General features: G+C 67.1%; 217 protein-coding genes, 1 other RNA gene and 5 pseudogenes (1 of these 223 only partly in view). 102 read left to right on the forward strand and 121 right to left on the reverse strand.

All coding sequences use genetic code 11. The features are described from left to right. A pseudogene (locus tag A7D27_RS28230) lies at positions 1–546 on the reverse strand (signal recognition particle-docking protein FtsY); the annotation flags it as partial. 141 nt (positions 547–687) lie between these two features. Here A7D27_RS28230 and A7D27_RS00010 point away from each other — a divergent pair. From A7D27_RS00010 to A7D27_RS00025, 4 genes are read left to right on the forward strand one after another with little or no spacing between them, the layout of a single operon-like run. Further along, entirely contained in the window at positions 688–2,043 is a 1,356-nt protein-coding gene (locus tag A7D27_RS00010; protein WP_069563757.1) for a pitrilysin family protein, read from the forward strand. Further along, positions 2,036–3,517, forward strand: a complete 1,482-nt coding sequence (locus A7D27_RS00015; RefSeq protein WP_069563758.1) for a pitrilysin family protein — start codon at positions 2,036–2,038, stop codon at positions 3,515–3,517. Before A7D27_RS00010 ends, A7D27_RS00015 begins: the two co-directional genes overlap by 8 nt. Then, complete coding sequence (gene rsmD / locus A7D27_RS00020; protein ID WP_069563759.1) at positions 3,517–4,113, forward strand: 16S rRNA (guanine(966)-N(2))-methyltransferase RsmD; 597 nt, start codon at positions 3,517–3,519, stop codon at positions 4,111–4,113. The genes A7D27_RS00015 and rsmD overlap by 1 nt, the downstream gene beginning before the upstream one ends. After that, entirely contained in the window at positions 4,110–5,093 is a 984-nt protein-coding gene (locus tag A7D27_RS00025) for a hydrolase (RefSeq protein ID WP_069563760.1), read from the forward strand. Before rsmD ends, A7D27_RS00025 begins: the two co-directional genes overlap by 4 nt. 21 nt (positions 5,094–5,114) lie before the next feature. On the opposite strand, the gene A7D27_RS00030 is transcribed toward A7D27_RS00025, so the two are convergent. Next, positions 5,115–5,786 carry a TetR/AcrR family transcriptional regulator gene (locus tag A7D27_RS00030; protein ID WP_069559218.1) on the reverse strand — a complete coding sequence of 224 codons (672 nt, stop codon included), beginning with the start codon at positions 5,784–5,786 and terminating at the stop codon, positions 5,115–5,117. A 201-nt stretch (positions 5,787–5,987) separates the two neighbouring features. Between A7D27_RS00030 and A7D27_RS00035 the strand changes: the two genes are divergently transcribed. From A7D27_RS00035 to ggt, 6 genes are all read left to right on the forward strand, one after another. Next, entirely contained in the window at positions 5,988–7,418 is a 1,431-nt protein-coding gene (locus A7D27_RS00035) for a coniferyl aldehyde dehydrogenase (protein ID WP_069563761.1), read from the forward strand. A 33-nt stretch (positions 7,419–7,451) separates the two neighbouring features. Beyond that, a complete protein-coding gene (locus A7D27_RS00040) occupies positions 7,452–7,997 on the forward strand; it encodes a twin-arginine translocation pathway signal protein (RefSeq protein ID WP_069559219.1) in 546 nt (181 codons plus the stop codon). A 70-nt stretch (positions 7,998–8,067) separates the two neighbouring features. Next, positions 8,068–9,663 (forward strand): GMC family oxidoreductase, encoded by a 1,596-nt coding sequence (locus A7D27_RS00045; protein ID WP_069559220.1) that lies wholly within the window; start codon positions 8,068–8,070, stop codon positions 9,661–9,663. Positions 9,664–9,793: 130 nt separating this feature from the next. Further along, the gene (coaD, locus tag A7D27_RS00050) at positions 9,794–10,273 is read left to right on the forward strand and encodes a pantetheine-phosphate adenylyltransferase (RefSeq protein WP_044403635.1); all 480 of its coding nucleotides are present in this window, start codon (positions 9,794–9,796) and stop codon (positions 10,271–10,273) included. Positions 10,274–10,375: 102 nt separating this feature from the next. Next, positions 10,376–10,627, forward strand: coding sequence for a YfhL family 4Fe-4S dicluster ferredoxin (locus tag A7D27_RS00055; protein ID WP_044403636.1), 252 nt, complete (start codon positions 10,376–10,378; stop codon positions 10,625–10,627). 5 nt (positions 10,628–10,632) lie between these two features. Beyond that, on the forward strand, positions 10,633–12,360 hold the full coding sequence (gene ggt, locus A7D27_RS00060) for a gamma-glutamyltransferase (RefSeq protein WP_069563762.1): 1,728 nt from the start codon (positions 10,633–10,635) through the stop codon (positions 12,358–12,360). On the opposite strand, the gene A7D27_RS00065 is transcribed toward ggt, so the two are convergent. The 5 genes from A7D27_RS00065 to A7D27_RS00085 all read right to left on the reverse strand — a co-directional run bounded on the left by A7D27_RS00065 (position 12,344) and on the right by A7D27_RS00085 (position 16,999). Further along, positions 12,344–14,182 (reverse strand): Na/Pi cotransporter family protein, encoded by a 1,839-nt coding sequence (locus A7D27_RS00065; RefSeq protein WP_069563763.1) that lies wholly within the window; start codon positions 14,180–14,182, stop codon positions 12,344–12,346. The two genes, ggt and A7D27_RS00065, sit on opposite strands and share 17 nt — an antisense overlap. A 114-nt stretch (positions 14,183–14,296) precedes the next feature. Beyond that, positions 14,297–14,638 (reverse strand): multidrug transporter, encoded by a 342-nt coding sequence (locus tag A7D27_RS00070; protein WP_069559223.1) that lies wholly within the window; start codon positions 14,636–14,638, stop codon positions 14,297–14,299. Between the two features lie 81 nt (positions 14,639–14,719). Continuing rightward, the gene (locus A7D27_RS00075) at positions 14,720–15,298 is read right to left on the reverse strand and encodes a lysophospholipid acyltransferase family protein (protein WP_044403642.1); all 579 of its coding nucleotides are present in this window, start codon (positions 15,296–15,298) and stop codon (positions 14,720–14,722) included. A gap of 45 nt (positions 15,299–15,343) precedes the next feature. After that, on the reverse strand, positions 15,344–16,156 hold the full coding sequence (gene mutM, locus A7D27_RS00080) for a bifunctional DNA-formamidopyrimidine glycosylase/DNA-(apurinic or apyrimidinic site) lyase (RefSeq protein WP_069563764.1): 813 nt from the start codon (positions 16,154–16,156) through the stop codon (positions 15,344–15,346). 30 nt (positions 16,157–16,186) lie between these two features. Next, complete coding sequence (locus A7D27_RS00085) at positions 16,187–16,999, reverse strand: HDOD domain-containing protein (protein WP_165664898.1); 813 nt, start codon at positions 16,997–16,999, stop codon at positions 16,187–16,189. A 367-nt stretch (positions 17,000–17,366) separates the two neighbouring features. Here A7D27_RS00085 and A7D27_RS00090 point away from each other — a divergent pair, with 367 nt between their 5' ends. From A7D27_RS00090 to A7D27_RS00115, 6 genes and pseudogenes are all read left to right on the forward strand, one after another. Beyond that, positions 17,367–18,563: a class I SAM-dependent rRNA methyltransferase gene (locus tag A7D27_RS00090; protein ID WP_069563765.1), complete on the forward strand. Its 1,197-nt coding sequence runs from the start codon at positions 17,367–17,369 to the stop codon at positions 18,561–18,563. Between the two features lie 2 nt (positions 18,564–18,565). Next, positions 18,566–19,384 (forward strand): alpha/beta fold hydrolase, encoded by an 819-nt coding sequence (locus A7D27_RS00095; protein WP_069563766.1) that lies wholly within the window; start codon positions 18,566–18,568, stop codon positions 19,382–19,384. A gap of 217 nt (positions 19,385–19,601) precedes the next feature. Continuing rightward, entirely contained in the window at positions 19,602–21,443 is a 1,842-nt protein-coding gene (ilvD, locus tag A7D27_RS00100) for a dihydroxy-acid dehydratase (RefSeq protein ID WP_069563767.1), read from the forward strand. 310 nt (positions 21,444–21,753) lie between these two features. Then, complete coding sequence (locus A7D27_RS00105; RefSeq protein ID WP_069559230.1) at positions 21,754–23,133, forward strand: nucleobase:cation symporter-2 family protein; 1,380 nt, start codon at positions 21,754–21,756, stop codon at positions 23,131–23,133. A gap of 37 nt (positions 23,134–23,170) precedes the next feature. Further along, positions 23,171–23,634, forward strand: a pseudogene (locus A7D27_RS00110) (metallophosphoesterase family protein). Between the two features lie 54 nt (positions 23,635–23,688). Beyond that, positions 23,689–27,777, forward strand: coding sequence for a DEAD/DEAH box helicase (locus A7D27_RS00115; protein WP_069563768.1), 4,089 nt, complete (start codon positions 23,689–23,691; stop codon positions 27,775–27,777). Positions 27,778–27,783: 6 nt separating this feature from the next. Here A7D27_RS00115 and A7D27_RS00120 read toward each other — a convergent pair whose 3' ends face one another. Next, the gene (locus tag A7D27_RS00120; protein ID WP_139134033.1) at positions 27,784–28,296 is read right to left on the reverse strand and encodes a dihydrofolate reductase; all 513 of its coding nucleotides are present in this window, start codon (positions 28,294–28,296) and stop codon (positions 27,784–27,786) included. Positions 28,297–28,455: 159 nt separating this feature from the next. Here A7D27_RS00120 and A7D27_RS00125 point away from each other — a divergent pair, with 159 nt between their 5' ends. The 3 genes from A7D27_RS00125 to A7D27_RS00135 all read left to right on the forward strand — a co-directional run bounded on the left by A7D27_RS00125 (position 28,456) and on the right by A7D27_RS00135 (position 32,454). Beyond that, positions 28,456–29,607, forward strand: a complete 1,152-nt coding sequence (locus A7D27_RS00125; RefSeq protein WP_069563769.1) for a glycerophosphodiester phosphodiesterase — start codon at positions 28,456–28,458, stop codon at positions 29,605–29,607. Positions 29,608–29,702: 95 nt separating this feature from the next. Further along, positions 29,703–31,091, forward strand: a complete 1,389-nt coding sequence (locus tag A7D27_RS00130; RefSeq protein ID WP_069563770.1) for a DUF2868 domain-containing protein — start codon at positions 29,703–29,705, stop codon at positions 31,089–31,091. Further along, positions 31,084–32,454 (forward strand): GTPase/DUF3482 domain-containing protein, encoded by a 1,371-nt coding sequence (locus A7D27_RS00135; protein WP_069563771.1) that lies wholly within the window; start codon positions 31,084–31,086, stop codon positions 32,452–32,454. Before A7D27_RS00130 ends, A7D27_RS00135 begins: the two co-directional genes overlap by 8 nt. Positions 32,455–32,472: 18 nt before the next feature. On the opposite strand, the gene A7D27_RS00140 is transcribed toward A7D27_RS00135, so the two are convergent. The 4 genes from A7D27_RS00140 to A7D27_RS00155 are packed head-to-tail and all read right to left on the reverse strand — an operon-like array spanning position 32,473 to position 35,909. Further along, positions 32,473–33,471, reverse strand: a complete 999-nt coding sequence (locus tag A7D27_RS00140; protein ID WP_069559430.1) for a ribonuclease T(2) — start codon at positions 33,469–33,471, stop codon at positions 32,473–32,475. Positions 33,472–33,522: 51 nt separating this feature from the next. After that, entirely contained in the window at positions 33,523–34,317 is a 795-nt protein-coding gene (locus tag A7D27_RS00145) for a thymidylate synthase (RefSeq protein WP_069563772.1), read from the reverse strand. Continuing rightward, positions 34,314–35,117, reverse strand: a complete 804-nt coding sequence (gene lgt, locus A7D27_RS00150) for a prolipoprotein diacylglyceryl transferase (protein ID WP_069559432.1) — start codon at positions 35,115–35,117, stop codon at positions 34,314–34,316. Before lgt ends, A7D27_RS00145 begins: the two co-directional genes overlap by 4 nt. Before the next feature lie 9 nt (positions 35,118–35,126). Continuing rightward, positions 35,127–35,909 (reverse strand): sulfite exporter TauE/SafE family protein, encoded by a 783-nt coding sequence (locus tag A7D27_RS00155; protein WP_069563773.1) that lies wholly within the window; start codon positions 35,907–35,909, stop codon positions 35,127–35,129. 162 nt (positions 35,910–36,071) lie between these two features. Between A7D27_RS00155 and A7D27_RS00160 the strand changes: the two genes are divergently transcribed. Continuing rightward, on the forward strand, positions 36,072–36,827 hold the full coding sequence (locus A7D27_RS00160) for an NRDE family protein (protein ID WP_069559434.1): 756 nt from the start codon (positions 36,072–36,074) through the stop codon (positions 36,825–36,827). Between the two features lie 101 nt (positions 36,828–36,928). On the opposite strand, the gene ptsP is transcribed toward A7D27_RS00160, so the two are convergent. Further along, entirely contained in the window at positions 36,929–39,208 is a 2,280-nt protein-coding gene (gene ptsP, locus A7D27_RS00165) for a phosphoenolpyruvate--protein phosphotransferase (protein WP_069559435.1), read from the reverse strand. Between the two features lie 22 nt (positions 39,209–39,230). After that, positions 39,231–39,710 (reverse strand): RNA pyrophosphohydrolase, encoded by a 480-nt coding sequence (locus A7D27_RS00170; protein ID WP_044402295.1) that lies wholly within the window; start codon positions 39,708–39,710, stop codon positions 39,231–39,233. A gap of 144 nt (positions 39,711–39,854) precedes the next feature. On the opposite strand from A7D27_RS00170, the gene A7D27_RS00175 reads away from it, so the two are divergent. After that, on the forward strand, positions 39,855–40,508 hold the full coding sequence (locus tag A7D27_RS00175) for an HAD family phosphatase (RefSeq protein WP_069559436.1): 654 nt from the start codon (positions 39,855–39,857) through the stop codon (positions 40,506–40,508). 27 nt (positions 40,509–40,535) lie between these two features. Here A7D27_RS00175 and A7D27_RS00180 read toward each other — a convergent pair whose 3' ends face one another. The 4 genes from A7D27_RS00180 to ilvA are packed head-to-tail and all read right to left on the reverse strand — an operon-like array spanning position 40,536 to position 44,293. Then, on the reverse strand, positions 40,536–41,003 hold the full coding sequence (locus A7D27_RS00180) for a DUF2269 domain-containing protein (protein ID WP_069559437.1): 468 nt from the start codon (positions 41,001–41,003) through the stop codon (positions 40,536–40,538). Beyond that, on the reverse strand, positions 41,000–42,283 hold the full coding sequence (locus A7D27_RS00185) for a DoxX-like family protein (protein WP_069559438.1): 1,284 nt from the start codon (positions 42,281–42,283) through the stop codon (positions 41,000–41,002). The genes A7D27_RS00180 and A7D27_RS00185 overlap by 4 nt, the downstream gene beginning before the upstream one ends. Position 42,284: 1 nt before the next feature. Then, positions 42,285–42,725, reverse strand: a complete 441-nt coding sequence (locus A7D27_RS00190; RefSeq protein WP_069559439.1) for a DUF2269 family protein — start codon at positions 42,723–42,725, stop codon at positions 42,285–42,287. A 53-nt stretch (positions 42,726–42,778) separates the two neighbouring features. Further along, positions 42,779–44,293 carry a threonine ammonia-lyase, biosynthetic gene (gene ilvA, locus A7D27_RS00195; RefSeq protein WP_069563774.1) on the reverse strand — a complete coding sequence of 505 codons (1,515 nt, stop codon included), beginning with the start codon at positions 44,291–44,293 and terminating at the stop codon, positions 42,779–42,781. Positions 44,294–44,434: 141 nt separating this feature from the next. On the opposite strand from ilvA, the gene rpiA reads away from it, so the two are divergent. Beyond that, positions 44,435–45,106 carry a ribose-5-phosphate isomerase RpiA gene (gene rpiA, locus A7D27_RS00200; protein ID WP_044402277.1) on the forward strand — a complete coding sequence of 224 codons (672 nt, stop codon included), beginning with the start codon at positions 44,435–44,437 and terminating at the stop codon, positions 45,104–45,106. A gap of 146 nt (positions 45,107–45,252) precedes the next feature. After that, the gene (locus A7D27_RS00205) at positions 45,253–46,494 is read left to right on the forward strand and encodes a tetratricopeptide repeat protein (protein WP_069563775.1); all 1,242 of its coding nucleotides are present in this window, start codon (positions 45,253–45,255) and stop codon (positions 46,492–46,494) included. 37 nt (positions 46,495–46,531) lie between these two features. Here the strand turns inward: A7D27_RS00205 and A7D27_RS00210 are convergent, their stop codons facing one another. Then, positions 46,532–47,455, reverse strand: a complete 924-nt coding sequence (locus A7D27_RS00210) for an SdiA-regulated domain-containing protein (RefSeq protein ID WP_069559442.1) — start codon at positions 47,453–47,455, stop codon at positions 46,532–46,534. 130 nt (positions 47,456–47,585) lie between these two features. Between A7D27_RS00210 and A7D27_RS00215 the strand changes: the two genes are divergently transcribed. The 4 genes and pseudogenes from A7D27_RS00215 to A7D27_RS00225 all read left to right on the forward strand — a co-directional run bounded on the left by A7D27_RS00215 (position 47,586) and on the right by A7D27_RS00225 (position 51,696). Next, positions 47,586–48,596 (forward strand): AraC family transcriptional regulator, encoded by a 1,011-nt coding sequence (locus tag A7D27_RS00215; protein WP_069563776.1) that lies wholly within the window; start codon positions 47,586–47,588, stop codon positions 48,594–48,596. A gap of 286 nt (positions 48,597–48,882) precedes the next feature. Beyond that, positions 48,883–48,999, forward strand: a pseudogene (locus A7D27_RS27620) (spermidine/putrescine ABC transporter substrate-binding protein); the annotation flags it as partial. A gap of 264 nt (positions 49,000–49,263) precedes the next feature. Continuing rightward, positions 49,264–50,643 (forward strand): APC family permease, encoded by a 1,380-nt coding sequence (locus tag A7D27_RS00220; RefSeq protein WP_139131060.1) that lies wholly within the window; start codon positions 49,264–49,266, stop codon positions 50,641–50,643. A gap of 18 nt (positions 50,644–50,661) precedes the next feature. Beyond that, positions 50,662–51,696 (forward strand): histone deacetylase family protein, encoded by a 1,035-nt coding sequence (locus tag A7D27_RS00225; protein WP_069563777.1) that lies wholly within the window; start codon positions 50,662–50,664, stop codon positions 51,694–51,696. Positions 51,697–51,787: 91 nt separating this feature from the next. On the opposite strand, the gene A7D27_RS00230 is transcribed toward A7D27_RS00225, so the two are convergent. From A7D27_RS00230 to A7D27_RS00265, 8 genes are all read right to left on the reverse strand, one after another. After that, a complete protein-coding gene (locus A7D27_RS00230) occupies positions 51,788–52,147 on the reverse strand; it encodes a hypothetical protein (protein ID WP_044402260.1) in 360 nt (119 codons plus the stop codon). Between the two features lie 22 nt (positions 52,148–52,169). Continuing rightward, positions 52,170–52,571 carry a roadblock/LC7 domain-containing protein gene (locus A7D27_RS00235; protein WP_069559446.1) on the reverse strand — a complete coding sequence of 134 codons (402 nt, stop codon included), beginning with the start codon at positions 52,569–52,571 and terminating at the stop codon, positions 52,170–52,172. A gap of 5 nt (positions 52,572–52,576) precedes the next feature. Next, the gene (locus A7D27_RS00240) at positions 52,577–53,134 is read right to left on the reverse strand and encodes an ATP/GTP-binding protein (protein ID WP_069563778.1); all 558 of its coding nucleotides are present in this window, start codon (positions 53,132–53,134) and stop codon (positions 52,577–52,579) included. Further along, positions 53,131–54,015, reverse strand: a complete 885-nt coding sequence (locus tag A7D27_RS00245; protein ID WP_139134034.1) for a hypothetical protein — start codon at positions 54,013–54,015, stop codon at positions 53,131–53,133. The genes A7D27_RS00240 and A7D27_RS00245 overlap by 4 nt, the downstream gene beginning before the upstream one ends. A 213-nt stretch (positions 54,016–54,228) precedes the next feature. After that, positions 54,229–54,576: a NirD/YgiW/YdeI family stress tolerance protein gene (locus tag A7D27_RS00250; RefSeq protein WP_069559449.1), complete on the reverse strand. Its 348-nt coding sequence runs from the start codon at positions 54,574–54,576 to the stop codon at positions 54,229–54,231. Between the two features lie 105 nt (positions 54,577–54,681). Next, on the reverse strand, positions 54,682–55,596 hold the full coding sequence (locus A7D27_RS00255; RefSeq protein WP_069563780.1) for an SdiA-regulated domain-containing protein: 915 nt from the start codon (positions 55,594–55,596) through the stop codon (positions 54,682–54,684). Between the two features lie 70 nt (positions 55,597–55,666). Further along, positions 55,667–56,332 carry a fumarylacetoacetate hydrolase family protein gene (locus A7D27_RS00260; protein ID WP_069563781.1) on the reverse strand — a complete coding sequence of 222 codons (666 nt, stop codon included), beginning with the start codon at positions 56,330–56,332 and terminating at the stop codon, positions 55,667–55,669. A 60-nt stretch (positions 56,333–56,392) separates the two neighbouring features. Beyond that, positions 56,393–57,784: an FAD-binding oxidoreductase gene (locus tag A7D27_RS00265; RefSeq protein WP_069563782.1), complete on the reverse strand. Its 1,392-nt coding sequence runs from the start codon at positions 57,782–57,784 to the stop codon at positions 56,393–56,395. 179 nt (positions 57,785–57,963) lie between these two features. Here A7D27_RS00265 and serA point away from each other — a divergent pair, with 179 nt between their 5' ends. Next, the gene (serA, locus tag A7D27_RS00270) at positions 57,964–59,193 is read left to right on the forward strand and encodes a phosphoglycerate dehydrogenase (protein ID WP_069559453.1); all 1,230 of its coding nucleotides are present in this window, start codon (positions 57,964–57,966) and stop codon (positions 59,191–59,193) included. Between the two features lie 186 nt (positions 59,194–59,379). Here the strand turns inward: serA and A7D27_RS00275 are convergent, their stop codons facing one another. After that, the gene (locus A7D27_RS00275; RefSeq protein ID WP_069563783.1) at positions 59,380–59,814 is read right to left on the reverse strand and encodes a DUF4399 domain-containing protein; all 435 of its coding nucleotides are present in this window, start codon (positions 59,812–59,814) and stop codon (positions 59,380–59,382) included. 129 nt (positions 59,815–59,943) lie between these two features. Here A7D27_RS00275 and A7D27_RS00280 point away from each other — a divergent pair, with 129 nt between their 5' ends. Further along, positions 59,944–60,564 (forward strand): transporter substrate-binding domain-containing protein, encoded by a 621-nt coding sequence (locus A7D27_RS00280; RefSeq protein ID WP_069563784.1) that lies wholly within the window; start codon positions 59,944–59,946, stop codon positions 60,562–60,564. Here A7D27_RS00280 and A7D27_RS00285 read toward each other — a convergent pair. Next, on the reverse strand, positions 60,556–61,056 hold the full coding sequence (locus A7D27_RS00285; protein ID WP_069563785.1) for a DUF523 domain-containing protein: 501 nt from the start codon (positions 61,054–61,056) through the stop codon (positions 60,556–60,558). The genes A7D27_RS00280 and A7D27_RS00285 overlap by 9 nt on opposite strands. A 179-nt stretch (positions 61,057–61,235) precedes the next feature. Here A7D27_RS00285 and A7D27_RS00290 point away from each other — a divergent pair, with 179 nt between their 5' ends. Then, the gene (locus A7D27_RS00290) at positions 61,236–61,793 is read left to right on the forward strand and encodes a DUF6160 family protein (RefSeq protein WP_069563786.1); all 558 of its coding nucleotides are present in this window, start codon (positions 61,236–61,238) and stop codon (positions 61,791–61,793) included. A 12-nt stretch (positions 61,794–61,805) separates the two neighbouring features. On the opposite strand, the gene A7D27_RS00295 is transcribed toward A7D27_RS00290, so the two are convergent. Continuing rightward, positions 61,806–62,432, reverse strand: coding sequence for a 2OG-Fe(II) oxygenase (locus tag A7D27_RS00295; RefSeq protein WP_069559458.1), 627 nt, complete (start codon positions 62,430–62,432; stop codon positions 61,806–61,808). A 302-nt stretch (positions 62,433–62,734) separates the two neighbouring features. Here A7D27_RS00295 and A7D27_RS00300 point away from each other — a divergent pair, with 302 nt between their 5' ends. Then, positions 62,735–63,487 carry a DUF2059 domain-containing protein gene (locus A7D27_RS00300; RefSeq protein ID WP_069563787.1) on the forward strand — a complete coding sequence of 251 codons (753 nt, stop codon included), beginning with the start codon at positions 62,735–62,737 and terminating at the stop codon, positions 63,485–63,487. 16 nt (positions 63,488–63,503) lie between these two features. Here the strand turns inward: A7D27_RS00300 and A7D27_RS00305 are convergent, their stop codons facing one another. Further along, entirely contained in the window at positions 63,504–64,445 is a 942-nt protein-coding gene (locus tag A7D27_RS00305; RefSeq protein WP_069563788.1) for an alpha/beta hydrolase, read from the reverse strand. 119 nt (positions 64,446–64,564) lie between these two features. On the opposite strand from A7D27_RS00305, the gene A7D27_RS00310 reads away from it, so the two are divergent. Beyond that, on the forward strand, positions 64,565–65,143 hold the full coding sequence (locus A7D27_RS00310; RefSeq protein ID WP_069559461.1) for a DUF6436 domain-containing protein: 579 nt from the start codon (positions 64,565–64,567) through the stop codon (positions 65,141–65,143). Here the strand turns inward: A7D27_RS00310 and A7D27_RS00315 are convergent. Together A7D27_RS00315 and A7D27_RS00320 are read right to left on the reverse strand one after the other, a co-directional pair. Then, entirely contained in the window at positions 65,113–65,859 is a 747-nt protein-coding gene (locus A7D27_RS00315) for an ABC transporter substrate-binding protein (protein ID WP_218188482.1), read from the reverse strand. The two genes, A7D27_RS00310 and A7D27_RS00315, sit on opposite strands and share 31 nt — an antisense overlap. Before the next feature lie 155 nt (positions 65,860–66,014). Then, on the reverse strand, positions 66,015–67,058 hold the full coding sequence (locus A7D27_RS00320; protein ID WP_069563790.1) for an AraC family transcriptional regulator: 1,044 nt from the start codon (positions 67,056–67,058) through the stop codon (positions 66,015–66,017). A gap of 107 nt (positions 67,059–67,165) precedes the next feature. Between A7D27_RS00320 and A7D27_RS00325 the strand changes: the two genes are divergently transcribed. Beyond that, positions 67,166–69,550 (forward strand): penicillin acylase family protein, encoded by a 2,385-nt coding sequence (locus A7D27_RS00325; RefSeq protein ID WP_069563883.1) that lies wholly within the window; start codon positions 67,166–67,168, stop codon positions 69,548–69,550. A 182-nt stretch (positions 69,551–69,732) separates the two neighbouring features. Here A7D27_RS00325 and A7D27_RS00330 read toward each other — a convergent pair whose 3' ends face one another. The 9 genes from A7D27_RS00330 to A7D27_RS26915 form a co-directional block, all read right to left on the reverse strand. Further along, on the reverse strand, positions 69,733–70,617 hold the full coding sequence (locus A7D27_RS00330) for an ABC transporter permease subunit (RefSeq protein WP_069559464.1): 885 nt from the start codon (positions 70,615–70,617) through the stop codon (positions 69,733–69,735). Continuing rightward, entirely contained in the window at positions 70,614–71,495 is an 882-nt protein-coding gene (locus A7D27_RS00335; RefSeq protein WP_165666353.1) for an ABC transporter permease subunit, read from the reverse strand. The genes A7D27_RS00330 and A7D27_RS00335 overlap by 4 nt, the downstream gene beginning before the upstream one ends. 23 nt (positions 71,496–71,518) lie before the next feature. After that, positions 71,519–72,661: an ABC transporter ATP-binding protein gene (locus A7D27_RS00340; protein ID WP_069559466.1), complete on the reverse strand. Its 1,143-nt coding sequence runs from the start codon at positions 72,659–72,661 to the stop codon at positions 71,519–71,521. Between the two features lie 148 nt (positions 72,662–72,809). Next, positions 72,810–73,901: a polyamine ABC transporter substrate-binding protein gene (locus A7D27_RS00345; RefSeq protein ID WP_069563791.1), complete on the reverse strand. Its 1,092-nt coding sequence runs from the start codon at positions 73,899–73,901 to the stop codon at positions 72,810–72,812. Positions 73,902–73,969: 68 nt separating this feature from the next. Continuing rightward, the gene (locus A7D27_RS00350; protein WP_069563792.1) at positions 73,970–75,064 is read right to left on the reverse strand and encodes a polyamine ABC transporter substrate-binding protein; all 1,095 of its coding nucleotides are present in this window, start codon (positions 75,062–75,064) and stop codon (positions 73,970–73,972) included. A 59-nt stretch (positions 75,065–75,123) separates the two neighbouring features. Further along, positions 75,124–76,224 (reverse strand): polyamine ABC transporter substrate-binding protein, encoded by a 1,101-nt coding sequence (locus tag A7D27_RS00355; protein WP_069559469.1) that lies wholly within the window; start codon positions 76,222–76,224, stop codon positions 75,124–75,126. A gap of 157 nt (positions 76,225–76,381) precedes the next feature. After that, the gene (locus tag A7D27_RS00360; protein WP_139134035.1) at positions 76,382–77,752 is read right to left on the reverse strand and encodes an aspartate aminotransferase family protein; all 1,371 of its coding nucleotides are present in this window, start codon (positions 77,750–77,752) and stop codon (positions 76,382–76,384) included. 64 nt (positions 77,753–77,816) lie between these two features. Continuing rightward, positions 77,817–79,175, reverse strand: a complete 1,359-nt coding sequence (locus tag A7D27_RS00365; protein ID WP_069559470.1) for a glutamine synthetase family protein — start codon at positions 79,173–79,175, stop codon at positions 77,817–77,819. Between the two features lie 42 nt (positions 79,176–79,217). Next, positions 79,218–79,970: a gamma-glutamyl-gamma-aminobutyrate hydrolase family protein gene (locus A7D27_RS26915; protein ID WP_083265493.1), complete on the reverse strand. Its 753-nt coding sequence runs from the start codon at positions 79,968–79,970 to the stop codon at positions 79,218–79,220. Between the two features lie 276 nt (positions 79,971–80,246). Between A7D27_RS26915 and A7D27_RS00375 the strand changes: the two genes are divergently transcribed. Both A7D27_RS00375 and A7D27_RS00380 read left to right on the forward strand, forming a co-directional pair. After that, a complete protein-coding gene (locus A7D27_RS00375; RefSeq protein ID WP_069563794.1) occupies positions 80,247–81,626 on the forward strand; it encodes a glutamine synthetase family protein in 1,380 nt (459 codons plus the stop codon). A 185-nt stretch (positions 81,627–81,811) separates the two neighbouring features. Next, complete coding sequence (locus A7D27_RS00380) at positions 81,812–82,870, forward strand: polyamine ABC transporter substrate-binding protein (protein ID WP_069563795.1); 1,059 nt, start codon at positions 81,812–81,814, stop codon at positions 82,868–82,870. A 5-nt stretch (positions 82,871–82,875) separates the two neighbouring features. On the opposite strand, the gene A7D27_RS00385 is transcribed toward A7D27_RS00380, so the two are convergent. The 9 genes and pseudogenes from A7D27_RS00385 to A7D27_RS00425 all read right to left on the reverse strand — a co-directional run bounded on the left by A7D27_RS00385 (position 82,876) and on the right by A7D27_RS00425 (position 93,044). Then, positions 82,876–83,784, reverse strand: a complete 909-nt coding sequence (locus A7D27_RS00385; protein ID WP_069563796.1) for a GTP-binding protein — start codon at positions 83,782–83,784, stop codon at positions 82,876–82,878. Beyond that, complete coding sequence (locus A7D27_RS00390; RefSeq protein WP_069563797.1) at positions 83,777–85,534, reverse strand: amidohydrolase; 1,758 nt, start codon at positions 85,532–85,534, stop codon at positions 83,777–83,779. Before A7D27_RS00390 ends, A7D27_RS00385 begins: the two co-directional genes overlap by 8 nt. Before the next feature lie 84 nt (positions 85,535–85,618). Further along, the gene (locus A7D27_RS00395) at positions 85,619–86,800 is read right to left on the reverse strand and encodes a pyridoxal phosphate-dependent aminotransferase (protein WP_069563798.1); all 1,182 of its coding nucleotides are present in this window, start codon (positions 86,798–86,800) and stop codon (positions 85,619–85,621) included. A 31-nt stretch (positions 86,801–86,831) separates the two neighbouring features. After that, positions 86,832–87,521, reverse strand: a complete 690-nt coding sequence (locus A7D27_RS00400) for an ABC transporter permease subunit (RefSeq protein WP_044402190.1) — start codon at positions 87,519–87,521, stop codon at positions 86,832–86,834. Positions 87,522–87,529: 8 nt separating this feature from the next. Then, positions 87,530–88,240: an ABC transporter permease gene (locus A7D27_RS00405; protein ID WP_069559477.1), complete on the reverse strand. Its 711-nt coding sequence runs from the start codon at positions 88,238–88,240 to the stop codon at positions 87,530–87,532. Further along, positions 88,240–89,004, reverse strand: a complete 765-nt coding sequence (locus tag A7D27_RS00410) for a transporter substrate-binding domain-containing protein (RefSeq protein WP_069563799.1) — start codon at positions 89,002–89,004, stop codon at positions 88,240–88,242. Before A7D27_RS00410 ends, A7D27_RS00405 begins: the two co-directional genes overlap by 1 nt. A 38-nt stretch (positions 89,005–89,042) precedes the next feature. Further along, positions 89,043–89,765: pseudogene (locus A7D27_RS00415) on the reverse strand (ABC transporter ATP-binding protein); the annotation flags it as partial. An 83-nt stretch (positions 89,766–89,848) separates the two neighbouring features. Next, a complete protein-coding gene (locus A7D27_RS00420; RefSeq protein WP_069563800.1) occupies positions 89,849–91,426 on the reverse strand; it encodes a peptidase M20 in 1,578 nt (525 codons plus the stop codon). 13 nt (positions 91,427–91,439) lie between these two features. Further along, complete coding sequence (locus A7D27_RS00425; protein WP_069563801.1) at positions 91,440–93,044, reverse strand: 5-guanidino-2-oxopentanoate decarboxylase; 1,605 nt, start codon at positions 93,042–93,044, stop codon at positions 91,440–91,442. 154 nt (positions 93,045–93,198) lie between these two features. On the opposite strand from A7D27_RS00425, the gene A7D27_RS00430 reads away from it, so the two are divergent. From A7D27_RS00430 to A7D27_RS00445, 4 genes are all read left to right on the forward strand, one after another. Next, on the forward strand, positions 93,199–94,134 hold the full coding sequence (locus A7D27_RS00430; protein WP_069559482.1) for a LysR substrate-binding domain-containing protein: 936 nt from the start codon (positions 93,199–93,201) through the stop codon (positions 94,132–94,134). A gap of 63 nt (positions 94,135–94,197) precedes the next feature. After that, positions 94,198–96,507: a tetratricopeptide repeat protein gene (locus A7D27_RS00435; RefSeq protein WP_069563802.1), complete on the forward strand. Its 2,310-nt coding sequence runs from the start codon at positions 94,198–94,200 to the stop codon at positions 96,505–96,507. Between the two features lie 88 nt (positions 96,508–96,595). Continuing rightward, positions 96,596–96,898: a DUF2388 domain-containing protein gene (locus A7D27_RS00440; RefSeq protein WP_069559484.1), complete on the forward strand. Its 303-nt coding sequence runs from the start codon at positions 96,596–96,598 to the stop codon at positions 96,896–96,898. An 85-nt stretch (positions 96,899–96,983) separates the two neighbouring features. Next, complete coding sequence (locus tag A7D27_RS00445; RefSeq protein WP_069559485.1) at positions 96,984–97,211, forward strand: hypothetical protein; 228 nt, start codon at positions 96,984–96,986, stop codon at positions 97,209–97,211. Positions 97,212–97,336: 125 nt separating this feature from the next. On the opposite strand, the gene gcvH is transcribed toward A7D27_RS00445, so the two are convergent. The 9 genes from gcvH to A7D27_RS00490 form a co-directional block, all read right to left on the reverse strand. Next, the gene (gcvH, locus tag A7D27_RS00450) at positions 97,337–97,720 is read right to left on the reverse strand and encodes a glycine cleavage system protein GcvH (protein WP_069559486.1); all 384 of its coding nucleotides are present in this window, start codon (positions 97,718–97,720) and stop codon (positions 97,337–97,339) included. 45 nt (positions 97,721–97,765) lie between these two features. Then, positions 97,766–98,848: a glycine cleavage system aminomethyltransferase GcvT gene (gcvT, locus tag A7D27_RS00455; RefSeq protein WP_069563803.1), complete on the reverse strand. Its 1,083-nt coding sequence runs from the start codon at positions 98,846–98,848 to the stop codon at positions 97,766–97,768. A 184-nt stretch (positions 98,849–99,032) separates the two neighbouring features. Then, positions 99,033–100,601, reverse strand: coding sequence for an iron ABC transporter permease (locus A7D27_RS00460; RefSeq protein ID WP_069563885.1), 1,569 nt, complete (start codon positions 100,599–100,601; stop codon positions 99,033–99,035). Between the two features lie 101 nt (positions 100,602–100,702). Beyond that, positions 100,703–101,704, reverse strand: a complete 1,002-nt coding sequence (locus A7D27_RS00465) for an extracellular solute-binding protein (RefSeq protein ID WP_069563804.1) — start codon at positions 101,702–101,704, stop codon at positions 100,703–100,705. A 110-nt stretch (positions 101,705–101,814) separates the two neighbouring features. Further along, a complete protein-coding gene (locus A7D27_RS00470) occupies positions 101,815–103,032 on the reverse strand; it encodes a 2-octaprenyl-3-methyl-6-methoxy-1,4-benzoquinol hydroxylase (RefSeq protein ID WP_069563805.1) in 1,218 nt (405 codons plus the stop codon). Between the two features lie 9 nt (positions 103,033–103,041). Beyond that, entirely contained in the window at positions 103,042–103,524 is a 483-nt protein-coding gene (locus A7D27_RS00475; protein WP_069563806.1) for a DUF4442 domain-containing protein, read from the reverse strand. A gap of 7 nt (positions 103,525–103,531) precedes the next feature. Then, positions 103,532–104,716, reverse strand: a complete 1,185-nt coding sequence (gene ubiH / locus A7D27_RS00480; RefSeq protein ID WP_069563807.1) for a 2-octaprenyl-6-methoxyphenyl hydroxylase — start codon at positions 104,714–104,716, stop codon at positions 103,532–103,534. Position 104,717: 1 nt separating this feature from the next. After that, positions 104,718–106,052 carry a Xaa-Pro aminopeptidase gene (gene pepP, locus A7D27_RS00485; protein ID WP_069559492.1) on the reverse strand — a complete coding sequence of 445 codons (1,335 nt, stop codon included), beginning with the start codon at positions 106,050–106,052 and terminating at the stop codon, positions 104,718–104,720. A gap of 46 nt (positions 106,053–106,098) precedes the next feature. Beyond that, positions 106,099–106,653, reverse strand: a complete 555-nt coding sequence (locus A7D27_RS00490) for a YecA family protein (protein WP_044402140.1) — start codon at positions 106,651–106,653, stop codon at positions 106,099–106,101. 158 nt (positions 106,654–106,811) lie between these two features. Between A7D27_RS00490 and A7D27_RS00495 the strand changes: the two genes are divergently transcribed. From A7D27_RS00495 to A7D27_RS00510, 4 genes are all read left to right on the forward strand, one after another. Continuing rightward, a complete protein-coding gene (locus tag A7D27_RS00495) occupies positions 106,812–107,021 on the forward strand; it encodes a TIGR02449 family protein (protein ID WP_069563808.1) in 210 nt (69 codons plus the stop codon). After that, positions 107,018–107,332 carry a cell division protein ZapA gene (locus tag A7D27_RS00500; protein ID WP_069559493.1) on the forward strand — a complete coding sequence of 105 codons (315 nt, stop codon included), beginning with the start codon at positions 107,018–107,020 and terminating at the stop codon, positions 107,330–107,332. Before A7D27_RS00495 ends, A7D27_RS00500 begins: the two co-directional genes overlap by 4 nt. A gap of 34 nt (positions 107,333–107,366) precedes the next feature. Continuing rightward, positions 107,367–107,545: non-coding RNA, 6S RNA (gene ssrS, locus A7D27_RS00505), on the forward strand. Positions 107,546–107,552: 7 nt separating this feature from the next. Beyond that, entirely contained in the window at positions 107,553–108,152 is a 600-nt protein-coding gene (locus A7D27_RS00510; RefSeq protein ID WP_069563809.1) for a 5-formyltetrahydrofolate cyclo-ligase, read from the forward strand. A gap of 27 nt (positions 108,153–108,179) precedes the next feature. Here the strand turns inward: A7D27_RS00510 and A7D27_RS28235 are convergent, their stop codons facing one another. Then, positions 108,180–108,323, reverse strand: a complete 144-nt coding sequence (locus A7D27_RS28235) for a hypothetical protein (RefSeq protein WP_164707296.1) — start codon at positions 108,321–108,323, stop codon at positions 108,180–108,182. 208 nt (positions 108,324–108,531) lie between these two features. On the opposite strand from A7D27_RS28235, the gene A7D27_RS00515 reads away from it, so the two are divergent. From A7D27_RS00515 to A7D27_RS26920, 8 genes are all read left to right on the forward strand, one after another. Continuing rightward, complete coding sequence (locus tag A7D27_RS00515) at positions 108,532–108,981, forward strand: EVE domain-containing protein (protein ID WP_069563810.1); 450 nt, start codon at positions 108,532–108,534, stop codon at positions 108,979–108,981. Positions 108,982–109,169: 188 nt separating this feature from the next. Next, positions 109,170–110,561 (forward strand): site-specific integrase, encoded by a 1,392-nt coding sequence (locus A7D27_RS00520; RefSeq protein WP_069563811.1) that lies wholly within the window; start codon positions 109,170–109,172, stop codon positions 110,559–110,561. A 467-nt stretch (positions 110,562–111,028) separates the two neighbouring features. Continuing rightward, positions 111,029–111,265: an AlpA family transcriptional regulator gene (locus tag A7D27_RS00525; RefSeq protein ID WP_256557132.1), complete on the forward strand. Its 237-nt coding sequence runs from the start codon at positions 111,029–111,031 to the stop codon at positions 111,263–111,265. Between the two features lie 309 nt (positions 111,266–111,574). Beyond that, on the forward strand, positions 111,575–111,901 hold the full coding sequence (locus A7D27_RS00530) for a hypothetical protein (protein ID WP_069563813.1): 327 nt from the start codon (positions 111,575–111,577) through the stop codon (positions 111,899–111,901). 61 nt (positions 111,902–111,962) lie between these two features. After that, positions 111,963–112,919, forward strand: coding sequence for a hypothetical protein (locus A7D27_RS00535; protein ID WP_069563814.1), 957 nt, complete (start codon positions 111,963–111,965; stop codon positions 112,917–112,919). Then, positions 112,916–113,944, forward strand: a complete 1,029-nt coding sequence (locus A7D27_RS00540) for a toprim domain-containing protein (protein WP_069563815.1) — start codon at positions 112,916–112,918, stop codon at positions 113,942–113,944. The genes A7D27_RS00535 and A7D27_RS00540 overlap by 4 nt, the downstream gene beginning before the upstream one ends. Next, on the forward strand, positions 113,941–115,734 hold the full coding sequence (locus A7D27_RS00545; protein WP_069563816.1) for a DUF927 domain-containing protein: 1,794 nt from the start codon (positions 113,941–113,943) through the stop codon (positions 115,732–115,734). Before A7D27_RS00540 ends, A7D27_RS00545 begins: the two co-directional genes overlap by 4 nt. A 1,105-nt stretch (positions 115,735–116,839) precedes the next feature. Beyond that, positions 116,840–117,247, forward strand: a complete 408-nt coding sequence (locus tag A7D27_RS26920) for a type II toxin-antitoxin system HicB family antitoxin (RefSeq protein ID WP_083265494.1) — start codon at positions 116,840–116,842, stop codon at positions 117,245–117,247. A gap of 169 nt (positions 117,248–117,416) precedes the next feature. Here A7D27_RS26920 and A7D27_RS00550 read toward each other — a convergent pair whose 3' ends face one another. Genes A7D27_RS00550 through A7D27_RS26925 form a run of 3 tightly spaced genes read right to left on the reverse strand, consistent with a single transcriptional unit; the run spans position 117,417 to position 118,361 of the window. Continuing rightward, positions 117,417–117,881 (reverse strand): DUF2442 domain-containing protein, encoded by a 465-nt coding sequence (locus tag A7D27_RS00550; RefSeq protein WP_083265495.1) that lies wholly within the window; start codon positions 117,879–117,881, stop codon positions 117,417–117,419. Further along, positions 117,869–118,063 (reverse strand): DUF4160 domain-containing protein, encoded by a 195-nt coding sequence (locus tag A7D27_RS00555; RefSeq protein WP_069563818.1) that lies wholly within the window; start codon positions 118,061–118,063, stop codon positions 117,869–117,871. Before A7D27_RS00555 ends, A7D27_RS00550 begins: the two co-directional genes overlap by 13 nt. A 37-nt stretch (positions 118,064–118,100) precedes the next feature. Next, the gene (locus A7D27_RS26925; RefSeq protein WP_083265496.1) at positions 118,101–118,361 is read right to left on the reverse strand and encodes an ogr/Delta-like zinc finger family protein; all 261 of its coding nucleotides are present in this window, start codon (positions 118,359–118,361) and stop codon (positions 118,101–118,103) included. A 279-nt stretch (positions 118,362–118,640) separates the two neighbouring features. Here A7D27_RS26925 and A7D27_RS00560 point away from each other — a divergent pair, with 279 nt between their 5' ends. After that, positions 118,641–119,369, forward strand: coding sequence for a hypothetical protein (locus A7D27_RS00560; RefSeq protein ID WP_069563819.1), 729 nt, complete (start codon positions 118,641–118,643; stop codon positions 119,367–119,369). A gap of 156 nt (positions 119,370–119,525) precedes the next feature. On the opposite strand, the gene A7D27_RS00565 is transcribed toward A7D27_RS00560, so the two are convergent. Continuing rightward, on the reverse strand, positions 119,526–119,939 hold the full coding sequence (locus A7D27_RS00565; protein ID WP_069563820.1) for a flagellar basal body-associated protein FliL: 414 nt from the start codon (positions 119,937–119,939) through the stop codon (positions 119,526–119,528). Between the two features lie 182 nt (positions 119,940–120,121). On the opposite strand from A7D27_RS00565, the gene A7D27_RS00570 reads away from it, so the two are divergent. Continuing rightward, a complete protein-coding gene (locus A7D27_RS00570) occupies positions 120,122–121,099 on the forward strand; it encodes an NADPH:quinone oxidoreductase family protein (protein ID WP_069563821.1) in 978 nt (325 codons plus the stop codon). Between the two features lie 33 nt (positions 121,100–121,132). On the opposite strand, the gene A7D27_RS00575 is transcribed toward A7D27_RS00570, so the two are convergent. From A7D27_RS00575 to A7D27_RS00595, 5 genes are all read right to left on the reverse strand, one after another. Beyond that, positions 121,133–122,593 carry an amidase gene (locus A7D27_RS00575; protein ID WP_069559498.1) on the reverse strand — a complete coding sequence of 487 codons (1,461 nt, stop codon included), beginning with the start codon at positions 122,591–122,593 and terminating at the stop codon, positions 121,133–121,135. A gap of 132 nt (positions 122,594–122,725) precedes the next feature. Then, a complete protein-coding gene (locus tag A7D27_RS00580) occupies positions 122,726–123,760 on the reverse strand; it encodes an extracellular solute-binding protein (RefSeq protein ID WP_069559499.1) in 1,035 nt (344 codons plus the stop codon). A 20-nt stretch (positions 123,761–123,780) separates the two neighbouring features. Then, entirely contained in the window at positions 123,781–124,587 is an 807-nt protein-coding gene (locus A7D27_RS00585) for an ABC transporter permease (protein WP_371850549.1), read from the reverse strand. After that, positions 124,587–125,495: an ABC transporter permease gene (locus A7D27_RS00590; RefSeq protein ID WP_069563822.1), complete on the reverse strand. Its 909-nt coding sequence runs from the start codon at positions 125,493–125,495 to the stop codon at positions 124,587–124,589. The genes A7D27_RS00585 and A7D27_RS00590 overlap by 1 nt, the downstream gene beginning before the upstream one ends. Before the next feature lie 13 nt (positions 125,496–125,508). Beyond that, a complete protein-coding gene (locus A7D27_RS00595; RefSeq protein ID WP_069559502.1) occupies positions 125,509–126,630 on the reverse strand; it encodes an ABC transporter ATP-binding protein in 1,122 nt (373 codons plus the stop codon). Between the two features lie 212 nt (positions 126,631–126,842). On the opposite strand from A7D27_RS00595, the gene A7D27_RS00600 reads away from it, so the two are divergent. Continuing rightward, positions 126,843–127,739 (forward strand): LysR substrate-binding domain-containing protein, encoded by an 897-nt coding sequence (locus A7D27_RS00600; protein WP_069559503.1) that lies wholly within the window; start codon positions 126,843–126,845, stop codon positions 127,737–127,739. A gap of 27 nt (positions 127,740–127,766) precedes the next feature. On the opposite strand, the gene A7D27_RS00605 is transcribed toward A7D27_RS00600, so the two are convergent. The 4 genes from A7D27_RS00605 to trxA all read right to left on the reverse strand — a co-directional run bounded on the left by A7D27_RS00605 (position 127,767) and on the right by trxA (position 132,209). Beyond that, positions 127,767–128,732 (reverse strand): CDP-6-deoxy-delta-3,4-glucoseen reductase, encoded by a 966-nt coding sequence (locus A7D27_RS00605; protein WP_069563823.1) that lies wholly within the window; start codon positions 128,730–128,732, stop codon positions 127,767–127,769. Positions 128,733–128,784: 52 nt separating this feature from the next. Continuing rightward, positions 128,785–130,251 (reverse strand): 4-hydroxy-3-polyprenylbenzoate decarboxylase, encoded by a 1,467-nt coding sequence (gene ubiD, locus A7D27_RS00610; protein WP_069559505.1) that lies wholly within the window; start codon positions 130,249–130,251, stop codon positions 128,785–128,787. A gap of 128 nt (positions 130,252–130,379) precedes the next feature. Beyond that, on the reverse strand, positions 130,380–131,642 hold the full coding sequence (gene rho, locus A7D27_RS00615) for a transcription termination factor Rho (RefSeq protein WP_044400922.1): 1,263 nt from the start codon (positions 131,640–131,642) through the stop codon (positions 130,380–130,382). Between the two features lie 240 nt (positions 131,643–131,882). Next, the gene (trxA, locus tag A7D27_RS00620) at positions 131,883–132,209 is read right to left on the reverse strand and encodes a thioredoxin TrxA (protein WP_044400919.1); all 327 of its coding nucleotides are present in this window, start codon (positions 132,207–132,209) and stop codon (positions 131,883–131,885) included. A gap of 289 nt (positions 132,210–132,498) precedes the next feature. Here trxA and ppx point away from each other — a divergent pair, with 289 nt between their 5' ends. Further along, entirely contained in the window at positions 132,499–134,004 is a 1,506-nt protein-coding gene (ppx, locus tag A7D27_RS00625; protein WP_069563824.1) for an exopolyphosphatase, read from the forward strand. Positions 134,005–134,064: 60 nt separating this feature from the next. On the opposite strand, the gene ppk1 is transcribed toward ppx, so the two are convergent. Further along, positions 134,065–136,269, reverse strand: coding sequence for a polyphosphate kinase 1 (ppk1, locus tag A7D27_RS00630; RefSeq protein ID WP_069563825.1), 2,205 nt, complete (start codon positions 136,267–136,269; stop codon positions 134,065–134,067). Between the two features lie 19 nt (positions 136,270–136,288). Further along, on the reverse strand, positions 136,289–137,302 hold the full coding sequence (gene hemB / locus A7D27_RS00635) for a porphobilinogen synthase (RefSeq protein WP_069559508.1): 1,014 nt from the start codon (positions 137,300–137,302) through the stop codon (positions 136,289–136,291). Positions 137,303–137,539: 237 nt separating this feature from the next. Here hemB and A7D27_RS00640 point away from each other — a divergent pair, with 237 nt between their 5' ends. Then, complete coding sequence (locus tag A7D27_RS00640) at positions 137,540–138,136, forward strand: DedA family protein (protein WP_165668285.1); 597 nt, start codon at positions 137,540–137,542, stop codon at positions 138,134–138,136. A 1-nt stretch (position 138,137) separates the two neighbouring features. Here A7D27_RS00640 and A7D27_RS00645 read toward each other — a convergent pair whose 3' ends face one another. Then, the gene (locus A7D27_RS00645) at positions 138,138–139,370 is read right to left on the reverse strand and encodes a sterol desaturase family protein (protein ID WP_069563826.1); all 1,233 of its coding nucleotides are present in this window, start codon (positions 139,368–139,370) and stop codon (positions 138,138–138,140) included. Between the two features lie 116 nt (positions 139,371–139,486). Here A7D27_RS00645 and A7D27_RS00650 point away from each other — a divergent pair, with 116 nt between their 5' ends. From A7D27_RS00650 to A7D27_RS00660, 3 genes are all read left to right on the forward strand, one after another. Next, complete coding sequence (locus tag A7D27_RS00650) at positions 139,487–140,320, forward strand: dienelactone hydrolase family protein (RefSeq protein ID WP_069559510.1); 834 nt, start codon at positions 139,487–139,489, stop codon at positions 140,318–140,320. Positions 140,321–140,333: 13 nt separating this feature from the next. Continuing rightward, complete coding sequence (gene elbB / locus A7D27_RS00655) at positions 140,334–140,993, forward strand: isoprenoid biosynthesis glyoxalase ElbB (protein WP_069559511.1); 660 nt, start codon at positions 140,334–140,336, stop codon at positions 140,991–140,993. Positions 140,994–141,139: 146 nt separating this feature from the next. Continuing rightward, positions 141,140–141,610, forward strand: coding sequence for a thioesterase family protein (locus tag A7D27_RS00660; protein ID WP_069559512.1), 471 nt, complete (start codon positions 141,140–141,142; stop codon positions 141,608–141,610). Here the strand turns inward: A7D27_RS00660 and A7D27_RS00665 are convergent, their stop codons facing one another. Then, the gene (locus A7D27_RS00665) at positions 141,611–142,063 is read right to left on the reverse strand and encodes a YaiI/YqxD family protein (RefSeq protein WP_069559513.1); all 453 of its coding nucleotides are present in this window, start codon (positions 142,061–142,063) and stop codon (positions 141,611–141,613) included. A 259-nt stretch (positions 142,064–142,322) separates the two neighbouring features. On the opposite strand from A7D27_RS00665, the gene A7D27_RS00670 reads away from it, so the two are divergent. The 4 genes from A7D27_RS00670 to A7D27_RS00685 are packed head-to-tail and all read left to right on the forward strand — an operon-like array spanning position 142,323 to position 145,457. Beyond that, the gene (locus A7D27_RS00670; RefSeq protein WP_069563827.1) at positions 142,323–143,720 is read left to right on the forward strand and encodes a COG3014 family protein; all 1,398 of its coding nucleotides are present in this window, start codon (positions 142,323–142,325) and stop codon (positions 143,718–143,720) included. Positions 143,721–143,728: 8 nt separating this feature from the next. Continuing rightward, complete coding sequence (locus A7D27_RS00675; RefSeq protein WP_069559515.1) at positions 143,729–144,085, forward strand: YcfL family protein; 357 nt, start codon at positions 143,729–143,731, stop codon at positions 144,083–144,085. Positions 144,086–144,116: 31 nt separating this feature from the next. Beyond that, the gene (lpoB, locus tag A7D27_RS00680) at positions 144,117–144,710 is read left to right on the forward strand and encodes a penicillin-binding protein activator LpoB (RefSeq protein WP_069563828.1); all 594 of its coding nucleotides are present in this window, start codon (positions 144,117–144,119) and stop codon (positions 144,708–144,710) included. Positions 144,711–144,713: 3 nt separating this feature from the next. Further along, positions 144,714–145,457 carry a penicillin-binding protein activator LpoB gene (locus A7D27_RS00685; protein WP_069563829.1) on the forward strand — a complete coding sequence of 248 codons (744 nt, stop codon included), beginning with the start codon at positions 144,714–144,716 and terminating at the stop codon, positions 145,455–145,457. Between the two features lie 43 nt (positions 145,458–145,500). Here A7D27_RS00685 and A7D27_RS00690 read toward each other — a convergent pair whose 3' ends face one another. The 4 genes from A7D27_RS00690 to A7D27_RS00705 all read right to left on the reverse strand — a co-directional run bounded on the left by A7D27_RS00690 (position 145,501) and on the right by A7D27_RS00705 (position 149,096). After that, on the reverse strand, positions 145,501–145,839 hold the full coding sequence (locus A7D27_RS00690) for a hypothetical protein (RefSeq protein ID WP_069559518.1): 339 nt from the start codon (positions 145,837–145,839) through the stop codon (positions 145,501–145,503). A gap of 88 nt (positions 145,840–145,927) precedes the next feature. Next, positions 145,928–146,560, reverse strand: coding sequence for a LysE family transporter (locus A7D27_RS00695; RefSeq protein WP_069559519.1), 633 nt, complete (start codon positions 146,558–146,560; stop codon positions 145,928–145,930). Positions 146,561–146,640: 80 nt separating this feature from the next. Further along, complete coding sequence (locus tag A7D27_RS00700) at positions 146,641–147,180, reverse strand: mechanosensitive ion channel family protein (protein ID WP_069563830.1); 540 nt, start codon at positions 147,178–147,180, stop codon at positions 146,641–146,643. Beyond that, entirely contained in the window at positions 147,180–149,096 is a 1,917-nt protein-coding gene (locus A7D27_RS00705; protein ID WP_069559521.1) for an ATP-binding cassette domain-containing protein, read from the reverse strand. Before A7D27_RS00705 ends, A7D27_RS00700 begins: the two co-directional genes overlap by 1 nt. A gap of 50 nt (positions 149,097–149,146) precedes the next feature. Here A7D27_RS00705 and A7D27_RS00710 point away from each other — a divergent pair, with 50 nt between their 5' ends. Further along, positions 149,147–149,605: a TIGR02444 family protein gene (locus A7D27_RS00710; protein ID WP_069563831.1), complete on the forward strand. Its 459-nt coding sequence runs from the start codon at positions 149,147–149,149 to the stop codon at positions 149,603–149,605. On the opposite strand, the gene A7D27_RS27625 is transcribed toward A7D27_RS00710, so the two are convergent. After that, positions 149,602–150,471, reverse strand: a complete 870-nt coding sequence (locus A7D27_RS27625) for an AlgP family protein (protein WP_069563832.1) — start codon at positions 150,469–150,471, stop codon at positions 149,602–149,604. The two genes, A7D27_RS00710 and A7D27_RS27625, sit on opposite strands and share 4 nt — an antisense overlap. 128 nt (positions 150,472–150,599) lie before the next feature. Here A7D27_RS27625 and A7D27_RS00720 point away from each other — a divergent pair, with 128 nt between their 5' ends. After that, positions 150,600–151,241, forward strand: coding sequence for an FKBP-type peptidyl-prolyl cis-trans isomerase (locus tag A7D27_RS00720; protein WP_069563833.1), 642 nt, complete (start codon positions 150,600–150,602; stop codon positions 151,239–151,241). Here the strand turns inward: A7D27_RS00720 and A7D27_RS00725 are convergent, their stop codons facing one another. Together A7D27_RS00725 and A7D27_RS00730 are read right to left on the reverse strand one after the other, a co-directional pair. Beyond that, complete coding sequence (locus A7D27_RS00725) at positions 151,242–151,706, reverse strand: Rsd/AlgQ family anti-sigma factor (RefSeq protein WP_069563834.1); 465 nt, start codon at positions 151,704–151,706, stop codon at positions 151,242–151,244. A gap of 242 nt (positions 151,707–151,948) precedes the next feature. Next, positions 151,949–152,440: a disulfide bond formation protein B gene (locus A7D27_RS00730; protein ID WP_069559526.1), complete on the reverse strand. Its 492-nt coding sequence runs from the start codon at positions 152,438–152,440 to the stop codon at positions 151,949–151,951. Between the two features lie 104 nt (positions 152,441–152,544). Between A7D27_RS00730 and A7D27_RS00735 the strand changes: the two genes are divergently transcribed. Then, positions 152,545–153,630: a sorbosone dehydrogenase family protein gene (locus A7D27_RS00735; RefSeq protein ID WP_069559527.1), complete on the forward strand. Its 1,086-nt coding sequence runs from the start codon at positions 152,545–152,547 to the stop codon at positions 153,628–153,630. Here A7D27_RS00735 and A7D27_RS00740 read toward each other — a convergent pair. The 6 genes from A7D27_RS00740 to A7D27_RS00765 all read right to left on the reverse strand — a co-directional run bounded on the left by A7D27_RS00740 (position 153,618) and on the right by A7D27_RS00765 (position 159,643). Then, positions 153,618–154,850 (reverse strand): heme biosynthesis HemY N-terminal domain-containing protein, encoded by a 1,233-nt coding sequence (locus A7D27_RS00740; RefSeq protein WP_069559528.1) that lies wholly within the window; start codon positions 154,848–154,850, stop codon positions 153,618–153,620. The genes A7D27_RS00735 and A7D27_RS00740 overlap by 13 nt on opposite strands. Next, positions 154,847–156,007 (reverse strand): uroporphyrinogen-III C-methyltransferase, encoded by a 1,161-nt coding sequence (locus A7D27_RS00745; RefSeq protein ID WP_069563835.1) that lies wholly within the window; start codon positions 156,005–156,007, stop codon positions 154,847–154,849. Before A7D27_RS00745 ends, A7D27_RS00740 begins: the two co-directional genes overlap by 4 nt. A gap of 16 nt (positions 156,008–156,023) precedes the next feature. Then, positions 156,024–156,794 (reverse strand): uroporphyrinogen-III synthase, encoded by a 771-nt coding sequence (locus tag A7D27_RS00750; RefSeq protein WP_069563836.1) that lies wholly within the window; start codon positions 156,792–156,794, stop codon positions 156,024–156,026. Beyond that, positions 156,791–157,729 carry a hydroxymethylbilane synthase gene (hemC, locus tag A7D27_RS00755; protein ID WP_069559531.1) on the reverse strand — a complete coding sequence of 313 codons (939 nt, stop codon included), beginning with the start codon at positions 157,727–157,729 and terminating at the stop codon, positions 156,791–156,793. The genes A7D27_RS00750 and hemC overlap by 4 nt, the downstream gene beginning before the upstream one ends. A gap of 91 nt (positions 157,730–157,820) precedes the next feature. Next, positions 157,821–158,567, reverse strand: a complete 747-nt coding sequence (locus A7D27_RS00760) for a LytTR family DNA-binding domain-containing protein (protein ID WP_069559532.1) — start codon at positions 158,565–158,567, stop codon at positions 157,821–157,823. Then, positions 158,564–159,643 (reverse strand): sensor histidine kinase, encoded by a 1,080-nt coding sequence (locus tag A7D27_RS00765; protein ID WP_069559533.1) that lies wholly within the window; start codon positions 159,641–159,643, stop codon positions 158,564–158,566. The genes A7D27_RS00760 and A7D27_RS00765 overlap by 4 nt, the downstream gene beginning before the upstream one ends. 225 nt (positions 159,644–159,868) lie before the next feature. Between A7D27_RS00765 and argH the strand changes: the two genes are divergently transcribed. After that, positions 159,869–161,263, forward strand: coding sequence for an argininosuccinate lyase (gene argH, locus A7D27_RS00770; protein ID WP_069559534.1), 1,395 nt, complete (start codon positions 159,869–159,871; stop codon positions 161,261–161,263). Positions 161,264–161,291: 28 nt separating this feature from the next. Then, on the forward strand, positions 161,292–161,888 hold the full coding sequence (locus A7D27_RS00775; RefSeq protein ID WP_069563837.1) for an adenylate kinase: 597 nt from the start codon (positions 161,292–161,294) through the stop codon (positions 161,886–161,888). On the opposite strand, the gene A7D27_RS00780 is transcribed toward A7D27_RS00775, so the two are convergent. After that, positions 161,866–162,531, reverse strand: a complete 666-nt coding sequence (locus tag A7D27_RS00780) for a glutathione S-transferase family protein (protein WP_069559536.1) — start codon at positions 162,529–162,531, stop codon at positions 161,866–161,868. The genes A7D27_RS00775 and A7D27_RS00780 overlap by 23 nt on opposite strands. A 144-nt stretch (positions 162,532–162,675) precedes the next feature. Between A7D27_RS00780 and A7D27_RS00785 the strand changes: the two genes are divergently transcribed. From A7D27_RS00785 to A7D27_RS00800, 4 genes are all read left to right on the forward strand, one after another. Further along, a complete protein-coding gene (locus A7D27_RS00785; protein ID WP_069563838.1) occupies positions 162,676–162,951 on the forward strand; it encodes a hypothetical protein in 276 nt (91 codons plus the stop codon). 67 nt (positions 162,952–163,018) lie between these two features. Then, complete coding sequence (locus A7D27_RS00790) at positions 163,019–163,789, forward strand: ABC transporter substrate-binding protein (protein ID WP_083265497.1); 771 nt, start codon at positions 163,019–163,021, stop codon at positions 163,787–163,789. Positions 163,790–163,856: 67 nt separating this feature from the next. Further along, positions 163,857–164,111, forward strand: coding sequence for a TIGR02647 family protein (locus A7D27_RS00795; protein WP_069559538.1), 255 nt, complete (start codon positions 163,857–163,859; stop codon positions 164,109–164,111). A gap of 85 nt (positions 164,112–164,196) precedes the next feature. Beyond that, positions 164,197–167,043, forward strand: a complete 2,847-nt coding sequence (locus A7D27_RS00800; protein ID WP_069563839.1) for a class I adenylate cyclase — start codon at positions 164,197–164,199, stop codon at positions 167,041–167,043. An 18-nt stretch (positions 167,044–167,061) separates the two neighbouring features. Here the strand turns inward: A7D27_RS00800 and rnk are convergent, their stop codons facing one another. The 4 genes from rnk to A7D27_RS00815 all read right to left on the reverse strand — a co-directional run bounded on the left by rnk (position 167,062) and on the right by A7D27_RS00815 (position 169,210). Then, entirely contained in the window at positions 167,062–167,469 is a 408-nt protein-coding gene (gene rnk, locus A7D27_RS00805; RefSeq protein WP_069559540.1) for a nucleoside diphosphate kinase regulator, read from the reverse strand. Positions 167,470–167,616: 147 nt separating this feature from the next. Then, positions 167,617–167,820 carry a DUF1289 domain-containing protein gene (locus A7D27_RS26940; protein ID WP_083265498.1) on the reverse strand — a complete coding sequence of 68 codons (204 nt, stop codon included), beginning with the start codon at positions 167,818–167,820 and terminating at the stop codon, positions 167,617–167,619. Next, positions 167,801–168,133, reverse strand: coding sequence for an iron donor protein CyaY (gene cyaY / locus A7D27_RS00810; RefSeq protein ID WP_069559541.1), 333 nt, complete (start codon positions 168,131–168,133; stop codon positions 167,801–167,803). The genes A7D27_RS26940 and cyaY overlap by 20 nt, the downstream gene beginning before the upstream one ends. Before the next feature lie 39 nt (positions 168,134–168,172). Next, on the reverse strand, positions 168,173–169,210 hold the full coding sequence (locus A7D27_RS00815) for an AraC family transcriptional regulator (protein WP_069563840.1): 1,038 nt from the start codon (positions 169,208–169,210) through the stop codon (positions 168,173–168,175). A gap of 150 nt (positions 169,211–169,360) precedes the next feature. On the opposite strand from A7D27_RS00815, the gene A7D27_RS26945 reads away from it, so the two are divergent. From A7D27_RS26945 to A7D27_RS00840, 6 genes are read left to right on the forward strand one after another with little or no spacing between them, the layout of a single operon-like run. Then, positions 169,361–169,486, forward strand: coding sequence for a lipoprotein (locus A7D27_RS26945; protein WP_074966982.1), 126 nt, complete (start codon positions 169,361–169,363; stop codon positions 169,484–169,486). Positions 169,487–169,495: 9 nt separating this feature from the next. Beyond that, positions 169,496–170,743: a diaminopimelate decarboxylase gene (gene lysA, locus A7D27_RS00820; RefSeq protein ID WP_069559543.1), complete on the forward strand. Its 1,248-nt coding sequence runs from the start codon at positions 169,496–169,498 to the stop codon at positions 170,741–170,743. 4 nt (positions 170,744–170,747) lie between these two features. Next, positions 170,748–171,578, forward strand: coding sequence for a diaminopimelate epimerase (dapF, locus tag A7D27_RS00825; RefSeq protein ID WP_069559544.1), 831 nt, complete (start codon positions 170,748–170,750; stop codon positions 171,576–171,578). Between the two features lie 13 nt (positions 171,579–171,591). Then, positions 171,592–172,293: a DUF484 family protein gene (locus A7D27_RS00830; RefSeq protein WP_069559545.1), complete on the forward strand. Its 702-nt coding sequence runs from the start codon at positions 171,592–171,594 to the stop codon at positions 172,291–172,293. Positions 172,294–172,315: 22 nt separating this feature from the next. Further along, positions 172,316–173,218, forward strand: coding sequence for a tyrosine recombinase XerC (gene xerC / locus A7D27_RS00835; protein ID WP_069559546.1), 903 nt, complete (start codon positions 172,316–172,318; stop codon positions 173,216–173,218). Beyond that, on the forward strand, positions 173,215–173,919 hold the full coding sequence (locus A7D27_RS00840) for an HAD family hydrolase (protein WP_069563841.1): 705 nt from the start codon (positions 173,215–173,217) through the stop codon (positions 173,917–173,919). Before xerC ends, A7D27_RS00840 begins: the two co-directional genes overlap by 4 nt. Before the next feature lie 57 nt (positions 173,920–173,976). Here the strand turns inward: A7D27_RS00840 and sutA are convergent, their stop codons facing one another. From sutA to glnK, 4 genes are all read right to left on the reverse strand, one after another. After that, the gene (gene sutA / locus A7D27_RS00845; RefSeq protein ID WP_069563842.1) at positions 173,977–174,297 is read right to left on the reverse strand and encodes a transcriptional regulator SutA; all 321 of its coding nucleotides are present in this window, start codon (positions 174,295–174,297) and stop codon (positions 173,977–173,979) included. Between the two features lie 75 nt (positions 174,298–174,372). Continuing rightward, positions 174,373–174,798 carry a secondary thiamine-phosphate synthase enzyme YjbQ gene (locus A7D27_RS00850; RefSeq protein ID WP_044400781.1) on the reverse strand — a complete coding sequence of 142 codons (426 nt, stop codon included), beginning with the start codon at positions 174,796–174,798 and terminating at the stop codon, positions 174,373–174,375. 117 nt (positions 174,799–174,915) lie between these two features. Further along, positions 174,916–176,235, reverse strand: coding sequence for an ammonium transporter (locus A7D27_RS00855; RefSeq protein ID WP_069559548.1), 1,320 nt, complete (start codon positions 176,233–176,235; stop codon positions 174,916–174,918). Positions 176,236–176,269: 34 nt separating this feature from the next. Continuing rightward, positions 176,270–176,608 carry a P-II family nitrogen regulator gene (gene glnK / locus A7D27_RS00860; protein WP_003457590.1) on the reverse strand — a complete coding sequence of 113 codons (339 nt, stop codon included), beginning with the start codon at positions 176,606–176,608 and terminating at the stop codon, positions 176,270–176,272. 409 nt (positions 176,609–177,017) lie between these two features. On the opposite strand from glnK, the gene A7D27_RS00865 reads away from it, so the two are divergent. The 3 genes from A7D27_RS00865 to A7D27_RS00875 all read left to right on the forward strand — a co-directional run bounded on the left by A7D27_RS00865 (position 177,018) and on the right by A7D27_RS00875 (position 180,908). Further along, a complete protein-coding gene (locus tag A7D27_RS00865) occupies positions 177,018–177,281 on the forward strand; it encodes an accessory factor UbiK family protein (protein WP_044400771.1) in 264 nt (87 codons plus the stop codon). A gap of 37 nt (positions 177,282–177,318) precedes the next feature. After that, a complete protein-coding gene (locus tag A7D27_RS00870) occupies positions 177,319–178,815 on the forward strand; it encodes a YifB family Mg chelatase-like AAA ATPase (RefSeq protein ID WP_069563843.1) in 1,497 nt (498 codons plus the stop codon). A gap of 113 nt (positions 178,816–178,928) precedes the next feature. Then, positions 178,929–180,908 (forward strand): choline BCCT transporter BetT, encoded by a 1,980-nt coding sequence (locus tag A7D27_RS00875; protein ID WP_069559551.1) that lies wholly within the window; start codon positions 178,929–178,931, stop codon positions 180,906–180,908. 41 nt (positions 180,909–180,949) lie between these two features. Here A7D27_RS00875 and A7D27_RS28975 read toward each other — a convergent pair whose 3' ends face one another. From A7D27_RS28975 to A7D27_RS00885, 3 genes and pseudogenes are all read right to left on the reverse strand, one after another. Continuing rightward, positions 180,950–181,810 (reverse strand): methyl-accepting chemotaxis protein, encoded by an 861-nt coding sequence (locus A7D27_RS28975; protein ID WP_371850550.1) that lies wholly within the window; start codon positions 181,808–181,810, stop codon positions 180,950–180,952. Further along, a pseudogene (locus A7D27_RS28980) lies at positions 181,805–182,926 on the reverse strand (Cache 3/Cache 2 fusion domain-containing protein); the annotation flags it as partial. The gene A7D27_RS28975 and the pseudogene A7D27_RS28980, both read right to left, overlap by 6 nt. Before the next feature lie 144 nt (positions 182,927–183,070). Continuing rightward, positions 183,071–183,988: a LysR substrate-binding domain-containing protein gene (locus tag A7D27_RS00885; RefSeq protein WP_069559553.1), complete on the reverse strand. Its 918-nt coding sequence runs from the start codon at positions 183,986–183,988 to the stop codon at positions 183,071–183,073. A gap of 137 nt (positions 183,989–184,125) precedes the next feature. Here A7D27_RS00885 and A7D27_RS00890 point away from each other — a divergent pair, with 137 nt between their 5' ends. Continuing rightward, positions 184,126–185,517, forward strand: coding sequence for a NorM family multidrug efflux MATE transporter (locus A7D27_RS00890; RefSeq protein WP_069559554.1), 1,392 nt, complete (start codon positions 184,126–184,128; stop codon positions 185,515–185,517). Positions 185,518–185,520: 3 nt separating this feature from the next. Here A7D27_RS00890 and A7D27_RS00895 read toward each other — a convergent pair whose 3' ends face one another. Continuing rightward, positions 185,521–187,194 (reverse strand): bifunctional diguanylate cyclase/phosphodiesterase, encoded by a 1,674-nt coding sequence (locus tag A7D27_RS00895; RefSeq protein WP_069559555.1) that lies wholly within the window; start codon positions 187,192–187,194, stop codon positions 185,521–185,523. A gap of 280 nt (positions 187,195–187,474) precedes the next feature. Between A7D27_RS00895 and rep the strand changes: the two genes are divergently transcribed. Together rep and A7D27_RS00905 are read left to right on the forward strand one after the other, a co-directional pair. Then, positions 187,475–189,487, forward strand: a complete 2,013-nt coding sequence (rep, locus tag A7D27_RS00900) for a DNA helicase Rep (RefSeq protein WP_069563845.1) — start codon at positions 187,475–187,477, stop codon at positions 189,485–189,487. A 115-nt stretch (positions 189,488–189,602) separates the two neighbouring features. Then, positions 189,603–190,175 (forward strand): xanthine phosphoribosyltransferase, encoded by a 573-nt coding sequence (locus tag A7D27_RS00905; RefSeq protein WP_069563846.1) that lies wholly within the window; start codon positions 189,603–189,605, stop codon positions 190,173–190,175. Between the two features lie 110 nt (positions 190,176–190,285). Here the strand turns inward: A7D27_RS00905 and A7D27_RS00910 are convergent, their stop codons facing one another. The 5 genes from A7D27_RS00910 to dadA all read right to left on the reverse strand — a co-directional run bounded on the left by A7D27_RS00910 (position 190,286) and on the right by dadA (position 194,323). Next, positions 190,286–190,708: a cytochrome c5 family protein gene (locus A7D27_RS00910; RefSeq protein ID WP_069563847.1), complete on the reverse strand. Its 423-nt coding sequence runs from the start codon at positions 190,706–190,708 to the stop codon at positions 190,286–190,288. Between the two features lie 127 nt (positions 190,709–190,835). Next, on the reverse strand, positions 190,836–191,384 hold the full coding sequence (locus tag A7D27_RS00915) for a cupin domain-containing protein (RefSeq protein ID WP_069563848.1): 549 nt from the start codon (positions 191,382–191,384) through the stop codon (positions 190,836–190,838). A gap of 184 nt (positions 191,385–191,568) precedes the next feature. Next, positions 191,569–192,636 (reverse strand): alanine racemase, encoded by a 1,068-nt coding sequence (gene alr / locus A7D27_RS00920; RefSeq protein WP_069563849.1) that lies wholly within the window; start codon positions 192,634–192,636, stop codon positions 191,569–191,571. Positions 192,637–192,696: 60 nt separating this feature from the next. Continuing rightward, on the reverse strand, positions 192,697–193,050 hold the full coding sequence (locus tag A7D27_RS00925; RefSeq protein ID WP_044400736.1) for a RidA family protein: 354 nt from the start codon (positions 193,048–193,050) through the stop codon (positions 192,697–192,699). Beyond that, positions 193,025–194,323: a D-amino acid dehydrogenase gene (gene dadA, locus A7D27_RS00930; RefSeq protein ID WP_069563850.1), complete on the reverse strand. Its 1,299-nt coding sequence runs from the start codon at positions 194,321–194,323 to the stop codon at positions 193,025–193,027. Before dadA ends, A7D27_RS00925 begins: the two co-directional genes overlap by 26 nt. A 156-nt stretch (positions 194,324–194,479) precedes the next feature. Between dadA and dadR the strand changes: the two genes are divergently transcribed. Continuing rightward, positions 194,480–194,968, forward strand: a complete 489-nt coding sequence (dadR, locus tag A7D27_RS00935; protein WP_044400730.1) for a transcriptional regulator DadR — start codon at positions 194,480–194,482, stop codon at positions 194,966–194,968. Positions 194,969–195,082: 114 nt separating this feature from the next. Then, on the forward strand, positions 195,083–196,414 hold the full coding sequence (locus A7D27_RS00940) for an FAD-binding oxidoreductase (RefSeq protein WP_069563851.1): 1,332 nt from the start codon (positions 195,083–195,085) through the stop codon (positions 196,412–196,414). Between the two features lie 3 nt (positions 196,415–196,417). On the opposite strand, the gene A7D27_RS00945 is transcribed toward A7D27_RS00940, so the two are convergent. Next, positions 196,418–197,575, reverse strand: coding sequence for an MFS transporter (locus tag A7D27_RS00945; RefSeq protein ID WP_069563852.1), 1,158 nt, complete (start codon positions 197,573–197,575; stop codon positions 196,418–196,420). A 178-nt stretch (positions 197,576–197,753) separates the two neighbouring features. After that, complete coding sequence (locus tag A7D27_RS00950) at positions 197,754–199,247, reverse strand: aldehyde dehydrogenase (protein WP_069563853.1); 1,494 nt, start codon at positions 199,245–199,247, stop codon at positions 197,754–197,756. Between the two features lie 314 nt (positions 199,248–199,561). On the opposite strand from A7D27_RS00950, the gene A7D27_RS00955 reads away from it, so the two are divergent. Then, positions 199,562–199,924 carry a cupin domain-containing protein gene (locus tag A7D27_RS00955; RefSeq protein ID WP_069563854.1) on the forward strand — a complete coding sequence of 121 codons (363 nt, stop codon included), beginning with the start codon at positions 199,562–199,564 and terminating at the stop codon, positions 199,922–199,924. Positions 199,925–200,056: 132 nt separating this feature from the next. Here A7D27_RS00955 and rpmG read toward each other — a convergent pair whose 3' ends face one another. Both rpmG and rpmB read right to left on the reverse strand, forming a co-directional pair. Continuing rightward, on the reverse strand, positions 200,057–200,212 hold the full coding sequence (gene rpmG, locus A7D27_RS00960) for a 50S ribosomal protein L33 (RefSeq protein ID WP_012703270.1): 156 nt from the start codon (positions 200,210–200,212) through the stop codon (positions 200,057–200,059). A gap of 10 nt (positions 200,213–200,222) precedes the next feature. Then, a complete protein-coding gene (gene rpmB, locus A7D27_RS00965) occupies positions 200,223–200,459 on the reverse strand; it encodes a 50S ribosomal protein L28 (RefSeq protein ID WP_044400708.1) in 237 nt (78 codons plus the stop codon). A 340-nt stretch (positions 200,460–200,799) separates the two neighbouring features. Here rpmB and A7D27_RS00970 point away from each other — a divergent pair, with 340 nt between their 5' ends. Both A7D27_RS00970 and A7D27_RS00975 read left to right on the forward strand, forming a co-directional pair. Further along, positions 200,800–202,377 carry an ABC transporter substrate-binding protein gene (locus A7D27_RS00970; protein WP_069563855.1) on the forward strand — a complete coding sequence of 526 codons (1,578 nt, stop codon included), beginning with the start codon at positions 200,800–200,802 and terminating at the stop codon, positions 202,375–202,377. After that, positions 202,374–202,634, forward strand: a complete 261-nt coding sequence (locus A7D27_RS00975; RefSeq protein WP_069559566.1) for a hypothetical protein — start codon at positions 202,374–202,376, stop codon at positions 202,632–202,634. Before A7D27_RS00970 ends, A7D27_RS00975 begins: the two co-directional genes overlap by 4 nt. Positions 202,635–202,843: 209 nt before the next feature. Here the strand turns inward: A7D27_RS00975 and radC are convergent, their stop codons facing one another. Continuing rightward, a complete protein-coding gene (gene radC / locus A7D27_RS00985; protein ID WP_069559568.1) occupies positions 202,844–203,518 on the reverse strand; it encodes a DNA repair protein RadC in 675 nt (224 codons plus the stop codon). 140 nt (positions 203,519–203,658) lie between these two features. Between radC and coaBC the strand changes: the two genes are divergently transcribed. The 5 genes from coaBC (at position 203,659) to A7D27_RS01010 (ending at position 209,472) form a co-directional block, all read left to right on the forward strand. After that, complete coding sequence (coaBC, locus tag A7D27_RS00990) at positions 203,659–204,867, forward strand: bifunctional phosphopantothenoylcysteine decarboxylase/phosphopantothenate--cysteine ligase CoaBC (RefSeq protein ID WP_069563857.1); 1,209 nt, start codon at positions 203,659–203,661, stop codon at positions 204,865–204,867. Between the two features lie 6 nt (positions 204,868–204,873). Continuing rightward, positions 204,874–205,329, forward strand: coding sequence for a dUTP diphosphatase (gene dut, locus A7D27_RS00995; protein ID WP_069563858.1), 456 nt, complete (start codon positions 204,874–204,876; stop codon positions 205,327–205,329). 1,271 nt (positions 205,330–206,600) lie between these two features. Next, positions 206,601–207,995 carry a phosphomannomutase/phosphoglucomutase gene (algC, locus tag A7D27_RS28505; RefSeq protein WP_205894767.1) on the forward strand — a complete coding sequence of 465 codons (1,395 nt, stop codon included), beginning with the start codon at positions 206,601–206,603 and terminating at the stop codon, positions 207,993–207,995. Positions 207,996–208,010: 15 nt separating this feature from the next. Next, positions 208,011–208,916, forward strand: a complete 906-nt coding sequence (gene argB / locus A7D27_RS01005) for an acetylglutamate kinase (RefSeq protein ID WP_044400686.1) — start codon at positions 208,011–208,013, stop codon at positions 208,914–208,916. Between the two features lie 109 nt (positions 208,917–209,025). Beyond that, positions 209,026–209,472 carry a thioesterase family protein gene (locus A7D27_RS01010; protein ID WP_069563860.1) on the forward strand — a complete coding sequence of 149 codons (447 nt, stop codon included), beginning with the start codon at positions 209,026–209,028 and terminating at the stop codon, positions 209,470–209,472. Between the two features lies 1 nt (position 209,473). Here the strand turns inward: A7D27_RS01010 and A7D27_RS01015 are convergent, their stop codons facing one another. Then, positions 209,474–210,058 carry a DUF4124 domain-containing protein gene (locus tag A7D27_RS01015; RefSeq protein WP_069563861.1) on the reverse strand — a complete coding sequence of 195 codons (585 nt, stop codon included), beginning with the start codon at positions 210,056–210,058 and terminating at the stop codon, positions 209,474–209,476. A 26-nt stretch (positions 210,059–210,084) separates the two neighbouring features. Continuing rightward, on the reverse strand, positions 210,085–210,726 hold the full coding sequence (pyrE, locus tag A7D27_RS01020) for an orotate phosphoribosyltransferase (RefSeq protein ID WP_069563862.1): 642 nt from the start codon (positions 210,724–210,726) through the stop codon (positions 210,085–210,087). 84 nt (positions 210,727–210,810) lie between these two features. On the opposite strand from pyrE, the gene A7D27_RS01025 reads away from it, so the two are divergent. After that, positions 210,811–211,590: an exodeoxyribonuclease III gene (locus A7D27_RS01025; RefSeq protein ID WP_044400676.1), complete on the forward strand. Its 780-nt coding sequence runs from the start codon at positions 210,811–210,813 to the stop codon at positions 211,588–211,590. A gap of 52 nt (positions 211,591–211,642) precedes the next feature. Here the strand turns inward: A7D27_RS01025 and A7D27_RS01030 are convergent, their stop codons facing one another. Together A7D27_RS01030 and rph are read right to left on the reverse strand one after the other, a co-directional pair. Beyond that, positions 211,643–212,008: a DUF4870 domain-containing protein gene (locus tag A7D27_RS01030; RefSeq protein WP_069559575.1), complete on the reverse strand. Its 366-nt coding sequence runs from the start codon at positions 212,006–212,008 to the stop codon at positions 211,643–211,645. 28 nt (positions 212,009–212,036) lie between these two features. Next, entirely contained in the window at positions 212,037–212,756 is a 720-nt protein-coding gene (gene rph, locus A7D27_RS01035; RefSeq protein ID WP_069559576.1) for a ribonuclease PH, read from the reverse strand. Positions 212,757–212,887: 131 nt separating this feature from the next. Between rph and A7D27_RS01040 the strand changes: the two genes are divergently transcribed. The 6 genes from A7D27_RS01040 (at position 212,888) to A7D27_RS01065 (ending at position 218,248) form a co-directional block, all read left to right on the forward strand. Beyond that, positions 212,888–213,751 (forward strand): YicC/YloC family endoribonuclease, encoded by an 864-nt coding sequence (locus A7D27_RS01040; RefSeq protein ID WP_069563863.1) that lies wholly within the window; start codon positions 212,888–212,890, stop codon positions 213,749–213,751. Between the two features lie 11 nt (positions 213,752–213,762). Continuing rightward, positions 213,763–214,383 carry a guanylate kinase gene (gmk, locus tag A7D27_RS01045; RefSeq protein ID WP_069563864.1) on the forward strand — a complete coding sequence of 207 codons (621 nt, stop codon included), beginning with the start codon at positions 213,763–213,765 and terminating at the stop codon, positions 214,381–214,383. 132 nt (positions 214,384–214,515) lie between these two features. Then, positions 214,516–214,779 carry a DNA-directed RNA polymerase subunit omega gene (gene rpoZ, locus A7D27_RS01050; protein WP_069559579.1) on the forward strand — a complete coding sequence of 88 codons (264 nt, stop codon included), beginning with the start codon at positions 214,516–214,518 and terminating at the stop codon, positions 214,777–214,779. Positions 214,780–214,840: 61 nt separating this feature from the next. Beyond that, on the forward strand, positions 214,841–216,949 hold the full coding sequence (gene spoT / locus A7D27_RS01055; RefSeq protein WP_044400662.1) for a bifunctional GTP diphosphokinase/guanosine-3',5'-bis pyrophosphate 3'-pyrophosphohydrolase: 2,109 nt from the start codon (positions 214,841–214,843) through the stop codon (positions 216,947–216,949). Between the two features lie 119 nt (positions 216,950–217,068). Beyond that, positions 217,069–217,449: a RidA family protein gene (locus tag A7D27_RS01060; RefSeq protein WP_044400660.1), complete on the forward strand. Its 381-nt coding sequence runs from the start codon at positions 217,069–217,071 to the stop codon at positions 217,447–217,449. 61 nt (positions 217,450–217,510) lie between these two features. Beyond that, positions 217,511–218,248 carry a hypothetical protein gene (locus A7D27_RS01065; protein ID WP_069563865.1) on the forward strand — a complete coding sequence of 246 codons (738 nt, stop codon included), beginning with the start codon at positions 217,511–217,513 and terminating at the stop codon, positions 218,246–218,248. A 13-nt stretch (positions 218,249–218,261) separates the two neighbouring features. Here the strand turns inward: A7D27_RS01065 and A7D27_RS01070 are convergent, their stop codons facing one another. The 3 genes from A7D27_RS01070 to A7D27_RS01080 form a co-directional block, all read right to left on the reverse strand. Next, a complete protein-coding gene (locus A7D27_RS01070; RefSeq protein ID WP_069563866.1) occupies positions 218,262–218,882 on the reverse strand; it encodes a LysE family translocator in 621 nt (206 codons plus the stop codon). Positions 218,883–218,966: 84 nt separating this feature from the next. Then, complete coding sequence (locus tag A7D27_RS01075; RefSeq protein WP_069559582.1) at positions 218,967–219,767, reverse strand: AraC family transcriptional regulator; 801 nt, start codon at positions 219,765–219,767, stop codon at positions 218,967–218,969. 1 nt (position 219,768) lies between these two features. Beyond that, the gene (locus A7D27_RS01080) at positions 219,769–220,626 is read right to left on the reverse strand and encodes an NAD-dependent epimerase/dehydratase family protein (RefSeq protein ID WP_069563867.1); all 858 of its coding nucleotides are present in this window, start codon (positions 220,624–220,626) and stop codon (positions 219,769–219,771) included. Between the two features lie 195 nt (positions 220,627–220,821). Here A7D27_RS01080 and exbB point away from each other — a divergent pair, with 195 nt between their 5' ends. Continuing rightward, on the forward strand, positions 220,822–221,460 hold the 5' portion of the coding sequence (gene exbB, locus A7D27_RS01085) for a tonB-system energizer ExbB (protein ID WP_069563868.1). 522 nt of this gene lie beyond the right edge of the window; only the first 639 of its 1,161 coding nucleotides appear in the window; its start codon is at positions 220,822–220,824; its stop codon lies off the right edge, out of view.

Raw genomic sequence — 221,460 nt, forward strand, 5'->3', positions numbered from 1 at the left:
GAAGAAGCCGGCGCGGGCCGCCTCGGGGACCACCGGTGCAACCGCCTCGGGGACGGCCTCGGCCACGGGCTGAGCCTCGGCAGCCGGAACGACCGCCGCCACCTCGGGCAGCGGTTCCACCGGCACGGCAACCGGCGCCGGCGAGGGCGCCACGGCGGGGACCTCTGCAACGGGCTGCTCGGCCTGGGCCACGACGGGCTCGACCGGCGCAACCGGTTCGACGGGCACTGTCGGCTCGGCGGGGGCGACCACTTCCGGTGCAGGTGCAGGTGCAGGTGCAGGTGCAGGTGCAGGTGCAGGTGCAGGTGCAACAGGCTCGGGGATGATGGGCGCGGGCGCAACCGACTCGGGCTGAGCGGCGCTCACCGGCTCGGGCGCCAGAGCGGGTGTCGGAACCTCGGCGGTTTCGACAGCCGGTGCGGCTTCAGGGGTGGGCTCAGGCTGCGCCGATGCCGCGTCCTGGGACTTGCGGCGGAACCAGCCGAACAGGGATTTCTTCTCGGCCGACTCGGCCGGCGTCTTCTTGTCGTCGTTGGAACCAAACATGGGTAGCTTGCATCTCAAGGAGCGGCCGCTGCGGGCCTGGCCCGACAGCTTGGCCGCGCCGGAAAAGGATGGAGTATCCTAGCACCTCTTCGCCCGCAGGCGGTACGCCCAGCGGGCCCGTCGGACAGGTCCCCAGTATTGATGAAAGCAATCACCCGCCAGGCCACCGGCCTGCTGCTCGGCAGCCTGTTGCTGCCCATGGCGGCCTTCGCCGCCGAGACCCAACCCACCCATGAATACACCCTCGAAAACGGCCTGAAAGTCATCGTCAGAGAAGACCACAGGGCCCCCGTGGTGGTTTCACAACTTTGGTACAAGGTCGGTTCCAGCTACGAGACGCCCGGGCAGACCGGCCTCTCCCACGCCCTCGAACACATGATGTTCAAGGGCAGCAGCAAGCTTGGCCCCGGCGAGGCATCCCTCGTCCTGCGCGACCTCGGCGCGGAGGAGAACGCCTTCACCAGCGACGACTACACCGCCTACTACCAGGTACTGGCCAAGGACCGCCTCGGTGTGGCCTTCGAGCTGGAGGCCGACCGCATGGCCAGCCTCCGCCTGCCGCCCGAGGAGTTCCAGCGCGAGATCGAGGTGATCAAGGAAGAGCGCCGCCTGCGCACCGACGATCGCCCCGGCGCCAAGGCCTTCGAACGCTTCAAGGCCATGGCCTACCCGGCCAGCGGCTACCACACCCCCACCATCGGCTGGATGGCCGACCTCGAACGCATGAAGGTCGAGGAGCTGCGCCACTGGTACGAAGCCTGGTACGTGCCCAACAACGCCACCCTGGTAGTGGTGGGCGACGTCACCGGTGAGGAGGTCAAGGCCCTGGCCCAGCGCTGGTTCGGCGCCATCCCCGCGCGCCCGGTGCCGCCGGCGAAGCAGCCCCTGGAGCTGCCTGCCCCTGGCGAGCGGCGCCTCGTCCTTCATGTGAAAACCCAGTTACCCAGCCTGATGATGGCCTTCAACGTGCCCAGCCTGGCCACCGCCAAGGACGCCCGCCAGGTACACGCCCTGCGCCTGGCCTCGGCCCTGCTGGACGGTGGCTACAGCGCGCGCCTGCCCAGCCACCTGGAGCGCGGCGAAGAACTGGTGAGCGGTGCCTCCGCCAGCTACGACGGCTACAGCCGGGGCGACAGCCTGTTCACCCTCAGCGCCACCCCCAACACCCAGAAGGGTAAGACCCTGGAGCAGGCCGAAGCCGGCCTCTGGCGTGAGCTGGAGGCCCTCAAGCAGACGCCGCCCAGCGAAGACGAACTCCAGCGCGTGCGCGCACAGGTCATCGCCGGCCTGGTCTACGAGCGTGACTCCATCACCAGCCAGGCCACCACCATCGGCCAGTTGGAGACCGTCGGCCTGTCCTGGCGCCTGATGGACCAGGACCTCGCCGCCCTGGAAGCCGTCACCCCGGCGGATATCCAGGCCGCTGCCCGCACCTTCTTCACCCGCGACCGCCTCAGCGTCGCCCACGTACTGCCCGAGGAACCCCGCCATGAGTGAGCGCAACGGCCTGCGTTACGGCCTGCTCGGCCTGGCCCTGATCGCCCTGCTGGGCGTGCTCGTCCTGATCGTCAACCGCCCCCGGGAGGCCGTGGCCGCCACCGAGGCGAGCGACGCCCCCAAGCTGGCCTCCATCGCCGAACTCGACGGCAAGGCCCCGGCCAGCCGCAAGCTGGACATCCAGCAGTGGGAAACCGCCGAAGGCGCTCGCGTGCTGTTCGTCGCCGCCCCCGAGCTGCCGATGTTCGACCTGCGCCTGACCTTCGCCGCCGGCAGCAGCCAGGACGGTGACACCCCCGGCCTGGCCACCCTGACCAACGCCATGCTCAACGAAGGCGTGAAGGGCAAGGACGTCACCGCCATCGCCCAGGGCTTCGAAGGCCTGGGTGCGGACTTCAGCAACGGCGCCTACCGCGACATGGCCATCGCCGGCCTGCGCAGCCTCACCGACCCGACCCAGCGCGAGCCGGCCCTGGAGCTGTTCACCCAGGTGGTGGGCGCGCCGACCTTCCCCGAGGACTCCCTGGCCCGCATCAAGAACCAGATGCTCGCCGGCTTCGAGTACCAGAAGCAGAACCCCGGCAAGCTCGCCGGTCTCGCCCTGTTCGAGAAGCTTTACGGCCAGCACCCCTACGCCCACCCCAGCGAAGGCGACGCGAAGAGCGTGCCGGGCATCACCGTTGCCCAGCTCAAGGCCTTCCACCAGAAGGGCTACGCCGCCGGCAACGTGGTGATCGCCCTGGTCGGCGACCTGTCCCGCGAGGAAGCCGAGGCCATCGCCAACCGCGTTTCCCAGGCACTGCCCAAGGGCCCGCGCCTGGCCAGGACCGAGGCGCCCAAGGTGCCGGAGCCCGGCACCACCCACATCGAATTCCCCTCGGCGCAGACCCACCTGCTGCTGGCCCAGCTCGGCATCGACCGCGCCGAACCGGACTATGCCGCGCTCTACCTGGGCAACCAGATCCTCGGCGGTGGCGGCTTCGGCACCCGCCTGATGGAAGAAGTGCGGGAGAAGCGCGGCCTCACCTACGGCGTCAGCTCCGGCTTCACCGCCATGCAGGTGCAGGGCCCGTTCATGATCGGCCTGCAGACCCGCGCCGAACTCAGCGACGGCACCCTCAAGCTGGTCAAGGACATCGTCCGCGACTACCTGGCCCAGGGCCCGACCCAGAAGGAGCTGGACGACGCCAAGCGCGAGCTGGCCGGCAGCTTCCCGCTGTCCACCGCCAGCAACGCCGACATCGTCGGCCAACTGGGCGCCATCGGCTTCTACGGCCTGCCGCTGACCTACCTGGAAGACTTCATGAAGCAGGTCCAGGGCCTCAGCGTCGAGCAGGTGAAGGCGGCCATGGCCCGCCACCTCGACCCGGACCGTTTCATCATCGTCACCGCCGGCCCCACGGTTCCCCAGAAGGAACTGCCGGCACCGACCGAGAAGCGCTTCAAACCCAGCTTTGGCATTCCGGAGCACTGATGGCCATACGATCCCCGAAGAAGCCCCCGGCCCATGGCGGCCAGGGCCAGCTGCGCATCATCGGCGGCGAGTGGCGTTCGCGCCGCTTCGCCTTCCCCGACGGCCCCGGCCTGCGTCCGACGCCTGATCGGGTCCGCGAGACGCTGTTCAACTGGCTCGCCCCCCATATAGCGGGCGCGCGGGTGCTGGACCCCTTCACCGGGAGCGGCGCGCTCTACCTGGAAGCGCTCTCCCGTGGCGCCCGCGAAGCCCTGGCGCTGGACCTCAACCCCGACTCGGTGGCCGCCCTGCGCAGCACCCTGGACACCCTGCGCTGCGGCACCGGCCAACTGCTGCAGGCCGACGCCCTGCGCTACCTGGCCAACCAGGCCGCGACGCCCTACGACCTGGTGTTCCTCGACCCGCCGTTCAACCTCGGCCTGCTGCAACCGGTGTGTACGTTGCTGGAAGAGCGCGGCTGGCTGGCCAACGACGCCTGGGTGTACACCGAAAGCGAAGCCGCACCGTCCTCACTCGGCCTGCCCGGCAACTGGCGACTGCACCGGGAGAAGAAGACCGGCAACGTCCACTACGCCCTCTGGCACCGCACCGCGTGAACGACTTCCGCCCCGCCTGGTGGCTGCCCGGCCCGCACCTGCAGACGCTGTGGTCGCCCTTCTTCCGCAACCCGCCCCAATTGGAGCGCCAGCGCGAGCGCCTGTGGCTGGAGGATGGCGACTTCATCGACCTGGACTGGTACGGCCCCCATGACGCCCATGCCCCGCTGGTGCTGGTGCTGCACGGGTTGACCGGCTCGTCCAGCTCGCTCTACGTGCTCGGCCTGCAGCAGCGCCTGGCGCAGCAGGGCTGGGCCAGCGTGGCGATCAACTGGCGCGGCTGCTCCGGCGAGCCCAACCTGCTGCCCCGGGGCTACCACTCCGGCGCCAGCGAGGACCTGGCCGCCACCGTCGAACACCTGCGCCGCACCCGCCCCCTGGCGCCGCTCCATGCGGTGGGCTACTCCCTGGGCGGCAACGTGCTGCTGAAGTACCTGGGGGAATCCGGCGAGGCCTGCCCGCTGCAAGGTGCGGTGGCGGTGTCGGTGCCGTTCCGCCTGGACCAGTGCGCCGACCGCATCGGCCTGGGCTTCTCCAGGGTCTACCAGCGGCACTTCATGCGCGAGATGGTTGCCTACGTGCGCGACAAGCAGCGCCTGTTCGCCCACCAGGGCATGGCCGACCGCCTGTCGGTGCTGGAGCAGCTCGGCCCGCTGGACGGCCTGCGCACCTTCTGGGACTTCGACGGGCGCATCACCGCGCCGCTGCACGGCTACGCCGATGCCGACGACTACTACCGGCGCGCCTCCAGCCGCTTCTTCCTCGGTGCCATCCAGGTGCCGACGCTGCTGATCCAGTCGGCGGACGACCCCTTCGTGTTCCGCCACAGCGTGCCGGAGGCCCACGAGCTGTCCGCCAGCACCCGACTGGAGCTGCACGACAAAGGAGGTCATGTGGGCTTCATCGGCGGTTCGCCGCGCCAGCCCGACTACTACCTGGAACGGCGCATCCCCGCCTGGCTGGCCGCGCTGCCGCGCTGACAGGCCTGCGCCAGGCCAACGTCAGGCCAGCGGCGGCACCACCTGCTCCAGCGGCACGAACAAGCGGGTCTGGAGCGTCGCCACGGCCTCCCGGCAGCCTTCGGTGACGTAGCCCGCCTCCAGCGCCAGCACCTGGTAGATGCCGCGCATCAGCAGGCGCTGGTCCAGGTCGCCCGGGGCGCTGCGGGTGGTGCAGAGAAAGCGCACCCAGGAGGTCATGATGATCCAGCTGTTCAGCGCCAGCGCCTCGATCTGCGCCGCATCCATGCGCAGAATCCCCACCTCGACGAAGCCCCGGTAGATCGCCTGGGCATGCCCCAGGCAGCGCTGGGCGAACACCCGGTAGCGCGCCGCCAGATCGTCATCGGACTCCAGCAGGTGCTCCAGGTCGCGGTGCAGGAAGCGGTAGTGCCACATGGCCGCCAGCAGCGCCTCCAGGTAGAAGGTCTTGTCGTCCATGTTCAGCGGGCGGTCCTGGGGCAGGCGCAGGAAGGTATCTACCCGCGCCTCGTACTCGGCGAACAGCTCCGCGATGATCATCTGCTTGTTGCGGAAGTGGTAGTACAGGTTGCCCGGTGACATCCCCAGGTGGGCGGCGATGTGGTTGGTGGTGACCGTCCGCTCGCCCTGGGCGTTGAACAGCTCCAGGCTGCTCTGCACGATGCGTTCGCGGGTCTTGATGCGTGGGGCCATGGGCGGGTCGGTCTCACAGGCGCCAAAAAGGTGGCCGAGGGTAACAAAACTACCCAGAGGCCGTGAATCGGCGCCCCGGGGGCGGGCAGCCCAACTTTTCGTTTGGTAGGCAAGCGTCAGCCGGCCGCGTCATGCTATTTGACACTCTAGAGCAATTACTCTAGAAATCGGCATGTCCAACAATAACGAAGAGGTGCCGCCATGGTCGCCGATGTCGCCTACCTGCAGCAGACCCAGCAGCAGATCAGTCAGCTGGAAGAACTGTTCGCCCGCCAACGTGCCGCCTATGGCAACCACCCGATGCCCAGCGCCGAGCAGCGCATGCAGTGGCTGCAGTCACTGCGCGACCTGATCTTCAACGAGCAGGACGCCCTGATCCGCGCCGTCAGCCAGGATTTCAGCAACCGCTCGGCGGACGAGACCCTGCTGGCCGAGATCATGCCCAGCCTGCACGGCATCCACTACGCCCGCCGCCGCATCCGCCGCTGGATGAAGCCCTCCCGCCGCGCCGTCGGCCTGGCCTTCCAGCCCGCCTCCGCCAAGGTGGTCTACCAGCCCCTGGGCGTGGTCGGCGTGATCGTGCCGTGGAACTACCCGCTGTTCCTCGCCATCGGCCCGCTGGTGGGTGCGCTGGCCGCCGGCAACCGGGTGATGATCAAGATGAGCGAATCCACCCCGGCCACCTCCCAGCTGTTCAAGGAACTGATGGCGCGCATCTTCCCCGAGGACCAGGTCGCCGTGGTGCTGGGCGAGGCCGACGTGGGCGTCGCCTTCTCCAAGCTGCCCTTCGACCACCTGCTGTTCACCGGCGCCACCAGCATCGGCCGCCAGGTGATGCGCGCCGCCGCCGAGAACCTCACCCCAGTGACCCTGGAGCTGGGCGGCAAGTCGCCGGCCATCGTCTCCGCCGGCGTCCCCCTGGCGGACGCCGCCGAGCGCATCGCCTTCGGCAAGACCATGAACGCCGGCCAGACCTGCGTCGCCCCCGACTACGTGCTGGTCCCGCGGGACCGCGTGCAGGGCTTCATCGACGCCTACCGCGAGGCGGTCAACCGCTTCTACCCGAAGCTGGCGGACAACCCCGACTACACCGCCATCATCAACGAGCGCCAGCTGCAGCGCCTGAAGGGCTACCTGCAGGACGCCGAAGCCAAGGGCGCGCGGCTCATCCCGCTGTTCCCCGGCGACCAGGCCCGCCGCCTGGCCCACACCCTGGTGCTGGACGTGAACGACGACATGAAGCTGATGCAGGACGAGATCTTCGGCCCGCTGCTGCCGGTGGTGCCCTACGACCGCCTCGACGATGCCCTCGCCTACGTCAACCAGCGCCCGCGCCCGCTGGCCCTCTACTACTTCGGCTACGACAAGCGCGAGCAGCAGCACGTGCTGGAACAGACCCACTCCGGCGGCGTCTGCCTGAACGACACCCTGCTGCACGTCGCCCAGGACGACATGCCCTTCGGCGGCATCGGCCCGTCCGGCATGGGCCACTACCACGGTCATGAAGGCTTCCTCACCTTCAGCAAGGCCAAGGCGGTGTTCGCCAAGCAGCGCTTTAACGCCGCCCGGATGATCTACCCGCCTTACGGCAAAGCCATCCAGAAACTGGTCTACAAGCTGTTCGTTCGCTAAACCTGCAAGGGATTTGACGGGGTCATAACAACAATGACAGACACCACCCTCCAAGCGCCGGGGCTTACCCGGCGCGGCCTGCTGAAAGTCGGCCTCGTCGGCGGCGCATTCCTCGCCACCGCCGGGGTCACCGCCACCCTCACCGGCTGCTCCGCCTCAACACCGGCCAACGGCATGGTCGTGCTGCGGGACTCCGACCTGCCCTGCCTGAAGGCGCTGATCCCGGTGATGCTCGCCGGCGCCGTCGCCGCCGAGCAGATGCCCCAGGCCGTCGCCGGCACCCTCCAGAGCCTGGACAACGCCCTGGCCCACCTCTCCCCGGAGATGCTCAAGCTCACCGTGCAGCTGTTCGACGTGCTCGCCCTGCCCATCACACGGGGCCCGCTCACCGGCATCTGGGGCAGCTGGGAGAACGCCAGCGCCGACGACGTGCGCAACTTCCTCTCGCGCTGGCAGAACAGCTTCATCGGCCTGCTGAAGATGGGGCACGCCTCCCTGCTGCAGCTGGTGATGATGGCCTGGTACAGCCGGCAGGAAGCCTGGGCGCACTGCGGCTACCCCGGTCCGCCGACCGTCTGAGCGCCGCTACCACAACAAGAACCCCGCGCCCCGACCGCCAGGCCGGCCGGCGCGACCGAGGATTGAGCTGATGCCCGTACCTGATCTGTTCGCCGAGGGCCTGGCCCGCGGCTGGAAAACCCACAACGGCTCCCGCCTGGAGCAGGACCTGACCCTGGAAGCCGACGTCGCCATCGTCGGCAGCGGCGCCGGTGGCGGCACCACCGCCGAGATCCTCAGCGCCGCCGGCTACAAGGTGCTGATCATCGAAGAAGGCCCGCTGAAGACCAGCAGCGACTTCAAGATGCAGGAAGCCGAGGCCTACCCCTCCCTCTACCAGGAAGGCATCGGCCGCATGTCCAAGGACGGCGCCGTCACCATCATGCAAGGCCGTGCCGTCGGCGGCACCACCCTGGTGAACTGGACCTCCAGCTTCCGCACCCCCGAGCCGACCCTGGAACACTGGGCCAAGGAGCACGGCGTCAAAGGGCACAGCCCGGCCGAGATGGCCCCCTGGTTCGAGAAGATGGAACAGCGCCTGGGCGTCGCGCCCTGGGCCATCCCGCCGAACGCCAACAACGACGTGCTGCGCCAGGGCTGCGAGAAGCTCGGCCTGCACTGGAAGGTCATCCCGCGCAACGTGCGCGGCTGCTGGAACCTCGGCTACTGCGGCATGGGCTGCCCGACCAACGCCAAGCAGTCGATGCTGGTCACCACCATCCCCGCCACCCTCGACAAGGGCGGCGAGCTGCTCTACCTGGCCCGCGCCCAGCGCCTGCTGATCCAGGGCGACACGGTCACCGGCATCGAATGCCAGGCCATGGACGAGCGCTGCGTCGCCCCCACCGGCCGCACCATCACCGTCAAGGCCCGCCACTACGTGCTGGCCGGCGGCGGCATCAACACCCCCGGCCTGCTGCTGCGCTCCGACGCCCCCGACCCCCACGGCCGCACCGGCAAGCGCACCTTCCTGCACCTGGTGAACTTCTCCGCCGCGCAGTTCGACCAGGTCATCAACCCGTTCTACGGCGCGCCGCAGTCCATCTACTCCGACCACTACCAGTGGGACGACGGCACCACCGGGCGCATGTCCTACAAGCTCGAAGTGCCGCCGCTACAACCGGCGCTCACCGCCACCCTGCTCGGCCGCTTCGGCGAGGACAACGCCCTGCGCATGGAGCAGTTGCCCCACACCAACGTGATGCTGGCGTTGCTGCGCGACGGCTTCCACCCGGAGAGCGCCGAAGGCACCGTGGAGCTGCGCGGCGACGGCAGCCCGGTGCTCGACTACCGCCTCACCGACTACACCTGGGACGGCCTGCGCCGGGCCTTCCACACCATGGCCGAGATCCAGTTCGCCGCCGGCGCCAAGGCCGTGCTGCCGCTGCACGCCGACGCCGACTACGTGAAGACCCCGGCCGAAGCCCGCGAACTGATCGACCGCCTGCCCCTGGAGCTGTACCGCACCCGCCTGGGCAGCGCCCACGTCATGGGCGGCTGCGCCATGGGCGAAGACCCGAAGCAGGCCGTCACCGACAGCCTCGGACGCCACCACCAGTTGGAGAACCTGTCGATCCACGACGGCTCGCTGTTCCCCACCAGCATCGGCGCCAACCCTCAGCTGTCGGTCTACGGCCTCACCGCCCAGCTCTCCACCGAGCTGGCCAAGCGCCTGGGCAAGGCCTGACGCCCCCGGGCCCGCGCCCGGCGGGCCCGGCATCCGACGGACCACATGAACCACACCTGTGCGCCTTTGCCGCTGGGTGCGGCCTGCGCTACCATCCGACTCCCTTACGGACCCACCCCAGGACGTAGCGATGAACCGAGTGCTGTATCCGGGCACCTTCGACCCGATTACCAAGGGCCATGCCGATCTGATCGAGCGTGCTTCCCGCCTGTTCGACACCGTGATCATCGCGGTCGCCGCCAGCCCCAAGAAGAACCCCCTGTTCTCCCTGGAGCAGCGCGTCGGGCTGGCCAAGGAAGTCACCAAGCACCTGCCCAACGTCGAAGTGGTGGGCTTCTCCACCCTGCTGGCGCACTTCGTCAAGGAACAGAACGCCAACGTGTTCCTCCGTGGTCTGCGCGCCGTCTCCGACTTCGAGTACGAATTCCAGCTGGCCAACATGAACCGCCAGCTCGCCCCGGACGTGGAAAGCATGTTCCTCACCCCGTCCGAGAAGTACTCCTTCATCTCCTCCACCCTGGTGCGCGAAATCGCGGCCCTGGGCGGCGACATCAGCAAGTTCGTCCACCCCGCCGTGGCCGACGCCCTGGCCGAGCGCTTCAAGCGCTGACCGCCGGCCGGCGCGCACAGGTGGTGCGCCGGCCCCCGCATTCCGGCACAATTCCGCTCCTGTTCCGATAGACCGCCGTGTTTGGACGGCTGGAGTTGTTCCATGTCCCTCAAGATCACCGACGATTGCATCAACTGCGACGTCTGCGAACCCGAGTGCCCCAACGGCGCCATCTCCCAGGGTGAAGAGATCTACGTCATCGACCCCAACCTCTGCACCGAGTGCGTCGGCCACTACGACGAACCGCAGTGTCAGCAGGTCTGCCCGGTGGACTGCATTCCCCTCGACGACGCCAACGTCGAAAGCCGCGACGAGCTGATGGCCAAGTACCTCAAGCTCACCGGCAAGGCCTGACCGGCATGGGCAGCCCGGTGCTCGGCAGGCCCTGGCAGCGGAGGCTGATCGCGGCCCTGGCCCTGCTGGCCAGCAGCGCCCTCCAGGCTGCCGCCCCACAACGCGCCGCCGTCGCCAGCGCCCAGCCCGCCGCCACCGTTGCCGGCCTGGAAACCCTGGCCCTGGGCGGCAATGCCTTCGACGCCGCCGTCGCCATAAGCGCCGCCCTGGCAGTCACAGAGCCCCATGGCTCGGGCCTCGGCGGCGGCGGGTTCTTCCTGCTGCGCAAGGGTGGCGCCAAGCCCGAATACCTGTTCCTCGACGCCCGCGAACGCGCGCCCCTGGCCGCCCGCCCCGACCTTTACGTGCGCGACGGCAAGGTGCAGCCGCAGCTGTCCATCAACGGGCCGCTGGCCGCTGCCATTCCCGGCCTGCCCGCCGCCCTGGCGGACCTGGCCGGCCACCATGGCCGCCTGCCCCTGGCCGACAGCCTGGCTCCGGCGATCCGCCTGGCAAAGGACGGCATCTCCGTGGACCGGATGTACATCGAACGCGCCGGTTTCCGCGTCGCCGCCATGCGCGACGACCCCGAGACCGCGCGCATCTTCCTCGACCCCAAGGGCCAGGTGCCCGAAGAATTCAGCCTGCTGCGCCAGCCGGAGCTGGCACGGACCCTGGAGCGCCTGGCGCGCTACGGCAAGGCCGGCTTCTACGCCGGCGAGACTGCCGAGAAGCTGGTGGCCGGTGTGCGCAAGGCCGGCGGCATCTGGACCCTGAAGGACCTGGACAGCTACCGCGTGGTGGAACGCCAGCCGCTGCGCTACCCCCTGGCCGATGGCCGCGAACTGATCGGCGCACCGCCACCCTCCGCCGGTGGCGTGGCCCTGGCCCAGAGCCTGGCGATGCTGCAGCAGTTGCCCTGGCGCGACGGTGGCCGCCTGCAACGCACCCACTACGTAGTCGAGGCGCTGCGCCGCGCCTACCGCGACCGGGGCCTGCTGGGCGACCCGGACTTCGTCCGCAACCCGCTGGACAACCTGCTGGCACCGGCCTACCTCAAGCAGCTCGCCGCCGGCATCGACCCACACCGGGCCACCCCCAGCGCCAGCCTGCCGCCCGCGCCCGCCTGGCGCGAGGGCGACCATACCACCCACTTCGTGGTCATCGACCAGGACGGCAACGCGGTGGCCGCCACCCTCTCGGTGAACCTGCCCTTCGGCGCCGCCTTCGTGCCGCCCGGCACCGGTGTGCTGCTCAACAACGAGATGGACGACTTCGCCGCCGATCCCAACGGCGCCAATGCCTACGGCCTGGCCGGCAGCCAGGCCAACGCCGTGGCCGCCGGCAAGCGCCCGCTGTCGAGCATGAGCCCCACCTTCATCGAGAGCGACGCGCAGTTCACCGCCTTCGGCACCCCCGGCGGCAGCCGCATCCCCAGCATGGTGCTGCTGTCGATCCTCGAATACCTCGACGACCAGCCCGTGAACCGCTGGGCAGCCGCGCCGCGCTACCACCACCAGTACCTGCCGGACGTGATCGAGCATGAGCCGGACACCTTCAGCGCTGCCGAGAAGGCCGAGCTGCAGACCCGTGGCTACAGCCTCAAGCAGGTGAACCGCCGCTACGGCAACCAGCAGGTGCTGCTCTGGGACAAGCGCGGCGGGCAGATCGAGGTGGCCAGCGACCCAAGGGGCGTGGGCCTGGCGGAAACTCTGTCACCCCGGGCACCTGAGGCGGTCAGCGGAGCTCGATGAGGCTCCCCTCGCCCTCGTCTTCGAGCGTGCGCATCACGCTGAACAGCCCCTGCCCCTGACCGATCATCAGCACGTTGCGCAGGCTCTGGATGATGCGGCTGGCATAGCCCAGGTCGTTCATCAGCGAGCTGGTCTGCAAGCCATCCAGTTGCCCCGCACGCACCGCCGCGAACAGGTGTTCGCGGAAGGCCCCGTCGAAGGCTGCCGCTTGCTCGTCCAGCCACTCCAGGTGCTGGTTCCAGACCTCCTCGGGCAGCTCCGAACGCCCCAGCTCACGCACCTTCTGCAAGGCGCCCAGCAGGTGCCGGCGCAGGTCCAGGTAGGCATCACGTACCGCCGAGGGGCCTTCGCCGAGGTAGCGGCCAAGATTCTTCTGCAGGTGCTTGGCGTCCTTCACCGCATCCACCAGTTGCAGGGCCGCCACCTGGCAGCTCAGCCAGAGACGCTGGTGGGGTTCGTCCAACTGCACTTCCAGGCGCCCCATGAAACTCAGCAGGTCGCCGTAGACGCCCTTCACATGGCGCTGGTAGAGCGCCTCGGCATCCAGGTGCAGGCGCTCAGGGATGATCTGCAAGGCGTCCTCGTCCGGGTGCGAGCGGTTGAGTTGGTCCACCGGCAGGTAGAGCGCATGGCAGATCACCTCCAGGCTCAGTCGCCCCAGGTGGCGCAGCTCCTGCAGCACGGCACTGCAGGCCGCCTCGGAGGAGTCCAGCGCCCGGGCGCTCAGGTAGCGCGCAGTGGTGCGCTCCGGCTCCACCGGTCCGGTCGCCAGCTCGGTGATCAGCACCTGGGGCTCCTCGCGATCCGGCAGCCAACGCACCAGAGCGCCGGCCAGGCGTTGCTGCCAGGGCCAGAACAGGGCTACGCCCAGGGCGTTGAACAGGGTGTGGAACATCGCCAGCTGGATCAGCGCATTGCCTTCCAGGCCCACCGGCTCGGCCAGGGCCCGCACCAGCCAGGTCAGCGGCGAAAGCAGGGCGAAGGCCACCACCGCGCTCACCAGGTTGAACAGCACGTGGGCCAGGGCCAGTCGCTGGCCGCTACGGTTGCCCCCAAGGGAGCCAACGAAGGCCGTGGTGACGCTGCTGCCGACATTGGAGCCGATGGCGATCGCCAGGCTCTGGCCCAGCTCCAATTGGCCACCGGCGAGCGCCGCGAGGGTCAGCATCAGCGCCGCATGGCTGGACTGCAGCACCACGGTCACCAACATCCCCACCGCCATGAACAGCAGGCTACCGAGCACGCCATCGACCCGCAGCCCGGTCATGTCGAAGCCGTCGCCGAAGGTGGAGAAACCCTCCTTGATCTGATCGATGCCGAGGAAGACGAAGGCGATACCCAGCACGATGCGCCCGGCGGCCTTGCTGCGCGGGCCGATGAACCCGGCCAGCACCCCGAACACCAGCAACGGCAGGGCCAGCGGCGAGAGGCTGAGGTTCTGCCCGGCCATGGCCAGCAGCCAGATGCCGCTGGTGGCGCCGAGGTTGGCGCCGAAGAGGATGGCGATGCCGCCGGCCAACTGGATCAGCCCGGTGCTGATGAAAGCGATGGTGAGCAGCGCCACCAGGGTGCTCGACTGCAGCAACAGCGTGCCGCCCACGCCGAACATCAGCCCCTTGAAGGGCGTCGCGGTGCTGCGGGCCAGCACCTGCTCCAGCTTGCCGCCGGCCAGCTGCCGCAGCCCGTCCTCCAGGCACTGCATGCCGAACAGGAACAGTGCCAGCCCGGCGCACAACTGCAGCCAGCCCGGGCTGTACCAGAAGCTCGCCGCCAATCCGGCCGCCCCCAGCACCAGCAGCGCGATCAGTTGCCCACCCTTCATTCACATCCCCCATCCCTGGCGAAGCCGGTCCCGTGACGGCCCCAATGCAAACGGCCCCTTGCCCGTTAGCGGGCAAGGGGCCGTGGACGGCCTGACGGCCGCAGCCGAAACGGATCAGTCCTTCTGGTAGCCGCTGCTGGTGCAGCCCAGGCAACGGACGAAGGCCTCGCGACCCGGCTCCACCACCAGTGCCTTGCCGGCGGCGCCCACATTACCGCCCAGGGCGCTGAACGGCAGGCTGACCACGAACAGGCCGGCACCGATGGCCGTGGCGCCGATCAGCAGCGGACGGGCGATGAGCAGGTCACCGGCCATGGCAAAACCGGACGGAGCACTGACGGTGTAGGTGGGGTCGCCGCTGACATTCTGCTGCTGCACCGTCTCGGCCTGCGCCGGGAGCGCCATGAGGCCGGTGGTCAGCGCCAGGACGGCAGCGGAAGTGCGAAACAGGTTCATGATGCAATCCTTCGGCTATTTGTAGGAGTAATCGTGCGGCTAACTATAACAGCGCCGTTTGCCTTGTCAGCGTGACGGCCATCAATCGCCGTTAAAAGCGTAGTCGGGATTCTTCGGCACATAGGGGCGGTAGAACGCCAGCAACTGGCGCAGATCGGCCTCCTCGTTCCCGGTGGGCTGGAACGGCGCACCGATGACGATGCGCCGGTGCTGGAAGTCCAGGGCCGCCGGCACGATGGGCACGCCGGCCCCGCAGGCGATGTGGTAGAAGCCGCTCTTCCAGCGTTCTACCTTGCGCCGCGTGCCCTCCGGCGACAGCACCAGGATGAACTGGCGGTGTTCGGCGAAGGCCTCGATCGCCTGCTCCACGGTGTTGAGCTTCAGGTGCCGGCGGATGGGAATGCCGCCCCAGTAGCGCATCAGCGCGCCGAAGGGCCAGCGGAAGATGCTGTGCTTGCCGAACCAGCGGGCGTTCAACCGCAGGATGAACTTGGCAGCGATGAACAGCACGAAATCCCAGTTGGATGTGTGGTGGGCGCCGATCACCACGAACTTGTCGAGGGGCGGAAGCTGCCCCTCGATGCGCCAGCCCATGAGCCGGAAGACGGCATGGCCGAGTGCCTCCGCAAGCGCATTGCGGGGCAGGTAGTTGCCGGACATCGTTCACCTCTTGTTCTTGTTCTCGGCAGGTGTCGGTAGCAGCCCCTAGCGCTGGCAGCGGGGGCAGTAGACGCTGGCGCGCTGGCCCAGCCTGACCTCCCGCAGGGTGGAGCCGCAGACCTTGCAGAAGTCCCCGCCACGCCCGTAGGCGAACAGCTCCTGCTGGAAGTAGCCGGGCTGGCCATCGCCGCCGACGAAGTCCCGCAGCGTGGTGCCGCCGCGCTCGATGGCATTGGCGAGGATGCGCTTGATCTCCCCGGCGAGCTTCAGGTAGCGGGCGCGGGACACGCTGCCGGCCTCCCGGCGCGGGTCGATGCCGGCGGCGAACAGCGCCTCGGTGGCGTAGATGTTGCCCACGCCCACCACTACCGCGTTGTCCATGATGAAGGGCTTCACCGCCATGCTGCGTCCGCGGGACAGGCTGAACAGCCGCTCGCCATCGAAGGCATCGGTCAGCGGCTCGGGCCCCAGGTTGCGCAGCAGCTCGTGCCCGTGTGGATCGAGGCTCCAGAGCAGCGCCCCGAAGCGGCGCGGGTCGGTGTAGCGCAGCGCCAGGCCCGACTCCAGCTCGATGTCCACGTGCTCGTGGCGCGCGGCCTCCAGCCCGGCTTCCACCAGGCGCAGGCTGCCGGACATGCCCAGGTGGCTGATCAGCGTTCCCGCCTCGGCCTGCAGCAGCAGGTACTTCGCCCGCCGCTCGACGGCGACGAAGCGCTGCCCGGACAGGCGCACGTCCAGGTCCTCGGGAATCGGCCAGCGCAGGCGGCGCTCACGCACGACGACGCGACTCACGCGCTGCCCTTCGAGGTAGGGAGCGATGCCCCGCCGCGTGGTTTCGACTTCGGGTAGTTCAGGCATGTGGATCTCGGCAGACAGCGGGGAGGGCGCTCAGTTGGCGCCCAGTTCGCGGATGTTTTCCTTGAGGTTGTCGAAGTCGTAGTCGGAGAGACCGACGTAGTCGAGCACCAGCCGGTGGATGCTGTGCCACTCGTGGTCGTCCGCCTGGCCTCCCAGGACCAGGTGCGACGAGCAGATGTGCTCGGACATCTTCAGGATCGCCAGCAGCGTCTTCAGCGGCGCGTCGCGACCGGAGTCGTCGCTGAAGATCGCCAGGGCGTTGTGGTGGTTGGCGATGGCCTCGCACAGGTGCTCCGGCAAGCGCCAGGAACGCGCGGTGAAGTAGCCCACCACCGCGTGGTTGGTGTTCAGCAGGCGGTTCTCGGTGTCGACGATGCGGCGCTCGTCGCAGGCGCTGGCGTAGGCCTCCTCCAGCACCACCATGTAGTCCGGGAAGCGCTTGAGCATCAGCGGGATGCCGCAGTTGTGGAACAGCCCCAGCGCGTAGGCTTCGTCCGCCTGCTGGTAGCCGATGCGCTTGGCCAGGGTCAGGCAGGTCATGGCCACGTCCTGGGCGGTGTCCCAGAAGCGGTTGAGGGTGACGATGGTCTCGTCGCTCATCTCGCCCTTGATCGACTGCGCGTTGATCAGGTTGATCACCGTGTTGCAGCCCAGCAGGTTCACCGCCTGCTGGATCGAGGCGATGCGATTGGTCAGCCCGTAGAACGGCGAGTTGACGATCTTCAGCAGCGCCCCGGAAAGCCCCGGGTCGTGACTGATGAGCTTGGCGATGGTGCGCAGGTCCGGGTTGGGCATGACCTGTTCCATCTGCAGGTCCACCATGATCTGCGGCTGCGGCGGCACGCTGATCCCCTGGAGGAAGTGGCGGATCTGTTCGGCGGAGAGTTCTTGGGCCATGACAACGGAGACCAAGGGTGGGTAATTCGGGACGACAGTCTAACTCTAGCCGGCGATGGCCAGAACACTCCTTTGAGCTGAACTTTCCGTCGGCACCACGGCTCGGAACCTGCATGCCCCCAACACGGACAGGAGGCAGCATGAACCCCTCGATCAAGGGCAAGCGCGTGGCGCTGCAGGTTACCGACGACACCCAACAGGTAGAACTGACCGGCCCCCGCCAGGCCCTGGCCGCCTGAGCCGACGCCCGCCGGTAGCAGGCTCGGCGGGCGCCTTCGGGTATACTTCCGCTCTTTTTTCCGGAGAGCGACCCATGTCCCTGCCCAGCCTGCGCCTCAAAGCCAATGCCGATCGACGCCTGCGCGCCGGCCACCTGTGGGTCTACAGCAACGAGGTGGACGTGGTCGCCACCCCGCTGAACGCCTTCCAGCCAGGCGACCAGGCCATCCTCGAAGCCGCCGGCGGCAAGCCGCTGGGCGTGGTCGCCCTGAGCCCGAACAACCTGATCTGCGCCCGCCTGGTCTCCCGCGACGTCAAGCACGTGCTGGACAAGTCCCTGCTGGTGCACCGCCTCAACGTCGCCCTGAGCCTGCGCGAGCGCCTGTTCGACAAGCCCTTCTACCGCCTGGTCTACGGCGACTCCGACCTGCTCCCCGGCCTGGTGGTGGACCGCTTCGGCGACCACCTGGTGGTGCAACTGGCCTCCGCCGCCATGGAGCGCAACAAGGACGCCGTGCTGGATGCCCTGGTGCAGGTGCTCAAACCCCGTGGCGTGCTGTGGAAGAACGACTCCGCCGCCCGTGATGCCGAAGGCCTGGAGCGCTACGTGGACACCGCCTTTGGCATGGTGCCCGAGTGGGTCGCCCTGGAAGAGAACGGCGTGAAGTTCGAAGCCCCGGTGCTGGAAGGCCAGAAGACCGGCTGGTTCTACGACCACCGCATGAACCGCGCCCGCCTGGCCCCCTACGTGGAAGGCAAGCGCGTGCTCGACCTGTTCAGCTACATCGGCGGCTGGGGCGTGCAGGCCGCGGCCTTCGGCGCCAGTGAAGTGTTCTGCGTCGACGCCTCCGGCTTCGCCCTCGACGGCGTCGAGCGCAACGCCACCCTCAACGGCGTGGCCGAGAAGATCACCTGCGTGGAAGGCGACGTGTTCGAAGCCCTCAAGGAGCTGAAGGCCGCCGAAGAGCGCTTCGACGTGGTGGTGGCCGACCCGCCGGCCTTCATCAAGCGCAAGAAGGACCTGAAGAACGGCGAGGCCGCCTACCGCCGCCTCAACGAACAGGCCATGCGCCTGCTGAACAAGGACGGCATCCTGGTCAGCGCCTCCTGCTCCATGCACCTGCCCGAGGACGACCTGCAGAACATCCTGCTCGGCAGCGCCCGTCACCTGGACCGCAACATCCAGCTGCTGGAGCGCGGCGGCCAGGGCCCGGACCACCCGGTTCACCCGGCCATCGCCGAGACCCGCTACATCAAGAGCCTCACCGTCCGCCTGCTGCCCAACAGCTGAGCATGAGCGCCCCGCAGGTCCGGGCCTTCGGCAGCGCCGACGGCCCCCTGGCCCTGTACTTCCACGGCACCCCGGGCTGCGCCCGGGAGGCCTGCTGGCTGGAGGCCGCCGCCCAGCGCTACGGTATCCACCTGCTCGCCCTTGACCGCGCCAGCCTGGCACCGGGCCGGACCGGGCACGACTACCTCCACACCCTGATCGACTGGGCGGCCAACACCCTGGACGGGCAACCCGCCAGCCTGGTGGGCTTCTCCATCGGCGCGCACCTCGCCTTGCGCGTCGCCGCGGCATTGCCCGGTGCTGACCTGCAGTGCCTGCTGGTCTCCACTGCCGCACCGCTGGAATGGCCACAGAGCTGGGACGGCATGGGCGCCGGACGCCACACCTTCCGCCTCGCCCAGCGCCACCCCGAACGCCTGGCACGGATCACCCGCGTGCAATGCGCATTGGCCCGGCACGCCCCGGGGCTGCTGGCACGCCTGCTGTTCCAGGGCGTCGGCCGTGCCGAGCGCCACCTCGCCCGGGAACAGCGCCCCCGGTTGAAGGCCGTGCTTGAAGGCGCCCTGGCCGAAGGACCAAGCGCCTACCTGCGGGATGTGCAGCTTTACTGCCAGCCCTGGGCCGATGAGCTGGACAACCTGGCGGCACCCGTCAGCCTCTGGCACGGCGAGGACGACCGCTGGGCGCCACCGGGCATGGCCCGAGGGCTGGTGCAGCACCTGCGTGCCGCCACCCTGCGCTGGCAGCCCGGCCTCGGCCACTACGGCACGTTGCTGCACAGTGCCGACGCGCTGATGCAGGCCTGTCACCGGCAGCCCTGAGCACCGGTCGCGCCGGCCTTCCGCCCAGCGCCTGCCTGGGATTAGAATCCCGATTCCCCTGCCACACCCTCAGGCGGGCCAGTGAGCCCCGGCCGAGCGCACGGTGATCCCGCAGCGCCCTCACGCCATCTCCGGACACGACGGGTACATCCCCTCTCCACCGGCACCTTCACGCTCACGACACGACCATTACCTGATCAGCCTGCAGGACATCGAAATGCCCGATTACCGCTCGAAGACCTCCACCCACGGCCGCAACATGGCCGGCGCCCGCGCCCTCTGGCGCGCCACCGGGATGAAGGACGAAGACTTCAAGAAACCGATCATCGCCATCGCCAACTCCTTCACCCAGTTCGTGCCCGGCCACGTGCACCTGAAGGACCTGGGCCAACTGGTCGCCCGCGAGATCGAGAAGCACGGCGGTGTGGCCAAGGAATTCAACACCATCGCCGTGGACGACGGCATCGCCATGGGCCACGACGGCATGCTCTATTCCCTGCCGAGCCGCGAGATCATCGCCGACTCCGTGGAGTACATGGTCAACGCCCACTGCGCCGACGCCATCGTCTGCATCAGCAACTGCGACAAGATCACCCCCGGCATGCTGATGGCTGCCCTGCGCCTCAACATCCCCGTGGTGTTCGTTTCCGGCGGCCCGATGGAAGCCGGCAAGACCAAGCTGGCCAACCACGGCCTGGACCTGGTGGACGCCATGGTGGTGGCCGCCGACGACTCCTGCTCCGACGAGAAGGTCGCCGAGTACGAGCGCAGCGCCTGCCCCACCTGCGGCTCCTGCTCCGGCATGTTCACCGCCAACTCCATGAACTGCCTGACCGAGGCCCTGGGCCTGTCGCTGCCGGGCAACGGCTCCACCCTGGCCACCCACAGCGACCGCGAGCAACTGTTCCTGCGTGCCGGCCGCCTGGCCGTCGAGCTGTGCCAGCGCTACTACGGCGAAGGCGACGCCTCCGTGCTGCCGCGCAACGTCGCCAGCTTCAAGGCGTTCGAGAACGCCATGACCCTGGACATCGCCATGGGCGGCTCCACCAACACCATCCTGCACCTGCTGGCTGCCGCCCAGGAGGCGGAAGTGGCCTTCGACCTGCGCGACATCGATCGCCTGTCGCGCAAGGTGCCGCAACTGTGCAAGGTGGCGCCGAACATCCAGAAGTACCACATGGAAGACGTGCACCGTGCCGGCGGCATCTTCAGCATCCTCGGCGAGCTGGCCCGTGGCGGCCTGCTGCACACCGACGTGCCCACCGTGCACAGCCCGAGCATGGCCGACGCCATCGCCCAGTGGGACATCACCCAGACCGACGACGAAGCCGTGCACACCTTCTTCAAGGCAGGCCCGGCCGGCATCCCGACCCAGGTCGCCTTCAGCCAGAGCACCCGCTGGGACAGCCTGGACGACGACCGCGCCAACGGCTGCATCCGCTCCGTCGAGCACGCCTATTCCCAGGAGGGCGGCCTGGCCGTGCTCTACGGCAACATCGCCCTGGACGGCTGCGTGGTGAAGACCGCCGGCGTGGACGAATCCATCCACGTGTTCGAAGGCACCGCGAAGATCTTCGAAAGCCAGGACGGCGCCGTGAAGGGCATCCTCGCTGACGAAGTGAAGCCAGGCGACATCGTCATCATCCGCTACGAAGGCCCGAAAGGCGGCCCGGGCATGCAGGAAATGCTGTACCCCACCAGCTACCTGAAGTCCAAGGGCCTGGGCAAGCAATGCGCCCTGCTCACCGACGGCCGCTTCTCCGGCGGCACCTCGGGCCTGTCCATCGGCCACGCCTCTCCAGAAGCCGCCGCCGGTGGCGCCATCGGCCTGGTGAAGGACGGCGACAAGGTGCTGATCGACATCCCCAACCGCAGCATCAACCTGCTGGTGTCCGATGAAGAGCTGGCCGCCCGCCGCGTCGAGCAGGACAAGAAAGGCTGGAAACCCGCGCAGCCCCGCGCCCGCAAGGTCTCCACCGCCCTCAAGGCCTACGCCCTGCTGGCCACCAGTGCCGACAAGGGCGCCGTGCGCAACAAGGCGATGCTGGACGACGTCTGAGTCCCCCGCTAACGAAGGAGCCCGGCCTTGTGCCGGGCTTTTTGTTGGGCGCCTTTCGGTGGCATCGATGGGTGGATGGAAAGAGCGCCATCCACCCCTGTAGGGGCGACTTCAGTCGCCAAGGGCCGCGCAGCGGCCCTATGCCCGGCCGGAAGCGGGCCAATGAATTCGCCCCTACACAGCCGCGTCCGCAGCAGCCGGTTCGCGAGCAGAGCTCGCTCCTACTCCACCGTCAAAACACCCGCCGAGCGCCCCTCGCCGCCCTCGACCATTCAGGTAGAATCGCCGCTTTTTCGCCGGCCGCCCCACCATGACCTCACTGGAAAACCCCTCCGCCCCCGAGTCCCGCAACGAACTGGTCTACGGCCTGGAGGACAAGCCGCGCCCGCTGGCAGCGATCCTGGCCGCCCTGCAGCACCTGCTGGCGATCATCGTCCCCATCGTCACCCCCGGCCTGCTGATCTGCCAGGCGCTGGGCGTGTCGGCCCGCGACACCAACCTGATCGTCTCCATGTCCCTGGTGGTCTCCGGCATCGCCACCTACGTGCAGTGCCGCCGCTTCGGCCCCTTCGGCGCCGGGCTGCTGATCGTCCAGGGCACCAGCTTCAACTTCGTCGGCCCGCTGATCGCCGGCGGCGCGCTGATGGTCAAGCAGGGCACCCCGGTGGAAGCGGTGATGGCGGCGATCTTTGGCGTGGTCATGGCCGGCGCCTTCATCGAGATGGGCGTGTCGCGCATCCTGCCGTTCATCAAGCGCCTGATCAGCCCCCTGGTGACCGGCATCGTGGTGCTGATGATCGGCCTCACCCTGATCAAGGTCGGCCTCATCAGCATGGGCGGCGGCTTCGGCGCCATGGCCAACGGCACCTTCGCCAACGGCGAGAACCTGCTGCTCTCCGGCACCGTGCTGGCGGTGATCCTGGTGCTCAACCGCATCCCGGTGGTGTGGATGCGCAGCTGCGCCATCGTCATCGCCCTGCTGGTGGGCTACGCCCTGGCCGGCGCCCTGGGCCGCCTGGACTTCAGCGGCATGCACGAGGCGCCGCTGGTCCAGGTGCCGACCCCGCTGCACTTCGGCCTGGGCTTCTCCTGGTCGCTGTTCGTGCCGATGCTGGTCATCTACCTGGTGACCTCCCTGGAAGCCATCGGCGACGTCACCGCCACCAGCAAGGTCTCCCGCCAACCGGTGGAAGGCCCGCTGTGGATGCAGCGGATCAAGGGCGGCGTGCTGGTCAACGGCGCCAACTCCCTGCTGGCCGGCGTGCTCAACACCTTCCCCAGCTCGGTGTTCGCCCAGAACAACGGGGTGATCCAGCTCACCGGCATCGCCAGCCGCCACATCGGCGGCTGGATCGCCCTGATGCTGATCCTGCTGGGCCTGTTCCCGGCCGTGGCCGGCGTGCTCCAGGCCATGCCCGAACCGGTGCTCGGCGGCGCCGTGATGGTGATGTTCGGCGCCGTGGCCGCCTCGGGCATCAACATCCTCGCCGGCATCGAGCTGGACCGCCGCGCCCTGCTGATCATCGCCGTGTCCCTGGCCCTGGGCCTGGGCGTGTCCCAGGTGCCGGAGTTCCTCGCCCACATGCCGGCAGCGGTGCGCAACGTGCTGGAGTCCGGGGTGGCTACCGGCGGCCTGTGCGCCCTGGTACTGAACTGGTTCCTGCCGGAAACCCCGCGCCACGCCGCGTGAGGCAGAATGGGCCTCGTTTCCCCACGAGGCCCCTTCCATGACCCTGCGCATCGGCCTGATCGCCGACACCCACGGCCTGCTGAGGCCCCAGGCCCTGGCGGCGCTGGAAGGCTGCGACCACATTCTCCACGCCGGTGACATCGGCAAGCCCGAGATCCTCGACGCCCTGCGCCAGCTCGCGCCCCTCAGCGTGGTGCGCGGCAACAACGACACCCAGGACTGGGCCCAGGCCATTCCCCACGACCTCAGCCTGCAGTTGAGGGGCGCCCACCTCTACCTGGTCCACGACCAGGCCGATATCCCCGCCGACCTCGCCACGCGCGGCGTCGACGCCATCGTCACCGCCACTCCCACAAGCCGCTGATCACCCAGCGTGACGGCATCCTCCACATCAACCCGGGCAGCGCCGGGCCCCGGCGCTTCAAGCTGCCGGTCTCGATGGGTGTGCTGTGGGTGGAAAACGGCAGGGTACGGGGCGAATTGCAAACCCTTGATCCCTGAGGCCTGGGCTCGGGCAAAATAGGCCCCTTCATACCGCGACCGATAAGACGCCCCATGAAGCCTGCTACGCCACTGGACAACCTGCCCGCCACCGCCCGGGCGATTCTCTACCAACTGGCACTGTGCGCCGAAGGCCGAGGCCGGACCGCCCTGCACAAGCACCTGCAGCAGTGCCCGTTCGCCCGCACCGCATCCCGGGCCATCTCGATCGAAGAGGTGGACAACTGGCTGACTACCCTGGAGCGAGCTTGCTGGCTGACGCATGAGCAGGCGAAGCGCGGCTGGACCTACCGGCTCCCACCCGATCAACGCAACACCGTGCTCCTGCACCTGTTCAACGCGCCTGAAGGGCCCCTGTGCCTCAACCTCACCCGGCGCTACCTGACCACACTGGGCACCTGGAACGCACCGGGGCCGGAGCTCATCCTGCAGGGGCTGTGGTGCTTCCTGCTCGACGGCGACCTCAAGGAACTCCAGCGCTGCATCAATCGCTACGCGCCGCGCACCCATGCCTCCGAATCGCTGCGCGAGCACCCGACCTTTCAACTGCTGGAAACCGACGAAGCAGGCACGCAACTCTTCCAGCAGTTGCCCGCAGCGATCCAGTGCTGCCTGCTGACCCACTACCTGCGCAACGCCAACCGGGTACTGGCCCCGGCCACGAAGGCCTATGAACAGGGCCTGGCACTGATCGACCGGCAGTACGACGACGACCTGGCCCTGGAGCTGCTGCTGCAGGCCTTCTGGCGAGGTGACTGGCCCCGCCTGGAAGCCCTCAGCCACCCTTCGTTCACTGTCTTCGGACAGGTCATCATCCACAGCGTCAGAGGCGAAGCCGGCGAGGCGCTGAACCACCTGGAAGCCTGGCGCGCCCAGCTGCGCAAACAGACGGGCCAACGCAACCCGGTGTGGGCCCCCGTGCTCAACAGCCTCTACACCCTCGCGCTGATCGGGGCCTACGAGCCCTCCCGGCGCCACGCACTCAAGCAGGCGCTGACCCAGGGGGAGAGGGAGCATCGCGGTTATGCCTACCCGGTCCTCGAGATGTTCCACGAACGACTGCAAGGCGCAGCCAGCAGAAAAACCAGGGGCTACCTGCCCTCGACGCTCAACGGCCTGGACGGTCTGATGCTGGCCCTCGGGCACTACTGGCTGGACAGCAACGACACCCCAGCCTGGCAGCGTGAGTTGAACGCCTACTGCCAATCCCTGGTCGATGCGGGCTACAGCTGGCTGGCGGCCGAGTTCGATGCGCTGCTGGAAAAGCAGTTCGGCCAACCGCGCCAACTCGCCCAGGTACACCAGGCGGCCGGTTTGCGCCCGCTGGTGCAACTGCACCAGCGCCAGGAACCCTGGCAACTGGCGTTGCAGGCACTGCGTTTGCTGAAAGCACCTGCCACCCAGGAACAGGCCGCGCCCCGGGCGACGCGCCTGGCCTGGCTGGTCAGCCTGGGGAGTTACTACGATCAGGTCGAGCCCAGGGAGCAGAAGCGCAACGCCAAAGGCCAGTGGAGCAAAGGGCGGGTCGTTGCCCTGCAGCGCCTGGTGAACGAGCGAGGCAGCCTGGATTTCCTCAATGAGCAGGACCGCCAGGCCATCAGCCGCATCCAGGTCATCAGCCAGTACTCCGGCTATGAGCGCTACGAACTGCCGATACACGAAGCACTGCCTGCCCTGGTCGGCCATCCGGCGCTGTACTGGGCCAACCAGCCCGACCTGCGCTTTGACCTGGTCCTGGGCCAGGTCGCCCTGCACCTCGAGGAAGCGAACGGCCGACTCCGCTTGCACCTCAGCCCCGGGGACGTGGATGCCCATGAGCGCATCGTGATCGTCGAAGAGTCGCCGACCCGGGTGGTCATCTACCCCACTGATCCGGACATCCGCCAGCTCGCGTCCATCGTCGGCATGGGGCTCGAGATGCCGCTATCGGCCAAGCAGGAGCTGCTGGAGGTTGCCAGCACCCTCGCTCCGCTGCTGCCGATCCACTCCGACCTGCCGGAGCTGGCAACGCAGGTCCCGACGGTCGACGCGGATGGCACCCTCCATGCCCACTTGGTGCCTCTGGAGCAGGGCCTGCGCCTGCAGTTGCTGGTACGCCCCCTGGCCGAAGGCAACTGGCTGCGGCCCGGCCAGGGCAGCGCCTACCTGCTGGGTGAGCAGGCTGGGCAGCCCGTGCAGGCCCGGCGCGACCTCGATGCCGAACGCCAGGCCCTGCAGCAGGTGCTCGACAGTTGCCCCGGGCTGGCCCTGGGCGACACGGAAGGTCATGAGTGGCGCCTGGCCGACCCGCAGGACGCCCTGCAGGTCCTCGGTGAGCTGAAGGCCCTGGAGGGACAGGGGCTGCGCTGCGTCTGGCCCGAAGGCGGGCAGATCCACCACCGGGGGCGTGCCGGTTTCGGGCAGTTGCGCCTGGGCCTCAAGCAACAGGGCAACTGGCTGCGCCTGCAGGGCGAACTCCGCCTGGACGACGGCAAGGTCCTGGAGCTGCGCAAGCTGCTCGATCTGCTCAAGGATGCTCCGGGACGCTTCGTGCACCTGGGTGAGCGCGATTGGCTGGCGCTGGACGATCGCCTGCGCAGGCAACTGGACGAGCTGCGGCACCAGGCCGAACGGCTCGGGGAGAACGACCTGCTGCTCTCCCCCCTCAGCGCCCCCCTGCTGGAAGCACTGGCCGGGCAGGTCGAGGACTTCAAGACCGACCGCCACTGGCAGGGCCACCTGGATCGGCTCGCCAGCATGCGTGCGCACCAGCCGCAGGTTCCCAGGACCCTGCTGACGCAACTGCGTGAGTACCAGCACGAGGGCTTCTGCTGGCTCTCCCGCCTGGCGCACTGGGGCGTAGGGGCCTGCCTGGCCGACGACATGGGCCTGGGCAAGACGGTGCAGTTGCTCGCGCTGCTGCTGGAGCGCGCCGGGCAGGGGCCGCAACTGGTGGTCGCGCCCACCTCGGTCACCCTCAACTGGCAGGCCGAATGCGCGCGCTTCGCCCCCAGCCTGAAGGTTCGCCTCTATCACGAGGATCGCCGCCTGGAGGCCCTGGGGCCCCGCGACCTGGTGATCGTCAGCTACGGCCTGCTGCAGCAGGACAGCGAGGCCTTCGCCGCCCAGCACTGGACCAGCGCGGTGCTGGACGAAGCGCAAGCCATCAAGAATGCCCAGACCAAGCGCTCCCAGGCGGCCATGGCCCTGCAGGCCGACTTCCGCGCGGTCGCCACCGGCACCCCGCTGGAGAACCACCTGGGCGAGCTGTGGAACCTGTTCCGCTTCATCAACCCCGGCCTGCTGGGCAGCCAGGAGAGCTTCGACGCACGCTTCGCCACCCCCATCGAGCGCGGCGACGTCTCCGCCCGGCGCGCCTTGCGCAAGCTGATCCAGCCCTTCCTGCTGCGCCGCCTCAAGAGCCAGGTACTGGAAGAGCTGCCACCGCGCACCGAGATCACCTACCGCGTGCCGCTGTCCACGGAAGAGACCCACCTCTACGAAGCCCTGCGCCAACAGGCACTGAGCAACCTCGAAACCCCGGAGGGCGGTAGCGCCAACCCGGTGCAGATGCTCGCCGAGATCACCCGCCTGCGGCGCTTCTGCTGCCACCCGTCGCTGTCGGTGCCGGGCAGCACGCTGGAGGGCAGCAAGCTGCAGGCCTTCGCCGAGATCACCGAGGAGCTGCTGGCCAGCGGTCACCGCGCCCTGGTGTTCAGCCAGTTCGTCGACCACCTGCAGATCGTGCGCCGCTGGGTCGAGCACAACGGCATTGCCTACCAGTACCTGGATGGCGCCACACCGGCGAAGGAGCGCCGCTCCCGCGTCGAGGCATTCCAAGCCGGGCAGGGTGACCTCTTCCTCATCAGCCTCAAGGCCGGGGGCAGCGGCCTCAACCTGACGGCAGCCGACTACGTGATCCACCTCGACCCCTGGTGGAACCCGGCCGTGGAGGACCAGGCCAGCGACCGTGCCCACCGCATGGGGCAGCAGCGGCCCGTCACGGTCTACCGGCTGGTGGCGGAACACACCATCGAGGAGCAGATCGTCGCGCTGCACCAAAGGAAGCGCGACCTGGCGGACAACCTGCTGGAGGGCGGCGAGATGAGCGCCCGGCTGGATGCCGAAGCGCTGCTCAGGTTGTTGCGAGGCGAATCGGCGTAAGGCGGCTCAGCGCCGCTCCCACACCTGGAAGGCGTATGCAGGGGTGGTGTCGCTGACGGGGTACTCGATGCTGGAGGCCAGGTGCCAGTCGGCGGCGGGCACCTCGGGGAAGAAGGCATCGCCTTCCGGCTCCAGCTCCACCTGGGTCAGGTACAGGCGGTCGCCATGGGCCAGACCCTGGGCGTAGAGCTGGGCGCCGCCGATCAGCATCACTTCCTCGGCGTCCTCCTCGCGGGCCCACACCTCGGCGCGGGCCACGGCCTCTTCCAGGCTGGGGAACACCTCGGCGCCCTCCAGTTGCAGGCCGGCCTGGCGGCTGACCACCAGGTTCAGGCGCCCCGGCAGCGGGCGGCCCAGGGAGTCCCAGGTCTTGCGGCCCATGATGATGGGCTTGCCCAGGGTCAGGGCCTTGAAGTGCTTGAGGTCCGCCGGCAGGTGCCAGGGCAGTTGGTTGTCGCGGCCGATGACCCGGTTGCGGGCCTGGGCGGCGATGAGGGCGAGGGGGAGGGTCTTTTTCATGGCGGCGAGAATACCAGAGGCCATGGCCACCGCCAGCCGGCCTTTCCTTCTGTCGCCGCCAACGGCATCACGCCCGGCAACACATGCCCGGGCGGCGCACGACAAACCGTCATCTATCCTGCCGCAGGCTTGCGCTTCCCTACCGCAAGGAGACGCCCCATGGCATCCACCCCGACCCTGCGGCATTGGCTGGCGGCCTGCAGCCTGACGTTGCCCCTCTGCACCTTCGCCGCACCGGACCCGGTGCAATCCGCCCTCGACTGGGCCACCCGGCAGCCCCAGGCCAGTCGCGCCCCGGCGCGCGCCCAGGGCCAGCCCCTGGTGATCGGCCATCGCGGCGCCAGCGGCTACGTGCCGGAACACACCCTGGCGTCCTACGCCCTGGCCGCCCTGCAAGGCGCCGACTACGTGGAGCCGGACCTGGTGATGACCCGCGACGGCCACCTGGTGGCCCGCCACGACAACGAGCTGGGCCTGACCACCGACGTCAGCCGCCACCCCGAGTTCGCCGACCGCAAGCGCACCCAGAGCGTCGACGGCGTGCCGCTCACCGGCTGGTTCAGCGAGGATTTCACCCTGGCCGAGCTGAAGACCCTGCGCGCCATCGAGCGCATCCCCCAGGTGCGCCCCGGCAATGCGCGGCTGGACGGCACCTTCGAGATCCCCACCCTGCAGGAGATCATCGACCTGGTGAAGAGCCTGCAGCTCAGCCAGCAGCGCCGCATCGGCCTGTACATCGAGACCAAGCACCCCACCCACTTCCAGCAGCTTGGCCTGGCCATGGAGAAACCGCTGTTGCGCACCCTGCAGCGCAACGGCTACACCGACCGCCGTGCGCCGGTGTACATCCAGTCCTTCGAGGTGGACAACCTGCAGCGCATCGCCCGGCAGAGCAGCCTGCGCCTGGTGCAGCTTTACGGCAGCGACCAGCCCTACGACCAGCAGGTGCTGGGCACCGGCCTGACCTACGCACGGATGGCCAGCCCCGACGGCCTGCGCGCCGTCGCCCGCTACGCCGCTGGGGTCGGGCCGGAGAAGGGATACATCCTCCCCCGCGACAGCGCCGGCAACCTCGGCCAGCCCACCCGCTTCGTCGCCGACGCCCATGCGGCGGGCCTCAAGGTGCACCCCTACACCTTCCGCGCGGAAAACGCCTTCCTCCCAACCAACCTGCGCAACGGTGCCGACCCGCAGGTGCGCGGCGACATCAAGGCGGAGATCAACGCCTTCCTCGACGCCGGCATCGACGGGCTGTTCATCGACCAGCCGGACGTCGCCGTGCAGGTCCGCGACGCGCGCGCGACGCCTTAACGCACACGCGGGCGGGCGGTCCGCTGGCCGCCCGCTGCACCACCCCAGGCATCAGCGGTTATGCTTCTGCCTCGTCCCATGGGAAGAGAAGCCGCGTGACCGACTCCGCGAACCCCACCCTCACCGATCTGCAACGCCTCTGGCTCACCGAAGCGGTCCGCCTGCGCGAAGAGCACGCCGGCCCGCTGGAGGACAGCGAAGCCAACCGCCGTGCCAACGCCGGCGGGGGCGACCTCGCCCAGCGCATCCAGGCCCGCGCGCTGTTCCTCGCCCAGCGCGACGGCCAGCTCGGCGCCCTCATCCACTGGCTGCAAGGCGCCCGCCTGGCAGCCTGGGCCCTGGTGCTGCTGGCCCTGGCCAGCGGCGCCACCCTGGCGGCAGCGGCCCTGGGCGACGGGCAGCGCCCGGTCAACGTGTTCTGGGCCCTGGGCGGGCTGCTCGGCCTGCACCTGCTGACCCTGCTGGGCTGGAGCCTGGGCCTTCTGGCCGGCGGCCATGCCAGCGCCCTCGGCCGTTTGTGGTGGTGGCTGTGCGCGCGCCTCTCGCGGGATGCGGCAGCCGCCCAACTGGGCCCGGCGCTGCTGGTGATGCTGCAGCGCCGCCGCCTGACACGCTGGGGCCTGGGCGTGCTGGTCCACGGCTTCTGGGCGCTGGTGCTGGGCACCGCGCTGCTGACCCTGCTGGCCCTGCTCTCCACCCGCCGCTACGGCTTCGTCTGGGAAACCACGCTGCTCGGCAGCGACACCTTCGTCGCCCTCACCCAGGGCCTCGGCGCCCTGCCGGCGCTGCTCGGCTTCAGCCTGCCGGACAGCGACACCATCCGCGCCAGCAGCGACATGCTCGCCGACGCCGCGCCCCGCCAGGCCTGGTCCGGCTGGCTGCTGGGGGTCACCCTGGTCTATGGCCTGCTGCCACGCCTGGGCCTGATGTTGTTGTGTCTGTGGCGCTGGAGCCGTGGCCGCGCCGGGCTGGCGGTTGAGCCCGGCCTGCCCGGCTATGCCCTGCTGCGTGAACGCCTCAACCCGGCCAGCCAGCGCCTGGGCGTGGTGGACGCCGACCCCGGCCCCCAGGGGCCGATGAGCGAGGCTGCGCTGCCCTTCGAAGGAGTGGGCGCCCTGCTGGTGGGGATCGAACTGGACGACAGCCGCCCCTGGCCGCCCGCGCTGCCCAAGGGCGTGGGCGACGCCGGGGTGCTGGACAGCCGCGAGCAGCGCCAGCGCCTGCTGGACCAGCTCAGCCGCTTCCCGCCCCAGCGCCTGGCAATCGCCTGCGACCCGCGCCGCTCGCCGGACCGGGGCACCCTGGCGCTGATCGGCGAACTGGCGCGCAGCACTGTCGAGGCACGGGTCTGGCTGCTGCCGGCACCGACCGGCGAGGCACTGGACAGCCGGCGTCTGGATGAGTGGCATCAGGCCCTCGACCGCCAGGGCCTGCGCCACGCCAACAGCGCCCCCTTCCACTGGCTGGAGCATGGCCATGACTGAGCCCCTGCGCCTGGCCGTGGTCGGCCACACCAACGTCGGCAAGACCTCGCTGCTACGCACCCTGCTACGGGATCGCAGCTTCGGCGAGGTCTCCCACCGCCCCAGCACCACCCGCCATGTCGAGGGCGCGCGGCTGTCCGTCGACGGTCAGCCGCTGCTGGAGCTGTACGACACCCCCGGCCTGGAGGACGCCATCGCCCTGCTGGACTACCTGGAGCGCCTGGACCGCCCCGGCGAGCGGTTGGACGGCCCGGCGCGCCTGGTCCGCTTCCTCGACAGCGCCGAGGCGCGCCAGCGTTTCGAGCAGGAAGCCAAGGTGCTGCGCCAGTTGATGGCCTCCGACGCCGGCCTGTACGTCATCGACGCCCGCGAGCCGGTGCTGGCGAAGTACCGCGACGAACTGGCGGTGCTGGCCATGTGCGGCCGGCCGCTGCTGCCGGTGCTGAACTTCGTGGCCGGCCACGATCAGCGCGGCGAGCCGTGGCGCGAGGCCCTGGCCCGGCTGGGCCTGCACGCCCTGGTGCGCTTCGACAGCGTGGCGCCGCCGCTGGACGGCGAGCCGCGCCTCTACGACAGCCTGGCCCTGCTGCTGGAGCGGGGCCGCCCGCAACTGCAGCGGCTGGTGGACGACCAGCAGGCCCAGCGCCGGCTGCGCCGCCAGGCCGGCGAACGCCTGGTGGCCGAGTTGCTGCTGGACGTGGCGGCCTGCCGTCGCAGCGTAGCCACCGAAGCCAGTGCCCTGCTGGCCGCAACCGAAGCCTTGCGCCAGCAGGTGCGCCAGCGCGAGCAGCGTTGCGTGGAAGCCCTGCTGCGGCTGTACGCCTTCAGCCGCGAGGATGCCGCCGCCAGCGACCTGCCGCTGCTGGACGGCCGCTGGGGCGATGACCTGTTCAACCCGGAAACCCTGCGCCAGCTCGGCGTGCGCCTGGGCAGCGGCGTGGCCGCCGGCGCGGCGGCGGGTGCCGGGGTGGACCTGCTGGTGGGTGGGCTGACCCTGGGCGCTGCGGCCGCCATCGGCGCGCTGGCGGGCGGCGCCTGGCAGACGGTCGGGCATTACGGCCAGCGCCTGCTGGGCAAGCTGCGCGGGCACCGCGAGCTGACGGTGGACGACGGCATCCTGCGGCTCTTGGCGCTGCGCCAGATGGAACTGCTGCGGGCACTGGAGTTACGCGGTCATGCGGCGTTCGAGGCGATCCGCGTGGACGCGCCGGCGGACGAACAGTGGCGCCAGGGCAAGTTGCCTGCCGCCCTGGGCAAGGCGCGGGCCCACCCGGAGTGGTCCTCACTGAACCCCGGCGCGGAGCTGGAGCAGGCCGAACGCCAGGCCGAGCTGGAGCGGCTGGCAGCCGAACTGGCCGCTTGAAAGCGTTGGTGCGGGCGGCTAGAGGCCTGGGGCCTCGATGAGGATGCGATCGTCCCGGCAGGCATTGCGGTCACCGGGGCGGCGCTCGGCGAACTGGCCGTCCATCACCCCCACCAGGCTGTCGGCGGGCTTGAGCGCGCGGGGCAGGCTCACCCGCACTTCCTGCAAATAACCACCCTGGGTGCAGACCAGCAGAAAGTTGTTGCCGGCCCGGGGGCTGCCGAACTCGTCGCCGACCTTCTGGTAGAACGCCGCCTGGGAGATGGCGCCGCCGACGTTGCTGGCGATGTACCGGCCGGCGCGAGTGGCATCCAGCTGGCGCACCAGCTCGGCGGCGCGGCGGAAGTAGGCGTTGGCGTCCATGTCGGTCTGGCAGGTGCCGTGCTTCTCCCACTGGTAGCGGCTGAAGTCGTCGCTGTAGCCGACGTTGGGCATCCATGGCCGCAGGGTCGCGCGGGTGCTTTCGTCCAGCATCAGCGCCGGTCCCGCGCAGTGCCCGTAGCGGGTGCCGCAGGCCTGGCGGTTGGGCCAGAGGCCGTGGAGGGTGAGGTGGTTCAGTTGCAGGTCACCGCTGGCCAGGGCGTCGCACTCCGGCTTGCGCCCCTTGTAGGCGACGTGCTCGCAGAAGCCGGGCTGCCAGGTGGCGGCGAGGACGTAGCCGTCATGCTGGCCCGGCACGCTGCAGGCCTCGCCCTGGGCGGCATTCCCGGTGCCCTGGCGGGCGCCAAGGCTGAGGTCTTCCACCTGGCCGCAGCCGACCGGTACCCAGCGCAGCGGCGTGGCGTTGTCCGGCAGGCGCACCCGCAGCCAGTCGTAGTCCCGCTTGTTGACCTCCACCACCCGGTAGCGCTGCCCCGGTTGCAGGGTGGCGCCATCGGGGTTGCTGCGCTTGCGGATCGACTGGTAGGCCTCGCAGTGCTGCGAGGCGACGAAGCCGCCCTGGGCGGGCTCGGCATGGGCGTCGAGGGTCCAGAGGCCGACGAGGCCGATGAGCAGGGCGGCGAGCGGGGCGTTCATGGCGGGCGGTCCTGGGGCAGGCGGGCCGGGGCGGGCGCCCCGGCCGGGGGGTCAGACGGCGACCGGGGCCTTGATGTGCGGGTGGGCCTGGTAGCCGACCAGTTCGAAGTCCTCGAACTTGAAGGCCAGCAGGTCCTTCACCTCGGGGTTGAGCTTCATGGTGGGCAGCGGCAGCGGCTCGCGGGTGAGCTGCAGGTCGGTCTGCTCGATGTGGTTGGCGTACAGGTGGCAGTCGCCGCCGGTCCAGATGAACTCGCCGGGGGCCAGGTCGCAGACCTGAGCCACCATCAGGGTCAGCAGGGCGTAGCTGGCGATGTTGAAGGGCACGCCGAGGAAGATGTCCGCCGAGCGCTGGTACAACTGGCAGCTGAGCTTGCCGTCGGCCACGTAGAACTGGAACAGCGCGTGGCAGGGCGGCAGGGCCATCTGGTCCACCAGGGCCGGGTTCCAGGCGGAGACGATCAGGCGGCGCGAGTCGGGGTTCTTGCGGATCATCTCGATCAGCTTGGTGATCTGGTCGATGGGTTCGCCGTTGGGCGCCGGCCAGTTGCGCCACTGGTAGCCATAGACCGGGCCCAGGTCGCCGTTCTCGTCGGCCCATTCGTCCCAGATGGAGACGCCATTTTCCTTGAGGTAGCGGATGTTGGTGTCGCCCTGCAGGAACCACAGCAGCTCATGGATGATGGACTTCAGGTGGCACTTCTTGGTGGTCACCAGGGGGAAGCCCTCGGCCAGGTCGAAGCGCATCTGGTGGCCGAACACGCTGTAGGTGCCGGTGCCGGTGCGGTCGCTCTTGAAGGTGCCGGTTTCGCGCACCAGGCGCATCAGGTCGAGGTACTGCTTCACGGGGTGACTCCTTGGGCGGCTTCACGGCGGTGCGCCCAGACGATCAGTGCGAGGCCGCCGATGATCATCGGCAGGCAGAGGATCTGGCCCATGGTGAGCCAGCCGAAGGCCAGGTAGCCGAGCTGGGCGTCCGGTACGCGGACGAACTCCACGGCGAAGCGGAAGAGGCCGTAGAACAGCGCGAACATCCCGGAAACCGCCATGGTCGGACGCGGCTTGCGCGAATAGAACCAGAGGATGGCGAACAGCGCGACCCCTTCCAGGGCGAACTGATAGAGCTGCGACGGATGGCGCGGCAGGTGCGCCGGGTCGGTGGGGAAGATCATCGCCCAGGGCACGTCGCTGGCCTTGCCCCACAGCTCGGCGTTGATGAAGTTGCCAATGCGCCCGGCGCCCAGGCCGATGGGCACCAGCGGGGCGATGAAGTCCATGAGCTGGAAGAAGCTCTTGTTGTTGCGCTGGCCGAACCAGAGGGTGGCGAGCATCACGCCGATCAGGCCACCGTGGAAGGACATGCCGCCCTGCCAGACCTTGAGGATCAGCAGCGGCTCGGCCAGGTAGGCCGACAGGTCGTAGAACAGCACGTAGCCCAGGCGCCCGCCGGCGATCACCCCGAGGGCGACCCAGAACACCAGGTCGGAGAGTTTCTCCCTGGTCCAGGTCGGGTCGAAGCGCTCCAGCCGGCGAGAGGCCAGCAACCAGGCACCGCCGATGCCGATCAGGTACATGATCCCGTACCAGTGGATTTTCAGGGGACCGAGGCTGAACGCCACCGGATCGATCTGGGGATAAGCCAGCATCACGACTCCTTAGATCAGAAAACTCAGCCCGACCGAGAACAGCAGCAGGGCGAACAGGCGCTTGAGCAGGCGCGGAGGCAACCGGTGGGCCAGACGCGCGCCCAAACGGGCGAAGAACATGCTGGTGAGGGCGATTCCCACCAGCGCCGGGAGATAGACGAATCCGACACTGTGCGGCGGCAAATGTTCGTGGTTCCAGCCCAGCACCATGAACGACAGGGCGCTGGCGATGGCGATCGGCAGGCCGCAAGCAGAGGAGGTGGCCACCGCCTGCTGCATCGGCACGCTGCGCCAACTGAGGAAGGGCACGGTGAGGGAGCCGCCGCCGATGCCGAAGATCGCCGAGGCCCAGCCGATGAACACACCGGCAAAGGTGAGGCCGGGCTTGCCGGGAACGTCACGGCTGGCCTTGGGCTTGAAGTCGAGGGCCATCTGCAGGGACACCAGGATGGCGAAGCAGCCGATGATCTTCTGCAGCATCGGGCCCTGGATCAGCTTGGCGGTGTAGGCGCCAATGGCGGCACCGAGCAGGATGCCCAGGGTCATCCAGGCGAAGATCGCCCAGCGCACTGCGCCCTTGCGGTGGTGTTCGCGCACGGCGTTGATCGAAGTGAAGATGATGGTCGCCAGGGAGGTGCCCACCGCCAGGTGGGTGAGGACGCTCGGATCGAACCCCTGGGCGGTGAAGCTGAACACCAGCACCGGCACGATGATCATGCCGCCGCCGACGCCGAACAGGCCGGCCAGCACCCCGGCGAAGGCGCCGAGCACCAGGTAGAGCAGGAATTCCAAGCGACACCCCCGGAAGCAAAGCGGCATGGTAACGGAAGGCCGCTTGCCGCTCCAATCAGGGCGACGGTCGTTCCCGCCGCACTGCGCGAATCGTCGGTCTGCTCGACGCCTTTTCCTACAGCCCCTAGACTCGCCCGAGGATCACGGAGAAGGAGTCTCACCATGTGCCTGATCACCTTCGCCTGGCGCCCGGGACACGCCACACCGCTGGTACTGGCCGCCAATCGCGACGAGTTCTACGAGCGTCCGACCCGCGCTCTCGGCGCCTGGCACGACGTGCCGGGCCTGCACGCCGGGCGTGACCTGGAAGCCGGCGGCACCTGGCTCGGCCTGGGGCAGGGCGGGCGCTTCGCGGCGCTGACCAACATCCGCGACCCACGCCATCCGGCCACCGGTCGCTCACGGGGCGAGCTGTGCGTGGGCTTCCTCGGCGGCACGCAAACCCCGGAGGCCTTCATGGCCGAGGCGCACCGTCGCGCGGCGGATTACGCGGGCTTCAACCTGCTGGTGGGGGACGGCCGTGAGCTGTGGTTCCTGCATTCCCGAGGCGCGGGGCCGCGTCGCCTGGAGGCGGGTCTCTACGGGCTGTCCAATGCCGACCTCGACACCCCCTGGCCGAAGGTGCGCAAGACCAAGGCCGCCCTGGCCGAGTGCCTGGATATCGCGCGGCCGGGCGACTTGCTGAACCTCATGCATGATCCGCAACCGGCCTCGGACGCGACCCTGCCGGACACCGGCGTGGGCCTGGAGACCGAGCGCATGCTGTCGCCGGTGTTCATCGCCAGCCGCACCTATGGCACCCGCGCCACGACGGCCCTGATCGTGCGCGAGGACGGCAGCCGCGAAGTGGTGGAACGCGGCTTCGGTCCGTTCGGCAAGCCGCTGGACGACGTGCACCTGAACCTGCGCACGCGCTAGGGCGGCAGGCCGGCGCACAGGCAAACCCGCTCCCGGCGGAGCGAGCGCTGAAGTCGTGGTAGGTCCCCATCCCGGCTCAAGGGAATTGCCGGGGTGGTGGCTCAGGCCTGGATGGTCGCCGCCGGGTTGATCACGCGGCCCAGGCCCAGGTTGCGCAGGGCGAGGTGCAGCGCGCTGTGGATGACTTGGGGGTTGTCGATGCCCATCAACTGGTCAAGGAGCTCGCGGGCCTTGCTCAGGCTGAGCTGACGCAGCAGCCATTTCACCTTGGGCAGGTTGGTGGCGTTCATCGACAGGCTGTCGAAGCCCATGGCCAGCAGCAGCACGGCCGCCGCCGGGTCACCGGCCATCTCGCCGCAGATGCTGACGGGCTTGCCCTCGGCATGGGCGTCGTTGACCACCTTGAGCAGTGCCTGGAGCACGGCGGGATGCAGGTAGTCATAGAGGTCGGCCACGCGCGGGTTGTTGCGGTCTACGGCGAGCAGGTACTGGGTGAGGTCGTTGGAGCCGACCGAGAGGAAGTCCACCTGACGCGCCAGCTCGCGGGTCTGGTACACGGCGGCGGGGATCTCGATCATCACGCCCACCGGCGGCATGGGGATGTCCACGCCCTCGTCGCGAACCTCGCCCCAGGCGCGGTGGATCAGGTGCAGGGACTCTTCAAGCTCCTGCACGCCGGAGATCATCGGCAGGAGGATGCGCAGGTTGTTCAGGCCCTCGCTGGCCTTGAGCATGGCGCGCACCTGCACCAGGAAGATTTCCGGGTGGTCGAGGGTGACGCGGATGCCGCGCCAGCCGAGGAAGGGGTTGCTTTCCTTGATGGGGAAGTAGGAGAGCGCCTTGTCGCCACCGATGTCCAGGGTGCGCATGGTCACCGGCAGCGGATGGAAGGCGGCGAGCTGCTCGCGGTAGATGGCGAGCTGCTCCTTCTCGCTGGGGAAGCGCTCGTTGATCATGAACGGCACTTCGGTGCGGTACAGGCCGACGCCTTCGGCGCCGCGCTCCTGGGCGCGGGTCACGTCGGCCAGCAGGCCGGTGTTGACCCACAGCGGCATGCGGTGGCCGTCGAGGGTCTCGCACGGCAGGCTGCGCAGGGCGTCGAGGCCCTTGACCAACTGGCGCTCCTCCTCGACCACTTCGCCGTACTGCTTGCGCAGTTCCTCGGAGGGGTTGGTGAAGACTTCGCCGTGGTAGCCATCGACGATCAGCTCGATGCCGTCAACCTTGGAATAGGGCAGGTCGACCACGCCCATGACCGTGGGAATCCCCATGGCACGGGCCAGGATGGCGACGTGGGAGTTGCCGGAACCGAGGACGGAGATCAGGCCCACCAGCTTGCCTTCCGGCACTTCGCCGAGCATGGCGGGGGACAGCTCCTCGCTGACCAGGATGGTGTTGTCCTGGTAGACCAGGTTCTGCTTGCGCTCTTCCTGCAGGTAGGCGAGCAGGCGGCGCCCGAGGTCCTTGACGTCGGATGCGCGCTCGCGCAGGTAGGCGTCGTCCATCAGCTCGAAACGCTTGACGTGCTCCATCACCACCTGGCGCAGGGCACCCTGGGCCCACTGGCCGGAGCGGATGACCTTCTTCACCTCCAGGCCGATGGAGGCGTCGTCGAGCATCATCAGGTAGACGTCGAACAACGCCCGCTCCTCGGGGCGCAGCTGGGTGGCCAGCTTGCTCGACAGGCGGCGCATGTCTTCACGCACGGACTCCAGGGCCTGCTTGAAGCGCTCGACCTCGGCCTCGATGTCATCCACCGGGCGGTCGGGCACTACCTCCAGGTCGGCCGGCGGCAGCACCACCACGGCAGTGCCCACGGCAGCGCCCGGCGCACCGGGCACGCCGACAAACTTGGCTTCCTGGATGCCCTTGCCCTGGCGACCCAGGCCACGGATGGAACCGGTGGCCTCGGCATGGGCGATGACGCCCGCGAGCTGGGCGCTCATGGTGACGAGGAAGGCTTCCTCGCCCTCGTCGAACTGGCGGCGCTCCTTCTGCTGCACCACCAGCACGCCCATCACCCGACGGTGGTGGATGATCGGCGCGCCGAGGAAGGAGGCGTAGCGCTCCTCGCCGGTCTCGGCGAAGTAGCGGTAACGGGGGTGGTCGGCGGCGTTCTCGAGGTTCAGCGGTTCTTCGCGGGTGCCCACCAGGCCCACCAGGCCTTCGTTGGGGGCCATGCTGACCTTGCCGATGGAGCGTTTGTTGAGGCCCTCGGTGGCCATCAGCACGAAGCGGTTGGCCTCGGGGTCCAGCAGATACACCGAGCAGACCTGGCTGCCCATGGCCTCCTTCACCCGCTGCACGATGATCGCCAGCGCCGCCTTGAGATCCTTGGCGGCGTTCACTTCCTGGACGATCTTGCGCAGGGTATTGAGCATGGCCGTGTAGCCTTTCTCCGGGTCAGTCTTGCGCCAGCAGGCGCGGGGCGAGTTCCTTGAGGGCGCGACGATAGACTTCTCGCTTGAAGGTCACGACCTGTCCAAGCGGGTACCAGTAGCTGACCCAGCGCCACCCATCGAACTCGGGCTTGCCGGTCAGGTCCATGCGCACCCGGGTCTCATCGGACTTCAGGCGCAACAGGAACCACTTCTGCTTCTGGCCGATGCACAGCGGCTGGCTGTGCGTGCGCACCAGGCGCTGCGGCAGACGATAGCGCAGCCAGCCACGGGTGCATGCCAGGATCTTCACATCCTGCTCTTCGAGGCCGACTTCTTCGTTCAATTCGCGGAACAGCGCCTCTTCGGGCGTTTCTCGTGGGTTGATGCCCCCTTGGGGGAACTGCCAGGCGTCCTGATTGATGCGTCGCGCCCAAAGCACCTGCCCGACATCATTGGCGAGAATGATGCCGACATTGGGGCGGAAACCATCAGGATCGATCACAGCGGACAACCTCGCTTGCGCATGTCGCGGCATTGTTCCACAAAGCCTGTAAACGCGGCAATGCGGGCTTTTCACGCGATGGGCAGCCCCTGGAAAAGGGGTTATCCTGCGCGGCCTTCGGCAGCTTCCAGCAAGGTGATAGACGTGCGCCTGGCCCTTTTCGACCTCGACAACACCCTCCTCGGCGGTGACAGCGACCATGCCTGGGGCGAGTACCTCTGCGAACGCGGCCTGGTGGACGCCTCCACCTACCGGGCACGCAACGACGCCTTCTACCGGGACTACCTGGCCGGCACCCTCGACGTGCAGGCCTACCAGGACTTCTGCCAGGAGATCCTCGGCCGTCACGACCTGGAGCAACTGGCCACCTGGCACCGTGAATTCATGCGCGACCGCATCGAGCCGATCCTGCTGGCCAAGGGCGAGGCGCTGCTGGACGAGCACCGCGCCGCCGGCGACCGCCTGGTGATCATCACCGCCACCAACCGCTTCATCACCGGCCCGATCGCCGAGCGCCTGGGCGTGGACGACCTGCTGGCCACCGAGTGCGAGATGCTGGACGGCCGCTACACCGGCCGCAGCACCGACGTGCCGTGCTTCCGCGAAGGCAAGGTGGTGCGCCTGGAGCGCTGGCTGACGGAGAACGGCCTGAGCCTGGACGACGCCAGCTTCTACAGCGACTCGGTGAACGACATGCCTCTGCTGGAACGGGTCAGCCGCCCAGTGGCCGTCGACCCGGACGACCGCCTGCGTGCCGAGGCCCAGGCCCGTGGCTGGGCGGTGATCTCGCTGCGCTGACCCACGCGGGCCGCGCCCGGCGGCCCGTCAGAGCGGCTTGGCCACCATCAGGAAGAAGATCGCCACGAAGGCGATGAACGCCGGCCAGCCCAGAACGAACCAGATGCGCATATAGAGGAAGGCCCGTTCCGGCAGGGCCTGGCCGCTGGCCAGTGCCTGGGCGGCCATGTCGCGCACACGTATCTGCAACCACACCACCGGCAGCCAGCACAGCCCGGCGAACACGTAGAGCCCCACGCTCCAGAGAATCCAGAACTGGTTCAGCGGCCAGCCCGCCACCTTCGCCAGCGCCAGCCCGCTGAGGGGCTGGAACACCGCCGTGGTGGCGATGAACAGCCAATCGGCGGTGACCAGGTGGCGGAAGGTCACCGCGATCACCTCCAGCCGTTGGCTGCGCCAGGCCCGCAGGGCGTAGTAGGCCGACCCCAGCCCGGTGCCGAACAGCAGGGTGGAGGAGAGGATGTGCAGGGTCTTCAGCAGCAGGTACAGGCTCATCGGGCAGGCGTCCGTGATGGGGGCTCCAGCCACAGCACCCAGAGGGTGGCGACCATGAGCACTAGGTTCTTGCCGACCGCCGCATAGGGGTCGGCCCAGTAGTGGGGCAGCAGCAGGGTGATCAGCAGGGTGTAGAGCAGCATCAGGCCCAGTTGGGCCTGCAAGGCGCGCACGCGCCATCGGCGGACCAGCAGCCCGAGCCCCAGCGCGGCATCCAGCAGCGAACCGCTGACCACCGCCAGGCTCGCCGGCCAACCATTCACGCCCATGTCGGCCATGATGCGCAGCCCCCAGTCGTACCCCGGCCCCAGGCAGACGAAGGCCGTCCCCAGCCAGATCAGCGCCAGCACGGCCAGCATGGCGGGGCGCATCAGGCGGGCGATGACCCGCTCCGGCTGCGGCCAGCCACTGGCCAGGCGCAGGGCCAGGGGCACCGCGCGATAGCCGCAGAGCGCTGCCAGGGCATCCGGCTCGGCGAGGTTGTCGCGCCGCGCCAGGGTCATCAATTGAGGGTCGAGGGCCCGCCAACTGAACCAACGAGCAGCCCGCGCGCCCGGCGCTGCGAGCGCACCGGGCAGGTGCAGCCAGCGGCCGGGGCCGCGCCCCCGCACCTGACGGAGCAGGTCCAGCAGGCCGCCCTGGGTGAGAACGTCGGGGCCCACCAGCGGCACCGCACAGGGCTGTGCCGGCCAGTGGCGGACCAGCGCCAGCACTGCGCCGGCCAGGTCGTCCACATGCACCGGACGGCTGCGCGCGCCGACATCCGGCAGGGGTGCGACGGGCAGGCAGGCCAGGGCTTCCAGCCAGCCGCTGCTGGCGCCGCCTTCACCCAGCACCAGGGACGGGCGCAGCACCACGGCGGGTATGCCGAGGCCGAGCAGGTGCGCATCCGCCCGCGCCTTGCTGGCCAGGAAGGGCACATCCGGGTGATCGCCCGCCCCCAGCGCGGAGAGTTGCAGCACCGCAGCGCCATGGCGGGCCGCGAGGTCGAAGAGGGCCTTGGCCCCATCCGCCTGCAGCCTTTCCAGTCGTGCGGAATCGGGCAGCAGCGCGCCGGCGGCGTTGATCACCAGGTCCACACCCGCCGGCCAGGGGAAGCAGTCGGGGTCACCCGCCAAGCGTTCGAGGTCGAGGGCGCGCCACTCCACGCCCGGGCAGGGAACTCCGCTGCCGGTGCAAGAGGTAGCCACCAGGCTATGGCCCGCGCCGAGGAGAGCGGCCAGCAGGCGCTGGCCGATGAAACCGCTGGCACCGACCAGCAGGATGCGAGTGAACGACAAGTCAGGCCGGCCGCACGAGGATGAGGCCGAGGATCACCAGCAGCAGGATCAGACCCAGGGTGGCATAGCCGAGGCTGAAGCCGAGGAAGCGCCCACGCGGGGTGGCCAGTTCGGCCGGGCCGGCGTGCAGCACCAGCAGGCGGCGACTGGCCAGCAGCCAGGCGATGCCAGCCAGCAGGTAGAGCAGGCTGCTGCCCAGTACCCAGGTCAGGCCCAGGGGAATGCCGCGCTGGTCCAGCACCAGCCAGCCGGACACCGGCGCAGCGAGGCCCAGCAGCAGCAACGCCGGCACCCCGAACAGCGCAGCCTGGCGCGGGCTCGGTGCCCAGCCGCGCAGGGCGCCGTGCCAGGCTCGCAGGACGAACCAGAACAGCAGGAGGGCCACCGCCATCAGCAGGGCGATCGCCAGGCCGTTGAGGCCCAGCAGCAGGTCAGCGTCCATCATCCTTCCTCCAATCGGGCGACGGGCTCAGTGTAGTCGCCCGGTCTGCGGCCTCAGCTGAGGAACAGCCGGTAGGCCGGGTTTTCCGTTTCGTCCCAGTAGGGGTAGCCGATGGCGGCGAGGGCCTCGGGCACCAGGTGGCGCTCCTCCGCCGGCACCTGCAGCCCCGCCACCACGCGGCCGTCGGCGGCGCCGTGGTTGCGGTAGTGGAACAGGGTGATGTTCCAGCGCCCGCCCAGCTTGTCGAGGAAGTTGAACAGCGCACCGGGGCGCTCGGGGAATTCGAAGCGGAAGATCGACTCGCCCTCCACACGGGGCGCGCGCCCCCCCACCATGTGGCGGATGTGCAGCTTGGCCAGCTCGTTGTCGGTCAGGTCCAGCACCGGGAAGCCCTGCTTGCGCAGGCCGTTGACCAGCGCCTCGCGGGGGTCGTTGAGCGGGTGGGTCTGGACGCCGACGAAGATGTGCGCCTCGTCGTCGGTGTTGTAGCGGTAGTTGAACTCGGTGATCTGGCGCTTGCCGATGGCCTCGCAGAACGCCTTGAAGCTGCCCGGCCGCTCGGGGATGGTCACCGCGATAATTGCCTCGCGCTTCTCGCCCAGCTCCGCACGCTCGGCCACATGGCGCAGGCGGTCGAAGTTGATGTTGGCGCCGGAGTCGATGGCTACCAGGGTCTGGCCCTCGATGCCCTCGCGCTCGACGTAACGCTTGATGCCCGCCACGGCCAGGGCGCCAGCGGGCTCGGTGATGGAGCGGGTGTCGTCGTAGATGTCCTTGATCGCCGCGCAGATCTCGTCGGTGCTGACCGTCACCACTTCATCGACGTGATGACGGCAGATGTCGAAGGTGTGCTGGCCGATCTGCGCCACCGCCACACCGTCGGCGAACAGCCCGACCTGGCCCAGCACCACGCGCTCGCCGGCAGCCATGGCGGCCTGCAGGCAGTTGGAATCGTCCGGCTCGACGCCGATCACCTTCACGTCCGGGCGCAGGTACTTCACGTAGGCGGCGATGCCGGCGATCAGGCCGCCGCCGCCCACCGGCACGAAGACGGCATCCAGGCGCCCCGGGTGCTGGCGGAGGATTTCCATCGCCACCGTGCCCTGCCCGGCGATCACATGGGGGTCGTCGTAGGGGTGGATGTAGACGAAGCCCTTCTCCTCCACCAGCTTCAGCGAATAGGCCAGCGCCTCGGGGAAGGCGTCGCCGTGCAGCACCACCTTGCCGCCCCGGGCGCGCACGCCCTGGACCTTCAGCTCGGGGGTGGTGCGCGGCATGACGATGGTGGCTTCGATGCCCAGCTCGCGGGCCGCCAGGGCCAGGCCCTGGGCATGGTTGCCGGCCGAGGCGGTAACCACGCCGCGGGCCAGTTCCTCGGCGGACAGTTGGGCCAGCTTGTTGTAGGCCCCGCGGATCTTGAAGGAGAAGACCGGCTGCAGGTCCTCGCGCTTGAGCAGCACCTGGTTGCCGAGGCGCTCGGTCAGGCGTGGCGCGCGTTGCAGCGGGGTTTCCACCGCGACGTCATAAACGCGCGAGGTGAGGGTCTTCTTGACGTAGTCTTCGAGCATCACGGCTTCACTGGCGGGCGGGGCGGGAGCGGCGAGTCTACCGCAGGCGTCCGTCGACCGACCACACGGGATACGGGGTTTTGCCGTGGCGAGCGGCTATACTGCGCGCCCTCGGATACCCCTCACAACGTGGACCCCCGCATGAACCAGGACCAGCTCAAACAGGCCGTCGCCCAGGCCGCCGTCGACCACATCCTTCCGCTGATCGACAGCAAAAGCGTCATCGGCGTCGGCACCGGCTCCACCGCCAACTTCTTCATCGACGCCCTGGCCCGCCACAAGATGGCCTTCGACGGCGCCGTCGCCAGCTCCGAGGCCACTGCGCAGCGCCTGAAGGGCCATGGCATCCCGGTCTACGACCTGAACACCGTGGACGCCCTGGAGTTCTACGTGGACGGCGCCGACGAGAGCGACGAGCACCTGAACCTGATCAAGGGCGGCGGTGCCGCACTGACCCGCGAGAAGATCGTCGCCGCCGTGGCGCGTACCTTCATCTGCATCGCCGACGCCAGCAAACTGGTGCCGGTGCTGGGCGCCTTCCCGCTGCCGGTGGAAGTCATCCCCATGGCCCGCAGCCACGTGGCCCGCCAACTGGTGAAACTGGGCGGCGACCCGGTCTACCGCGAAGGCGTCGTCACCGACAACGGCAACATCATCCTCGACGTGCATAACCTCTCCATCGTCGACCCGAAGGGCCTGGAAGCGCAGATCAACGCCATCGTCGGCGTGGTCACCAACGGCCTCTTCGCCGCCCGCCCGGCCGACCTGCTGCTGCTCGGCACCGCCGAAGGCGTGAAGACGCTCAAGGCCTGATGACAGCGCCCGGCGTGCAACGCGCCGGGCACGCCCTGCAACATCGGCGTCTTCAGACGCTCGCCATCGACTATCAAAGTGCCACCAGTCTTGAGGCTCTGTTAGGCTCTGCGCCGCGATACATCCCCCACCCCTCAAGGAATGCCATGAAGAAGGAAACCTTCATCCCCCTGGTGCTGTGCGCCCTGCTGACCGGCTGCTTCGAAACCCCCATCGAGAAGACCGACAAGGCCATCAGCCTCTACCGCCCCGACACCACCGCTGCGCAGCAGTTGCAGGAAGCCCATGAGCTGCTGGAAAGCGCCGCCGAAGACAAGGAGCCCCGCGCGCAGTACATGCTGGCCAAGATGTACGAGCGTGGCGACGGCGTCGCCCAGGACTACAACAAGGCCTTCGCGCTCTATACCCAGTCGTCCCTCAACGGCAACGGCGACGCCTCCTACATGCTGAGCCGCTACGTCGAAGACGCGCAGTTCGGCCAGAAGGTGGACCTGCAGCAGGCGAAGAACTTCCTGGAGAAGGGCGCAAGCCAAGGCTCATACACCGCCAAGCTGCTGCTGGGCCTGGCCCTGCTGAACGGCAATCCGCCGTTCCGCCAGGACGTCGACCAGGGCGAACGCCTCCTGCTCGATGTGGCCGAGAAAGACCCCGTGGAAGGCCATCGCCTGCACGCCAACCTGGCGCTGGCCAACCTCTACGGCAACCCCACCCTGGGCAAGCTCGCCCCGGAGAAGGTCGTTACGGCCTACGAATACCTGGCGCAGCACGGCCCCTACGGCTACCCGCCGATCCTCATGGGTCTGTTCGACGGCCACATCCCGGCACTGGCCGATGAAGCCCGCCGCCGCGCCGTCTTCGAGCAGTACGCCGAGAGCAACGCCCGGGTGAAGCTGCTCTACCTGGCCGGCGCCATCGGCGACGGCGAGGATGCCCTGATCAGCGAGGCCGACTATCGCGCGCTGCTGGCCGAGGCATCCGCCAAAGGCGATCGACTCGCTTCCGAACTGGGTTGCCGCCTGTTCGCCCCACCCCTGAAACGCAAGATGGGTCGTGGCGACCCCGCCCAGGCGGAACAGGTGCTGGCCTGGTGCGATGCCGACGCCCGCACGGGCTCGGCCTTTGGCCAGAGCAACGCCACCGCCCTCAATCTGCTCAAGCGCGACTTCAAGCAGACGTTCATCTGGGCAAGCGTGGCCCTGGCCGATGGCAACCAGGACGGCAAAACGGCCCTGGTGCTGCTGGCGGGTGCCGGCTACAGCCCGTCGGAGGCGGAAATGAACGACCTCGTCCAGCAGGCCAAGACCCTGCGCAGCGACATCAAGACTGCCCAGGCGAACTACCGCGACAAATCCCTCGACCTTCCCCTGGTCGAACGCCCCTGGTACTGACGGGGCTTTCCGGGCACCTCTCCCGAGGTGCCCGGATTCAATCCCGAGCCGGCCGGCTGAACACGTAGAACAGGTTCGGCTCGCTCACCAGGTACAGGTTCCCCTCGTTATCCATCGCCACACCCTCGGCCTGGGGGACGCTGGCCTTCAACCCGTGCATGCCGCGCAGCAGGGACAGGGTGCTGATGGGGCGGCCGTCGGCGTTGATTTCCAACACCAGCCGCGACTCGTCGGACAGCGCCAGCAGATGACCGCTGCGCTCGTCGTATTGCAGGCTCGACAGGTCGCGCACGAACAGCCCGGCATCTCGCTCGGGGTCATCCACCACGTGCACGGCGAAGGGCTTATCCGGGTTGGTGTGGGGGAAGCCGTGGATCTCGTAGATGCGCACCGGGTCGCGCTCCTTGGCCACGAACAGGCGCTGGCCCGCCGTGTCGTAGGCCAGCCCCTCGAAGCCCTTGTTGCCGTTCAGGCCGATGCCCAAGGAGAGCTGCTGGGACTCGGCGGCATCCACACGGGTGGTGTGCTCGTCCAGCTTCACCTTGATCAGCCGCTGCTGGCGCTCGTCGGTGATGACGTAGGTGCCGGGGGCGACGTACTCGATGGCCTCGGGGTCGCCGAAACCTTCCAGATCGATGCGCCGGACGATGTGGCCGTCCAGCGAAAGCTCGATGATCTGCGGACGCTTGTTGGTCACCGTGAGCAGGCTGTGGCGCTCCGGGTCGTAGGTCAGCGCCGATACATCGGCATCCAGCCCCTCGATGGGGCGCGCCTCGACCGTCACCTGGTAGTCGGGCAGCCAGATGGAGCGCTCCCGCCATTCCGAAGCGTGGCGCCATTCTTGCAAGCTGAACCAGCCTCGCTCGAACAGGCGAAACTCCTGGGCAGCGATGCCCAGCAGCACGAACACACAGAACAACAGGCCGGAAACCAGCCAACGGGGACGCAGGAAGGAGCGCATCAGGACGGACTCAGGGGATTCAGGAGGCGCGGCGAGAATACCGCAGTGCGCCAGGGTGATGCCTGAAACCAACCTTAATGCCCGCCCCGACGCATGAACCTGCCCCCACCGTTACCAAAGGGGACGAACCATGGCGGCGTCATTGCTACCCGAACGGGTCCTGACCACCCTCCACACCGTTGCACTCGCGGTCCAGGCACTGGCCGACGAGGTGCCACGCACACGCCTGCTTGAAGGCAGCGGCGTCGCCTGCAGCGATCTCGACACCCCCGACAAGCTGATCAACCACGCCCAGGAACTGCGCGTCTTCGCCAATGCCCTGGCCTGCACCCGCGACCCGGCGCTGGGCCTGTCCCTGGGCCTGCGGATGCACGTCTCGGCCTACGGCATTCTCGGCTACACCATGCTCGCCAGCCGCACCCTGCGTGATGCGCTGAACCTGGCCCTGACCCACTCGGCGCTGCTCGGCAGCTACTTCAAGCTGACCCTGGAAGAGGACGGCGCCGAAGCGCGCCTGGTCGCCACCCGCTACCGCTATGCACCGGAGCTGATGGTGTTCAACAGCGAGCTGTGCCTGACCTCGCTGCTCACGGTGATCCGCGACCTGCTCGGCGAAGCCATCCGCCCACGCCGGGTGGCACTGCCCTATCGCCCACCGCTGCACGCGGCGACCTACACCGAGCGGCTCGGCTGCCCGGTGGACTTCGGCGCCGCCCACACCGCACTGTGCTTCAACGCCTCCCTGCTGGACCGCCCGCTGCCCCTGGCCGACCCGGTCAGTTGCCACCACGGGCTGCAGCAGTGCCAGCGGCTATCGGCCCAGCTCACCCAGCGCCACGACGTGCTGGAGCAGATCCGCGAGCAACTGGAGGACAACCTCGCCGAGGACATCAACCTCGACGGCATCGCCCGCCGCCTGCACCGCTCCGAACGCACCCTGCGCCGGCACCTGCAGCGCATGAACACCAGCTACCAGCGCCTGCTCGACCAGGTGCGCTACGAAAAGGCCCGCCACCTGCTGCTGCAGACGGACCTGCCGATCTACCTGATCGCCGAGCAGCTCGGCTACGCCGAAACCGCCAGTTTCCGCCACGCCTTCCAGCGCTGGAGCGGCCAACCGCCGAGCCAGTACCGGCGCTGACCGACGCTTTTGCAAAAATCCCGCCCACCACCACCTTCATCGCCTGCCTACGCAGTGCCAGGCGCTCGCCTGCGCGATACGTAGGACGCGCAGAAGGCATCAACAGGTTGTCCGAAATTATCCCCTTTTGACCGTTTCTATCGTTCTGGCCCTCCCTCGCCGCTGACAGAATCGAAGCCATCAGGGGTGGCCAGCAGCGCCCGTAAACCCCAATAACAACAATCTCTTAGAGCGTGTGATCAGCATGTCCAGCGCGATCAGCATCGACCGAGTGTGCATGGAGTCCGACGACCCGGGAATCACCCTCCCTCAGGACAAGCTGGACCGCCTGAAGACCTTCAAGCTCTGCTCGCCCAAGGCCCTGTCCCTGCGCAGCAAGGTGTGGACCAAGCTGAAGAAGTGATCCCGCAGCGGCCCGCCACGGCGGGTCGCCGCACGGCATGCGCAGGCCGGTGCATGCCACACCCGAGGGTGCCGCCCGACGCGACGTACCCGCTGGCCATAAAAGAAAGAGAGAAACCGCCATGCCTTGCCTGACCCGCACCACCCTCCTGCTGACCGGCGGACTGCCTGCCGACTGACGCGCCGGATCGCCCCGAACCCGACCCGAACCGCTGATTCCCCAGACTGGCGGCCTGCCCTGCAGGCTGCCCAGCGAGGTACTGCCATGAACACGTCCACCCTCGACACCGCCTCCGCCAGCGGAGCCTTCGTCCACAGCGCCCAGGGCACCCGCCTGCGGCGCATCCTCGGGCTGCCGGCCCTGGTCTTCTTCGGCCTGGTCTACATGGTGCCGCTGACAGTGTTCACCACCTACGGCGTGGTCACCGAAACCACCGGCGGACGCACCGCACTGGCCTATGGAGTGACCCTGGCGGCGATGCTATTCACCGCGCTGTCCTACGGCTTCATGGTGCGCCGCTACCCGGTGGCCGGCTCGGCCTACTCCTATGCCAGCCTCAGCTTCGGACCCGGTATCGGCTTCCTGGCCGGCTGGTCGCTGCTGCTCGACTACCTGTTCCTGCCGATGATCAATTACCTGGTGATCGGCCTGTTCCTCAACATCGCCTTCCCCGAGGTGCCGGCCTGGGTCTTCGTGGGCGGCGCCATCGCCCTGGTCACCGTGCTCAACCTGCTGGGCATCGGCTCGGTATCGGGCATGAGCAACCTGATCGTGATCGCCCAACTGGTGTTCGTGGTGGTGTTCCTGGCCATGGCCTGGCGCCTGCTGGGGGGCGCGCCGATCGACTGGATGGCGCCCTGGCAGGGCGATGGCTCCCAGACGGGCTTCGCCCCGGTGATGGCGGGCGCAGCGATCCTCTGCCTGTCGTTCCTGGGTTTCGACGCGGTGTCCACCCTTGCCGAGGAGGCCCGCGAGCCGCGCCGGGACATCCCCCGGGCGATCCTGATCACCACCCTGGGCGCGGGTGTGCTGTTCATTCTCCTGGCCATGGTCAGCCAGCTGGTATTTCCCGGTAGCCACTTCCAGGACGCCGACGCTGCGGCCGCCGAGGTGATGCTCAAGGCCGGGGGCGGCTTCCTCCAGGCCTTCTTCACCGCTGCCTACGTGGCGGGGGCGGCCGGCTCGGCACTGGCCTCCCAGGCCTCGGTGTCGCGCATCCTCTACAGCATGGGCCGCGACGGCATCCTGCCGCGCAGGGTGTTCGCCCATCTGTCCCAGCGCTTCCACACACCGACCCTGGCGATCCTGCTGGTATCGCTGATTTCCCTGCTGGCGGTGGTGATCGACCTCGGCACCCTGGCCTCGATGATCAGCTTCGGCGCCCTGGTGGCCTTCTCGGTGGTGAACCTGGCGGTGATCCGCACCCACCTGCTGGACGGCCAGCATCACGACACGGCCGACCTGCTCCGCTACGGGCTGGTGCCGCTGATCGGCTTCGGTCTGATCGTCTGGCTGTGGACCAGCCTCAGCCACCAGACCCTGGTCTTCGGCCTGGCCTGGTTCGCCATCGGCTTCATCTACCTCACAGTCTTCACCCGCGGGTTCCGCCGTCCGGCACCGCAGGTGCAGTTTTCCGAGCACTGACCCCAAGGAGGACACGACATGCTCGTCATCTACAGTGACGACCACCACCTGCACCACGGCAAGCACGAACTCATCGGCGGCCAGTTCACCCCCTGCTTCGAGAAGCCCAGCCGTGCCGACATGGTGCTGGACCGCGCCCGTGCGGTGAACCTGGGCCCGGTGCAGGCACCCAGTGATTTCGGCCTGGAGCCGATCCTGCGGGTACACCGCGAGGGCTTCGTGAACTTCCTGCGCACGGCCTGGGCCGACTGGCAGGCCAAGGGTCGCGACCACGACATGCTGCCGATCGCCTGGCCGACCCGCCGCCTGCGCCAGACCGAACCCACCGACATCGACGGCCGCCTGGGCTACTACTCCTTCGACGCCGGCGCGCCGATCACTGCAGGTACCTGGCAGGCCATCACCAGCTCGGCCAACGTCGCCCTCACCGGGCAAGCGGAACTGCGCAAGGGCGCGCGAGGCGTGTTCTCCCTGTGCCGCCCGCCGGGCCACCACGCAGCCGCCGACTACATGGGCGGCTACTGCTACCTGAACAACGCCGCCATCGCCGCCCAGGCTCTGCTGGATGCCGGTGCCAAGCGGGTGGCCATCCTCGACGTGGACTACCACCACGGCAACGGCACCCAGGACATCTTCTACGACCGCGCCGACGTGCTCTTCACCTCGATCCACGGTGACCCACGCTTCGAATATCCGTACTTCCTCGGCTTTGCCGATGAGCGCGGGGCGGGCGTGGGCGAGGGGTTCAATGCCAACTACCCGCTGGCCTCGGGCAGCGATTGGTCGATCTGGGGCCAGGCACTGAGCGATGCCTGCCGCCGCATCGCCGCCTACGGCGCGGACGCGCTGGTGGTGTCGCTGGGGGTGGACACCTTCAAGGAAGACCCGATCTCGCAGTTCAAGCTGGACAGCCCGGACTACCTGCGCATGGGCGAGGTCATTGGCCAACTCGGCCTGCAGACGCTGTTCGTGATGGAGGGGGGTTACGCGGTGGAGGAAATCGGCATCAACGCCGTCAACGTGCTGCAGGGTTTCGAGGGCGCCAGGCCCTGAACCAACAGCCCCCTGTCAGCACGCGCTGGCAGGGGGCTGTGTGAATGCATCTCCAACTGATCGGCCCGCTCAAGAGCGTGCCGAATGCATGTCAGTCAAGACGCTCGCCGGTTTCGTGGACCATTCGGCGCGCCAGCGCCAGGTTGGCCTGGGACCGGTCCAGCACGAAGTAGACGAACACGCCCTCGAAGCGGGAGATCGGGCAGAGGATGTGGTACTGCTTGCCCAGCGTGATGAGGATGTCGTCGATCTGGTCCTTCACGCCCAGCAGCTTCATGGTCTTGAGCTTGGCTCGCACAACCTCCGTATTGCCTGCCGCGGCAATCTCCAGGTCCAGCCCGCTCCCCGCCGACGCCAGGATCATGCCGCTGTTGCTGTCGACCAGTGCTGCGCAAAGGGAGCCAGTGGTTTCACTGATCAGACTTTCCAGTAGTTGCTGATGATTGCTCATGGATCTTCCTTACTCCTTGGGTTCACGATTCACAGACGTCTGCAGTCAGCTGAGCCAGGCTCGTAACCAACCGCTCCAGTTTCCAGAGCTGCTGGCCCAAGGCAGTGTCTTTCGTGGACACCGACATCAGCACCAGCATGGAGGTGGCAAAAGGCACGGACAGCAGGACCACCACTCGGTCGCTGCTCTCCAGAACGGTGCGTTTGTAGTCCCTGGCACCGAGCTCACGCAGCATGGCCTGGCCTATGGCCTGGGCAGAGCTGCTCATGGCCGCCAGGCGGCGGGAGTACTCGTCACCCTCCTGATGGCTGGCCGTCACCATGAAGCCGTCCTCGGTCGTCAGCAGCAGGCTTCTTATCTCGCTGTTTTCTTCACGGAACCGGTTGATCAGGCGCTCCAGCAGTCGCCTGGTCATATCCGTCATGTCTTTCAATGGGCGTCCTCCAACATGGCCCGAGCCTCAACCTGGCAGACCACCGCCTCGAGCAGGAGCAGCACCTCGTCACGCAGGCGTACATCCACCCCCATTACCGGGAAGGCAAGACCTTGGGCTTCCAGGACTTCCGCGTAGCGCTCCAGCTCAGGGTTCGGGGAGAGGTCCATCTTGACCACCCCGATGACGACCGCCACGTCGCCCTCCAGGTAGCGCTGCAGCACATCGAGGTAATGGCGCAATTGCCCCAGGGGATCCTCGGACTGGTTGTCGCAGAGAATCACCACACCCAGTGACCCGCGCGCGAGGATCTCCCACATGAACTCATAGCGCTGCTGACCCGGGCAGCCATAGAGCATCAACCGGTCTGCCTGGCCCGGAGCGATGACCTCGCCATAGTCCAGACCCACCGTGGTCCAGGCCTTGGACAAGGTCGGGTCGTTGTTCGCGACTTCGGTTCGGACTGGCGGTGTGTTGCTGATGCTGCCGATCGCCGTTGTCTTGCCGGCGCCGCTCGCACCAAGGAAGAGAATCTTGTAAGACGTCGTGGTCACAGGCTCAGCCCCAACGTGTTGCGCAGGCGCTGGAAGAACCCTCTTCGGAGCCCCGAGATCTGGCTGGCGGCATCCGCGCTTCTCTGTTGCAACTTGCCACTCAGTGCGCAAGCGTTCAGCAACCCGTAGATATCCGCACGGGCAAGGCCCACGTGCCGGGCCATCTGGTCAACGCTCAGGTAACCGCGTCTCAGCAGGGAGGCGAGTTGCAGGGTGCCTGATCGCAACGGCTGAAGGGGCCAACTGCTCAGGGAATAGGCACCCTCGCTATCCAGTCCCTTGAGCAAACGCGGGTGTGCAAGGCCGGCCTGCCAGAGCAGACCGCCCAGCGAACGCCAGTTGATCTGCTCTGCCTGGGGCTTGCGCCGGGCCACCAGCAGCGTCCCGCCTTCCAGAAGCAGAGCACGGAGCTCCGAGGCCGAAGGCAGCGTGTCCGAACACACGCAGAAGCGCCCCGCGTCGAAGTCCAGATAGAACGAATGGCGCCCGCCGCTCAGTACGTAGGTACCGCCCAGTTGCAGACGGACGATGTCCCAGAGTTGCTCGACCAGCGTTCCATCCAAGGATCGGTCTGCACGGCGGATCAAGCGGAGGAGATCATCAGCCGTACTGGCGAAGCTGAGGTTCAGCGCCTGCGGCTCCCCATCGGCAACGAAAGGTACGACTTTCAACGACAGGCCCTTGCGACGGCCCAGCTCGGTCGCATAGCGGGAGAAGGGAGAATCAGGGGAGAGCACCACCAGATCGCAGCGCTCCAGCGAAGGCAGGGAAAGGTCCTCGACAACACGGATATCCGACCCGGAGCGGGTACCCGCTTCATGGATCAGCTCACGGACGAAACGATCCTCGTGCAATCCCAGGCCGAGCATCAGGACATTCATCTGACTCACCTCGTCGGTCAATGACTCAGTCTTCGAGCGAGAGGCGATGGTAGTGATTCGATGAAAGGTGCCGCTGTAGGCGAACCCCACTTCAGCTTGAGGAATGTTCCCGGCGGGGCACGCTATAAACCAGGTCAATGACCGCGCTGCCACTGGGGGCAACGCAGGGCGCACGTCGCGTGCGCCCTGAGAGCAATCGCTCCGCGTGAACGGTCAGTTGACCCGCTCGACGAACTCCACGTCGATCTCGCGGCCCATCAGGTCGCGGTCCACTTCACCGGTGAGCTTCACGGTGACCTTGTCGTCGATGGACTGGGTCGGCCAATCCTCGTCGTCGATCTCCACCTTGATGGTGCCCGTGGCGTCCTTGAACTCGTAGATGTCGCCCTTGATGCGCTTGACGATCTGCCCCTGCAGTACGACGGTCGCGTCGTCGCTGGCCTCCATGGCGGCGGCGACAGTAGTGATCGCCTGGTTGGCGCCCGGGCCGGTGTAGGTGGACGCCAGGGCGGCGGTGGAGAACAGCGGGGCGATCAGCAGAGCAAGGTATTTGGCGTTCATGGTTGTGATCCCGTATCGGTGAGTGGTTGACGGGATCAGGCTAGGGCCGGGCGCTGAAACGAGGCTTAAAAGCCCCTTAAGCGAACCTTAAGCGGGCCGGGCGACTCAACCGCGCTCCGTCACCTGGGGCGCGCCGCGGCGGAAGACGTAGAAGAGGTTGGGCTCGCTGACCATGTAGATGTCCCCGGCTTCATCCATGGCCACGCCTTCGGCACGGGGAATGCGGCTTTCCAGGCCGTTGAAGCCACCCAACAGGCTGATGAAGCTCACCGGCTCGCCGCTCTCATCCAACTCCAGTAGCAGGTTGGACTGGGCAGAGAGGGCCAGGACATGCCCGGTACGGGGGTCGACACTGAGAGCCGACAGGTTGCGCATGCCCAGGCCATAGCTGGGCAGGGGCTGGAGCTCGCCGGCCAGGCTGCGGCTGCCGTCGGAGGTCAGGCTGAACATCGCAGTGGGCTCACGCTCCTTGCCCAGCAGCAGGCGCCCCTGGGCCGGATCCCAGGCGATGCCTTCGAAGCCCTTGTTGCCGGAGTCGGCAAAGCCCAGGTCGAACTCGTCGGCCTCACGAACGTCCAGTTCGCGGGTCAGCGAATCGAGGGTGAAGATCGACAGGGTGCGACGGCGCTCGTCCGTCACGGCAACGTTACCGTTCTCCAGCACCGCCACGCCTTCGAGGTTGGCGAACCCATTGAGCGGGATGCGCCGCAGCACCTCCCCCTCGCGAGAGATTTCCACCAGCATCGGCGTCTTGCCGGTCACAGTGAACAGGGTGCGGGTCACCGGGTTGTAGGCCAGGTCGGAGGCTTCATCATTCTCCAGCCCCGCCAGTGGCTTGCCCTGGAGCACCGCACGGTAGCTCGGCAGCCAGATGCTGGCTGCTTGCTCGCCCTTGCTCAGGCTACGCTCGCTGAGCCAGAGCTGGGCACGGTCGTCGAGGTGCAGGTAATGCAGGGCGGCAGCGCCGAGCATCAGCGCGGCGCCCAAGGCAGAGTAGCGGAGGGTGCGAGGGAACTTCATGGGCGACGGCTGCTTCGGGCGAGTGGCGCTTTGATACTACGGCAGCCGGAAAGTTCCCCGCCAGTGAATTTCAGATGACACCGCTCTCGAAGGCGCTGTGACCCACCAGTTCCAGCACCAGCGCATCGCCCTTGTGCAGCGGGCCAACGCCCACTGGTGTGCCGGTCAACACCACGTCGCCCGGCTGTAGGCTGAAGTGCTGGCTGATGGCCTGGAGCAGCGGAAGGATGGGGTTGAGCATGTCACGGCTGTTGCCGTCCTGGCGCACCTCGCCGTTGATGGTCAGGCGGATGCCGATGTCGTCCAGCGCCTCGACGGCATCCCCCGGAATGAAGGGCGCCAGCACGCAGGCGCCGTCGAAGGCCTTGGCGACTTCCCAGGGCCAGCCCTTTTCCTTCAGCTTGGCCTGCACGTCACGCAGGGTCAGGTCCAGCGCCGGGGCGAAGCCGGAAATCGCATCCCGGGCCTCTTCGGCACTGGGGTGGCGCGACAATGGTTTGCCGATCACCACGGCGATCTCCGCCTCGTAGTGCACAGCACCCCGGTCCTCGGGAATGGAGAACCCGCCCTCGATGGCCACCACGCTGGACGCCGGCTTGATGAACAGCAGCGGCTCGGTGGGCACCGGGTTGTTCAGTTCCTTGGCGTGCTCGGCGTAGTTGCGACCGATGCACACGACCTTGCCGAGGGGGAAGTGGATGCGGGTGCCGTCGACGTACTGGTGCTGGTAACTCATGAACCGACTCCTGAACGGTGAATGCTAAACAGGCGGTGAATCGCTCCACCGCCTGCCTGATCAGTTGAAGATTTTTCCGGGGTTCATGATCCCGTTGGGATCGAACACCGCCTTGATCGCCTTCATGATCGCGATTTCCGGCTCGGAACGGCTGTAGCCCAGGTAGTCGCGCTTGGTCATGCCCACGCCGTGTTCGGCGGAGATCGAGCCGTTGTACTTCTGCACGGTCTCGAACACCCACTTGTTCACGGTGGCGCACTTGGCGAAGAACTCGTCCTTGGACAGGGCGTCCGGTTTGAGGATGTTCAGGTGAAGGTTGCCGTCGCCGATATGGCCGAACCAGACCACTTCGAAGTCGGGATAGTTGGTCTCGACGATGCGGTCGATGTCGTGGAGGAAGGCCGGGACCTGGCCGACGGTGACCGAGATGTCGTTCTTGTACGGCGTCCAGTGGGAGATGGTCTCGGAGATGTACTCGCGCAGCTTCCACAGATTCTGCAGCTGTTGCTCGCTCTGGCTCATCACCCCGTCCAGCACCCAGCCCTGCTCGACGCAGTGCTCGAAGGTGGCCAGTGCATCGTTGGCCACCTCCTCGGTGGTGGCCTCGAACTCCAGCAGCGCATAGAAGGGGCAGGGCGTCTCGAAGGCCGCCGGCACGTCACCACGGGCCAGCACCTTGGCCAGGGCCTTGTCGGAGAAGAATTCGAAGGCGGTGAGGTCCAGCTTGTTCTGGAAGGCGTGCAGCACCGGCATGATCGAGTCGAAGTCCGGGGTGCCGAGGACCATGGCGGTGAGGTTCTTCGGCGCGCGATCCAGGCGCATGGTGGCCTCGACCACGAAGCCCAGGGTGCCCTCGGCGCCGATGAACAACTGGCGCAGGTCATAGCCGGTGGCGTTCTTGATCAGGTCGCGGTTCAGCTCCAGCAGCTCGCCGGTGCCGGTGACCACCTTCAGGCCGGCCACCCAGTTACGGGTCATGCCATAGCGAATGACCTTGATCCCGCCAGCATTGGTGCCGATGTTGCCGCCAATCTGACTGGAACCTGCAGACGCGAAATCAACCGGATAGTACAGGCCCTTCTCTTCCGCGAAGTTCTGCAACTGCTCGGTCACCACGCCCGGCTGGCACACCGCCGTGCGGTCGTATTCGTTGAAGGCGAGGATCTGGTTCATGTAGTCGAACGCCACCACCACCTCGCCGTTGGCCGCCACCGCAGCGGCCGAGAGACCGGTACGCCCGCCGGACGGCACCAGCGCCACCTTGTGCTGGTTGGCCCAGCGCACGATGGCCTGCACCTGCTCGATGGTCTTGGGGAAGACGATGGCGGTCGGGGCCGGGGCGAAATGCTTGGTCCAATCCTTGCCGTAGGCCTCCAGGGAGGCTGCGTCGGTCAGCACCTTGCAGGGTTCGACCAGGGTCTTCAGTTCTTCGATCAGGGCGGCGTTGGTCATCAGAGGAACTCTCGAATCATTCATGGTCGCCCTGAGAACGTTTCAGGTCGCAACCGAGCAAGGAAAAAGGAAGGCATGCTAGCATACGCACCCCGTGAATCATGCCTTACAGGCGTTTTACGGGGTAGCTGCCGCACAGCCTGCTTCTGACTTCACTACCGGGACAAATAGGTACGCAGATGAGCAAGACCTCTCTCGAAAAGAGCAAGATCAAGTTCCTTCTCCTCGAAGGCGTCCACCAGAACGCCGTCGACACCCTGAAGGCCGCCGGCTACAGCAACATCGAGTACCTCAAGGGCGCGCTCTCGGGTGACGAGCTGAAGGAAAAGATCGCCGATGCCCACTTCATCGGCATCCGCTCCCGTACCCAACTGACCGAAGAAGTATTCGACTGCGCGAAGAAACTGATCGCCGTGGGCTGCTTCTGCATCGGCACCAACCAGGTCGACCTCGACGCCGCCCGTGCCCGTGGCATCGCGGTGTTCAACGCCCCCTATTCCAATACCCGCTCGGTCGCCGAGCTGGTCCTGGCCGAGGCCATCCTGCTGCTGCGCGGCATTCCGGAGAAAAACGCCTCCTGCCACCGTGGCGGCTGGATCAAGTCCGCAGCCAACTCCTTCGAGATCCGCGGCAAGAAGCTCGGCATCGTCGGCTACGGCTCCATCGGCACCCAGTTGTCCGTCCTCGCCGAGGCCCTGGGCATGCAGGTCTATTTCTACGACGTGGTCACCAAACTGCCCCTGGGCAACGCCCAGCAGGTGGGCAACCTGCACGAGCTGCTGGGCATGAGCGACATCGTCTCCCTGCACGTGCCGGAACTGCCGTCCACCCAGTGGATGATCGGCGAGAAGGAAATCCGCGCCATCAAGAAGGGCGGCATCCTGATCAACGCCGCACGCGGCACCGTGGTCGAGCTGGACCACCTGGCCGAAGCCATCAAGGACGAGCACCTGATCGGCGCCGCCATCGACGTGTTCCCGGTGGAGCCCAGGTCCAACGACGAGGAATTCGCCAGCCCCCTGCGTGGCCTGGACCGCGTGATCCTCACCCCGCACATCGGCGGCTCCACCGCCGAGGCCCAGGCCAACATCGGCCTGGAAGTGGCCGAGAAGCTGGTGAAGTACAGCGACAACGGCACCTCGGTGTCTTCCGTGAACTTCCCCGAAGTGGCGCTGCCGTCGCACCCGGGCAAACACCGCCTGCTGCACATTCACCAGAACATTCCGGGTGTGATGAGCGAGATCAACAAGGTGTTCGCCGACAACGGCATCAACATCTCCGGCCAGTACCTGCAGACCAACGACAAGGTCGGCTACGTAGTGATCGACGTCGACGCCGAGTACTCGGACCTGGCGCTGGAGAAGCTGCAGCACGTCAACGGCACCATCCGCAGCCGCGTCCTCTTCTAACCCAGGGCTGCTGCGCGTCGGCGATACGGCGTTGGGAACGGCCTCGAAGTGCTCATTTACAGTCGTGAACTCCGCGCTTCTCGACCACTCCCGCCTTGTCTCGCTCTAGCTCGCGAGCCCTGACGACGGAGCTGGACAGTAAAAAGGGAGGCCTCGGCCTCCTTTTTCATGTGTGCGTTTTCACGCTCACTTCACGGTGACCGTGATCTTCTCGGAGATCACCGGCGGGTCAAGCGGCACATGGTTCTTGTCGCCCACCAGTAACTGCAGGGTGTGCTTGCCCGGCGGCAGGGTCACCTCGGTTTCGGTCTGGCCCTTGCCGAAGTGCTTGAGGTTGTCGGTCATCGGCAGCGGCATGTTCATCGCCGGCTCCTGATCCAGGTCGATCAGCAGGTGGTGGTGGCCGGTCGCCGGTGCATCCACGCCTGCCGGTGCGACGCCCATGCCCTTGAGACCGAACTTGACGGTAAACGTCTTGTCCACAGTGGCGCCGTTGGCGGGCTCGATGAAGTAGACCTTGGCACCCTCAGGTGCCGGCGTGCGCGGCATATCCGCAAGGGCAGCCACGGAAAAGACCGAGAGCAGGGCCGCCAGGCCGAGGGGGGCGTACGCAAGCTTCATGACGAATCTCCTTGTTTCGTGAGCAACACAGACCTCCCGCCGCTGCGTAGGTTCACCCGGCGCAACTACGCGCCGGGCCTTCGCTGGAAAGCGGGAAGGTACCCATCAGACCATAACCGAGGTTTTCCCATGCGCCTGTTGTACTGCCTGTTGTTTCTGCTACCCCTGGCCTCGCCGTCAGCCCGGGCGGACCTCATCGACGACGTGTGGGAGCGAGGCAGCCTGCGGATAGCCGTGGTAGAGAACGACGCGCCCTTCGCCCTGCGCAATGGCGAGCAACTGCAAGGCTACGGGATCGACCTGGGCAACGCCCTGGCCGATGAGTTGAACGTGAAGGCGGATTTCATCCCGGTCAGCGCCGACGCACTGATGGAGACCCTGCGCAGCGGAAAAGTGGACATTGCCCTTGGCAGCGCCCTGGACGCAGCCGGAGACGACCCGCAACTGGAGCTCAGCGACCCCTACACAGCCTCGCCTGCACCCTCGGCCTCCACCAATACGCCCTCCCAGAGCCTGGCCCCCAGCCACGCAGAGCCGGCAACACCGGCGACAGGCATCCCCTTCCGCCGTGACAACCCGGCCTTTCGCAGCGCGCTGAACAACGCCCTCGGCAAACTGCGCGGCAACGGCCACCTGGAGCATCTGTCGCAGAAGTGGCACGACGGCGGCAAGGCCCCCATACCGACCGCCCCGCAATCGGAGCCGGCGTCGACGACCGACTCTGCCCCCGAACCGGCCGCCTCAGAGTAAGTCGCCCGCCTCCAGCGCTGTGAGGCAGGCCTGTGCGGCCTCCAACTGCGTCTCGTTGAACACCCGCACTCCAGCCTGACGCAACAAAGCTGCCGTCACCCCTTCCCCGGGGATACGGGTGCCGGTGAAGGTGCCGTCGTAGGCCTCTTCATTGCCGCAGGACGGACTCCGCGCCTTGAGCACGGCCACCGCGATGCCGTGGCGCCGCACCAGGTCCAGGGCCAGGCGCGCGCCGGCGACGAAAGCCGTGGTGACGTCCTCGCCTCCGTCGGTCATCACCCGCGCCTGCCCCTCCAGCACCTGGAGACCCTGCCCACCGCGAATCTCGGCCGGCGGACGCGGCGTCGGCAGCCCGCCCTCCACCTCGGGGCAAACCGGCACCACACGCCCCTCGTCCTGCCAGCGTTGCAGCAGCTCATAGGGGCCATGGGCACCGCCGTCGTAGCGCACCCGCTGCCCGAGCAGGCAGCGGCTGATCAGAATTTTCTGCATGGTGGTCTCCTCGGCGCGCAGGGTACTCCCGGGCTAAGCACGGTAACAGCCCGAGGCCACACACCCCGTCGCGCCCACCTTTGGCTGGCCCATCCTTCGGCGGGAAACGCCGTCCGGCCCTGGCATCCGCCACAGGCCCCGCCCACACTGCGGCCGCCCCTTCGCGAAGGACAGTCGCCATGCCCATAACAAGAAAAGCCCTGCCCCCGCTCCTCGCCTGCATCGCCCTGCTGGCTGCCGGCTCCAGTTACGCGGACCTTCAGGTCCTCGACAACGGCCAGCTCGGCCAGGTGACCGGCCAATCCGGCCTGAGCATCCGCCTGGACGTGATGTCCCGCATCGACCGGCTGACCTGGAACGATGACGGCGGCAACGCCTCCCTGCGCAACATCCGCATCGACAACGGCTGCCTAAGCGCCACTGACTGCCCCAATGGCGCCGGCGGCAGCTTCGCCCTCGGCCCAGCGCAACTGGGTCTGACCCTGCCGGTGTTCAATGTCGACCAGCCGACCCTGATGGTGGATGTGGTCAAGAACGCCAGCGGGATTGAGCAGATGATCCTGACCCTGCCGGACCTGACCACCATCAACGACCAACTGATCCAGTCCGGGTTGCCGGCCCAGCGCATCCGCATGCGGGTGGCCGCCGACATGTACGTCGGCGAGAGCAGCCTGGGCAGCATCGAGGTGCGCGATATCGTCGACCTGCGCGGCACCCTCAAGGTCTGGGGACACTGAGCCCCCCGGCAATCAGAGCGGCGTATCGCCCCGGCGACGGAACCAGCCGGTGAGGGACAGCCGTTCGCGGTTGGCCGGCAGCACCTCGTGGGGTAGGTCGCCGGAAAGGAACACCACCAGGGTGCCGGCCTCCGGCTCCACGTCGCGGATCGAACCATCGGCGAAGTAGAGCCGCAACTGGCCACCCTGCTCGGGCTGCCAGTCCGGGTTGAGGTAGAGCACCGCAGAGACCGTGCGGCGGTCATCATCGCGGAAGCGGTCCACGTGCTTCCGGTAGAAGGCGCCAGGTGGGTAGAGCGCAAAGTGCGCCTCAAAGTCCTCCAGCCCCAGGAACAGCTCGCGGTTGAGCACCCGCCGCAGCTCGTCCATCAGCGCCAGGTAACGGTCGGAAACCCCACCCTGCCCAGGCTCCAGCCAGTCGATGCTGTCGCCACGGATGCCCTCGCGGACCTGCAGCGCATCACCTCGGCCGATACCGGCCTGGCTCAGTACCCCTGCAGCAGCGCGCGCCCGGCACTCCGCGGCAAGAGCGGCGACGAATGCGTTGTCCAGCGCGCCGGCGAGCAGGCACCAGCCTTGGCGGGCAAGGCCATCAGCAAGCGCATCCGGGGTGAATTCGAGGGAGGGGACAGGGGTCATCGCGGCATTCTAGATGGGCTCTAGAACGCCGCCTACAGGGCGAATGGAAAAATCTTCCGCAGGCGACGAAAGCCGCTGGCAAACCACCTCGACAGACTCGGCAAGGGCGCGCCAGGCCTGGCGTTCACCGGCAGGAACGAATTTCCTCGCCAGGGCCCGGCATGCCTCGACAAGCGCCCCACGCCTCCGGAAAATAGCCCGCGCCGCGCCACACCCCATGATTCGTCGGCACCCCGGCCGAACCGAGTCCGTCCCTTCGAGTCCTAGAACAACACCGGCTCCCGTTTTCCCCAGGAGATTCCATGCGCCTGCTTCTCGCTGTCACCTTCCTGCTCCTCGGTCTGCCGGCGTTGGCCGACGACCACGCCAGCCTCTACCAGGCGGCGGGCTGGCCGGAGCAGCGGGCGCATTTCACCGATGCCCTGGCGGCCGCGCAGCAGCGCTACCAGAAGAGCCTGCCGCCCGCCGTCTACCAAGCGCTGGTAGACAACAGCAACCGCCGCTTCCAGGGCCAGGCCATGGACCAGCGTGCCCTGGCCGCACTGCGTGCCAACCTGGACGACCCACGCCCGGCCCTGGCGTTCTTCCAGTCGCCGCTGGGGCGCAAGATCACCGCCGCCGAGGTCCTGGCCACCCGCCGTGACCAGCTCGCCAAGAACGCCAATGGCCTGCCGCGCATCGAAGCCAGTGCCACCCGCCAACTGCAAGTGCGCCACCTGGCCCAGGCCCTGCCGGCGCGGGAGGCGGGCGCGGAAGTCAGCCTCGCCCTGGCCGGGGTCGCTGCCGACAGCCTGAGCCAGATGCTCCCCGGCCTGCTGGGCGGCGGCCAGGCCCAGGGCATGCTCGACGGCCAGCGTCAGCGCCTGATGGAGCAGATCGGCAACGACCTGGACAACACCCTGCTGTACGTCTATCGCGGGCTGTCGGACCCGGAAATGGAAGAATTCGTCACCTTCGCCGAATCCCGCGAAGGCCGCGCCTATTACCAGGCTGCCCTGGCCGCCGTGCGCGCCAGCCTGGCGGTGGGGCAGGACGCCTCCAGCCTCACCCCCTGAGGCGAGGCCCGCCCACTCACTCCAGGCGCTGCCTGAGGAATTCGAAGTAGCGCTCGCGGTAGGCCACAGACTCGTTCACCAGGTGGTGCCCGGCACCGGGCAGCATCAGCACCTCGGGCGCATCGAATTTGGCCTGCAGCACCTGCAGGTTGTGCCGCCAGTCCACCGTCATGTCGCCATCGCCCTGGATCACCAGCGGCCGGTGCGGGCTGCGCGGGGCAGCCTCGATGCGCGGCACCCAGCGCGACAGGGCACCGACCCAGGCGGTAGGCAGGCTGCGCGGCTGCAGCGGGTCGCGATTGTGGACGAAGTCGATGAACTCCGCGTCGCTGGAGTTGACACTGAAGCGCCGGGGGATGGACTCCACGAACGGCCGCAGCATCAGGTAGCTGAAACGCGACCAGCCCCAGGCACGCGGGCGCACCAGCGGAGCGAACAACAGGGTGCGCCCCAGCCCGGGCGGGGGCGAGCCGGTGAGCAGGAAGTCCAGCAGAATGGCCCCGCCCGTGCTCTGCCCGGCCAGGTGCCAGGGCTGCGGCAACCCCAGCCGTTCGGCCTCACCCAGCAGCGCCACCAGCACCGCCTGGTACTCGGCGAAATCGCCGATGCTGGCCCGCTCGCCACTGGACAGGCCGTGCCCGGGCAGGTCGCAGGCGATCACTGCAAAGCCCATCTCCAGCGCCCAATCCACCAAGTGGCGATACAACCCCATGTGGTCGTAATAACCGTGCAGCATCACCAGGGTGGCGCGGGGCTGCTCCGGCCACCAGGCCTGTGTGGCGATGCGGTAGCCGCCCACGTCCAGGCTACCCAGGCGGACGCGGGGCGCCGGCTTGCGCGACGTCAGGTCCAGCCCGTAGTAGCGACGGTAGGTAGCAGCCAGCTCCAGGTCAGGGGCGTCGGCGGCCAGCGGGCGCAACAGCGGGCGCAGTTGTTCGGGTTGCGGAGCGTCGGACATCGGGGGTTCCAGGCGGCAGGGCAGTCGGGCTCGCCGCTTCTCGGGGCGGCAGTGGCTGCCGATATTCTGCTGCACGGCCGGCCATGGCAAGCTATGCGCCCCGCTCAAGGTCGGCCCTCATGCGTTCATTCCCCTTCAAGTCCCTGTTCCTCGGCCTGCTGGCTCTGGTCATCGTCATTGCCCTGGGCCTGGCCTACCGCTGGTACGAGGGGCGCTACATCCGCCCCTTCGACGAGCGCACGGCGCTGTTCTCCGGCGATGCGTTGCGCCTGCCGGCATCCCTCGCCGGGCCAGGCCCCATCCGCCTGGTGCACTTCTTCGACCCGGCCTGCCCGTGCAACGTCGGCAACCAGCAGCACCTGGGGGAACTGATCGAGCGTTTCGCGGACCAGGGCGTAACCTTCCATGCCGTGCAGAAGCCCGGCAGCCAGGGGCACCTGCCGCAGAATCTGCAACGCATGCAACTGCTGGCCAATCTGCCAGGTGCCGAGGCCATTCCCGCCACGCCGGCCGTGGGCATCTGGGACCGCGAGGGCAGGCTCGCCTACTTCGGCCCCTACAGCGAAGGGGCGGTATGCAACTCAGCCAACAGCTTCATCGAGCCCATCATCGAAGCGCTGATCGCCGGCCGCACCGTGGAAGCGACCCACACCCTGGCGGTGGGCTGCTATTGCGAGTGGGTACCGGCCGGCGGCTGATCCAGCCCGAGCGGGCGGAAGCGCTGGAAAATCGCCTCCGTTTCACCGCTTACGTTCATCGCACGCAGTTCCCCGTTCAGCTCCTTCACCAGCGCACCACCCCGGGGCGAGTTGCGTGCCACCAGCAGGTAGAAAGCCTTGCGTGACGGCAGTACCCGGTAGCGCAAGGTGCTGTCGGCCCGGTAGGCGCCCAGCTCGATGCCGCCATAGAGCGGCTCGATCTCGCTGGGGAAGAGATCGCAGCGCTGGCGCGCCAGCAGGTCCAGTGCCTGCTGCACGCTGGCTACCCGCTGGGGCTCTTCGGTGATGTCGTAGGGGTCGTAGTTGTAGCCGATCACTCCACACAGCCGCAGGTTGGCCAGGGCGCCGGGCGCCTTGATGTCGGGCGGCGTAGGAAAGCGGGTAACGGAATAGAACAACCCGAGGCGGGTGTGGTAGAGCGGCTCGCTGTAATGGGCGAAGGCGGCACGCTCGGGGGTGTAGCTGGCGTCCCAGGTCACCTCGCAGTTCTGCCGGGTGGCATAGTCCGCCAGTTCCTGCTGCACGCGCGCCCAGGGCAGGTAGCTCACGTCGTAGTCGTATCCGAGGTGTTTCAGCGCGGTAAGCACCAGGGTCGCAGTCGAGCCGGTGAGCCTCGATTGATCGGGCTTGCCGTCCTGGCGTTCCCAGTAGGTGAAAGGTGGCCACTCGTTGCCACCACCGAGGCAGATCTTCACCGGTTCCGAAGCCCAGGCATCAGCCCCCCCGGCCAACAGCCCCAGCATTGCCACACATCTGAGCATTGCACCGCCCTCTTCCAGGTCTGGCCGACGCCCCTGTCACTACGGTCGCCTTCCCTGCCGCCACCGCGATGGCCCTTGAGGACGCGGTGTCAGTCCGAGCATAGACCAGCCGATGCCACCGGCAGATGCCGTGCCCCCGGCGTATGCCCCTCCCAACGCTGGAAAGCCCGGTAGAACGGCGACAGCTCGGCGAAGCCGCAGGCACGGGCCGCCTCGCGCACGCTGTGGCCGGCGTCGAGCAGCTCCCGGGCTCGCATGCGCCGGACCTCGTCATGCAGGGCGCGAAAGCCCGTACCCTGATCGGCCAGGCTGCGCTGCAGCGCACTGCGGGTCATGCCGAGGGCCTGGGCGCAGGCGGCCAGGGTGCAGTCGCCGTGCTCCAGACGCAGAGCCAGCCAGTAGCGCACCCGCTCCTGCAACTGGTTCTCCACCAGCTCCGCCAGTTGCCGCTCGGCCTCCCGCTCCAGCACCTCGAACACCCTCGGGCTGGCACTGCCCAGAGGCCGGGCCAGTAGCGACCGGGGCAACAGCAACGCATCATGGGGCTGGGCGAACAACGGCTCCACCCCGAACAGCCGACGGTGCTCAGCCAGGCGTCGCGGTGCGGGGTGGCGGAAGCACACGCCCAGCAGCGGCAGCGGCTCCCCCAGCACCGCGCCGAGCATGCGGCTCAGCAGCAGGGCGACACACTCCACCTGCTGGCGCAGGTGCCCCACCCCGGCGTAGTGCAGGTCGATCACCAGCCGGGCCACCTCGCCGTGCTCCTCCAGGCGTGCAGCAAAGCCGCCGGAGGCGACGTGCTGGTAGCGCACGAAGGCCTCCAGGCCCTGGCGCAGATCGCGGGCGGCCTGCAGCAGGTAGCCCATCACGTCCATCGGCCGGGGGCGCATGACCTCACCCAGGTGCAGGCCGATGTCGTCGTCACCGGTCATGCCTGCCATGGCCAGCCAGAAACGCGGGGCGCTGTCGTGGTCCTCGCGGCCGTCCAGCCAGGGCACGGACGGCGCCAGGCCGAACACCCGGCGGTAGGTGTCGGTGGGGTCCAGGCCAAGTTCGGCCAATGCCTCGTAGAGCAGGCGGCGCAGGGTCGAAGAATGGGTCAGGGCAGGGCGGGGAAACGGCGAGAAATCCATGGCACCTCCAGAGTGACCGAATGCTCTGCGCTTCGCAGCATCTGGTCAATGCCAGCGCAGCGACGGCTGCGCAGAATGGCGCCCACTACAACAAGGAGAACCCGCCCATGAAACGTACCCTGACCGTCCTTGCCGTGGTGGTGGCCGCCGCCGCTGCCGGTGCCACCTGGTACACCCAGAGCAAGAAGCCGGTGCGCGATGGCGAACTGGCCCTGAGCAACCTCCAGGCCCCGGTGAGCGTCCGCTACGACGAACGCGGCGTGCCGCACATCCGCGCCGAGAACGAGGCCGACATGTACCGCGCGCTGGGCTTCGTCCACGCCCAGGACCGCCTGTTCCAGATGGAGATGCTGCGCCGCCTGGCCAAGGGCGAGCTGGCCGAGGTGCTGGGCCCGCGCCTGGTGGAGACCGACCGCCTGTTCCGCACCCTCGAACTGCGCCACCACGCCCAGGAATACGTGCGGCGGATGGACCGCAACAGCCCGTCGGCCAAGGCGCTGGAGGCCTACCTGGACGGCATCAACCAGTACCAGGCCAGCCGTCCGGCCCCGGTCGAGTTCGACCTGCTGGGCATCCAGAAGCAGCCGTTCACCGTCGAGGACACCTTCGCCGTGGCCGGCTACATGGCCTACAGCTTTGCCGCGGCCTTCCGCACCGAGCCGGTGCTGACCTACATCCGCGACGAGCTGGGGGCGGACTACCTGCGCGCCTTCGACCTGGACTGGCGCCCCGAAGGAGTGGTGGGCCAGAAGCTGGCCGCTGCCGACTGGAAGGCCCTCAACAGCCTCGCCAGGGTCAGCCACCAGGCGCTGGTGGAAGCCGGCCTGCCGCAGTTCGAGGGCAGCAACGCCTGGGCGGTTTCCGGCAGCCGCACCGCCAGTGGCAAGCCGCTGCTGGCCGGCGACCCACACATCCGCTTCGCCGTGCCGGCAGTGTGGTACGAGGCGCAGATGAGCTACCCGGGCTTCGACCTCTACGGCCACCTGCAGGCGCTCAACCCCACCGCGTCGCTGGGGCACACCGCCCGCTTCGCCTGGAGCCTGACCATGTTCCAGAACGATGACCTGGACCTGGTGGCGGAGAAGGTCAACCCGGACAACCCCAACCAGGTCTGGTACCAGGGCCAGTGGGTAAACATGACCCAGCGCGAGGAAGTGCTGAAGGTGAAGGGCGCCGATCCCATTACCCTCACCCTGCGCCGCTCGCCCCACGGCCCCATCGTCAACGACGCTCTGGGCGCCACCGCCGGCAAGACCCCGATCGCCATGTGGTGGGCCTTCCTGGAGACCGAGAACCCGGTGCTGGACGCCTTCTACCAGCTCAACCGGGCCGACACCCTGGACAAGGCCCGGGCGGCGGCGGAGAAGATCCACGCACCCGGGCTCAACGTGGTCTGGGCCAATGCCGACGGCGACATCGGCTGGTGGGCCGCCGCGCGCCTGCCGAACCGGCCGGCCGGGGTGAACCCGTATTTCATCCTCGACGGCAGTAAGGGCGAGGCGGACAAGCCGGGCTTTCTGCCCTTCAGCGCCAACCCCCACGAGGAGAACCCGGAACGCGGCTACATCGTCTCGGCCAACTACCAGCCGCAATCGCCCACCGGCGTGGCCATCCCCGGCTACTACAACCTGCCGGACCGCGGCCAGCGCCTGGACAGCCGCCTGGCCGACGCCAGCGTGAAGTGGGACCTGAACAACAGCCAGGCCCTGCAACTGGACACCGCCACCGGCTACGGCCCGCGCCTGCTGGCGCCGCTGCTGGACGACCTGCGTGCCGCCGCCGGCAACGACGAGGAGCGTGCATTGGTGGAGCAACTGGCCGCCTGGAAGGGCGATCACCCGCTGGAATCCACCGCCGCCACGCTGTTCGAGCAGTTGATCTACGAACTGGCCAAGGGCGCCTTCCACGACGAACTGGGCGATGCCTTCTTCGACAACCTGCTGTCGACCCGCGTGCTGGACGTGGCCCTGCCACGCCTGGCCGCCGACGCCCAGTCCCCCTGGTGGGACGTGCGCGGCACCGAGGCCCGCGAAAGCCGGGCTGATGGGGTCAAGGCCGCCTGGCAAGCCAGCCTGGCGCACCTGGAGAAGACCTTCGGCGCGGACCGCTCGACGTGGACCTGGGGCCGGGCCCACACCCTCACCCACGGCCACCCGCTGGGTCAGCAGAAGCCGCTGGACCGCCTGTTCAACGTCGGCCCCTTTGCGGCACCGGGCGCCCACGAGATGCCCAACAACCTGGCCAACCGGGTCGGCCCGGCGCCGTGGGAGGTGGTCTACGGGCCGTCCACCCGCCGCCTGATCGACCTCGCCGACCCGGCCCATGGGCTCGGCATCAACCCGGTTGGGCAGAGCGGCGTGCCGTTCGACCGTCACTACGCGGACCAGGCCGAGCGCTACATCGAGGGCCATTACGTGCCGATGCACATGAGCGACGAGGACGTGCAGGCCAACACCCGCGACACGCTGAAGCTGGTGCCCCGCGCCCAGTGATCCGAACACGCCCTCGGCCCAAGCGGCCGGTGGCGTTGTCGTTCTTGCGGCGTGCTTCTGGCACGTCAGGCCCGATTGGTTCCTGCTGCGCAGCAGGTCCGGTCCGCCCGTATAGCTCCACGCCAGAACAACGCCCACGAAAAAGGCCACCCGAAGGTGGCCTTTTTCGTTTCACGCGGCGATCAGGCCGAAGCCGGCTGGGCACTGCGCTTGTTGCTGGAGGCGGCTTCCAGGGCCATGGCTTCCATGGCCTCCTGGATGGCGCGCTTGCGGCGCTCTTCGGCCTTGCGGCTGAAGTACCAGGCCAGGAAGGTGAACAACGACACGCTCAGCAGGATCAGGCTGGCGACGGCGTTGATCTCCGGCTTCACACCCAGGCGCACGGCGGAGAAGACCTCCATCGGCAGGGTGGTGGAGCCGGGACCGGAGACGAAGCTCGCCAGCACCAGGTCATCCAGGGAAAGGGCGAAGGACATCATCGCGCCCGCCGCCAGGGACGGCGCGATCATGGGGATGGTGATCAGCAGGAACACCTTCCACGGGCGCGCGCCCAGGTCCATGGCCGCTTCTTCGATGGACAGGTCCAGCTCCCGCAGGCGCGCCGACACCACGATGGCCACGTAGGCCGAGCAGAAGGTGGTGTGGGCGATCCAGATGGTCACCAGGCCACGCTCCTGGGGCCAGCCGATCAGTTGCGCCATGGCCACGAACAGCAGCAGCAGGGACAGACCGGTGATCACCTCAGGCATGACCAGCGGCGCGGTGACCATGCCGCCGAACAGCGTGCGGCCGCGGAAACGCGGGATGCGGGTCAGCACGAAGGCCGCCAGGGTGCCCAGCGCCACCGCCGCGATGGCCGTGTAGAAGGCGATCTCCAGGGAGCGCATCACCGAGGTCATCAACTGGGTGTTGTCCAGCAGGCCGACGTACCACTTGATCGACCAGCCGCCCCACACCGTCACCAGCTTGGAGGCGTTGAAGGAGTAGATGACCAGGATGACCATCGGCAGGTAGATGAACAGCAGACCCACCCACAGCATCAGGTTGGAGAAACTGAAGCGCTTCATACCTTGCCCTCCAGTTCCTTGGCCTGGTTACGGTTGAACAGGATGATCGGGACGATCAGGATCGCCAGCATCACCACCGCCAGTGCGGATGCCACCGGCCAGTCGCGGTTGTTGAAGAACTCCTGCCACAACACCTTGCCGATCATCAGCGTCTCCGGTCCGCCGAGCAGTTCGGGGATCACGAACTCGCCCACCACCGGGATGAACACCAGCATGGAGCCGGCGATGATGCCGTTCTTGGACAGCGGTACGGTGATCTTCCAGAAGCTGTTGAAGTTGCTCGAACCGAGGTCGGCAGCGGCTTCCAGCAGGCTGAGGTCGTGTTTGACCAGGTTGGCGTACAGCGGCAGCACCATGAACGGCAGGTACGAATAGACCACGCCGATGTACACCGCGAGGTTGGTGTTGAGGATCTGCAGCGGCTCGCTGATGACCCCGATGGTCATGAGGAAGCCGTTGAGCAGGCCGTTGTTGCTGAGGATGCCCATCCACGCGTAGACGCGGATCAGGATCGCGGTCCAGGTCGGCATCATGATCAGCAGCAGCAGCACGGTCTGCGATTCCTTGCTGGCGCGGGCGATGGCGTAGGCCATCGGGTAGCCGATCAGCAGGCAGAGCAGGGTGCTGACGAAGGCGACTTTCAGCGAACCCAGGTAGGCCGCCAGGTAGAGGTCGTCCTCGTTCAGCATCAGGTAGTTGCCGAGGTTGAGGGCGATCTGCAGCTGGTTGTCGACCCAGGTGTAGATCTCGGTGTACGGGGGGATGGCCACGTCCGCTTCCGCGAAGCTGATCTTCAGCACGATGGCGAAGGGCAGCAGGAAGAACAGGAACAACCAGAGGAACGGGACCCCGATAACCACATGCCGGCCCGTGGGCAGGCGCTTCTTTATGCTGGATATTTTCATGACCGCAGCACCACCCCGCTGTCGTCCTCCCACCATACGAAGACTTCATCGTCCCAGGTCGGCCGGGCACCGCGACGTTCGGCGTTGGCAACGAACGACTGGACGATGGAGCCGCCCGGCAGTTGCACGTAGAACACCGAGTGGCCGCCGAGGTAGGCGATGTCGTGGATCTTGCCGCGGGACCAGTTGTACTCGCAGGTGGGCTGCTCGGTGGTGACCAGCAGCTTCTCGGGGCGCAGAGCGTAGGTGATGCGCTTGTCCTGCACGGAGGTGGTCACGCCGTGGCCGACGTAGATCGGGCGCTCCAGTTCGGCGCAGGCGATCAGGGCATGGTCCTCGGCGTCATCCACCACTTCGCCGTCGAACAGGTTGACGTTGCCGATGAACTCGCACACCAGGCGGCTGATGGGGGTCTCGTAGATGTCCACCGGGCTGCCGATCTGCTCAATGCAGCCCAGGTGCATGATGGCGATGCGCTGGGCCATGGTCATGGCCTCTTCCTGGTCGTGGGTCACCATCACGCAGGTCACGCCCACGCGCTCGATGATTTCCACCAGCTCCAGTTGCATCTGCGAACGCAGCTTCTTGTCCAGGGCGCCCATGGGCTCGTCGAGCAGCAGCAGCTTGGGTCGCTTGGCCAGGGAGCGGGCCAGGGCCACGCGCTGGCGCTGGCCACCGGACAACTGGTGCGGCTTGCGCTTGGCGTACTGGGTCATTTGCACGAGCTTGAGCATCTCGTTGACCCGCTCTTCGATCTCGGCCGCGGGCAGGCGATCTTGTTTGAGTCCGAAGGCGATGTTCTGCGCGACAGTCATATGCGGGAAGAGCGCATAGGACTGGAACATCATGTTGATGGGACGCTCATAGGGCGGCATGTCGGTGATGTCGACGCCGTCCAGGTAGATGCGCCCCTCGGTCGGCCGTTCGAAGCCTGCAAGCATCCGCAGCAGGGTCGACTTGCCCGAACCCGAGCCCCCCAGGAGGGCGAAGATCTCGCCCTTGTTGATGGTCAGCGAGACGTCGTCGACCGCGAGGGTCTCGTCGAACTGCTTGGTTACCCGGTCGATCTTGACCAGCACCTCTTTGGGTTGCTGGCCGCCCTCGAGGGCTTTCTTGTAGGCGCCGGAGGCTATAGCCATTACCACACACTCCCAGATTCTTGCTTAGCCGGCCATTATGGCCGGTCGCGTTCAGTACTGCCTGAAAGGCGCGAGCCATTCATCCTGGTTCGCCCTGCGCCCGCTTGTGTAGGCACCGCACGCTCCCTGCCGCGCGGCACCCCTGTTATCACTTGCCCGATTTCACCTTGGTCCAGGTGCGGGTCATCAGCCGCTGGACCTTGGGCGGCAGCTCTGCCGATACGTAGAGCTTGTCCAGGACCGCTTGTGGCGGATAGACGGACTCATCAGTCCGCACTTCCTGCTTCATGAATTCGCCGGCCTTGGTGTTGGGGTTGGCATAGCCGACGCTGTCACTGACCTGGGCGATCACTTCGGGACGCAGCAGGTAGTCGATGAAGGCGTGGGCCTCCTTGACGTTGGAGGCGTCGGCCGGGATGGCGATCATGTCGAACCAGAGGTTGGCCCCTTCCTTCGGGATGGCGTAGGCGATCTTCACGCCCTTGCCGGCTTCCTCGGCGCGCGCGGCGGCCTGGAAGATATCGCCGGAGAAGCCGGCTGCCACGCAAATGTCGCCGTTGGCCAGGTCGCCGATGTACTTGGAGGAATGGAAGTAGGTGATGTAGGGACGCACCGCCATCAGCTTGGCCTCGGCCTTCTTGTAGTCGGCGGGATTCTTGCTGTTGGGGTCCAGGCCCAGGTAGTTGAGCATGGCCGGCAGCATCTCGTCGGCCGAGTCGAGGAAGGCGACGCCACAGCTGCTGAGCTTCTTGATGTTCTCCGGCTCGAAGAGCACCGACCAGGAGTCGATCTTGTCGATGCCCAGCGCGGCCTTGACCTTCTCTTCGTTGTAGCCGATGCCATTGGTGCCCCAGAGGTAGGGGACGGCGTACTGGTTGCCGGCGTCGTTGGCCTCCAGCCGCTTGAGCAGCACGGCGTCGAGGTTGTCCCAGTTCTTCAGCTGGCTGCGGTCCAGTTTCTGGAAGGCGCCGGCCTTGATCTGCTTGCCGAGGAAGTGGTTCGAGGGGACGACGACGTCGTAGCCGGTGCGGCCGGCCAGCAATTTGCCCTCGAGGGTCTCGTTGGAGTCGAAGACGTCGTAGACGGGGCGGATACCGGTTTCCTTCTGGAAATCGGTCAGGGTGGTCTCGCCGATGTAGTCGGACCAGTTGTAGATGTGCACCGTCTGCTCTGCCTGGGCCTGGCTGGCCAGGGTCAGGACGGCAGCGGTGATCAGGGTTTTGCCGAAGGAAACTCGCACACTTCAGTCCTCTTGTTTGCCGGGCCACCCGCGCACAGGCACAGGTCGGCAGTTCTTGGGTTGGGGGCTCAACGCCCGCTCTTTATCCGGGTCCAGTCACGGGTCAGCCAACGCTGTATTTCGCGGGGGCGTTCCCTGGCCACGTAAAGCTTGGCCATCACATCCGACGAAGGGTACACGCCGGGGTTTTCACGCACGCTGGCATCCACCAGCGCCGTCGCGTCCTTGTTGGCATTGGCATAGGACACATGGTTGCTGATGCTGGCGATCACATCGGGCCGCATCAGGTAGTTGATGAAAGCATGGGCCTCCTCGACGTGCTGGGCGTCCCGGGGGATGGCGAGCATGTCCGCCCACATGGCGGTGCCTTCCTTGGGGATCACGTAGCGGACCTCGTCCTGGCGTCCGGCTTCCCGGGCACGGGTGGCAGCCTGGAGCATGTCACCGGAATAGCCGAAGGCGATGCAGATGTCACCATTGGCCAGGTCAGCGATGGACTTGGATGAGTGGAAGTAGGTCACCGAGGGACGGACCTGCAGCAGCGCAGCAGTGGCTTTGTCGAAGTCGGGCCGCTTGTGGCTGTGGGGTGACATGCCCAGGTAGTTGATCATCTGCGGGATGACTTCGTCACCGGTATCCAGCAGCGCGACGCCACAGGCATGCAGCTTTTTCACCACGGCAGGATCAAAGAGCAGCGCCCAGGAATCCAGGGCCGCGTCGTTGCCGAGGATGGCGCGGACCTTGTCGACGTTGAGGCCGATGCCGTTGGTCCCCCACAGGTAGGGGACGGAGTATTCGTTGCCCGGATCACCACTGGCCAGGCGCTCCAGCACGGCAGGATCGAGGTGGGCGAGGTTGGGCAGCTTGGACTTGTCCAGCTTCTGGTAGGTGCCAGCGCGCACCTGCTTGGCCAGGAAGTGGTTGGTGGGCACCACCACGTCGTAGCCGGAATGGCCGGTGGCGAGCTTGCCGTCGAGGGTTTCGTTGGAGTCGAAGACGTCGTAGATCACCCGGATGCCGGTCTCCTTCTGGAAGTTCTCCAGGGTGCCGGGGGCGATGTAGTCCGACCAGTTGTAGACGCGCACCACTCGCTCTTCCGCGCTGACGGCGGACATGAGGAGGGCGCTGGCCAGCAACCCGTACAGCCAGGGACGTTTTCGCATGAGCGATCCTCTCGGGGATGACCGTCCCCCAGCTCAGCCGGGGGACGGGGTACGACGGCTTACTTGCCCGACTTGATGGTGGTCCAGGTACGGGTCATCACGCGCTGCACCTTGGCCGGCAGGTCCGGGAAGGCGTAGAGCTTGGCCATGGTTTCCGGGCTCGGGTAGATGCCCGGGTCGGTACGGATCGCCTCATCCACCAGCGGGGTCGCGGCGGCATTGCCGTTCGGGAACTGCACGACGTTGGTGATCTCGGCCATGATCTCCGGCTTCATGATGAAGTTCATGAAGGCGTAGGCGGCGTCGGGGTTGGCGGCATCGGCGGGGATGGCAACCATGTCGAAGAAGGTGCCGGCGCCTTCCTTCGGAATGTTGTAGGCGACCTTCACGCCACCCTTGGCCTCTTCGGCGCGGGACTTGGCCTGGTACACGTCACCCGAGTAGCCGACCGCCACACACAGGTTGCCGTTGGCCAGGTCGGAGATGTACTTGGAGGAGTGGAAGTAGGTGATGTGGGGACGGATCTTGAGGAACAGGGCCTCGGCTTCCTTCAGCTCCTTCGGGTCCTGGCTGGTGGGCTTGTAGCCCAGGTAGTGCAGGGCGATGGGGAGGATCTCGGTCGGCGAGTCGAGGAAGGAGACGCCGCAGGACTTCAGCTTCTCGATGTTCTCGGGCTTGAACAGCAGGTCCCAGGAATCCACCGGGGCGTTGTCACCCAGGACGGCCTTGACCTTCTCCGGGTTGTAGCCGATGCCGATGGAGCCCCACATGTAGGGGAAGGCGTACTGGTTGCCCGGGTCGGACACTTCGACGGTCTTCAGCAGGTTCGGGTCCAGGTTCTTCCAGTTCGGCAGCTTGGACTTGTCCAGCGGCTGGTAGACCTTGGCCTTGATCTGCTTGGCCAGGAAGTTGTTCGAGGGCACCACGATGTCATAACCGGATTTGCCGGCCAGGAGCTTGGCTTCGAGGGTCTCGTTGGAGTCGAAGACGTCGTAGACCACCTTGATCCCGGTTTCCTTGGTGAATTTCTCCACGGTGTCCGGGGCGATGTAGTCGGACCAGTTGTAGACGTGCAGCACCTTGTCTTCTGCCTGGGCCACGCCGGCCACAGCGCCAGCCAGCGTCACGGCGAGCAGGGTCTTGCCGAAGGTTTTGAACATGCGGGTAGCTCCGTTTGTTGTTTAAGTGTCCGAGCGGCGTCGTAACCGAATACGCCACCGCCCGGTGAGCCTGGCCAACGCACTGGCACAGTCTAGGGTGGGGGGCGGTGCTTACAACAGCTCGCGGTAGCGATTGTTTGCAAACTCGCCCATTTGCTCAACCCAGAACTGCACTCGCGGTGAGGTCAAGGCACTTGCGAGCCTTGGTCACCAGTTCGTCGATCTCGTCCTTGGTGATCACCAGGGGGGGCGAAATGATCATCGTATCGCCCACCGCCCGCATGATCAGGCCATTGCGGAAGCAGTGCTCGCGGCACTGCATGCCCACGCCTAGGTCGTTGAAGCGCTCGCGGGTCTTCTTGTTCTTGACCAGCTCGAGTGCGCCAACCATGCCCACTCCACGCGCTTCGCCGACCAGGGGATGGTCAGCCAGCTCCTGCCAGCGTTGCTGCAAATAGGGTGCCGTTTCCGCCTTCACCTTCTCGACGATCTTCTCGTCACGCAGGATGCGGATGTTCTCCAGGGCCACGGCGGCGGCCACCGGGTGACCGGAGTAGGTGAAGCCGTGGTAGAACTCGCCGCCCTGGTTGAGGACCTCGACGATCTCGTCACGGACGATCACCCCGCCCATGGGGATGTAGCCGGAGGTCAGGCCCTTGGCGATCGGCATCAGGTCCGGGGCGTTGCCGTAATACTGGCTGCCGAACCATTCGCCGGTACGGCCGAAGCCGCAGATCACTTCGTCGGCGATGAACAAAATGTCGTACTTGGCGAGGATCTCGCGGATCTTCGGCCAGTAGGTTTCCGGCGGAACGATGACGCCACCGGCGCCCTGGATGGGCTCGGCGATGAAGGCAGCGACGTTCTCCTCGCCGACTTCGAGAATCTTCTTCTCCAACTGCTCGGCCGCCCAGACGCCAAACTCGGCCGGGGCCATGTCGCCGCCCTCGCCGTACCAGTAGGGCTGGGGAATGTGCACGATGCCGGGGATCGGCAGGTCGCCCTGTCCATGCAGGGCCTTCATGCCGCCGAGGCTGACGCCAGCGACGGTGGAGCCGTGGTAACCATTCCAGCGGCCGATCACCACTTTTTTCTCAGGCTGGCCCTTGGTCGCCCAGTAGTGACGGACCATGCGCAGCACAGTGTCGTTGGCCTCGGAGCCGGAGCCGGTGAAGAACACGTGGTTCATGCCTTCGGGCGCCAGTTCGGAAATGGCCTTGGCCAGCTCGATGGCCGGCGGGTGGGCGGTCTGGAAGAACAGGTTGTAGAAGGGCAGCTCGCGCATCTGGTTGGCCGCGGCCTGCACCAACTCCTCGCGACCATAGCCGACGTTCACGCACCAGAGGCCGGCCATGCCGTCCAGGATCTTGTTGCCTTCACTGTCCCAGACGTAGACGCCTTCGGCCTTGGTGATGATGCGGGCACCCTTGGCATTCAGCGCCTTGTAGTCGGTGAAGGGCGGCAGGTGGTGGTCACGGCTGAGGGCCTGCCACTCAAGGGTCCTTGGATTGGTCACTTGGCTGTTCATTTCCATACCTCGTTAAACACTCTTCGGCGACGCCGGCCTTCACGGCCGGCGTGCCGGTTCCTGATCAGACGGAGAGCAGCAGGAACTCACGTTCCCAGGAGCTGATCACCCGTTTGAAGTTTTCGTGCTCGGCACGTTTCACGGCCACATAGGCCTTGATGAACTTGCTGCCCAGGTACTTCTCGATCTCCCGGCAGGATTCCATCCGTTCCAGTGCTGCCTCGATGGTCAGCGGCAGGCGCAGGTTGCGACGCTCGTAGCCACGACCCTTCACCGGCGCGCTCGGCTTCACGCCTTCCACCATCCCCATGTACCCGCACAGCAGGCTGGCCGCGATGGCCAGGTAGGGGTTGGCGTCAGCGCCGGCCAGGCGGTTCTCCACGCGGCGATTCTGCGGGCCTGCATCCGGCACGCGCAGACCGACGGTGCGGTTCTCCTCGCCCCATTCCACGTTCACCGGCGCCGAGGTGTCCGGCAGGAAGCGACGGAAGGAGTTCACGTTCGGGGCGAACAACGGCAGCAGTTCGGGGATGTACTTCTGCAGGCCCCCGATGTGCTGGAGGAACAGATCGCTCATCGAACCGTCATCGTTGGAGAAGACGTTCTTGCCCGTCTTGATGTCGATCACGCTCTGGTGCAGGTGCATGGCGCTGCCCGGCTCGTCGGTGATCGGCTTGGCCATGAAGGTGGCGGCCACGTTGTGCTTGAGGGCCGCCTCGCGCATGGTGCGCTTGAACACCAGGATCTGGTCGGCCAGGTCCAGGGCATCGCCGTGGCGGAAGTTGATCTCCATCTGCGCCGGACCCTCCTCATGGATGAGGGTGTCCAGGTCCAGGTCCTGCGTCTCGCACCAGTCGTACATGTCCTCGAACAGCGGGTCGAACTCGTTCGCGGCATCGATGGAGAAGGACTGGCGACCGGTTTCAGGACGGCCGGAGCGGCCCAGCGGGGCCTGCAGCGGGAAGTCCGGGTCGTCGCAGCGCTTGGTCAGGTAGAACTCCATCTCTGGCGCGACGATCGGCTTCCAGCCCTTGTCCGCGTAAAGCTTGAGCACCTTCTTCAGCAGGTTGCGGGGCGACAGCTCGATGGGGTTGCCCTGCTTGTCGAAGGTGTCGTGGATGACCATGGCGGTGGGCTCGATGGCCCAGGGCACCAGGTAGACGGCCTTCTCGTCCGGGCGGCAGAACATGTCGATGTCCGCCGGGTCGAGCAGGTCGTAATAGATGTCGTCCTCGACATAGTCGCCGGTGACGGTCTGCAGCAGCACACTCTCGGGGAGGCGCATGCCCTTCTCGTCGAGGAACTTGTTGGTCGGCGAGATCTTGCCGCGCGCAATGCCGGTAAGATCGCTGATCAAGCATTCAACTTCGGTGATTTTGCGTTCTTTCAGCCAGCTGGTGAGCTGGTCGAGCTTGGTAGTCATAAAGACCTCAGGGTTTGAGAGCCTCGACTGGAATAGCCGGGCTCAGCGTTGCCCCGCCCTCTCCCTGCAAGCCTCACCAAAGGCCTGGAAGATGGCGAGATATACGGAGTTGGAGCGAACCTGCCACTCGGGATGCCACTGTACGCCGAGTGCGAAGGACCTGGCGCCTTCGACCGATACGGATTCGACCAATCCGTCGGGCGCCAGCGCTTCAACTCGAAGGCCGGGCGCCAGACGTTCAACACCCTGGCCGTGGATGGAATTGACGAGAAACTCGCCCGGCACACCGAGGCCGGTGAGCACGCCACCCGGTTGCACGGAGACCGGGTGGCGCGGTGCGTACTGGACTTCGAGCGGCTGGTCTTCAGGCTCACGGTGGTCCATGAAGCCCTCGACCTCATGCACCTTCTGGTGCAACGAGCCGCCGAAGGCCACGTTCATTTCCTGGAAGCCCCGGCAGATGCCCAGCACCGGCACGCCACGCTCGACTGCAGCACGCAGCAACGGCAGGGTGATGGCATCGCGTTCGGGGTCATGGAGGGTGCCGGGCGCACTGGCCGGACCGGAATAAAGATGAGGTTCTACGTTGGAAGGCGAACCGGTGAACAGGAGTCCGTCTAGACTCTCCAGCAGGGCATCGATGTCCAGAATATCGCCCAGTGCCGGAATGATGAGAGGAATACCGCCAGCCCCAAGAGCTACTGCCCGAAGATATTTGTCACCTGCAACATGGTAGGGATGTGGACCGATCTGCTTGGTGCAAGCGGTTACGCCGATCAACGGCAGGCGAGACATGGGGCACCCGTTTTATTGCTGTTATGGGTTTTGGCCGAGCTTAGCGTTGTTCATTTTTTTACACAATAGGGCTGTAAAAAATTGAACACACCCCACTGGACGCCGCGCCAGACATGGCTCCGAGCAGGGCCAAGATGCCCTGAAACGCCCCAAAATTGGCCATCGAGCCCTGCTTTAGGGCAAAATACGGCGCTATTGACATCCAAGGGGCTTTTCGATTGACTCAACCCCTAGTCAATACGTGATTGATATTTTTAACAAGAAAGGTGTTGCATCATGTCGGTACCCCCGCGTGCCGTTCAGCTTCAAGAAGCGAACGAGTTCCTTAAGGAACATCCTGAGGTCCAGTTCGTCGATCTCCTGATCGCAGATATGAATGGAGTGGTTCGAGGCAAGCGAATCGAACGCGCCAGTCTCCACAAGGTCTACGAAAAAGGCATCAACCTCCCCGCCTCCTTATTTGCTCTCGACATCAATGGCTCCACCGTCGAAAGCACTGGCCTCGGCCTGGACATCGGCGATGCGGACCGCATCTGCTATCCGATCCCCGGCACCCTGTGCGATGAGCCCTGGCAGAAGCGCCCCACCGCGCAACTGCTGATGACCATGCACGAAATCGAAGGCGAGCCGTTCTTCGCCGACCCGCGTGAAGTCCTGCGCCAGGTCGTGGAGAAGTTCGACGAGCTGGGCCTCGCCATCTGTGCCGCGTTCGAGCTGGAGTTCTACCTGATCGACCAGGAGAACGTGAACGGTCGCCCACAGCCGCCGCGCTCCCCGATCTCAGGCAAACGCCCGCAGTCCACCCAGGTCTACCTGATCGACGACCTCGACGAGTACGCCGACTGCCTGCAGGACATTCTCGAAGGCGCCAAGGTCCAGGCCATCCCTGCCGACGCCATCGTCAAGGAAAGCGCCCCCGCCCAGTTCGAAGTCAACCTGCACCACGTGACCGACGCCCTCAAGGCGTGCGACTACGCGGTCCTGCTCAAGCGGTTGATCAAGAACATCGCCTACGACCATGAAATGGACAGCACCTTCATGGCCAAGCCCTACCCGGGCCAGGCGGGCAACGGCTTGCATGTGCACATTTCCCTGATCGACAAGAAGACCGGCAAGAACATCTTCGCTGCCGATGATCCCGAGCAGAACGCCGCCCTTCGTCATGCGGTCGGCGGTGTGCTCGAGACCATGGCCGCCTCGATGGCCTTCCTCTGCCCCAACGTCAACTCCTACCGCCGCTTCGGCGCACAGTTCTACGTGCCGAACGCGCCGAGCTGGGGCCTGGACAACCGCACCGTGGCCGTTCGCGTGCCCACCGGCAGCTCCGATGCGGTGCGCATCGAACACCGCGTAGCCGGTGCCGACGCCAACCCGTACCTGATGATGGCGGCCATCCTGTCCGGCATCCACCACGGCCTGACCAACAAGATCGAGCCCGGTGCGCCCATCGAAGGCAACTCGTACGAGCAGCTGGAGCAGAGCCTGCCGAACAACCTGCGCGACGCCCTGCGCGAGCTGGATGACAGTGAAATCCTGGCCAAGTACATCAGCCCGGACTACATCGACATCTTCGTCGCGTGCAAGGAAAGCGAGCTGGAGGAGTTCGAGCACTCCATCTCCGACCTCGAATACAACTGGTACCTGCATACCGTGTAATCGAGTCCAGAAACGCCGGCCCCAGGGCCGGCGTTTTTTTGCCTGCAATCTGCCGCCCGGCGCCTGGCATGGGCAGTGGAAGACGCGCAAAGGCCCGAGCTAGAGAGGCCCAGGCGCTGATGTGAATCAACCTGCTGAACTTCATGCCGCCGCACAATGCTGCGCCATCCACCAGGGAGGACTCCATGCCCCGCTTCCTCGCCCCACTGCTGCTCGCGTTGCTGCCGACCCTTGCCGCCGCCGACGAGAGCATCCGCGTCTACAACTGGAATGACTACATCGCGCCCCAGGTCCTCAAGGACTTCGAGCAGCAGACCGGCATCCGTGTCGACTACCACACCTTCACCAGCGCCGAAGAGCTGCTCAAGGTCATCGACAGCGGCGAAGCGGTCGACGTGGTGGTGCCCTCCCACAACAACCTTCCCGAGCTGATCCGCGCCGGCAAGCTGCAGCCGCTGGACCTCGCCCGCCTGCCCAACCGCAAGCACCTCGACCCGCAACTGATGAGCAAGCTCGCTGGCGTCGACCCCGACAACCGCTACGCCGTACCCTACCTGTGGGGCGCCGTCGGCCTCGCCGTGAACGGCCCGCAGGCCGAGAAAGCCTTCGGCGGCCCGCTGCCCAACAGCTGGGCCGTACTCTTCGATCCCGAACAGAGCAAACGCCTCTCCAGCTGCGGGATGAGCGTGCTGGACGCCCCGGACGAAGCCCTCTCCGTGCTCATGACCTACCAGGGCCGCAGCCTCGCCCGCACCGCGCCCAGCCGCCTCAAGCGCTCGGCCGAAGTCCTGGCAGGCCTGCGCCCGAACCTTCGCTACATCGACAGCGAGCGCTACATCGAAGACCTCAACAAGGGCCACCTGTGCGTCGCCATGGCCTGGGTCGGCGACGCCCTGAACGCCGCAGCCGCCGGCCAGCCGGTGCGCTTCGTGGTACCGGATGAGGGCTCGGTGCTGTTCATCGACAACCTGGCCATCCCCAAGAGCGCCAACCGCGCCGACCTGGCCCACCGCTTCATCGACTTCCTGATGCAGCCCGAAGTCGCCGCCCGGATCACCAGCGAAACCCTCTACCCCAACGGCAACGTCGACTCGCGCCAGTTCCTCGACCCCAGCCTGCGTGACCAGCCCGGCCTCTACCCGGACAAGGAGACCAAGCGCCGCCTGTTCGCCCTGGAGCCGCTGCCCGAGAAGCTCGGCGCCACCCGCGACGAAATCTGGACCGCCTTCCGCGACGGCCGCTGAGCCACTCAGCCCAGGCAGTCGCGCAGACCACACTCCAACGCTTCACGCCCGGCAAACCCCTGCCGGGCGATGAACACCAGCTGTGAACCCTCCGCCCGCTCCACCATCACCTCGAACTGGCTGCTTCCGCCCACCTGCTGCAGCCAGAGGCTCTCGTCCCGTCCGGCCAACCGTATGCAGCCCTTGATGCGGAAGACCTCCGCCGGCACCTGCCCCAGCCAGGCCTGCAGGCGCGCCCCGTCGAACCGCTCGCCACTGCTCCACAACCAGCTTTCGAACAGATCGGTATGGGCCACGCCCACCACCGGCACCAACCCCGGCGTCCGTAGCGCCGGCTCCAGCCACAGCGCCTCCGGCAGGTCGGCCTGCACCCCGACATGCACCAGCGCCCGCCCCGGCAGGGCCTGCCGCACGGCGGCCAGGGCGGCCTCGTCCACCAGGTCCGCCTTGTTCAGCAGCAGCACATCGGCCGCTGCCAACTGGGCGCGGGCCAGGCGTGCGTAGTCGCCCTCCAGCTCCAGGTGCCGCGTGGCGTCCACCAGGGTGATCACCAGGTCCAGCCGCAGCAGACCGCGCAACTGTGGATAACCCAGGGTCTGCACGATGCGCTGCGGGTCGGAAACACCGCTGCACTCGATGACGATGCGCTCCAGGCGCGGCGAGAGCTGCGCGAGGCTGGCCAACTGCGCCAGCAGGTCCTCCTGCACCGTGCAACAGATGCAGCCGTTCTGCAGGCTGTACACCGCATCGGTCACCTCGGCCACCAGCGCCGCATCAATGTTCAGCGCGCCGAAATCGTTGACGATCACCGCCAGCCGGCTGTCCCCGGCCTGCCGCACCATGCGGTTGAGCAGCGTGGTCTTGCCCGCGCCGAGAAAGCCTGCCACCACCGTGACCGCGATGCGCTCAGCCATCCTGGCGTGCCCCCGACTCGATCACCGGCGGCTCGCCACGCCACACCGCCTGCAGCCCCAGGCCCACCAGCGCCTCGCCCCGGTCGTACACCAGTTGCCCCTCGACGAAGGTCAGCAGCACCTGGGTGCGGTGAATGTAGTTGCGCGCCGGCTGGGCGAACAGGTCGCGGTCGAGCACGATCAGGTCCGCCGCCTTGCCCACTTCCAGGCTGCCAGTGCTGGCCTCCAGCCCCATGGCGAGCGCCCCGTTCAGGGTGGCCACCCGCAGAGCCTGGGGCAGGCTGATGGGCTCGCCGAAGCAGGCCGGGTCGTCGTTCCAGGGGTTTTGCCGGGTCACCATCGTCTCCAGCGCCAGCCAGGGATCGATGGACGCCACCGGCCAGTCGGTGCCGAACACCGCCGTGCCGCCGGCCTCCAGCACGCCCTTGAAGTCGTAGATGCGCTTCAGCCGCTCCTGGCCGTAGCCCGAACGCGCGCCACTGGCGAAGGGCGTCGGGTACCAGGCCGCCGGGGAGAACTCGGCGATCACCTGCAACGCCTGGAAGCGCGCCAGGTTGCCCGGGTGCAGCAACGTGCTGTGTGCACACTGGTGGCGCACCCCGCTGAAGCCGTTGCGCCGCCGCGCCTCCGCCACCGCATCGAGGAACACGTCGGAGGCGCCATCGCCGGTGCAGTGGGCAATCACCCGGATGCCCCGGCGGTCCATGTCCACCAGCATGTCGGTGATGTGTTCCGGGGTCAGGTTGAGCTTGCCGCGCCAGTCCGACTCGTTCGGCCAGGGCGTCAGCAGGAAGGAGGAGCGCGGCTCCACCGTGCCGTCGAAGTGGAATTTCACCGCGTTGGCGCTCAGCCGGGCGCTGCGGTAGTAGTGGCGCTCGCCGGCCAGCAGCTCCCAGCGCCGACGCACCGGGAAGATGTCGTCCTGCCAACTGATCGCCGCCTCGATGCGCACCGTCAGCTCGCCGGCATCATCCAGCGCCTTCAGCGCCTGCAGACGGTGCTCGCAGACGTGCACGTACTTGCTCGCCGTGACCCCGCGTGAACTCTGGAAGTGCACGCCGTCGCGGTAGGCCCGGCGCAGCACCGCCACCGGGGTGGGCGGCATGGCGGCGTGGATCATCGCGTAGGCGCCGTCGATCATCAGCCCGGTGGGCTCGCCGGTCAGCGGGTCGCGCTCCAGGTAGCCGTTGCGCGGGTCGGGGGTATGGCGGTCGATGCCCGCGAGCTGCAGCGCCTTCGAGTTCACCATCATCGTCCCCCACATGCGGTCCAGCAGCGCCACCGGGCGGTCCGGCATCACCGCATCGAGCCAGGCGCGGCCGGGCACCAGGCCCGCCTCGCGGAAGGTGTAGCGCACCCAGTACTGGCCGTGGATCCAACCCTCGCCGGGGTGGGCATCGGCATAGGCGCGGATCGCCGCCTCCAGCTGCGCCGGCGTCGGGTCCTCGATACCGACATCGAGGTCATCGCTGTAGCGCGGCGCCAGGGCCAGGTCCGGGTGGGTGTGCATGTCGTGCAGGCCGGGCATGCAGAAGGCGCCGTCGAGGTCATGCACGCGGGTCTGCGGGCCGCGCAGCACCTGCACGGCGGCACGGCTGCCCACGGCCAGCAGGCGCCCCCCGCCGATGGCCACCGCCTCGGCCCAGGGCTGCGCCGGGTCCTGGGTGTAGAAGCGGCCGTTGTCGAGGATCAGGTCGGCGTAATGGCCCGTGGCCGAATGGGTCGAGGAGAAGTTGTCGGCGTCAGTCATGGCGGCACCTTGTGATTTTCGGGCGTGGCCAGGCCCGGCGCGCGAACGCACCGTGAGCCTGGTTAGGTCAGGAATTGCGGTAGGTCAGCGCGAGCGTTGCAGGCGCTGGATAAAGCCGGCGATGCGACGGCAGGCTTCCTCCAGCTCGGCATCGGAGACGGTGAACGAGAGCCGCACGAAGCCCCGGCAACTGGCGCCGAAGGCTTCGGCATCGAGCACCGAGACCCCGGTCTCGCGGAACAGCTGCCAGGCGAAGTCCATGCCCGAGAGCCCCGTCTCGCGCACGTCCACCAGCATGAACATGCCCGCCTCCGGCGCCTTGCAGCGCAGCAGCGGCACATCGGCGAGCCCCCGCACCACCAGGTCGCGGCGGCGGCGGTAGGTTTCGCGGGCGTCCCCCACCACCGCCTCGTCCAGCTCCAGGGCCTTCAGCGCAGCGGCCTGGATGAAGCCCGGCAGGCCGTAGATCATGCACAGCATCAGGTTGTCCAGGTGGCCGATCAGCGCCGGCGGCGCCACCACCCAGCCCACCCGCCAGCCCGTCATCGCATGGGTCTTGGACAGGCTGTTGAGCACCACCGTGCGCGCCGCCATGCCCTCAAGGCTGGCGATGCTGCGGTGGCCGCGCTCGTAGGTGAGCTGCCCGTACACCTCGTCGGAAATCACCCAGAGGTCATGACGACGGGCCACCTCGGCCACCGCCTGCAGCTCCTCGGCGGTGTAGACGTTGCCGGTGGGGTTGTTCGGCGTCGCCAGGGCGATGCCCCGGGTGCGCGGCGTGAGCACCGCTTCCAGGGCCTCGGCGGTGAGGCGGAAGTCGCCCTCCGCCGGCTGCGGAATGCTCACCAGGCGGGCGCCGGAGGCCTGGATGCTGGCGGCGTAGGTCAGGTACATCGGCTCCGGCACCAGCACCTCGTCGCCGGCCTCGAACAGGCACAGCGCCGTGGCGAACAGGCCGTTCTGCGCCCCGGCGACCACCGCCACCTGCTCGGCACCCACCGGGATGCCCAGCAGCCGGCGCTGCTTGGCAGCGATGGCCTCGCGCAGGGCAGCACGGCCGATCACCTCGGTGTAGTGGGTGTCGCCCTGGGCCAGGGCCTCGACGGCCGCCGCGCGGATCGGCTCGGCGGTGGTGAAATCCGGGTCGCCGATGCTCAGCACGATGGCGTCCTCGCCGCGCGCCTGGGCGGCACAGGCCGCGTAGTGGATGTCCCAGGCGCTGACGGTCTCGCCGCTGATGCGCCCGACCAGGGATGAATACTTCATGCACGGCTCCTTGGGGTCCGGGTCCATGGATTCAGGCCTGGCGCTGCGGCGTACGGCCGATGCGCGCGAAGCCCTGTTCGATGAGGAAGGCGAGGACGATGTACACCACCGCCACCACCAGCAACGGCTCGTACACCTTCAGCGTCTGCGCGCGCACGAGGTTCGCCGCCCCCAGCAGGTCGGTCACCGCCACGGTGGAGGCCAGCGCCGTGGACTTGAGCAGCATCACGCTCTCGCCGGCCAGGGCCGGGCGCAGCATCTGCAGGGCCCGCGGCATCCACACCCGCCTCAGCACCTGCCCGGGTCGCATGCCGTAGGCCCGCGCCGCCTCCAGTTCGCCCCGGGGCACCGCCCGCAAGCCACCGCGCAGCACCTCGCCGACATAGGCCCCCACGCTCAGGGTCAGGGCCAGCGCCACGTACCAGAAGCCCTCGCGCAGATAGGGCCAGAGCAGGCTGTGACGGATCAGCGGGAAGCTGGCGAACACGCTGCCGAGGCCGTAGTAGAGGATGTAGATCTGCACCAGCAGCGGCGTGCCCCGCAGCACGCTGGTGTAGAAGCGCGCCGCGCCGGCCAGCAGCGGGTTGCGGGCCAGCCGCGCCAGCGCCACGGCAACGGCGAGCAGGAAGCCGAAGACCGCCGACACCAGCAGCAGCTGCACCGTCAGCAGCACGCCACGGGAAAGCTCGCCGATGAAACCGTCCAACCAGGAAAAGTCCACGGGGCCTCCTAGGCGAGCCGGGGCATCCACCGCTCGAAGCGCGCTTCGATACGGCGGAAGACCAGCCCGGAACACAGGGTGATGACGTAGTAGAAGGCCGCGACCACCAGGTAGAACATCAGGTAGTGCTTGGTCGAAGCCGCCGCCTGGCGCCCCGCGCCCAGCAGCTCGCTGTAGCCCACCACACTGATCAGCGCGCTGTCCTTGACCAGCACCAGCCAGAGGTTGGAGAGCCCGGCGACCACGTGGGGCAGCATGCTCGGCAGCAGCACCCGCCGCAGCACCAGCAGCGGCCTCATGCCATAGGCCCGCGCCGCCTCCACCTGGCCCACCGGGATGGCCTCGATGGCGCCACGGATGATCTCCGCCGAATAGGCGCCCTGGACGATGCCCAGCACCACGATGGCGGCGAGAAAGCCGTTGACCTCAACCGGCGGCTGGCCGGCGGCGGCCATCAGCAGGTTGAGCAGGTCGGAGCCGGCGTAGTACAGCAGCAGGATCAGCAGCAGCTCCGGCACCGCGCGGTACAGCGTGGTGTAGCAGTTGGCCCAGATCACCAGCCAGCGCGGCCCCCACAGCTTCAGCAGGGCCACGCTCAGCCCCAGCGCCAGCCCGAGCACGAACGCCCCCAGGGAGATGCCCAGGGTGCGGATGGCACCCTGGGCCAGGGCCTGCAGCCAGCCGTCGGCGAACAGCAGTTGGGAGAAATCGGGCGCCATCATGGCCGTGCCGCGATGTCGGTCTTGAAGTAGCGGCTGCGGATGGCGTCGTAGGTGCCATCGTCGCGCAGCGCCTGCAGGGTCTGATTGAGGCGCTCGCGCAGGGCATCATTGCCCTTGCGCACCGCCGCGCCGACGCCTTCGCCCAGCAACGGGTCCTGGGGCGCCGCGCCCTTGCTGGCGAGCATGGCGTTGTCCGGCAGGTCGAGCAGCGGCTCCACCGCCAACTGGTCGGCGAGGAGGATATCGACCCGGCCGCTGCGCAGGTCGGCGAGCAGGTCGTCCTGGTCGTTGTAGTAGCGCACGGTGGAAGTCTTGCCGTAGTACGCCTTGACGTACGCCGAGTGGGTGGTGGAGCCCTGCACGCCGATGATCAGGCCCTTGAGGCCTTCCGGCGTGGGCGCCACGTCGAGGCTGCGGTCGGCGACCCACAGCGCCGGGGTGAAGAAATAGGGCTCGCTGAAGTCCACCACCTGGCGCCGCTCGGGGGTGATCGACAGGGAGTTCAGCACCACGTCCACCTGCTGCGCCTTGAGCGCCGGGATCAGCCCGTCCCAGGCCATCTCGTTGAGCGGGCACTGGGCCTGCAGGCGTTCGCACACTGCGCGGATCAGCTCCGGCTCGAAGCCGCTCCATTCACCCTTGCCGCTCTTGAAGGAGAACGGCGGGTAGGGCTCCAGGGCGATGCCGAAGACGATGGTCTCCTGGGCCGTCGCTGCGTGGCTGGCGGCGGCCAGGAGCAGGGCGAGAAGGGTTTTCTTCATGTGCATTCCCTCGGTTGTGGTCGTTGTTGTCAGGGGATTCAGCGGTTGTCCTGGGCCATCACGAACTGCCGGCAGCGCTCGCTGCGCGGGTCCAGCAGCACCTGCTCGGGCGGGCCCTGTTCCTCGATGCGGCCCTGGTGGAGGAACACCACCTGGCTTGAGACATCACGGGCGAAGGCCATCTCGTGAGTGACGAGGATCATGGTGCGGCCCTCCTCGGCGATGCTGCGGATCACCCGCAGCACGTCGCCCACCAGCTCCGGGTCCAGCGCCGAGGTGGGCTCGTCGAACAGCATCACCCGGGGCCGCACGGCCAGCGCCCGGGCGATGGCCACGCGCTGCTGCTGGCCACCGGAGAGAAAGGCCGGGTAGGCATGGCGCTTGTCCGCCAGGCCGACCCGCTCCAGCAACTGCTCGGCGTGGGCGATGGCCTCCGCGCGGGGCTCGCCGAGCACATGCACGGGCGCCTCTATGACGTTCTCCAGCACCGTGCGGTGGGGCCAGAGGTTGAAGTTCTGGAACACCATCGCCAGCCGCGCCCGCAGTCGCTCCACCTGGCGCGGGTCGCCGATGCGCCCATGGCCGTGGCGGTCACGCTTGAGCAGCACGGCCTCGCCGTTGATGCGCAGGCTGCCGGCATCGGGAATCTCCAGCAGGTTGATGCAGCGCAGCAGGGTGCTCTTGCCCGAGCCGCTGGCGCCGATCAGCGACACCACGTCGCCCTCCCGCGCCTCCAGGGAGATGCCCTTGAGCACGGCATGGTCGCCGTAGCTCTTGTGCAGCCCCTCGATGGCCACCACCGGGGTGGCGCCGTCACATGCCTGGTTCATCGCTTCGCTCCCGTTCATTCGTCGTCCCGCGCCGGAATCCACCACTCTTCGCCGCGCACGGTGCGGATGTACTCCGGCCAGCGGAACCGGTGAGGCGCCTCGAAGTCGGCCGGCAGCAGCGGCGCCTGCCAGTGCTCGCCACCGATGCCGCCGCCGGTGCGCCGGACGAACTCCTCCCGCGCGGCCCCCAGCAACTCGGGCCGGGTGAGCAGGTCCACCAGGGTCGCGGCGATGGTCTTGGCCGCCACCTGGATCATCGGGTCGATGGTCTCGCGGATGCCGCCCAGGGCATTGGCCACCCAGTCCGGGTAGGGCGTGCCGGCGGCGGCGAGCATCGGCCGCGCCACCAGCAGGCGCACCGTCGGGCAATGCCAGGTGTATTCCGGGTAGTCGTCGGAGGTGAGGTGGCGCTGCCAGGCCGGCATCTGCAGGCGCAACTGGCGCTCGCACTCGCGGGGGTCGATGAGGGCCTCGGTGGCCGCGAGGAAGGGCCGCTCCATGGGCTCCAGCCCCAGGTTGGCCTGGATCTCCCGGGCCACGGCGATGGCCGCCTCGCCCCACTGCGGCGCACCGACGGCGGCCAGGTTGTCGTAGGTGGCCTGGGCCAGCACATGGTTGGGCAGCCCGCCGCGGGACTTGCACACCCAGGTCTTCTTCCACTGGCAGCCGGTGGCCAGGGCCGCCGCTGCAGCGTTGTTGTCCATCACCCGGCAGACGGTCTCGGCCTGCTCGATGGAATCGCAGCGCAGCAGGTACTGGATCTGCGCCAGGTGCGGCGGCAGGTTGTCGGCGGTGGCCTGGCCGGCGGTGAGGATGGCCTCGTTGAAGCTCCACAGGCCGGTGAACGGCAGGGTGGAGCGGCGCAGGCTCTCGTTGAGGGTGTAGAAGTGCACCAGCGCGTCGTTGGCGCCCGGCGCGCGGGCCGCCAGGTGGTTCTGCGGGATCGGGCTGTAGGCGTCGGCAGCGATCCAGTCCTGGGGCGCCTCGCAGGTGAAGCTGTAGATGAAGGCGTAGGCGATACCGCAGTGGGTGTCCCAGGTGGTGGTGTTGTTCAGCGGCAGCAGGTAGGTGGGGTGGAAGCTGATGGCCGCGTCGAGGCCGTCGTAGTACCCCTTGGCCGCGTGCACCGGCTTGGAGGCGCGCAGCTTCTCCGCCGGCTCGCCGAAGAAGCGCAGGGTGCCCTTGAGACCGTGCGCCTGCATGGCGGCCTTGGCGGCCAGCACCCCACCCAGGGCGCTGATGCCCAGGGCCGAGTGCGGGTCGGTGTGGCCCGGGGCGAAGCGCGACAGGCCCTCGCGGGGCATCGGCCGGGTGGTGGCGGCCTGGCAGTTGCCGGGCACCGCGTCGTACTCGGCGTAGCTGGCCAGCACCGGTCCGTCGCCGCTGCTGAAGGTGGCGCAGAAGGCCGTGGGCATGCCGCCGCTGGCCTCCTCCACGGTGAAGCCCTCGCGGCGCAGCAGGTCGACGTACCAGGCACAGGACTTGTACTCACGGAAGGCCGGCTCGGCGAAGTGCCAGATCACCTGGTGCCAGTCGGACAGCGGCTGGCGATGACGTTCCACCCAATCGAGGGCAAAGGCTTTGGCAGACATGGGCGCTCCGGGCTCAGGCAGGCAGGAAGTCGGCGGCGTCGAGCTCGACCAGGTGCGGCTCGGCGCTCCCGTCCAGCTCGCCGAGCAGCGCACCCAGCGCCTCCAGGCCGGTCACGCGGTGGTGGCGCACATGGCAGGCGCGGGCCAGGGCGGCGAAGTCCGGGGCGAGGATGTCCACCCCCAGCGGCGGCACCTCGCGGGCCAGCATGCTGTCGCGGATCTCGCCGTAGCAGTGGTTGTTCCACAGCACCAGGATCACCCCGGCCCCGGCCTCGCGGGCGGCGATCAGCTCGGCGCTGGAGAACTGCAGGCCGCCATCGCCCACCAGCGCCAGGACCGGGCGGTGGGGGCAGGCCAGCTTGGCGCCGATGGCCGCCGGCAGGGCATAGCCGAGGGTGCCGTAGCCGGTACCGGCGTTGAACCAACTGACCGGGGCCGGGGCCCGGTAGCCCAGGGCACCCTGGTACACCGGCTGGGTGGAGTCGCCCACCAGGATCGGCGCCGGCAGGCTGTCGCGCAGGGTATCCAGCAGGGCCTGCATCGCCCGCTGGCGGGGGTTCCAGCCGTCGCGCTCGCAGGCGTTGACCCGCGCCACGGCGGCCCGGGCCCATTCACCATCGCCCGCCCCGGCGGGCAGTGCCGCCAGCAGCGCCGCCAGGCCGAGGCCGGCATCGCCCAGCAGGCCGATGTCGGCCCGGGCGGCACCGAGCACCTGCAGCGGGTCGATGTCGAGGCGGATCAGCGGTGCCTCGACACGGAAGGGGCCGAGGCCGAAGAAGTCGTAGTCGGTCTCGCCCAGCTCGGTCCCGACGGCCAGGACCGCATCGGCCTCGGCGAACAGCGCCCGGCCGTGGGCAGCGGACTGCACACCGTCGAGCAGCAGCGGATGCCCGGGCTCCAGCAGGCCCCGGGCGTTGGTGGTGAGGGCCACCGGCGCCTGCAGGCGCTCGGCCAACTGACGCAGGGCAGGGCCGGCACCCCGCGCCCCGCCACCAGCGAGGATCAGCGGGCGCCGGGCGCGGGCGAGCAGGGCGGCTGCCTCGGCCACGGCGGCCGGTGCCGGCGCGGCGGCCTCGGGCAGCGGGCGTGGGCGCAGGTCCAGGCCGTCGGCCGGCATCTCCAGCACGTCCAGGGGAATCTCGATGTGCACCGGGCGCGGGCGAGCGCAACGGAACAGGCCGAAGGCGCGGGCCAGCACCTCGGGCAGTTCGTCGGGGCGCTGCAAGGTGTGGCTGAAGGCGCAGACGCCGGCAACCATGGCGCGCTGGTCCGGCAGCTCGTGGAGGTAGCCGTGACCCAGGGCCTGGTGCTCGCGGCGGCTGGTGGTGGAGATCACCAGCATGGGCACCGAGTCGGCGTAGGCCTGGCCCATGGCGGTGAGGATGTTGGTCATGCCCGGGCCGGTGATGATGAAGCACACCCCCGGCTTGCCGCTGGCACGGGCATAGCCGTCGGCCATGAAACCGGCACCCTGCTCGTGGCGCGGGCTGACATGCCGCAGGCGGCTGCCGTGCAGGCCGCGATACAGCTCGACGGTATGCACGCCGGGAATGCCGAAGACGGTGTCGACACCGTAGCCTTCGAGCAACTGGACGAGCGCCTGGGCACAACGGGTCATGCGAGCACCTCTTGTTCTGGTTATGGGCTCCCGGCTTCCGCCGGAGGAAGGGCTCCAGTATTGGTGAACAACACGCAACTACAATCGAATTGTTTTTGCCTTATTGTTCGATCCTGCTCACCATTCACAGCCCCATCACCGCTCCGGAGCCCCCATGCGCTTTCCTTCGATGACTGCCCTGCGCGCCTTCGACGCCGTCGCCCGGCTGGGCAGCGTCTCCGCTGCCGCCCGCGAGCTGAGCCTGACCCGCAGCGCCATCAGCCACCAGATCAGCAGCCTGGAAGAGGCCCTCGGCTTCGCCCTCACCGAGCGCATCGGCCGTGGCATCGGCCTCACCTACCGGGGCGAACGCTATGCACGGGACGTGCAACGAGCGCTCTCCAGCCTGCGCGAGGCCGCACTGGGGCTGGACCAGCAGGAGGTCTCCGGGCGGCTCTGCGTGAGCTGCAACCCCGGCTTCGCCACCTACTGGCTGTGCCACCACATCGGCTCCTTCCAGCGCCAGTATCCGCAGGTGCAGTTGCGGGTGGTCTCGCCACGGGCCCCCGACGACACCCGCAATCCCGAGGCCGACCTGTTCATCGCCTACGGCATGGGCGACTGGCCGGACCAGTGGGTGGAGCAGATCGTCGCCTTGCGCTTCTTCCCGGTGTGCAGCCCGCGCCTGATCAATGCCCACGGCGGACTCAAGCACCCGGCCGAGCTGGCGGACTTCCCCCTGCTGCACATGAACGACCACAGCGACTGGCGGGTCTGGCTGGCCACCGCCGGCGCCTCTCAGGTGGACGCCTCCAGCGGCATCGTCTTCTCCGATGCCCATTGCGCCCAGTCCGCCTGCATCGCCGCCCAGGGCGTGGCCATCGGCGACAACCTGCTCAGCGGCGATGCCCTGGCGCGGGGTCTGCTGGTACGCCCCTTCGAAACCCGCATCGACTCGCCCCGGGGCTACTACCTGGTAGCCGATCCGCTGAAGGCGGAACGCCCGGCGGTGCGTGCTTTCGGCAACTGGGTGCGGCACCAGTTGCAGGCCAACACGGGCGACCTGCGCCGCGAGCGGCCCCACCCGGGGGAGCCGCAGGCGCTGGTTTGACAGCCCCCATGCCTTCACGGAAGCTGCCGCCTTCCGTGCCCATGCGCCACAGCGAACGTCTGCATGCCTGATTCGAGCCCCACGCCCTCCACCCGCCCACACCGCAGCTATGTGTTGCCGGTGCTGCTGTCGCTGGCGGTGCTGCTGGGGCTGGGCAGTTGGCTGTGGATCGCTGGCGGGCGTCCCTACACGCCGGCCAGCCAGCCCCGCGCCAGCCTCGACGACAGCCCCGCGCAGTGGGTGGACGAGCAGCAGTGCGCCACCTGCCACGCACCCCAGGCCCGTGCCTGGAAGGGCTCCCACCACCAGCTCGCCCTGCAGGAGGCCAACGCCGGTACGGTGAAGGGCGACTTCAACGACGCCCGCTTCGAGGATGGCGCCGGCGCCACGCGCTTCTTCCAGCGCGACGGCGGCTTCTGGGTGAGCACGGCGGGAGCGGACGGCCAGCCCGGCGACTACCGGGTGGCCTGGGTGATCGGCGTCGAACCGTTGCAGCAGCTCCTGCTGGCCTTCCCGGACGGACGCTACCAGGCCCTGGACATCGCCTGGGACGTGCAGCGCCAGGCCTGGTTCCGCCTGCCGACGGGCCAGGGCATCGACAGCAGGGCCGGCAGCCATTGGGCCCAACCCGGGCAGAACGCCAACCTGCAGTGCATCGACTGCCACACCAGCGGCTACCGGAAGAACTACGACGCCACGACCGACCGCTATGCCAGCCAATGGCAGACCCCCGGCGTCGGCTGCCAGGCCTGCCACGGCCCGGCCTCGCGCCACCTGGAATGGGCGCGTTTCAGCGGCCTGCACGCCCAGGCCGGCTTCAGCCTGGACCTCAGCCGTGCCAGCAGCCGCCTCCAGGTGGAAAGCTGCGCGCGCTGCCACGCCCGCCGCACGCCGCTGGGCGAGGGCTACCAGGTGCAGAACCGCTTCATGGATGACTACCTGCCCGCCGCCCTGACCCGCGAACTGTACGAGCTGAACGGCCACTTCAAGGAGCAGGTCTACGAATACGGCGCCTTCACCCAGAGCCGCATGTACGCACGCGGCCTGAGCTGCACCACTTGCCACGACCCCCACGCCGGCACCCTGAAGGTGGAAGGCGACGGCCTCTGCACCCAGTGCCACAACCCCGAGGGCCGCAGCCGCGTTGCCGGCATCGACGACCGGGGCCTGCGGGCGCGGGACTACAGCAGCCCCGAGCACCATCACCACCGCTCCGGCGAGGCCGGCTCGCGCTGCGTCGACTGCCACATGCCGTCACGCACGTTGCTGGGCAACGACCTGCGCCACGACCACCGCTTCAGCCTGCCGGACCCGGCCCACGCCCTGAAGCTGGGCACCTCGGATGCTTGCCAGGCCTGCCACGCCAACCTGCCCAGCGAGACCCTGGTGGGCGAGTTCGAGCGCTGGTACGGCCGCCCCCAGGCCGCTGCCCCACGCTATGACGAAAGCCTGGCCCTGGTGCGTCAGGGCAAGCCGGGCGCCTCGCGGGCGTTGTTCCAGCAACTGGAGCGCGCCGACCTGCCGGCCATCCGCCGCGCCACCCTGCTGGCGGAGCTGCCGGCCTACCCCAGCGAGCGGGCGCTGAAGGTGGCCGCCAACGACCTCAACCACGCCGCGCCCCAGGTGCGCGAGACGGCTATCCGTGCCGTCAGCGCCCTGCTGCCACCGGAGCAGCGCCGCGACCTGCTGGGCCCGCTGCTGAGCGACCGGGTACGCGGCGTGCGCATCGCCGCCGCCCGCGACCTGCTGGGCATGCGCACCACCGGGCTGGGCAACTACCAGCGCGCCTGGAGCCAGGCCATCGGCGAATACGAGGCAGCCCTCAGCCGCCAGGCCGAACGCCCGGAGGTGCAGCTCGCCCTGGCTGCGCTGCAGCAGGCCGATGGGCGCGCCGACCAGGTGGAAGGCCGCCTGCGCACCCTGCTGGCACGCCACCCGGACTACCTGCCCGGCAGCGTCGCCCTGGCCCAGTGGCTGGAGACCAACCAGCGCGGTGACGAGGCCCTGGCCCTGCTGGACCAGACCCTGGCCCGGCACCCCGAGGCGGGCGCCCTGCACCACGCTCGGGGCCTGGCCCTGCTGCGCCGGGGCGACCGCAGCGGCGCACTGCAGGCACTCGAACAAGCCGTCAGGCTGGAACCGGGCAACCCGGGCTACGGCTACGTACTGGCCACCGTGCTGCACGATGCCGGCCGGCTGGAGGAGGCCTGCCGGCGCCTGGAGCTGGTGCTGGAAAGCCAGCCGGCCCACCGCGAGGCCCGCCTGGCGCTGATCGCCTACTGGCGCGAGGCGGGGCAGATCCAGCGGGTACAGGCCCTGCTGGCCGAGCTGGAGCAACTGAACCCGGACGACCCTGCGCTGCATCGCGAGTGACGCTTCGGCGGTGCCCATCGGCGTCGGCGGAACTCCGGACACGGGCCTGGAATCCAAGGTGCCAGGTACCCCCCCCCTGGAGCCCGCCATGCGTACCCGTCTTGCTGCCGCCGTTCTCGCCCTGATCAGCCTCCCTGCCGGTTCGGCCATGGCCGATTCCTTCTGGCGCAACGTGATCTCCTCCGGCGCCACCACCGCCTCCACCTACGTCACCTTCAAGGACCACAAACTGATCGTCGCCGCCCGTGAGGACGCCAGCAGCTTCGTCGCCAGCGACGGGCAGATCCGTGGCCCCTACCTGGAGGCCGCGCTGCGCCAGGTGCGCGCCGACAACCCCGACCTCACCGCCAGCGACGAGGCGCTGGCCAGCGCCATCCTCGCCAGCGAATAACGCGAAACGGACGATACGCCGCACGGAACGCAACGGGAGGCCGGGTTAGACTGGCCTCCCACAACCGGCACAAGGACCACGCCCCATGGGCAATCCGATTCCCACCCTCAAAGTCATCCTGATCCTGATCATTGCCATCGACCTGTTCTGGGTCGCCGAACGCCTGCTGTCGATCTTCGACTTCAGCATCTACGATCAGTTGTCCAACGAGCTGATCAGCCTTTTCGCACTGACGAACAGTGTTCTGGTCATCCTCTTCAACGTGCTGCTGATCGGGCTGCTCTCGCGGCTGCAACTGAAGAGCGAAAACTGAGCGCACACCGCCGTTGCCCGGTATGGGCAGCGGTCAGGTATTTCCAGGCGAACGATCAGGAAGAACGCAGGCCCGGCCGGTGGTGCAACCGACCGGGCGCGCCCCGTTGCGGGGCGCAGGCGTGATCAGGCTTCGGCGACGGCGGCGTAGCCGGCAGCGTCCAGCAGCTTGTCCAGCTCGGCGGTGTTGGCCGGCTTGAGCTTGAAGAACCAGGCACCGTAGGGGTCGCTGTTGACCCGCTCGGGCGAGTCGGCCAGTTCCTCGTTGATGGCGATGACTTCGCCGGAGACCGGCGCGTAGATGTCGGACGCGGCCTTCACCGACTCCACCACACCGGCTTCCTGGCCAGCGGCCAGGGCCTTGCCCAGTTCCGGCAGTTCGACGAAGACCACATCGCCCAGGGCCTCCTGGGCATGGTCGGAGATGCCGACGGTCACGGTGCCGTCGGCTTCCAGGCGCGCCCACTCGTGGCTGGCGGCGTAACGCAGGTCGGCGGGAATGTTGCTCATTGTTCTGGCTCCTAAGGACAGTGGCGGGCAGCCCGCCTGGGAAATTTAGATCAAGGCCCTGCCATTGCGAACGAAGTTCGGCTGGACCACGCGAACCGGGTACCACTTTCCACGGATCTCCACTTCGGCGCGCTCACCGGTGGCCGCCGGCACCCGCGCCAGGGCGATGGACTTGCCCAGGGTGGGGGAGAAGCTGCCGCTGGTGATCTCGCCATCGCCGATGCCCTCGACCCGCACCACCTGGTGGGCGCGCAGCACGCCGCGCTCCTCCAGCACCAGGCCCACCAGCTTCGGGTGGGGGCCGGCGGCACGCTCGGCCTCCACGGCGCTGCGGCCGATGAAGTCTCGCTCGGCGGGCTTCCAGGCGATGGTCCAGCCGAGGTTGGAGGCCAGGGGCGAGGTGTCCTCGTCCATGTCCTGGCCGTAGAGGTTCAGGCCGGCCTCCAAACGCAGGGTGTCGCGGGCGCCGAGGCCGATGGGGGAGATGCCGGCGCCGACCAGCTCGTTGAGCATGTCCACGGCCTGGTCGCGGGGGAACATGATTTCCAGCCCGTCTTCACCGGTGTAGCCGGTGCGGGCGATGAACCAGTCGCCTTCGGGCAGCCCCTGGAAGGGTTTGAGTTCATGGATCAGCGCGGCACGCGAGCTGCTCACCAGATCGGCCAGGCGCTGGCGCGCGGTGGGGCCCTGGATGGCCAGCAGGGCCAGGTCGTCGCGCAGGGCCAGGCGCACGTCGAAGGCTTCGGCGTGGCGCTGCATCCAGGCGATGTCCTTGTCACGGGTGGCAGCGTTGACCACCACGCGGTAGCCCTCGACGGTGAGGTAGACGATGAGGTCGTCCACCACGCCGCCCCGCTCGTTGAGCATGACGCTGTAGAGCGCCTTGCCGGGACTCTGCAGGCGGCTCACGTCGTTGGCCAGCAGGCGCTGCAGGTAGGCCATGGCCTGGCTGCCGGCAACGTCGACGACGGTCATGTGGGACACGTCGAAGACCCCGCAGTCGCTGCGCACCTGGTGGTGCTCCTCGACTTGCGAACCGTAGTGCAACGGCATGTCCCAACCGCCGAAATCGACCATCTTGGCGCCAAGGGCCAAGTGCAGGTCATGGAGCGGTGTGCGCTGTCCCATGGGTTTCTCCTTCCGGGCTTGGCGAACTGCGATCCGCGCTCGAGCCCCCGCCAATCCTGGCGTTCAGGGCTGCCGGGGGCCTTTCGTGACACGGGGTCCGAGGGGCGGGCCGCAACGAATGGCGCGCATTGTAGCTGCAAGGTCGGAGACTGGACACCCGACGGGTGACCGGCTGGTCGAGCAGCTATCCGCCACCCATCGGGCGGGCCGAACGGCGGATCAGCAGCACCACCGGCAGCAGCCCCACCAGCACCAGGCTGAGGGCCGGCAGCGAGGCCCGTGCCCACTCCCCTTCGCTGGTCATCTCGAAGACCCGCACGGCCAGGGTGTCCCAGCCGAAAGGGCGCATCAGTAGGGTGGCGGGCATTTCCTTGAGCACATCGACGAACACCAGCAGCGCGGCACTCAGCAGCCCCGGTGTGAGCAGCGGCAGGTAGACCCGGCGGAACAGGCCGAACCCACCCACGCCCAGGCTGCGGGACGCCTCCGACAGCGACGGGCGGACCCGCGCCAGCGCCCCCTCCAGCGGGCCGTGGGCCACCGCCAGGAAGCGCACCAGGTAGGCCACCAGCAGGGCACTGAGCCCACCCAGCAGCAGCGGTTTGCCGGCACCGCCGAGGGCGGTGGACAGCGGGACAACGACGGCGCGGTCCAGATGGCTGAACACCAGCATCAGCGCCACCGCCAGCACCGAACCGGGCAGGGCGTAGCCGAGGTTGGCCAGGCCCACGGCGGCACGTACCGGCCGCGTTGGCTGCTGGCGCCGGGCGAACACCAGCAGCAGGGCGACGCCCACGGTGATCAGCGCCGCCAGGCCGGCCAGGGCCAGGCTGTGCAGCACCAGCGCCTGGTAGCGCTCGTCCAGGTCGAAGCGGCCGCGCTGCCAGAACCAGGCCAGCAGCTGCAGCAGGGGAATGACGAAGGCACAGGCGAACACCAGGGCGCACCAGCCGCTGGCGGCGAGGGCACGCCAGCCCTGCAGCCGGTAGAGCGGTGCGCCGCGACCGCGCTCCTTGGCCGGGCGCGGCACGCCCCGGGCACGGCGCTCACCATAAAGCACCAGGCCGACGCCTAGCAGCAGCAGGCTGGCCAGTTGGGCAGCACTGGAAAGGCTGAAGAAGCCGTACCAGGTCTTGTAGATGGCGGTGGTGAAGGTGTCGAAGTTGAACACCGAGACGGCGCCGAAGTCCGCCAGGGTCTCCATCACCGCCAGCGCCAGCCCGGCGCCGATGGCCGGCCAGGCCACCGGCAGGGCGACCCGCCAGAACGCCTGCCAGGGGGACTGCCCGAGGGTGCGGGCAGCCTCCATGAGGCCGCGACCCTGGGCCAGGAAGGCAGCCCGCGCCAACAGGTAGACGTAGGGATAGAACACCAGCGACAGCACCAGGATGACGCCCCCGGTGGAACGCACCGGGGGCAGCCGCACGTCGTTGCCGAACCATTCGCGCAGGGCGCTCTGCACCGGGCCGGCGAAGTCGAACAGGCCGATGAAGACGAAGGCCAGGACATAGGCCGGGATGGCGAAGGGCAGCATCAGCGCCCAGTCGAGCCAGCGCCGGCCGGGGAATTCGCAGAGCGCCACCAGCCAGGCCAGGCTCACCCCGAGCAGGGTGACGCCGGTGCCGACGCCAAGCACCAGCACCAGGCTGTTGCCCAGCAGGCGGGGGAGCTGGGTTTCCCAGAGGTGGGCCCAGATCTCCCGGTCCACTTCCTGCCAGGCCAGCAGCAGCACCAGCAACGGCAGGACCACCAGGCAGGCGGCGGCGAACGCCGGCCAGTGCCAGTGGCGAGGCGGCGAACGCGGGGGCGCCGCCTCGCCGCCGGCGGGGTTCGTCAGAACCCCTTGGGTGGGGCTCAGCGCCACCCCGCCCGGTCCATCATGCGGATGGCTTCGGCCTGGCGCTGACCGGTGACTTCCACCGGCATGTCGTCGGCCTTGAAGGAGCCCCAGGCGGCCACTTCGTCAGACGGGTTCACCTTGGGGTTGGCCGGGAACTCCTGGTTGAGGCTGGCGAACAGGCCCTGGGCGTCGGGGCCGGTCATCCATTCCACCAGGGCGCGGGCGGCCTCCGGGTGCGGCGCGTGACGGGTCAGGCCGATGCCGGAGAGGTTGACGTGTACGCCACGGTCCGCCTGGTTGGGCCAGTAGAGCTTGGCGCGCAGCTGCGGGTTCTGCTTGTGCAGGCGCCCGTAGTAGTAGGTGTTGACGATGCCGACATCGCACTGACCGGCGTCCACGGCCTGAATCACCGCGTTGTCGTCGGCGAAGGGGTCGGTGGCCAGGTTGGCGACCCAGCCCTTGAGCACCTGTTCGGCACGCTCGGCGCCCTGCGCTTCGATCAGCGCGGCGGTCAGCGACTGGTTGTAGACCTTCTTCGAAGAACGCAGGCACAGGCGGCCTTCCCATTCCGGGCCGGCAAGGGCTTCGTAGGTGGAGAGGTCTTCGGGCTTCACCCGCTCGGTGGAGTAGACGAGGGTGCGGGCCCGCAGGGACAGGCCAGTCCACTGGTCGCTGCTGGAACGGTACTGGGCGGGGATGTTGGCCTTGACCGCGTCCGAGCCCAGGGGCTGGAGGATGCCCATCTGCTCGGCCTGCCAGAGGTTGCCACCGTCGACGGTGAGCAGCAGGTCGGCCACGCCGTTCTCGCCCTCGGCCTTGATGCGCTGCATCAGCGGCGCTTCCTTGTCGGTGATGAAGCGGACCTTGACGCCGGTCTGGGCGGTGTAGGCGTCGAACACCGGCTTGATCAGCTCGTCGATGCGCGAGGAGTACACCACCACCTCGTCGGCGGCTTGCACGCTGGGGATGCCGAGGCCGACGGCCATCAGGGTGAGAAGGGTCTTGCGCGCCTTCATTGCTCATGCCTCTCGTGGTCGGAAAGGCTTGCGATGGTAATCAATCTCAGTTACGTGCTGGCCAGCCATGTATGACCGGGTGTTTCTCCGGGGCGCAAGGCCCCGGACGGTCAGGCGCGGGCGAGGTCCGGCAGGTCCCCGGAGAGGCCGAGGGCCTGGCGCACGAACAGCGCCTTGGCCTCCGGCTGCTGGTTGACCCAGCGCAGGCCGGCATTGCGCAGCCAGCGCAGGGGCAACGGATCGGCCTGGAACAGGCGTTCGAAGCCCTCCATGGCGGCCATCATCCCCAGGTTGTAGGGCATGCGGCGGCGCTCGAAGCGGCTGAGCACCTTCTCGTCCGCCAGGCGCTCGCCACGGGCGTGGGCGTGCAGCAGCACTTCGGCCAGCACGGCGGCGTCGAGGAAGCCGAGGTTGACCCCCTGGCCCGCCAGCGGGTGGATGGTGTGGGCGGCATCGCCGATCAGCGCCAGGCCGGGCTCGACATAACGCTTGGCGTGGCGCTGGCGCAGGGGGATGCACAGGCGCGGGTCGCTGTGCTCGACGCGCCCCAGGCGGTGCTCGAAGGCCGCACCAAGGGCGCTGCAGAAGGCTTGGTCGTCCAGCGCCATGAGCCGCTCGGCTTCTTCCGGGGTGACGGACCAGACGATGGAACACCAGTGCTCGTCGCCCTGGCGATCCAACGGCAGGAAGGCCAGCGGGCCGTCGTCGGTGAAGCGCTGCCAGGCGGTGCACCGGTGCGGCTGCTCGCAGCGCACGCTGGTGACGATGGCGTGGTGCAGGTAATCCCACTCGCGGGTGGCGCAGCCGGCCAGGCGGCGCACGGCGGAATTGGCGCCGTCGGCGGCGATCACCAGCGGGGCACGCAGCTGGCGGCCGTCCACCAGGGTCAGCAGCCAGTCGTCGCCGGAATGGCGCAGGTGTTCGAGGCGGGCATTGGGCATGAGGCCGATGCCGCTGTCGTGCAGCGGCTCCAGCAGGGCGTCCTGGACCACGCGGTTCTCGACGATGTGGCCGAGCACGTCGGCGTGGACGCTGGCGGCGGAGAAGTGGATAGCGCCGGTGCCGGTGCCATCCCAGACCTGCATTTCGCCGTAGGGACTGGCGCGCCGTGCGACGACGCCCGGCCAGGCGCCGAGGCGGTCGAGGATGCGCTGGCTGGCGGCAGACAGGGCGCTGACACGGGGCTCGAATGCCGCTTCGGCATCGAAGGGTTTGACGCTGAGGGGGCTGCCGTCGATCAGGAGGATGTCCAGCCCGCTGTCCTTGAGTGCCAGGGCCAGGGCACTGCCCACCATGCCTGCACCGACGATGATCAGATCCGCTTGCATGTCCGTTCCTTATGCGCCTTGTCGCGCCTGCGGCTTGAGCCGCACGTAGAGGGTCTTTCGCACCCGGGCCACCAGGGTGCCGTGGCCGTCGCGCACATCGACGTGCAGGTCGGGCAGGTATTTGTCGCCGCCGGCGGTGTGCTGGCGGATGCGCTCGATCAGCGCGTCATCGATGTGGAACTCGGCATACACCGGTCCCCGTCCCGGGGAGACGAAGTCGATGTGGGCGGCCTTGTCCCAGACGATGTAGTCGCGCCCCAGCAACTGCATCAGCATGAGCATGTAGAAGGGGTCGGTCATGCTGTAGAGCGAGCCGCCGAACTGGGTGCGGACGTAGTTGCGGTTGTACCAGCCCAGGCCCATCTTGACCCGCACCAGACGGAAGTCTGCGCTGATCTGCCGCACGCGGATGCCCGCCCCGAGGTAGGGCGGGTAGAGGTTCAAGGCCCAGCGCAGGATGCGCGCCTTGCGCGCCAGTCGGCGGTCCGTCATGGCGCGGTCAGACCGGGCGGGTGCCCAGGCCCATGGCCTGGCGGGCGAACCAGCGCTTGGCCGGGGGCAACAGGTCGAGGCCGAGCAGGCCCAGGTTGCGCCCGGTGGCCAGCAGCGGCTCCTTGTTGGAGAACAGCCGGGTGACCTGGTCGGAGAAGCCGACGGTCAGGTCCTGGTCCAGGCGCTGGCTGGCGAGGTAGCCCTGCAAGGTGGCGAGGTCGCCCAGGGGCGCGGTGCTGGCCAGCAGGGTTTCCGCCAGGGCCACGGTGTCGCGCAGGGACAGGTTGTAGCCCTGGCCGGCGATGGGGTGCAGGCTGTGGGCGGCGTTGCCGAGCACCACCAGGCTGGGGCGCACCTGCTCTTCCGCCTCGATCAGGGTGAGCGGGTAGAGGTGCCGCGCGCCCACCTGGCCGAAGGCGCCCAGGCGGTAGCCGAAAGTGGCCTGCAGTTCGGCGAGGAAGGCGCGGTCGTCGAGGCCGGCCAGGCGCTGGGCGTCATTGCCCGGCCGGGTCCAGACCAGCGCACAGCGGTTTTCCGGCAGCGGCAGCAGGGCCATGGGGCCTTCTTCGGTGAAGCGCTCGAAGGCCTGACCACGGTGGGACTCCAGCGGGCTGACGTTGGCGATCAGCGCGGTCTGCCCGTAGGGGTTGCGACGCACACCGATGCCCAGTTGCTCGCGCAGGCTGGAGCGGCCGCCGTCGGCGAGGATCGCCAGGTCGCATTCGAGCTGGGTCTCGTCATTGAGGCTGAGGCGGTAGCCGCCTTCCAGCGGCTCCATGCGCACCACTTCCGCCGGGCAGTGCCAGGTGACCACGTCCGGGTCCAGGGCCTGCCACAGGCACTGCCCGAGCCAGGCGTTCTCCACCACGTAGCCGAGGGCGGGGACGCCCTCTTCGATGGCGGCCAGCCGTGCCGCGCCGAAGCGGCCGCGGTCAGAGACGTGGATCTGCAGGATGGGTTCGGCGCGCTGGGCGATGGCCGGCCACAGGCCGAGGCGTTCGTAGATGCGCCGGGTACCGAAGGAGAGGGCGGAGGAACGGGCGTCGTAACTGGGCTGGTAGCTGTTGCCGGGTGCGAAGGGCTCGATGAGGACGATCTTCCAGCCCCGCTCGCGGGCACCTTGCTGCAGGGCCAGGGCCAGGCTGGCACCCACCAGGCCGCCGCCGACGATCGCCAGTTGGGTGCGGGCCATGTCAGGCGGCCTCGCTGCGGGCGGCGGCCATCAGGGCTTCGATCTCGGCAACGGTCTTGGGTACACCGCCGGTGAGGATCTCGCAGCCTTTCCGGGTGACCACGACATCGTCTTCGATGCGCACGCCGATGCCGCGCCACTTCTTCGGCACGTCCTGATTGTCGACGCCGATGTAGATGCCGGGCTCGACGGTCATCGCCATGCCGGGTTCGAGGACGCGCCATTCGCCGCCGACCTTGTATTCGCCGACGTCGTGCACGTCCATGCCCAGCCAGTGGCCGGCACGGTGCATGTAGAAGGGCTTGTAGGCTTCGCGGGCGATCAGTTCGTCCACCTCGCCCTGCAGCAGCCCCAGCTCCACCAGGCCGGCGGTGATCACCCGCACCGTGGCTTCGTGAGCTTCGTTCCAGTGCTTGCCGGGGGCGATCTCGAGGAAGGCAGCCTCCTGGGCGGCCAGTACCAGCTCGTAAATGGCCTTCTGCTCGGGGCTGAAGCGGCCGCTGACGGGGAAGGTGCGGGTGATGTCGCTGGCGTAGCAGTCCAGCTCGCAGGCGGCGTCGATCAGCACCAGGTCGCCGTCCTTGAGGGGGGCGTCGTTCTCGCGGTAGTGCAGGATGCAGGCGTTCTTGCCGGCGGCGACGATGGAGCCGTAGGCGGGCATCTTCGCGCCGCCCTTGCGGAACTCGTATTCCAGCTCGGCTTCCAGGCTGTATTCGTAGAGGCCGGCACGGGCGGCCTGCATGGCGCGGACATGGGCACGGGCGGAAACTTCGCCGGCCTCGCGCATGACCTTGATCTCGGCGGCGGACTTGTACAGGCGCATGTCGTGCAGCAGGTGGTCCAGGGCGACGAACTCGTTCGGCGGCTGGGCACCCTGGCGGGCCTTGGAGCGGATCACGTTGACCCACTCCATGAGGTGGTGGTCGAACTCGGGGTTGGTGCCGATGGAGTAGTAGACCCGCGAGCGGCCTTCGATCAGGCCGGGGAGGATGTCGTCGATGTCGCCGATGGGGAAGGCGTCGTCAGCGCCGTAATCGCGAGTGGCGCCGTCCTGGCCGGCACGCAGGCCGTCCCACAGTTCACGCTCGGGATCACGCTCGCGGCAGAAGAGCACGTATTCGCCGTGTTCGCGTCCGGGGATCAGCACCATCACCGCTTCCGGCTCGGGGAAACCGCTGAGGTACTGGAAGTCACTGTCCTGGCGGTAGACGTGCTCGACATCGCGGTTACGGATGTGAACCGGCGCGGCGGGCAGTATGGCGATGCTGTTGGGCACCATCTGCTCCATCAGCGCCTTGCGGCGACGGGCGAATTCGGACTTCGGGATACGGGTCATGCGCGCTCCTTGATCGAGGGTGCCGGGATGGCACCCGTGACGCGGGTCAGTGCAGGGAGGTCTTCGGCGCCGGTGCGGCGCCCCGGTTGCATTCGCTGAACAGCAACAGGGGGGCGACGCGCAGGTACTCCATCACTTCCATGTAGTCGGTCTCGCCGTCCTCGGAATCTTCCAGAGCACTCTGCACCTGGGCGATGGAGGCAAGGTCCTGTAGGACTTCGACCGCTTCGCCTGACAGCGCACCTTCACGCGCGGTGAGGCCGAAGCCGCCGAGGAAGCCCTGGCACCACTGACCCAGGGCCGCAGCGCGTTCGGACAGGGGCGTTTCATCGTCGGGCAGCAACAGCACGACGGCCATCTCGCCGCCGGTGAGTTCACCCTTGACCATCTCCTGCAGGCCGATCAGGGCCTGGCGCAGGTTGTCCTCGGGCGAGGCGCCGAGCAGCTCGGCGGCGTCCTCCAGCCAGGGCTCGGGCTCGAAGCCCGCTCCGGCGCAACTGCGCCCCAGGAGCAGGCCGTGGAGTTCGGCAGGGGAAACGGGCTGACCGGTGCTGGCGAGCAGCGCGGCGAATGCGGAATACGGGGAGTTCGGGCTGGGCATGGGTGGCTAGGCGCCGGGGGGCGCAATCACTAGAATGACGGCCTCGTATCCTAGCATCGGCACGCGCGCCAAGACCATGCGACGTCGCCGCGGGGTTTGTCCCTGGATCGGGCCGGTCCTGTATAGTCCCCGTCCACTCATCGCCGAGTAGAAAGCCCATGGAAGATGCCGACCTGAAAGCACTCGCCACCCGCCTGGAACACCTGATCCAGCGCGTGAAACAGCTCAAGGCGCACAACCGGCAACTGCTCGCGAACGAGAGGATGTGGAAAGAAGAACGCGCTCATCTGATCGAAAAGAACGAACTGGCCCGGCAGAAGGTCGAAGCGATGATTTCGCGCCTGAAAGCCCTGGAGCAGGATTCATGACCCAGTCCAATACCGTCACCGTCCACATCCTCGACAAGGATTACTGCATCGCCTGTCCCCCGGACGAGCGCGCCAACCTGGAAAGCGCCGCCCGCTACCTGGACGGCAAGATGCGCGAGATCCGCAACAGCGGCAAGGTGATCGGTGCAGATCGCGTCGCCGTGATGGCGGCGCTCAACATCACCCACGAGCTCCTGCACAAGCAGCAGCGCCTCGACCAGGAGGCCACGTCCACCCGCGAACGGGTGCGCGATCTGCTGGAGCGGGTCGACCATGCCCTGGCCACCGATCAGGATGCACCCGGGGCCTGACGCCACCAACCTTTCTTGGGGTATACTCGCCGCCAGCTCCCTGGTGTGTTTGCCAGTCGGTGATGTCCCTGAGCCGATACGCACAACCACGGGGGTTGTAAGTGGGGCCGGTGTGCATGTCCGCCTGACGGAAAGCCTTAACGCCTCCTGCAACCTCCACCTTGAACTTTCGGGTTCAAGGGCTAACCCGACAGCGGCATAACCGGGGAGTCATATTTTCATGGTCACTGCCGGCACCCTCTCCCGCCCGGCTCTGCGGCGCCTCCTCAGGCAACAACGCCGCCAGCTCTCCCCCCTCCAGCAGAAGAAAGCCGCCCGCGCGCTGTATCGCCAGCTTGCGCAGCATCCGCTGTTCCGCCGTGCCCGCCACGTTGCGCTGTACCTGCCCAACGACGGCGAGATCGACCCGCGACCGCTGCTGCGCGAAGCCCAGCGACGGGGCAAGGCCACCTACCTGCCGGTGCTCAATGCCTGGCCGCGGACGCGCATGGCCTTCCAGCGCCTGATGCCCGGCGAGCGCCTGGTGCGCAATCGCTTCCGCATCGAGGAGCCGCGCACCAATACGGCGCGGCAGCGGCCGGTGTGGACGCTGGACCTGGTGCTGATGCCGCTGGTGGGATTCGACGAGGAGGGCGGCCGGCTGGGCATGGGCGGTGGCTTCTACGACCGCAGCCTGGCCTACCGGTCACGCCGCAAGCAGGGGCAGAAACCGACGCTGCTGGGCCTGGCCCATGAGTGCCAGAAGGTGGATCGACTGCCGCTGGCGAACTGGGACGTCCGCCTCCAGGGCACGGTGACGGACGGCGGCTGGTACCGCTGAGGGCGCCGGGAGGACAGGCGCCGGGAGTCAGGGCTGTTGCTGCTGGGTGATCACGCCAGCGGGAGCGCTGCCCTGGCGCTGCTCCCAGAGGCTCTGGGTGTAGCCCGTGGTGACCACGCCCAGGCCGAAGATGATGACCAGTACCCAGAGCAGATCGGGTTTACGCTTCATCGAAATGCCTCCCCCTTCAAGGCATGGTGCCCGCGATGACTTGCGGCGATTTTCTGTTTTTTTAGCGGACTGCGCGGCAAAGTCCGGCTCGAAGCGCGGCATTTTCAGGCAAGCCGTGATAACGCGCAATTATGGCGCCAACCGAATGTCGGCTAATCGTTACATTTCTTTCTGCTCGCGCAAGGACCACTTTTCAGGAGCAAAGTTCATGCCCCACTGGCTGATGAAATCGGAACCCGACGAACTGTCGATCCACGACCTGCAACGCCTCGGCCAAGCGCGCTGGGACGGGGTGCGCAACTACCAGGCACGCAACTTCATGCGCGCGATGAACCCGGGCGACCTGTTCTTCTTCTACCACTCCAGTTGCCCGGAACCGGGCATCGCCGGCATTGCCCGCATCGTCGGCGCCACCTACCCCGACCCGACGGCGCTGGACCCACAGAGCCACTACTTCGACGCCAAGGCCAGCCACGAGAAGAACCCCTGGAGCGCCCTGGACGTGGAGTTCGTCGAGGCCTTCGCGCGGGTCATCCCCCTGGCACGGCTGCGCGAGGCAGAGGCCCTGCAGGCAATGCCGCTGGTGCAGAAAGGTTCGCGCCTGTCGGTGATGCCGGTGACCGATGCCGAATGGCAGGCCGTGCTGGCCCTGCGCTGAAAGCGCAGCCCGTCAGGGCTGCACGATCAGGTTGTTGAGCACATATTTCATGCTTTCCCAAGTTTTCAGCAAGTTTCACAGTATTCATTAAAATCCATATATATCAGTTAGTTAGATATTCTATTTGTTCTCTGCTCTTTCCCGATGTAACGTACCTTTTCACGCAAAACGGGGAATAAACGGGGATAATGGCGAAGCGAAACAGGCTCACCGAAATGGAGGCCTACTCAATTAAGAAGGGGCGAAAGTCGGAGCCGGTTGGGGCGAGGGGCAAAGGAACGCTGCTGCTGGAGCCAAAAGCAGCCGGCACCATCGCCGGGTACTATCGCGAGCGCGTGGAGGGAAGCGACAAGCGCGTCTACCTGGGCTCACTGAGCAAGAAGCCCCGCCCGAGCACAGACGAAAAAAGCCTGGACGAAATGCGCCTGGCAGCGCTCCAGGTGGCAACTGCAGCCATCGAAGCGGGCGGGCTTGCCGCTTACGTCAGCCAGTCGGAGGCTCGGCGAAAAGCCACCACAGAGTCCAGGGCCGGCACGTTCGGGGAGCTGTTGGATAGCTACACCGACAACCTGATTCAATCCGGCAAGGTCAGCGGGACGCGAACCCGCAGCCTGTTCAAGTGCCACGTAGTAGACCACCACCCAGATCTACTGGCGCGACCGGCCTCGGTGATACGCCCAGAGGACATCCAATTCATCTTGTCAGAGGTGCTGAACCGGGCACCCAAGGGCCGAGGCCGAGGCAACATTGCCAAGGCCGAGTGCTCAAACGGCATGCGCACCGTCTGCGACAATCTCCGCCTATCGCTGCAAGCTGCCTTCAGCTATGCAGCCAAAGCGCACCTATCTCCCGAGCGCCTGGCCGCAGCGGGTAAAACCTTCGCCGTCAGCGTCAATCCAGTGCGCGACATTCCAGCCATTCGGGGAGCACGCCGAGCTAACACCGAGTCGCTTACACCGGATGAGCTTGGCGAGCTGCTGCGATACCTGGACACGCTCAGCGAGCCGCGCAGGTCGATAGCCAACGCCCTGATCTACTTCGGCGGGCAACGTATCGCCCAACTCTGTGCCATCCCCTGGTCAGCGGTTGGCGAGAGCACCATCAGCGTGCTGGACAGCAAGGGCAAGAAAGACAAGGCCTGGGAACACATCCTGCCGATTACCCAGCGCCTGGCGGAGATCCTAGAGCCCCTGACCACGCAACGGATCGGGCCTGGGCCGTTCGCTTTCACTGAGAGAGTAACCGCCGCCAGCGCCACCGTTATTCAGATATTCACGGACGCGGGGCGCCATCTCAGCGCCGAGGGTAGGACTCGCCCATTCACTTATCGCAACGTACGGGTAAGTGCTGAAACCCTGATGGCCCACCTGGGCATCAGCACCGAGGTGCGGGCCTGGCTGTTGTCTCATGGGCGCAGTGGTGTGCAGGCCAAACACTACGACCGCTACGCCTACCTGCCAGAGAAGCGCGCAGCCTTGGAGCGCTGGGGGCACTACCTAGACGGCCTGGCAAAAGGTGAGGCGTCCTCAAGCGATGTGGTACTGCTCTCTCGCTCCGAACACCGTAGCAACAAATTGTAACATTTTCCCAATGAGATACCTCAGTGGAGCCGGAGGGGAACATTGCCAGGCGGTATTACTTATTGGCCGCATATATCCCTAAATATCTATCACCAAGCTTGTCATTCAAATATATAAGGCCAACTTTTCCGTCCTGGTGCGATTTGCAACAAATCGAAGCGCGTAGTTACCATGCGGTCACTGGCGAAAACCCATGAAACACCCGGAATAAAAGGGCTAGAAGAACTATGCACGCATAGTTTGCAGATATGAAAAAGCCCCGGTATTTGCCGTACCGGGGCTGACTCAGAAAAGGACGTTGGCGCGTCCTCTGTATATCTGGGCAAGCCAGTACACATTCCGAGAGGCGAAGCTTTTTGAGGGGCTTCTGTGCGGGTTTTAATCCGCCCCGGAACTGTATTGCCTAGGGTTGGGCGACGCAACGCCTGATCGTCGAAGTGTGCAGTCCGCCTTCTCGGTTTTTCCGTATGCAGCTGGAGAAATCGGACATGGCGCAAGCCGCAAGCAGCACCCACCCCACCAATCTGCCGCCCGCTGGCGTCCGCGCAACTGCGGAGCAGATTTGTAGCCTGTACCAGATCAGCCGCACGACCTGGTGGCGCTGGAGCAAAGCGCCTAACTTCCCCGCCCCTGTACGCTTCGGGCGCACCGTGCGCTGGGATATCGCGGCGGTGGACGCCTTCCTGACTGGCAAGGAAGGCTGAACCATGGCTGAGCATGCACACCACCCGCAGAGGGTTGCAAAGCACCCTGCTCGGGGCTATCGTTTGCCCGTCGCGGTCAATCCCGCGACCGACCTTGGCCGGTCGATCAGCAAAAGGCGCACAAGCGCCCACCATCCGATTGCAGGCGCTTTTTTTGTGCCCGCAGTTCCGTGTTATGGCGGCTGTGCGTGGGACACCTTCGGGTGTGCCGGGTCCCTTTTGCCCCGGTCGGCCAACCCGCGTACAGCCGTCACCAATTCTCGCTTGGCCGCGAGCGGTGACGGCTCCACAGCAAAAGGAGCTGCACCTATGAAACACACCCGCAATCCGTCCGCCCACGCAGCAGCCTGGAAGGCCCGCGCCTTCGCCGCGCTGCACAGTAATTCCTCCCTTTCTGTCCGTCGCGCCCGCTACAGCGCCGCCATGGCAAAAGCACACGCCCTGGAGCATCACGCGCAAGGTGGAACGTCCACCAGCGACCCGCGTGCAGCCTTGGCCTGGATGCAAGCCGGCAAGCCTGTCCGTATCGACGCGGAAAACCTGCGCGAGCACCTGCGGCATACCCGCGCCCTGATGGCCGTGCTGCTCACGTCCGCAGGTGCCATCCAGGACTGCGCACTGGCACACCGCGCATAGGCGAATCTGATTGGCTCCAGGTTACGCCTGCGGCCATCCCACAGAACAAGGGATACACGCGATGAATACTCAGAATGAGCGCGGTGAAGCGCTGACGGAATCGGCTTGCCCGAAAAATGTTTTTGGTGCCCGCAACATCTCCATCACTCACTTCGGCCAGCCCCTGGTGCTGCACCTGGTGAAAGACGGCACCGACCAACAGGCCCACCGCAAAGCGGGGCTTATGCTTGGGGAAGATGGCCCGCAATACATGCACGGCTGGCTGTTCGGCATCGGCGACCACCGCCTCTACCCGGCAGCGGCCGTCCCAGGCAGCCGCTGGCAGGTGCTCGAGGTTGATACTGACGAACTCACCTGCCTGGAAGGTGGCGTAGCTTTCAAGCGAGGCTATGTCCTGCATACCGGCGACATGCTGTCGGCAACGCGCTACCTGGAAGAGCATGTGCCAGGCATCCGCAATGCCCCGGTCATTGGCGCCTGTCGCCATACGGGTAAGCAGCAGAGCGTCCGTGTGGGCGCGTATGGCCATGCTGTCGCAGGCGACTCTGGCCGGGCCCGCGCCGGGGACTACGGCACCGCCATCGCTGGCATCAGGGGCAATGCCGCCGCTGGAGAGAGTGGATTCGCCGTAGCAGGGGATAGGGGAGCCGCAAAAGCGGGTGACTTCGGCAGCGCTCATGTCGGTGAGTACGGCACCGCCCGGGTAGGCCACGGGGGCACAGCCATCGCTGCAGACTCCGGCACCGCCCGTGCCGGCGATGTTGGCAGGGCGACCGCTGGGGACTATGGCACCGCCCAGGTAGGCGCAAAGGGGGTGGCCTGGGCCGGGCGAAATGGCACGGCAGCCGCCGGCGCGAAGGGAGAAATCCGCTTGAACTACTGGGACACGCAAGCAGAGCGCGTCCGCACGGTTATCGGCTACATCGGTGAAGACGGCCTGCTGCCGAACACCCTCTACAAGCTCGATGAAAGCCACCAGTTCACCCCCGCCGACACTTCACCGGGGGAACTGCAATGAACGCCCCCAACACTGCGCTTGAACTCATCCGGCAGGCCGCGCTTCACGCCTTGAAGGCGGCTGACGTGCTTGTCCCCGAGTGGCTTCCCGAGGGACGCAGGCAAGGGCGCGAATGGGTGGCACTGAACCCCGCCAGAGGGGATCGGCATGCCGGCTCATTTGGCGTTTCGCTCGACACTGGCCGCTGGCATGACTTTGCCGACAGCAGCGCCAGGGGCGGTGACTTGGTGTCGCTACTTGCCTACCTGCGCAGTAGCCGTCAGGTAGAGGCCGCGCAAGAGATTGACCAACGGCTAAGCCTTGGCCTGTTCAACAGCTCCGCAACAGTATCGGCAGAGACCAGCGAACAGCGGCGCCTAGCTGCGGAGCGGGAGCGAACCGAGGCACTGCAACGCGAACAGCTGGCCCTGGAGGCGAAACAGAGGGATGCCGCACACCAAGCGGCGCAATTGTGGCGCCTGGCCAAGCCAGCCGATGCAGCCCACCCCTACCTGCTCGCCAAGGCCGTACCGCCTTACCGCCTGCGACAGTTGCGCCAGGGCCGGCTGTTGATTCCGCTGCTCCAGGGCGGGCAACTGGTCAATCTGCAGATCATCGACCCCACAGGCGCTAAGCGTTTCCTGTCAGGAGGGAAGGTTAAGGGCTGCTATTCGCCTATCGGGAGTCTCGGAGATGTCGCCCAGGGCGGCAGGCTGTACCTGTGCGAAGGCTGGGCGACTGGCGCCACCTTGCACGCCAGCACCAGACGGCCAGTCATCTGTGCGATGAACGCCGGCAATTTGAAGCCGGTGGCCATCGCACTGAGGGAGCATTACGGCGAGCGAATGGATCTGGTGATCGCCGGGGATGATGACCGCCTGACGCTGGGCAACCCCGGACACCGCATGGCCAATCAGGCCGCAAGCGCCGCCAATGCCCGCGTGGTTTTCCCCGACTGGCCATGTGGCGCCCCCGAGCATCTGACTGACTTCAATGACCTCTACCAGTGGCTATCCAGCCAGCAGAAAGGGAGCCGCGCTCAATGACTGCATTCACCACCCCGCCCGCCTTGAGCCTGGTTGGCGATCCACAGGCACCAGTCAGCGACAAGCTGGAGCGCCCGTGCTTTGCCGTCTACGACCAGTTCGTCACCCTGGAAGGCAAGCATTACAAGCCTGGCACTTGGCTCCACGGCATCAAACACAGCGGACAAGATGAGAAGCCAATCCCATTCGATCAATGGATCTGCTCACCCCTGCATATTGAAGCCGAAACGGTGAACAGCGAGGACGGGAGCATTGGGCGCCTGCTGCGCTTTGAGTACCGGGGAAGAACCATTGAATGGGTGATGCCCATGGAGTCGCTGGCAGGTAAGGCCGACGATGTGCTCAAGGCACTGATGCGCCAAGGGCTTGCCATCGAGTACCGGCACCGCAACCAGATCGCACCCTATCTGGCCAGCCATCACACCCCGGAACGGGTGATCGCCACCACCACCAAGCCCGGCTGGCACGAATCAGGCGTTTTCGTGCTGCCTTCCCAGGTCATTGGCTCCGGAGAGGTGCGCTTTCAGTGCTCCGGGCGGGGCGTGAATCTGTTCACCACCAAAGGCACGCTAGACGGTTGGCGCAAAGAGGTGGGCGCCTACTGCCTGGGGAACCCGGTATTGATCCTGTCCGTATGCACGGCCTTGGCGGGGCCTCTGCTCGCCAAGGTTGGCGTGCATGGCGGCGGTGTGCACCTGGTAGGGGATTCGTCCAGCGGCAAGTCCCTCGCCCAGTTGCTGGCCGCTTCGGTGTGGGGCAACCCCGCCACCTTCGCCGCGTCCTGGGATGTGTCCAAGGGCGGGGTGGAGATCGAGGCCGCCTCACGCAATGACACCGTGCTGATCCTGGACGAAATCAAGCGCGCAGACCCCAAGCGCGTCCAGGAAATGGCCTATGCCATCGCCAACGGCATGGGCAAATCGACCATGACCCGTGAGCGCGAAGGCCGCGCCAAGCTCACCTGGCGCGTTCTGGCGCTATCCAGCGGCGAGCGCTCGCTGTCGGATCATGCCGCAATCAGTGGCAATGGCGCGCATGCCGGTGCAGAGCTGCGCCTAGTGGACGTCAACGCAGGCACTCGCCAGTTCCGGGCATTCGACAACGTGCACGACATGACCGGCCAGCAGTTCCACCGCCTGCTGAGCGATACGGTGACACACCACTACGGGCACCTTGGCCCCGCATTCGTCGCAAGCCTGCTTAGCGACGAGAAGCCCGAGGAGCTGCTAGAGGCATTCCGCCAAGTGCGCGACGCATTCACCGCCGAAAGCTCTCAGGCAGGCCGGGTAGCGGATCGTTTCGCCATCATGGCGCTGGCAGGGGAACAAGCCATTGCCCGTAAGCTGCTCGATTGGCCAGAGGGCACAGCGGCAAAGGCTTGTCGCCAGCTGTTCGACGAATGGATTGCAACGATGGGAGACGGCAACTCTGAGGATCGGCAGATTCTGCGAGGTTTGGCCGACTTTATCGCTCTCCACGGCGACAGCCGATTCTCCGACGTAAAGGCAGAACATCCCTGCACCACCGTGTACCACCGCGCCGGTTACTACGAACTCACGGACGACAAGCGGCTGTACCTGTTCAACACTACCAGCCTGAAGGCGGCCGCCAGCGGCTTTGGCCTCAATCGGATCATTAGCGCGCTCGCGTCTGTAGAGGCTCTGGCCAAAATGGATATTGAGGCGGGTCAACGGCGGCACACCAAGCGCTATCGGATACCTGGCGGCGGCAATGATCGCTTCTACGTCATTGATCCAGAAAAACTGGACGGCTCAGGCGGGACGACCTGACCCCTGCCCTTCATCAACACGAAGCCCCGCCATGCCCTCATGCCGGGGCTTCTTCATTCCGCTGAGGCCGTTTCCCTCCGCGCCGCGAAGTCAGGGCGCGCGCAGCCGGCGCCATCACGGGGAGAGATGACGTTTCAGTCTGAGATTTTTCAAAGGGAACAAGGGAACAAGGGCACAGCCCAGCAGCTACGCGGGTTGTAGCGTTCCCTTAGATAATAGAGATAAGGGAACAAGGGAACACATATCTGCTTAATAAAGGGCTCACCATCCGCGCCTGTTCCCTGCAAAAAACAGCAGGGAACACCACAAACCTCTGGAGGCCGCATGGCACTAGGCTCGTGCCCTTATTCCCTTGTTCCCTCGTTTTTTGAAATCAGTCATGTGAACAAGGGGGGAATGGTGCATTTTTCTTGACACACCTTGGCAGGCTTGATTTTGCATGGCTAATGCCTGGCAGCATCCACCGCTCCTGGTGGCGCACTGGCTCGACGCGAATGGATTGGCGGATTGCCCTAACCAATCAGGCAGTGCGGCCTTAATCAGTGCAATGCTGTGAAACCGTCCGCCACCTGGCCAGCTTCTGCAGGCCTTGTCCGGCCTGGGCTGGGCCGCTTCGCACTGGCGCGAACGCCCAGACGCCTGGCATGCCACGACAAGGCCAATCAACTGAGGAAAATCTGCTGAATCCTTTGGTAGGCGCGGGCTTAGCTGCTTTGAACTGGCAGAATCTCACCAGCTCATACGCGCACTTTCCTTGCGCACTTTTTCCATTCTTTTCACGGTGTGAAATGGCCATTTCTTGGGCCATAAGCCCGGTATTACTGGGCCGCAGATGGCTTTCATCACCCTATCCAACTTCATCAATTTTTAAGCAGAGCGCGCCGGCGGGAGGGGGATAAGTGCTTTCCTGGCCTCGATTTTATTTGCGCGGGGATTTTTGCTGGCGCGACCATGCGGGAGCGCACCGCAAGCAGTAGAGAAGAAATTGACTACCCTAGCGGTGACTGGCAACGCCTGAGGACACAGTTGAAACAGAGGCACGGGTAGTCGGCATTTATGAACCCGGGTATAGGCTTACCTAGCCATTCGAATTGAGGCCATAACCATGCTGTATCCCATTGCACTCTGCCCCGGTGACAAACGGCATGCCTGGGGAGTAACAGTGCCAGATGTCCCAGGATGCTTTTCGGCAGGTGAAACAGCCACAAAAGCACTGGAAAACGCCAAGGAGGCACTAGCCCTGCACTTCGAAGGGCTACTGGCGGATGGTGAGCCAATTCCCCTAGCCAAAGACGTCGAAGCACATATAGCCAACCCAGAATATTCCGGCGACGTATGGGCGGTCATTGACTTCGATTTAACGCCCTACCAGGGAAAAGCTGTACGGATCAATGCGATCCTGCCGGAGAACTTGCTGCTGAAAATTGACGAGCGCGTGAAGGTCGACCATCGCTACACATCCCGCTCCAATTTCTTGGCTACTGCGGCTCTCCGAGAGCTGTCAGCGGTCTGATTCGACAGCATGAACAAGGGAGCGAATCGGCGCCCTTCGTCGTTATACGGTGGCTGGCCTCAGTTGCCCACCTAACGGCTACGCAGTGCAGACGCTGGCTCTTCGGGTGGGCTGCTCTGAGCATATGTAAAAGCCCCGCGCACAGCGGGGCCTACCCGCAAGACGATGTTTAGGCTCGCTTCTTCTGCTGCTCACGCTGCACCGTCTCCCAGCCACGACAGGCCAAGGCGAGGGTGCGTGGCACGGCCTCACGGCCGCTGCTGTAGCAGCTAATGGTACGCGGTGCCACGCCCAAGGCGGCGGCAGCCTGCTCCAGGCCAAATCCGGTACTGGCACGCCAACCGATAAACGTGCGGGTGTCTTCGTCCGGGGCAGCCTGGGCTAGGGCATCGAGCAGCAGGGTGTCGGCACCGATCTGGATATCCAGATCGGGCCACTCCACCGTCCAACCGCCATCTCCCAGTGCGGCGCCGGCGAATGTCTTGGCGGCCTTCAGCGGAGCCAGCCCTGGGTGGGTGACCACGTCCTCACGCATATCCAGGACAAAGTGGCGATCGTCAACGAATGTCAGCACCAGCCGATGGCCGGAACATGCCTGCACAGCCTTCAGACGGGGGCGTTTCATGGATGCCATTTGTTCCACTCCTCCAACAGTTCGGCCCGGTGATCGCTCACCCAGGCCAGCGCTTCTTCCAATACCACCCTGGGCGCCTTGCCGAGCATCAAAGCACCGCCCTCGAGGCTGATCTGCACGTCCACACCAGCACCGGTTAGGTGTACATGCGGAGGCAGGTGGTCTTTTTCCCGCAGCTCGATGCAGTACTTGTCACGGAATCGATGGGGTTCTACCCCGTCACACCGACGAACTCTCTAGTTGCTCAAGCAGCTCCCGCCGCTGCTGTGAAGGCATCTCACGCAGTCGGTCAAATAGCATTCGGTCTACAACCCCTGAGATCGGCACCAAAGAGTGCGAGAACGTCAGTTGCATGACAAACCGATGGCCACAATCACTGGCGTCGAGACACTGACAGTACAGCCGCGTGAATGCTGGAGACACCTCATCTCGCGATGCAATTCGCGCCTTCCCCCTGCATTGAGTGCAATAGATCCTCATCACCCACCATACCTATATGTAGTATATTATTTATTAAAAAACACAATATATAGTATTTAAGCTTGGCAAAACCACCATCAACCTCACTCAAGGATCACCCCATGTCACACACACAAACCCATCAGAAGATACTGAGCAGTCGCTTCAAGAAGGCCCTCAAGGAGGTTCGCGAGCAGGTTAAGGCACTCCAGGAGCAGCACACCTCACGCGCACCCAAAAAGCTTTCGAGAAAGGTGCTTTAACGCACAGCCGTCTCTAGACCATCGAACAGGAACTAAAATGCATCCCACAGCCATAGAACTAGGCGAGCTTAGCGAAAGCCTTCAGACAGAGTTGGCGCACTTCGAGTTGGATCGCCATGCCTACAGCGATCTTCAGAAGCGGTTTTCCGCCATCATTGAGGAAGATCAGAAGCTCAAAGAAAAAGCCGTCAGCCTGGAGAAGCAGGCAGACGCTACCGACAAGGCCTGGAAACGAATGGCCACCCAGCCAGACGCCTACCAAGCCTCTATCAATGAAGAGATCAACCGAAGCGAGCAGCTCCGAAAAGAGGCGGCGGAATTACGCCAAACAGCAGATGCCCGTAGCCATTTGAAAGACTCACTTCTCCTTCCACTCGCTGAACAGCGCATGTCACTCAACGGCCGACCGGCCGCAATCAACCGCCAATACCGCCAAGCCCTTTTGGCCAAAGTGCTAGAGCAAGAGGGCCTACGCGATACTCTGCTCAAGGCCTACGCGCTGTCTCGAGACATCTACCTGAGCGGTGTTGAAGAACTAGAGCCAGTGTTTGCCGCACGCTGCGATGGCCAGCATGAACGGCAACGGATGACTGGCCAGGGGATTCAAAAGGCCTTCTTCGAGGCGCTAGAGACATTGCTTGCCGGAGCAGAGCAGCACGCAAAATCACCTTTGCTGGCGACCATGCCACCTCTTGTAGCTCAAGAGGTTGAAGTAACAAGCCCAGCCGGCCTGCAGAAGCTGCGGCGTCTTCATAAGGCAGTCTAACCCCTGGAGTACGGCAGGAAGGACACATATCCGCCTGCCGTAGCCCATCAACAGCAAGAACACATCACCTACGGGGATAAAACGGGGAAAATAAGTAGGAGCTAAGCAAAAAACAAAAATAAACCCAATAAAATCAGCTATCTATAAAGAAATAGCTTATTGAATGATCAGATTGTTGAACAGCAGGTCCTCGACCAGCGGCTTGCCTTCTTCCTGATTGAGCGCCTGCTGCACCTGCTTGAGCGCTTCCTGGCGCAGTGTTTCCTTGCCCTCCACCGAGCTGAGCGACTCATCGGTCTGCTGAGCGAACAGCATCACCAGTTGGTTGCGGATCAGCGGTTCGTGGTACTCCACCGACTTCTTCGCATCGTCCCCGGTGACCCGCAGGGAGATGTCGGCCTTGAAGTACTTCAGCTTCGGGCCGGCGCCGTAGTTGCCTACCAGCGCGGGCACCAGGTCGAGATAAAGTACCTTGGGCGCCTCGCCTTCCTTGGGCTCCTCCTTGGATTCCGAAGCGAGGGCAGAGAAGGGGATCAGCAGGGCCAGCAGCAGAGCGAGAGTGGTCTTCACGGGAGGGATTCCTGATGGGGCGTGCCCGCTAGCATAGCCACAGCCCGGGGCGAGCCCAAGCCCGATGCTTATGCAGCCCTATCAGGACCGGCCATGCTCGTTGACCGACCCTGCCCCCCGCCTACACTGCCTGACCACAGGGCCGGCGCCGGGCCGGTCGCCAACGAGGATCGAATCCCCCCATGAAAGCCGTCCTGTGCAAGGCCTTCGGCCCCGCCGAGACCCTGGTGCTCGAAGAGGTTTCCAGCCCCGAGCCGAAGAAGAACGAAGTGCTGATCGACGTTCACGCCGCCGGAGTCAACTTCCCCGACACCCTGATCATCGAAGGCAAGTACCAGTTCAAGCCGCCGTTCCCCTTCTCCCCGGGTGGCGAAGCCGCCGGCACCGTCGCCGCCGTCGGCGAGAAGATCACCCACCTCAAGCCCGGCGACCGGGTCATGGCGCTGACCGGCTGGGGCAGCTTCGCCGAGCAGGTGGCCGTGCCCGGCTACAACGTCATGCCGATCCCCAAGGGCATCGACTTCAATTCCGCCGCTGCCTTCGGCATGACCTACGGCACCTCCATGCACGCGCTCAAGCAGCGCGCCAACCTGCAACCGGGGGAAACCCTGCTGGTACTCGGTGCCTCCGGCGGCGTCGGCCTGGCGGCGGTGGAGATCGGCAAGGCCATGGGCGCGCGGGTCATCGCCGCTGCAAGCAGTGACGAGAAGCTGGACGTGGCCAAGGCCGCCGGCGCCGACCTGCTGATCAACTACAGCACCAACAGCCTGAAGGAGAAGGTCAAGGAACTGACCGGCGGCCAGGGCGCCGACGTGATCTACGACCCGGTGGGGGGCGACCTGTTCGACGAGGCCATCCGCTCCATCGCCTGGAACGGCCGCCTGCTGGTGGTCGGCTTCGCCAGCGGCCGCATCCCCGAGCTGCCGGTGAACCTGGCCCTGCTCAAGGGCGCGGCGGTGGTCGGCGTGTTCTGGGGCTCCTTCGCCCAGCGCCAGCCGCAAGACAACCTGGCCAACTTCCAGCAACTCTTCGCCTGGCATGCCGAAGGCAAGCTCAAGCCGCTGGTGTCCCAGACCTTCCCCCTGGAGCGGGCCGCCGAGGCCATCAACGCCCTTGGCCAGCGCAAGGCCGTGGGCAAGGTGGTGGTCACCGTCCGCTGAACCCCAGGCCCCAGCAGCCCGGGGCCTGCCCCATCACCCCTGCGCCAGCAGGGGTGGCGGGCGACGCGCGTACCACTGCGTCGCCTGCTCGTAGGCATGGGCCAGTTGCAGCACCGCCAGGTCCGCGTGGTGCCGGCCGATGACCTGCATCCCCATCGGCAGCCCCATCGCGTTGAACCCCACCGGCACGCTGGCCACCGGGCAGCCGGACAGGGTTCCGGGGATCACCACCTCCATCCAGCGGTGGTAGGTGTCCATGGACCTGCCGACGATGGCCTTCGGCCAATCCCAGTGCTTGTCGAAGGGGAACACCTGGGCGCTGGGCAGCAGCAGGAAGTCATAACGCTCGAACAGCCGGCTGATGGCGCGGTACCAGTCGCTGCGGGTGACGGACGCGCGGTACACCTCCATGGCCGACAACTGCAAGCCGTTCTCCACCTCCCACACCGCCTCGGGCTTGAGCCGCTCGCGCCGCGCCGGATCGGCATGGGCCGCTGCCAGCGAGCCGGCCACCAGCCAATGGCGCAGGGTTCGCCAGCAAGCCCAGAGACGCTCCGGGGCGAAGCCCAGGGCGGCTTCCTCCACCTGGCAGCCCAGTGCCTCGAAGTCCGCCAAGGCGCTGCCGCATAGCGCCAGCACGCCGGGCTCCATGGGCAGGTAGCCGCCCAGGTCGCCGAGCCAGCCCAGGCGCGCGCCCGTGAAGTCCCGCTCCAGCGCCCCGGCGAAGGCCGCACCGGATTCGACGATGGACAGCGGCGCGCGGGCATCGAAGCCGGCCTGCACCGAGAGCAGCAAGGCCACGTCCCGCACGCTGCGGCCCATGGGACCCTCGTAGCCAAGCTGGTCGACGAACAGGTCGGCGCTGTCATCGAAGGGCACCCGCCCCTGGGACGGGCGGAAGCCGACGATGTTGTTGAACGCCGCCGGGTTGCGCAGCGACCCCATCATGTCGCTGCCGTCGGCCACCGGCACCATCTGCAACGCCAGTGCCGCCGCCGCGCCGCCGCTGCTGCCACCAGCGCTGCGAACAGGGTCATAGGCACAGCCGGTGACGCCGAAGACCGGGTTGTAGCTGTGGGAGCCGAGGCCGAATTCGGGGGTGTTGGTCTTGCCGATGAGGATCGCGCCGGCCGCGCGGATGCGCTCCACCATGATGCCGTCGCGCTCGGGCACGTGGTCGCGGAACAGCGGCGAACCGAAGGTGGTGCGGATGCCCCGGGTCAGCGACAGGTCCTTGATGGCGTGGGGCAGCCCGTGCATCCAGCCGCGGTACTCGCCGCGGGCCAGCTCGGCGTCGCGCCGGTCGGCCTCGGCCAGCAGTTGCGCCTCCGGCTGCAGGCTGACCAGGGCATTGACCTCGGGGTTGAAGCGCTCGATCTGCGCCAGGTAGGCCTGCATCACCTCGCGGCAGGACACCTGACGCAGGCGGATGCGCTCGGCCAGCTCATGGGCCTGCAGTTGGACGAGTTCGGGGTGAAGCGTGTTCGGGCTCATGGCGTGCAGCCTTCTTCCAGTTCCATCGGGGTTCGGGTCTTGTCGCTCGCGGTGCGGGCGCGTTGCCGAGGCGAGCGATGCCGCTGCGCCTGCCGGGGCAGGCGCGCATCGTCAGGCGTCGGGTGAGTCGGGTCAGCGCATCAGGCTGGTCCAGATGCGGTCGGCCAGGCGGATCGCCCCTTCGCCGCAGGTCTGGCTGAACACCACGCGGGTGCCCTCGGGAATGTGCAGTTCCGGCGCATCCTTGAGGCTGGCGTCCAGGTAGGGTTCCACGCCCTTGATCGGGCTCTGGTGCTTGAGGAAGTTCTGGGTCAGCGCCGCGTTCTCCGGCTGGCTGAGGAAGGCGATGAAGCGCTTGGCGTTCTCCGGGTGCTTCGCCCCGGCGGGGATCACCAGGTTATCCACCCAGGCCATCACCCCCTCCTTCGGATAGAGGTAGGCGAGGCTCGGCTTCATCTCCCGCGCCCGCATGGACGAACCGCCCCAGAACATCGACATGTCCACCTCGCCCGAGGCCAGGTTCTCGCGGATCGAGCCAGCCTTGGAGCTGTAGGTCTTCACGAAGGGCTTCTGGTTCTTCAGCAGCGTCAGCACCTGCTGCATCTGCTTCGGGTCCTCGCTGCACAGCGGGATGCCCAGGTAGAGGCTGGCGGTGTCGATCACCTCGCTGGCCGAGTCGAACATGTTGATACGCCCCTGCAACGCAGCGGGCGGGGTGAACAGCACGGCGTAGCTGTCGGCCGGGCCGTCGTAGCGGGCGCGGTCGAGCACCACGCTGGTAGTGCCCCAGATGAAGGGCACGGCATAGGCGCCTTCCGGGTCCCAGGCGGGCTTCTTCAACTGGTCCTGGATGTTGGCGTAGTAGGGCTGGCCGGCCGGGTCGAAACGCTCCAGCAGCTTCTCCTGCACCAGGATCGGCACGAACTGGTGGGAGGGGATGGCCACGTCGTAGCCGGCGCCGCCCTGCTTGAGCTTGGCCAGCAGCGTCTCGTTGGAGTCGTAGGAGTCCACGGTGACCTTGATGCCGGTCTCCTGCTCGAACCTGGCCAGGATCGGCGGCGAGAAATAGCCGCTCCAGCTCACCACGTTCAACTGCTCGGCCGCCTGGGTGGCCGACGCCAGGCCCAGGGCCAGCGAAATACCTGCAACAGCGCTCAGTGTGTTCATCGTCTTGCTCCGGTTTGGGCTCAGGCCTTCTTCTTGCCGAGCAGATAAGAGAGGGTCACGAACAGCACGGAGACCCCAAGGATCAAGGTGGAAACAGCGTTGACGTCGGGCGTCACGCCCATGCGCAACAGCCCGAAGATGAAGATCGGCAGGGTGGTGGTGCCGGCCTGGGCCACCATCATCGAGATCACGAAGTTATCCAGCGAGACGATGAAGGCCAGCATCAGCCCCGAGACCATGCCCGGCGCCAGCAGCGGCAGGGTGACCTTGCGGAAGGTCCGCCAGGGGCCGGCGTAGAGGTCGGCGGCGGCCTGCTCCAGGGACAGGTCCATGTCGTTCAGCCGGGCGCGGATCGGCAGGTAGGCGAACGGGATGCAGAACACCGTGTGGGCGATGATCAGGTTGCCGTAGCCCAGCGACAGGCCGAGGGTGGAGAACAGCGCCAGGGTGGCGACGCCGACCACGATCTCCGGCAGCACCAGCGGCAGCATGATCGTCCCCATGGACAGCCGCAGCCCCTTGAAGCGCGCCCCGCGTGAGGTGCCCAGGGCCGCCAGGGTGGCGATGGCGGTGGCTGCCAGGCTGGCGCACACGGCGATCAGCAGGCTGTTGCCGGCCGCCTGGCGCAGGGCCTGGTTGGCGAAGGCGGCGCGGTACCAGTCCAGGCTGAAGCCGGTCCACACGGTGGCCGACTGGTTGACGTTGAACGACAGCACCACCAGCACCAGGATCGGCGCGTAGAGGTACAGGTAGAACAGCAGGCTGAGGGCGCCGAAGCCGGGGAAGTCCCGCACGCCGAGGCGACGGTTGCGAAACAGGGCACGCATCATCGGGCACCTCCCGCCGCACGGCCGGCGCGCCAGGCGTAGACCATCAGCACCAGCATCACCGCCGCCATCAGCACCAGCGACAGGGCGGAGCCCAGCGGCCAGTTACGGGCGTCGCTGAACTGCCGGAAGATCAGGTTGCCCAGCATCATCCGGGTTCCGCCGCCAAGCAGCTCAGGAGCCACCATCGCCCCCAGGCAGGGCACGAAGGTGAGGATGGCGCCGGCGAGGATACCGGGCCGGGCGATGGGCAGCACCACCTTGCGCAGGGTGCGCCAGCGTCCGGCGTAGAGGTCCTGGGCAGCCTCCAGCAGGCGCAGGTCCATGCGCTCCAGGGTGGCGTAGATCGGCAGCACCACGAAGGGCGCGTAGGTGTACACCAGCCCCAGCAGCACGGCGCCGTCGGTGTACAGCAGGTTCAGCGGCTGGTGGATCAGGCCGAGGCCCATCAGCGTGCCGTTGACCACACCGGTGCCGCGCAGCAGCAGGATCCAGGCGTAGGTGCGGATCAGCAGGTTGGCCCAGAACGGCACGGTGATGAGGAAGATCAGCAGGCCCCGCCGGTGCGCCGGCTGCATCGCCAGCCAGACGGCCACCGGAATGCCCACCAGCAGGGTGATGAGGGTTGTGGCGGCGGCGATGCCGATGGAGCGCAGGGCGATCACCAGGTAGGCATCGGCGAAGGCCAGGCTGTCGTCCAGTTGGCGTTCGAACAGCAGCGATACGTAGGCTTCGACGCTGAACTGCGGGTTCACTCCGCCGTAGGGGTTGGCCTGCATGAAGGAGTAGCCGACCACGATTAGGATCGGCACCACCAGGAACAGGCCGATGGCGACCAGCGCCGGCGAAACGCCGAGCAGGCTGGCCAGGGCGCGGCGGCGTTCCAGGCTGTGGGTGGGGGTGCGCATGGTCCTGTCCTCCTCAGTCCAGCAGCACGCAGGCGCTGCCCGGCTCGACCCGCAGGCCGGCACGGGCGCCCACCTCGGGCTGACGTCCCTGGATGGCGTTGTTGGGCAGGCGCACGGTGAGCGGCGTGCCGTCGTCCAGGGCGACGCGGTACTGCAGGTCGGTACCCAGGTAGACCCGTGCCAGCACCTGGCACGGCAGGCTGTCGGGCGTGGCATCCGCCAGCAGGTGCAGGCGCTCGGGGCGCACCGACAGGCTGGCCTCGGACCCGACGGCCAGGCCGTCGCAGGCCGGCGCCTGGAGCACCGCGCCACCGGGCAGGCGGAAGCGCGCGCCCTGGTCGTCGAGGGCTTCGAGGCAGGCCGGGAGGAAGTTGGTCTCGCCGATGAAGTCGGCGACGAAGCGGTTGCGCGGGCGCTCGTAGATGTCGTCCGGGCCGCCCACCTGCTGCACCTCGCCCTGGGCGAGCACGGCGATGCGGTCGGACATGGCCAGGGCCTCTTCCTGGTCATGGGTGACGAAGATGAAGGTGATGCCGGTACGGGTCTGAATGCTCTTCAGCTCCTCGCGCATGGCCTGGCGCAGCTTCAGGTCGAGGGCGGAGAGCGGCTCGTCCAGCAGCAGCACCTTGGGCTGCGGCGCCAGGGCACGGGCGAGGGCGATGCGCTGCTGCTGCCCGCCGGAGAGCTGGGCCGGGCGGCGCTCGGCGAAGGCCTCCATCTGCACCAGCGCCAGCATCTCGCGCACCCGCTCGGCCACGGCGGCCTTGCTCAGGCGCCGGCCCATGGGGTGGGATTCCAGGCCGAAGGCGAGGTTCTCGGCGATCGTCATGTGCGGGAACAGCGCGTAGTGCTGGAACACGGTGTTCACCGGGCGGGCGTAGGGCGGCCGGTCGGCGATGTTTTCGCCGAACAGGCGGATCTCGCCTTCGGTGGGGAATTCGAAGCCGGCGATCATGCGCAGCAGGGTGGTCTTGCCGCAGCCGGACGGGCCGAGCAGGGTGAAGAACTCGTTGTCGCGGATATCCAGGTCGACGCGCTTCAGCGCCACCGGGCCGCTCTGGGGGTCGCCGTAGACCTTGCGCACGGCGCGGATGGACACCGCCGCGGTGGTCGACGGGCTGTGCAGGGCACTCATGAATACCTCCGGTTCCTTCCCCTGCACCGCGTGGGCGAGGGGTCTTGTCGTTGTTCTGGCAGGACTAGAGACAGGTGCAGCGTCGGGCTCGGGGCCCGGTTGTTGTGGGGCTGCTGGGGACGGATGGTCGGAGAAACGCGGTTGAGCAGAAAGCTCAATTTTCTTACAGTCGCTGTTAAAAAATTTAATACCTCACCGCGAGCCCTTCAGCCATGTCGATCCAGCGCCTACCGCCGCTCAATGCCGTGCGTGCCTTCGAGGCCGCCGCCCGCCTGGGCAGCTACGTTGCCGCCTCGCGGGACCTGCATGTCACCCAGCCGGCCGTCGGCCGCCACGTGAAGCTGCTGGAGGAGTGGCTGGGAGTGCGCCTGTTCGACCGCACGCCGCGCGGCGTGTCGCTGACCCCGGCCGGGCAGCGCTACTACGAGAAGATCGCCAGTGCCCTGCAACAGATCGCCGATGCCGGCCACGAGCTGACCCCGGGCGGGACGGCGCGCTGGCTGAAGATCATGGTGGTGCCGGCCTTCGCCAAGCGCTGGCTGATGCCGCGCCTGGAGGCCCTGCGGGAACAGCGACCGGGGCTGAAGATCGCCATCGAGCCCAACCCCACCTTCGAGGCGGTGGACGGCCAGCGGGCGGACCTGGGCATCGCCTACGGCCTGCCCGGGCAGTACGGCCGCCGCACGGTCACCCTGTTGCACCCAAACGTGTTCCCGGTCTGCTCGCCCGCGTACCTGGCCGCCCATGGCCCGTTGGCGGGCCCGGTGGAGCTGGCGACGCACAAGCTGATCCACGTCGACGACGGCGAGTGGTGGAACGCCTGGCTGGCGGCGCTGGGCTGCCCGCTGCGGGTCAGCTCCGAGGTGCTCTACATCAGCAACGACCACGCCCTGAGCATGGCGGAGAAGGGCCACGGCATCGCCCTGGCCAACGAGGTGCTGGTGCACCAGGAGCTGGCCGCCGGCAGCCTGGTGCGCGCGCTACCGCTGCAGGCGCCGCTGGAGCGCTACCAGGCACTGCTGCCGCCCGGGCCGCACAGCACGGACGTGGAGTGGTTCATCGACTGGCTGTCGGCGGAGCTGCGTCGGGAGTTCCCGGAGCTGGCCTGACGCCGGGCACGCCCGGCGTCGCGGGGTTCAGCGGGGCGCGTAGGCGAAGACGTCGGCGCGCATCTGGTGGGCATCCATGCCGGCTTCCACCAGCGCGTCGAGGGTGGCGTAGACCATCGCGGGCGAACCGCTGGCGTAGACGTGCAACGGCTTGAGGTCGGGGAAGTCCTCGCGCACGGCCTCGTGCAGCAGGCCGTGGCGGCCGGGCCAGTCGCAGGGGTCGCTGACCACCCGGTGCAGGGTGAGGTTCGGCAGGCCCTGCCAGTCGTCCCAGTGCGCCAGCTCGTAGAAGTCCTCCGGCCGGCGCATGCCCCAGTACAGGTGCACGGGGTGGGCGAACCCGGCGGCGCGGCAATGTTCGATCAGGCTCTGCATCTGGCCCATGCCGGTGCCGGCGGCGATCAGCACCAGGGGGCCGTCGGGCAGCTCGGCCAGGTGGGTATCGCCGAAGGGCAGGCGTACCCGCGCCAGGCCGTCGCGCTGCAGTTGCTGCAGGAGGGCGGCAGCGCTGGGCTCACGGCCGAGGACGTGCAGTTCGAGTTCACGCCCGGCGCTGGGGGCGGAGGCGATGGAGAAGGCGGACGCTTCGCCATCGTCCCGCTCGATCAGCAGGTACTGCCCGGCGTGGTAGCGCGGCGGCTTGCCGGCGGGTGCACGCAGGCCGACCCGCCAGACATCCCCGCCGACCGGGGTGCAGGCGGTGAGCTGGCAGCTCAGGCTGCGCACCGGCAGTTCGCCGGGGGCGAGCACGCCGTCCCAGTGCAGGACGCAGTCTTCCAGCGGTTCGGCGAGGCAGGTGAACAGCTCGCCATGGTCCAGCTCGCGGCCGCCCTGGCGCACCCGGCCTTCCACCAGCAGGGCGGCGCAAACGTGGCAATTGCCGTTGCGGCAGCTCTGCGGGCAGTCGTAGCCCAGGCGCCGGGCGGCGGCGAGGATGTTTTCCCCGGGGGCGGTCTGCAGGACCGCTCCGGAGGGCTGCAAGGTCACTCTCAAGAGGTGTTCTCTTTGTTATGGCGGGCGTTCAGGGGCGCCCTGGCCCCTGTGCTCAATCTATACCCAGGCTGGACCACATTTCGTCCACGCGACGGGTTACCGCATCGTCCTTGACGATGGCGCGACCCCACTCGCGGGTCGTTTCACCCGGCCACTTGTGGGTGGCATCCAGGCCCATCTTGGAACCGAGGCCGGAGATGGGCGAGGCGAAGTCCAGGTAGTCGATGGGGGTGTTGTCGATCATCACCGTGTCGCGCTTGGGGTCCATGCGGGTGGTGATGGCCCAGATCACGTCGTTCCAGTCGCGGGCGTTGATGTCGTCGTCGGTGACGATAACGAACTTGGTGTACATGAACTGTCGCAGGAACGACCAGACGCCGAGCATCACGCGCTTGGCGTGGCCGGGGTACTGCTTCTTCATGGTCACCACCGCCATGCGGTAGGAGCAGCCTTCGGGCGGCAGGTAGAAGTCGGTGATCTCGGGGAACTGCTTCTGCAGGATCGGCACGAAGACTTCGTTCAGCGCCACGCCGAGGATGGCCGGCTCGTCCGGCGGGCGGCCGGTGTAGGTGCTGTGGTAGATGGGCTTGCGGCGGCGGGTGATGCGCTCGACGGTGAACACCGGGAAGGTGTCGACCTCGTTGTAGTAGCCGGTGTGATCGCCGTAGGGGCCTTCCGGGGCCGTCTCGCCGGGATGGATCACGCCTTCCAGCACGATCTCGGCACTGGCCGGGACCTGCAGGTCGGAGCCGATGGCCTTGACCAGCTCGGTTCGGTGGCCGCGCAGCAGGCCGGCGAAGGCGTACTCGGAAAGGGTGTCCGGCACCGGGGTCACCGCGCCGAGGATGGTCGCGGGGTCGGCGCCGAGGGCGACGCAGACGGGGTAGGGCGTGTTCGGGTGCTTCTGGCACCACTCGCGGAAATCCAGGGCGCCGCCACGGTGGCTGAGCCAGCGCATGATGACCTTGTTGCGGCCGATCACCTGCTGACGGTAGATGCCGAGGTTCTGCCGCTCCTTGTTGGGGCCGCGGGTGATGGTCAGGCCCCAGGTGATCAGCGGTGCCACATCGCCGGGCCAACAGTGCTGGATCGGCAGCTTGCCGAGGTCGACGTCGTCGCCTTCCTCGATCACTTCATGGCAGGGGGCGTCCTTGAGGACCTTGGGCGCCATGCTGATGACCTTCTTGAAGATCGGCAGCTTGGACCAGGCATCCTTGAGCCCCTTGGGCGGTTCGGGCTCCTTGAGGAAGGCCAGCAGCTTGCCGATCTCGCGCAGTTCGGAAACGTCGTCCGCACCCATGCCGAGGGCCACGCGCCCGGGCGTGCCGAACAGGTTGCCGAGCACGGGGATGTCGTAGCCGGTGGGGTTTTCGAAGAGCAGCGCCGGGCCTTGCTTGCGCAGGGTGCGGTCGCAGATTTCGGTCATTTCCAGGATCGGCGAGACCGGGGCGGTGACGCGCTTGAGCTCGCCACGCTGTTCCAGGCCGCTGATGAATTCGCGCAGGTCGCGATACTGCATGCGTGAGCCTCTCGAGGCGTGCAGGTCGGGGCGCAGAGTTTAGCGCCGATGGGGGCCTTCCAGAAGGACGAAGAACACCCGGAAACGCGAAGGCCGGGTTTCCCCGGCCTTCGTGGTACCACGACCTGTTACTTGCTGCGCTTCATGGACATGAAGAACTCGTCGTTGGTCTTGGTGTCCTTGAGCTTGTCGAGCAGGAACTCGATGGCGGCGATCTCGTCCATCGGGTGCAGCAGCTTGCGCAGGATCCACATGCGCTGCAGTTCGTCCTCGGCAGTCAGCAGCTCTTCGCGGCGGGTACCGGACTTGTTGATGTTGATGGCGGGGAACACGCGCTTCTCGGCGATGCGGCGGTCCAGCGGCAGTTCCATGTTGCCGGTGCCCTTGAACTCTTCGTAGATCACCTCGTCCATCTTCGAGCCGGTCTCGACCAGCGCGGTGGCGATGATGGTCAGCGAACCGCCTTCCTCGATGTTACGGGCGGCACCGAAGAAGCGCTTGGGCTTCTCCAGGGCATGGGCGTCGACACCACCGGTGAGCACCTTGCCGGAGCTGGGGATCACAGTGTTGTAGGCACGCGCCAGGCGGGTGATGGAGTCCAGCAGGATGACCACGTCCTTCTTGTGCTCGACCAGGCGCTTGGCCTTCTCGATCACCATCTCGGCGACCTGCACGTGGCGGGTCGGCGGCTCGTCGAAGGTGGAGGCGACCACTTCGCCGCGCACGGTGCGCTGCATTTCGGTCACTTCTTCCGGGCGCTCGTCGATCAGTAGGACGATCAGGTGGCACTCGGGGTTGTTGCGGGTGATGTTGGCCGCGATGTTCTGCAGCATGATCGTTTTGCCCGCTTTCGGCGGGGCGACGATCAGGCCGCGCTGGCCCTTGCCGATCGGGGCGCAGAGATCGATCACGCGGCCGGTGAGGTCTTCGGTGGAACCGTTGCCGGCTTCCATCTTCAGGCGCTCGTTGGGGAACAGGGGCGTGAGGTTCTCGAACAGGATCTTGTTCTTGGCGTTTTCCGGGCGGTCGAAGTTGATCGAGTCGACCTTCAGCAGCGCGAAGTAGCGCTCGCCCTCTTTCGGCGGGCGGATCTTGCCGATGATGGTGTCGCCGGTACGCAGGTTGAAGCGGCGGATCTGGCTGGGCGAGACGTAGATGTCGTCAGGGCCGGCCAGGTAGGAGGAGTCGGCGGAGCGGAGGAAGCCGAAACCGTCCTGCAGAATCTCCAGCACGCCGTCGCCCGAAATTTCTTCGCCGCTCTTCGAGTGCTTTTTCAGCAGGGCGAAGATCACATCCTGCTTGCGCGAACGGGCCATGTTCTCGAGGCCCATCTGTTCGGCCATTTCCAGCAGTTCGGCAATCGGCTTTTGCTTGAGTTCGGTCAGATTCATAGGAATGACGTAGATGAGAAATGAGGGAAGGAAAGCTTGTGAGCTTGAGAGGCCGCGCCGAGGGAGGCGACAGGTCGCTGCGCGTGATTCGAGTTGGAATGCGTCGACGGCGGCTTGCAGAGGGCAGCGGAATGACGCTGCGGGCCCGAATTTAACACCGGGTTTCGGGGGAGTCCAGTACTGTACCGACAAAAAACCCCGCTTCGAGCGGGGTTTCTACGGAGATTCCCGGAGGGAAAATCAGATGTTGGCGTCCAGGAAGGCAGCCAACTGGGACTTGGACAGGGCACCGACCTTGGTGGCCTCGACGTTGCCGTTCTTGAACAGCATCAGGGTCGGAATGCCGCGCACGCCGTATTTCGGCGGGGTGTCCTGGTTCTCGTCGATGTTCAGCTTGCAGACCTTCAGCTTGCCTTGGTAGTCCTTGGCGATCTCGTCCAGGACCGGGGCGATCATCTTGCACGGACCGCACCATTCGGCCCAGTAGTCGACCAGCACCGCGCCCTCGGCGCTCAGTACGTCCTGCTCGAAGCTGGCGTCGGTGACGTGGGAGATGAGTTCGCTCATGGATGTTCTCCGTGGATTCGGAAGCGGAAATAGGCGGCCATCATAGCCGGCCTCGGGCGTGACCGAAAGCCGCGGCCGATTGAGTGTGCCTATGGCCGTGCCGGCAAAAGCTGATCGATGGCTGATCGAGAAGGCTGCGCGGCAATCGGTCGCGTGCGCCACAGGTGCGACTGGAGTAGCGGGACAGGGCACCGGCCGGTAGGCAGAGACGGTCTGTGGGGAAGGCGTGCGTTGGCGTGTCACCGTGATCGTGGCAGGATGGCGCGGTTAAGAAACGAGACACCGGACCATGCCCTCGACCCGACGCCCCGCCAACCTTTCCCTGATCGCCGCCATCGACCTCGGCTCCAACAGCTTCCACATGGTGCTGGCCAAGGTCGACCACGGTGAGATCCGCATCCTCGAGCGCCTGGGAGACAAGGTGCAACTGGCCGCAGGCCTGGACGAAGAACGCGTGCTCAGCGAAGAGGCCATGCAACGCGGCCTCGACTGTCTGCGGCGCTTCGCCCAGATGACCAACAGCCTGCCGGAAGGCGCGGTGCGCGTGGTGGGCACCAACGCCCTGCGCGAGGCGCGCAACCGCAGCGAATTCATCCGCCGCGCCGAGGCCATCCTCGGTCACCCGGTGGAGGTGATCTCCGGCCGCGAGGAAGCTCGCCTCATCTACCTGGGCGTGTCCCACAGCATCGCCGACACCCCCGGCAAGCGCCTGGTGGCGGACATCGGCGGCGGCAGCACCGAATTCATCATCGGCCAGCGCTTCGAATCGCAGTTGCGCGAGAGCCTGCAGATGGGCTGCGTCAGCTTCACCCAGCGCTATTTCCGCGACGGCAAGATCACCCCGGCGCGCTACGCCCAGGCCTACACCGCCGCCCGCCTGGAGCTGATGGGCATCGAGTACAGCCTGCGCCGCCTCGGCTGGCAGCAGGCAGTGGGTGCCTCCGGCACCATTCGCGCGGTGGGGCTGGCAATCCAGGCCGCCGGCCTGGGCAGCGGCGAGGTCAACCCGGAAGGCATCGCCTGGCTCAAGCGCAAGCTGTTCAAGCTGGGCGAGGTGGAGAAGATCGACCTCGACGGCATCAAGCCCGACCGCCGCGCCATCTTCCCGGCCGGCCTGGCGATTCTCGAAGCCATCTTCGAGGCCCTCGAACTCAAGCACATGACCCATTCCGAAGGCGCACTGCGCGAGGGCGTGCTCTACGACCTGCTGGGCCGCCACCACCACGAGGATGTGCGCGAGCGCACCCTGAGCGCGCTGATGGAGCGTTGCCACGTGGACCTGGAGCAGGCGGCACGGGTCGAGGCCAAGGCACTGGAAGCCCTGGAGCAGGTGGCCGGCGACTGGCAACTGGACGACGAGTGGCACCGCGACCTGCTGGTGTGGGGCGCGCGCGTCCACGAAATCGGCATGGACATCGCCCACTACCAGTACCACAAGCACGGCGCCTACCTGATCGAGCACTCGGACCTGCCGGGCTTCTCCCGCCAGGACCAGCAGATGCTGGCCCTGCTGGTGCGCGGCCACCGACGCAATATCCCCAAGGACAAGTTCGCCGAGTTCGGTGACGAGGGCGAGAAGCTGATCCGCCTCTGCGTGCTGCTGCGCTTCGCCATCCTCTTCCACCACATCCGCACCAACCAGGAGACCCCACAGGTCCGTCTGAAGGTGGGCCCGCAGAGCCTGGACGTGCAGTTCCCGGAAAACTGGCTGGCGGCCAACCCACTGACCCAGGCGGACTTCGAACAGGAAGCCACCTGGCTCAAGCGCATCGACTTCACCTTCAGCGTGCACTGACCAGAGCGATTCGCCAGGCAAGCAAAACGGGGCCCGAAGGCCCCGTTTTCATGTGCGCGCTCAGCGTGCGCTGATCGGCGGGTTGAGCAGCTTGTCCAGCAGGATGGCCTGTGCGTTGCGCGGGTTCTGGTTGCCGCTGGGGCTGTTGCGCAGGTAGCGGCCATCGGGCTGCAGCGCCCAACTGTGGGTGTTGTCGGCCAGGTAGGTCTCCAGCTCCTTCTTCACCCGGGTGATGAGCTTCTTGCCTTCCACCGGGAAGCAGGTCTCCACCCGCATGTCGAGGTTGCGCTCCATCCAGTCGGCGCTGGAGAGGTAGAGCTTCTCGTCGCCGTCGTTGAGGAAGTAGTAGATCCGGCTGTGTTCGAGGAAGCGGCCGATAATCGAGCGTACCTGGATGTTGTGGGACACCCCCGGTATACCCGGGCGCAGGCAGCACATGCCACGCACCACCAGGTCGACCTTCACGCCGCTCTGGCTGGCCTTGTACAGCGCGCGGATCACCTTCGGGTCGGTCAGCGCGTTGACCTTCACCATGATGTGCGCCGGCCTGCCCTCGCTGGCGTGCTGGGCTTCGCGGGCAATCATGTCGAGGATGGTCTTCTTCAGCGTGAAGGGCGCGTGCAGCAGCTTCTTCATGCGCTGGGTCTTGCCCATGCCGATGAGCTGGTTGAACAGCTTGTGCAGGTCCTCACAGAGGGGCTCGTCCGCCGTCAGCAGGCTGTAGTCGGTGTACAGGCGCGCGTTGCCGGCGTGGTAGTTGCCAGTACCCAGGTGGGCGTAGCGACGCAGCTCACCGCCTTCGCGACGCAGGATGAGCATCATCTTGGCGTGGGTCTTGAAGCCGACCACGCCGTAGATGACCACAGCGCCAGCCTGTTGCAGGCGGCTGGCCAGTTGCAGGTTGGATTCCTCGTCGAAGCGCGCGCGCAGCTCGATAACCGCCGTCACTTCCTTGCCATTGCGCGCCGCCTCCACCAGGGAGTCGACGATCTCGGAGTTGGCACCGGCGCGGTACAGGGTCTGCTTGATGGCAAGGACGTTGGGGTCCTTGGCCGCCTGGCGCAGGAAGTCGACCACCGGAGTGAAGGACTCGAAGGGGTGCAGCAGCAGGATGTCCTGCTTGCCCACCACGTTGAACAGGTTCTCGGCCTTCTGCAGCAGCTTCGGGATCACCGGCGTGAAGCTCGGGTGCTGCAGCTCCGGGTGGCTGTCCAGTCCGGTGATGCTGAACAGGCGGGTCAGGTTCACCGGCCCGTTGACCTGGTAAAGCTCGCCCTCGGAGAGGCCGAACTGCTTGAGCAGGTAGTCGGACAGGTGCTTCGGACAGGTGTCCGCCACCTCCAGGCGCACCGCATCGCCGTAGCGACGGGAGAACAGCTCGCCCCGCAGCGCGCGGGCCAGGTCGTCCACGTCCTCGGTGTCCACCGAGAGGTCGGCGTTACGGGTCAGACGGAACTGGTAGCAGCCCTTCACCTTCATTCCGGGGAACAGGTCATCGGCGTGGGCGTGGATCATCGAGGAGAGGAACACGAAGTTGTCCCCCGGCCCGCTGATGTCCTCCGGCACGCGGATCACCCGCGGCAGCAGGCGCGGCGCCGGGATGATGGCCAGGCCCGAATCGCGACCGAAGGCGTCGACGCCCTCCAGCTCGACGATGAAGTTGAGGCTCTTGTTCACCAGCAGCGGGAAGGGGTGGGTCGGGTCGAGGCCGATGGGGCTGATGATCGGCGCGATCTCGTCGCGGAAGTAGCGACGCACCCAGGTCTTGAGCTTGGCGGTCCAGTAGCGACGACGGATGAAGTTGACCTGGTGCTTGGCCAGCTCCGGCAACAGCACGTCGTTGAGGATGGTGTACTGCCGGCCCACCTGCTCGTGTACCAGCTCGCTGATGCGGGCCAGCGCCTGATGCGGCAGCAGGCCGTCGGCGCCGGCCTGTTCACGGGCGAAATTGATCTGCTTCTTCAGGCCGGCGACGCGGATCTCGAAGAACTCGTCGAGGTTGCTGGAGAAGATCAGCAGAAACTTGAGACGCTCGAGCAGCGGGTAGGTCTCGTCGAGTGCCTGCTCCAGGACACGGATGTTGAACTGCAGCTGCGACAGCTCCCGGTGAATGTACAGGCTGCTGTCATCCAGCCCCGGGATCGGCGCGGGTGGCGGCGGTGCCTCCACAGGAGCCGGTGCGGGAACCTGGGCCTCCACCTCCGACTGCTCCGGGGTGGTCTGGTTTTCGGGAGTTACGGCTGTATTCAATCCGTCGGTGTTCATTCAAGTTCCTGCTGGGGAGTCAGGCTCCCTTCTTGAGCATTTCTGCGGCACGCACCGCGAAGTAGGTAAGAATGCCATCGGCGCCGGCGCGTTTGAATGCGGTCAGCGATTCGAGGATCACCGACTCGCTCAGCCAGCCATTCTGGACGGCCGCCATGTGCATGGCGTACTCGCCGCTGACCTGGTAGGCGAAGGTCGGCACGCGGAAGGCGTCCTTCACGCGCCAGACGATGTCCAGGTAGGGCATGCCCGGCTTGACCATGACCATGTCGGCGCCTTCGGCGAGATCCGCCGCCACTTCGTGCAGGGCTTCATCACCGTTGGCCGGGTCCATCTGGTAGCTGGCCTTGTTGGCCTTGCCCAGGTTGGCGGCCGAACCGACAGCATCGCGGAAGGGGCCGTAGTACGCGCTGGCGTACTTGGCTGAGTAGGCCATGATCCGCACGTTGGGGAAGTCGGCCAGTTCCAGGGCCTCGCGGATGGCCTGGATGCGGCCGTCCATCATGTCGGAGGGGGCCACCACCTGGGCGCCCGCCTCGGCATGGGAGAGGGCCTGCTTGACCAGGGCGTCCACGGTGATGTCGTTCTGGACGTAGCCGTCCTCGTCGAGGATGCCGTCCTGGCCGTGGGTAGTGAACGGGTCCAGGGCCACGTCGCTGATCACTCCCAGCTCCGGGAAGCGGGCACGCAGGGCGCGGATGGCGCGCTGGGCGATGCCGTCCGGGTTCCAGGCTTCTGCACCGTCGAGGGACTTCTTCTCCAGCGGGGTCACCGGGAACAGCGCCAGCGCCGGGATCCCCAGGGCCACCCAATGCTCGGCCGCGTCCAGCAGCAGGTCGATGGACAGGCGCTCCACGCCCGGCATCGAGGGCACGGCTTCGCGGCGGTTTTCGCCATCGAGCACGAACACCGGCAGGATCAGGTCGTCGACGGTCAGGGTGTTCTCACGCACCAGGCGGCGGGAGAAATCATCACGGCGGTTGCGGCGCAGGCGGGTAGCAGGGAACAGGCGGTTGGCGGGGGTAAAGCTCACGGCATACTCCAGGGTCCGGGGGGCGGACACAGTGCGACATTTTAAGCGGCCGATTATGACCGAATGGTAACAATGCATAACAGCGACCCTTGGTCGCGTCGACAGACGCAAAAGCCGACCGCGCAAGCCCCGACGGGTTCACAAGCCGACCATCGGCTGGCCATTGGCCAACCCGGGGAGCTTTCCCCGCAACCGCATCCCGGTTAGGCTTCGCGTTCATTTTTGCCGCGCTGCCTGATGATGCTGCAACAATTCCTCCAGGATTTCGGGTACTTCGCCCTCTTCCTCGGTACCTTCTTCGAGGGCGAGACCATTCTCGTCCTGGCCGGATTCCTCGCATTCCGCGGCTACATGGACATCAACGCAGTAGTGGCCACCGCCTTCTGTGGCAGCTATGCCGGTGACCAGCTGTGGTACTACCTGGGTCGCCACAAGGGCCGCCAGATCCTCGCCCGCCGGCCGCGCTGGCAGGCCATGGGTGACAAGGCGCTGGACCACATCCGCCGGCGCCCGGACATCTGGGTACTGAGCTTCCGCTTCGTCTACGGCCTGCGCACCGTGATGCCGGTGGCCATCGGCCTTTCCGGCTACCCGCCGCTGCGCTATTTCCTCCTAAACGGCATCGGTGCCATTGTCTGGGCCCTGGCCCTGGGCTTTGCCGCCTACCACTTCGGCGCCGTGCTCGAAGGCATGCTCGGCAACCTCAAGCGCTACGAGCTGATGGTACTGGGTGGCCTGGTGCTGATCGGCCTGGTGCTCTGGCTGCGCCGCCGCATCCGCAGCAGCCGCGCGAACCGTGAGGAACGTCGCAAGGAAAGCCGCGAGCAAGGCTGACTCAGGCCGTCATCGGCCGGGCCATGCGCAGCCCGGCCAGCAGCCCCAGGCTGACCATCAGGTACAACCCCAGGCCCACCCCGACCGGCATCGTCACCACAGCCAGCCCCACCGGTCCAGCCACGCCGACAAGCACCCCACAGGACGCCAGCCGCGCCAGCTCCAACCCCATCGCCCAGGGCCGGTTCTCCAGCCAGGCACCGATGGCGAACAGGCCGAACGCCAGCCACCCCCCGCCCAGCAGCAATGCCGGCAGCCCCATCCCGTCCCCTTTTGCCAACAGGTAGCTGCCCCCCAGCAGGTACAGCGTGAACTGCAACCCCGCATAGGCGGTGCGAGCCGGCGGCAGCGGCACCTCGTACTTGCGGAAGCGGGCCAGATCCGGCTTGGCCAGCGGATAGCGCTCGGCCACGTCCGCCGGTCGCCAGCCGGTGCGCATGAACCAGATGCGCAGCCGGTCCCACCAGGAGCGCGCCCGCGCCGCGTCCTGCCACAGTTGGGCGTAGACCTGCAGGTTGGCCCACAACGGGTTCCAACTGGCCAACGGTGTGGTCACGCCGAACACCACCGGCTCCTCGTCCAGCTCCTCCTGGAAGGTGCCGAACAGCCGATCCCAGAGGATGAACACGCCACCGTAGTTGCGATCCATGTACACCGGGTTCTGCGCGTGGTGCACCCGGTGGTTGGACGGAGTGATGAACACCCACTCCAGCGGCCCCAGCTTCGGCACATGGCGGGTGTGCACCCAGAACTGGTAGAGCAGGTTCATCGCCGCCACCGTCAGGAACACCAGCGGCGGGATGCCGGCCAAGGCCATCGGCAGGTAGAAGATCCAGCCGAAGATGAAACCGGTGCTGGTCTGGCGCAGTGCCGTCGAGAGGTTGTACTCCTCGCTCTGGTGGTGCACCGAATGGGCCGCCCAGAGCACGTTGCGCTCATGGCCCAGGCGGTGGTTCCAGTAGTAGCAGAAGTCGTAGAAGACGAAGGCCGCCACCCAGGTCCAGGGGCTGGTCGGGTCCGGCGCCAGCAGCCCCAGGTGCTGCCAGGCGAGGGTGTAGGTGAGCACACCCACCGTCTTGGTGAGCAGGCCGCAGGTGGTGGACAACACCCCCGCGCTGAGGCTGTTGATCGCATCGGCAGTGCGGTAGGTGCGCACGCCGCGCCAGCGATCGGCGAGCAGTTCGAGACCGATCAGCAGGAAGAACACGGGAACCGCATAAAGGACGTAATTCATGGGAAGGCCGTATCGTTCGGACGTTGCAGGGGCTAGGATTGCCAGCCTCGATGCTACGCCCGAGCGGCCCGCAGCCCCTGGCGCGGCATGACAGCCCGACTGGCATATGACGACAGATGCGTACACCTCTCAGACGACTGCTCTCGCTTCTCCTGCTGGCCACCGCCAGCGCCGCCCTGCTGGGCCTCTACCCCTACCGCCAGGCCATGCTGCCGGTGGCGGACGACCTGCCCACCGCGCGCCAGCGCCTGGCCGACCACCTGAGCCTGTACACCCCCGCCGGTGACGGCCCGTTCCCCACGGTGCTGGTGTTCCACGGTTGCAGCGGGCAGAGCCCCGGCTTCGTCGACAACGTCCGCGACTGGCTGCTGCCCCAGGGCTATGCCTTGCTGTTCGTCGACAGCTTCGGCGCCCGCGGCATCCACGACTGGCACCCGGTCTGCGACGGCAAACGCCTGTGGGGCAACGAACGCGCCCTGGATGTCTACGCCGCCCTCGACCTGGCCCGCGCGATGCCCAAGGTGAACCGCCAGCGCCTGGCCCTGCTGGGCTACTCTCATGGCGGCTGGACCGTCCTCGACGCGCTCGCCTACGACGGCGCCGCCGGCCACGGTTTCCCAGCGACAGGGGAGGGCGTGCTCGACGGCGTGCGCGGCGCCATCGCCTTCTACCCCTACTGCGGTTTTCCCGCCCACCTGCGCCAGGGCGTGGCCCATAGCGCCCCGGTGCTGATGTTCCTCGGCACGGCGGATCGAATCACCGACCCGCGCCAGTGTCTATCGGCCATGGAGGGGCTTTCGCCGCAGCGGCTGCAGGTGGTGCAGTACGCCGGGGCCGGCCATGTGTTCGACCAGCGCAGTGACCTGAATACCTACCAACCCGGGCTGGCCGAGGATGCCCATCGGCAGGCCCAGGCCTTCCTCCAGGAGACCCTGGGGGCAGCCCCGTGAAAAGGAGAGAACCATGAACAAGCACGTTGCCGTCATCCTGTCCGGCTGCGGCGTCTACGACGGCGCCGAGATCCACGAGAGCGTCATCACCCTGCTGCGCCTGGACCAGCGCGGGGCCAAGGTGCAGTGCTTCGCCCCCAACGTTGCCCAGCACCACGTGCTCAACCACCTCACCGGCGAAGAAATGCCCGAGAGCCGCAACGTGCTCACCGAGTCCGCGCGCATCGCCCGTGGCGCCGTGAAGGACGTGCGCGAGCTGAAGGCCGAGGACTTCGACGCGCTGATCATCCCCGGTGGATTCGGCGCCGCGAAGAACCTCAGCGACTTCGCCTTCAACGGCCCCGCCTGCCAGGTCCAGCCGGATGTGCTCGCCGCCGCCCAGGCCTTCGCCCAGGCCGGCAAGCCCGTTGGCCTGATCTGCATCGCACCGCACCTGGCGGCGAAGATCTACGGCGAGGGCGTTGCCTGCACCATCGGCAACGACGCCGACACCGCCCAGGCCCTGGAAAGCATGGGCGCCCAGCACGTCGAGTGCGCCGTCGGCGACATCGTCGAGGACGAGGGCCGCAAGCTGGTGAGCACCCCGGCCTACATGCTGGCGCAATCCATCAGCGAAGCCGCTTCCGGCATCTACAAGCTGGTGGACCGGGTGCTGGAACTGACCCACGCCTGACCCGCGTCTGACCCGTGAGGGGCGGCCGCCCGGCCGCCCCTCCAGGCCGATCCGGCCATTCCCTCTGCTGCACGGGCCAACCCCCTTGTCCGAGCACCTTCGGCTGCGGCAGCGTCGAATCCCTGCCTTTCGTGCCCAGGTGCGCCATGCCCGACAACACCTTCATCCTCACCCCGGAGCTGCAGGACGCGGTGCGCCAGTTCTTCGAGCGCATCCCCTTCAACCAGTCCCTCGGCATCCAGCTCGACGAGCTGTCCGCCGAGCGGGTGATCATGCACCTGCCGATGAAGGCCGAACTGATCGGCAACTTCGTCCACGGCATCCTCCACGGCGGCGTGATCGCCTCGCTGCTGGACGTGACCGGCGGCGCCATGGCGCTGATCGGCGCCTTCCAGCGGCACCAGCACCTGTCCACCGGCGAGCGCATGGCGCGGCTCTCGAAGCTCGGCACCATCGACCTGCGCATCGACTACCTGCGCCCCGGGCGCGGCGCACGGTTCACCGCCACGGCAGTGCCACTGCGTGCGGGCAACAAGGTGGCGGTGGTGCGCTCGGAACTGCATGCCGACGACGGCACGCTGGTGGCGGTGGGGACGGGTACCTACCTCTGCGGCTGATCAGCCCCGGCTGAGGCGTGTCAGCAGGCGGTCCAGCGCATTGGCGAAGGCCTGGCGCTCGCGCTCGCCATAGGGAGCCTGGCCGCCGCCCATCTGGCCCTGGTCGCGCAGGTCGGTCATCAGGTTGCGCACTGCCAGGCGCTCGCCCATGTTGCGCTCGTCGAACTCACGGCCTCGAGGGTCGAGGGCCGCCACGCCCTTCTTGATCAGCCGGTCAGCCAGCGGCACATCACTGCAGATCACCAGGTCGCCTGGCTCGGCCTGCTCCACCAGGTGGTCGTCCGCCGCATCCGGCCCACTGGGCACCACCACCAGGCGCACACAGGCGAAGGTCGGTTTGACCTGGCTCTGGCCGGCCACCAGCACCACCTCGAAGCGGCGCTTGAGGGCGAACTTGATGACCTGGTCCTTGGCTGCCCGGGGGCAGGCATCGGCATCGATCCACACGCGCATCGGCGTCTCCTGCAAGGGAATGGGTGCGCAGTATGCCAGCGGACGGGCTCCGACGCCGACGGGAGACGAATCGTACGCCGTCACACTGCCACCAAGGCGCCATCAGCGCCCGACCTTTTCGCATATACTGCGCCGGCTGCGCCCCGACACCGAGACGCAGCCCCCTCGCGTGGGGATTGGCAGGACGCCACCGTACAGCCAGTGCACGCCTGGATCAGCCCTCACCGGCTGGCAGTATCAAGGATTGGAAGAGGTCGCCATGTTCCCCCGTGCACTCACCGCACTCGCGGTCTGCATCCCCCTCGCGCTCAGCGGTTGTACCGTCTTTCGCAGCTACCAGAGCGAACTCACCGAAACCAGCCAGTACCTCGCCAGCGGCAACGTCGACGGTGCCATCGGCCTGCTCGAAGCCAACAACGGCGGCGAGCACAAGGACCTGCTGTATTACCTGGAGAAGGGCGAACTGCTGCGCTCCCGGGGCGACTTCGCCGGCAGCCAGGCCGCCTGGCGCCAGGCCGACCAGCAGGTGTACCAGTGGGAGGAGGCGGTCAAGGCCGACCCCGGTCGCTACCTCGCCGAGTTCAGCGCCTACCTGATCAACGACAAGATGCGCCGCTACGAGGGCTACGACTACGAGAAGGTCATGCTGACCACGCAGATGGCCCTCAACGACCTGGCGCTCAACGACTTCGACAGCGCCCGCACCGAGATCAAGAAGACCCATGAGCGCGAGGCGCTGATCGCCGAACTGCGCGACAAGGAATACCTAGAGCGTGAGGAAGAAGCCGAGCGCCAGGGCATCACCACCGAGCTGAAGGACCTCAACGGCTACCCGGTGGGTGCCCTCAACTCCCCCGAGGTGCTGGGGCTGAAGAACAGCTACCAGAGCGCCTTCAGCCACTACCTCGCCGGCTTCGTCTACGAAGCCCTCGGCGAGCGCGGCCTGGCCGCCCCCGGCTACCGCAAGGCCGCCGAGCTGCGCCCTGAGACGCCGCTGCTGGAGCAGGCCCTGCTGGACCTCGACTCACCGCCGCCGGAGGCGGACGAAAGCGATGTACTGGTGGTGATCCAGAGCGGCTTCGCACCGGCCCGCGACTCGGTGCGCATCCCCCTGCCGCTGCCCCTGGATTCCGGCCTGGTGGTCAGCACCGTGTCCTTCCCGGTGCTGCGGGACGACAACACCACCCGCCCGCCTTCCGACCTGCTGATCGACGGCGAGGCCGCCGAACTGACCGAGCTGGGCAGCATCCGCGCCATGTCCTACCGCGCCCTGCTGGACGACATGCCCGGGATCATCCTGCGCACCACCGTGCGCGCCGTCTCCCGTGGGGTGGCACAGAAGCAGCTGAACGACAACGGCAACCCCTGGGCGAGCCTCGCCGTGGGCGTCATGTCGACCCTTACCGAAGGTGCCGACGAGCGCACCTGGCGCACCCTGCCCAACAGCATCCGCGTCGCCCGCCTGCGCCTGAGCCGGGGCGAGCACCGCCTCACCCTGCCCACCGCCCACGGGCTCGCCGAGCTGGACCTGAAGGTCGAGCGGCCCTACCAGGTCATCCCCGTCCGCGTGGTGGCCGGGCAGGTCTTCGCCCACGGCGCCGCCACCCAAACCCCAACGCCCGGCGTGCCCGCCGTGGCCAGCACCCACATGCCCTGAGGACACACATGCGCACCTTACTGATCGCCGGGCTCACCCTGGCCCTGCTCACCGGCTGCAGCCACGAAACAGCCTCCAGCAAGCTGGCCCCCATGGGCGAAGTGGAGGACATCGAGGTCGACACCATGCGCGTCGCCCGCGAGAACGGTTTTCTCACCGTCAAGGTGAAGCTGGTCAACACCCACAAGCAGAACCGCACCCTCTACTACCGCTTCGCCTGGCTGGACAAGGACGGCTTCCCGGTCGCCGGCGAGGAAGCCTGGAAGGCCCTGCCCCTCTACGGCTCGCAGACCACCTACCTGCCCGCCATCGCGCCGGTGCCCCAGGCCACCGACTTCCGCCTGGAAATGAACACCCCTGACTGACCCTGAACCCGACCGTCAAGCGAGAGCCCCCATGCGCCTTTTCCGCACCACCTGCATTGCCGCCTTCGTCATCGCTGCTTCCGGCTGCGCCTCCAAGCCTTCGCCGGTACTCGGCGGTGGCAACATCAGCTACGGCGACAGCAAAGCCGTCGAGCTGATCACCAACGAATTCGGCTCCACCGACCTGCAGATGATCGCCGAGTCCATGACCCGTTCCCTGGCCCAGTCCGGCGTACTGCGCGGCCGCCCGGTGATCCAGATCTACGACGTGAAGAACAAGACCAGCGAATACATCGACACCCGCGAAATCACCACCAGCATCAAGACCCAGCTGCTGAAGTCCGGCACCGCCCGCTTCGCCAGCGACAACACCGACATGCAAAGCCAGGTGGACCAGCTCAAGCTGCAGAACCAGAGCGGCCTGTACAAGAACTCCACCGTCGCCAAGACCGGCAACATGATCGCCGCCAAGTACCGTCTCGAAGGCGCCATCAGCTCCATCGTCAAGCGCAACAGCGACTACAAGGACGTGTTCTACAAGTTCAGCCTGCAACTGATCGACGTGGAAAGCGGGCTGGCGGAGTGGATGGACGAGAAGGAAATCCGCAAGACCACGGAGCGCTGATCCATGCGAGCACTGATCGGCCTGTTGGCCGCGGCCCTGGCCTTCGCCAGCCAGGCCGCACCCAAGGTGGCGGTGGCGGACCTGGCCTACGAGCAACAGGTGAGCCAGTACTTCCGCACCGTAGACTCCAAGGACAACGCCCAGTACGGCCCCTACACCGGGCATTCCTCCAGCAGCTACCACGAGGAAGAGGGCAACTACAGCTACGTCGAGCGCGGCGAGCTGCGCAAGTTCTCCGGGGACATCCGTGGCGAGATCATCAAGCGCGGGCGCTTCCAGCTCGTCCAGGCCCGCCCCTTCAGCGGCGACCCGGAGAGCCAGGCGATCTACGACGTAATCCAGCGCATCCGTGACGGGCAGTTCCCCGGTGCCGACTACGTGCTGTTCGGCACCGTGTCGGACGCGGACTTCCGCCAGGACACCAACGCCCTCGACAACACCGACAGCTACTCCAGCGTGCTGGGTCTGACCCTGGTGGCGGACTTCAGCCTGATCGACACCAAGACCTTCCAGGTGTCTTCGGCCTTCACCGCCATGGGCGAAGCCCAGGACGTGAAGCTGGTGAACGGCCTTGATGCGCGCATCAGCCACAACCGTGGCCGTGTGGTGCGCGAGGTGTCGCGCTCGCTGGGCGAAGACGTCGCCCGGCAGATGGAAGAGCAGTTGGGCGGTGGCACCACCACCTTCGACGTCCAGCCCATGCAGCCGGCGCTGCCGCCGGACGAGCCGGCGCGCATCCTGCGCTGACCCGGCACGGCGGGCGGTCCTCGCAGGCCGCTCGCCCAATTCCTCAGCCCCGGTAGAACGCCTCGCAGCACTCACGCAGGGCGTTGGAGAGGCTGTCATCCTCCAGTTCGATCAGGTCCAGCTCCAACGCGTCCGGCAGCATCTGTGCCACCAGCGTCGCCAGGCGCTGGCGGCCGCCCAGGTCAGAGCCGGCAACGCCCAGCAACAGGCGCGGCTCGGGGCCAATGGCGGGGTCGCGCAGGGCTGCAAGGTAGGCTTCGGTCAATCCCATGTCACGGCAGGCGGCCTGCAGCGCACGCTCCAGCGGCGGGTGGCTGACGGGGGCGATGGCGAGGTCGGGCGAATCGCCGTAGACCCCGGCGCGGGTGTGGGATGGCGGCATGCCGGTGCTCCGGAAGGGAAGACCGGCAGCCTATTGGCCGAGCGCCGCGCTGTCGCGGCGCCGGGTCACGCTTGGCGCATCGACTGGATCACGCCGGGGTGCGGCGCACGGTGGCCAGCAGGGCGGCAGCGCCGACGAAGAGCGCAGCGAAGGTACGGTTCATGGTGCGCTGCTGGGCCGGGGAGCGCAGCAGGCGCAGCACCTTGGCAGCCAGGCCGGTGTAGCCGGCCATGACGATCAGGTCCACGGTGATCATGGTCGCGCCCATCACCAGGTACTGCGGCAGCAGCGGCGCATGGGGGTCGATGAACTGCGGCAGCACGGCGAGCATGAAGATGATCGCCTTGGGGTTGCTCACGTTGACCAGGAGGCCGCGCAGCACCATCGTCAGCGGCCGCCCCAGAGGACGTTCGCCGGAGCCGGCGTCGAGGTCACTGGGCAGCGCGCGCCACTGGCGGTAGGCCAGGTAGGCGAGGTAGGCCACGCCGAACCACTTGATCAGGCCGAAAGCCATGGCCGAGGTGGCGAGGATGGCGCCCACACCGGCGGCGACGATGGCGATCTGCAGGGCCAGGCCCAATTGCAAGCCAATGGCGTTCCAGTAGCCCCGCAGAAAGCCGTATTGCAGGCCGGACGACATGGACGCAATGGCGCCCGCGCCGGGGGACAGGCTGATCACCCAGCAGGCGACCAGAAAAGCGAGCCAGGTGTGTAGAGCCATGGCAGGACCTCAGGAGTTTCAGGGTTGGGGTCAGGCAGACTACTCCGCGCGCCGGGCGCTGCACAGCCCCCGGCCGGCGCTCAGCGCCAGCGGCGCACGGCTTTCTGGAAGAACAGGCTGTTGGGTACCTGGATCATGGCACCTGCCGCTTCTTCGGCGACGTCCTGCAGGGTGGTGTAGAACAGGTTGATGGCCACCACTCGGCCCTTCACGCCGGGCTTGTCGGCGCTCTCCACCACCTCCACCACATCGCCCAGGCGGAACGGCCCGAGGGAGAAGATCAGCACCGCGCAGAACATGTTCGAGAGCACGCTCCAGATGGCGAAGAAGGCCACCGCGGCGACGGCGGTGAAGCCGGTCAGCGCCGTCCACAACACCTCGGCGGACACCCCGAGACGCTCCAGCACCAACATGAAGGCGCTGCCCAGGATCAGCCAGCGCAGCAGGCCGCGCAGGGGCAGCAGGAGCTCCTGGGGCAGCTGTGGATAACGCGCACCGAGGCGGGTGATGCCGCGGGTGACGATGCGCTGCACGAGCCAGGCGAGAATCAGGATGAGCAGCACCTGCGCCGCTCGGATCAGGGGCTCGCTCCAGGCCGTCAACAGGACCAGGTCTTCCATCAGTCACTGGCCTCCAGTTGACTCTGCAGGTTTTCAAGAAGCTCCAGGGCCTCCAGCCATTTCTCCTCCAGCTCGGCCTCACGGGTCTTGAGCTTCGCCTGCTCGGCGAGCAGGTCGCGCAGCTCGTCCTTGCGCGAGGCCTCGTAGACACCGGAGTCGCCCAGACGGGTTTCCACAGCGGCAAGTTTTCCGTGCAGGGCACCCAGTTCCTTCTCCAGCTTCTCCGCTTCGCGCTTGTGCGGCGCCAGTTGCTGACGCAGGGCGGCAGCGGCCTGACGCTGGGCGCGCTTGTCGGTGCCGGCGCCATTGGGGACCGACGGAGCACTGCTGGCCGGGGCCTGGCGGGCACGGTAGTCGACGAGCCAGCGGGCGTAGTCGTCGAGGTCGCCATCGAAGGGCTGGATGCGCCCGTCGGCCACCAGCAAGAACTCGTCGGTGGTGCTCTTGAGCAGGTGACGATCGTGGGAGACCACCAGCACCGCGCCGGCGAACTCCTGCAGGGCCATGGTCAGCGCCAGGCGCATTTCCAGGTCCAGGTGGTTGGTGGGTTCGTCGAGCAGCAGCAGGTTGGGCTTCTGCCAGGCGATCAGCGCCAAGGCCAGGCGCGCCTTCTCGCCGCCGGAGAAGTTCAGCACCGGCTCGTCGCAGCGGTCGCCGCGGAAGTCGAAACCGCCGAGGAAGTCGCGCAGGGTCTGCTCGCGCTCGGCCGGGGCAATACGCTGCAGGTGCAGCAGCGGGCTGGCCTTGGGGTCGAGGGAGTCCAACTGGTGCTGGGCGAAGTAGCCGATGGCGAGGTTCTCGCCACGGGCCAGGCGCCCGGCGACAGGCGCCAGCTCACCGGAAAGGGTCTTGATCAGGGTGGACTTGCCCGCGCCGTTGGGGCCGAGCAGGCCGATGCGCGCACCGGGGACGAGCTGCAGCTTGACCTGCTGCAGCACCACCTTGTCGCCGTAGCCGAGCTGGCCTTCGGACACGTCCAGCAGCGGGCTGGAGATCTTGTCCGCCTCGCGGAAGACGAAGTCGAAGGGCGAATCCACGTGGGCGGGCGCCAGTTCCTCCAGGCGCTCCAGGGCCTTGATCCGGCTCTGCGCCTGGCGGGCCTTGGTGGCCTGGGCCTTGAAGCGGGCGATGTACTTCTCCATGTGGGCACGCTGGGCCTGCTGCTTCTCGTAGGCCTGTTGCTGCTGGGCCAGGCGCTCGGCGCGGGTGCGCTCGAAGGCCGAGTAGCCGCCGCGGTAGAGGGTCAGCTTCTGCTGTTCCAGATGGGCGACGTTATCCACCACGGCATCGAGGAAGTCGCGGTCGTGGGAGATCAGCAGCAGGGTGCCGGGGTAGCCCTTGAGCCATTCCTCCAGCCAGAGGATGGCGTCGAGGTCCAGGTGGTTGGTGGGCTCGTCGAGCAGCAGCAGCTCGGACGGGCACATCAGCGCCTGGGCCAGGTTGAGGCGCATCCGCCAGCCACCGGAGAAATCGCCGACGCGGCGGTCCATCTGCTCGGCGGTGAAGCCCAGGCCGGCCAGCAGCTTGCGGGCGCGGGCATCGGCGGTGTAGCCGTCGGCGCTGTCCAGCTCGATGTGCAGACGGGCGATGGCGGTGCCGTCATGCCCGGCCTCGGCGGCAGCCAGTTCGGCCTGCACGCGGCGCAGGTGCACGTCGCCGTCGAGAACGTAGTCCACCGCCAGGCGGTCGAGGGTGTCCACCTCCTGGCGCATGTGGGCGATGCGCCAGTCGGCCGGCACGAAACAGTCGCCGGCGTCGGGGCCGAGCTCGCCACGCAGCAGGGCGAAGAGGCTGGATTTACCGGCACCGTTGGCGCCGATGAGGCCGACCTTCTGGCCGGTGTGCAGGGTCAGTTCGGCGCCTTCGAGCAGGCGCTGGGGACCGCGCTGTAGAGTGAGGTTCTGGAGTCGGATCATAATGGCGGCGGAGTTTATCAGCTTCATTCCGCCACCGCCCGGTACTCGCCATGCCCCCCGATCTATGGAATTTCGCCCTGCAACTCTATGCCCGGCCCAGCGTCGAGGCGGCCTGTCTGACACTTCAGGAGCAGGGTGCGGACGTCTGCCTGTTGCTGGCAGCCCGTTGGCTGGAGGCGCGCGGCGTCACCTGCACGCCCGAGCGCTGCGACGCCTTGCGCGATCTTGCGGCCCCCTGGCAGCGGGACGTGGTGATGCCCCTGCGTCGCCTGCGCCAGGACTGGCGAGACGGTGCGCAACAGGATGGGGAACTGGCGGCCCTGCGGCAGCGGCTGAAGCAGTTGGAGTTGGACGCGGAACGCGCGTTGCTGGCGCGCCTGGAACAGGCTGCCGCGCATTGGCCGGCAGGCCAGAACGAGCAGGACGGTTGGCTGGAGGCCTTGGCTGGGGATGCCAGGAAGGCCTGCGACGCGCTGGATCGGCTGCGCGCCGCAGGCCGGATGCCTTAGGCGGACGGCGTCGCCGGCGCGGCGGACTCGGGGGCCGCAGCAGGAGCAGCCGGAGCCGCGGCGGGTGCAACCGGCTTGGCGGCAGGGGCCTTGGCTACAGCCTTGGGCTTGGCAGCGGGTTTCGCGGCCGGCTTGGCTGCGGGTTTCGCAGCAGCAGGCTTGGCGGCAGCGGGCTTGGCAGCGGTTGCCTTGGCCGGAGCCTTGGCGGCCGCGGCTTTGGCAGCCGCTGGTTTGGCGGCAGGCTTGGCAGCTGCAGCCGGTTTGGCAGCGGCAGGCTTGCTGGCCGGCTTGGCGGCCGGTTTGCTTGCAGCCTTGACCGGCGCCTTCGCGGCAGGCTTGGCAGCGGGTTTCGCGGCGGCCTTGCTGGCGGTGGGTTTGGCCGCAGCCGGCTTGCTCGCGGCCTTGGCAGCCGGTTTGGCGGCGGCAGGTTTGGCAGCGGCCTTGGCGGCTGGCTTGGCTTTGACTTCACGGGCGGCGAGGGCCTTGTTGGCAGCCTCCTTCACCTTGCCGACGCCCTGGGCCAGCTTGAGGCTTTCCTGGGCATCACGCTTGAGCTCGACGATGTAGGCGCGGGTCTCGGCCTGGCGGGCCTTGAGGGCTTCGAGCAGATCCTCCAGCTCGGCGATGGCGTCCTTCGCCTTGGCTTGCGCCTTGGCCTTGCCGGCCTTGGCGGCGTCCTGCAGCTTGGTGCGGGCGCCATGGAGTTTCTCCTGAGCCTTGCCGCGCTGCTTCTCCAGTTTGGTCAGCAGTTTCTCGGCATCGACCAACGCCTGGCTGCAGGCGTTCTCGAGGTGTTCGATCAGGCTGTGGGACAGTTGCTGGAGCAGGTGCAGCGGGGTGCTAACGGGCTTCTTCTTGGCCGACATGGCGCGCCTCCGGGCGATCGATGGTGCGGCTCATACTAGTCCCCGATTCAATGCGTCGCTAGCTCTCTGCCGCGCACCGGTTCACGGCGCTGGCATAATCGCAGCCCCTGCCCCCTGGAGTATCTTCCATGCGCCATCTCGCCCTGTTGCCCCTGTGCCTGCTGCTGGGTGCCGCGCATGCGGCGGACGACCAGAAGGACCTCGCCTACAGCATGGGCGCGAAGATCGGCGAGCGTCTGCGCGCCGAGGCGCCAGGGTTGCCGCTGGACGAGCTGCTGCGTGGGCTCTCACGGACCTACAAGGGCGAGAAGCCCGAGCTGGACCCGGCGCGCATGGACAAGCTCCTGGAACACCACGAAGCGAGCCTGGAGCAGGCCGGCTCAAGCACGAAGCGGGCGCAGACAGCAGAGAAGTATTTCCTGGCCCTGGAGCGGGGCAAGTACGGCGTGAGGGAGCTGCCGGGCGGCATCCTGGTGACCGAGCTGCGCCACGGCGGCGGCCCGATGCCTGTGGCCAACGGCCAGGTGCGCGTAACCTATCGCGGCCAGTTGGCCGACGGCAGCGTGTTCGACGAGAGCATCACGCCGCAGTGGTTCCGCCTGGACAGCGTCATCGCAGGGTGGCGGGAAGCCTTGCAACAGATGCCGGTGGGCGCACGCTGGCGGCTGGTGATTCCTTCAGCGAAAGCCTATGGAGCGGAGGGCGCAGGGGATGTGATTCCACCCCATGCGCCCCTGGTGTTCGAGCTGGAGCTGCTCGAAGCCAAGTGATCAGACGAGCTGAGTCGCCTGGTCCCGGTGGGCGGTGTGCAGCACCTCGATGAGGCAGTCCTCCAGGTCGAAACGCTCGTGCAGCAGTTGCCCCAGGCGTTTCAGTTCGGTCTTGAAGCACACCTCGCGGTTCTCGCTGCCGTCGCAGCAGTCGTTGAAGCCAAGTGCGGCCTCGGTGATGGCCTCGATGCGCGGGTAGATCTGCTTGGCCAGCTCCAGGCCACGCTGATCACCAAAGGCCCGTGCCTCGTTCATCAGTTGCTCGTAGACCTCGAAATGGCCGGCCGAGACGTAGTCCACCAGCACTTCGCAGAAGCCTTGCAGCGCCCCGGGCGATGGCACCTCGGGGCTGTTGTCCAGGCGGGTGAAGACGCCGATGAGTTCCTGGCGCTCCTGCAACCAGCGGTCGATCAACTGGTGCACGCCACCCCAGCGTTCCTGGGCGTTCTTGCAGCTCTCGAGCATGATGACCTCGCGTCCCTAAACATTGATGCTGTCGTCTGCACCGAGACGGTTTTTTGTCGATCGGGGCATATGAAGGGAGACGGGACATGGAAGCGGCAGCTTTCCGACGTCACGTGCGGGCCAGAGTATGCCGCTGCCGAAATGCCTTCAAGGCACCCGGCGTGAAAATTTCATACAGATGTTTGATCGTCGGACCGCGCCCTGTCTGGCTCATTGCAGCCAGACAGGGCGGGGGAATGGACTCAAGCGCGGCGCAATAGCTGGTACAGCGAGAAGAGGATGCAACCGGCGAAGGCCAGCAGACTCCACTCGGGGATGCTCATGCCGAACAGCGTCCAGGTGACTTCGGCGCAATCGGCGGTGCCGTGGAGCATCAGCTTGACGATCTCCTGGAACGGCAGCGCCTCCATCATGAACTCCAGGCTCGGCAGACAAGCCGGCAACTGGTCGGCCGGAACGCCCTGCAGCCAAACCTGGCGCCCGGCGGTGGCGGCACCACCGGCGGCGAACAGCAGCGCCAGCACCGAATAGACGCGACGGCCCTTGACCTGCGGGTTGTGCAACGCCGCCGCCAGGCAGGCGATGCCGAACAGGATGATGAAGATGCGCTGGACGACGCACAACGGGCACGGCGCCAGCCCTTCGAAGTGCTCCAGATAGAGCGCGCCAGCCATCACGGCGACGCAGGCGAGGAAGGCGGCGAAGAAAAGCGGACGCGGGCTGGCCAGGCTCATGGCGGCTCCCAGGGAAATGAAAGGCCGTTACGGTAGAGGAAGGGCCTTGGCCTTTCAAGACGACGGACTAGTCTGCACCGGGTACCCATCCGGAGAAGCACGCCATGCGTCGGTTGATCCCGCTCCTGCTACTCGCCCCGCTGCTGGCCGAGGCCCGGCTGCCCCTGGAGCAGATCCGTCTGCCGCCGGGTTTTCGCATCGAGGTGCTCAGCGACCAGGTGCCCAACGCCCGGGAAATGACCTGGGGCGCGGACGGCACTCTGTTCGTCGGCAGCAACGCCGCCGGCAACGTCTATGCAGTGGACCCGGCAAACGGTCACGCACGCATCATCGCCAAGGGCCTACAGATGCCCGTGGGTGTCGCCTTCCACCAGGGTGACCTTTATGTGTCGGCGGTCAGCCGCATCCTCCGCCTGCGCGACATCGAGTCGCGGCTGGACGCGCCACCCCGTCCCGAACAGGTCGGCCCCGACTTCCCCACGGAGACTCACCACGGCTGGAAGTTCATCGCCTTCGGCCCCGACGGCAAGCTGTACGTGCCGGTGGGCGCACCCTGCAACGTCTGCGAGCGCGACCCGGCCCTGTACGCCGCCCTGCATCGCATGAACCCCGACGGCAGCGGGCTGGAGCTGGTGGCCCGGGGCATCCGCAACAGCGTCGGCTTCGACTGGCACCCTGGGACCGGGGAACTGTGGTTCAGCGACAACGGCCGCGACCTGATGGGTGACGACGTGCCGGACTGCGAACTCAACCGGATCAGCACCACCAACCCGCATTTCGGCTTCCCCTACTGCCACGCCGGTACGGTGGCCGACCCGCAATTCGGCGGGCGTGCCTGCAGCGAATTCGTGCCGCCAGTCGCCAAGCTCGGCCCCCACGTGGCCCCGCTGGGCCTGCGTTTCTACACCGGCACGCAGTTCCCGTCGGAGTATCGCGACAACCTGTTCATTGCCGAGCACGGCTCATGGAACCGCAGCCAGAAGATCGGCTACCGCATCAAGCGCGTGGAACTGAACGGGGATGGCAGCCTGAAACGCCAGAGCGTGTTCGCCGAAGGCTGGCTGCAGGGACAACGGGTCTGGGGCCGGCCTGCCGATGTGCTGGTGGCCCCGGACGGGTCGCTGCTGGTGAGCGACGACCAGGCCGGGGTGATCTACCGCATTCGCTACAGCGCCGATCAGGCGCGCTGATCGACGGGTTGCGGCAGGCGGGGCAGGCGTTCCGCCAGCCCCTCCTGGAACAACTGGTTGCTTCGCTCCAGCTCGCCCATGTGTGCCAGCAGCCGTGCCAGCTCACCACACAGCTCAGGCTCGCGGCCGAAGCTGAGGCCCGTCTCGAAGTAGTCACGGGCCTTGCCCCACAGGCTGCTCTGCAGGCTCAGGCGGCCCAGGGTGAGAAACAGCACCGGATCACCCGGCTGCTCCTTGAGTAAGCCTTCGGCAGTCTGCAACTGGCGCGCCGGGTCAGCCCCGCGCAGGCGGCCGTAGAAGCGCACCAGCTCGCGGTCGTAGCCGCGCTTGAGGGCGATGCGCACGGCTTCCTCAGCTTCGGGCTCGGCGCCCAGGTGGCGCAACTGCTCGGCAAAGGCCAGCACCAGGCGCGGCTCGGCACGCTGGGCGGCAGACAGGTGCTGCCAGGCCTGGATCAGGGGGTTGAGGGCGTTCTCGCCCTCGTTCAAGCCGGCCTGCCCGGCATGCACCAGGCGCTCGCTCCAGGCACTCAGCTCCAGCTGGGCGATCTCCGATTCCGGCAAGGCCTTGTTCTTGCGCAGCTCCGGAACCAGACCGACCAGGGCCGCCATGTCTCCACGCTGGCGCTGCAACTGGACCAACTGACGCAGCACCTGATGGTGCTTGGGGTGGTGCTCGTGCATGGCCTTGAGGGTGTCGAGCGCGCCGTTCAGGTCACCACGCTCCTGCTGCAGCTCGGCATGGGCCAGGGCGATGGCCAGCTCGGCCTGGGGCTGGCGCTCCAGAGCACGCTCCAGCAGTTGGTCGCTCTCTTCGTACTGACCGATGCGGTTGGCCGCGCGGGCTGCACCCAGGTAGAACATCAGCGGCTGCGGGTCCGCCTCGGCGGCACGGCGCAGGTGGCGCAGCGCCCGTGCCCAGCGGCCTTCGGCCAGGTCGAGCAGGCCCTGCTCCGAGGCCAGGCGCACACGGCGCCGGGCATTGCGTCGCGACCAGGGGTTGATCACCCCGCCGGAGACGAAGATCAGGCTCAGCACCAGACGCACGCCCCACACCAGCAGGACGAGCACGGCCACCAGGGCGAGGAAGGCCCAGAGGCTGGATTCGTAGCGGAAGCCCTTGTAGGCGAACAGCACGTAGCCGGGGTGCTGGACCACGGCGACGCCCACCAGGGCGACCGCAGCGGCCACCAGCAGGAGGATCAGGACGATGCGTCTCATTGGCCCTGGCCCTCCGCTGCCGGCGTGTCTTCAAGGTCCTGGCTGGCGGCCGGCTCAGCCCGTGCCGGGGCCTTGGGCTCGGCGATACGCTGGCCACGGGCAAGGTAGGCCTGGACGGCTTCCAGAGCCGGGGCCAGGTCCGGCGTGTGCACTTCGACCGGCTGCTCGGCGAGCTCGCCAAGACGCGCCATGAGGGCACGGCTCTCGGGGTTTTCGTCGTTGAACTGGGTGTCCAGCACATCCCGCGCCTGTTTCAGCGACTGCTGGTAGACCTGGGTCTGACCGTGCAGTGCGGCCCACTGGGCCTGCTCAAGGGCCAGGGAGAGGGCGAGGCGGACCTGGGACAGGCCCTGGCCGCTGAGCAGCGGCTTGATGTTCTGGTCGGCGTCGAACTGGATGCGGAAGTAGTGGGAGAGCTTCTCCAGCCATTCGCCCCACCAGCTGCCGCCGTCGCCTTCGGCGGCCATGTTGCGCAGCACGCCGCCCTTGTCCTCGAAGGCCGGGGCCAAGGGCTGCAGGCTGGCCGCCTGCTCACGCAGGGCGCCAAGCTGGAGGAACAGGCCGGTGCGGTCCGGCTGCGGGGTGGTGCGCAGGGCTTCGAGGCTGCGGGAAAGCTGCTCGCGGGCGCCGAAGGCGGCCGGGTCGTCCTGCTCGCGGAGGATGTCGTCGGCGGCTTCCACCAGGGCCTTGGCGCTGTTGATGTCCTGCAGGGCGGAGAGGCGCAGGCTGGCCAGGCGCAGCAGGTGCTCGGCCTCGGCCAGACGCCAGTCCTTGCGGCTGGCGCCGAGGACGCTTTCCACGCGCTGACTCAAGCGTTGCTGGTCATTCTGCAGGCTCGCCAGCAGGCGACGACGCTCATCCAGTTCCTCGGGGGTCGGCAGGCGGTCGATGCGCTCGGCCAGGCGCTTGTCGCTCTGTTCCAGGCTCTGGGCGCGCCCCTGGGCGTCCTGCACCAGGCTTTGCTGCTGCTGGCCACGGGCCTCGATGGTGTGCAGTTGCCAGAGGCTCCAGCCGCCGACACCTGCACCGGCGGCGCCGATGAGCAGGGCGAGAAGGGCAAGGCCGTTGCCTCGCGTGGCGGGCTTGCCGGTGGGGGGCACGACGGCCTCGGAAGCCGGGGATTGCTGCTCGGGTTTCACCAGGTCTGCTTCGCTCACGTATCCATCCTTTGCATCAGGGGGCCGGGGCTGGCTGGTTCTCCAGTGCCGCCAAAAGAGCCGCGGCGCTGGCACCGCGGCAATCCACAACATCAAGCGCCCCGGCGTCCCGGGCCGACTGGGCCACTCGGGGGCTGGGAACGAACAAGGGTAGACGGGCCAGGCGCGGCCAGGCGTCGGCCGCCAGCTCCAGCAAGTGCTGGAGGCCCTGTCCACTGCTGACCACCAGGCCGTTCAGGCGTTCCGCCTGGATGAGGCGCGGCAGGGCGCCTTCCGGGTAGGCCGGCAAACGGCGGCGGTAGAGTTCCAGATAGTCCACCGAGGCGCCTTGGCCGCGCAAACGCTCGCCCAGGAATTCTCGGCCACCCTCGCCACGCATGATCAACACACGGGGCGCAGGGCCGGCGAAGGCTTCGGTGAAACGCGGCAAGGCCAACAGGGCTTCGCTGTCATCGCCTTCGGTTGGCCAGTGCACGTCGAGCCCACGCTCGGCCAGCACCTGGCCGGTGCCAGCACCGACGCTGAACCACACCGGACCGGAGGGCGGCTGCGGCCAATGGCGGTCCATACGGGCCAGTCCGAGGCGCGCGGCCGGCTTGCTGACCACGACGATGGCGTTGTAACGGTCGAGCTCGAGGAGGGACTGGCTTTGCCCGGGGGCTTCGTCCAGCGGCTCGATCTCCAGCAGCGGGAGGCAGGCGCTATGCACGCCCCGGTCGGCCAGCAGGGCGGCCAGGGCCTCACTGTCGTCATGAGGACGAGTGATCAGCAGGCGCCAGCCTGTCACGGATGGCCTGCCTCGCCATAGACCGCCTTGAGGATGGTTTCCGCGCCCTGGCCGAGCAGGTCTTCGGCCACGCGCACGCCCAGTTGCTCGGCCTCGTTTGCCGGCGCGCGGGACTCGGCACGCAGCAGTTGACCGCCATCCGGCTGGCCCACCAGGCCGCGCAGCCAGAGCTGGTCACCCTCGAGCACGGCGTAGCAGGCGATGGGCACCTGGCAACCGCCATTGAGGCGCTTGTTGAGGGCGCGCTCGGCGTTCACCCGCACGGCGGTGTCACGGTGGTGCAGCGGGGCGAGCAGGGCATGCACTTCGGCATCGGCGGTGCGGCACTCGATGCCCACGGCGCCCTGGCCGCCCGCAGGCAGGCTGTCCTCGACGCTGATGGAGGAACGGATGCGGTCCTCGAAGCCCAGACGGATCAGGCCGGCGGCGGCAAGGATGATGGCGTCGTACTCGCCGGCATCCAGCTTGGCCAGACGGGTGTTGACGTTGCCACGCAGGAAGTGGATGCGCAGGTCCGGGCGGCGGGCCAGCAACTGGGCCTGGCGGCGCAGGCTGGAGGTGCCGACGATGCTGCCAGCGGGCAAGGCATCGAGGCTGTCGAAACGGTTGGAGACGAAGGCGTCGCGCGGGTCTTCGCGCTCGCAGATGCAGTACAGGCCCAGGCCCTCGGGGAAGTCCATCGGCACGTCCTTCATGGAGTGCACGGCGATGTCGGCCTCGTTCTCCAGCAGGGCGGTTTCCAGTTCCTTCACGAACAGGCCCTTGCCGCCGATCTTCGCCAGCGGCGCGTCAAGCAGCTTGTCGCCCCGGCTGACCATGGGCACCAGGCTGACGCGCAGGCCGGGATGGGCCTGTTCCAGGGCGGACTTGACGTATTCGGCCTGCCACAGGGCCAGGGCACTCTTGCGGGTGGCAATGCGGATTTCGCGGGGCATGTAGGAATTCCGGAAGCGAGACTGCCCGGCATGATAACAGGCCACGCACGACCGGCGCGCGAGGCAAGGCTCGCGCGCCGGCAGCGGTCGGTCAGAGGTTGTGCATCAGCTTGCGCACGCCGGCCACATGGCGGCGGCTGACGGTGAGCGCATCGCCATTGAGCCCCCTGAGGTAGAGCTGGAAGTGCCCGAGCGGGGTGCGCTGAAGCCGCTCGATGCGCTCGCGGGCCACCAGGGCGTTGCGGTGGATGCGCACGAAGCGATCGCCGAACTCGTCCTCCAGGGCCTTGAGCGGCTCGTCCAGCAGCACCTCGCCCTGCTCGTGGCGCAGGGTCACGTACTTGTGGTCGGCAATGAAGTAGATCACCTGGTCCAGGGGAATCAGCTCGATGCCCTTGCGGGTCCGCGCGCTGATGTGGGAGCGCGGCCCCACGCCGCTTTCCGCAGCCGGGCGGGTGAGGGCAGCCAGCTGCACCCGATTGGGCCGCTCGGCCTTCTTCAGTGCATCGGCCAGGGCCTCGGGCCGGACGGGCTTGACCAGGTAGCCCACGGCGCTGACCTGGAAGGCATCCAGGGCGAACTCGTCATGGGCGGTGCAGAAGATCACGGCCGGGGGTGCCTCCCTCTCGCAAAGTCGGCCAGCGACCTGCAGGCCATCCAGCCCGGGCATGCGGATGTCGAGCAACACGACATCCGGCTTCAGGCTGTCGATCAGGGTGAGAGCCTCCTCGCCATTGGTGGCGGCGGGCTCCAGGACTCGGTAGCCATCGAGCTCTCCGACCAGGCGGCTGAGGCGCTCTCGGGCAAGTGGTTCGTCATCGACGATCAGGACATTCATATTGCTCGGGCTTCCTGCGTGAGTCTCGCACAAGGATAGCGTAGACAGGTGAAGTGGCGACCGTCACGGCGCTCCACGCTGAGACTGGCTCCGGGGCCGAAAAGTGCCGTGAGTCGGGCATCAATGTTGGTCAGTGCCTGATGGGTTCCGCGCGAAGGCCGGGTTTCCGCCCCTTCATCGAAGGGATTGCTCACGCGGAGCAGGAACACCCCATCCTGGTACTCGGCTTCGACCCGCACCAGCCCACCCTCGATCCGCGGCTGGATGCCATAGATCAGGGCATTTTCCAGCAGCGGCTGCAGTGTGAGTTGCGGAATCGGCAAATCATCAGGCACATCGTCAACCTGCCACTCCAACTGTAGCCGTTCTCCGAGACGATATTGCTCGATCGAGAGATAGCGCCTGGCCAGTTCCAGCTCATCGCTCCAGCGCACCAGGGTGCCGGGCTTGGCCAGGCTGGCTCGGAACAGATCGGAGAGGTCCAGCACGGCCTGCTCCGCCTTCACCGGGTCGGTGGCGACCAGGCTGGCGATGCTGTTGAGGCTGTTGAAGAGGAAGTGCGGGCGGATGCGCGCCTGCAGGGATTCGATGCGCGCCTTCAGCTCGGCCTGCTGCTGACGCCGCCACTGGCTCTGCAGGTAGAAGTAGCGCAGCACCAGGGTCGACATGATCAGGCTGATGAGCCCGTGGCGCAGGTAGAGATTCACTTCCCCGGCTCTTGGCAGCGGCCCGCCGAGTTCGTAGTAGTCCGCCACGGCGGTGCAGGCCAGGGTCAGCCCCACCACGAGGAACGAGCAGGCGACTCCGGCGGTGGCCGGGCTCAGCCGGGCGAGAAATGGCCGCAGGCGGCACAGCAGGGCCGCTGACAGCAGGACGATCCACTGCACGAACAACGAGGTCAGCGCCAGGCGGATCCAGTTGAAGTCCGGCACCAGCGGTTCGGCGAGCACCAGCACCAGTACCAGCAGCTCCGCCAGCAGCACCAGGCCGAGCAGGGCCTCCGGCTGGCAGAGCTCCGGCAGGAAGAAGTCGTCATCGGGGGCGGCTGTGCGGCCCTGGGCAGGGGATCGTGGCATCCGGGCAGTGTTACCGGGCGGCGCATGGCCAGCAAGCCGGCACGCACTCGCCGGGCGAAATCGATCACCGAAACGCCGACACGACTGCAAATCTGTGAAGCACCCGACACTCCCCGGCCGGTCAGCCGCGCCAACAGGGCACACCGGTTTTGCCGACGAGGCTGCTATCATCGGCCCCCATCACGGCCCTCGGCCTTCCTCCACTGCCAGCTATCGAGCCCAGTCATGAGCACCGACAAGACCAACCAGTCCTGGGGCGGCCGCTTCAGCGAGCCCGTCGACGCCTTCGTCGCCCGCTTCACCGCCTCCGTCGACTTCGACAAGCGCCTCTACCGCCACGACATCATGGGCTCCATCGCCCACGCCACCATGCTGGCCGAGGCCGGCGTGCTGACCGTCGAAGAGCGCGATGCCATCGAGCAGGGGCTGAAGGACATCCAGGCCGAGATCGAAGCCGGCACCTTCGAGTGGCGCGTCGACCTGGAAGACGTGCACATGAACATCGAGGCCCGGCTGACCGACCGCATCGGCATCACCGGCAAAAAGCTGCACACCGGCCGCTCGCGCAACGACCAGGTGGCCACCGACATCCGCCTGTGGCTGCGTGACGAGATCGACCTGATCCTCGCCGAGCTGACCCGCCTGCAAGAGGGCCTGCTGGGCCTGGCGGAAGCCGAGGCGGACACCATCATGCCCGGCTTCACCCACCTGCAGACTGCCCAGCCGGTCACCTTCGGCCATCACCTGCTGGCCTGGTTCGAGATGCTCAGCCGCGACCATGAGCGCCTGGTGGACTGCCGCAAGCGGGTCAACCGCATGCCCCTGGGCAGCGCTGCCCTGGCCGGCACCACCTACCCGATCCAGCGCGAAGTCACCTGCCGCCTGCTGGGCTTCGAGGCCATCTCCGGCAACTCCCTGGACGGCGTCTCCGACCGTGACTTCGCCATCGAATTCTGCGCCGCCGCCTCCCTGGCGATGATGCACCTGTCGCGCTTCTCCGAAGAGCTGGTGCTCTGGACCAGCGCCCAGTTCCAGTTCATCGACCTGCCTGACCGCTTCTGCACCGGCTCCTCGATCATGCCGCAGAAGAAGAACCCCGACGTGCCCGAACTGGTGCGCGGCAAGTCCGGTCGCGTGTTCGGCCACCTGACCGGCCTGCTGACCCTGATGAAGGGCCAACCGCTGGCCTACAACAAGGACAACCAGGAGGACAAGGAGCCGCTGTTCGACGCTGCCGACACCCTGCGCGACTCACTCCGCGCCTTCGCCGACATGGTCCCGGCCATCAAGCCCAAGCGGGAGATCATGCGCGAAGCGGCCCGTCGCGGCTTCTCCACCGCCACCGACCTGGCCGACTACCTGGTGCGCAAGGGCCTGCCCTTCCGCGACTGCCATGAGATCGTCGGCCATGCCGTGAAGTACGGCGTCGAGTCCGGCAAGGACCTGGCCGAAATGAGCCTCGACGAACTGCGCCGCTTCAGCGACCAGATCGGCGATGACGTGTTCGCCGTGCTGACCCTGGAAGGCTCGGTCAACGCCCGCGACCACATCGGCGGCACCGCCCCGAACCAGGTCCGCGCCGCCGTTGCCCGTGGCCGCCAGCTGCTGGCCAGCCGCTGAGATACAACCAAGACGGCAAGGACGCCTCATGCAATCCGCAACACCCTCCAACTGGCCGGGCTCGTTCGGCCAGCGCATCTCCATCGTCGGCGGCTCAGGCGCAGGCAAAACTTACCTGGCAAAGCTGCTCAGCCAGCGTCTGGGGCTGCCGCATATCGAGCAGGACGCCATATTCCACCAACCTGGCTGGCAGCCACTGCCACGCGATGAGTTCCGCGAGCGAGTCACACAGGCGTTAGCCGAGCCACGCTGGGTAGTGGAAGGCAGCTACTCGGCCACCCAGCCGTTGATACTTGCGCGTGCCGAGACGGTGATCTGGCTCGACTTGCCGCGGACGCTGGTGATGTATCAGATCGTCACCCGCACCCTGGGCCGCTTGCTGACACGCAAGACACTTTGGAACGGCAACCGGGAACGGTTGCGCAACGTGATTTCCCTGGACCCGAGTCGCTCCATCATCCTGTGGTCCTGGACACGCCATGGCCTTTATCGGGAGCGGGTCATTGCCGAGCAGCAGGATCCCGCCAACGCCGGTATTCATTACATCCGCATCAGGTCAAGGGCAGACCTGCACACGCTCCTCGGCAGGCTGCCCGGCTTTGTTACCCCTGGGTCCGCGCCTTGATCATCGCCAGGAACGCCGGCATGTCCTGCGCCTTGTCCTCGGCAATACGCCGGACGTGGGGGTTCTGCCCCAACTGCTGGAGCAGCGCGCAAGCGGCCGGCAGCTCGGCGAGGAAGTCGATCTCCAGCACCTTGCGACCCACTTCGCAGGCAAGGTCGACGCTATAGAGGAAGTACAGGTCAGCAACGGTGAATATCTCGCCGGCCACATAGGGCGCAAAGCGCCCGTGCCGGCCCAACGCGGCGAAACCCGCGATCAGCTCGGCACGAGCCTTCTCGCGGATCGCCTCGGGCACCGCCATGCCGAAGAATGCCTGCGGGTAGCAGGTGCGCGCCGGCAGCTCAATGTACAGTTCGATCTCCCGAGCCAGAGCACGAACCACCGCGCGGGCCTGCAGCTCGGCGGGCAGCAGCGCAGGCTCGGGGAAGCGTTCCTCGAGGTAATCGAGGATGGCACTGGTCTCGTTGATGAAGCCGTACTCCGTCTCCAGTACCGGCACCTTGCCGCGCGGGCTGTAGGCGAGGAAGGCGGGCTCCTGGCTGGCATGGACCTTCACCTCCTCGAAGGGCAGGCCTTTCTCCAGCAGGGCCAGCTTGACCATGTTGTAGTAGTTGCTGACGCAGAATCCGTGGAGCTTGAGCATGGGGCCTCCTGGGCCAGTGCGTGGAGCGGCCAGTTATAGCCGCGGCACCGGTGGCCTGCCAGTTGCATCGATCCGGTGAATGGACGGCGGCGACCAGCCAGCCGCCGTGGCACACTGCGCATCCGAACCGAACAGGAACCCGCCATGAGCGAATACGACGACAGCGAAGAAGCCTTCGCCGAGGAAACCCTGATCCAGGCCGTCGAGACCCAGATCGAGACCGGCGAGCCCGCTGCGGCAAAGGCCACCTTCAACAAGCTGACCCTGGTGGGCTACGAGCGCGAGGAGTGCCTGCAGATGATGGCCCTGGTGCTGGCCTGCGCCATCCAGCGCCTGGAGGCCGACCAGCCCTTCGACATGGACTGGTATGAAAACGCACTGCGCGCCCTGCCGGAGCTGCCGGAAGACGCGCAGGATTGATCCGCGCCACGGCTTGCGCGGGCTCCCGCCGCTAGCATCGCGCACTCATTCCCGACAGGAGCCCAGCATGGCCAAGCGTTCGACGCGCCCGCTCCGGGACCTTCTCCGCCTGGGCCTGCTCCTGTTGGTGATGGTTGGCAGCCACACGACGAAAGCGGAGCCGCTGCAAGTGGGCGCCGAGGACGACTGGTATCCCTACACCGCCTGGCGGGACGGGCGCATTCAAGGCATGTCGGCCGACATAGTCCGAGCCGCATTCGCTGCCGTGGGCGAGGACGTGGAACTGGTGCCCTATCCCTACGCGCGATGCATGCAGCTGACGCAGTCCGGGCGCCTGGCGGGATGCTTCAACACTGCGCCCAACCCCCAGATAGAACGTGACTACCTGCTGCCCCGGCATCCCCTGTTCCGCGACGACATCCTTCTCTGGGCCCCCACCTACCGTGCCACGCCGGTGAGCGACCTCGGCCAGCTCGCCGGCCGGCGGGTCGCCGTGACCGTGGGTTACGAATACGGTGAAACCTTCGACAGCCTGGCCAATGTGGTGCGCGTGGCGGTACGCAAGGACATCAACGGCTTCCTGATGCTGCAGCACGATCGGGTCGACTACGTGGCCGCCTACCGCAGCACCACTGAAGCCCTGGTGCGCGATAACCCCCAGCTGCGCGGGCTTTTCACCGCCGTCGCCACCCTGCACCAGCCTGAGCTCTACCTGTCCTTCTCGCGCCAGCATCCGGGCGCGCGGGCCCTGCTGCAGCGGTTCGACGAGGGCATGGCCATCATCCAGGGCAACGGCCGCTACCGCGCGATTCTGTCGCAGTGGGGCGTAGGCGACTGAATCCGCAACTACACTCTGCGGGAGCCGGCCCGTCCGAAGGCCGGCACAGGACGACCAGGAGCCCCACATGACGTCGTACACCCCCGAATTGATCGCCGAACTGGAACTGCTGACCCTGTTCAACCTGGACAACACCCAGGAAGGCCTCAAGGTCCACAACAATGCTGCCCCCAGCCTGATCGCAGCCTCCCTGCGCCTGCACCACAAGGGCCTGCTGACCCAGCCCGACGGTGGCTACCTCACGAGCCTGGGCCTGGACGCAGCCGAACACGCACAAGGCCTGTTGACCATCCTCACGACCGCACCCGCTCTTTCGAACTGATCCCGCGACGTCTCGCCCCGCAACGCCCCTGCCCGCCGGCATCGCCGGCTGGTAGGCTGTGCGCATTCTTCCGGCAGACGCTCCGATGACCCGCACCCAGGAAATCCGCCCCGACATCGACGACGGCATCGACCGCAAGGTCCTGACCCAGCTGCGCGCGCGCTTCCTGAAAGTCAATGCCGGCCGGCTCGAACGCACGCTGCTCGGCCTCTCCAGTCGCCAGCAGATGGTGCTGCGTCTTCTGCCCTTGCTGTTCCACGTCAACCACCCGCTGCTGCCGGGATACGTCTCGGGGCAGACTCCCGCCGGGGTCTGCGGCTATGAGCCGGACGACGACGTGCTCGCCGAAGCCCAGCGCCTGACCCGCTCGTTCGCCTACAGGGCCCGGCGCGGTTCGGCGCCGACACCGATCCAGGGCCTGTTCCTGATGGGCAGCCTGGGCACCGTGGCCCAGGCCGAGCAAAGCGACATGGACCTGTGGGTCTGCCACGACCCGGAGCTACCGGCTCCGGCCATCTCCGAGCTGCGCCGCAAGTGCGACCTGCTGGAAGCCTGGGCCGCGACTTTGGGCGCCGAGGCGCATTTCTTCCTGATCGACCCTCGCCGCTTCGTGGTGGGCGACCGCGAGACCCACCTCACCTCCGACGACTGCGGCACCACCCAGCATTACCTGCTGCTGGACGAGTTCTACCGCACCGCCATCTGGCTCGGCGGGCGCACGCCGCTATGGTGGCTGGTGCCGGTGTACGAGGAGGGTCGCTATGCCGACTACACCGCCAAGCTGCTGTCGCGCCGCTTCATCCGTGCGGAGGAAGTGCTGGACCTGGGGCACCTGTCGCACATCCCCGTGGGCGAGTTCGTCGGCGCCGGCATGTGGCAGCTGTTCAAGGGCATCGAGTCGCCCTACAAGTCGGTGCTCAAGCTGCTGCTGACCGAGGTCTACGCCAGCGAGCACCCGAAGGTGCAGTGCCTGTCGCTACGCTTCAAGCAGGCGGTGTACGCTAACCACCTGGACCTGGACGAGCTCGATCCCTACATCGTGGTCTACCGCCGGCTGGAGGAATACCTGCTGGCCCGAGGCGAGCGCGAACGCCTGGAGCTGATCCGCCGCTGCCTCTACCTCAAGGTCGACAAGAAGCTCAGCCGCCCGCCACGCAACCGTGCCAAGAGCTGGCAACGCCTGCTGTTCGAGCGCCTGACCCGAGAGTGGCAGTGGGATGACCGACAACTGGTGCTGCTCGACAGCCGCAGCCAATGGAAGGTACGCCAGGTGGGCACCGAGCGCCGGGCGCTGGTCAACGAGCTGACCTACAGCTACCGCTTCCTCTCCGAATTCGCCCGCGCCCAGCACGCCATCAGCTCGCTCAACAGCCGCGACCTGGGCGTGCTCGGTCGGCGCCTGTACGCCGCCTTCGAACGCAAGGCGGGCAAGGTGGAGTTCATCAACCCCGGCATCGCCCCGGACCTGGCCGAGGACACCCTCACCCTGGCCCAGAGCCCGAGCCCCGAGCGCGAAGGGGAGACCCTCTGGGCGCTCTATCCGGGCAGCCTCAACGCCCTCGAATGGCGCGACTTCGCCCCGATCAAGCGGGCCCGTGAACTGGTGGAACTGCTGGCCTGGTGTCACCGCAACGGGGTGATCGACGCCTCCACGCGGCTGTCCCTGCACCCGGGCGACAGCGACCTCACCGAGTACGAGCTGTCCAACCTGGTCAGCAGCCTGCAGCAGGGCTTCCCGCTGCCGCTGCCGATGGTGGACGAAGCTGCGCTGCTGCGGCCGAGCGTGCCGCGCCAGGTGCTGCTGCTGGTGAACGTGGGCATCGACCCGCTGAAACAGCACAGCCAGATGAACCTGCACATGACCACCGAGCGCACCGACTCGCTTGGCTACGCCGGCTCGCGGGAGAACCTGGTGCTGACCCTCGACCAGGTGACCCTGAACAGTTGGAACGAGCTGTTGGTGACCCGCTACGACGGGCCCTACGCCCCGCTGGACTGCCTGCGCGAATTCCTCAACAGCGTGGACCCCGCCGCACCGCCGGACCTGCGGGTGCGCTGTTTCTGCCGCAACCGCGCGCAACCCATCGCCCAGCGTGTGGAGGACCTGTTCCTCGACACCCTCGCCCTGCTCGGCAACGGCCAGGTGACCCGCTACCTGCTGCAGGTGCAGCAGCAGTATCACGTGCTGGAACTGCAGCCGGGCCAGGTGGCCCACACCGCACTGCCGGACCTGCCGGCACTGCTGGAACACCTGGGCGAGGACCTGCCGGCCTACAGCCCACTGCAACTGGATCGCTATGCCCTGGAGAACGAGGACCTGGCGCTGATCCTGCCGTTGGGGCGTCCAGGCTGCATCCAGGTGTTCTACCGCCAGGACGGCGAGACGGCGGAACTCACTGTGCTCGACGAGCACAATGCCGTGTGGCGCCAGCGCCTGCCTTTTCGCAATCCGCAAAGCCTGCTGACACCGCTGCAACGCTTCCTGCAGTCGGTGCTCTACCGGCGCAATGCGCTGCTGCCGCTGGATCGGCCGGCCCCACAGAGCGGCCTGGAAGTTCTTTACTACGAGGTACTGCCGTCGCCGCCCTTGCGCGCGCAGCAGGTAGAGCGCCGGGGCGCGCCGCAATCACCAGTGAGCCACCCGTTCTACGACGTGCAGGCGATCGTCGAGCCGCTGGACACGAAGCGCGTGCTCGTCACGCTGTACTGCAACCACCGGGAGTTTTCCGAGCTGGAATACGGCGGCGAACTGTTCGCCGCCGTGGCGCGCCACATCCTCGCCCAGCGCAGCACCGCCGAGCGCTACCCCTGCTACATCACCGACCTGGACCTGTCGCGGGTCCTCGGCGAGGGGCACGCGCAGACGGTGCACTACCTGCGCTACAAGGCGGAGCTGGAGCGGGAATTGAACCGGGCGCTGGGCCTGGCCTGACGCCAGGCCCGCAAGGGCTCAACGGTCGTATTCGCCCGCAGCCTCAGGCTGGTACTCCACGGCCAGGAGCGTCAGCTTGAGGGTCTTGCCGCCGGGCACCGGCCAGTCGATGCCCTGACCCACGGAAAGGCCGAGCAGTGCGCTACCTACCGGCGCCAGCACCGACACCTTGCCTTCGCCACCGGCGTCCTGGGGGTAGACCAGGGTCAGGTGGTAGTCCTTGCCACTGGCATCGTCGCGGCAATGCACGCGGGAATTCATGGTCACCACGCCCGGCGGCACCTCGTCGTGGCCCACCACCTGGGCGCGGGCGAGCTCCCGCTCCAGCGCCTCGGCGCCGGGGCCGAACTCCTCCAGTTCATCGAGCAGACGCTCCAGTCGCTGAAGGTCGAGGCGGGTGATGATGATCGAGGGTTGAGTGGTCATGGCAAATCCGATACTCCGGTTCCTAGGCTCGAAAAAGCGAAAACCCCGCCCGAAGGCGGGGTTTCCAGATGCTGTTCAGGCCGTACGCCATGGCGACGGCCCGACTGACACTACGTCACCACGGAGGCTCTTGGCAAGACCATCCGGTCATGGCCGTCGCGCCGCGAGGCGCTGGGCGGCGTCACGGCGAATCTGCCGGCGACGGTCGTCGCTGGCTTCACCCCATTGCAGAATCTCACTCAGGCTGCGCCCGCATCCGATGCAGATATCGGCGTCGTCCAGGCAGCAGCGGCGCACGCAGGGTGATGCGGGCCGGGGCTCGGGCGGCGGTTCAGAGCTCGTCGAACTCAAGGTCTTCGCCCGCCTGCTCACGGGTCACGCGGGCGAGCAGCTCACCCAGCGGCTCGTCGCTGGTGTCGCAGATCCAGCGCTCCGACTCTGCGTCGTAGTCGAAGTGGAAACCGCCGGAACGAGCCGCTACCCAAAGCTGGCGCAGGGGCTCCTGGCGGCTGAGGATGACCTGGCTGCCGTTCTCGAAGCGGATGGTGAGGACGCCCGCGCTGTTCTCCAGGTCCACGTCCAGGTCGCTGCCATCGAAGAGGTCCTCGACGGCCTCCTGGACTTCGTCGACCAGATCGTGGAAACGCGCTTCGCTCAAACTCATCGGATGTACCTCAGGAAAAATGGAAACGTGGGCGACCTTTCAGCGCCCGAGGTGGCGACGGTACTCGCCTGGGCTCTGCCCGGTCCAGCGGCGGAAGGCCCGCGCCAGGGAGCCGGCCTCGCTGAAGCCGACCAGGAAGGCGATGTCGGCCAGCTCCAGGGCCGGATCGCGCAGATAATGCAGCACCAGTTGCTGCCGCGTCTCGTCCACCAATTGGCTGAAGGTCAGGCCCGCGTCACGCAGGCGCCGCTGCAGGGTGCGCGGGCTCAGGCCGAGATCGGCGGCCAGGTGCTCCAGATCGGCGCCGTCCTCGGCCAGGCGCCCGGCCAGCGCCAGGCGCGCCCGGTCGAGCACGCTCTGGCCCTGGCGCAACTCGCCCAGCAGGCGGTCGGCGTAGGCGTCGAGCATCTGTCGGACGTGTGAGTCGGCCTGGCCCAGGGGCGTGGCCAGCAGGCGGCGGGGAAACACCAGGGCGTTGTCGAGCTGGCCAAACAGAACCGGACAGCGGAACACCCGCCGGTGCTCGGCGTCGTCGGCAGGTGCGGGGTGCTGGAAGCGCACTTCGGTGGGCGGGATGTCGAGCCCGCTGATCCAGCGCCCGAAGGTGACCCAACCGGCCAGGGACTCCTCCGCCACTTGGTCGCGCAACTGCGGCAGCGCCGGCTCCCAGGCCAGCCGCACCAGGGGCTCCAGGCCGGCACGGGGAGGCTCGTCATCCAGCTCCACCTGGCCGAGGTTGCCCACCAGGGCGGCATAGCGCGCCTGGCGGTGGAGGGCGTCAGAGAGAGTCGGGCAACTCATCAGCAGGTAGCCGAGCACGCCGTAGTAACCGGGGCGCACTGCCTCGCCCAGGTGCAGCCCCAGGCGCGGATCGTCCAGCCGTGCCATGGCCTGGCCCAGGAGTTCGAGATAGGCGCTGGCGGCGATGCGCTGCTCGCGCTGGGCGAGGAGGGAGGGAGCCAACTGGATGCTGGCGAGGAAGGCCGCCGGCTCGATGCCGTGGCGCGCCACGTGGTCCACGAGGCCCTGGAGGTAGGCAACCGAAACCGAGCCGGCGAGGGGGGAAGAGGGGTCCATTCGGCCTCCGTTTTTGCCGCCCATCCTAGTGGCGCGAAAGCCCGTTTGGCTAGGCGCAGCGCCCGCCCGGCGGGTGTTTCGGCGCATAGGCAAGGCGATGGGTGGTCGGTATACTCCCGACCCAATTACGCATTGTTCAAGGATCTCGCCATGAAGCGGCTGCTCACCCCCATCGTTGCGCTCCTCGCTGTTGCCTGCCTGCTGGGCGGCTGTGGCCAGAAAGGCCCGCTGTACCTGCCTGACGACACCAAGTCCTCCTCCGAACACGCGCACTGAGGGGTCTAGATGGACGCTTTCACTTACCGCGACGGTGAGCTGTTCGCGGAAGGCGTGGCCTTGTCCGCCATCGCATCGCGCTTCGGCACCCCCACCTACGTCTATTCCCGCGCGCACATCGAGGCGCAGTACCGCTCCTATGCCGATGCCCTGCAGGGCGTGCCGCACCTGGTCTGCTACGCGGTCAAGGCCAACTCCAACCTGGCGGTGCTGAACCTGCTGGCGCGCCTGGGCTCGGGCTTCGACATCGTCTCCAGCGGCGAACTGGAGCGCGTGCTGGCCGCTGGTGGCTCGGCTGACCGCATCGTCTTCTCCGGCGTCGGCAAGAGCCGCGACGACATGCGCCGCGCACTGGAAGTAGGCGTGCACTGCTTCAACGTCGAGTCGGTTGACGAGCTGGAGCGCCTGCAGGTGGTCGCTGCCGAGATGGACGTGAAAGCGCCGATCTCCCTGCGGGTGAACCCCGACGTGGACGCCGGCACCCACCCGTACATTTCCACCGGTCTGAAGGAAAACAAGTTCGGCATCGCCATCGAGCAGGCGGAGGCCGTCTATCTGCGCGCCGCCTCGCTGTCGAACCTGGACGTGGTCGGCGTGGACTGCCACATCGGCTCCCAGCTGACCAGCCTGCCGCCCTTCCTCGACGCCCTCGACCGCCTGCTGGCATTGGTCGACCGCCTCGCCACCCAGGGCGTGCACATCCGCCACCTGGACCTCGGCGGTGGCCTCGGCGTGCGCTACAAGGACGAGCAGCCGCCCGTTGCTGGCGACTACATCAAGGCCGTGCGCGAGCGTATTGCCGGGCGTGACCTGGCGCTGGTGTTCGAACCGGGCCGCTACATCGTCGCCAACGCCGGCGTGCTGCTGACCCAGGTGGAATACCTCAAGCACACCGAGCACAAGAACTTCGCCGTGATCGACGCGGCCATGAACGACCTGATCCGTCCGGCCCTGTACCAGGCCTGGATGGACGTGGTGCCGGTGCAGCCGCGCGACGGCGAGGCCCAGCGTTACGACCTGGTCGGCCCGATCTGCGAGACCGGCGACTTCCTCGCCAAGGACCGCGACCTGGCCCTGGCCGAGGGCGACCTGCTGGCCGTGCGCTCGGCCGGTGCCTACGGCTTCGTCATGAGCTCCAACTACAACACCCGCGGCCGTGCCGCCGAGGTGATGGTGGATGGGGAGCAGGCCTACGAAGTGCGTCGCCGCGAAACCCTCGAGGAACTCTACGCCGGCGAAAGCCTGCTTCCGGAGTAAGTCCATGCTGCTGCGTTTCACCAAGATGCACGGCCTGGGCAACGACTTCATGGTGCTCGACCTGGTCAGCCAGCACGCGCACATTCAGCCCAAGCACGCCAAGCAGTGGGGCGACCGCCACACCGGCATCGGCTTCGACCAGTTGCTGATCGTTGAGGCCCCCACCAACCCGGACGTGGATTTCCGCTACCGCATCTTCAACTCGGACGGCTCCGAGGTGGAGCAGTGCGGCAACGGTGCCCGCTGCTTCGCCCGCTTCGTGCTGGACAAGCGCCTGACCGTGAAGAAGCAGATCCGCGTCGAGACCAAGGCCGGCATCATCGAACTGGATGTCCGCGCCGATGGCCAGGTCCGGGTCGACATGGGGCCGCCGCGCCTCGTGCCCCAGCAGATCCCCTTCGTCGCCGAGGCCGAGGCCCTGAGCTACCCGGTCGACGTGGACGGCCAGACCGTCCAGCTCGCCGCCGTGTCCATGGGCAACCCCCATGCCGTGCTGCGCGTCGAGGATGTGTACCGCGCTCCGGTCCACGAACTGGGCCCGAAACTCGAACACCACCCGCGCTTCCCGCAGCGGGTCAACGTTGGCTTCCTGCAGGTCCAGGATCGCCACCAGGCCCGCCTGCGGGTCTGGGAGCGCGGCGCCGGGGAAACCCGCGCTTGCGGCACCGGCGCCTGTGCCGCCGCCGTCGCGGCCATTCGCCAGGGCTGGATGGACTCCCCCGTGCAGCTGGAACTGCCGGGCGGCAAGCTGACCATCGAATGGGCCGGCCCCGGCCAGCCCGTGATGATGACCGGCCCGGCCGTACGCGTGTACGAAGGCCAGGTCCGCCTATGAACGAGCCGAGAGCATGAGCGAGAAGCACCCCGACGCGCCCCGCGCCCTCGATTCCGAGTCGGTCGCGGCCTACCTGCGCCAGCACCCGGAGTTCTTCGTCGACCACGAGGAGCTGATCCCCGAACTGCGCATCCCCCACCAGCCTGGCGAGGCCGTCTCGCTGGTGGAGCGCCAGGTGAAGCTGCTGCGCGAGCGCAACATCGAGATGCGCCACCGCCTGTCCCAGCTGATGGACGTGGCCCGCGACAACGACCGCCTGTTCGACAAGACCCGCCGCCTGGTGCTCGACCTGCTGGACGCCAATACGCTGGAGGAAGTGGTCGGAGCCATCGAGGACAGCCTGCGCCATGAGTTCCAGGTGCCCTTTGTCAGCCTGATCCTGTTCAGCGACAGCACCCTGCCGGTAGGCCGCAGCGTCTCCAGCGCCGAGGCACACCAGGCCATCGGCGGCCTGCTGGTGGCGGGCAAGACCATCTGCGGCGTGCTGCGGGCCCATGAGCTGGAGTTCCTGTTCGGCGCGGAAGAGGGCGCCAAGGTCGGCTCGGCCGCCGTCGTCTCCCTCAACCACCAGGGCCAGCACGGCCTGCTGGCCATCGGCAGCCCAGACCCACAGCACTACAAGAGCTCCCTCGGCACCCTGTTCCTCAGCTACATCGCCGAAGTCCTGGCCCGGGTGCTGCCGCGTCACGCCCCCCCGCTGCGCTCGGTGCGCTGAGCGCAGCGCGCCGGGAGGACCGATGAAGGCCGATCTTGAGCGCTACCTCGACCACCTGCGCAGTGAGCGTCAGGTTTCTCCGCACACGCTGGAAGGCTACCGGCGCGACCTGGAAAAGGTCGTGGCTCTGGCCGAAGGCTTCGGCCTCGATGACTGGACCACGCTGCAACCCCGCCCGCTGCGCAGCATGGTGGCGCGCCTGCACCAGCAGGGGCAGTCCGCCCGCAGCCTCGCCCGCCTGCTCTCCGCCGTACGCGGCCTGTACCGCTACCTGATCCGCGAAGGCCGCTGCCGTCACGACCCGGCCAGCGGCATCAGTGCGCCCAAGGGCGAGCGACGCCTGCCCCGCACCCTGGATGCCGACCGCACCCAGCAGTTGCTGGATGGTGCGGTGGAAGACGAATTCATGGCCCGCCGCGACCAGGCCATCCTCGAGTTGTTCTATTCCTCCGGCCTGCGCCTGTCGGAACTGGTGGGCCTGGACCTGGACCGCCTGGACCTGGCCGATGGCAGCGTGCGGGTGATCGGCAAGGGCAACAAGATCCGCGAGCTGCCCCTCGGGCGCATGGCGCGCCAGGCACTGGAGCGCTGGCTGCCCCACCGCGCCAGCGTGTCCCCGGTGGACGGCGCCGTCTTCGTCACTCGCCAAGGCCGTCGCATCGGCCCCCGCGCCGTGCGCGAACGGGTGCGGGTGGCCGGGGTGCGCGAGCTGGGCCAGCACGTCCATCCGCACATGCTGCGGCATTCCTTCGCCAGCCACATGCTGGAGTCCTCCCAGGACCTGCGGGCGGTGCAGGAGCTGCTCGGCCACGCCGACATCTCCACCACGCAGATCTACACCCACCTGGACTTCCAGCACCTGGCGGCGGTCTACGACAAGGCCCACCCCCGGGCACGACGCAACGGAGCCAAGGACGAGGAATGAGCATCCAACTGGTGACCTTCGATCTGGACGACACCCTGTGGGACGTCTCGGTGGTGATGCAGGGCGCCGAAGCCGCCCTGCGCGAATGGCTGGGCAACCAGGCACCACGCCTGGGGCCTGTGCCGATCGAGCACCTGTGGGCGATCCGCGCCCGCCTGGTGGAGGCCACCCCTGGGCTCAGGCACCGCCTGAGCGAGCTGCGCCGGCGCATCCTCTTCCATGCCCTGGAAGAGGCCGGTTATCCACAGGCCGAGGCCGCGGAGCTGGCGGAGGCCGGCTTCCAGGTGTTCCTGGCTGCGCGGCACCGCATCGACCTGTTCCCCGAGGTGCACCCGACCCTGGAGCGCCTGGCCAACCACTACCGGCTGGCGGTGATCACCAATGGCAACGCCGATATCCGCCGCCTGGGCCTGGCGGACTACTTCCAGTTCGCCCTCTGCGCCGAGGAACTGGGCATCGGCAAGCCGGACCCGCACCCCTTCGAAGAAGCGCTGCGCCGAGCCGGCGTCCCCGCCGCCCAGGCCGTGCACATCGGCGATCACCCCAGCGACGACATCCAGGGCGCCCGCAACGCCGGGATGCGTGCGGTGTGGTTCAACCCCCAGGGCAAATCCTGGGACGGCGACGACCACCCCGATGCACAGATCCGTACCCTGGACCAGCTACCCGCGCTGCTGGAGCGCTGGCACCGGGGTGCCTGACCCCGAATCGCAGGCATGAAAAAGCCCGCATCAAGCGGGCTCTTCCAGGCGACGCACTCAGATGGGGCGGCTGCCGTACTTGCTGTCCGGCTTCTTCGGCGGGTCGGCGACCACGTTGGGCTCCACCTCCTGCACCTTGCCGCCACGGGCCAGGAACTCCTCCATGGCACGGGCCAGCGCATCGCGCTCCTTCTGCTTGGCTTCGACGCTGGGCAGCTCCTCGACCTCGACGGCAGCGGCTTTCTTGCCCTTGCCGGCAGGGGCGGTGGATTCGCCGTCATCGCTGTCGTCGCCACTGTCCTCGGCGGCAGCCAGCTCCTCGCCTTCGTCCTCGTCGCCCGCTTCGAGCTCGTCTTGTTCCAGTTCTTCGTCGCTCATTCTTCTACCTCGTGTCTTGCAAGAGCAGGTTAGTTATAGCCCAGTCGCGCCAGGTTTCTACGCGCCCGGAAAAAATCACGATGCCTCGCCGTAGAGGGTCGCCAGCACCCGGCGCGCACCGCCCTGATCGCGGTGTTCGCCGAGGTAGATCCCCTGCCAGGTACCCAGGGCGAGCGCCCCGTCACGCACCGGCAAGGTCAGCTGGCAGCCCAGCAGGCTCGACTTGAAGTGCGCCGGCAGGTCGTCCGGGCCTTCGTAGTCATGTTCGTAGCCACCCTCGCCCTGGGGCACGAGGCGGTTGAAGAACCGCTCGAAATCGCGCCTCACGGAGGGGTCGGCATTCTCATTGACGCTCAGTGAAGCCGACGTGTGTTGCAGCAGCAGGTGCAACAGACCGATACGGCAACGACCCAGTTCCGGCAATCCGGCCAGCAGCTCGTCGGTGACCAGGTGGAAGCCTCGCGCACGCGGCTTCAAGGTGATCAGCGTCTGGTGCCACATGGGCGCCACTCCCTCGGATTTCGCTCGGCGCGCATTCTAGCGCGGCCTCTGAAAAAGCAAAGGGCGCCTTTCGGCGCCCTTGGCAGCGGTTCGCACGCCCCGGAGGGGCCGGCGGGCTTAGAGGTTGTAGCCGCGCTCGTTGTGCTGCGCCAGGTCGAGGCCGACGGTCTCTTCCTCTTCGTTGACCCGCAGGCCCATCACCAGGTCCAGCACCTTGAGGATCACGAAGGTGACCACAGCGGTATAGACGACCGTGAAGGCCACGCCCTTGAACTGGATGAACACCTGGGCCGCGATGTTCTCGACGGTGCCGAAGCCACCCAGGGCCGGTGCTGCGAACACACCGGTCAGCAGGGCGCCGACGATGCCGCCGATGCCGTGCACGCCGAAGGCGTCCAGGGAGTCGTCGTAGCCCAGCTTGCGCTTGAGGCTGGTGGCGCTGAAGAAGCAGATCACGCCAGCGGCCAGGCCGATCACCAGGGCGCCCATGGGGCCGACGGTACCAGCGGCCGGGGTCACGGCAACCAGACCGGCGACCACACCGGAGGCGATGCCCAAAGCACTCGGCTTACCGTGGGTCAGCCACTCGGCAAACATCCAGCCCAGGGCAGCGGCCGCGGTGGCGATCTGGGTGACCAGCAGGGCCATGCCCGCAGTGCCGTTGGCAGCCACGGCGGAGCCGGCGTTGAAGCCGAACCAGCCCACCCACAGCATGGCCGCGCCGATCAGGGTGTAGCCCAGGTTGTGCGGGGCCATCGGGGTGGTCGGGTAACCCTTGCGCTTGCCCAGCACGATGCAGGCCACCAGGCCGGCGATACCGGCGTTGATGTGCACCACGGTGCCACCGGCGAAGTCCAGCACGCCCCAGTCCCACATCAGGCCGCCGTTGCCGCTCCACACCATGTGGGCGATCGGCGCGTAGACCAGGGTGAACCACACGGCCATGAAGATCAGCATCGCGGAGAACTTCATGCGCTCGGCGAAGGCACCGACGATCAGGGCCGGGGTGATGATGGCGAAGGTCATCTGGAAGGTGATGAACACGCTTTCCGGCACGGCGTACACCAGGCTGCTGGTGTTCAGGCCGCTGAGGAAGGCCTTGGACAGGCCGCCGATGAAGGAATTGAAGTTGACGACGCCCTGCTCCATGCCCGTGGTGTCGAAGGCCAGGCTGTAGCCGTAGACGACCCAGAGCACGCTGATCAGGCCGGTGATGGCGAAGCATTGCATCATCACCGAGAGGACGTTCTTGGAGCGGACCATGCCGCCGTAGAACAGCGCCAGGCCGGGAATGGTCATGAACAGCACCAGTGCCGTGGCGACGATCATCCATGCGGTGTCGCCACTGTTCAGCACGACCTCGTCGGCGGCCATGGCCAGACCGGGGGTAACGAGGGACAAAAGGGCTCCTAGCCCTGCGGCTTTACGCAGAGTCATGTGGTTTTCTCCTGGGGCGTTGGGGTTCGGAGGCTTAGATCGCGTCGGTGCCGGTTTCGCCGGTACGGATGCGGATGGCCTGTTCCAGATTCACGACGAAGATCTTGCCGTCACCGATCTTCCCGGTGTTGGCCGCCTTGGTGATGGCCTCGATGACACGGTCGAGCTGGTCATCGGCGATGGCGACGTCGATCTTCACCTTGGGCAGGAAGTCGACGACGTACTCGGCGCCACGGTAAAGCTCGGTGTGGCCTTTCTGGCGACCGAAACCCTTGACCTCGGTAACGGTGATGCCCTGCACGCCGATCTCGGACAGCGACTCGCGCACGTCATCGAGTTTGAACGGCTTGATGATGGCAGTGACTAGCTTCATGAAACTTCTCCCGTATTTGGTGGACTTGCCCCAGGAAAACGAACCCGGCTCAAGTCTAAGCGCAGTGCCTGGCTTTGTAACGCGTCGAACCGCCCTGGCCCGGCCCGCTTCGACGCCAACCAACCGCTCCTGGCGAAACACTCCCCCGCCTCGCCTGACGCACCGGTACTGCATCGGTGCACCCTTCACCAGCGCTAAAGCAGAAAGCTTGCCAGCTCGCCCAAAAGCCCCGTTTTTCAAGCAGATAGTGGCCCTTGGCCGTGGCGCCGGGCAGCACTACCCCAAAACGATGCACGGAAAAGGTGCACGCGCACTTCAGCCCTTGCTCGGAAATCGTGCGTCGGCCTGTCACCCGACTCGGCGGGGACCCCGTGGTAAACTCCGCCCGCCCTGTCAACGGATGCCCACCATGCTGCCGCCCAAAGCCCTGCTCGATGCCCTCGGCTCCCACGCCTCCCGCCTGTTCAACGGCGATACCCCGCTGCCCCGCGCCGAATTCGAGGCCCAGTTCAAGGCCCTGATGCAGAGCGCCTTCAGCAAGCTGGACCTGGTCAGCCGCGAGGAATTCGACAGCCAGATGGTGGTGCTCGCCCGTACCCGCGCGCGCCTGGAAGCCCTGGAGGCGAAGGTCGCAGAGCTGGAAGCCCAGCTGAACCCGCCGCCCACGGAGTAAGCCACTCCGACCGGGCGGACCGATCAAGGAGCGATCCATGTCCCTGGCCCTCGTCCACAGCCGCGCCCAGGTCGGCGTGGAAGCCCCCGCCGTCACGGTGGAGGCGCACCTGGCCAACGGCCTGCCGTCCCTGGCCCTGGTCGGCCTCCCGGAAACCGCCGTCAAGGAGAGCAAGGACCGCGTCCGCAGTGCCCTGCTCACCAGCGGTTTCGAATTCCCCCTGCGGCGCATCACCCTCAGCCTGGCACCGGCCGATCTTCCCAAGGAAGGCGGACGCTTCGACCTGGCCGTCGCCCTCGGTATCCTCGCGGCCAGCGGCCAGGTGCCCGCCGCTGCCCTGGAGCAGCTGGAGTGCCTCGGCGAGCTGGCGCTGTCCGGTGCCCTGCGTCCGGTGCAGGGCGTGTTGCCCGCTGCGCTGGCGGCTCGCGCTGCCGGACGGGCGCTGGTGGTGCCCCGGGAAAACGCCGAGGAGGCCAGCCTGGCCAGCGGCCTGACGGTGTTCGCCGTGGGCCACCTGCTGGAGCTGGCCGCCCACCTCAACGGCCAGTCGCCACTGGCACCCTTCCAGAGCCAGGGCCTGCCGCTGCAGGCCGCGCCCTATCCCGATCTCGCTGACGTCCAGGGCCAGCTGGCGGCCAAGCGTGCGCTGCTGGTGGCCGCCGCCGGAGCCCACAACCTGCTGTTGTCCGGCCCGCCCGGCACCGGCAAGACGCTGCTGGCCAGCCGCCTGCCCGGCCTGCTGCCACCGCTGGAGGAGCACGAGGCCCTGGAAGTCGCCGCCATCCATTCGGTGGCCAGCCAATCGCCGCTGGCGTGCTGGCCCCAGCGTCCCTTCAGGCAGCCTCACCACAGCGCGTCCGGCCCGGCCCTGGTGGGTGGGGGCAGTCGTCCAAAACCCGGCGAGATCACCCTGGCGCACCAGGGCGTGCTGTTCCTCGACGAGCTGCCGGAGTTCGACCGCAAGGTGCTGGAGGTCCTCCGAGAGCCCCTGGAAAGCGGCGAGATCATCATCGCCCGGGCCAACGACCGGGTACGTTTCCCGGCGCGCTTCCAGTTGGTGGCAGCGATGAACCCCTGCCCCTGCGGCTACCTGGGCGACGAGACCCACCGCTGCCGCTGCACGCCGGAGCAGATCCAGCGCTACCGAGCCCGACTCTCCGGCCCGCTGCTGGACCGCATCGACCTGCACCTGACGGTCGCCCGCGAAGCCACCCACCTCGGCGCGCCTGTCAGAGACGGGCTGGACAGCGCCACCGCCGCCGAGGAAATAGGCCGGGCCCGCCGTCGGCAACTGGCTCGCCAGGGTTGCGCCAATGCCTTCCTCGACCTGTCCCGGCTGCACCAGCACTGTCCGCTGACGCCCGACGACCAGCACTGGCTGGAGCAGGCCTGCGAGCGCCTCGGGTTGTCCCTGCGTGCCGCGCACCGACTGATCAAGGTGGCCCGCACCCTCGCCGACCTGGCGGACGCGCCCGACATCCAGCGCCAGCACCTGGCCGAGGCCCTGCAATACCGGCCAGCGATCCAGTCATGACACCGCTTAAAGCTATTGATGGGGAACTTTCAAAAGAGCTCGACTATCGATTGTGTTAGTGTTCGCCGCCTTCCGCCCTTGGCGGCCATCCGATCGAAAGGAGAGCTAGCTCAATGGAGGCACGTACGTCTTCTTCCCCATCCACCCTCAATCCCCCCGTATTCTTCGGCTCCGCCGCCCTCATCATCGCCCTGGTGCTCTACAGCACCCTGGCCCGTGAACAGGCCCAGGACCTGTTCGGTCAGTTGCAGAACTGGATCATCGTCAACGCCAGCTGGTTCTACGTCCTGACCGTCGCGCTGATTCTCATCACCGTGGTCTTCCTCGCCGTCAGCCGCTTTGGCGACATCAAACTGGGGCCCGACCACAGCCAGCCCGCCTACCGCAACAGCACCTGGTTCGCCATGCTGTTCTCCGCCGGCATGGGCATCGGGCTGATGTTCTTCGGCGTCGCCGAACCGCTGATGCACTACGCCAATCCGCCGGTGGGAGACCCCAGCACCGTGGCCGCCGCGAAGGAGGCGATGAAGCTGACCTTCTTCCACTGGGGCCTGCACGCCTGGTCGATCTACGCCATCGTCGCGCTGATCCTGGCCTTCTTCTGCTTCCGCCACGACCTGCCGCTGACCCTGCGCTCGGCGCTCTACCCGCTGATCGGTGATCGCATCTACGGCCCCATCGGCCACGCGGTGGACATCTTCGCCATTCTCGGCACCGTGTTCGGCGTCGCCACCTCCCTGGGCTACGGGGTGCTGCAGATCAACAGCGGCCTGAACCACCTGTTCGGCCTGCCGGTCACGGTCCCTGTGCAACTGGGCCTGATCGCCGCCACCTGCGCCCTGGCCACACTCTCGGTGGCCAGCGGGCTGGACCGGGGCATCAAGCTCCTCTCCGAATTCAACCTGATTCTCGCGGTGATCCTGCTGGGCCTGGTGCTGGTGCTCGGCCCCACCGTGTTCCTGCTCAAGGCCTTCGTGCAGAACACCGGTGGCTACCTGTCGGAGATCGTCAGCAAGACCTTCAACCTCTACGCCTACGAACCCACCGACTGGATCGGCGGCTGGACCCTGCTCTACTGGGGCTGGTGGCTGTCCTGGTCGCCCTTCGTCGGCCTGTTCATCGCGCGCATCTCCCGGGGCCGCACCATCCGCCAGTTCGTCTGCGGCGTGCTGTTCGTACCGGCCGGCTTCACCCTGCTGTGGATGACCGTTTTCGGCGACACCGCCATCCACATGGTGCTGCAGCAGGGCGTGCACAGCCTGGTGGAAACGGTGGCGCAGGACAGCTCCCTGGCGCTGTTCGCCTTCCTCGAACAGTTCCCGTTCTCCTCCGTGCTTTCGCTGGTGGCGATCCTGATGGTGGTGGTGTTCTTCGTCACCTCGGCGGACTCCGGTGCCCTGGTGGTGGACATGCTGGCTTCGGGCGGGCAGCCGGTGACGCCGCTGTGGCAGCGCCTGTTCTGGTCGACCCTGATGGGCGTGGTGGCCATGGCGCTGCTGCTGGCCGACGGCCTCAAGGCCCTGCAGACCGCCACCATTGCCAGCGCGCTACCGTTCTCGGTGGTGTTGCTGGCCGCCACCTGGGGTCTGCTCAAGGCCCTTCGGCTGGACGCCACCAAGCGCGGCATCCGCTACCAGGCGCTGGCCCTCTCGCGCCCGGCGCAGCAGCAACTGGGTGGCTGGCAGCGGCGGCTGCGCAACATCCTCATGTTCCCCCGACGCAGCCATGTCACCCGCTTCATCGACGAAGTGGTGCGCCCGGCCTGCCTGGAGGTGGCCGAGGAGCTGCGCAAGCAGGGCTACGCGATCGAGGTGCTGAATGGCGAGGACGGCCGCTGCAAGCTCAATGTCGGCCACGGCAAGGAGGTGGACTTCAGCTACGAGGTGCGCCCGCGCTCGCTGCTGCTGCCGCGCTTCGTGTCCCGCGAAGGGGGTGAGGAGAACGGCGACGCCCGCAAGTACTTCCGCGCCGAGGTGTACCTGCGCGAGGGCGGCCAGGACTATGACGTGATGGGCTGGAGCCGGGAGGAAGTGATCGGCGACCTGCTCGACCAGTACGAGAAGCACCTGCACTTCCTCCACGTGGTGCGCTGAGCCCCCCGTTGCGGGGCCCGGTCCAACCGGGCCCTGGTGGGTCAGCGGAAGCGACTCACTTCCTGGTGCAGTTCCTCGGCCAGACGGTCCAGCTCCCGGGCCGTCTGCGCCAGGTTCGCCACCACCTCACGCTGTTCACTGTTGGCCAGGGCGATGCTTTGCAGGTTGCTGCTGAGCAGGGTCGCGGTGCGGCTCTGCTCCTGGGTGGCGGTGGTGATGGCGGTGACCTGCTCACCGGCGGCCGCACTCTGCTGGGCGATCCGTGCCAACGCATCGGCCACCTTGGCGTTGCGTGCCAGGCCCTCCTGCATCAGCACCTTGCCGTGCTCCATGGTGCTGATGGCGCTGGCGGTCTCCTGCTGGATGCTGCCGATCATGCTGGAGATCTCGGTGGTCGCCTCGCGGGTGCGGCCGGCCAGGCTGCGCACCTCGTCGGCCACCACGGCGAAGCCACGGCCCTGTTCGCCGGCCCGGGCGGCCTCGATGGCGGCGTTCAGCGCCAGCAGGTTGGTCTGGTCGGCGATGGCGGTGATGACGCCGACGATGCCGCCGATCTCCTGGGAGCGCTGGCCGAGGGTGTTGATCACCTCGGCGGTGCCGTTGAGGGCGTTGGCGATCTGCTCCAGCGCCGCCGAGGCCTCGTCCATCGCCACCTGACCGATGCGCGTCTGCTGGGCGTTGTCACTGGCCAGGCGCTCGGTGGCGCGCATGTTGTCGGCGATGTTCAGCGAGGTGGCGCTGAACTCCTCCACTGCGCCGGCCATGCTGCTGATCTCGCCGGACTGCTGCTCCATGCCCTCGTGGGCGCCGCTGGCCAGGCCCGAGAGCACCTGGGAGCGGCTGCTCACCTGCTGAGCGGAACTGCGGATGTGCGCCACCATGGTCGACAGCGCTTCGCCCATCTGATTGAAGCTGCCGGCCAGCTCACCGATCTCGTCGCGGCTGGACACGTCCAGGCGCACCCCGAGGTTGCCGGCGCCCAGGGCGCGGGCCTGGTCCACCAGGTCGCCCAGGGGCTTGAGGCGCAGGCGCAGCAGGCCGATCACCGCAGCCACCGCCAGCACCATCGCCAGCAGGCTGCCAAGGGCCAGCTGGCTGCCGACCCGCCAGGTGACCTCGCCGATCTCCTCCTCGGGCATGCTCGCCACCACCTGCCAGGGCCCGTCGGCGAAGGGCACGGCGATGCTGAAGAAGTCCTCGGTGCCGTCGCTCCAGAACAGCCCCTTGCCGGGGTTGGCCTGCAGGCTCTTGAGGGCATCGCCGATGGCTTCCGGGCGGCGCACGCCGGCGGGGGCCACCAGCCATTTGCCGGTTTCGTCCAGCAATGCCAGGGAGCCGGTGCGGCCGATGCGGAAGCGCTCCAGGTTCCTGAACTGGGCGTTCTGCGCGTCGGTGTAGTCGAAGCCAACGAAGAGCACGGCGATCACCGCACCGGTGTCGTCGCGCACCGGGGTGTACTGGGTCATGTAGTAGCGCTCGAACAGCAGGGCCCGGCCCACGTAGTTCTGCCCGGCCAGCAGGCGCTGGTAGGCCGGGTGGGCGTGGTCGAGCACGGTGCCGATGGCGCGGGTGCCGTCCTGCTTGTTCAGCGAGGTGGTGATGCGCACGAAGTCGGCGCCATCGCGGACGAACATCGTGGCGACGCCAGCGGTGAGCTGGCGGAATTCGTCCACCAGGGTGAAGTCGTTGTTCAGCACCTGGCCGTTGAGGTACAGCGCCGGCGGGGTCAGGGCCGCTACCGGTAGGCGCTCGCTGCTGTGCAGGGTGAGGCCCCGGGCGAAGCGCTGCTCGAACAGGCTGGCCAGGCGCTGGGTGCTCTCGCGCAGGCTGCCGTGGAAGGTGGTGAGCTGGTCGGCCAGCAGACGGGCTTCGCTGGCCAGGTGCTCCTCGCGGGTGGCCAGGTTGGCCTTGTCCAGCGAGCGCAGGGCGAAGAGGGTGCTGCCGCTGATCAGCAACACGAGGATCAGGGCGAGGGCGGCGGCGAGCTGCCAGGCAATGCGTGACCTGGGCTGGTTCATGGGGAATCTCCGGAAATAGGGCAAGGCGATACGCGAGGAGGTCTCTGCCCCCTTCGCGGGGCGGCGAGAATACTTGAGTACCCCACTGCGGTATAGGACGGCCGTGCTTCGCGACGGCCTGTTTTTCCTGGTGTCGCCGTCACCTCAGTCCAGCAATTCCACGGCCGGCAGGTCCATGGCGGCTACCTCGGCGAGGAGGAAGTCACGCAGCCGCTGCAGGCGCTCCTGGTCCCGGCGACCGCGTGGCCAGACCAGGTAATAGCTCTCGCCGCTGGCCACTGCCGCCGGCCAGGGCAGGCCGATGCGGCCGCTGGTGGCATCCTCGGCGATCATCACCAGGTCGCCGATGGACACCCCGTAGCCCCGGGCCGCAGCAACGATTCCCAGCTCCAGGGTGTCGAACACCTGGCCACCCTTGAGGGAGACCTGCTCCTCCAGCCCCATGCGCTGCAGCCAGCGCCGCCAGTCGCGGCGGTCCGGCGTGGGATGCAGCAGCTCGGCCTGGCGCAGTTGCTGCACGGTCCAGGGCTGGCGGGCCTTGGACGACTCGCAGACCGGGATCAGCCATTCCGGGAACAGCAGCGTGACCTCCCAGTCCTGGGTGAAATGACCATCGGAGAGCAGCACCGCGCAGTCGAACGGCTCGTGCTGGAAGTCCACCTTGTCCACGTCCATCCAGGCGCTGGTGAGTTGAACCTCGTTCTCCGGGTTGAGGTGACGGAAGCGCGACAGCCGCGCCAGCAGCCAGCGCATGGTGAGAGTGGAGGGGGCCTTGAGACAGAGGTTGCCGTCGTCCACCCGCAGGATGGAGCAGGCACGCTCCAGGGCATCGAAGCCCTCGCGCAGGCCGGGGAGGATGACCCGCGCCGCCTCGGTCAGTTGCAGGTGGCGGCCCCGGCGCTCGAACAGGCGGCAGGCGAAGTGCTCTTCCAGGGTGCGGATGTGCCGGCTCACCGCGCTCTGGGTGATGGCCAGCTCTTCGGCCGCGCGAGTGAAGGAGGCGTTGCGCGCCGCTGCTTCGAAGGCACGCAGGGCGTAAAGCGGGGGCAGACGGCGGGACATGGCGGCACTCTTGCATGAGTCAAAGTCATGGAAGGGATCATTTTTTTCCTTTTGTGGCGGGGCTTCAAGGCTTGGGAGAATTAGCCACATCAGGGCCGCCCGCCTGGCGTCTCTTCCCTCAGTGGTGATCATTACTCATGCCTGCATCCCTCCGGCCGGAACTCCTGGCCATCCTCCGCCTTGCCGGCCCACTGATCGCCGCGCAATTGGCCAACGTGCTGATGGTGTTCACCGACACGGTGATGATGGGCCTGCTGGGCCCGGCCGAGCTGGCCGCCGGCGGCCTGGGTGCGGCGAGCTATTCCTTCGTCTCGATCTTCTGTGTGGGGGTGATCGCCGCCGTGGGCAACCTGGTGGCGATCCGCCACGGCGCCGGGGACGTGGCCGGCGCCGCCCGGCTGACCCAGGCCGGGCTGTGGCTCGGCTGGGGCCTGGCCCTGGCGGCCGGGCTGCTGCTGTGGAACCTGGCACCGCTGCTGCGGCTGTTCGGCCAGGAGGCGCACAACATCGAGGGTGCCATGCAGTTCCTCTCCACCCTGGTGTTCGCGTTGCCCGGTTACATGACCTTCATGGCCCTGCGCGGCTTCACCAGTGCCATCGGCCGGCCCGGCCCGGTGATGGCCATCAGCATCGGCGGGGCGCTGGCCAACTTCGCCCTCAACTATGTGCTGATCCACGGCTGGTTCGGCCTGCCCCGGCTGGGCCTGGCGGGCATCGGCCTGATCACCGCGCTGGTGATGACCGCCATGGCGCTGCTGCTGGCCTGGCACGTGACGCGCCACCCGGCCTATGCCGCCTACTCACTGCGCCACGGCCTGCTGCAGCCGCGCCTGGACGATCTGCGTGAGCTGCTGCGCCTGGGCCTGCCCATCGGTGGCACCTATGCGGTGGAGTCCGGCCTGTTCGCCTTCGCTGCGCTGTGCATGGGAGCCCTGGGCAGCCAGGCGCTGGCCGCGCACCAGGTGGCGATCATGTCGGTGTACGTGGCCTTCATGGTGCCGGTGGGCATCTCCTACGCGGTGACCTTCCGCATCGGCCAGCACTTCGGCGCCGGCCGCCTGGAAGACGCACGCCGCGCCGGGCGGCTGGGCATCGGCCTGGGCGCCGGTTGCATGCTGAGCTTCGCCGCGCTGTTCTGGCTGGCGCCGGAGTGGGTGGTGGGGCTGTTCCTGGAGCGTGGCAACGCCGAGTTCGAAGCGGTGGTGCAGATGGCCGTGGGCCTGCTGGCGATCGCGGCCTGGTTCGAGCTGTTCGACGGCATCCAGACCATCGCCATGGGCGCCATCCGGGGGCTGAAGGATGCCAAGACCACCTTCCTGGTCGGCCTCGGCTGCTACTGGCTGGTGGGCGCCCCGGCGGCCTGGCTGCTGGCCTTCCACTTCGGCTGGGGCCCGCAGGGCGTGTGGTGGGGGCTGGCCTCGGGCCTGGCCTGCGCGGCGCTGGGGCTGACCCTGGGCTTCGAGTTCAAGACCCGCCGCCTGTTGCGCGTCGAGCCGGCGGTTGCCGCCCGGGCTTCGGTGGCGGCCTGAAGCTCAGCCCTCGGGCTGGCCGAGGGCCGGCTGGCGCACGCCGAACACCAGGAAGCGCGCCAGTTCCGCCAGCGGCAGGGGCTTGCTGATCCAGTAGCCCTGCACCTGGTCGCAGCCGAACTGGCGCAGCAGGGCGAGCTGGTCGGTGTTCTCCACGCCCTCGGCCACCACTTCGAGCTTGAGGTTGTGCGCCAGGTTGATCATGGCCCGCACCAGTTGCTGGTTCTCCGGGCGCGCCTGCATGCCGCCGACGAAGCTCTTGTCGATCTTCAGCAGGGTGATGGGCAGGCTGTTGAGGTGGACGAAGGAGGAGAAGCCGGTGCCGAAATCGTCCAGGGAGAAGCGCACGCCCACCTTGCCCAGTGCCTGCATGGTGGTGAGCACCTGCTCGCTGCGGCGCATGACGGCAGTCTCGGTCAGTTCGAATTCCAGCCAGCGGGCATCCACGCCGCGCTCGTCGATCAGGCGGGTGAGGGTGGGCAGCAACTGGCTGTCCTGGAACTGGCGGAACGACAGGTTCACCGCCATGTGCAGCGCCGGCAGGCCGCGCCCGCGCAGCCACTGCATGTCGCGCAGGGCACGGGCGATGACCCAGTAGCCCAGCGGCACGATCAGCCCGCTCTGCTCGGCCAGGGGCACGAACTCGCTGGGCGCCAGCAGACCGCGCTCGGCGTGACGCCAGCGCACCAGGGCTTCGAGGCCAACGATGCGGCCGGTCTTCAGGCACAGGCGCGGCTGGTAGTGCAGTTCCAGTTCGTCCCGGCGCAGCGCCCGGCGCAACTCGCCTTCCAGGTCGGCAAGGCTGCGGGCGCCGCGGTTGAGGCGCGCGTCGAAGAGGTGGAAGGTGCAGCCCTGGGCGCCCTTGGCCTGCTGCATGGCGATGTGGGCGTGCCACATCAGCGGGTCGGCGCCTTCGTCCGGGCAGGCGTGGGCCAGGCCCAGGCTGCAACCGATCAGCAGGCTCTCGCCATCGACCCAGAAGGGCTCGCCGAGGGCCTCCATCAGGCGCGAGGCCAGGCGCTCGGCGCGCTGCGGGTCGCGGCGGGTATCCAGCAGCAGGGCGAATTCGTCGCTGCCCAGGCGGGCGACCTGGTCACCGGGGGACAGCTCGGCCTTGAGCCGCGCCACCACCTGCAGGATCAGCCGGTCGCCGGCCTGGTAGCCGAGGGCATCGTTGGCGTGGCGGAAGTTGTCCAGGTCGAGATGGCCGAGGGTCAGGCCGGTGCCGCCGTATTCCACCAGCCGCGCGGCCAGGAGGGTCTGGAAGCCCTGGCGGTTGGCGATGCCGGTGAGCGGGTCCTGCTCGGCGAGGCCCTGCAGGGTGCCCTGCATCCGCTGGCGCTCGCCGAGGTAGCGCAGGCAGCGGCGCAGCAGATCCAGGTCGAGGCGCTCGCGCGGCAGCCAGTCATGGACGCCGGCGGGCAGCTCGCCCGGGTCCTGTTCCAGCAGCAGCACGGTGGGCAGGTGGCAGCGGCCGGGCATGGGCAACAGCTCGGCGGTGCAGAAGAGAATGCCTTCGGTGCCGTCGTCGAACAGGCTCGAGGCGGCTTCCCAGGTGGGGGCGGTGATCAGGAGGTAATCGGGCCCGAGGGCCTCGAACAGCGGGCGAGCCCCTTCCGCCCAGCCAGGCGTGTCCGCCAGCAGCAACAGGTGCAGGGGCTTCGCGAGCGCAGACAATCGGACCTCCCCAGGTCACAAGAAGCAGTGGCGCCAGGCGCCTGTTCGCGTCGTAGTCGACGTCGTTTTATTCATGCACGATCGGCATGTTGTTGGCCTGCCTGGTTCGAATGAGATCGCCTCTCAAACCCAGGTGCCGGAACAATCGTACTGGAAGTGGGGAAATAGCCAAGTCGCAACCTGCCCCAAAGGGGTGCTGGATCACACTGTGGAACGGACTTCGGCATGCCCGGCGGGGTTTGATAGAATGCGCGACCATTCCCTTGCCCGTACAGCCCGCATGTCCCGACTCAACCCCCGGCAGCAGGAAGCCGTGAACTACGTCGGCGGCCCGCTCCTGGTGCTCGCCGGTGCCGGTTCCGGCAAGACCAGCGTGATCACCCGCAAGATCGCCTACCTCGTCCAGCAGTGCGGTATCCGCGCCCAGCACATCGTCGCCGTGACCTTCACCAACAAGGCCGCCCGCGAGATGAAGGAGCGTGTCAGCAGCCTGCTGCGCGGTGCCGAAGGCCGTGGGCTGACGGTGTCCACCTTCCACAACCTGGGCCTGAACATCATCCGCAAGGAGCATGCGCGGCTGGGCTACAAGCCGGGGTTCTCGATCTTCGACGAGACGGACATCAAGGCGCTGCTGTCGGACATCATGCAGAAGGAGTACTCGGGCGACGACGGCGTCGACGAGATCAAGAACTGCATCGGCAACTGGAAGAACGACCTGATACTGCCCGAGGAGGCCCTGGCCAACGCGCGCAACCCCAAGGAGCAGACCGCTGCCATCGTCTACCTGCACTACCAGCGCACGCTGAAGGCCTACAACGCGGTGGACTTCGACGACCTGATCCTGCTGCCGGTGAAGCTCTTCCAGGACAACCCGGACATCCTCGAAAAGTGGCAGTACCGGGTGCGCTACATGCTGGTGGACGAGTACCAGGACACCAACGCCAGCCAGTACCTGCTGGTGAAGCTGCTGGTGCAGCACCGCGCGCAGTTCACCGTGGTGGGCGACGACGACCAGTCGATCTACGCCTGGCGCGGCGCAAGGCCGGAGAACCTGATGCAGCTGAAGGAGGACTTCCCTTCGCTCAAGGTGGTGATGCTGGAGCAGAACTATCGCTCCACCAGCCGCATCCTCAAGTGCGCCAACGTGCTGATCGCCAACAACCCCCACGTGTTCGAGAAGCAGCTGTGGAGCGAGATGGGCGTGGGCGACCCGATCCGGGTGATCCGCTGCCGCAACGAGGACGCCGAGGCCGAGCGCATCGCCATGGAGATCCTCACCCTGCACCTGCGCACCCAGCGGCCCTACAGCGACTTCGCCATCCTCTACCGGGGCAACCACCAGGCCAAGCTGATGGAGCTGAAGCTGCAGCACCACCAGATTCCCTACCGGCTCTCGGGCGGCACCAGCTTCTTCGGACGCCAGGAAGTGAAGGACCTGATGTCCTACTTCCGCCTGCTGGTGAACCCGGACGACGACAACGCCTTCCTGCGGGTGATCAACGTGCCGCGCCGGGAGATCGGCTCCACCACCCTGGAGAAGCTCGGCAACTACGCCACCGAGCGGAAGATCTCGATGTACGCCGCCGCCGACGAGATCGGCCTGGCCGAGCACCTGGACAGCCGCTACACCGAGCGCCTGCAGCGCTTCAAGCGCTTCATGGACAAGGTCCGCCAGCAGTGCGCGGAGAGCGACCCGATCGCCGCCCTGCGCAGCATGGTGATGGACATCGACTACGAGAACTGGATCCGCCAGAACGCCTCCAGCGACAAGGTCGCCGACTTCCGCATGGGCAACGTGTGGTTCCTCGTGGATGCGCTGAAGAACACCCTCGAGCGCGACGAGGAAGGTGGCATGACCATCGAGGAGGCCATCGCCAAGCTGGTGTTGCGCGACATGCTCGAACGCCAGCAGGAGGAGGAAGAGGGCGCCGAAGGGGTGCAGATGATGACCCTGCACGCCTCCAAAGGCCTGGAGTTTCCCTACGTGTTCATCATGGGCGTGGAGGAGGACATCCTTCCGCACCGCTCCAGCATCGAGGCCGACACCATCGAGGAGGAGCGCCGCCTGGCCTACGTGGGCATCACCCGCGCCCGGCAGAACCTGGCGATGACCTTCGCCGCCAAGCGCAAGCAGTACGGCGAGATCATCGACTGCTCACCCAGCCGCTTCCTCGACGAGCTGCCGCCGGAGGACCTGGAGTGGGAAGGCATGGACGATACGCCGACCGAGGTGAAGGCGGTGCGCGGCAACTCGGCGCTGGCGGACATCCGAGCGATGCTGAAGAAGCCCTGACCGGGCCTGCGGAGAAGTCTGACCGAACGGCCAGAAGGGCATCGCGCAATGCCCCCCGGCCAAGGTAGAATGCGCCGCTTCATCAGCGACAGCCGCTTCGCAGGAAGCCCCTCCCGTGGACATTCTCAAAGAAAAGATCCTTTCCGAAGGCATCGTGCTTTCCGACCAGGTGCTCAAGGTCGACGCCTTCCTCAACCACCAGATCGACCCCAAGCTCATGCAGTTCATCGGCCATGAGTTCGCCGAGCGCTTCCGCGGTCAGGGCATCACCAAGATCGTCACCATCGAGGCCTCGGGCATCGCCCCGGCCGTGATGGCCGGCCTCGAGCTGGGCATACCGGTGATCTTCGCCCGCAAGTTCCAGTCGCTGACGCTGAAGAACGACCTGCTGATCTCCAAGGTGTTCTCCTTCACCAAGCAGACCGAGAGCACCATCGCCATCTCCGCCAAGCACCTGACGGCCGCCGACCATGTGCTGGTGATCGATGACTTCCTCGCCAACGGCCATGCGGCCAAGGCGCTGATCGACCTGATCGGCCAGGCGGGCGCGAGCATCGCCGGCCTCGGCATCGTCATCGAGAAGTCCTTCCAGGACGGACGCCGCCTGCTGGAGGAAGAGGGCTACCGCATCGAGGCGCTGGCTCGTGTGGCCTCCCTCACGGATGGCAAGGTCAGCTTCATCGACTGACCCGTTGCCGGGCCCGAACACCTCGGGCCCGGCGGCACTGCGACAACGAGTCGCACCGCGCAGGCACAAAAAAGCCGCCCTCGGGCGGCTTTTTCGATGCTTCGCGACGCTTACAGGCCGGACATCTTCTGGATGGCAGCTTTCAGTTCGTCGTCGGTGCAGTCGGCACAGGTGCCCTTCGGAGGCATGGCGTTGATGCCGGTGATGGCCTTGGCCAGGATGCCGTCGAGGCCGCCCTGGTGGTCTGCACGCTCTTTCCAGGCTGCGGTGTCACCGATCTTCGGTGCGCCCAGCAGGCCAGCGGTGTGGCAGGCGCTACAGTGCTTGGCGATGATGTCGTCCGGCGTGCGCGCGCCGCCGCCTGCGGCCGCTGCCACGGCACCGACACCCTTGCATTCCTGACCCTGTACGCAGACCTCGCCCACCGGCTTGATGCGCTCGGCGATGGCGTCGTCGGTCGCGGCCTGGGCGCTAACTGCCCACAGGGCCAATACGGCAACATGCGCTGCCAGCATCTTATTTATCAGGTTCACCCTTTCACCCTCATCGTGGCTAGATACGCCCGCGGCCACGGTTTCGCGAGCGGGCGCAAGTATAACGTCATGGCCGTCTGGCCGAAACAACCCAACGCGTCGCAGGGATATCAGCGGCAGCGGTCTTTCAGAAATTTGCCGGGGTGGTCGCGCTGATCAGGCGGGCCGGCAGGTCGAACGGATTGCGGAAGCGGTGCGGGCGGCTGCTTTCGAAGTAGTAGCTGTCGCCCGGTTCGAGGACGTACACGTCGTTGCCGACGGTCAGTTCGAGACGCCCTTCGACCAGCATGCCGGCCTCTTCGCCCTCATGGGCGTACATCTCGTCACCGGTGTCGGTGCCCGGCGGGTAGGTTTCATCGAGGAAGGCAATGGCGCGGCTGGGGTGGGCCTTGCCCACCAGTTTCATGGTGATGGCGCCACTGCAGATGTCGGTGAGTTCGGAGGCCCGATAGACCACCTGGGTCTGATTGTCCTGTTCCAGGTCGAGGGAAAAGAACTCCACCAGCGACATGGGGATGCCCCCGAGCACCTTCTTCAGCGAACTGATGGAGGGGCTGACGCTGTTCTTCTCGATCATGGAAATCGTGCTGTTGGTAACGCCTGCACGTTTGGCGAGTTCACGCTGGGAAAGGCCTTTGAGCTTGCGGATAGCTTGCAGTCGAACACCGACGTCCAATGCTGGGATCCTCCTCTGGATTCTTGTTAGGGGGGCTTGGTGCGCGCAATCATGCGGCTAGCGTTCAGTATTTACAACACTTCGGCCGTCAATACTGCGCAAAAAAACGTACCCCCTGGTAAATCCCAGGAAAATCAGCAAGTTGGCAAGCAACCAATGGTCCGTAAGCCCCGCCGGGCAAGGCCTAGCGCTCGATAAGGGGAACCCGGCGCAGGTTGCAGAAGATCTGGTAGGGAATGGTCCCGGCGTGCATCGCCACCTCGGCGGCGGACACCTGGCTGCCCCACAGTTCGACGCGGCTGCCGAGGCCGGCCTGGGGCAGGTCGGTGAGGTCGACGGTGAGCATGTCCATGGAGACCCGGCCGATCAGCTGCGAGGACTGGCCATCAATGGCCACCGGCGTGCCGGTGGGCGCGTGGCGTGGGTAGCCATCGGCATACCCCATGGCCACCACGCCGACCCGGGTCGGCCGCTCGGTGACGAAGCGCGCGCCATAACCCACCGGTTGCCCGGCCGGGAGCTCACGCACGCTGATGACCTTGGACTCCAGGGTCATCACCGGCTTGAGGCGGTCGGCCAGGGGATGCGCCTGCTCGAAGGGGGTGGCGCCGTAAAGCATGATGCCGGGGCGCACCCAGTCACTGGGAACCTGGGGCCAGCCCAGCAGGGCCGGCGAGTTGCGCAGGCTGACTTCCGCCTCGATACCGGTGCGGGCCTGCTGGAACACGGCGACTTGCTGGGCGCAGCTATCACTGTCCAGTTCGTCGGCACGGGCGAAGTGGCTCATCAGCACCACCTTGGCCGCCTTGCCACTGGCCAGCAGGCGCTGGTGGGCGTCGCGGAACTCGGCGGGGTGGAAGCCCACGCGGTGCATCCCGGAATCCATCTTCAGCCAGAAGGTCAACGGCCGGGCGAGGGTGGCTCGCTCCACCGCTTCCAGTTGCCAGGGAGCATGCAGGACGCACCAGAAGTCATGCCGTTCGATCAGCGCCAGCTCGTCGGCCTCGAAGAAGCCTTCGAGCAGCAGGATCGGTGCACGGATACCCGCCTCGCGCAGGGCCAGCGCCTCTTCGATGCACGCCACGGCGAACCCGTCGGCCTCGGCCTCCAGGGCACGGGCGCAGCGAACGGCGCCATGCCCGTAGGCATCGGCCTTGACCACCGCCAGTGCTCGGGCACCGGAGGCTTCACGGGCGAGGCGGTAGTTGTGGCGCAGCGCTTCGAGGTCGATGAGGGCACGGGCGGGACGCATGGCGGGCACTTCTTCTGGTTATGGAAAAAACCCGGCTCGGGCGCCGGGCTGAGGAAGGGGTCAGGGCAGGGCGGCGACGACGGTCATCTCCACCAGCACCTCGGGGGAATACATCCGGGCCTCGACACAGGCGCGGGCCGGGGCGGCGCCCTTCGGCAGCCAGGCGTCCCAGATCGCGTTCATGGCGGCGTAGTCGGCCGCCATGTCCTTGAGGTAGATGGTCACCGAGAGCAGATGGCTCTTGTCGGTACCGGCCTCGGCCAGCAGCTTGTCGATGCTGGCGAGGGTCTCGCGGGTCTGCTGGCCGATCCCGGCGCTGAGCTTCTCGTCAAGCTGGCCGGCCAGGTAGACCGTGCCGTTGTGGATGACGATTTCGCTGTAGCGGGTTTCAGTGTGCAGTCGCTGGATTGGCATTGCTCGAGGTCTCCTTGGAATTGCCGTAGCGGAAGATGTCCAGGCCTTCGGCGCTGATCTGCGGGCGCTTGCGCGCCATCAGGTCCGCCAGCAGGCGGCCGGAACCGCAGGCCATGGTCCAGCCAAGGGTACCGTGTCCGGTGTTGAGGAACAGGTTGCGGTACGGCGTGGCCCCGACGATGGGGGTGCCGTCCGGGGTCGCCGGGCGCAGGCCGGTCCAGAACTCGGCCTTGGCCACGTCGCCACCTTCCGGGTAGAGGTCGGTGGTGATCATTTCCAGGGTCTCGCGACGGCGCGGGTTCAGCGACAGGTCGAAGCCGGCGATCTCCGCCATGCCGCCGACGCGGATGCGGTCGTCGAAACGGGTGATGGCGACCTTGTAGGTCTCGTCCAGGATGGTCGAGGTCGGAGCCATGGCGCCGTTGGTGATCGGCACGGTCAGCGAGTAGCCCTTGAGCGGGTACACCGGGGCCTTGATGCCCAGCGGCTTGAGCAGTTGCGGGCTGTAGCTGCCGAGGGCGAGCACGTAACGGTCAGCGGTTTCCAGCTTGCCGTCGATCCATACGCCGTTGATGCGGTCGCCGGCGAAGTCCAGGCGCTGGATGTCCTTGCCGAAGCGGAACTCGACCCCCAGCTGCACGGCCATGTCGGCCAGGCGGGAGGTGAACATCTGGCAATCGCCGGTCTGGTCGTTGGGCAGGCGCAGGGCACCAGCGAGCTTGTGCTTGACGCTGGCCAGGGCCGGCTCGACGCGGGCGATGCCGTCGCGGTCGAGGATCTCGTAGGGCACACCGGAGCGCTCGAGGACGGCGATGTCCTTGGCGGCCGCGTCGACCTGGGCCTGAGTGCGGAACAACTGGGTGGTGCCGAGCTGGCGGCCTTCATAGGCAATGCCGGTTTCGGCGCGCAACTCGTCGAGGCAGTCGCGGCTGTACTCGGACAGGCGCACCATGCGCTCCTTGTTCACCGCATAGCGGGACGCGGTACAGTTGCGCAGCATCTGCGCCATCCACAGGTACTGGTCCAGGCTGCCGGTGGCCTTGATGGCCAGAGGCGCGTGGCGCTGCATCAGCCACTTGATGGCCTTGAGCGGCACGCCGGGGGCGGCCCAGGGGGATGCGTAGCCAGGCGAGACCTGGCCTGCGTTGGCGAAGGAGGTTTCCATGGCGACGGCCGGCTGACGGTCCACCACCACCACCTCGAAGCCTTCCCGGGCCAGATAGTAGGCACTCGCGGTACCAATCACGCCGCTGCCCAGCACCATTACTCGCATGTCTGCCTCCACCGCGACGGCCTTGCCGGCGCGTTTGTTATTTTGAGCGTAGATGTCAGCAGTATAAGAAGGCGTGACCAGTGATATTCACTATATAGCCAGCTATATTTGGCGATAATTCTTGGCAATATCGGCTTTTGCGGAGGGGCATCCACCATGAGAACCCAGCACCAATCGCGTCGTGAGCTGGACAAGATAGACCGGAATATTTTACGCATCCTCCAGGAGGACGGCCGCATCTCCTTCACCGAGCTGGGCGAGCGGGTGGGGTTGTCGACCACGCCCTGCACCGAGCGCGTCCGCCGCCTGGAGCGCGAGGGGATCATCATGGGCTACAACGCCCGCCTGAACCCGCAGCACCTCAAGGCCAGCCTGCTGGTGTTCGTCGAGATCAGCCTGGACTACAAGTCCGGCGACACCTTCGAGGAATTTCGCCGCGCCGTGCTCAAGCTGCCCCACGTGCTCGAATGCCACCTGGTGTCCGGTGACTTCGACTACCTGGTGAAAGCCCGCATCAACGAGATGGCCTCCTACCGCAAGCTGCTGGGGGACATCCTCCTCAAGTTGCCCCACGTCCGCGAATCCAAGTCCTACATCGTGATGGAAGAGGTGAAGGAAACCCTCAGCCTGCCCATTCCCGACTGAGCCGATCCTTGCCCCGGGGGCACAGGGATTTTTCCCGAAGTCCCCTTGGCGCACAGGAACGGGCCTGCCTATCCTGCGTCGCTTTTTTCAAACACAAGAATCAGGATTGCGCCCATGAACGCCCGCGTTCGCCAACCGGTCCACAGCGACCGCCACGCCCCCTCCTACTACGCCGCCACCGCCAACCGCCAACTGGCCTACCCCCCCCTGCAGGGCGAGGTCCGGGCCGACGTGTGCATCGTCGGCGGGGGATTCTCCGGCCTCAACAGCGCCATAGAACTGGCCCGCCGCGGCATTTCGGTGGTCCTCCTGGAAGCCCGCCAGGTGGGCTGGGGCGCCAGCGGGCGCAACGGCGGCCAACTGATCCGAGGGGTCGGCCATGACGTCGACCACTTCGAGCCGGTGATCGGCGCCGAAGGCGTGCGCGCCCTCAAGCTGATGGGCCTGGAAGCCGTGGAACTGGTGCGCCAGCGGGTGGACGAGTTCGCCATCGACTGTGACCTGACCTGGGGTTACTGCGACCTGGCCAACACGGCCCGTGACTTCGCCGGCTTCGCCGAGGACATGGAGGAACTGCGCAGGCTCGGCTATCGCCACGAGATGAAGCTGGTGCAACCCGGTGACATGCGCAGCGTGGTGGGGTCCGACCGCTATGCCGGCGGACTCATCGACATGGGCTCGGGGCACCTGCACCCGCTCAACCTCGCATTGGGCGAAGCGGCGGCAGCCACCTCCCTGGGCGTGCGGATATTCGAACACTCCGCTGCCACGCACATCGACCATGGCCCCGAGGTGACGGTGCACACCGCCAGCGGTCAGGTGAAGGCCGCCACCCTGGTGCTTGGCTGCAATGCCTACATCAATGACCTCGACCCGACCCTGGGCGGCAAGGTGCTCCCGGCCGGCAGCTACATCATCGCCACCGAGCCGCTGCCCGAAGACCTGGCGCGGGAGCTGCTGCCGCAGAACATGGCGGTCTGTGACCAGCGCGTGGCCCTGGACTACTACCGCCTTTCCGCCGACTGCCGCCTGCTGTTCGGCGGCGCCTGCCACTACTCCGGGCGTGATCCGGCGGACATCGCCTCGTACATGCAGCCGAAGATGCTGGCGACCTTTCCCCAATTGGCCGACGTGCGCATCGACTACCAATGGGGCGGCATGATCGGCATCGGTGCCAACCGCCTGCCGCAGATCGGTCGCCTGCCCGGGCACCCGAACGTCTACTTCGCCCAGGCCTACTCGGGCCACGGGGTGAACGCCACTCACCTGGCCGGCAAGCTGCTGGCGGAAGCCATCTGCGGCGAGCAGGGCAGCGGTTTCGAAGTGTTCGCCAAGGTGCCCCACATCACCTTCCCCGGCGGCCGCCTGCTGCGCTCGCCGCTGCTGGCACTGGGGATGCTCTGGTACCGCCTGCGCGAGACGCTGGGCAACAGCCTGGCGCGCTGACCCTCAGGCGCCCGGGGAGCCGACCGGGGTATCTTCGCCCATCGGCTCCCGGGTCCAGGCCAGCCAGACGAAACCGGCCGCACCTACGGCCATCATCAGCGGCAACGCATGGCCGCTGATCCACTGGCTGGCAGCACCGGTCACCAGCGGCCCGATCAGGCAGCCGATCCCCCAGAGCTGGGCGACATGGGCATTGGCCCGCACCAGCTCATCGTCCCGGAAACGCTCGCCGATCAGGATCAGCGCCAGGGTGAACAGCCCGCCGGCGCTGGCACCGAACACCACCCACACCGGCCAGATCAGCACCGTGTGCAGCACCAGCGGCACGCTCAGGCTGGACACCAGCAGGGCCAGGCCGCAGGCCCGGAACAGCGCCCGCCGGGGCACTCGGTCCGCCATCCAGCCGATGGGCAATTGCAGGGCCGCATCGCCCACCACCACCACGCTGGCCATCAGCAGGGCCACCTCCTGGGTGAAGCCCTGGCGCAGGCCGTAGACCGGCAACAGGGTGAGCATCATCGCTTCGAAGGCCGCGAACAGCACCACCGCCCAGGCGATGGTCGGCATGCGCTGGCAGAAGACCCAGAGGCCACGCCCGGAGGCGCCGTGCTCGTCGACCTGGGGCGCGCCGCCACGCCCGAGCAAGATCAGCGAACCGCCGATCAACAGGCCGGTACCGGTCCAGAAGCCGCGGTCCGTGTCGCTGCCCAGCAGAGTCAGCAGCAGAGGGCCGGACAACTGGCTCAGTGCATAGCCAGTGCCGTACAGCGCCACCAAGCGACCACGCCACTGCTCCACCGCCAATTGGTTGATCCAGCTCTCGCCGAGAATGAACACCACGGTCAGCGCCACGCCGATGAACAACCGCAGCAGCAACCAGACCGGGTAGCTCTGCACCAACGCCAGCAGCGCCACCGACACAGCCCCCAGCAACAGGCACAGTTGCATCAGCGGGACGGTGCCGAAACGCGCCGCCAGGCGTCCGGCCAGGGAAGCGCCGAGGAGCACGCCCACCGCCGGGGTTGCAGCCATGACACCGATGGCAAACGAGCCGTAATGCCAGCTCTCCAGACGCAGCGACACCAGCGGCATGGTCACGCCCAGCGCCAGGCCGATGCTGATGACGGCGCCACACACGGCGAAATAGGTGCCCCAACGCATGACGGTATTCCTCCCGTTTACGGCTAATGGCTGGCGGAAAAGCAAAAACGGCCGGGCTCCCGAAGGGAAACCCGGCCGCAGGTGTGGCTCTCGCAGAGCCGGCCCTCCAAGAGGGGAGGGCGGACCTTGGCGCGACCGGACCAGGCCGCGCCGTGTCAGGCGGTCAGACCGCCGCTGTTCAGAGCTTGATCCAGGTGGCCTTCAGCTCGGTGTACTTGTCGAACGCATGCAGGGACTTGTCGCGACCGTTGCCGGACTGCTTGAAGCCACCGAACGGCGCAGTCATGTCGCCGCCGTCGTACTGGTTGATCCACACGCTGCCGGCCCGCAGGGCCTTGCCCACCAGGTGGGCGCGGGACAGGTTGCTGGTCCACACCGCAGCCGCCAGGCCGTAGATGGTGTCGTTGGCGATGGCGACGGCCTCGGCCTCGTTGTCGAAGCCGATCACCGACAGCACCGGCCCGAAGATCTCTTCCTTGGCGATGCGCATGGCGTTGGTCACGCCGTCGAAGATGGTCGGCTCGACGTAGGTGCCACCGGTCTCCTCCATCACGCGCTTGCCGCCGGCCACCAGCTTGGCGCCGTCGTCATGGCCGGCCTGGATGTAGGACAGCACGTTGTTCATCTGGGTGGTGTCAACCAAGGCACCGACGTTGGTAGCCGGGTCCAGCGGGTGGCCCGGTTTCCAGCCCTTGATGGCCTCGACCACCATGGGCACGAACTTCTCCTTGATGGAGTTCTCCACCAGCAGGCGCGAGCCGGCGGTGCAGACCTCGCCCTGGTTGAAGGCGATGGCGGCGGCGGCGGACTCGGCGGCGGCCTTGAGGTCCGGGGCATCGGCGAAGACGATGTTCGGGCTCTTGCCACCCGCTTCCAGCCAGACGCGCTTCATGTTGGATTCGCCGGCATAGATCATCAGTTGCTTGGCGATCTTGGTGGAGCCGGTGAACACCAGGGTGTCGACGTCCATGTGCAGGGCCAGGGCCTTGCCGACGGTGTGGCCGAAGCCCGGCAGCACGTTGAACACGCCCGCGGGAATGCCGGCTTCGATGGCCAGTTGGGCGATGCGGATGCCGGTCAGCGGCGACTTCTCGGACGGCTTGAGGATGATGGAGTTGCCGGTGGCCAGCGCCGGGCCGAGCTTCCAGCAAGTCATCAGCAGGGGGAAGTTCCACGGCACGATGGCGGCGACCACGCCCACCGGCTCGCGGGTCACCAGGCCCAGCTCGTTGTGCGGTGTGGCGGCGACTTCGTCGTAGATCTTGTCGATGGCCTCGCCGCTCCAGCGGATGGCGCGGGACGCTGACGGCACGTCGATGTTCAGCGAGTCGCCGATCGGCTTGCCCATGTCCAGGGTTTCCAGCAGGGCCAGCTCTTCGGCATGGGCGTCCAGCAGGTCAGCGAAGCGGATCATCACTTCCTTGCGCTTCACCGGTGCGAGGCGTGACCAGACACCGGATTCGAAGGTGGCGCGGGCATCCTTGACCGCCACCTCGGCGTCGGCCAGGTCACAGCTGGCGACCAGGCCCAGCACACGACCATCCACGGGGCTGATGCACTCGAAGGTGGCACCGGATGCAGCCGGGGTGTATTCGCCATGGACGAAGGCGCGGGTCTCGATCTGCAGGGACTTGGCGCGCTGTTCCCAGTCGGCACGAGTGAGGGTGGTCATGGGGCGTTCCTCTTACTTTTATTAGTGGAAGTGCCGGCAGGGGAGGGACCGACACTGTCAAGAATTCTGCAAGGCCTAAACGCGGCCAAAGCTGTGCGACACCCTAAACCAGAGGCCCCTGGATTTTCAATATTTTTGACACTGCCGGGAACATGGGCCTTGTATTGTTCATTTTATTAAACATAGACTCAGGACCGGTACGCCCGCGTTCTTCATTTTCCGCCACCGTGCATGGCGGGATTCCGAACATCCGCCGGGCAGAATAAGAAACAGGCCGCCCCGCGCGACCTCCACAACGCCGCTACGGAATCGCCATGAATATCGAATCCATCGTCGACTTCGCCACCAGCCCCGCCACCGCCGAGCACTACCGCCCCGCACCCGAGAAGATCCTCAAGGGCGACCCCGAGCAGAGTGTGCGCAACCACTACGGCAGCCCCTGCGGGCAGTTCAACGTCGGCATCTGGGAGGGCGCGGTCGGCCAGTGGACGGTGAACTACACCGAGCATGAGTACTGCGAGATTCTCCAGGGCGTCTCCGTCATCCGCGATGCCGCCGGCAACGCCAAGACCGTGCGCGCGGGCGACCGCTTCGTGATCCCGGCCGGCTTCTCCGGCACCTGGGAAGTGCTGGAAGCCTGCCGCAAGGTCTACGTCATCTTCGAGCAGGCCAAGTAAGCCTGCCGACACCCGATGCTTGTCACCTCTGGCCCGCGAAAGCGGGCTTTTTTATGTCCCGCGCCTGCCACGCCAAATCGCAGGCATGAAAAAGCCCGCCATGAGGCGGGCTTTTCGCAAGGGCCGGATCAATTACTTGATCTTGGCTTCCTTGTAGATCACGTGCTTACGCACGACAGGATCGTACTTCTTGATCTCGATCTTGTCGGGAGTGGTGCGCTTGTTCTTGTCGGTGGTGTAGAAGTGGCCGGTACCGGCGCTGGACACCAAACGGATCAGTTCACGCATGATTTGCTCCTTAAACCTTTTCGCCGCGAGCGCGCAGCTCGGACAGAACGACGTCAATGCCACGCTTGTCGATGATGCGCATGCCCTTGGCGGAAACGCGCAGACGCACGAAGCGCTTCTCGGACTCGACCCAGAAGCGATGGTGCTGCAGGTTCGGCAGGAAACGACGACGGGTTTTGTTGTTTGCGTGGGAAATGTTGTTCCCGGTAGCCGGACCCTTACCGGTTACTTGACAGACTCTAGACATGCCTCAGCCCTCTAAACCTCATGCCCAACCCGGCATGGGTTGGCCGCTTGAACTCTCAATTGTGGGCGTGTTTAGCGCCCGTCTCGTCAGGGTCTTACCGGCCGCACAGTGATTGCGAAAGACCGGGCCCCAGAAAAGAGCGCTGCTTTATACCAGAACACCCCTAGTGCAGCAAGGGCTCCATCAACTTACCCACACCCTGCCGCCCGGCCACGGCGTGCGTTCCGCCGCGAGGCGGGGCGCCTCGCCCTGCCGACCATTCGTCGGCAACTGCGATTGCCCCACCGACCTGGCTGGGCTAGCGTTCGCCTCCTGGCCACCGCATCCCGAGGAATCCGTCATGCGCCTTGCCCTGCTCCCCCTGCTGTTCGCCCCGCTGCTGGCCCAGGCCGCCAACCTGAGTGTGTGCACTGAAGCCAGCCCGGACGGGTTCGACGTGGTGCAGTACAACGCCCTGACCACCACCAACGCCTCGGCCGACGTGCTGATGAACCGCCTGGTGGAGTTCGACGCCCGGGCTGCCCGTCTGGTGCCAGGCCTGGCCGAGCACTGGCAAGTATCCGAGGACGGCCTCAGCTACAGTTTCCAGCTGCGCAAGGGCGTGCGCTTCCATCGCACCGACTACTTCGCCCCGAGCCGCGAGCTGGATGCCGACGACGTGCTGTTCAGCTTCCAGCGCATGCTCGACCCGGCCAACCCCTGGCACAAGGTGGCGCAAAGCGGCTTCCCCCACGCCCAGTCCATGCAGCTGCCGGGCCTGGTGCGCTCGGTGGAGAAGGTCGACGCGCGCACCGTCCGCTTCAATCTGACCCGCCCCGATGCCACCTTCCTGGCGATGCTCAGCATGGGCTTCGCTTCTATCTATTCCGCCGAGTACGCCGACCAGTTGATGAAAGCCGGCACGCCGGAAAAGCTCAACGCCCAGCCCATCGGTACCGGCCCCTTCGTGTTCAAGCGGTTCCGGAAGGACGCGGCGATCCGCTACAGCGCCAACCCGGACTATTTCGCCGGCAAGCCGGCTGTGGACAACCTGGTGTTCGCCATCACTCCGGATGCCAATGTGCGCCTGCAGAAGCTGCGCCGGGGCGAATGCCAGATCGCCCTGTCACCCAAGCCCCTGGATGTGGGGCAGGCGCGCCAGGACAGCAACCTGCGGGTCGTGGAAACCCCGGCCTTCATGACCGCCTTCGTCGCGCTGAACAGCCAGCATCCGCCACTGGACCAGGCCAAGGTGCGCCAGGCGATCAACCTCGCCTTCGACAAGGCCAGCTATATAAAGGCCGTGTTCGAAGGCACCGCCACACCGGCTGACGGCCCGTTCCCGCCCACCACCTGGGGCTACGCCAAGGACCTGCCCGGCTACGTCTACGACCCAGGCAAGGCCAAAGCGCTGCTGGCCGAAGCTGGGTTGCCAGACGGTTTCAGCACCACCCTGTGGACACGCCCCTCCGGCAGCGTGCTCAACCCCAACCCGAACCTGGGTGCACAGATGCTGCAGGCCGACCTGGCCAAGGTGGGCATCCGCGCTGACATCCGCGTCATCGAGTGGGGCGAACTGATCCGGCGCGCCAAGGCCGGCGAGCACGACCTGCTGTTCATGGGCTGGGCGGGCGACAACGGCGACCCGGACAACTTCCTCACGCCTCAATTCGCCTGCGCCTCGGTGCAGTCGGGCCTGAACTTCGCCCGCTACTGCAACCCGGACCTCGACCAGTTGATCAGCCAGGCCAAGGCCACGCCGGACACCACGGCGCGCAGCGATTTCTACGCCCGAGCCCAGGCGATCATTAATGAGCAGGCCCTGTGGCTGCCCCTGGCCCACCCCACGGCATTCGCCCTGGTGCGTGCCAACGTGCGCGGCTATGAGGCCAACCCCTTCGGCCGGCAGGACTTCTCCAGGGCGGAGTTGGCGCCTTGAACGCGCTGGCCGAGCGCGACCTGCCGAGCCTCCAGTTCGTCGAGCGTCATCAACTCGACCTGGACACCTCCGCTGTGCAGGCACTGGACGCTGCCAGCCAGCTCTCCACCCAAGACGACCCCCTGGTCAAGGCACTGCTCCGCCTGCGCGAAGCCCCCGCGCGCCTGGCCCACCGGCTGGGCTGGCGCAACACACTGGAATCCCGCCCGCCTTTCGACCTGCACGAACTCACCCTGCTGGAACGCGACGGCAACTAGGCAATGGCCTACGGCCTGATCGGGCGCTTCTGGCGTACGGACTTCGGTCTGGAGCCGGTCCCTGACGCACAGGCCTTCATGAGGCATGAGGAACCGGGCGTCGCCAGGCTGGTGATGACCTTCCACTGCTCACCACGCCCGGAGGGCGTTCGCCAGCACACCGAGACGCGCGTCCGCTGCCCGGCTCGCCGCCAGCTCGCGAACGCGGCTTAGAGCCAGCCGTACTCGGCCAGGGACAGCGGCTCGCCATCGCCCACCACGAAGTGGTCCAGCACCCGCACATCCACCAGCGCCAGCGCGTCCTTCAGACGGTGCGTCAGGTCGCGGTCGGCCTGACTGGGCTCGGCGATGCCGGAAGGATGGTTGTGGGTAAGGATGAGCGCGGCGGCGTTATGCGCCAGGGCACGCTTGACCACCTGGCGCGGATAGACACTGGCACCGTCGATGGTGCCGCGGAACAGCACCTCGAAGGCCAGCACCCGGTGGCGGGTATCGAGGAACAGGCAGCCGAACACTTCGTGGGGCTCGTGCCGCAACTGGGCCTTGAGGTAGTCCCGCACCGCCCGGGGGTTCTCCAGTGCCGAGTCCCGCCGCAGCCCTTCGGCCAGGTGCCGACGGGCCATTTCCAGCACCGCCTGCAACTGCGCGAACTTGGCCGGCCCGAGACCCGGCCGCTGGCAGAACGTGGCCAGGTCCGCCTCCAGCAGCGGGCGCAGCCCGCCGAACTGGACAAGGAGCTGGCGCGCGAGGTCCACGGCGCTCTGCCCCGGCAGCCCGGTGCGCAGGAAAATGGCGAGGAGTTCGGCGTCGGTAAGGGCCGCCGCGCCTTGTTCGAGTAGCTTCTCCCGCGGGCGTTCCGCTGCGGGCCAATGACGGATGCTCATGACACCTCCCTGGTCAGCTGCGCCGCTGTTCCCATGCGGACGCTGTGCTATCTTAGCCAACCTTTTTTGCGCGGTGATCCGGCCCTGGGGAGGCGCCGACACCGCAGCGCACCACTCCACCTCATTACTAAGGCAGGCCTATGCAGCGGCTCTATCGGAAACGCATCGTCCTGGGCGTGGGGGGCGGCATTGCCGCCTACAAGAGTGCGGAGCTGATCCGCCGCCTGCGCGACCAGGGCGCGGAAGTCCGGGTGGTGATGACCCAGGGCGGCCGCGAGTTCATCACCCCGCTGACCCTCCAGGCCCTGTCCGGCCACCCCGTTCACCTCGACCTGCTGGACCCTGCCGCCGAAGCCGCCATGGGCCACATCGAACTCGCCCGCTGGGCCGACCTGGTGCTGATCGCCCCGGCTACTGCCGACTTGATGGCACGCCTGGCCCAGGGCCTGGCCAACGACCTGCTGACCACCCTGGTACTGGCCACCGACGCCAAGGTCGCCCTGGCCCCGGCGATGAACCAGGCCATGTGGCGCGACCCGGCCACCCAGGCCAATGCCCAGTGCCTGACCCAGCGGGGCCTGCACCTGTTCGGCCCGGCCGCCGGCAGCCAGGCCTGCGGCGATGTCGGCCCGGGCCGCATGCTGGAGGCCGACGACCTGGCCCAGCAGGCCGCCAACCTGTTCGAACACCAGGCGCTGACCGGCCGCCACGTGCTGATCACTGCCGGCCCGACCCAGGAGAACATCGACCCGGTCCGCTACATCACCAACCACAGCTCCGGGAAGATGGGCTTCGCCCTGGCCGAAGCGGCGGTGGAGGCAGGCGCCAAGGTCACCCTGATCACCGGCCCCGTCCACCTGCCGACCCCCGACCGGGTCAACCGGGTCGACGTGGTCAGCGCCCGTGACATGCTCGCGGCCTGCGAAGCGGCCATGCCCTGCGACCTGCTGATCGCTGCCGCCGCGGTGGCGGATTACCGTCCCGAAGTGGTCGCACCGCACAAAATGAAGAAGGACCCCACCAGCGGCGAAGGCCTGCTGCTGCAGCTGGTGCGCAACCCCGATATCCTCGCGACCCTGGCCGGCCGGCCCGATCGCCCCTTCAGCGTCGGCTTCGCCGCCGAGACCGAGAACCTGCTGGAGTACGCCTCGCGCAAGCTGCGCGACAAGAACCTCGACCTGATCGTCGCCAATGACGTGGCCAACCCCAGCATCGGCTTCAACAGTGAAGAGAACGCGATCACCATCATCGATCGCGGGCTGCACCAGACCAGCTTCTCCCAGACCAACAAGGGCAAGATCGCCCGCCAACTGGTTGCCTTCATCGCCGACCGCTTAAACCAGGCCTGAGACTCCATGCACGCACTGCAAGCCAAGATCCTCGACCCCCGCCTCGGCAGCGAATTCCCGCTGCCCCAGTACGCCACCCCCGGTTCCGCCGGCCTCGACCTGCGCGCCATGCTCAAGGAAGACCTGACGCTGGAGCCCGGCCAGACCGTGCTGATTCCCACCGGCCTGTCCATTCACATCGCCGACCCGGGCCTGGCCGCCTTGATCCTGCCGCGCTCCGGGCTGGGCCATAAGCACGGCATCGTCCTCGGCAACCTGGTGGGCCTGATCGACTCCGACTACCAGGGCGAGCTGATGGTGTCCTGCTGGAACCGTGGCCAGAGCGCCTTCATCCTGGCCGTCGGCGAGCGCCTGGCCCAGCTAGTCTTGGTGCCGGTTGTGCAAGCGCATTTCGAACTCGTCGACGAGTTCGGCCAGAGCGAGCGCGGCGCCGGCGGCTTCGGCCACTCAGGCAGCCACTGATTCCGCATTGACCTCAGGATGAATCGCGGGGGAGACCTTCAGTGAAACTCTTCAAGCGCAATGCCAAGGACACCGACACCGGCATGCTGGCCAGTCCCACCGAAGCCAGGGAGCCCGCCAAGGGCGCCAAGGTCGGCAGCGGCCTGCTCACCGACCTGATGCCCGGGCTGATCGCCTCCGCCGTCGGCGTCGCCGCCGGCAGTGCGCTGCTCTGGCTCACCCTGGTGGACAGCGGCGAAAAAGCCCAGCGCGCCCAACTGGCCCAGGCCTGGGCGGACAGCCAGGGGGCTTCGTTGCGCCAAGCCCTCGGCCAACTGGTGGCCGACACCACCGCCGCCGCTCGCAATCCGGCGCTGGCGGATGCCCTCAACAGCGGCGACCCGTCCCGCGTGCAGGTCGCCGAGCGCGGCCTGGGCTACTGGAATGCCGTGGTCGATGCCCACCTCAATCTGCCCGGCCAGGCCCAGCAGAACAGCCAGCGCGCAGCACCGATGAACTTCGCCGCCCTGGACATGCTGCGCCGCGCCGAAAGTGGGCAGAAACCTGCACCCGAGGCCTACAAGGTCGGCCAGCGCTGGCTGGTCTACAGCGCCGCGCCGATCCGCCTGGCCGACAATGCCCCGATCCAGGGCACGCTGTTGCTGGTGGTGGACCTGGATCGCCTGCTGAGCGCCCTGGCCCCGCTGCCGGATGGCACAGGCCAGCTTCAGTTCACTCAGCAGTTCGGCAACGCCCCCGCCCAGACCCTGGCACAGCGCGGCAGTGCTGCCGAGGGCACACCCATCGCCGTGGCCAGTGGCAACCCCAACTGGAAACTGACCTTCACGCCCAGCAGCCAACTGGGCAGCTCGGGCATGCCGGTGCCCTTGCTCGGTCTCGCCGCCCTGCTGTCCCTGGCTGGCGCCCTGGCCGGCCTGTACCTGGTGCATGGCGGCCTGCAGCGCAAGCTGAGGGAAGACGTCACCCAGCTCGGCCAACTGGTGCAAGAACTCTCCAGCGGCAAAAGCGTCAAACCCAACAGCCTGCGGCTGCCGGCGCTGGATGCGCTGGCCCAGTCGCTGGCCCGGCAGCTGCGGCGCAAACCGGAACCGGTGGCGCCCAGCGTCGGCGACGAGCGCAAGGCCAGCCCTGCGACAGCCCCGGCTGCAGCACCGGCCAAGGTGATCGAACCCCTGGAGCTGGCCAACCCGCTTTTCCAAGATACCGACATCCTCGATATCGACATTCTCGACGAAGACCAGGACCTCCTGGGATTGGAGCAAACCCCTGCCATGAGCACCCCGCAAGCCGCCCCCAATCTGCCCGCCAGTATTTTCCGCGCCTACGACATCCGTGGCGTGGTCGGCGATACCCTGACCGCCGAAACCGCCTACTGGGTAGGCCGTGCCATCGGCTCCGAAAGCCTCGCCCGTGGTGAGCCGAACGTCTCGGTCGGCCGCGACGGTCGCCTCTCCGGTCCCGAGCTGGTGCAAGCGCTGATCCAGGGCCTGATGGACTGCGGCTGCCATGTCACCGACATCGGCATGGTGCCGACCCCGGTGCTGTACTTCGCCGCCAATGTGCTGGACGGCAAGTCCGGCGTGATGCTCACCGGCAGCCACAACCCGCCGGACTACAACGGCTTCAAGATCGTGGTCGCCGGCGAGACCCTGGCCAACGAGCAGATCACCGCCCTGCATACCCGCATCAAGGACAACGACCTGGCCAGTGGCGTCGGCAGCGTCCAGCAGGTCGAGATCCTCGACCGCTACTTCCAGCAGATCCGCGACGACATCGCCATGGCCAAGCCCATGCGCGTGGTGGTGGACTGCGGCAACGGCGTGGCCGGCGTCATCGCACCCAAGTTGATCGAAGCCCTGGGCTGCAGCGTGATCCCGCTGTACTGCGACGTCGACGGCACCTTCCCGAACCACCACCCGGACCCGGGCAAGCCGGAGAACCTGGAAGACCTGATCGCCAAGGTGAAGGAAGAGAACGCCGACCTCGGCCTGGCCTTCGACGGCGACGGCGACCGCGTGGGCGTGGTGACCAACGAAGGCACCATCATCTACCCCGACCGCCTGCTGATGCTGTTCGCCAAGGACGTGGTGTCCCGCAACCCGGGCGCCGACATCATCTTCGACGTCAAGTGCACCCGCCGCCTGACCTCCCTCATCAGCGGCTACGGCGGCCGTCCGGTGATGTGGAAGACCGGCCACTCGCTGATCAAGAAGAAGATGAAGGAAACCGGCGCGCTGCTGGCCGGCGAGATGAGCGGCCACATCTTCTTCAAGGAGCGCTGGTACGGCTTCGACGACGGCATCTACAGCGCCGCCCGCCTGCTGGAGATACTCAGCCAGGACAAGCGCCATGCCGAGCACGTGTTCACCGCCTTCCCCAAGGACATCTCCACCCCGGAGATCAACATCACCGTCACCGACGAGAGCAAGTTCCGCCTGATCGAGCGCCTGCAGCGCGACGGCACCTGGGGCGATGCCAACCTGACCACCCTGGACGGCGTGCGCGTCGACTATCCCAAGGGCTGGGGTCTGGTCCGCGCCTCCAACACCACGCCGGTGCTGGTGCTGCGCTTCGAGGCCGACTCCGAGGCGGAACTGGAGCGCATCAAGGAAGTGTTCCGCGCCCAGCTCTACGCCGTCGCCCCCGATATCAACCTGCCGTTCTGATCCACGGAGCCCCGCATGACCCTCAGCCGTGACGCCGCATCCCAAGTCGCCCAGGTCCTGTCCGAAGCACTGCCCTACATCCGCCGCTTCGTCGGCAAGACCCTGGTCGTGAAGTACGGCGGCAACGCCATGGAAAGCGACGAGCTGAAAGCCGGGTTCGCCCGCGACATGGTCCTGATGAAGGCCGTGGGCATCAACCCGGTGGTCGTGCACGGCGGCGGCCCGCAGATCGGCGACCTGCTCAAGCGCCTGTCCATCGAGAGCCACTTCATCGACGGGATGCGCGTCACCGACGCGCAGACCATGGACGTGGTGGAGATGGTCCTTGGCGGCCAGGTGAACAAGGACATCGTCAACCTGATCAACCGCCATGGCGGCAGCGCCATCGGCTTGACCGGCAAGGACGCGGAGCTGATCCGCGCGAAGAAACTCACCGTCTCCCGCAAGACCCCGGAGATGACCCAGCCGGAGATCATCGACATCGGCCATGTGGGCGAAGTGACCAGCGTGAACACCGAGCTGCTGAACATGCTGGTGAAGGGCAACTTCATCCCGGTCATCGCCCCCATCGGCGTCGGCCAGGACGGCGAGTCCTACAACATCAACGCCGACCTGGTGGCGGGCAAGGTGGCCGAGGCCCTCAAGGCCGAGAAGCTGATGCTGCTGACCAACATCGCCGGCCTGATGGACAAGGAAGGCAAGGTGCTCACCGGCCTGACCACCGAGCAGGTCAATGAGCTGATCGCCGACGGCACCATCTACGGCGGCATGCTGCCGAAGATCCGCTGCGCCCTCGACGCGGTGCAGGGTGGCGTCACCAGCGCACACATCATCGATGGGCGTGTGCCCAACGCCGTGCTGCTGGAGATCTTCACCGACAGTGGCGTCGGCACCCTGATCAGCAACCGCCGCCGCGCCTGAGCCCCACCCGAATAAGCCGGAGCGATCCGGCTTATTCATTTCCCCGATCCGGCTTGCATCCCTCCGGCCTGGCAGGAATGCTCGGCACACCCTCATCAGGAGCCGTGCCATGCCCCCACCACCCGACCGGAACGCCTTCACCTTCTTCCACCCGCTGTGCGTGCGCTGGGCCGAAGTCGATCCCCAGGGGATCGTCTTCAACGGCCACTACCTGACCTACGCCGACGTCGCCATCACCGAGTACTTCCGCGCGCTGGGTGTGCGTTATCCACAGGACCTGATCGCCGACGGCGGGGACTTCTTCGCCGTGCGTACCCTGCTGGAGTACCTGTCGCCGGCCCGCTTCGACGACGATCTCACCCTGGGCATCCGGACACGCCGGCTGGGCGGTTCGAGCCTGACGTTTGCGCTGGGCATCTGGCGGGGCGAGGAGGCGTTGACCAGTGGGGAGATCGTCTACGTGCATGCCGATGCAACGACGCGGGCAAGCCGGTCCTTGCCAGACTGGCTGAGGGAAAAAGTGAGGGACTTCGAGCGCTGCGCCGCCGAGGAGTGACTCAGCGGTTCAACAGTTCAGCGAGGCGGGCGCGGTCGGCGGCGAAGGTCACCTGGGCCTTCTTGCGCTCTTCCTGGTAGCGGGCGATGTCGTCGTCGAGGCGTTTGTATTCGCTGCGCACGTTGTCGATCTGGGTCACCAGCGCCTCGGGCACCTGGCGCCCGGCGCGTTCGTTGTCGGCCGCCTGGGCCTGCAGGTTGGCCTGCTGGGTACGCAGGGACTGCTGGTTGCCCTTGGCCACGGTGATCAACCCGTCCAGCTCGGAGAGCTTGCGCTGGAGCGCGCGGTCGACGTCCTCGACGCTGGTGTAGAGCCGCAGCAGTTGGGCATCGGAGCCGGCACGGGCCTTGTCGGCCTGCATGCGCTGGCGCTCCTCGAGGGTGGGCGCCGGCGGCACGGTCTTCACCACACGGCCCTGGTCGTTGAGGACCTCGTAGCCCTTGTCGATGAACTGCGGCGGAACGCCGAGGCGATCCAGTACGGTGACACCCTTTTCATTGGTGTAGCGGTACAGCTCGGCCTGGGCGGCCAGCGGTGCCATCGCACCCAGGATCAAAGCAAGTCGGATAGCACCCGGCTTCAGCATCGGCACACCCTGTGGTCGCTGGAGAGTCAGATTCCGTAGTCTGCGCGGTAACGCTCCACCGCAGGCAGGTACGACTTCAGTTCAGCATCCCCGGCCAGATATTCCAGCACCTGCTCCAGAGACACGATGCTCACCACCGGCATGCCGAAGTCGCGCTCCACTTCCTGGATCGCCGACAGCTCACCCTTGCCTCGCTCCTGGCGGTTGAGGGCGATCAGCACGCCCGCAGCCTGGGCCTGCTGGCCCTGGATGATCTGCATCACCTCGCGGATCGCAGTACCGGCGGTGATCACGTCATCGATGATCAGCACGCGGCCGGCCAGCGGTGCACCGACCAGGGTGCCACCCTCGCCATGGTCCTTGGCTTCCTTGCGGTTGAAGCACCAGGGCAGGTCGCGGTCATGGTGTTCAGCCAGCGCCACGGCGGTGGAAGCCGCCAGCGGGATGCCCTTGTAGGCGGGGCCGAACAGGACGTCGAAGGAGAGCCCGCTGTCGACGATTGCCGACGCGTAATACCGCCCCAGGCGAGACAGCGCGAGGCCGCTGTTGAACAGGCCGGCATTGAAGAAATAGGGGCTGGTGCGCCCGGACTTGAGGGTGAATTCGCCAAAACGCAATACACCGCGTTCGATGGCAAAGCGAATGAAGTCGCGCTGGTACGCCTGCATGGTGGAAAAGCCCCGGACGGCACGGATTTAGCTAAATAGAAAGAGCTCGGGTATCATACACGCACGAGTTTTTGGGGGCCATTTATGCGGATCATCAGTGTGAACGTGAATGGTATTCATGCTGCAGCCGAGCGAGGACTCCTCAGCTGGCTGCAAGCACAGAATGCCGACGTGATCTGCCTGCAAGACACCCGTGCCTCTGCCTATGACCTGGACGACCCGGCCTTCCAACTGGATGGCTATTTCCTCTATGCCAGCGATGCTGAAGTGCCAAGCCAAGGTGGCGTGGCGCTTTATTCGCGCTTGCAACCCAAGGCAGTGATCTGGGGACTCGGCTTCGAGTCCTGCGATCGTTATGGGCGCTACCTGCAGGCGGATTTCGACAAAGTGAGCATCGCCTCCCTGCTGTTGCCTTCGGGCCAGGGTGGCGATGAGAACCTGAACCACAAGTTCAAGTTCATGGAAGACCTGGCGCACTACCTGAACAAGCAGCGCCGCAAGCGTCGCGAGTACATCTATTGCTCTTCGCTCTACCTTGCCCACCAGAAGCTGGACGTGAAGAACTGGCGCGACTGCCAGCAGCTCCCCGGCTTCCTGGCGCCCGAGCGCGCATGGATGGACGAAGTGTTCGGCAACATGGGCTATGTGGATGCCCTGCGCGAAGTCAGCCGCGAAGGCGACCAGTACAGCTGGTGGCCGGACAGCGAGCAGGCCGAGATGCTCAACCTCGGCTGGCGCTTCGACTACCACATCCTCACGCCCGGCATGCGTCGCACCGTGCGCAGTGCCCGCCTGCCTCGCCAGCCGCGCTTCTCCCAGCACGCTCCGCTGATCGTCGACTACGACTGGCTGCTGAGCATCTGAGTGCAGCGCACAGAAAAGCCGGCATTCGCCGGCTTTTTCGTTCGTGCGTGCGCTACTTCAGTGGCCGCCAGGCGAAGGGGTAGCGGTAGTCCTTGCCCTCGTTGGCCTTGATGCCACCGATGATGGTCAGCACCAGCGCGGCAATGCCCAGCAGGGGCAGCAGGAAGATGCCGATCACCACGAACATCAGCAGGATGCACAGCAGCCCCGCCAGGCTCACGGTGATCTGGAAGTTCAGCGCCTCCTTGCCCTGGGCATCGATGAAGGGGTCCACGTCCTTCTTCATCTGCCAGAGGATCAGCGGCCCCAGCAGGTTGCCGAAGGGAAAGACCGCACCGAGGAACGCAGCGAAATGGCAGAACATCGCCCACTGTCTGGCGTCCTGGTTCGGTTGCTGCACGGGGGTGGGTTCATTCATGGGTGCGTCCTCGTCGTGATGGGCCGGGTCAGTCGGCCAGCGCGGCCTTCTGGATTCGGAACAGTTCGTCCATGCCCTGGCGGGCGAGGGCCAGCATGGCATTGAGCTGCTCGGGCTGGAAGGGCTCGCCCTCGGCGGTGCCCTGGATTTCGATGAAGCCACCGCCGTCGGTCATGACCACGTTCAGATCGGTCTCGGCCACCGAATCTTCCAGGTAATCGAGGTCCAGCACCGGCTCGCCCTGGTAAACGCCGACGGAGACGGCAGCGATCATCTGCTTGAGCGGCTCGCCCTTCAGGGCACCGCGCTTCTTCAGAACCTTCAGCGCATCCACCAGGGCCACCATGGCACCGGTGATGGAGGCCGTGCGGGTGCCGCCGTCAGCCTGGATCACATCGCAATCCAGGTAGATGGTGTTCTCGCCCAGCTTGCTCATGTCCAATGCTGCACGCAGGGAACGGCCGATCAGGCGCTGAATCTCCAGGGTGCGGCCACCCTGCTTGCCACGGCTCGCCTCACGCTGGTTACGCTCACCGGTGGAGCGGGGCAGCATGCCGTACTCGGCAGTCAGCCAACCCTGGCCCTGGCCCTTGAGGAAGCGCGGCACGCCGGCCTCGACGCTGGCGGTGCAGATCACCTTGGTATCCCCGAATTCGACCAGTACCGAGCCTTCGGCGTGCTTGGTGTAGTTGCGGGTGATGCGGATCGAACGCAGCTGATCAGCTGCGCGGCCACTGGGACGTTTCATCTGGGAATACCTGTCGGAGGGAAAATCCCGGCCATTATAGAGGGGCCTCCGCCACCGGGACATCATCGCGTTGGGAGGGGGCACGGAGTCAGCTACAATCGCCGCCCTTACCCACACCGAGAGGACTTCCCATGGTGCACAGCATGACCGCCTTCGCCCGCGTCGAGCAGGCCGGCACCCACGGCACCCTGAGCTGGGAACTGCGCTCGGTCAACCACCGCTACCTCGAACCCCACCTCCGCCTGCCCGAAGCCTTCCGCGACCTGGAGGGTGCCGTTCGCGAAGCCCTGCGCCAGGGCCTGTCCCGGGGCAAAGTCGAGTGCACCCTGCGCTTCGCCGAAGCCGAGGCCGGCAAGCCTCTGCAGGTCGACAGCGAGCGCGCCGCCCAGGTGGTGGCTGCAGCCGAAGCCGTGGCCGCCCTGGTCAGCCAGCCGGCACCGCTCAACCCGCTGGAGATTCTCGCCTGGCCCGGCGTGCTGGTGGCCGACGCCGCCGATCCCCAGGCCCTGAACGCCGCCGCCCTGGACGCCTTCGGCAAGGCCCTGGAAGAGCTCAAGACCGGCCGTGCCCGCGAAGGCGCCGACCTGGCCCGCCTGCTCAACGAGCGCCTCGACGCCATGCAGCAGGAAGTCATCGCCCTGCGTGAGCTAGTGCCGCAGATGCTCGCCCAGCAGCGGCAGAAAATCCTCGACCGCTTCGCCGAGATGAAGGCCGAACTCGACCCTCAGCGCCTGGAGCAGGAACTGGTGCTGCTGGCACAGAAGAGCGATGTGGCCGAGGAGCTGGACCGCCTCGGCACCCACATCACCGAAGTACGCCGCGTGCTCAAGGCTGGTGGCGCCGCCGGCCGCCGCCTCGACTTCCTCATGCAGGAACTCAACCGTGAAGCCAACACCCTCGGCTCCAAGGCCTTCGACCCACGCTCCACCCAGGCAGCGGTCAACCTCAAGGTGTTGATCGAACAGATGCGCGAACAAGTGCAGAACATCGAGTAAGAGACCCATCCATGACCGTCACCCCCGGCACCCTTTACATCGTCTCGGCCCCCTCCGGCGCCGGCAAGACCAGCCTGGTCAAGGCCCTGGTGGATACCGACCCGCGCATCCGCGTCTCGGTCTCCCACACCACCCGCGGCATGCGCCCCGGCGAGGTCGATGGCGTGAACTACCACTTCGTCAGCCGCGAAGCTTTCGTGCACATGCTTGAGCACGGCGACTTCATCGAACACGCCGAAGTCTTCGGCAACCTCTACGGAACCTCCCAGCGCTGGCTGCTGCAGACCCTGGCCGAAGGGCATGACCTGATCCTCGAGATCGACTGGCAAGGCGCCCAGCAGGTTCGCCACCTGATGCCCCAGGCCAAGTCCATCTTCATCCTGCCGCCGAGCCAGGAAGCCCTGCGCCAGCGCCTGGACAACCGCGGCCAGGACAGTGCCGAGATCATCGAGCGCCGCATGCGTGAAGCCGTCAGCGAAATGAGCCACTACGTCGAATACGACTACCTGGTGATCAACGACGACTTCGCCGTCGCCCTGGAGGATCTGCGCGCGATCTTCCGCAGCCAGCGCCTCGTCCAGGCCAGCCAGCAGATCACCCACGGCGGACTCCTGGCCAGCTTGCTGGCCTGATCGACATGACCACCGGGAAGCGCTGCACATTCAGCGCTTCCCTTAATGCTGGTGATTTTTTAGACTATCCAGTCCGCTCCGCCCGCTCCGGGCAAAGCCATCGCCATCCCACTCTGTGCTACGAGGAACACCATGGCCCGCGTTACCGTTGAAGACTGCCTGGAAAACGTCGATAACCGCTTCGAGCTGGTCATGCTCGCGACCAAGCGTTCCCGTCAGCTGGCCACCGGCGGCAAGGAGCCGAAGGTAGCCTGGGAAAACGACAAGCCCACCGTCGTCGCCCTGCGTGAGATCGCCGCCGGCCTGGTTGACTACGAAGTCGTCGCCCAGGAAGACATTGTGGAAGAAGAGCCGCTGTTCGCCGCCTTCGAGGACGAGTCCAACGAGGCGCTCTGATTCCCATGCCCGGTCGACGTCGCACGGCGCAGGGAGGCCATAGCCGGAAAGGAGAGCTGCCTTGCCTGGCATAGAAACCTTCGCCGAACGGCTTTCGACCTATCTCGGCCCGGACCAGGTCAACCTGGTCCGCCGGGCGTACTACTACGCCGAACAGGCCCACGACGGACAGCGTCGCCGCAGTGGCGAGGCTTACGTCACGCATCCCCTGGCCGTCGCCAACATCCTCGCCGACATGCACATGGACCATCAGAGCCTGATGGCCGCCATGCTGCACGACGTGATCGAAGACACCGGCATCGCCAAGGAGGCGCTCACCGCCCAATTCGGCGACACCGTGGCCGAGCTGGTGGACGGGGTCAGCAAGCTGACCCAGATGAACTTCGAGTCCAAGGCCGAGGCCCAGGCCGAGAACTTCCAGAAGATGGCCATGGCCATGGCCCGCGATATCCGCGTGATCCTGGTCAAGCTGGCCGACCGCCTGCACAACATGCGCACCCTGGAAGTGCTCTCCGGTGAAAAGCGTCGGCGCATCGCCAAGGAAACCCTGGAAATCTACGCCCCCATCGCCAACCGGCTGGGCATGCACAGCATGCGCGTGGAATTCGAGGACCTCGGCTTCAAGGCCATGCACCCCATGCGCTCCGAGCGCATCCGTGCCGCCGTCCGCCGTGCCCGGGGCAACCGCAAGGAAATCGTCGCCAAGATCGAGGAATCCCTCACCCACTGCCTCGCCCGCGAAGGCATGGAAGGTGAGGTGATCGGCCGCGAGAAGCACCTCTACAGCATCTACAAGAAGATGCGCGGCAAGCGCCGGGCGTTCAACGAGATCATGGACGTCTATGCCTTCCGCATCATCGTCGACAAGGTGGACACCTGCTACCGCGTGCTCGGCGCCGTGCACAACCTGTACAAGCCGCTGCCCGGCCGCTTCAAGGACTACATCGCCATTCCCAAGGCCAATGGCTACCAGTCCCTGCACACCACCCTGTTCGGCATGCACGGCGTGCCCATCGAAATCCAGATCCGCACCCGCGAGATGGAAGAAATGGCCAACAACGGCATCGCCGCCCACTGGCTGTACAAGTCCGCCGAGGACGACCAGCCCAAGGGCACGCACGCACGCGCGCGCCAGTGGGTCAAAGGCGTGCTGGAACTGCAGCAACGTGCCGGTAACTCCCTCGAATTCATCGAGAGCGTGAAGATCGACCTGTTCCCCGACGAGGTCTACGTCTTCACGCCCAAGGGCCGCATCATGGAGCTACCCAAGGGCTCCACTGCAGTCGACTTCGCTTACGCGGTCCACACCGACGTCGGCAACACCTGCATCGCCTGCCGTATCAACCGTCGCCTGGCGCCGCTGTCGGAGCCGCTGCAGAGCGGCGAGACGGTGGAGATCGTCACCGCCCCCGGCGCACGGCCCAACCCGGCCTGGCTCAACTTCGTGGTCACCGGCAAGGCCCGCACCCACATCCGCCACGCCCTCAAGCTGCAGCGCCGCTCCGAGTCCATCAACCTCGGCGAACGCCTGCTGAACAAGGTGCTGGCCGGCTTCGAAAGCAGCCTCGACAAGATCACCCCCGAGCGCATCCAGGCCGTCCTCGGCGAATACCGCCTCGAAGTGCTGGAAGACCTGCTGGAAGACATCGGCCTCGGCAACCGCATGGCCTACGTCGTGGCCCGCCGCCTGCTGGCCAGCGATGGCGAGCAGCTGCCCAGCCCCGAAGGTCCGCTTGCGATCCGCGGCACCGAAGGCCTGGTGCTCAGCTACGCCAAGTGCTGCACGCCGATCCCAGGTGACCCCATCGTCGGCCACCTATCCGCCGGCCGCGGCATGGTGGTGCACCTGGAAAGCTGCAAGAACATCGGCGATATCCGCCACAACCCGGAGAAGTGCGTGCAACTTTCCTGGGCCAAGGACGTCACCGGCGAATTCAACGTCGAGCTGCGCGTCGAACTGGAGCACCAGCGCGGCCTGATCGCCCTGCTGGCCAGCAGTGTCAACGCCGCCGACGGCAACATCGAGAAAATCGGCATGGACGAACGCGATGGCCGCATCAGCGTCGTCCAGCTGGTGATCAGCGTGCACGACCGCGTACACCTGGCCCGGGTCATCAAGAAACTGCGCGCCCTCAAGGGCGTGATCCGCATCACCCGGGTGCGCGCCTGACAGCCCGCTGAACCCAAGGGAGCGAGGCCGTCTGGGCAATCAGCTCACGGCCCGGCCCGCTTCCAAACGCGCCCATCCGGGCATCGCCCGGGGCGTTTTCACGCGTACAAGGAGTTTCCATGAGCAAGACCGTGATCAACAGCGACAAGGCTCCCGCCGCCATCGGCACCTACTCCCAGGCGATCAAGGCCGGCAACACCGTCTACATGTCCGGGCAGATCCCCCTCGATCCCAAGACCATGGAACTGGTGGAAGGCTTCGAAGCCCAGACCGTTCAGGTGTTCGAGAACCTGAAGGCCGTTGCCGAAGCTGCCGGCGGCTCCTTCAAGGACATCGTCAAACTCAACATCTTCCTCACCGACCTGTCCCACTTCGCCAAGGTCAACGAAGTGATGGGCCGCTACTTCGAGCAGCCCTATCCGGCCCGCGCCGCCATCGGCGTGGCCGCGCTGCCCCGTGGCTCACAGGTCGAGATGGACGCCATCCTGGTCCTCGAGTAAACCCGATGGCCGCAGCGGGCTGCCTTGCCCGCTGCACCCGGCCAAAGGAAGGAACCCCGCCATGCGCCAAGCCCTCATTTCCCTGATCTGCGCCGCCCTGCTGACTGGTTGCGCCAGCACGCCCAGTGACCCCAGCGGCGTCTGGATCAACCAGACCGCCATCGACGAAGCCGCCCGTGAAGGCAAGTTGCGCGAGGCCCTGCTCGCCTACGGCCCCAACCTGGAGTGGAGCCTCGACACCCGCGCCGGGACCGCCAACTACAGCAACGGCTTCGAACTGGGCGAGGGCCGCCTGGCACCCCAGGGCAAGGGCCGCTGGCAGGTGGACTTCTACGGCGACGACTACCACGAGCACCTGAACCTCAAGGGCCGCCAGCTGATCCAGGAAGCCAGCGAGAACTTCCCCGAACAGCACTTCGTACGCCCGGCCGAACCCGCCGCCGACGGCGCACCGGAAGGCAGCAGCTTCGAGTACGCCCTCTACAAGACCTACCTCGGCGGCACCTGGAAGATCCTCGAAGGCACGGGGCAGGGCGGCCTGGTGCTGTTCCACCCCGACGGCCGACTGGAAGGGCTGCCCGGCGCCGACCGCTTCGCCCTCTGCCTGGCCGGCGATTGCGCCGCCATGAGCGGCGAAAACGACAGCATGTGGCTGCAACTGGGTGACCAGGGCGCACCCTGGATCTTCGTCCACGACGGCAACCGCCTGGAAATCCTCGAGACCGGCAACCGCGCCCAGATCGACGAGATGCCCGAGTACTACCCCGGCAAGCGCGCCTGGGTACTGGAGCGCCAGTGAAGCCCGGCCGCCACTAAAGGGCACCGACCACCAGCCAGCCTCCCAACAACGCCAGCAGCCCGCCACACAGCCGATCCAGCACCACCACCCGCTGCTGCAGCCAAGCCTGCCAGCGGCGGTGTGACACCAGGTGCACCAGCCCCAGGTCCCAACCCAGCACTACCAGGGTCATCCAGGCCATGCACAGGGCCAGACCCCAGTCGGGCATCTGCGCAGAACGCAGCGCCCCGAACAGCCCGGCATAGAAGATCGGCAGCTTCGGATTGACGCTGCTGGCCAGCAACCCTTCCAGCACACCCCTTCGCCAGGAGCCAAGGCCCGCATCCGCGCTGGCTTCGGGCAGGTCGAGCCGGCGCCGCGCCATCAAGGCCTGAGCACCCAGCCACAGGAAGTACCCCCCACCCAGCAACTGCAGGGCGCGCCACACCCAGCCGCCCTCCGCAGGCAGCAGGCTCAGCGCCAGCAATACCAGCAACATGCTCGCCAGGTTCGCCAAGGCAATGCCCCAGGCACAGCCGGCGGCGTGCAGGCGCCCACGGGTAAGCCCTGCGCGCAACAACAGGAAGAAATCCGGACCGGGTGACAACAGAGCAGCGAAATGGGTACTGGCGACCAGCAGGAACAGAGCGAGCATATGACCTCCACGACAAGGCAGTGGAGTCTCGCCAGGGCCCGGTGCTCGCGTATTGTAAGAAAGTCGGATCGGGCAGGGCGCCCGTCAGCGCAGCGCCTCGCGGCGGAAGCGACCGGGCGTCACCCCGGTGAAACGGCGGAAGGTGCTGGAGAAGTGCGCCTGGTCGTAGAACCCCAACTCCAGCGCCAGGCTCGCCAAGGGCTCACCCGCCAGCAGCCGCTGCTTGGCCTCGCGCACTCGGCGCTGCAGCTGGTAGGTGTGGGGTGGCACGCCATAGACGCGGCGGAACGCCTCGATCAGATGACGGGGATGGCGCTGCAGCAGGTGGGCCAGGTGCTCCAGGCTGACTGCCTCGCGGTAGTGCGACTCCAGGTAATCACGCAACTGAGCAGTCACTCCGCCGTCGCGCGCGCTGACGCCCGTGGGACGCAGACCGCCATGGCGCACGAACACCAGTTCCAGCAACTCCAGCAACTCGCTTTCCAGTGCCAGTGCATCGCCTCGCTCGAACTCCCCGGCCAGGCGTGCCAAGGCCTGGGCCACGGCACCGTCATCACGCGGATTGAGCGCGCCAAACCCCCGTGGCAGAGCCTTGCGCCCGAGCAGGGCCGGCAGACGCGCTTCTTCCACGTAGAGCATCCGGTACACCAGCCGAGGCGACTCGGCGTGTCCCGTGTGGGGCTCCTCAGGATTCATCAGCGAGAGCGTGCCGGCAGGCAGGGCATGCCGCGCCCCTCGGCACTGGTAGCCGCCCACGCCATGCAGGATGGCGCCAATAGCGAAGGCATCGTGGCTGTGACGACCAAAGGGCTGGCCGGAAAAGTCGGCATGGAACAGCTCGACCCCAGGCAGCCAGGCCTTGGCCAGCAGCCGGTTGGCATCCACCTCAGGCGTCCTTGAGGATCGCCGCATAGCCCTCGCGGAAGCTGGGGTACTGCGGCTCCCAACCCAACGCCCGGACCCGGGCATTGCTGCAGCGCTTGCTGCCGGCCCGACGCACGGTGGAGGACTCCGACCAGTGCGTCACCCCCAGGCGCTCGCGCAGCCAGGCCACCACCTCATCAAGCGGTGCCGGTGCATCGTCCACCCCCAGGTAGCAAGGCGCCAGCGGCGTCCCGGCTCGCTCAACACGCAGCAAGTGGGCCAGCAGGCCGGCAGCATCGTCGACGTGAATGCGGTTGCCGTAGAGCGGCGGCTCGCTCGCCACCCGGTAACCCATGCGTACCTGGCTCAGCAGCCATTCGCGGCCTGGCCCGTAGAGCCCTGTCAGGCGCACCAGGGTGGTCGACAGGCCACTGTCCAGCGCCAGTTGCTCCGCCTCGCGCATGACGCGCCCCGAGTAGCCATCGGCCTCGGCAGGGGAATCCTCGTCGATCCACTCGCCATCGCGCTGCCCATAAACGCCGCTGCTGGAGACGAACAGCAGGCGCCGGGGCTGCTGCCCGCTCTCGCGCAACCAGGCCAGCACGTGGCGCAGGCCCTCGACATAGGCCGCGCGGTAGCCCGCCTCGTCATGGCGGCTCGCCGCCACGCAGAACACCACCGCATCGAGCGCGCCCATCGGCCACTCGGCAGGCCGCTCGGGACACTCCAGATCACCTGCGATGGGCAGCACGCCCTCCGGCAGTGCCGAGACATTTCGCCGCAGGCCGTGGACCCGCCAGCCCTCAGCCAACATCCTCAGGGCCAGTCGGCTGCCTACATCACCACAGCCAGCAATGAGCAAACGCGGGGATTCGGACATGGGAGCGTCTCCGTAAAAGTGCTGAGAATAAGGGCTCGGGCGGGGTGATGCGAAATCGCGTGCGTCCGTCCGGATCGCCGCGGAGGGGTTACATTATCACTTTTACAAACAAGAATTACTTGCAATAATGTTCCGCCTTTGTCCGCGACAGCACCTAACAGCGGGCGAAACCGCAATTAACCTTCAGGTCCGGCCATGAAACCTATTGCACCCAACGCCCAGCCCGCTTCGCTTTCCCGTCGCGCCCGTCCCCTGGCGGCGCTCCTGCTCGGCCTGGCCCTGCTGCCTGCAGGCGCGGCCTTCGCTGAGGAGCCCACCGCAGCACCGGTCAACGCCGCAGCCAGCACCCAGCCTGCGGCAACGCCGGCCGTGGCCACCCCGGCTGCGACGCCAGTCGAAAGTGTCCAGGCAGGCGCCGGCGCGCCTTCTGCTCCGACCAACGCCGAGCTGCTGAGCACGCTCCAGGCCCTCGGCCCCCAGGCAACCCCGGAGCAGATCCGCGACACCGCCCGCCAGACCCTGCAGGCACAAGGCGTGGCCCCGGAAGAGATCGACAAGACCCTCGCCGCCATCGACCAGGGCCTGAGCCTGGGCAACGACCTCGCCGCCGCCCTGGCCGGCACCGCGCCCGAAGCCGTCGAAGAAAGCCTGCCGGCCCACGACCTGTCGCCCTGGGGCATGTACCAGAACGCCGACATCGTGGTGAAAGGCGTGATGATCGGCCTGGTGCTCGCCTCGATCCTCACCTGGACCATCTGGCTGGCCAAGAGCATCGAGCTGCTCGGTGCCAAGCGCCGCCTACGCCGCGAGCTGGTAGCCCTGAAGGCCGCGCGC

Origin of the sequence: Pseudomonas sp. 1D4 (genome assembly GCF_001728925.1) — a bacterium.
GTDB classification, from domain to species: domain Bacteria; phylum Pseudomonadota; class Gammaproteobacteria; order Pseudomonadales; family Pseudomonadaceae; genus Metapseudomonas; species Metapseudomonas otitidis.

Excerpts from the sequence above, each read along its gene's own strand:
- A7D27_RS00010 (WP_069563757.1), top strand. The coding sequence starts at position 688 with ATGAAAGCAATCACCCGCCAGGCCACCGGCCTGCTGCTCGGCAGCCTG.
- A7D27_RS00015 (WP_069563758.1), top strand. The coding sequence starts at position 2,036 with ATGAGTGAGCGCAACGGCCTGCGTTACGGCCTGCTCGGCCTGGCCCTG.
- rsmD (WP_069563759.1), top strand. The coding sequence starts at position 3,517 with ATGGCCATACGATCCCCGAAGAAGCCCCCGGCCCATGGCGGCCAGGGC.
- A7D27_RS00030 (WP_069559218.1), bottom strand. The coding sequence starts at position 5,786 with ATGGCCCCACGCATCAAGACCCGCGAACGCATCGTGCAGAGCAGCCTG.
- A7D27_RS00035 (WP_069563761.1), top strand. The coding sequence starts at position 5,988 with ATGGTCGCCGATGTCGCCTACCTGCAGCAGACCCAGCAGCAGATCAGT.
- A7D27_RS00040 (WP_069559219.1), top strand. The coding sequence starts at position 7,452 with ATGACAGACACCACCCTCCAAGCGCCGGGGCTTACCCGGCGCGGCCTG.
- A7D27_RS00045 (WP_069559220.1), top strand. The coding sequence starts at position 8,068 with ATGCCCGTACCTGATCTGTTCGCCGAGGGCCTGGCCCGCGGCTGGAAA.
- coaD (WP_044403635.1), top strand. The coding sequence starts at position 9,794 with ATGAACCGAGTGCTGTATCCGGGCACCTTCGACCCGATTACCAAGGGC.
- A7D27_RS00055 (WP_044403636.1), top strand. The coding sequence starts at position 10,376 with ATGTCCCTCAAGATCACCGACGATTGCATCAACTGCGACGTCTGCGAA.
- ggt (WP_069563762.1), top strand. The coding sequence starts at position 10,633 with ATGGGCAGCCCGGTGCTCGGCAGGCCCTGGCAGCGGAGGCTGATCGCG.
- A7D27_RS00065 (WP_069563763.1), bottom strand. The coding sequence starts at position 14,182 with ATGAAGGGTGGGCAACTGATCGCGCTGCTGGTGCTGGGGGCGGCCGGA.
- A7D27_RS00070 (WP_069559223.1), bottom strand. The coding sequence starts at position 14,638 with ATGAACCTGTTTCGCACTTCCGCTGCCGTCCTGGCGCTGACCACCGGC.
- A7D27_RS00075 (WP_044403642.1), bottom strand. The coding sequence starts at position 15,298 with ATGTCCGGCAACTACCTGCCCCGCAATGCGCTTGCGGAGGCACTCGGC.
- mutM (WP_069563764.1), bottom strand. The coding sequence starts at position 16,156 with ATGCCTGAACTACCCGAAGTCGAAACCACGCGGCGGGGCATCGCTCCC.
- A7D27_RS00090 (WP_069563765.1), top strand. The coding sequence starts at position 17,367 with ATGTCCCTGCCCAGCCTGCGCCTCAAAGCCAATGCCGATCGACGCCTG.
- A7D27_RS00095 (WP_069563766.1), top strand. The coding sequence starts at position 18,566 with ATGAGCGCCCCGCAGGTCCGGGCCTTCGGCAGCGCCGACGGCCCCCTG.
- ilvD (WP_069563767.1), top strand. The coding sequence starts at position 19,602 with ATGCCCGATTACCGCTCGAAGACCTCCACCCACGGCCGCAACATGGCC.
- A7D27_RS00105 (WP_069559230.1), top strand. The coding sequence starts at position 21,754 with ATGACCTCACTGGAAAACCCCTCCGCCCCCGAGTCCCGCAACGAACTG.
- A7D27_RS00115 (WP_069563768.1), top strand. The coding sequence starts at position 23,689 with ATGAAGCCTGCTACGCCACTGGACAACCTGCCCGCCACCGCCCGGGCG.
- A7D27_RS00120 (WP_139134033.1), bottom strand. The coding sequence starts at position 28,296 with ATGAAAAAGACCCTCCCCCTCGCCCTCATCGCCGCCCAGGCCCGCAAC.
- A7D27_RS00125 (WP_069563769.1), top strand. The coding sequence starts at position 28,456 with ATGGCATCCACCCCGACCCTGCGGCATTGGCTGGCGGCCTGCAGCCTG.
- A7D27_RS00135 (WP_069563771.1), top strand. The coding sequence starts at position 31,084 with ATGACTGAGCCCCTGCGCCTGGCCGTGGTCGGCCACACCAACGTCGGC.
- A7D27_RS00140 (WP_069559430.1), bottom strand. The coding sequence starts at position 33,471 with ATGAACGCCCCGCTCGCCGCCCTGCTCATCGGCCTCGTCGGCCTCTGG.
- lgt (WP_069559432.1), bottom strand. The coding sequence starts at position 35,117 with ATGCTGGCTTATCCCCAGATCGATCCGGTGGCGTTCAGCCTCGGTCCC.
- A7D27_RS00160 (WP_069559434.1), top strand. The coding sequence starts at position 36,072 with ATGTGCCTGATCACCTTCGCCTGGCGCCCGGGACACGCCACACCGCTG.
- ptsP (WP_069559435.1), bottom strand. The coding sequence starts at position 39,208 with ATGCTCAATACCCTGCGCAAGATCGTCCAGGAAGTGAACGCCGCCAAG.
- A7D27_RS00180 (WP_069559437.1), bottom strand. The coding sequence starts at position 41,003 with ATGAGCCTGTACCTGCTGCTGAAGACCCTGCACATCCTCTCCTCCACC.
- A7D27_RS00190 (WP_069559439.1), bottom strand. The coding sequence starts at position 42,725 with ATGGACGCTGACCTGCTGCTGGGCCTCAACGGCCTGGCGATCGCCCTG.
- ilvA (WP_069563774.1), bottom strand. The coding sequence starts at position 44,293 with ATGCTCGAAGACTACGTCAAGAAGACCCTCACCTCGCGCGTTTATGAC.
- rpiA (WP_044402277.1), top strand. The coding sequence starts at position 44,435 with ATGAACCAGGACCAGCTCAAACAGGCCGTCGCCCAGGCCGCCGTCGAC.
- A7D27_RS00205 (WP_069563775.1), top strand. The coding sequence starts at position 45,253 with ATGAAGAAGGAAACCTTCATCCCCCTGGTGCTGTGCGCCCTGCTGACC.
- A7D27_RS00210 (WP_069559442.1), bottom strand. The coding sequence starts at position 47,455 with ATGCGCTCCTTCCTGCGTCCCCGTTGGCTGGTTTCCGGCCTGTTGTTC.
- A7D27_RS00215 (WP_069563776.1), top strand. The coding sequence starts at position 47,586 with ATGGCGGCGTCATTGCTACCCGAACGGGTCCTGACCACCCTCCACACC.
- A7D27_RS00220 (WP_139131060.1), top strand. The coding sequence starts at position 49,264 with ATGAACACGTCCACCCTCGACACCGCCTCCGCCAGCGGAGCCTTCGTC.
- A7D27_RS00225 (WP_069563777.1), top strand. The coding sequence starts at position 50,662 with ATGCTCGTCATCTACAGTGACGACCACCACCTGCACCACGGCAAGCAC.
- A7D27_RS00230 (WP_044402260.1), bottom strand. The coding sequence starts at position 52,147 with ATGAGCAATCATCAGCAACTACTGGAAAGTCTGATCAGTGAAACCACT.
- A7D27_RS00235 (WP_069559446.1), bottom strand. The coding sequence starts at position 52,571 with ATGACGGATATGACCAGGCGACTGCTGGAGCGCCTGATCAACCGGTTC.
- A7D27_RS00245 (WP_139134034.1), bottom strand. The coding sequence starts at position 54,015 with ATGAATGTCCTGATGCTCGGCCTGGGATTGCACGAGGATCGTTTCGTC.
- A7D27_RS00250 (WP_069559449.1), bottom strand. The coding sequence starts at position 54,576 with ATGAACGCCAAATACCTTGCTCTGCTGATCGCCCCGCTGTTCTCCACC.
- A7D27_RS00255 (WP_069563780.1), bottom strand. The coding sequence starts at position 55,596 with ATGAAGTTCCCTCGCACCCTCCGCTACTCTGCCTTGGGCGCCGCGCTG.
- A7D27_RS00260 (WP_069563781.1), bottom strand. The coding sequence starts at position 56,332 with ATGAGTTACCAGCACCAGTACGTCGACGGCACCCGCATCCACTTCCCC.
- A7D27_RS00265 (WP_069563782.1), bottom strand. The coding sequence starts at position 57,784 with ATGACCAACGCCGCCCTGATCGAAGAACTGAAGACCCTGGTCGAACCC.
- serA (WP_069559453.1), top strand. The coding sequence starts at position 57,964 with ATGAGCAAGACCTCTCTCGAAAAGAGCAAGATCAAGTTCCTTCTCCTC.
- A7D27_RS00275 (WP_069563783.1), bottom strand. The coding sequence starts at position 59,814 with ATGAAGCTTGCGTACGCCCCCCTCGGCCTGGCGGCCCTGCTCTCGGTC.
- A7D27_RS00280 (WP_069563784.1), top strand. The coding sequence starts at position 59,944 with ATGCGCCTGTTGTACTGCCTGTTGTTTCTGCTACCCCTGGCCTCGCCG.
- A7D27_RS00285 (WP_069563785.1), bottom strand. The coding sequence starts at position 61,056 with ATGCAGAAAATTCTGATCAGCCGCTGCCTGCTCGGGCAGCGGGTGCGC.
- A7D27_RS00290 (WP_069563786.1), top strand. The coding sequence starts at position 61,236 with ATGCCCATAACAAGAAAAGCCCTGCCCCCGCTCCTCGCCTGCATCGCC.
- A7D27_RS00295 (WP_069559458.1), bottom strand. The coding sequence starts at position 62,432 with ATGACCCCTGTCCCCTCCCTCGAATTCACCCCGGATGCGCTTGCTGAT.
- A7D27_RS00300 (WP_069563787.1), top strand. The coding sequence starts at position 62,735 with ATGCGCCTGCTTCTCGCTGTCACCTTCCTGCTCCTCGGTCTGCCGGCG.
- A7D27_RS00305 (WP_069563788.1), bottom strand. The coding sequence starts at position 64,445 with ATGTCCGACGCTCCGCAACCCGAACAACTGCGCCCGCTGTTGCGCCCG.
- A7D27_RS00310 (WP_069559461.1), top strand. The coding sequence starts at position 64,565 with ATGCGTTCATTCCCCTTCAAGTCCCTGTTCCTCGGCCTGCTGGCTCTG.
- A7D27_RS00320 (WP_069563790.1), bottom strand. The coding sequence starts at position 67,058 with ATGGATTTCTCGCCGTTTCCCCGCCCTGCCCTGACCCATTCTTCGACC.
- A7D27_RS00325 (WP_069563883.1), top strand. The coding sequence starts at position 67,166 with ATGAAACGTACCCTGACCGTCCTTGCCGTGGTGGTGGCCGCCGCCGCT.
- A7D27_RS00330 (WP_069559464.1), bottom strand. The coding sequence starts at position 70,617 with ATGAAGCGCTTCAGTTTCTCCAACCTGATGCTGTGGGTGGGTCTGCTG.
- A7D27_RS00340 (WP_069559466.1), bottom strand. The coding sequence starts at position 72,661 with ATGGCTATAGCCTCCGGCGCCTACAAGAAAGCCCTCGAGGGCGGCCAG.
- A7D27_RS00350 (WP_069563792.1), bottom strand. The coding sequence starts at position 75,064 with ATGCGAAAACGTCCCTGGCTGTACGGGTTGCTGGCCAGCGCCCTCCTC.
- A7D27_RS00355 (WP_069559469.1), bottom strand. The coding sequence starts at position 76,224 with ATGTTCAAAACCTTCGGCAAGACCCTGCTCGCCGTGACGCTGGCTGGC.
- A7D27_RS00360 (WP_139134035.1), bottom strand. The coding sequence starts at position 77,752 with ATGAACAGCCAAGTGACCAATCCAAGGACCCTTGAGTGGCAGGCCCTC.
- A7D27_RS00365 (WP_069559470.1), bottom strand. The coding sequence starts at position 79,175 with ATGACTACCAAGCTCGACCAGCTCACCAGCTGGCTGAAAGAACGCAAA.
- A7D27_RS26915 (WP_083265493.1), bottom strand. The coding sequence starts at position 79,970 with ATGTCTCGCCTGCCGTTGATCGGCGTAACCGCTTGCACCAAGCAGATC.
- A7D27_RS00375 (WP_069563794.1), top strand. The coding sequence starts at position 80,247 with ATGTCGGTACCCCCGCGTGCCGTTCAGCTTCAAGAAGCGAACGAGTTC.
- A7D27_RS00380 (WP_069563795.1), top strand. The coding sequence starts at position 81,812 with ATGCCCCGCTTCCTCGCCCCACTGCTGCTCGCGTTGCTGCCGACCCTT.
- A7D27_RS00385 (WP_069563796.1), bottom strand. The coding sequence starts at position 83,784 with ATGGCTGAGCGCATCGCGGTCACGGTGGTGGCAGGCTTTCTCGGCGCG.
- A7D27_RS00390 (WP_069563797.1), bottom strand. The coding sequence starts at position 85,534 with ATGACTGACGCCGACAACTTCTCCTCGACCCATTCGGCCACGGGCCAT.
- A7D27_RS00395 (WP_069563798.1), bottom strand. The coding sequence starts at position 86,800 with ATGAAGTATTCATCCCTGGTCGGGCGCATCAGCGGCGAGACCGTCAGC.
- A7D27_RS00405 (WP_069559477.1), bottom strand. The coding sequence starts at position 88,240 with ATGGCGCCCGATTTCTCCCAACTGCTGTTCGCCGACGGCTGGCTGCAG.
- A7D27_RS00410 (WP_069563799.1), bottom strand. The coding sequence starts at position 89,004 with ATGAAGAAAACCCTTCTCGCCCTGCTCCTGGCCGCCGCCAGCCACGCA.
- A7D27_RS00420 (WP_069563800.1), bottom strand. The coding sequence starts at position 91,426 with ATGTCTGCCAAAGCCTTTGCCCTCGATTGGGTGGAACGTCATCGCCAG.
- A7D27_RS00425 (WP_069563801.1), bottom strand. The coding sequence starts at position 93,044 with ATGACCCGTTGTGCCCAGGCGCTCGTCCAGTTGCTCGAAGGCTACGGT.
- A7D27_RS00430 (WP_069559482.1), top strand. The coding sequence starts at position 93,199 with ATGCGCTTTCCTTCGATGACTGCCCTGCGCGCCTTCGACGCCGTCGCC.
- A7D27_RS00435 (WP_069563802.1), top strand. The coding sequence starts at position 94,198 with ATGCCTGATTCGAGCCCCACGCCCTCCACCCGCCCACACCGCAGCTAT.
- A7D27_RS00440 (WP_069559484.1), top strand. The coding sequence starts at position 96,596 with ATGCGTACCCGTCTTGCTGCCGCCGTTCTCGCCCTGATCAGCCTCCCT.
- A7D27_RS00445 (WP_069559485.1), top strand. The coding sequence starts at position 96,984 with ATGGGCAATCCGATTCCCACCCTCAAAGTCATCCTGATCCTGATCATT.
- gcvH (WP_069559486.1), bottom strand. The coding sequence starts at position 97,720 with ATGAGCAACATTCCCGCCGACCTGCGTTACGCCGCCAGCCACGAGTGG.
- gcvT (WP_069563803.1), bottom strand. The coding sequence starts at position 98,848 with ATGGGACAGCGCACACCGCTCCATGACCTGCACTTGGCCCTTGGCGCC.
- A7D27_RS00465 (WP_069563804.1), bottom strand. The coding sequence starts at position 101,704 with ATGAAGGCGCGCAAGACCCTTCTCACCCTGATGGCCGTCGGCCTCGGC.
- A7D27_RS00470 (WP_069563805.1), bottom strand. The coding sequence starts at position 103,032 with ATGCAAGCGGATCTGATCATCGTCGGTGCAGGCATGGTGGGCAGTGCC.
- A7D27_RS00475 (WP_069563806.1), bottom strand. The coding sequence starts at position 103,524 with ATGACGGACCGCCGACTGGCGCGCAAGGCGCGCATCCTGCGCTGGGCC.
- ubiH (WP_069563807.1), bottom strand. The coding sequence starts at position 104,716 with ATGGCCCGCACCCAACTGGCGATCGTCGGCGGCGGCCTGGTGGGTGCC.
- pepP (WP_069559492.1), bottom strand. The coding sequence starts at position 106,052 with ATGACCCGTATCCCGAAGTCCGAATTCGCCCGTCGCCGCAAGGCGCTG.
- A7D27_RS00490 (WP_044402140.1), bottom strand. The coding sequence starts at position 106,653 with ATGCCCAGCCCGAACTCCCCGTATTCCGCATTCGCCGCGCTGCTCGCC.
- A7D27_RS00495 (WP_069563808.1), top strand. The coding sequence starts at position 106,812 with ATGGAAGATGCCGACCTGAAAGCACTCGCCACCCGCCTGGAACACCTG.
- A7D27_RS00500 (WP_069559493.1), top strand. The coding sequence starts at position 107,018 with ATGACCCAGTCCAATACCGTCACCGTCCACATCCTCGACAAGGATTAC.
- A7D27_RS00510 (WP_069563809.1), top strand. The coding sequence starts at position 107,553 with ATGGTCACTGCCGGCACCCTCTCCCGCCCGGCTCTGCGGCGCCTCCTC.
- A7D27_RS28235 (WP_164707296.1), bottom strand. The coding sequence starts at position 108,323 with ATGAAGCGTAAACCCGATCTGCTCTGGGTACTGGTCATCATCTTCGGC.
- A7D27_RS00515 (WP_069563810.1), top strand. The coding sequence starts at position 108,532 with ATGCCCCACTGGCTGATGAAATCGGAACCCGACGAACTGTCGATCCAC.
- A7D27_RS00520 (WP_069563811.1), top strand. The coding sequence starts at position 109,170 with ATGGCGAAGCGAAACAGGCTCACCGAAATGGAGGCCTACTCAATTAAG.
- A7D27_RS00525 (WP_256557132.1), top strand. The coding sequence starts at position 111,029 with ATGCAGCTGGAGAAATCGGACATGGCGCAAGCCGCAAGCAGCACCCAC.
- A7D27_RS00530 (WP_069563813.1), top strand. The coding sequence starts at position 111,575 with ATGAAACACACCCGCAATCCGTCCGCCCACGCAGCAGCCTGGAAGGCC.
- A7D27_RS00535 (WP_069563814.1), top strand. The coding sequence starts at position 111,963 with ATGAATACTCAGAATGAGCGCGGTGAAGCGCTGACGGAATCGGCTTGC.
- A7D27_RS00540 (WP_069563815.1), top strand. The coding sequence starts at position 112,916 with ATGAACGCCCCCAACACTGCGCTTGAACTCATCCGGCAGGCCGCGCTT.
- A7D27_RS00545 (WP_069563816.1), top strand. The coding sequence starts at position 113,941 with ATGACTGCATTCACCACCCCGCCCGCCTTGAGCCTGGTTGGCGATCCA.
- A7D27_RS26920 (WP_083265494.1), top strand. The coding sequence starts at position 116,840 with ATGCTGTATCCCATTGCACTCTGCCCCGGTGACAAACGGCATGCCTGG.
- A7D27_RS00550 (WP_083265495.1), bottom strand. The coding sequence starts at position 117,881 with ATGGCATCCATGAAACGCCCCCGTCTGAAGGCTGTGCAGGCATGTTCC.
- A7D27_RS26925 (WP_083265496.1), bottom strand. The coding sequence starts at position 118,361 with ATGAGGATCTATTGCACTCAATGCAGGGGGAAGGCGCGAATTGCATCG.
- A7D27_RS00560 (WP_069563819.1), top strand. The coding sequence starts at position 118,641 with ATGCATCCCACAGCCATAGAACTAGGCGAGCTTAGCGAAAGCCTTCAG.
- A7D27_RS00570 (WP_069563821.1), top strand. The coding sequence starts at position 120,122 with ATGAAAGCCGTCCTGTGCAAGGCCTTCGGCCCCGCCGAGACCCTGGTG.
- A7D27_RS00575 (WP_069559498.1), bottom strand. The coding sequence starts at position 122,593 with ATGAGCCCGAACACGCTTCACCCCGAACTCGTCCAACTGCAGGCCCAT.
- A7D27_RS00580 (WP_069559499.1), bottom strand. The coding sequence starts at position 123,760 with ATGAACACACTGAGCGCTGTTGCAGGTATTTCGCTGGCCCTGGGCCTG.
- A7D27_RS00585 (WP_371850549.1), bottom strand. The coding sequence starts at position 124,587 with ATGCGTGCCCTGTTTCGCAACCGTCGCCTCGGCGTGCGGGACTTCCCC.
- A7D27_RS00590 (WP_069563822.1), bottom strand. The coding sequence starts at position 125,495 with ATGCGCACCCCCACCCACAGCCTGGAACGCCGCCGCGCCCTGGCCAGC.
- A7D27_RS00595 (WP_069559502.1), bottom strand. The coding sequence starts at position 126,630 with ATGAGTGCCCTGCACAGCCCGTCGACCACCGCGGCGGTGTCCATCCGC.
- A7D27_RS00600 (WP_069559503.1), top strand. The coding sequence starts at position 126,843 with ATGTCGATCCAGCGCCTACCGCCGCTCAATGCCGTGCGTGCCTTCGAG.
- ubiD (WP_069559505.1), bottom strand. The coding sequence starts at position 130,251 with ATGCAGTATCGCGACCTGCGCGAATTCATCAGCGGCCTGGAACAGCGT.
- rho (WP_044400922.1), bottom strand. The coding sequence starts at position 131,642 with ATGAATCTGACCGAACTCAAGCAAAAGCCGATTGCCGAACTGCTGGAA.
- trxA (WP_044400919.1), bottom strand. The coding sequence starts at position 132,209 with ATGAGCGAACTCATCTCCCACGTCACCGACGCCAGCTTCGAGCAGGAC.
- ppx (WP_069563824.1), top strand. The coding sequence starts at position 132,499 with ATGCCCTCGACCCGACGCCCCGCCAACCTTTCCCTGATCGCCGCCATC.
- ppk1 (WP_069563825.1), bottom strand. The coding sequence starts at position 136,269 with ATGAACACCGACGGATTGAATACAGCCGTAACTCCCGAAAACCAGACC.
- A7D27_RS00640 (WP_165668285.1), top strand. The coding sequence starts at position 137,540 with ATGATGCTGCAACAATTCCTCCAGGATTTCGGGTACTTCGCCCTCTTC.
- A7D27_RS00645 (WP_069563826.1), bottom strand. The coding sequence starts at position 139,370 with ATGAATTACGTCCTTTATGCGGTTCCCGTGTTCTTCCTGCTGATCGGT.
- A7D27_RS00650 (WP_069559510.1), top strand. The coding sequence starts at position 139,487 with ATGCGTACACCTCTCAGACGACTGCTCTCGCTTCTCCTGCTGGCCACC.
- elbB (WP_069559511.1), top strand. The coding sequence starts at position 140,334 with ATGAACAAGCACGTTGCCGTCATCCTGTCCGGCTGCGGCGTCTACGAC.
- A7D27_RS00660 (WP_069559512.1), top strand. The coding sequence starts at position 141,140 with ATGCCCGACAACACCTTCATCCTCACCCCGGAGCTGCAGGACGCGGTG.
- A7D27_RS00665 (WP_069559513.1), bottom strand. The coding sequence starts at position 142,063 with ATGCGCGTGTGGATCGATGCCGATGCCTGCCCCCGGGCAGCCAAGGAC.
- A7D27_RS00670 (WP_069563827.1), top strand. The coding sequence starts at position 142,323 with ATGTTCCCCCGTGCACTCACCGCACTCGCGGTCTGCATCCCCCTCGCG.
- A7D27_RS00675 (WP_069559515.1), top strand. The coding sequence starts at position 143,729 with ATGCGCACCTTACTGATCGCCGGGCTCACCCTGGCCCTGCTCACCGGC.
- lpoB (WP_069563828.1), top strand. The coding sequence starts at position 144,117 with ATGCGCCTTTTCCGCACCACCTGCATTGCCGCCTTCGTCATCGCTGCT.
- A7D27_RS00685 (WP_069563829.1), top strand. The coding sequence starts at position 144,714 with ATGCGAGCACTGATCGGCCTGTTGGCCGCGGCCCTGGCCTTCGCCAGC.
- A7D27_RS00690 (WP_069559518.1), bottom strand. The coding sequence starts at position 145,839 with ATGCCGCCATCCCACACCCGCGCCGGGGTCTACGGCGATTCGCCCGAC.
- A7D27_RS00695 (WP_069559519.1), bottom strand. The coding sequence starts at position 146,560 with ATGGCTCTACACACCTGGCTCGCTTTTCTGGTCGCCTGCTGGGTGATC.
- A7D27_RS00700 (WP_069563830.1), bottom strand. The coding sequence starts at position 147,180 with ATGGAAGACCTGGTCCTGTTGACGGCCTGGAGCGAGCCCCTGATCCGA.
- A7D27_RS00705 (WP_069559521.1), bottom strand. The coding sequence starts at position 149,096 with ATGATCCGACTCCAGAACCTCACTCTACAGCGCGGTCCCCAGCGCCTG.
- A7D27_RS00710 (WP_069563831.1), top strand. The coding sequence starts at position 149,147 with ATGCCCCCCGATCTATGGAATTTCGCCCTGCAACTCTATGCCCGGCCC.
- A7D27_RS27625 (WP_069563832.1), bottom strand. The coding sequence starts at position 150,471 with ATGTCGGCCAAGAAGAAGCCCGTTAGCACCCCGCTGCACCTGCTCCAG.
- A7D27_RS00720 (WP_069563833.1), top strand. The coding sequence starts at position 150,600 with ATGCGCCATCTCGCCCTGTTGCCCCTGTGCCTGCTGCTGGGTGCCGCG.
- A7D27_RS00725 (WP_069563834.1), bottom strand. The coding sequence starts at position 151,706 with ATGCTCGAGAGCTGCAAGAACGCCCAGGAACGCTGGGGTGGCGTGCAC.
- A7D27_RS00730 (WP_069559526.1), bottom strand. The coding sequence starts at position 152,440 with ATGAGCCTGGCCAGCCCGCGTCCGCTTTTCTTCGCCGCCTTCCTCGCC.
- A7D27_RS00735 (WP_069559527.1), top strand. The coding sequence starts at position 152,545 with ATGCGTCGGTTGATCCCGCTCCTGCTACTCGCCCCGCTGCTGGCCGAG.
- A7D27_RS00740 (WP_069559528.1), bottom strand. The coding sequence starts at position 154,850 with ATGAGACGCATCGTCCTGATCCTCCTGCTGGTGGCCGCTGCGGTCGCC.
- hemC (WP_069559531.1), bottom strand. The coding sequence starts at position 157,729 with ATGCCCCGCGAAATCCGCATTGCCACCCGCAAGAGTGCCCTGGCCCTG.
- A7D27_RS00760 (WP_069559532.1), bottom strand. The coding sequence starts at position 158,567 with ATGAATGTCCTGATCGTCGATGACGAACCACTTGCCCGAGAGCGCCTC.
- A7D27_RS00765 (WP_069559533.1), bottom strand. The coding sequence starts at position 159,643 with ATGCCACGATCCCCTGCCCAGGGCCGCACAGCCGCCCCCGATGACGAC.
- argH (WP_069559534.1), top strand. The coding sequence starts at position 159,869 with ATGAGCACCGACAAGACCAACCAGTCCTGGGGCGGCCGCTTCAGCGAG.
- A7D27_RS00775 (WP_069563837.1), top strand. The coding sequence starts at position 161,292 with ATGCAATCCGCAACACCCTCCAACTGGCCGGGCTCGTTCGGCCAGCGC.
- A7D27_RS00780 (WP_069559536.1), bottom strand. The coding sequence starts at position 162,531 with ATGCTCAAGCTCCACGGATTCTGCGTCAGCAACTACTACAACATGGTC.
- A7D27_RS00785 (WP_069563838.1), top strand. The coding sequence starts at position 162,676 with ATGAGCGAATACGACGACAGCGAAGAAGCCTTCGCCGAGGAAACCCTG.
- A7D27_RS00790 (WP_083265497.1), top strand. The coding sequence starts at position 163,019 with ATGGCCAAGCGTTCGACGCGCCCGCTCCGGGACCTTCTCCGCCTGGGC.
- A7D27_RS00795 (WP_069559538.1), top strand. The coding sequence starts at position 163,857 with ATGACGTCGTACACCCCCGAATTGATCGCCGAACTGGAACTGCTGACC.
- A7D27_RS00800 (WP_069563839.1), top strand. The coding sequence starts at position 164,197 with ATGACCCGCACCCAGGAAATCCGCCCCGACATCGACGACGGCATCGAC.
- rnk (WP_069559540.1), bottom strand. The coding sequence starts at position 167,469 with ATGACCACTCAACCCTCGATCATCATCACCCGCCTCGACCTTCAGCGA.
- cyaY (WP_069559541.1), bottom strand. The coding sequence starts at position 168,133 with ATGAGTTTGAGCGAAGCGCGTTTCCACGATCTGGTCGACGAAGTCCAG.
- A7D27_RS00815 (WP_069563840.1), bottom strand. The coding sequence starts at position 169,210 with ATGGACCCCTCTTCCCCCCTCGCCGGCTCGGTTTCGGTTGCCTACCTC.
- A7D27_RS26945 (WP_074966982.1), top strand. The coding sequence starts at position 169,361 with ATGAAGCGGCTGCTCACCCCCATCGTTGCGCTCCTCGCTGTTGCCTGC.
- lysA (WP_069559543.1), top strand. The coding sequence starts at position 169,496 with ATGGACGCTTTCACTTACCGCGACGGTGAGCTGTTCGCGGAAGGCGTG.
- dapF (WP_069559544.1), top strand. The coding sequence starts at position 170,748 with ATGCTGCTGCGTTTCACCAAGATGCACGGCCTGGGCAACGACTTCATG.
- A7D27_RS00830 (WP_069559545.1), top strand. The coding sequence starts at position 171,592 with ATGAGCGAGAAGCACCCCGACGCGCCCCGCGCCCTCGATTCCGAGTCG.
- xerC (WP_069559546.1), top strand. The coding sequence starts at position 172,316 with ATGAAGGCCGATCTTGAGCGCTACCTCGACCACCTGCGCAGTGAGCGT.
- A7D27_RS00840 (WP_069563841.1), top strand. The coding sequence starts at position 173,215 with ATGAGCATCCAACTGGTGACCTTCGATCTGGACGACACCCTGTGGGAC.
- sutA (WP_069563842.1), bottom strand. The coding sequence starts at position 174,297 with ATGAGCGACGAAGAACTGGAACAAGACGAGCTCGAAGCGGGCGACGAG.
- A7D27_RS00850 (WP_044400781.1), bottom strand. The coding sequence starts at position 174,798 with ATGTGGCACCAGACGCTGATCACCTTGAAGCCGCGTGCGCGAGGCTTC.
- A7D27_RS00855 (WP_069559548.1), bottom strand. The coding sequence starts at position 176,235 with ATGACTCTGCGTAAAGCCGCAGGGCTAGGAGCCCTTTTGTCCCTCGTT.
- glnK (WP_003457590.1), bottom strand. The coding sequence starts at position 176,608 with ATGAAGCTAGTCACTGCCATCATCAAGCCGTTCAAACTCGATGACGTG.
- A7D27_RS00865 (WP_044400771.1), top strand. The coding sequence starts at position 177,018 with ATGCTGCCGCCCAAAGCCCTGCTCGATGCCCTCGGCTCCCACGCCTCC.
- A7D27_RS00870 (WP_069563843.1), top strand. The coding sequence starts at position 177,319 with ATGTCCCTGGCCCTCGTCCACAGCCGCGCCCAGGTCGGCGTGGAAGCC.
- A7D27_RS00875 (WP_069559551.1), top strand. The coding sequence starts at position 178,929 with ATGGAGGCACGTACGTCTTCTTCCCCATCCACCCTCAATCCCCCCGTA.
- A7D27_RS28975 (WP_371850550.1), bottom strand. The coding sequence starts at position 181,810 with ATGGGCGAAGCGCTGTCGACCATGGTGGCGCACATCCGCAGTTCCGCT.
- A7D27_RS00885 (WP_069559553.1), bottom strand. The coding sequence starts at position 183,988 with ATGTCCCGCCGTCTGCCCCCGCTTTACGCCCTGCGTGCCTTCGAAGCA.
- A7D27_RS00890 (WP_069559554.1), top strand. The coding sequence starts at position 184,126 with ATGCCTGCATCCCTCCGGCCGGAACTCCTGGCCATCCTCCGCCTTGCC.
- rep (WP_069563845.1), top strand. The coding sequence starts at position 187,475 with ATGTCCCGACTCAACCCCCGGCAGCAGGAAGCCGTGAACTACGTCGGC.
- alr (WP_069563849.1), bottom strand. The coding sequence starts at position 192,636 with ATGCGTCCCGCCCGTGCCCTCATCGACCTCGAAGCGCTGCGCCACAAC.
- A7D27_RS00925 (WP_044400736.1), bottom strand. The coding sequence starts at position 193,050 with ATGCCAATCCAGCGACTGCACACTGAAACCCGCTACAGCGAAATCGTC.
- dadA (WP_069563850.1), bottom strand. The coding sequence starts at position 194,323 with ATGCGAGTAATGGTGCTGGGCAGCGGCGTGATTGGTACCGCGAGTGCC.
- dadR (WP_044400730.1), top strand. The coding sequence starts at position 194,480 with ATGAGAACCCAGCACCAATCGCGTCGTGAGCTGGACAAGATAGACCGG.
- A7D27_RS00940 (WP_069563851.1), top strand. The coding sequence starts at position 195,083 with ATGAACGCCCGCGTTCGCCAACCGGTCCACAGCGACCGCCACGCCCCC.
- A7D27_RS00945 (WP_069563852.1), bottom strand. The coding sequence starts at position 197,575 with ATGCGTTGGGGCACCTATTTCGCCGTGTGTGGCGCCGTCATCAGCATC.
- A7D27_RS00950 (WP_069563853.1), bottom strand. The coding sequence starts at position 199,247 with ATGACCACCCTCACTCGTGCCGACTGGGAACAGCGCGCCAAGTCCCTG.
- A7D27_RS00955 (WP_069563854.1), top strand. The coding sequence starts at position 199,562 with ATGAATATCGAATCCATCGTCGACTTCGCCACCAGCCCCGCCACCGCC.
- rpmG (WP_012703270.1), bottom strand. The coding sequence starts at position 200,212 with ATGCGTGAACTGATCCGTTTGGTGTCCAGCGCCGGTACCGGCCACTTC.
- rpmB (WP_044400708.1), bottom strand. The coding sequence starts at position 200,459 with ATGTCTAGAGTCTGTCAAGTAACCGGTAAGGGTCCGGCTACCGGGAAC.
- A7D27_RS00970 (WP_069563855.1), top strand. The coding sequence starts at position 200,800 with ATGCGCCTTGCCCTGCTCCCCCTGCTGTTCGCCCCGCTGCTGGCCCAG.
- radC (WP_069559568.1), bottom strand. The coding sequence starts at position 203,518 with ATGAGCATCCGTCATTGGCCCGCAGCGGAACGCCCGCGGGAGAAGCTA.
- coaBC (WP_069563857.1), top strand. The coding sequence starts at position 203,659 with ATGCAGCGGCTCTATCGGAAACGCATCGTCCTGGGCGTGGGGGGCGGC.
- dut (WP_069563858.1), top strand. The coding sequence starts at position 204,874 with ATGCACGCACTGCAAGCCAAGATCCTCGACCCCCGCCTCGGCAGCGAA.
- algC (WP_205894767.1), top strand. The coding sequence starts at position 206,601 with ATGAGCACCCCGCAAGCCGCCCCCAATCTGCCCGCCAGTATTTTCCGC.
- argB (WP_044400686.1), top strand. The coding sequence starts at position 208,011 with ATGACCCTCAGCCGTGACGCCGCATCCCAAGTCGCCCAGGTCCTGTCC.
- A7D27_RS01010 (WP_069563860.1), top strand. The coding sequence starts at position 209,026 with ATGCCCCCACCACCCGACCGGAACGCCTTCACCTTCTTCCACCCGCTG.
- A7D27_RS01015 (WP_069563861.1), bottom strand. The coding sequence starts at position 210,058 with ATGCTGAAGCCGGGTGCTATCCGACTTGCTTTGATCCTGGGTGCGATG.
- pyrE (WP_069563862.1), bottom strand. The coding sequence starts at position 210,726 with ATGCAGGCGTACCAGCGCGACTTCATTCGCTTTGCCATCGAACGCGGT.
- A7D27_RS01025 (WP_044400676.1), top strand. The coding sequence starts at position 210,811 with ATGCGGATCATCAGTGTGAACGTGAATGGTATTCATGCTGCAGCCGAG.
- A7D27_RS01030 (WP_069559575.1), bottom strand. The coding sequence starts at position 212,008 with ATGAATGAACCCACCCCCGTGCAGCAACCGAACCAGGACGCCAGACAG.
- rph (WP_069559576.1), bottom strand. The coding sequence starts at position 212,756 with ATGAAACGTCCCAGTGGCCGCGCAGCTGATCAGCTGCGTTCGATCCGC.
- A7D27_RS01040 (WP_069563863.1), top strand. The coding sequence starts at position 212,888 with ATGGTGCACAGCATGACCGCCTTCGCCCGCGTCGAGCAGGCCGGCACC.
- gmk (WP_069563864.1), top strand. The coding sequence starts at position 213,763 with ATGACCGTCACCCCCGGCACCCTTTACATCGTCTCGGCCCCCTCCGGC.
- rpoZ (WP_069559579.1), top strand. The coding sequence starts at position 214,516 with ATGGCCCGCGTTACCGTTGAAGACTGCCTGGAAAACGTCGATAACCGC.
- A7D27_RS01060 (WP_044400660.1), top strand. The coding sequence starts at position 217,069 with ATGAGCAAGACCGTGATCAACAGCGACAAGGCTCCCGCCGCCATCGGC.
- A7D27_RS01065 (WP_069563865.1), top strand. The coding sequence starts at position 217,511 with ATGCGCCAAGCCCTCATTTCCCTGATCTGCGCCGCCCTGCTGACTGGT.
- A7D27_RS01070 (WP_069563866.1), bottom strand. The coding sequence starts at position 218,882 with ATGCTCGCTCTGTTCCTGCTGGTCGCCAGTACCCATTTCGCTGCTCTG.
- A7D27_RS01080 (WP_069563867.1), bottom strand. The coding sequence starts at position 220,626 with ATGTCCGAATCCCCGCGTTTGCTCATTGCTGGCTGTGGTGATGTAGGC.